This window comes from Klebsiella sp. 18074, assembly GCF_902705905.1.
GTDB classification, from domain to species: Bacteria; Pseudomonadota; Gammaproteobacteria; order Enterobacterales; family Enterobacteriaceae; genus Klebsiella; species Klebsiella terrigena.
The window spans coordinates 1-226334 of sequence record NZ_CACSIS010000005.1 but is presented as its reverse complement, the minus strand read 5'-3'; the positions used below and the strand labels follow the sequence as shown (position 1 = coordinate 226334).

The 226334-nt window shown below is 57.2% G+C and carries 214 protein-coding genes, 1 tRNA gene, 1 other RNA gene, 5 pseudogenes and 1 other annotated feature (1 of these 222 running past the window's edge); of the genes and pseudogenes, 116 read left to right on the top strand and 105 right to left on the bottom strand.

Translation table 11 applies throughout. The features are described 5' to 3' along the window. The 5 genes from trbL to GVK32_RS07550 all read right to left on the bottom strand — a co-directional run. A protein-coding gene (gene trbL, locus GVK32_RS07565; protein WP_159866774.1) for a P-type conjugative transfer protein TrbL crosses the window boundary here: on the bottom strand, positions 1-131 show its beginning. The gene continues 1261 nt to the left of window position 1, outside the view; 131 of the gene's 1392 nt are visible here — the first part of the coding sequence; it begins with the start codon at positions 129-131; its stop codon lies beyond the left edge, outside the window. A gap of 2 nt (positions 132-133) precedes the next feature. Continuing rightward, entirely contained in the window at positions 134-307 is a 174-nt protein-coding gene (locus GVK32_RS28855) for a hypothetical protein (RefSeq protein ID WP_001575473.1), read from the bottom strand. 11 nt (positions 308-318) lie between these two features. Then, positions 319-1113 (bottom strand): P-type conjugative transfer protein TrbJ, encoded by a 795-nt coding sequence (trbJ, locus tag GVK32_RS07560; protein WP_065897099.1) that lies wholly within the window; start codon positions 1111-1113, stop codon positions 319-321. 81 nt (positions 1114-1194) lie between these two features. Further along, the gene (traJ, locus tag GVK32_RS07555; RefSeq protein ID WP_000218774.1) at positions 1195-1548 is read right to left on the bottom strand and encodes a conjugal transfer transcriptional regulator TraJ; all 354 of its coding nucleotides are present in this window, start codon (positions 1546-1548) and stop codon (positions 1195-1197) included. A gap of 281 nt (positions 1549-1829) precedes the next feature. After that, the gene (locus GVK32_RS07550) at positions 1830-2111 is read right to left on the bottom strand and encodes a hypothetical protein (protein WP_077258730.1); all 282 of its coding nucleotides are present in this window, start codon (positions 2109-2111) and stop codon (positions 1830-1832) included. A gap of 706 nt (positions 2112-2817) precedes the next feature. On the opposite strand from GVK32_RS07550, the gene GVK32_RS07545 reads away from it, so the two are divergent. Next, on the top strand, positions 2818-3075 hold the full coding sequence (locus GVK32_RS07545) for a HigA family addiction module antitoxin (RefSeq protein WP_001575470.1): 258 nt from the start codon (positions 2818-2820) through the stop codon (positions 3073-3075). Between the two features lie 457 nt (positions 3076-3532). Here the strand turns inward: GVK32_RS07545 and arsH are convergent, their stop codons facing one another. Then, positions 3533-4231, bottom strand: a complete 699-nt coding sequence (gene arsH / locus GVK32_RS07540) for an arsenical resistance protein ArsH (RefSeq protein WP_123552177.1) — start codon at positions 4229-4231, stop codon at positions 3533-3535. An 86-nt stretch (positions 4232-4317) separates the two neighbouring features. On the opposite strand from arsH, the gene GVK32_RS07535 reads away from it, so the two are divergent. The 3 genes from GVK32_RS07535 to arsC are packed head-to-tail and all read left to right on the top strand — an operon-like array spanning position 4318 to position 6411. Next, positions 4318-4638 (top strand): transcriptional regulator, encoded by a 321-nt coding sequence (locus GVK32_RS07535; RefSeq protein WP_064407404.1) that lies wholly within the window; start codon positions 4318-4320, stop codon positions 4636-4638. A 45-nt stretch (positions 4639-4683) separates the two neighbouring features. After that, positions 4684-5973 (top strand): arsenic transporter, encoded by a 1290-nt coding sequence (locus GVK32_RS07530; protein WP_115192521.1) that lies wholly within the window; start codon positions 4684-4686, stop codon positions 5971-5973. Positions 5974-5985: 12 nt separating this feature from the next. Further along, positions 5986-6411 (top strand): glutaredoxin-dependent arsenate reductase, encoded by a 426-nt coding sequence (gene arsC / locus GVK32_RS07525; RefSeq protein ID WP_076946774.1) that lies wholly within the window; start codon positions 5986-5988, stop codon positions 6409-6411. Between the two features lie 469 nt (positions 6412-6880). Here arsC and GVK32_RS07520 read toward each other — a convergent pair. From GVK32_RS07520 to proB, 3 genes are all read right to left on the bottom strand, one after another. Continuing rightward, positions 6881-6956 (bottom strand) — tRNA-Thr (locus GVK32_RS07520). A 115-nt stretch (positions 6957-7071) separates the two neighbouring features. Continuing rightward, on the bottom strand, positions 7072-8325 hold the full coding sequence (gene proA, locus GVK32_RS07515) for a glutamate-5-semialdehyde dehydrogenase (protein ID WP_159866771.1): 1254 nt from the start codon (positions 8323-8325) through the stop codon (positions 7072-7074). A 10-nt stretch (positions 8326-8335) separates the two neighbouring features. Further along, the gene (gene proB / locus GVK32_RS07510) at positions 8336-9439 is read right to left on the bottom strand and encodes a glutamate 5-kinase (RefSeq protein ID WP_041144214.1); all 1104 of its coding nucleotides are present in this window, start codon (positions 9437-9439) and stop codon (positions 8336-8338) included. A gap of 288 nt (positions 9440-9727) precedes the next feature. Between proB and phoE the strand changes: the two genes are divergently transcribed. Further along, positions 9728-10780 carry a phosphoporin PhoE gene (gene phoE, locus GVK32_RS07505; protein WP_159866768.1) on the top strand — a complete coding sequence of 351 codons (1053 nt, stop codon included), beginning with the start codon at positions 9728-9730 and terminating at the stop codon, positions 10778-10780. Positions 10781-10867: 87 nt separating this feature from the next. Here the strand turns inward: phoE and GVK32_RS07500 are convergent, their stop codons facing one another. After that, positions 10868-11431, bottom strand: a complete 564-nt coding sequence (locus tag GVK32_RS07500; RefSeq protein ID WP_159866765.1) for a C40 family peptidase — start codon at positions 11429-11431, stop codon at positions 10868-10870. 328 nt (positions 11432-11759) lie between these two features. Between GVK32_RS07500 and GVK32_RS07495 the strand changes: the two genes are divergently transcribed. Beyond that, complete coding sequence (locus tag GVK32_RS07495; RefSeq protein WP_159866762.1) at positions 11760-12704, top strand: LysR family transcriptional regulator; 945 nt, start codon at positions 11760-11762, stop codon at positions 12702-12704. Here the strand turns inward: GVK32_RS07495 and GVK32_RS07490 are convergent. Continuing rightward, complete coding sequence (locus tag GVK32_RS07490; protein ID WP_159866759.1) at positions 12701-13768, bottom strand: ABC transporter substrate-binding protein; 1068 nt, start codon at positions 13766-13768, stop codon at positions 12701-12703. The two genes, GVK32_RS07495 and GVK32_RS07490, sit on opposite strands and share 4 nt — an antisense overlap. 223 nt (positions 13769-13991) lie before the next feature. Between GVK32_RS07490 and GVK32_RS07485 the strand changes: the two genes are divergently transcribed. The 4 genes from GVK32_RS07485 (at position 13992) to GVK32_RS07470 (ending at position 18947) form a co-directional block, all read left to right on the top strand. Beyond that, entirely contained in the window at positions 13992-15560 is a 1569-nt protein-coding gene (locus GVK32_RS07485; protein WP_159866756.1) for an ABC transporter permease, read from the top strand. Further along, positions 15557-16315 (top strand): ABC transporter ATP-binding protein, encoded by a 759-nt coding sequence (locus tag GVK32_RS07480; protein ID WP_159866753.1) that lies wholly within the window; start codon positions 15557-15559, stop codon positions 16313-16315. Before GVK32_RS07485 ends, GVK32_RS07480 begins: the two co-directional genes overlap by 4 nt. An 11-nt stretch (positions 16316-16326) precedes the next feature. Beyond that, positions 16327-18117: an aryl-sulfate sulfotransferase gene (locus GVK32_RS07475; RefSeq protein WP_159866750.1), complete on the top strand. Its 1791-nt coding sequence runs from the start codon at positions 16327-16329 to the stop codon at positions 18115-18117. A gap of 167 nt (positions 18118-18284) precedes the next feature. Then, positions 18285-18947 carry an HAD family phosphatase gene (locus GVK32_RS07470; protein WP_159866747.1) on the top strand — a complete coding sequence of 221 codons (663 nt, stop codon included), beginning with the start codon at positions 18285-18287 and terminating at the stop codon, positions 18945-18947. Positions 18948-18993: 46 nt separating this feature from the next. On the opposite strand, the gene phnE (GVK32_RS07465) is transcribed toward GVK32_RS07470, so the two are convergent. From phnE (GVK32_RS07465) to GVK32_RS07430, 8 genes are all read right to left on the bottom strand, one after another. Then, entirely contained in the window at positions 18994-19872 is an 879-nt protein-coding gene (gene phnE / locus GVK32_RS07465) for a phosphonate ABC transporter, permease protein PhnE (protein WP_159866744.1), read from the bottom strand. Further along, a complete protein-coding gene (gene phnE, locus GVK32_RS07460) occupies positions 19869-20741 on the bottom strand; it encodes a phosphonate ABC transporter, permease protein PhnE (RefSeq protein WP_159866742.1) in 873 nt (290 codons plus the stop codon). Before phnE (GVK32_RS07460) ends, phnE (GVK32_RS07465) begins: the two co-directional genes overlap by 4 nt. Positions 20742-20809: 68 nt before the next feature. Continuing rightward, entirely contained in the window at positions 20810-21751 is a 942-nt protein-coding gene (gene phnD / locus GVK32_RS07455) for a phosphonate ABC transporter substrate-binding protein (RefSeq protein WP_159866740.1), read from the bottom strand. A gap of 23 nt (positions 21752-21774) precedes the next feature. Next, positions 21775-22617: a phosphonate ABC transporter ATP-binding protein gene (gene phnC / locus GVK32_RS07450; RefSeq protein ID WP_159866738.1), complete on the bottom strand. Its 843-nt coding sequence runs from the start codon at positions 22615-22617 to the stop codon at positions 21775-21777. Between the two features lie 179 nt (positions 22618-22796). Next, entirely contained in the window at positions 22797-23492 is a 696-nt protein-coding gene (locus GVK32_RS07445) for an amino acid ABC transporter permease (RefSeq protein ID WP_159866736.1), read from the bottom strand. Continuing rightward, on the bottom strand, positions 23482-24234 hold the full coding sequence (locus tag GVK32_RS07440; protein ID WP_159866734.1) for an amino acid ABC transporter permease: 753 nt from the start codon (positions 24232-24234) through the stop codon (positions 23482-23484). The genes GVK32_RS07445 and GVK32_RS07440 overlap by 11 nt, the downstream gene beginning before the upstream one ends. After that, positions 24231-25049 carry an amino acid ABC transporter ATP-binding protein gene (locus tag GVK32_RS07435; RefSeq protein WP_159866732.1) on the bottom strand — a complete coding sequence of 273 codons (819 nt, stop codon included), beginning with the start codon at positions 25047-25049 and terminating at the stop codon, positions 24231-24233. Before GVK32_RS07435 ends, GVK32_RS07440 begins: the two co-directional genes overlap by 4 nt. Before the next feature lies 1 nt (position 25050). Further along, positions 25051-25860, bottom strand: a complete 810-nt coding sequence (locus GVK32_RS07430) for an ABC transporter substrate-binding protein (protein ID WP_200842846.1) — start codon at positions 25858-25860, stop codon at positions 25051-25053. Between the two features lie 273 nt (positions 25861-26133). Between GVK32_RS07430 and GVK32_RS07425 the strand changes: the two genes are divergently transcribed. Continuing rightward, positions 26134-26310 carry a hypothetical protein gene (locus GVK32_RS07425; protein WP_045854146.1) on the top strand — a complete coding sequence of 59 codons (177 nt, stop codon included), beginning with the start codon at positions 26134-26136 and terminating at the stop codon, positions 26308-26310. Positions 26311-26416: 106 nt separating this feature from the next. On the opposite strand, the gene eutC is transcribed toward GVK32_RS07425, so the two are convergent. The 4 genes from eutC to GVK32_RS07405 form a co-directional block, all read right to left on the bottom strand. After that, entirely contained in the window at positions 26417-27196 is a 780-nt protein-coding gene (eutC, locus tag GVK32_RS07420) for an ethanolamine ammonia-lyase subunit EutC (protein ID WP_159866730.1), read from the bottom strand. A gap of 11 nt (positions 27197-27207) precedes the next feature. Further along, positions 27208-28581 carry an ethanolamine ammonia-lyase subunit EutB gene (locus GVK32_RS07415; RefSeq protein ID WP_159866728.1) on the bottom strand — a complete coding sequence of 458 codons (1374 nt, stop codon included), beginning with the start codon at positions 28579-28581 and terminating at the stop codon, positions 27208-27210. A 9-nt stretch (positions 28582-28590) separates the two neighbouring features. Beyond that, positions 28591-29970: an ethanolamine permease gene (gene eat, locus GVK32_RS07410; protein WP_159866726.1), complete on the bottom strand. Its 1380-nt coding sequence runs from the start codon at positions 29968-29970 to the stop codon at positions 28591-28593. A gap of 370 nt (positions 29971-30340) precedes the next feature. Beyond that, on the bottom strand, positions 30341-31723 hold the full coding sequence (locus GVK32_RS07405; protein ID WP_159866724.1) for a glycoside hydrolase family 28 protein: 1383 nt from the start codon (positions 31721-31723) through the stop codon (positions 30341-30343). A 236-nt stretch (positions 31724-31959) separates the two neighbouring features. Between GVK32_RS07405 and mmuP the strand changes: the two genes are divergently transcribed. From mmuP to tauD, 6 genes are all read left to right on the top strand, one after another. Then, positions 31960-33366 (top strand): S-methylmethionine permease, encoded by a 1407-nt coding sequence (gene mmuP / locus GVK32_RS07400; protein WP_076944621.1) that lies wholly within the window; start codon positions 31960-31962, stop codon positions 33364-33366. Continuing rightward, positions 33353-34285 carry a homocysteine S-methyltransferase gene (gene mmuM, locus GVK32_RS07395; RefSeq protein WP_159866722.1) on the top strand — a complete coding sequence of 311 codons (933 nt, stop codon included), beginning with the start codon at positions 33353-33355 and terminating at the stop codon, positions 34283-34285. The genes mmuP and mmuM overlap by 14 nt, the downstream gene beginning before the upstream one ends. Before the next feature lie 222 nt (positions 34286-34507). Further along, positions 34508-35470, top strand: a complete 963-nt coding sequence (gene tauA, locus GVK32_RS07390; protein ID WP_041144238.1) for a taurine ABC transporter substrate-binding protein — start codon at positions 34508-34510, stop codon at positions 35468-35470. An 11-nt stretch (positions 35471-35481) separates the two neighbouring features. Next, complete coding sequence (gene tauB / locus GVK32_RS07385; RefSeq protein WP_041144239.1) at positions 35482-36249, top strand: taurine ABC transporter ATP-binding subunit; 768 nt, start codon at positions 35482-35484, stop codon at positions 36247-36249. Further along, positions 36246-37073: a taurine ABC transporter permease TauC gene (tauC, locus tag GVK32_RS07380; protein ID WP_159866720.1), complete on the top strand. Its 828-nt coding sequence runs from the start codon at positions 36246-36248 to the stop codon at positions 37071-37073. Before tauB ends, tauC begins: the two co-directional genes overlap by 4 nt. Next, complete coding sequence (gene tauD / locus GVK32_RS07375) at positions 37070-37921, top strand: taurine dioxygenase (RefSeq protein WP_159866718.1); 852 nt, start codon at positions 37070-37072, stop codon at positions 37919-37921. The genes tauC and tauD overlap by 4 nt, the downstream gene beginning before the upstream one ends. Positions 37922-37975: 54 nt before the next feature. Here tauD and GVK32_RS07370 read toward each other — a convergent pair whose 3' ends face one another. Both GVK32_RS07370 and hemB read right to left on the bottom strand, forming a co-directional pair. After that, on the bottom strand, positions 37976-39676 hold the full coding sequence (locus GVK32_RS07370; protein WP_159866716.1) for a lysophospholipid acyltransferase family protein: 1701 nt from the start codon (positions 39674-39676) through the stop codon (positions 37976-37978). Positions 39677-39831: 155 nt separating this feature from the next. After that, a complete protein-coding gene (gene hemB, locus GVK32_RS07365; RefSeq protein WP_159866714.1) occupies positions 39832-40806 on the bottom strand; it encodes a porphobilinogen synthase in 975 nt (324 codons plus the stop codon). A 246-nt stretch (positions 40807-41052) separates the two neighbouring features. Between hemB and GVK32_RS07360 the strand changes: the two are divergent. Beyond that, positions 41053-41456, top strand: a pseudogene (locus GVK32_RS07360) (helix-turn-helix domain-containing protein); the annotation flags it as partial. Here the strand turns inward: GVK32_RS07360 and ampH are convergent. Further along, positions 41457-42614, bottom strand: a complete 1158-nt coding sequence (gene ampH / locus GVK32_RS07355) for a D-alanyl-D-alanine-carboxypeptidase/endopeptidase AmpH (protein WP_128878965.1) — start codon at positions 42612-42614, stop codon at positions 41457-41459. 221 nt (positions 42615-42835) lie between these two features. Between ampH and GVK32_RS07350 the strand changes: the two genes are divergently transcribed. The 3 genes from GVK32_RS07350 to GVK32_RS07340 all read left to right on the top strand — a co-directional run bounded on the left by GVK32_RS07350 (position 42836) and on the right by GVK32_RS07340 (position 45813). Continuing rightward, positions 42836-43348, top strand: a complete 513-nt coding sequence (locus GVK32_RS07350; protein ID WP_200842847.1) for an isochorismatase family protein — start codon at positions 42836-42838, stop codon at positions 43346-43348. A gap of 116 nt (positions 43349-43464) precedes the next feature. Continuing rightward, complete coding sequence (gene sbmA, locus GVK32_RS07345) at positions 43465-44685, top strand: peptide antibiotic transporter SbmA (protein ID WP_159866710.1); 1221 nt, start codon at positions 43465-43467, stop codon at positions 44683-44685. 18 nt (positions 44686-44703) lie between these two features. Continuing rightward, the gene (locus GVK32_RS07340) at positions 44704-45813 is read left to right on the top strand and encodes a DUF1615 domain-containing protein (protein ID WP_159866708.1); all 1110 of its coding nucleotides are present in this window, start codon (positions 44704-44706) and stop codon (positions 45811-45813) included. On the opposite strand, the gene GVK32_RS07335 is transcribed toward GVK32_RS07340, so the two are convergent. Then, on the bottom strand, positions 45810-46112 hold the full coding sequence (locus GVK32_RS07335) for a DUF2755 family protein (protein WP_159866705.1): 303 nt from the start codon (positions 46110-46112) through the stop codon (positions 45810-45812). The genes GVK32_RS07340 and GVK32_RS07335 overlap by 4 nt on opposite strands. A gap of 253 nt (positions 46113-46365) precedes the next feature. Between GVK32_RS07335 and GVK32_RS07330 the strand changes: the two genes are divergently transcribed. Next, entirely contained in the window at positions 46366-46569 is a 204-nt protein-coding gene (locus GVK32_RS07330) for a DUF2754 family protein (protein WP_159866702.1), read from the top strand. A 76-nt stretch (positions 46570-46645) separates the two neighbouring features. On the opposite strand, the gene ddlA is transcribed toward GVK32_RS07330, so the two are convergent. Continuing rightward, entirely contained in the window at positions 46646-47743 is a 1098-nt protein-coding gene (gene ddlA, locus GVK32_RS07325) for a D-alanine--D-alanine ligase (RefSeq protein WP_159866699.1), read from the bottom strand. 336 nt (positions 47744-48079) lie between these two features. Here ddlA and GVK32_RS07320 point away from each other — a divergent pair, with 336 nt between their 5' ends. The 7 genes from GVK32_RS07320 (at position 48080) to psiF (ending at position 55235) form a co-directional block, all read left to right on the top strand. After that, positions 48080-49279 carry a multidrug efflux MFS transporter gene (locus tag GVK32_RS07320; RefSeq protein ID WP_159866696.1) on the top strand — a complete coding sequence of 400 codons (1200 nt, stop codon included), beginning with the start codon at positions 48080-48082 and terminating at the stop codon, positions 49277-49279. A gap of 176 nt (positions 49280-49455) precedes the next feature. Continuing rightward, a complete protein-coding gene (idnO, locus tag GVK32_RS07315) occupies positions 49456-50220 on the top strand; it encodes a gluconate 5-dehydrogenase (RefSeq protein WP_159866804.1) in 765 nt (254 codons plus the stop codon). 111 nt (positions 50221-50331) lie between these two features. After that, positions 50332-51621 (top strand): MFS transporter, encoded by a 1290-nt coding sequence (locus GVK32_RS07310; protein WP_159866693.1) that lies wholly within the window; start codon positions 50332-50334, stop codon positions 51619-51621. Positions 51622-51687: 66 nt separating this feature from the next. After that, positions 51688-52680, top strand: coding sequence for a substrate-binding domain-containing protein (locus tag GVK32_RS07305; RefSeq protein WP_159866690.1), 993 nt, complete (start codon positions 51688-51690; stop codon positions 52678-52680). A gap of 365 nt (positions 52681-53045) precedes the next feature. Next, positions 53046-53306, top strand: a complete 261-nt coding sequence (gene iraP / locus GVK32_RS07300) for an anti-adapter protein IraP (protein ID WP_159866687.1) — start codon at positions 53046-53048, stop codon at positions 53304-53306. 86 nt (positions 53307-53392) lie between these two features. Next, positions 53393-54823 carry an alkaline phosphatase gene (gene phoA / locus GVK32_RS07295; protein ID WP_200842845.1) on the top strand — a complete coding sequence of 477 codons (1431 nt, stop codon included), beginning with the start codon at positions 53393-53395 and terminating at the stop codon, positions 54821-54823. A gap of 91 nt (positions 54824-54914) precedes the next feature. Then, entirely contained in the window at positions 54915-55235 is a 321-nt protein-coding gene (psiF, locus tag GVK32_RS07290; RefSeq protein WP_041144255.1) for a phosphate starvation-inducible protein PsiF, read from the top strand. 42 nt (positions 55236-55277) lie between these two features. Here psiF and proC read toward each other — a convergent pair whose 3' ends face one another. Beyond that, positions 55278-56087 carry a pyrroline-5-carboxylate reductase gene (gene proC, locus GVK32_RS07285; protein ID WP_159866681.1) on the bottom strand — a complete coding sequence of 270 codons (810 nt, stop codon included), beginning with the start codon at positions 56085-56087 and terminating at the stop codon, positions 55278-55280. A gap of 116 nt (positions 56088-56203) precedes the next feature. Between proC and GVK32_RS07280 the strand changes: the two genes are divergently transcribed. After that, positions 56204-56656, top strand: coding sequence for a YaiI/YqxD family protein (locus tag GVK32_RS07280; RefSeq protein ID WP_041144257.1), 453 nt, complete (start codon positions 56204-56206; stop codon positions 56654-56656). 1 nt (position 56657) lies between these two features. Here the strand turns inward: GVK32_RS07280 and GVK32_RS07275 are convergent, their stop codons facing one another. Continuing rightward, the gene (locus GVK32_RS07275; protein ID WP_159866678.1) at positions 56658-57359 is read right to left on the bottom strand and encodes a DUF2076 domain-containing protein; all 702 of its coding nucleotides are present in this window, start codon (positions 57357-57359) and stop codon (positions 56658-56660) included. A gap of 335 nt (positions 57360-57694) precedes the next feature. Between GVK32_RS07275 and aroL the strand changes: the two genes are divergently transcribed. From aroL to ppnP, 4 genes are all read left to right on the top strand, one after another. Next, the gene (gene aroL / locus GVK32_RS07270; protein WP_159866675.1) at positions 57695-58225 is read left to right on the top strand and encodes a shikimate kinase AroL; all 531 of its coding nucleotides are present in this window, start codon (positions 57695-57697) and stop codon (positions 58223-58225) included. A 123-nt stretch (positions 58226-58348) separates the two neighbouring features. After that, positions 58349-58540 carry a YaiA family protein gene (locus GVK32_RS07265; RefSeq protein ID WP_159866672.1) on the top strand — a complete coding sequence of 64 codons (192 nt, stop codon included), beginning with the start codon at positions 58349-58351 and terminating at the stop codon, positions 58538-58540. 340 nt (positions 58541-58880) lie between these two features. Further along, positions 58881-59558: an AroM family protein gene (locus tag GVK32_RS07260; protein WP_159866669.1), complete on the top strand. Its 678-nt coding sequence runs from the start codon at positions 58881-58883 to the stop codon at positions 59556-59558. A 166-nt stretch (positions 59559-59724) separates the two neighbouring features. Further along, the gene (ppnP, locus tag GVK32_RS07255) at positions 59725-60009 is read left to right on the top strand and encodes a pyrimidine/purine nucleoside phosphorylase (RefSeq protein WP_041144262.1); all 285 of its coding nucleotides are present in this window, start codon (positions 59725-59727) and stop codon (positions 60007-60009) included. 81 nt (positions 60010-60090) lie between these two features. Here the strand turns inward: ppnP and rdgC are convergent, their stop codons facing one another. Continuing rightward, positions 60091-61002, bottom strand: coding sequence for a recombination-associated protein RdgC (gene rdgC / locus GVK32_RS07250; RefSeq protein ID WP_123708346.1), 912 nt, complete (start codon positions 61000-61002; stop codon positions 60091-60093). A 91-nt stretch (positions 61003-61093) separates the two neighbouring features. Here rdgC and mak point away from each other — a divergent pair, with 91 nt between their 5' ends. Next, the gene (mak, locus tag GVK32_RS07245; protein ID WP_200842844.1) at positions 61094-61999 is read left to right on the top strand and encodes a fructokinase; all 906 of its coding nucleotides are present in this window, start codon (positions 61094-61096) and stop codon (positions 61997-61999) included. Between the two features lie 69 nt (positions 62000-62068). Here the strand turns inward: mak and sbcC are convergent, their stop codons facing one another. Both sbcC and sbcD read right to left on the bottom strand, forming a co-directional pair. Further along, positions 62069-65203: an exonuclease subunit SbcC gene (gene sbcC / locus GVK32_RS07240; RefSeq protein ID WP_159866664.1), complete on the bottom strand. Its 3135-nt coding sequence runs from the start codon at positions 65201-65203 to the stop codon at positions 62069-62071. Beyond that, complete coding sequence (gene sbcD, locus GVK32_RS07235; protein ID WP_132511281.1) at positions 65200-66402, bottom strand: exonuclease subunit SbcD; 1203 nt, start codon at positions 66400-66402, stop codon at positions 65200-65202. The genes sbcC and sbcD overlap by 4 nt, the downstream gene beginning before the upstream one ends. Before the next feature lie 180 nt (positions 66403-66582). On the opposite strand from sbcD, the gene phoB reads away from it, so the two are divergent. From phoB to malZ, 5 genes are all read left to right on the top strand, one after another. Further along, positions 66583-67272, top strand: a complete 690-nt coding sequence (gene phoB, locus GVK32_RS07230; protein WP_004099401.1) for a phosphate response regulator transcription factor PhoB — start codon at positions 66583-66585, stop codon at positions 67270-67272. Between the two features lie 21 nt (positions 67273-67293). Beyond that, entirely contained in the window at positions 67294-68589 is a 1296-nt protein-coding gene (gene phoR / locus GVK32_RS07225) for a phosphate regulon sensor histidine kinase PhoR (RefSeq protein WP_159866661.1), read from the top strand. A gap of 409 nt (positions 68590-68998) precedes the next feature. Beyond that, positions 68999-70318, top strand: a complete 1320-nt coding sequence (gene brnQ / locus GVK32_RS07220; RefSeq protein WP_159866658.1) for a branched-chain amino acid transporter carrier protein BrnQ — start codon at positions 68999-69001, stop codon at positions 70316-70318. A gap of 123 nt (positions 70319-70441) precedes the next feature. Next, positions 70442-71815, top strand: a complete 1374-nt coding sequence (gene proY / locus GVK32_RS07215) for a proline-specific permease ProY (RefSeq protein WP_159866655.1) — start codon at positions 70442-70444, stop codon at positions 71813-71815. 162 nt (positions 71816-71977) lie between these two features. After that, a complete protein-coding gene (gene malZ, locus GVK32_RS07210; RefSeq protein WP_159866652.1) occupies positions 71978-73801 on the top strand; it encodes a maltodextrin glucosidase in 1824 nt (607 codons plus the stop codon). Here malZ and GVK32_RS07205 read toward each other — a convergent pair. Continuing rightward, positions 73792-74693, bottom strand: a pseudogene (locus GVK32_RS07205) (LysR substrate-binding domain-containing protein). The gene malZ and the pseudogene GVK32_RS07205 overlap by 10 nt on opposite strands. 292 nt (positions 74694-74985) lie before the next feature. On the opposite strand from GVK32_RS07205, the pseudogene GVK32_RS07200 reads away from it, so the two are divergent. Both GVK32_RS07200 and GVK32_RS07195 read left to right on the top strand, forming a co-directional pair. Further along, positions 74986-75228 (top strand): annotated as a pseudogene (locus GVK32_RS07200) (hydrolase); the annotation flags it as partial. A gap of 127 nt (positions 75229-75355) precedes the next feature. Then, positions 75356-77224 (top strand): annotated as a pseudogene (locus GVK32_RS07195) (amidohydrolase). 75 nt (positions 77225-77299) lie between these two features. Here the strand turns inward: GVK32_RS07195 and fba are convergent. The 7 genes from fba to acpH form a co-directional block, all read right to left on the bottom strand. Next, a complete protein-coding gene (gene fba, locus GVK32_RS07190; RefSeq protein ID WP_159866649.1) occupies positions 77300-78160 on the bottom strand; it encodes a class II fructose-1,6-bisphosphate aldolase in 861 nt (286 codons plus the stop codon). Positions 78161-78189: 29 nt separating this feature from the next. Beyond that, positions 78190-79152, bottom strand: coding sequence for a carbohydrate kinase family protein (locus tag GVK32_RS07185; RefSeq protein ID WP_159866646.1), 963 nt, complete (start codon positions 79150-79152; stop codon positions 78190-78192). Positions 79153-79218: 66 nt separating this feature from the next. Continuing rightward, on the bottom strand, positions 79219-80610 hold the full coding sequence (locus GVK32_RS07180) for a PTS ascorbate transporter subunit IIC (protein ID WP_159866643.1): 1392 nt from the start codon (positions 80608-80610) through the stop codon (positions 79219-79221). 20 nt (positions 80611-80630) lie between these two features. Further along, positions 80631-80918 carry a PTS sugar transporter subunit IIB gene (locus tag GVK32_RS07175; RefSeq protein ID WP_041144277.1) on the bottom strand — a complete coding sequence of 96 codons (288 nt, stop codon included), beginning with the start codon at positions 80916-80918 and terminating at the stop codon, positions 80631-80633. A gap of 5 nt (positions 80919-80923) precedes the next feature. Next, positions 80924-81367: a PTS sugar transporter subunit IIA gene (locus GVK32_RS07170; protein ID WP_159866801.1), complete on the bottom strand. Its 444-nt coding sequence runs from the start codon at positions 81365-81367 to the stop codon at positions 80924-80926. A 440-nt stretch (positions 81368-81807) separates the two neighbouring features. Further along, positions 81808-82410 (bottom strand): peroxiredoxin, encoded by a 603-nt coding sequence (locus GVK32_RS07165; protein ID WP_004858569.1) that lies wholly within the window; start codon positions 82408-82410, stop codon positions 81808-81810. Between the two features lie 169 nt (positions 82411-82579). Next, positions 82580-83161, bottom strand: a complete 582-nt coding sequence (acpH, locus tag GVK32_RS07160) for an ACP phosphodiesterase (protein ID WP_041144279.1) — start codon at positions 83159-83161, stop codon at positions 82580-82582. A 370-nt stretch (positions 83162-83531) separates the two neighbouring features. On the opposite strand from acpH, the gene queA reads away from it, so the two are divergent. The 8 genes from queA (at position 83532) to GVK32_RS07120 (ending at position 90587) form a co-directional block, all read left to right on the top strand. Continuing rightward, entirely contained in the window at positions 83532-84596 is a 1065-nt protein-coding gene (gene queA / locus GVK32_RS07155) for a tRNA preQ1(34) S-adenosylmethionine ribosyltransferase-isomerase QueA (RefSeq protein WP_159866640.1), read from the top strand. A gap of 199 nt (positions 84597-84795) precedes the next feature. Next, positions 84796-85923 carry a tRNA guanosine(34) transglycosylase Tgt gene (gene tgt, locus GVK32_RS07150; RefSeq protein WP_159866637.1) on the top strand — a complete coding sequence of 376 codons (1128 nt, stop codon included), beginning with the start codon at positions 84796-84798 and terminating at the stop codon, positions 85921-85923. Positions 85924-85945: 22 nt separating this feature from the next. After that, positions 85946-86278, top strand: a complete 333-nt coding sequence (yajC, locus tag GVK32_RS07145; protein ID WP_159866634.1) for a preprotein translocase subunit YajC — start codon at positions 85946-85948, stop codon at positions 86276-86278. Positions 86279-86303: 25 nt separating this feature from the next. Next, positions 86304-88151, top strand: a complete 1848-nt coding sequence (secD, locus tag GVK32_RS07140) for a protein translocase subunit SecD (protein ID WP_159866631.1) — start codon at positions 86304-86306, stop codon at positions 88149-88151. A gap of 10 nt (positions 88152-88161) precedes the next feature. Continuing rightward, a complete protein-coding gene (secF, locus tag GVK32_RS07135) occupies positions 88162-89133 on the top strand; it encodes a protein translocase subunit SecF (RefSeq protein WP_159866628.1) in 972 nt (323 codons plus the stop codon). Positions 89134-89229: 96 nt separating this feature from the next. Continuing rightward, positions 89230-89400 (top strand): hypothetical protein, encoded by a 171-nt coding sequence (locus GVK32_RS07130; RefSeq protein WP_159866625.1) that lies wholly within the window; start codon positions 89230-89232, stop codon positions 89398-89400. 64 nt (positions 89401-89464) lie between these two features. After that, positions 89465-89842 (top strand): VOC family protein, encoded by a 378-nt coding sequence (locus GVK32_RS07125; RefSeq protein ID WP_159866622.1) that lies wholly within the window; start codon positions 89465-89467, stop codon positions 89840-89842. A gap of 49 nt (positions 89843-89891) precedes the next feature. Then, positions 89892-90587 (top strand): YafY family protein, encoded by a 696-nt coding sequence (locus GVK32_RS07120; RefSeq protein WP_159866619.1) that lies wholly within the window; start codon positions 89892-89894, stop codon positions 90585-90587. Positions 90588-90638: 51 nt separating this feature from the next. Here GVK32_RS07120 and GVK32_RS07115 read toward each other — a convergent pair whose 3' ends face one another. Both GVK32_RS07115 and GVK32_RS07110 read right to left on the bottom strand, forming a co-directional pair. Further along, on the bottom strand, positions 90639-91523 hold the full coding sequence (locus GVK32_RS07115) for a nucleoside-specific channel-forming protein Tsx (protein WP_123706759.1): 885 nt from the start codon (positions 91521-91523) through the stop codon (positions 90639-90641). Positions 91524-91816: 293 nt separating this feature from the next. Further along, positions 91817-92359, bottom strand: coding sequence for a DUF3251 domain-containing protein (locus tag GVK32_RS07110; protein WP_159866616.1), 543 nt, complete (start codon positions 92357-92359; stop codon positions 91817-91819). Positions 92360-92507: 148 nt separating this feature from the next. On the opposite strand from GVK32_RS07110, the gene nrdR reads away from it, so the two are divergent. The 6 genes from nrdR (at position 92508) to pgpA (ending at position 96742) form a co-directional block, all read left to right on the top strand. Beyond that, positions 92508-92957: a transcriptional regulator NrdR gene (gene nrdR / locus GVK32_RS07105; RefSeq protein WP_004858609.1), complete on the top strand. Its 450-nt coding sequence runs from the start codon at positions 92508-92510 to the stop codon at positions 92955-92957. A 3-nt stretch (positions 92958-92960) separates the two neighbouring features. After that, a complete protein-coding gene (gene ribD / locus GVK32_RS07100; RefSeq protein WP_159866613.1) occupies positions 92961-94064 on the top strand; it encodes a bifunctional diaminohydroxyphosphoribosylaminopyrimidine deaminase/5-amino-6-(5-phosphoribosylamino)uracil reductase RibD in 1104 nt (367 codons plus the stop codon). Positions 94065-94261: 197 nt separating this feature from the next. Further along, positions 94262-94732 (top strand): 6,7-dimethyl-8-ribityllumazine synthase, encoded by a 471-nt coding sequence (gene ribE / locus GVK32_RS07095; protein WP_041144290.1) that lies wholly within the window; start codon positions 94262-94264, stop codon positions 94730-94732. Between the two features lie 22 nt (positions 94733-94754). Continuing rightward, positions 94755-95174, top strand: a complete 420-nt coding sequence (gene nusB / locus GVK32_RS07090; RefSeq protein ID WP_041144291.1) for a transcription antitermination factor NusB — start codon at positions 94755-94757, stop codon at positions 95172-95174. 97 nt (positions 95175-95271) lie between these two features. Then, positions 95272-96249 carry a thiamine-phosphate kinase gene (thiL, locus tag GVK32_RS07085; RefSeq protein ID WP_159866610.1) on the top strand — a complete coding sequence of 326 codons (978 nt, stop codon included), beginning with the start codon at positions 95272-95274 and terminating at the stop codon, positions 96247-96249. Continuing rightward, complete coding sequence (pgpA, locus tag GVK32_RS07080) at positions 96230-96742, top strand: phosphatidylglycerophosphatase A (RefSeq protein WP_164846784.1); 513 nt, start codon at positions 96230-96232, stop codon at positions 96740-96742. The genes thiL and pgpA overlap by 20 nt, the downstream gene beginning before the upstream one ends. A 58-nt stretch (positions 96743-96800) precedes the next feature. Here the strand turns inward: pgpA and GVK32_RS07075 are convergent, their stop codons facing one another. From GVK32_RS07075 to xseB, 4 genes are all read right to left on the bottom strand, one after another. After that, positions 96801-97775 carry an aldo/keto reductase gene (locus tag GVK32_RS07075; protein ID WP_159866607.1) on the bottom strand — a complete coding sequence of 325 codons (975 nt, stop codon included), beginning with the start codon at positions 97773-97775 and terminating at the stop codon, positions 96801-96803. Positions 97776-97842: 67 nt separating this feature from the next. After that, on the bottom strand, positions 97843-99705 hold the full coding sequence (gene dxs / locus GVK32_RS07070; protein ID WP_132511303.1) for a 1-deoxy-D-xylulose-5-phosphate synthase: 1863 nt from the start codon (positions 99703-99705) through the stop codon (positions 97843-97845). Between the two features lie 18 nt (positions 99706-99723). Further along, entirely contained in the window at positions 99724-100623 is a 900-nt protein-coding gene (ispA, locus tag GVK32_RS07065) for a (2E,6E)-farnesyl diphosphate synthase (protein WP_159866604.1), read from the bottom strand. After that, entirely contained in the window at positions 100624-100866 is a 243-nt protein-coding gene (gene xseB / locus GVK32_RS07060; RefSeq protein WP_041144297.1) for an exodeoxyribonuclease VII small subunit, read from the bottom strand. A gap of 285 nt (positions 100867-101151) precedes the next feature. On the opposite strand from xseB, the gene thiI reads away from it, so the two are divergent. Then, the gene (gene thiI / locus GVK32_RS07055; protein WP_159866601.1) at positions 101152-102600 is read left to right on the top strand and encodes a tRNA uracil 4-sulfurtransferase ThiI; all 1449 of its coding nucleotides are present in this window, start codon (positions 101152-101154) and stop codon (positions 102598-102600) included. A 111-nt stretch (positions 102601-102711) separates the two neighbouring features. On the opposite strand, the gene yajL is transcribed toward thiI, so the two are convergent. Both yajL and panE read right to left on the bottom strand, forming a co-directional pair. Beyond that, on the bottom strand, positions 102712-103305 hold the full coding sequence (gene yajL / locus GVK32_RS07050; RefSeq protein WP_076944662.1) for a protein deglycase YajL: 594 nt from the start codon (positions 103303-103305) through the stop codon (positions 102712-102714). Continuing rightward, positions 103268-104179: a 2-dehydropantoate 2-reductase gene (panE, locus tag GVK32_RS07045; protein WP_159866598.1), complete on the bottom strand. Its 912-nt coding sequence runs from the start codon at positions 104177-104179 to the stop codon at positions 103268-103270. The genes yajL and panE overlap by 38 nt, the downstream gene beginning before the upstream one ends. Before the next feature lie 198 nt (positions 104180-104377). Between panE and GVK32_RS07040 the strand changes: the two genes are divergently transcribed. Beyond that, positions 104378-104869 (top strand): YajQ family cyclic di-GMP-binding protein, encoded by a 492-nt coding sequence (locus tag GVK32_RS07040; protein WP_041144301.1) that lies wholly within the window; start codon positions 104378-104380, stop codon positions 104867-104869. Between the two features lie 27 nt (positions 104870-104896). Here GVK32_RS07040 and GVK32_RS07035 read toward each other — a convergent pair whose 3' ends face one another. Together GVK32_RS07035 and GVK32_RS07030 are read right to left on the bottom strand one after the other, a co-directional pair. Continuing rightward, complete coding sequence (locus GVK32_RS07035; protein ID WP_159866595.1) at positions 104897-106261, bottom strand: MFS transporter; 1365 nt, start codon at positions 106259-106261, stop codon at positions 104897-104899. Positions 106262-106417: 156 nt separating this feature from the next. Continuing rightward, positions 106418-107596 (bottom strand): Gfo/Idh/MocA family protein, encoded by a 1179-nt coding sequence (locus GVK32_RS07030; RefSeq protein WP_159866592.1) that lies wholly within the window; start codon positions 107594-107596, stop codon positions 106418-106420. Between the two features lie 43 nt (positions 107597-107639). Between GVK32_RS07030 and GVK32_RS07025 the strand changes: the two genes are divergently transcribed. Then, a complete protein-coding gene (locus GVK32_RS07025) occupies positions 107640-107882 on the top strand; it encodes a hypothetical protein (RefSeq protein ID WP_159866589.1) in 243 nt (80 codons plus the stop codon). A gap of 38 nt (positions 107883-107920) precedes the next feature. Here the strand turns inward: GVK32_RS07025 and cyoE are convergent, their stop codons facing one another. The 7 genes from cyoE to GVK32_RS06990 all read right to left on the bottom strand — a co-directional run bounded on the left by cyoE (position 107921) and on the right by GVK32_RS06990 (position 115328). Further along, positions 107921-108808, bottom strand: coding sequence for a heme o synthase (gene cyoE / locus GVK32_RS07020; RefSeq protein ID WP_045854212.1), 888 nt, complete (start codon positions 108806-108808; stop codon positions 107921-107923). A gap of 11 nt (positions 108809-108819) precedes the next feature. Continuing rightward, entirely contained in the window at positions 108820-109149 is a 330-nt protein-coding gene (locus GVK32_RS07015; RefSeq protein ID WP_045854213.1) for a cytochrome o ubiquinol oxidase subunit IV, read from the bottom strand. Continuing rightward, entirely contained in the window at positions 109149-109760 is a 612-nt protein-coding gene (locus tag GVK32_RS07010; RefSeq protein WP_041144312.1) for a cytochrome o ubiquinol oxidase subunit III, read from the bottom strand. The genes GVK32_RS07015 and GVK32_RS07010 overlap by 1 nt, the downstream gene beginning before the upstream one ends. Further along, positions 109750-111741, bottom strand: coding sequence for a cytochrome o ubiquinol oxidase subunit I (gene cyoB, locus GVK32_RS07005; RefSeq protein WP_123550997.1), 1992 nt, complete (start codon positions 111739-111741; stop codon positions 109750-109752). Before cyoB ends, GVK32_RS07010 begins: the two co-directional genes overlap by 11 nt. A gap of 19 nt (positions 111742-111760) precedes the next feature. Next, positions 111761-112708 (bottom strand): cytochrome o ubiquinol oxidase subunit II, encoded by a 948-nt coding sequence (cyoA, locus tag GVK32_RS07000; protein ID WP_041144314.1) that lies wholly within the window; start codon positions 112706-112708, stop codon positions 111761-111763. Between the two features lie 520 nt (positions 112709-113228). Continuing rightward, the gene (ampG, locus tag GVK32_RS06995) at positions 113229-114704 is read right to left on the bottom strand and encodes a muropeptide MFS transporter AmpG (RefSeq protein WP_159866586.1); all 1476 of its coding nucleotides are present in this window, start codon (positions 114702-114704) and stop codon (positions 113229-113231) included. A 45-nt stretch (positions 114705-114749) separates the two neighbouring features. Next, complete coding sequence (locus GVK32_RS06990; RefSeq protein ID WP_123706769.1) at positions 114750-115328, bottom strand: lipoprotein; 579 nt, start codon at positions 115326-115328, stop codon at positions 114750-114752. 303 nt (positions 115329-115631) lie between these two features. On the opposite strand from GVK32_RS06990, the gene bolA reads away from it, so the two are divergent. The 9 genes from bolA (at position 115632) to GVK32_RS06945 (ending at position 126130) form a co-directional block, all read left to right on the top strand. Then, positions 115632-115949, top strand: a complete 318-nt coding sequence (bolA, locus tag GVK32_RS06985; RefSeq protein WP_041144317.1) for a transcriptional regulator BolA — start codon at positions 115632-115634, stop codon at positions 115947-115949. A 344-nt stretch (positions 115950-116293) separates the two neighbouring features. After that, positions 116294-117592, top strand: coding sequence for a trigger factor (gene tig / locus GVK32_RS06980; RefSeq protein WP_041144318.1), 1299 nt, complete (start codon positions 116294-116296; stop codon positions 117590-117592). A gap of 359 nt (positions 117593-117951) precedes the next feature. Next, on the top strand, positions 117952-118575 hold the full coding sequence (gene clpP / locus GVK32_RS06975; protein ID WP_003021624.1) for an ATP-dependent Clp endopeptidase proteolytic subunit ClpP: 624 nt from the start codon (positions 117952-117954) through the stop codon (positions 118573-118575). A 132-nt stretch (positions 118576-118707) separates the two neighbouring features. Further along, complete coding sequence (gene clpX, locus GVK32_RS06970) at positions 118708-119982, top strand: ATP-dependent protease ATP-binding subunit ClpX (protein ID WP_041144319.1); 1275 nt, start codon at positions 118708-118710, stop codon at positions 119980-119982. A 184-nt stretch (positions 119983-120166) separates the two neighbouring features. Further along, complete coding sequence (gene lon, locus GVK32_RS06965; RefSeq protein ID WP_123706770.1) at positions 120167-122521, top strand: endopeptidase La; 2355 nt, start codon at positions 120167-120169, stop codon at positions 122519-122521. Positions 122522-122728: 207 nt separating this feature from the next. Then, positions 122729-123001, top strand: a complete 273-nt coding sequence (gene hupB / locus GVK32_RS06960; RefSeq protein ID WP_002444653.1) for a nucleoid-associated protein HU-beta — start codon at positions 122729-122731, stop codon at positions 122999-123001. A gap of 213 nt (positions 123002-123214) precedes the next feature. Then, positions 123215-125089, top strand: a complete 1875-nt coding sequence (gene ppiD / locus GVK32_RS06955; RefSeq protein ID WP_159866583.1) for a peptidylprolyl isomerase — start codon at positions 123215-123217, stop codon at positions 125087-125089. A 148-nt stretch (positions 125090-125237) separates the two neighbouring features. Beyond that, positions 125238-125621, top strand: coding sequence for a helix-hairpin-helix domain-containing protein (locus GVK32_RS06950; protein WP_159866580.1), 384 nt, complete (start codon positions 125238-125240; stop codon positions 125619-125621). Positions 125622-125731: 110 nt separating this feature from the next. Then, positions 125732-126130 carry a YbgC/FadM family acyl-CoA thioesterase gene (locus tag GVK32_RS06945; RefSeq protein ID WP_095094412.1) on the top strand — a complete coding sequence of 133 codons (399 nt, stop codon included), beginning with the start codon at positions 125732-125734 and terminating at the stop codon, positions 126128-126130. 99 nt (positions 126131-126229) lie between these two features. Here the strand turns inward: GVK32_RS06945 and queC are convergent, their stop codons facing one another. After that, positions 126230-126925 carry a 7-cyano-7-deazaguanine synthase QueC gene (gene queC, locus GVK32_RS06940; protein ID WP_132511312.1) on the bottom strand — a complete coding sequence of 232 codons (696 nt, stop codon included), beginning with the start codon at positions 126923-126925 and terminating at the stop codon, positions 126230-126232. A 66-nt stretch (positions 126926-126991) separates the two neighbouring features. Continuing rightward, a complete protein-coding gene (locus tag GVK32_RS06935) occupies positions 126992-128692 on the bottom strand; it encodes an SgrR family transcriptional regulator (protein ID WP_159866577.1) in 1701 nt (566 codons plus the stop codon). Positions 128693-129678: 986 nt separating this feature from the next. Here GVK32_RS06935 and cof point away from each other — a divergent pair. After that, complete coding sequence (cof, locus tag GVK32_RS06930) at positions 129679-130497, top strand: HMP-PP phosphatase (protein WP_159866574.1); 819 nt, start codon at positions 129679-129681, stop codon at positions 130495-130497. Positions 130498-130557: 60 nt separating this feature from the next. On the opposite strand, the gene GVK32_RS06925 is transcribed toward cof, so the two are convergent. After that, positions 130558-131610 (bottom strand): PLP-dependent cysteine synthase family protein, encoded by a 1053-nt coding sequence (locus tag GVK32_RS06925; protein ID WP_159866571.1) that lies wholly within the window; start codon positions 131608-131610, stop codon positions 130558-130560. Positions 131611-131725: 115 nt separating this feature from the next. On the opposite strand from GVK32_RS06925, the gene GVK32_RS06920 reads away from it, so the two are divergent. The 5 genes from GVK32_RS06920 to amtB all read left to right on the top strand — a co-directional run bounded on the left by GVK32_RS06920 (position 131726) and on the right by amtB (position 137674). Next, complete coding sequence (locus tag GVK32_RS06920; protein ID WP_041144328.1) at positions 131726-132184, top strand: Lrp/AsnC family transcriptional regulator; 459 nt, start codon at positions 131726-131728, stop codon at positions 132182-132184. 42 nt (positions 132185-132226) lie between these two features. Then, complete coding sequence (locus GVK32_RS06915) at positions 132227-133999, top strand: SmdA family multidrug ABC transporter permease/ATP-binding protein (RefSeq protein WP_159866568.1); 1773 nt, start codon at positions 132227-132229, stop codon at positions 133997-133999. After that, entirely contained in the window at positions 133992-135770 is a 1779-nt protein-coding gene (locus tag GVK32_RS06910) for a SmdB family multidrug efflux ABC transporter permease/ATP-binding protein (RefSeq protein WP_159866565.1), read from the top strand. The genes GVK32_RS06915 and GVK32_RS06910 overlap by 8 nt, the downstream gene beginning before the upstream one ends. Positions 135771-136012: 242 nt before the next feature. Then, on the top strand, positions 136013-136351 hold the full coding sequence (gene glnK / locus GVK32_RS06905; RefSeq protein ID WP_004858743.1) for a P-II family nitrogen regulator: 339 nt from the start codon (positions 136013-136015) through the stop codon (positions 136349-136351). A 33-nt stretch (positions 136352-136384) separates the two neighbouring features. Next, positions 136385-137674, top strand: coding sequence for an ammonium transporter AmtB (gene amtB / locus GVK32_RS06900; RefSeq protein ID WP_165972989.1), 1290 nt, complete (start codon positions 136385-136387; stop codon positions 137672-137674). 65 nt (positions 137675-137739) lie between these two features. Here amtB and tesB read toward each other — a convergent pair whose 3' ends face one another. After that, the gene (gene tesB / locus GVK32_RS06895) at positions 137740-138603 is read right to left on the bottom strand and encodes an acyl-CoA thioesterase II (protein ID WP_159866562.1); all 864 of its coding nucleotides are present in this window, start codon (positions 138601-138603) and stop codon (positions 137740-137742) included. Between the two features lie 219 nt (positions 138604-138822). Between tesB and GVK32_RS06890 the strand changes: the two genes are divergently transcribed. After that, complete coding sequence (locus tag GVK32_RS06890; RefSeq protein ID WP_123706780.1) at positions 138823-139350, top strand: YbaY family lipoprotein; 528 nt, start codon at positions 138823-138825, stop codon at positions 139348-139350. 33 nt (positions 139351-139383) lie between these two features. Here GVK32_RS06890 and GVK32_RS06885 read toward each other — a convergent pair whose 3' ends face one another. Both GVK32_RS06885 and GVK32_RS06880 read right to left on the bottom strand, forming a co-directional pair. Then, a complete protein-coding gene (locus GVK32_RS06885) occupies positions 139384-139695 on the bottom strand; it encodes an MGMT family protein (RefSeq protein WP_041144334.1) in 312 nt (103 codons plus the stop codon). 65 nt (positions 139696-139760) lie between these two features. Further along, positions 139761-140168: a dTDP-glucose pyrophosphorylase gene (locus GVK32_RS06880; protein WP_123706781.1), complete on the bottom strand. Its 408-nt coding sequence runs from the start codon at positions 140166-140168 to the stop codon at positions 139761-139763. Between the two features lie 284 nt (positions 140169-140452). On the opposite strand from GVK32_RS06880, the gene ffs reads away from it, so the two are divergent. Beyond that, an RNA gene (ffs, locus tag GVK32_RS06875) (signal recognition particle sRNA small type) lies at positions 140453-140549 on the top strand. Between the two features lie 143 nt (positions 140550-140692). Here ffs and GVK32_RS06870 read toward each other — a convergent pair. From GVK32_RS06870 to rihB, 3 genes are all read right to left on the bottom strand, one after another. Then, positions 140693-141259 carry an HD family hydrolase gene (locus tag GVK32_RS06870; RefSeq protein WP_159866559.1) on the bottom strand — a complete coding sequence of 189 codons (567 nt, stop codon included), beginning with the start codon at positions 141257-141259 and terminating at the stop codon, positions 140693-140695. Positions 141260-141453: 194 nt separating this feature from the next. Continuing rightward, positions 141454-142704 carry a NupC/NupG family nucleoside CNT transporter gene (locus GVK32_RS06865; protein ID WP_123706783.1) on the bottom strand — a complete coding sequence of 417 codons (1251 nt, stop codon included), beginning with the start codon at positions 142702-142704 and terminating at the stop codon, positions 141454-141456. A gap of 76 nt (positions 142705-142780) precedes the next feature. Further along, complete coding sequence (gene rihB, locus GVK32_RS06860; protein ID WP_159866556.1) at positions 142781-143713, bottom strand: ribosylpyrimidine nucleosidase; 933 nt, start codon at positions 143711-143713, stop codon at positions 142781-142783. A gap of 139 nt (positions 143714-143852) precedes the next feature. Between rihB and yeiL the strand changes: the two genes are divergently transcribed. From yeiL to GVK32_RS06845, 3 genes are all read left to right on the top strand, one after another. Then, a complete protein-coding gene (yeiL, locus tag GVK32_RS06855) occupies positions 143853-144548 on the top strand; it encodes a transcriptional regulator YeiL (protein ID WP_076944683.1) in 696 nt (231 codons plus the stop codon). Positions 144549-145023: 475 nt separating this feature from the next. Continuing rightward, positions 145024-145281 carry a hypothetical protein gene (locus GVK32_RS06850; protein ID WP_159866553.1) on the top strand — a complete coding sequence of 86 codons (258 nt, stop codon included), beginning with the start codon at positions 145024-145026 and terminating at the stop codon, positions 145279-145281. Beyond that, complete coding sequence (locus GVK32_RS06845; protein WP_045854236.1) at positions 145278-145493, top strand: hypothetical protein; 216 nt, start codon at positions 145278-145280, stop codon at positions 145491-145493. The genes GVK32_RS06850 and GVK32_RS06845 overlap by 4 nt, the downstream gene beginning before the upstream one ends. 132 nt (positions 145494-145625) lie before the next feature. On the opposite strand, the gene GVK32_RS06840 is transcribed toward GVK32_RS06845, so the two are convergent. After that, positions 145626-147053 carry a PLP-dependent aminotransferase family protein gene (locus tag GVK32_RS06840; RefSeq protein ID WP_159866550.1) on the bottom strand — a complete coding sequence of 476 codons (1428 nt, stop codon included), beginning with the start codon at positions 147051-147053 and terminating at the stop codon, positions 145626-145628. Positions 147054-147140: 87 nt separating this feature from the next. Here GVK32_RS06840 and GVK32_RS06835 point away from each other — a divergent pair, with 87 nt between their 5' ends. Further along, positions 147141-147755: a YitT family protein gene (locus GVK32_RS06835; RefSeq protein WP_132511323.1), complete on the top strand. Its 615-nt coding sequence runs from the start codon at positions 147141-147143 to the stop codon at positions 147753-147755. A gap of 92 nt (positions 147756-147847) precedes the next feature. Next, a complete protein-coding gene (locus GVK32_RS06830) occupies positions 147848-148201 on the top strand; it encodes a DUF1428 domain-containing protein (RefSeq protein ID WP_041147535.1) in 354 nt (117 codons plus the stop codon). 71 nt (positions 148202-148272) lie between these two features. Here the strand turns inward: GVK32_RS06830 and GVK32_RS06825 are convergent, their stop codons facing one another. Both GVK32_RS06825 and GVK32_RS06820 read right to left on the bottom strand, forming a co-directional pair. Then, a complete protein-coding gene (locus GVK32_RS06825; RefSeq protein WP_159866547.1) occupies positions 148273-149832 on the bottom strand; it encodes an EAL domain-containing protein in 1560 nt (519 codons plus the stop codon). 263 nt (positions 149833-150095) lie between these two features. Beyond that, positions 150096-151205 (bottom strand): ABC transporter ATP-binding protein, encoded by a 1110-nt coding sequence (locus tag GVK32_RS06820; protein WP_159866544.1) that lies wholly within the window; start codon positions 151203-151205, stop codon positions 150096-150098. A gap of 354 nt (positions 151206-151559) precedes the next feature. Between GVK32_RS06820 and GVK32_RS06815 the strand changes: the two genes are divergently transcribed. From GVK32_RS06815 to GVK32_RS06790, 6 genes are all read left to right on the top strand, one after another. Next, positions 151560-152792 (top strand): extracellular solute-binding protein, encoded by a 1233-nt coding sequence (locus GVK32_RS06815; RefSeq protein ID WP_041144343.1) that lies wholly within the window; start codon positions 151560-151562, stop codon positions 152790-152792. A gap of 137 nt (positions 152793-152929) precedes the next feature. After that, complete coding sequence (locus tag GVK32_RS06810; RefSeq protein WP_159866541.1) at positions 152930-154237, top strand: carbohydrate ABC transporter permease; 1308 nt, start codon at positions 152930-152932, stop codon at positions 154235-154237. Between the two features lie 10 nt (positions 154238-154247). Then, complete coding sequence (locus GVK32_RS06805; RefSeq protein ID WP_041144345.1) at positions 154248-155099, top strand: sugar ABC transporter permease; 852 nt, start codon at positions 154248-154250, stop codon at positions 155097-155099. A gap of 4 nt (positions 155100-155103) precedes the next feature. Continuing rightward, positions 155104-156306: an arabinogalactan endo-beta-1,4-galactanase gene (locus tag GVK32_RS06800; RefSeq protein WP_159866538.1), complete on the top strand. Its 1203-nt coding sequence runs from the start codon at positions 155104-155106 to the stop codon at positions 156304-156306. 131 nt (positions 156307-156437) lie between these two features. Continuing rightward, a complete protein-coding gene (locus tag GVK32_RS06795) occupies positions 156438-158495 on the top strand; it encodes a beta-galactosidase (protein WP_159866534.1) in 2058 nt (685 codons plus the stop codon). A 67-nt stretch (positions 158496-158562) separates the two neighbouring features. Beyond that, a complete protein-coding gene (locus GVK32_RS06790) occupies positions 158563-158877 on the top strand; it encodes a glucose PTS transporter subunit EIIB (RefSeq protein WP_159866531.1) in 315 nt (104 codons plus the stop codon). Between the two features lie 218 nt (positions 158878-159095). On the opposite strand, the gene GVK32_RS06785 is transcribed toward GVK32_RS06790, so the two are convergent. Beyond that, entirely contained in the window at positions 159096-160367 is a 1272-nt protein-coding gene (locus tag GVK32_RS06785; RefSeq protein WP_159866528.1) for a maltoporin, read from the bottom strand. Between the two features lie 269 nt (positions 160368-160636). Here GVK32_RS06785 and GVK32_RS06780 point away from each other — a divergent pair, with 269 nt between their 5' ends. The 3 genes from GVK32_RS06780 to ykgO all read left to right on the top strand — a co-directional run bounded on the left by GVK32_RS06780 (position 160637) and on the right by ykgO (position 162232). After that, complete coding sequence (locus GVK32_RS06780; protein ID WP_076944692.1) at positions 160637-161710, top strand: LacI family DNA-binding transcriptional regulator; 1074 nt, start codon at positions 160637-160639, stop codon at positions 161708-161710. A 118-nt stretch (positions 161711-161828) separates the two neighbouring features. Further along, entirely contained in the window at positions 161829-162089 is a 261-nt protein-coding gene (locus GVK32_RS06775) for a type B 50S ribosomal protein L31 (RefSeq protein WP_159866525.1), read from the top strand. Positions 162090-162091: 2 nt separating this feature from the next. Beyond that, a complete protein-coding gene (ykgO, locus tag GVK32_RS06770) occupies positions 162092-162232 on the top strand; it encodes a type B 50S ribosomal protein L36 (RefSeq protein WP_003859006.1) in 141 nt (46 codons plus the stop codon). On the opposite strand, the gene GVK32_RS06765 is transcribed toward ykgO, so the two are convergent. Further along, positions 162229-162939: a GNAT family N-acetyltransferase gene (locus GVK32_RS06765; RefSeq protein ID WP_159866522.1), complete on the bottom strand. Its 711-nt coding sequence runs from the start codon at positions 162937-162939 to the stop codon at positions 162229-162231. The genes ykgO and GVK32_RS06765 overlap by 4 nt on opposite strands. Before the next feature lie 101 nt (positions 162940-163040). Here GVK32_RS06765 and GVK32_RS06760 point away from each other — a divergent pair, with 101 nt between their 5' ends. Next, positions 163041-164498, top strand: a complete 1458-nt coding sequence (locus GVK32_RS06760; RefSeq protein WP_159866519.1) for a PLP-dependent aminotransferase family protein — start codon at positions 163041-163043, stop codon at positions 164496-164498. On the opposite strand, the gene GVK32_RS06755 is transcribed toward GVK32_RS06760, so the two are convergent. Further along, positions 164470-164937, bottom strand: a complete 468-nt coding sequence (locus tag GVK32_RS06755; RefSeq protein ID WP_159866516.1) for a YlaC family protein — start codon at positions 164935-164937, stop codon at positions 164470-164472. The two genes, GVK32_RS06760 and GVK32_RS06755, sit on opposite strands and share 29 nt — an antisense overlap. Here GVK32_RS06755 and GVK32_RS29495 point away from each other — a divergent pair. Further along, entirely contained in the window at positions 164927-165064 is a 138-nt protein-coding gene (locus GVK32_RS29495) for a hypothetical protein (protein ID WP_370461147.1), read from the top strand. The two genes, GVK32_RS06755 and GVK32_RS29495, sit on opposite strands and share 11 nt — an antisense overlap. On the opposite strand, the gene maa is transcribed toward GVK32_RS29495, so the two are convergent. From maa to acrA, 5 genes are all read right to left on the bottom strand, one after another. Continuing rightward, the gene (gene maa, locus GVK32_RS06750) at positions 165036-165602 is read right to left on the bottom strand and encodes a maltose O-acetyltransferase (RefSeq protein ID WP_159866513.1); all 567 of its coding nucleotides are present in this window, start codon (positions 165600-165602) and stop codon (positions 165036-165038) included. The genes GVK32_RS29495 and maa overlap by 29 nt on opposite strands. A gap of 147 nt (positions 165603-165749) precedes the next feature. After that, positions 165750-165968, bottom strand: a complete 219-nt coding sequence (locus GVK32_RS06745; RefSeq protein ID WP_041144355.1) for an HHA domain-containing protein — start codon at positions 165966-165968, stop codon at positions 165750-165752. 26 nt (positions 165969-165994) lie between these two features. Next, a complete protein-coding gene (tomB, locus tag GVK32_RS06740) occupies positions 165995-166369 on the bottom strand; it encodes an Hha toxicity modulator TomB (protein WP_041144356.1) in 375 nt (124 codons plus the stop codon). Positions 166370-166844: 475 nt separating this feature from the next. After that, a complete protein-coding gene (gene acrB, locus GVK32_RS06735; protein WP_159866510.1) occupies positions 166845-169991 on the bottom strand; it encodes a multidrug efflux RND transporter permease subunit AcrB in 3147 nt (1048 codons plus the stop codon). Between the two features lie 34 nt (positions 169992-170025). Beyond that, positions 170026-171207: a multidrug efflux RND transporter periplasmic adaptor subunit AcrA gene (gene acrA / locus GVK32_RS06730; protein ID WP_123706798.1), complete on the bottom strand. Its 1182-nt coding sequence runs from the start codon at positions 171205-171207 to the stop codon at positions 170026-170028. Positions 171208-171349: 142 nt separating this feature from the next. On the opposite strand from acrA, the gene acrR reads away from it, so the two are divergent. Both acrR and mscK read left to right on the top strand, forming a co-directional pair. Continuing rightward, a complete protein-coding gene (gene acrR / locus GVK32_RS06725; RefSeq protein WP_159866507.1) occupies positions 171350-172000 on the top strand; it encodes a multidrug efflux transporter transcriptional repressor AcrR in 651 nt (216 codons plus the stop codon). 142 nt (positions 172001-172142) lie between these two features. Next, positions 172143-175487, top strand: coding sequence for a mechanosensitive channel MscK (mscK, locus tag GVK32_RS06720; protein WP_159866504.1), 3345 nt, complete (start codon positions 172143-172145; stop codon positions 175485-175487). 39 nt (positions 175488-175526) lie between these two features. Here mscK and rsmS read toward each other — a convergent pair whose 3' ends face one another. Together rsmS and priC are read right to left on the bottom strand one after the other, a co-directional pair. Continuing rightward, positions 175527-175703 (bottom strand): pleiotropic regulatory protein RsmS, encoded by a 177-nt coding sequence (gene rsmS, locus GVK32_RS06715; RefSeq protein ID WP_159866501.1) that lies wholly within the window; start codon positions 175701-175703, stop codon positions 175527-175529. Between the two features lie 14 nt (positions 175704-175717). Continuing rightward, the gene (priC, locus tag GVK32_RS06710) at positions 175718-176245 is read right to left on the bottom strand and encodes a primosomal replication protein N'' (RefSeq protein WP_159866498.1); all 528 of its coding nucleotides are present in this window, start codon (positions 176243-176245) and stop codon (positions 175718-175720) included. Positions 176246-176314: 69 nt separating this feature from the next. Between priC and GVK32_RS06705 the strand changes: the two genes are divergently transcribed. From GVK32_RS06705 to GVK32_RS06665, 9 genes are all read left to right on the top strand, one after another. Next, positions 176315-176692, top strand: coding sequence for a DUF454 family protein (locus tag GVK32_RS06705; RefSeq protein ID WP_041147537.1), 378 nt, complete (start codon positions 176315-176317; stop codon positions 176690-176692). 150 nt (positions 176693-176842) lie between these two features. Further along, the gene (gene apt, locus GVK32_RS06700) at positions 176843-177394 is read left to right on the top strand and encodes an adenine phosphoribosyltransferase (protein ID WP_159866495.1); all 552 of its coding nucleotides are present in this window, start codon (positions 176843-176845) and stop codon (positions 177392-177394) included. Positions 177395-177486: 92 nt separating this feature from the next. After that, the gene (dnaX, locus tag GVK32_RS06695) at positions 177487-179391 is read left to right on the top strand and encodes a DNA polymerase III subunit gamma/tau (RefSeq protein WP_159866492.1); all 1905 of its coding nucleotides are present in this window, start codon (positions 177487-177489) and stop codon (positions 179389-179391) included. Next, positions 178724-178788, top strand: a sequence feature (DnaX frameshifting element). It overlaps the preceding gene by 65 nt. Positions 179392-179448: 57 nt before the next feature. Continuing rightward, entirely contained in the window at positions 179449-179781 is a 333-nt protein-coding gene (locus GVK32_RS06690; RefSeq protein WP_041144364.1) for a YbaB/EbfC family nucleoid-associated protein, read from the top strand. Then, positions 179781-180386, top strand: a complete 606-nt coding sequence (gene recR, locus GVK32_RS06685) for a recombination mediator RecR (RefSeq protein WP_041144365.1) — start codon at positions 179781-179783, stop codon at positions 180384-180386. The genes GVK32_RS06690 and recR overlap by 1 nt, the downstream gene beginning before the upstream one ends. Before the next feature lie 160 nt (positions 180387-180546). Continuing rightward, complete coding sequence (gene htpG, locus GVK32_RS06680; RefSeq protein WP_159866489.1) at positions 180547-182421, top strand: molecular chaperone HtpG; 1875 nt, start codon at positions 180547-180549, stop codon at positions 182419-182421. A gap of 192 nt (positions 182422-182613) precedes the next feature. Then, positions 182614-183258 (top strand): adenylate kinase, encoded by a 645-nt coding sequence (gene adk, locus GVK32_RS06675; protein WP_128878903.1) that lies wholly within the window; start codon positions 182614-182616, stop codon positions 183256-183258. 127 nt (positions 183259-183385) lie between these two features. Then, a complete protein-coding gene (gene hemH, locus GVK32_RS06670) occupies positions 183386-184348 on the top strand; it encodes a ferrochelatase (RefSeq protein WP_159866486.1) in 963 nt (320 codons plus the stop codon). Between the two features lie 63 nt (positions 184349-184411). Beyond that, the gene (locus GVK32_RS06665) at positions 184412-185716 is read left to right on the top strand and encodes an inosine/guanosine kinase (protein ID WP_159866483.1); all 1305 of its coding nucleotides are present in this window, start codon (positions 184412-184414) and stop codon (positions 185714-185716) included. A gap of 84 nt (positions 185717-185800) precedes the next feature. Here GVK32_RS06665 and ybaL read toward each other — a convergent pair whose 3' ends face one another. Both ybaL and GVK32_RS06655 read right to left on the bottom strand, forming a co-directional pair. Next, a complete protein-coding gene (gene ybaL / locus GVK32_RS06660) occupies positions 185801-187477 on the bottom strand; it encodes a YbaL family putative K(+) efflux transporter (protein ID WP_159866480.1) in 1677 nt (558 codons plus the stop codon). Between the two features lie 324 nt (positions 187478-187801). Further along, a complete protein-coding gene (locus GVK32_RS06655; protein WP_159866477.1) occupies positions 187802-189022 on the bottom strand; it encodes an MFS transporter in 1221 nt (406 codons plus the stop codon). Between the two features lie 163 nt (positions 189023-189185). Between GVK32_RS06655 and ushA the strand changes: the two genes are divergently transcribed. Then, complete coding sequence (gene ushA, locus GVK32_RS06650) at positions 189186-190838, top strand: bifunctional UDP-sugar hydrolase/5'-nucleotidase UshA (protein WP_159866474.1); 1653 nt, start codon at positions 189186-189188, stop codon at positions 190836-190838. A gap of 378 nt (positions 190839-191216) precedes the next feature. Here ushA and ybaK read toward each other — a convergent pair whose 3' ends face one another. Together ybaK and GVK32_RS06640 are read right to left on the bottom strand one after the other, a co-directional pair. Then, a complete protein-coding gene (gene ybaK, locus GVK32_RS06645; RefSeq protein WP_123706810.1) occupies positions 191217-191696 on the bottom strand; it encodes a Cys-tRNA(Pro)/Cys-tRNA(Cys) deacylase YbaK in 480 nt (159 codons plus the stop codon). A 201-nt stretch (positions 191697-191897) separates the two neighbouring features. After that, positions 191898-192692 (bottom strand): TraB/GumN family protein, encoded by a 795-nt coding sequence (locus GVK32_RS06640; RefSeq protein ID WP_159866471.1) that lies wholly within the window; start codon positions 192690-192692, stop codon positions 191898-191900. Between the two features lie 321 nt (positions 192693-193013). Between GVK32_RS06640 and GVK32_RS06635 the strand changes: the two genes are divergently transcribed. The 5 genes from GVK32_RS06635 to GVK32_RS06615 are packed head-to-tail and all read left to right on the top strand — an operon-like array spanning position 193014 to position 198353. Continuing rightward, complete coding sequence (locus GVK32_RS06635; RefSeq protein ID WP_159866468.1) at positions 193014-193421, top strand: biopolymer transporter ExbD; 408 nt, start codon at positions 193014-193016, stop codon at positions 193419-193421. Position 193422: 1 nt separating this feature from the next. Further along, positions 193423-194166: an energy transducer TonB gene (locus GVK32_RS06630; RefSeq protein WP_159866465.1), complete on the top strand. Its 744-nt coding sequence runs from the start codon at positions 193423-193425 to the stop codon at positions 194164-194166. Between the two features lie 36 nt (positions 194167-194202). Then, complete coding sequence (locus GVK32_RS06625; protein WP_159866462.1) at positions 194203-196443, top strand: TonB-dependent receptor; 2241 nt, start codon at positions 194203-194205, stop codon at positions 196441-196443. Positions 196444-196462: 19 nt separating this feature from the next. Next, positions 196463-197110 (top strand): MotA/TolQ/ExbB proton channel family protein, encoded by a 648-nt coding sequence (locus tag GVK32_RS06620; protein ID WP_159866459.1) that lies wholly within the window; start codon positions 196463-196465, stop codon positions 197108-197110. After that, the gene (locus tag GVK32_RS06615; protein WP_159866456.1) at positions 197103-198353 is read left to right on the top strand and encodes a phospholipase D-like domain-containing protein; all 1251 of its coding nucleotides are present in this window, start codon (positions 197103-197105) and stop codon (positions 198351-198353) included. The genes GVK32_RS06620 and GVK32_RS06615 overlap by 8 nt, the downstream gene beginning before the upstream one ends. A 144-nt stretch (positions 198354-198497) precedes the next feature. On the opposite strand, the gene copA is transcribed toward GVK32_RS06615, so the two are convergent. From copA to GVK32_RS06565, 10 genes and pseudogenes are all read right to left on the bottom strand, one after another. After that, positions 198498-200999, bottom strand: a complete 2502-nt coding sequence (copA, locus tag GVK32_RS06610; protein WP_159866453.1) for a copper-exporting P-type ATPase CopA — start codon at positions 200997-200999, stop codon at positions 198498-198500. A gap of 222 nt (positions 201000-201221) precedes the next feature. Next, positions 201222-201569, bottom strand: a complete 348-nt coding sequence (locus tag GVK32_RS06605; RefSeq protein WP_159866450.1) for a DUF1493 family protein — start codon at positions 201567-201569, stop codon at positions 201222-201224. Beyond that, positions 201554-201955: pseudogene (locus GVK32_RS06600) on the bottom strand (STM2901 family protein). Before GVK32_RS06600 ends, GVK32_RS06605 begins: the two are co-directional and overlap by 16 nt. 197 nt (positions 201956-202152) lie before the next feature. Then, the gene (locus tag GVK32_RS06595) at positions 202153-202923 is read right to left on the bottom strand and encodes a heme ABC transporter ATP-binding protein (RefSeq protein ID WP_159866447.1); all 771 of its coding nucleotides are present in this window, start codon (positions 202921-202923) and stop codon (positions 202153-202155) included. Then, positions 202920-203912 (bottom strand): iron ABC transporter permease, encoded by a 993-nt coding sequence (locus GVK32_RS06590; protein WP_227697820.1) that lies wholly within the window; start codon positions 203910-203912, stop codon positions 202920-202922. Before GVK32_RS06590 ends, GVK32_RS06595 begins: the two co-directional genes overlap by 4 nt. A 51-nt stretch (positions 203913-203963) precedes the next feature. Then, positions 203964-204587 carry an SDR family oxidoreductase gene (locus GVK32_RS06585; RefSeq protein WP_159866441.1) on the bottom strand — a complete coding sequence of 208 codons (624 nt, stop codon included), beginning with the start codon at positions 204585-204587 and terminating at the stop codon, positions 203964-203966. Beyond that, entirely contained in the window at positions 204587-205081 is a 495-nt protein-coding gene (hutX, locus tag GVK32_RS06580; RefSeq protein WP_159866438.1) for a heme utilization cystosolic carrier protein HutX, read from the bottom strand. The genes GVK32_RS06585 and hutX overlap by 1 nt, the downstream gene beginning before the upstream one ends. Continuing rightward, on the bottom strand, positions 205078-206430 hold the full coding sequence (gene hutW, locus GVK32_RS06575) for a heme anaerobic degradation radical SAM methyltransferase ChuW/HutW (protein WP_159866435.1): 1353 nt from the start codon (positions 206428-206430) through the stop codon (positions 205078-205080). Before hutW ends, hutX begins: the two co-directional genes overlap by 4 nt. 20 nt (positions 206431-206450) lie before the next feature. Beyond that, a complete protein-coding gene (locus tag GVK32_RS06570) occupies positions 206451-207278 on the bottom strand; it encodes a hemin ABC transporter substrate-binding protein (RefSeq protein ID WP_200842843.1) in 828 nt (275 codons plus the stop codon). After that, complete coding sequence (locus tag GVK32_RS06565) at positions 207278-209410, bottom strand: TonB-dependent siderophore receptor (protein WP_159866432.1); 2133 nt, start codon at positions 209408-209410, stop codon at positions 207278-207280. Before GVK32_RS06565 ends, GVK32_RS06570 begins: the two co-directional genes overlap by 1 nt. Before the next feature lie 287 nt (positions 209411-209697). On the opposite strand from GVK32_RS06565, the gene cueR reads away from it, so the two are divergent. Beyond that, positions 209698-210108 carry a Cu(I)-responsive transcriptional regulator gene (gene cueR, locus GVK32_RS06560; protein WP_159866430.1) on the top strand — a complete coding sequence of 137 codons (411 nt, stop codon included), beginning with the start codon at positions 209698-209700 and terminating at the stop codon, positions 210106-210108. Here the strand turns inward: cueR and GVK32_RS06555 are convergent. Then, positions 210105-210569, bottom strand: a complete 465-nt coding sequence (locus GVK32_RS06555; protein ID WP_159866427.1) for an NfeD family protein — start codon at positions 210567-210569, stop codon at positions 210105-210107. The genes cueR and GVK32_RS06555 overlap by 4 nt on opposite strands. Then, a complete protein-coding gene (locus GVK32_RS06550; protein ID WP_041144381.1) occupies positions 210566-211483 on the bottom strand; it encodes an SPFH domain-containing protein in 918 nt (305 codons plus the stop codon). The genes GVK32_RS06555 and GVK32_RS06550 overlap by 4 nt, the downstream gene beginning before the upstream one ends. Before the next feature lie 137 nt (positions 211484-211620). On the opposite strand from GVK32_RS06550, the gene fetA reads away from it, so the two are divergent. After that, positions 211621-212298 carry an iron ABC transporter ATP-binding protein FetA gene (fetA, locus tag GVK32_RS06545; RefSeq protein ID WP_159866424.1) on the top strand — a complete coding sequence of 226 codons (678 nt, stop codon included), beginning with the start codon at positions 211621-211623 and terminating at the stop codon, positions 212296-212298. Continuing rightward, positions 212285-213067: an iron export ABC transporter permease subunit FetB gene (gene fetB / locus GVK32_RS06540; RefSeq protein WP_159866421.1), complete on the top strand. Its 783-nt coding sequence runs from the start codon at positions 212285-212287 to the stop codon at positions 213065-213067. Before fetA ends, fetB begins: the two co-directional genes overlap by 14 nt. A gap of 52 nt (positions 213068-213119) precedes the next feature. Here fetB and GVK32_RS06535 read toward each other — a convergent pair whose 3' ends face one another. The 3 genes from GVK32_RS06535 to tesA are packed head-to-tail and all read right to left on the bottom strand — an operon-like array spanning position 213120 to position 215458. Continuing rightward, positions 213120-213974 (bottom strand): co-chaperone YbbN, encoded by an 855-nt coding sequence (locus GVK32_RS06535; protein ID WP_159866418.1) that lies wholly within the window; start codon positions 213972-213974, stop codon positions 213120-213122. Between the two features lie 58 nt (positions 213975-214032). After that, on the bottom strand, positions 214033-214842 hold the full coding sequence (locus GVK32_RS06530) for an SDR family oxidoreductase (RefSeq protein WP_200842842.1): 810 nt from the start codon (positions 214840-214842) through the stop codon (positions 214033-214035). Continuing rightward, complete coding sequence (gene tesA, locus GVK32_RS06525) at positions 214832-215458, bottom strand: multifunctional acyl-CoA thioesterase I/protease I/lysophospholipase L1 (RefSeq protein WP_095094542.1); 627 nt, start codon at positions 215456-215458, stop codon at positions 214832-214834. Before tesA ends, GVK32_RS06530 begins: the two co-directional genes overlap by 11 nt. On the opposite strand from tesA, the gene ybbA reads away from it, so the two are divergent. Together ybbA and ybbP are read left to right on the top strand one after the other, a co-directional pair. After that, positions 215426-216112 (top strand): putative ABC transporter ATP-binding protein YbbA, encoded by a 687-nt coding sequence (gene ybbA / locus GVK32_RS06520; protein WP_159866412.1) that lies wholly within the window; start codon positions 215426-215428, stop codon positions 216110-216112. The two genes, tesA and ybbA, sit on opposite strands and share 33 nt — an antisense overlap. Then, on the top strand, positions 216109-218523 hold the full coding sequence (gene ybbP / locus GVK32_RS06515) for a putative ABC transporter permease subunit YbbP (RefSeq protein ID WP_159866409.1): 2415 nt from the start codon (positions 216109-216111) through the stop codon (positions 218521-218523). Before ybbA ends, ybbP begins: the two co-directional genes overlap by 4 nt. Positions 218524-218609: 86 nt before the next feature. Here ybbP and GVK32_RS06510 read toward each other — a convergent pair whose 3' ends face one another. Then, complete coding sequence (locus GVK32_RS06510; RefSeq protein WP_159866406.1) at positions 218610-218918, bottom strand: monooxygenase; 309 nt, start codon at positions 218916-218918, stop codon at positions 218610-218612. Between the two features lie 316 nt (positions 218919-219234). On the opposite strand from GVK32_RS06510, the gene GVK32_RS06505 reads away from it, so the two are divergent. Beyond that, positions 219235-220380: a porin gene (locus GVK32_RS06505; protein ID WP_159866403.1), complete on the top strand. Its 1146-nt coding sequence runs from the start codon at positions 219235-219237 to the stop codon at positions 220378-220380. Between the two features lie 81 nt (positions 220381-220461). Here the strand turns inward: GVK32_RS06505 and mnmH are convergent, their stop codons facing one another. From mnmH to ppiB, 5 genes are all read right to left on the bottom strand, one after another. Then, positions 220462-221538 (bottom strand): tRNA 2-selenouridine(34) synthase MnmH, encoded by a 1077-nt coding sequence (mnmH, locus tag GVK32_RS06500; RefSeq protein ID WP_159866400.1) that lies wholly within the window; start codon positions 221536-221538, stop codon positions 220462-220464. Between the two features lie 111 nt (positions 221539-221649). After that, entirely contained in the window at positions 221650-222717 is a 1068-nt protein-coding gene (gene purK, locus GVK32_RS06495) for a 5-(carboxyamino)imidazole ribonucleotide synthase (RefSeq protein ID WP_159866397.1), read from the bottom strand. Further along, positions 222714-223223, bottom strand: coding sequence for a 5-(carboxyamino)imidazole ribonucleotide mutase (purE, locus tag GVK32_RS06490; protein WP_045854285.1), 510 nt, complete (start codon positions 223221-223223; stop codon positions 222714-222716). Before purE ends, purK begins: the two co-directional genes overlap by 4 nt. A 119-nt stretch (positions 223224-223342) precedes the next feature. After that, positions 223343-224065 (bottom strand): UDP-2,3-diacylglucosamine diphosphatase, encoded by a 723-nt coding sequence (gene lpxH, locus GVK32_RS06485; protein WP_159866394.1) that lies wholly within the window; start codon positions 224063-224065, stop codon positions 223343-223345. A gap of 3 nt (positions 224066-224068) precedes the next feature. Continuing rightward, positions 224069-224563 carry a peptidylprolyl isomerase B gene (gene ppiB / locus GVK32_RS06480; RefSeq protein ID WP_041144395.1) on the bottom strand — a complete coding sequence of 165 codons (495 nt, stop codon included), beginning with the start codon at positions 224561-224563 and terminating at the stop codon, positions 224069-224071. Between the two features lie 173 nt (positions 224564-224736). Here ppiB and cysS point away from each other — a divergent pair, with 173 nt between their 5' ends. Beyond that, positions 224737-226122: a cysteine--tRNA ligase gene (gene cysS, locus GVK32_RS06475; protein ID WP_159866391.1), complete on the top strand. Its 1386-nt coding sequence runs from the start codon at positions 224737-224739 to the stop codon at positions 226120-226122. The last annotated feature ends 212 nt before the right edge of the window (positions 226123-226334 follow it).

The following is a 226334-nucleotide window of genomic DNA, read 5'->3' as shown; positions in this document are numbered from 1 at the left end:
GTGCTGGCTACTTGCTGAAACTTATCTAATAACGTATCAAGTAATCCGCTACTATCTAATTGACCAGCATAAGCATTTACAGAAAACAAAAAAACCACTCCTAAAAAAGTGAGCTTGCTTACTATTCTCATAATTACCATTCTCGCTTAGGGCTAGGATTGTTATTGCCACGCAGGGCACATTTATCGTAGTTATGTTCGTTCAATTTATTCTCTGGCGTCGATAAACAATCTTCATCTTTTTTATCGCAAGAGCATAGAATTAATGAAATTATTAGAATGAAAATGACCAAAAGTTTATCTTTCATTCAGCTCTCCCTCACCAAATTCGCTTCGGGCTTGGTGTGTTCTCGCCAGCTAACGCTTTTTCATCAGCGACTATTTGTTGGGCTTCTTTATCAGCCTCAGCCTGTGCCAGTGTTGCTGCAGCGTTTTGCTGGGCAACCAGAAGCGAGCGGATTTGCAGCAACTGGTTCGTTTGAGCACTGGCAAGCTGGTTAGCGGCCTGAATAGCTTCCATTTGCCCTTGTGCGCCGGTTGCCTGCGTTTGCAAATCTGCAAGGTTGTCAGCATCGCTTTGCAGTGTTTCCTGCTGTTCGTCAAGAGCCTTAAATACAGCGTCATTGGCCTTTTTACGTGCCTCAGAGCTGTTCTGTTCAGCTTTGCGCAGTGCGCTAATTTCATCCGCAGTACATTCAACATTACTGTTAAAGCACGGTGATGAGCGGTAGTAATTCACGTCCTGATAACGTTTCAGATATGAATCAAGACTCCCGGCCTGGTTTTTGTAGTAATTAAGGGTGTCCTGCGCCTGCAACAATTTGTTGATGGTCGAATTGGCCTGATCCCAGATATAGGCTGCAGGTGCGACTGTATTTTTGAGCATGTTTTCATACTGCTGCAGCTGCGTCTGGTACTGCTGGATCTGTTTTGCCACAGCCTGAACGTTGTTGACTGCGCTGATTGTGGTCTGCACCACATTAGTACCATCGATTACAGGGATACCGGCTGTCGCCGGTAATGCCATGATGGACGCCAGCAAGGAAGCTGCTAATGATTTTTTAGCTGCTAAAATCCCTCTCAGTGATGAAAATACTCGGAGCATTAACTTCATTTGCCCACCTCAAATTTAACTGATTATTAATATTGAAAACTCGTACTTTTAACAAATACAGATATTTAGGAAACCATAAATTTATTTATCCAAGATTCTATCCATAATATTTCTTAGTTCTTGTCTGGTTGATTCTATTTTAGCAAGCAACGTTTTTATCAATGAGGGTGAAAAATCAACTGTGCGTGGATCGTTAGCTAACCACAGTTTAAGTAACCCACCAAGTCGACCAAGATCAGCATTTACTCGGCTAAGCTCTACAACCTGTTCAATATCTACCATAGACTCAACCTGATAACCCATTGCTACTTTACGAATGAAACTCGCCACACTTAAGCCAGATGCTTCTGCATTTTCCTGGATTTGCGCTTTTTCATCTGGCAAACAATAAACTTTAATTGGTGTACTATTTTTTCTAGTCTGAGAAACGGTCATATCATTCTCCATACAGGCGGTAGCCGATCAGCCTCGCAGAGCAGGACTCCGTTGAGCAGCTCAGCTGCGAATAAGGGAAGGTAAAGTTGGGCCACCGTTTACGGTGGGCCTACTTTACATATCCTGCCCTACATTTGCCGTTGTGAATCTGTGTACGTATTGTGTATTCCTGTGTACTCAGTGTGTTTTCCTAAAGCATTTGTGCAGGATTAGTCGTGTAAAAGTGTGCAGCATATGTGTTTATTGAAAGGAAACTTATTTGAATACCCCAAGGAATATTTTTATTCTTGCGGCTTGAGCTTTGGTGGTCTGCCACGTTTCCTTTGAGACTTATTTATCTCTTTCGATATATCATCATTCTCTTTCTTTGACTCAACAGATTTATCTATCCAGTCCTTAACATCCTCTCTACGCCAGAGAAGACGTTTATTACCGGGAAGACGGCATCTTGGTGGAAGACATTTTGGATTTCGCGTTGCATCACTGCGGATACTTTTTACAGTTTTCTTTAATGCAAAAGCCAACTCTTCAACGGTTATAAGTTCTGGCATAACTGATTTCATCGAAGAACCCATCTCTCAGTAGAAATTTGAGGATTTTAGCGGCTAAAATTTTAGGCGCTAAAGTTTGCTAACCAACGTTATGAATTGAGAATAATTAAAACTTACTGCCAAAAAGAATAATGTCAACAGGGTTTTTATTCATCGGGTTCTTACTTCATATGAAATTGGTTTTATTGACCAATTTCTGAATCACACTAAGGTTTTAATAATTCCTTTAATCTTTTTGGTTATATATAAGGTTAAAGATCAGGTTAGAGGGGGGTGGAAAAGCGATATATTTATTTGTTTATTATGACAATTTTAAATTATACCCGTACCTCAAATGTCATGAAAGCGTACCTCATATGTCATAAAAGCGTACCTCATATGTCATATAATAAAAAATTAACAAACAAGTTATGCACAATATTATCAACAGAATCTGTGGGTAAATACACAGATTATACATGATGAAATAGATTGTTTAGCTAAACTAAATAGCAATAAATAAAATGAAACAAAATGTAAATAACAGAGGATTGTAGATGACTTATAAATTTGGTTAGCTAACCTTTATAAGAACTACTGTTTGCAAATGATTCATTCCTGACAGCGGATATATCGAATTTGAGTAAGAAAAACACTTAAACCAACCTTACTCTATGATTTGTTTAGCTAAACAAATTACTATAATGAATCCGATGACGTTTAAAAAAAAGGAGGGGGGATGAGGACGATAAATGCTGCACCTTCAACTGTCGGAGAGATTTTATACGAAGAATTCTTGAAACCATTGGATATGCCTCCCGCAAGACTTGCTGAACTGATGGATACATCATATGAAAAAATTTTGGAAATAATAAAAAATGAGCGAAATATAACTCTTGAGGAAGCTTTTCAACTCGCGATAATTTTCAATACAGATGCATATTTTTGGGTGAAACTGCAAGAGCTACATGAGGCATGGTTTAATAAAAAAAAGTAATGGTATTCAATTAGATTGCTTAGTCCTAATACATAATATGCTTTGAATAATACTCATGTATTACTAGTGACTCATTAAAACATGATAACACCAGGAGGACTGAGGATTGAGAAATTTGATCCTGGATGATGTGACCCAGTCCTGACCGGACAAATCATTTTAGCAGTGGTATATGCGACACTGAAAGCGGATATAAAGAAGCCCGACTGGTAAAATCGGGCTTTTTTTTGGCACTCTGGCCTGAATGGAACATCCTACATTAGACGTTAAGATCTTACATCTAATTAGCCGAAAATACTAATGGATACATAGTTGTATTTGACTTGACTACCCATTTGCAGATTACTCCACCATCACCAATAAAATTCGACCACTCAGATTCGGAAGTGTTCGGCTGTAGGTCTTAAACCCGAAAGACTGCTATGTGCCATAAGCGGACATTTTGAACTACCTAACGTTATATTTTCTCCTGATTGACGCGTGACGAAAGTTCCTGATGGCTCTCTTTTCGTTCGCTGTAGCGATCGGCAAGGTAACTGCTTTGCCCCTTGAACAGGAGAGTGATTTTAAATAACTCCTCGGCGACATCGACAATGCGGTCATACCAGGACGAAGGTTTCATTCGCCCGTTTTCATCGAATTCCTGCCAGGCTTTAGCGACTGAAGACTGGTTAGGAATAGTGAACATCCTCATCCAGCGGCCAAGAATTCGCATCTGGTTCACCGCATTAAAAGACTGCGAGCCGCCACATACCTGCATTACAGCGAGAGTTTTGCCTTGAGAAGGGCGGACCGCGCCTTCGCTTAACGGGATCCAGTCGATCTGGGCCTTCATCACCGCACTCATTGCCCCATGCCGCTCAGGAGAGCTCCACACCATTCCATCACACCATCTGACCAGTCCGCGCAGCTCTATGACTTTTGGGTGTGTATCCGGAGCATCATCCGGCAGGGGTAAACCTGAAGGATTAAACAGCCTGACTTCCGCCCCCATCGCCGTCAGCAGGCGACCCGCCTCTTCTGCTGCAAAACGACTGTACGAACGCTCTCTTACCGAGCCATACAGAATCAGAATGCGTGGAGATTCATTGAGCTGTAGGTGCTCAGCAATCTTTTTATCGAAACAATCAGCGTTCAGTGCAGGAAAGTGTTCCATTATTTCTCCTCCGGGATATTACGGTGATTTCAAAGCTAATGCATATGGTTTACCATATGTATATTCTGAAGGGAACGGAGTAATCAATGCTACAGCCTGTTCAGCTTTTTAAAATCCTGTCGGATGAAACACGTCTCGCCATTGTCATGCTTCTCCGGGAGTCCGGCGAACTATGCGTATGCGATATATGTGCGGTCACTACTGAGTCACAGCCCAAAATATCTCGCCATATGGCTATTCTGCGTGAAGCAGAGTTAGTGCTTGACCGCCGGGAAGGCAAATGGATTCACTACCGTCTGTCTCCCCACATGCCAGCGTGGGCGGCTGAGACGATCACGACGACCTGGCAATGTATGAGAGAAGATGTGGGTGAATGGCTGTCAAAATCAGCCTGTACATCATGCTGAGAATTTTTCATCACATATACATAACCATATGCAAAGGAACCTGAAATGATTTTGGCAGGGAGTATATTTATACTGACGCTGGTCCTGGTCATCTGGCAGCCCAGAGGTCTAAGCATCGGTTGGAGTGCAAGTATCGGAGCAGTGTTGGCGCTGGGAACGGGAGTTATCCACATTCATGATATCCCTGTAGTCTGGAACATCGTCTGGAACGCAACAGCGGCATTCATTGCGGTGATCATCATCAGCCTGCTGCTCGATGAGTCCGGTTTCTTTGAATGGGCCGCGCTGCATGTTTCCAGATGGGGTAACGGGCACGGCCGCCTGCTGTTTACCTGGATAGTACTGCTTGGCGCAGCTGTTGCTGCTCTGTTTGCTAACGACGGTGCCGCGCTGATACTGACGCCAATTGTGATTGCAATGCTGCTCGCACTGGGGTTCAGCCAGGCGACGACGCTGGCCTTTGTTATGGCTGCGGGATTTATTGCCGATACCGCCAGCCTGCCGCTGATAGTTTCCAACCTGGTGAATATTGTCTCGGCGGATTTCTTCGATCTGGGCTTTACGCAGTACGCCTCCGTGATGGTCCCTGTGAACCTTGCGGCCATCGCTGCAACGCTGGCCATGCTCCATCTCTTCTTCCGCCGCGATATTCCGGCCAGATATGACGTTTCACTGCTCAAAACGCCTGCCAGCGCGATTAAAGATCCAGCGACGTTCAGGGCGGGCTGGGTTGTTTTACTGTTCTTGCTGACCGGTTTCTTTGTTCTGGAGCCGCTGGGGATCCCTGTAAGTGCGATAGCAGCAGTTGGGGCTGCGGTGCTTTTCGTGGTAGCAAAGCGTGGTCATGCCATAAATACCGGGAAAGTGCTGCGCGGTGCGCCCTGGCAGATAGTGATTTTCTCGCTGGGTATGTATCTGGTCGTCTACGGCCTGCGTAACGCTGGACTGACTGAGTCTCTTTCAGCCGTACTCAATATGCTGGCAGACAAAGGTTTATGGGCTGCTACGTTCGGTACCGGCTTCCTGACTGCGTTCCTGGCGTCTGTGATGAACAATATGCCGACGGTACTCATTGGCGCATTGTCTATAGACGGGAGCACTGCGTCCGGCATAGCCAGAGAGGCGATGATTTATGCCAATGTGATTGGCTGCGATTTAGGTCCTAAAATCACCCCGATAGGCAGTCTGGCAACCCTGTTATGGCTTCATGTGTTGGCACAGAAAAACATGACCATCACCTGGGGGTATTACTTCCGCACGGGCATAATCATGACTCTGCCCGTGCTGTTTGTCACTCTGGCCGCGCTGGCGTTACGGCTCTCCGTCACTTTGTAATGAGATACAGATATGAGCAACATTACCATCTATCACAATCCGGCCTGTGGGACCTCACGTAACACGCTGGAGATGATCCGTAACAGCGGTAACGAACCAACCATTATTTATTATCTCGATACTCCCCCGACTCGTGATGAACTTATCAAACTGATTTCAGATATGGGTATTGGAGTACGTGCATTGCTGCGTAAGAACGTCGAACCCTATGAGCAGTTGGGTCTTGATGAAGAGAAATTTAGTGATGAGCAGTTGATTGATTTCATGCTTCAACACCCGATCCTGATTAATCGGCCGGTAGTCGTTACGCCGCTTGGCACTCGTCTTTGCCGCCCTTCAGAAATAGTGTTGGATATTCTACCGGAAGGTCAGAAAGGAGTGTTTACCAAAGAGGATGGCGAGAAAGTCATTGACGAAATGGGGAAACGGGTTAAGTAATCTGCCCACTTCAAAATATCGGACGCCTGTTAATGCTTTGCGGGCGTCCGCTTTTCGCTCAAAGCTGCCTGTCAATAGTAGGGTATCGGATGCATTTTTTGTTAGAGATGACTAAATGAAATGCAAATGGGTCGTCAAGTGAATGCAAATACACAAATGGAAGATTAAACGTGTTTGAATGCCTGTGTAGGTTGTTGTAATAACATCCTTTAGACCAAACTGTGCTGGCAGTGAACTGGACTGACAGCATCCGTAACCAGAAGCTATCAAAGTAGTAATATTGCTCAAAAGACAAGATAGGCGGGAGCTACAAGGTAACACATGCTGTTAGCATCCCCTTGCATTGAGCCACACACAATCTCACTGTACCTGCCACAATTTTGCCACACTCACAACGCGCAAAAATGCACATTCGTGTTAAGAAAAGCAAAACAACGCAACAGTAACTAGATGATTTTATTAGAAAAGATGGTGCCGATAATAGGAGTCGAACCTACGACCTTCGCATTACGAATGCGCTGCTCTACCAACTGAGCTATATCGGCCCTGAAGAGGACGCGTTCACCGGGGTGAACCACGGGATAAAAGGTTAAAACTAAGTGGGTGATGCGTCAATGGCCTTATGAATCAACCGGCTACTTTTGCATCACCCGTCTGGCTTTAAGCACGAATGGTATCGTCGCCGAAACCAATCCATTTATAGGTCGTCAACGCTTCAAGGCCCATCGGGCCACGCGCGTGCAGCTTCTGGGTGCTGACCGCCACCTCCGCGCCGAGACCAAACTGGCCGCCGTCGGTGAAGCGGGTGGAGGCATTCACGTACACCGCAGAAGAGTCTACCTCGTTGATAAAACGATTCGCGTGGCTCAGGGTGCGGGTGAGGATGGCATCCGAGTGCTGGGTTCCGTGCTGGCGGATATGCGCGATGGCGTCGTCGAGGTCGGCAACAACTTTGACGTTCAGATCCAGCGACAGAAACTCGTCGTCGTACTGCTCGGCCTTCACCGGCTCAACGCTCGCCGGGCCGTCCTGCAGTACCGGCAGAGACCGCGCGTCAGCGTGCAGCGTCACGCCGCTTTCCGCCATCTGCTTGCTCAGCGCAGGCAGGAAACGCCCGGCGATGTTCTCATGCACCAGCAGAGTCTCGACGGTATTACAGGTGCTCGGACGCTGGGTTTTAGCGTTGACGAGGATCTTCAGCGCCGGCTCAATCTCGGCGGACTCATCAACAAAGATATGGCACACGCCAATACCGCCGGTGATGACCGGGATCGTTGACTGCTCGCGGCACAGCTTGTGCAGGCCCGCGCCGCCGCGAGGGATCAGCATATCGATATACTTATCCATCTTCAGCAGCTCGCCGACCAGCGCCCGGTCGGGGCTCTCAATCGCCTGGACCGCAGCGGCCGGCAGGCCACACTCTTCCAGCGCCTGCTGGATGACCTTCACCGTCGCGGCGTTGGTGCGCCAGGTTTCTTTCCCGCCGCGCAGAATCGCCGCGTTGCCGGTTTTCAGGCACAGGGAGGCGACGTCGACGGTGACGTTTGGGCGCGCTTCGTAGATAACGCCGATAACGCCCAGCGGAACGCGACGGCGTTCAATACGCAGGCCGCTGTCGAGCAGCCCGCCGTCGATAACCTGGCCCACCGGATCGGCCAGGCTGCAGACTTGGCGAACGTCGTTGGCTATCCCGTCGAGGCGCGCCGGAGTGAGCGCCAGGCGATCGAGCATGGCTTCGCTCAGGCCGTTGGCGCGAGCTTCCGCCAGATCCTCGGCGTTAGCCCGCAGAATTGTCTCGGTCTCGGCCTGCAGATAGTCGGCAATCTTCTCCAGCACCCGGTTCTTTTCGCGGCTGGAAAGCAGCGCGAGTTTGTAAGAGGCCGCCTTGGCAGCTATGCCCATTTGTTCCAGCATTTTCAGCTCCTTAACGGATTATCATATCGTCACGATGGACGGCGACCGGGCCATATTCATAGCCGAGGATCGCATCAATCTGCTGCGAGTGCTGGCCGGCAATCAGGCGCAGCGCATCGCTGTTGTAGCGGCTGACGCCGTGAGCAATATCGCGGCCGTCGCTATTGCGGATGCGGATAACTTCGCCGCGCGAGAAGTTGCCGGTCACGACTTTGATACCTTTCGGCAGCAGCGAGCTGCCTCGCTCCAGAATCGCCTGCACCGCACCGGCATCGACGGTGAGTTCTCCCGCCGGCGGGGCGCCGAAAATCCAGCGCTTGCGGTTCTCCAGCGGGGATTCCTGCGCGTGGAAACGCGTACCGACCGATACGCCCTGCATCACGTCGCCAATCACCCCAGGCCGGCTGCCTGCGGCAATGATGGTATCAATGCCCGCCCGGCAGGCGACGTCGGCGGCCTGCAGCTTGGTGCCCATCCCGCCGGTGCCGAGTCCGGAAACGCTGTCGCCGGCAATTGCGCGCAGGGCGTCGTCAATACCGTGCACGTCCGTAATGAGTTCGGCCTGCGGATTATTGCGCGGGTCGGCGGTGAACAGGCCCTGCTGATCGGTCAGCAGCAGCAGCTTATCTGCGCCGGCAAGAATAGCGGCCAGCGCCGAAAGATTATCGTTATCGCCGACTTTAATCTCGGCGGTGGCCACGGCGTCATTTTCATTAATGACCGGCACGATGTTGTTATCCAGCAGGGCGCGCAGGGTATCGCGAGCGTTAAGGAAACGCTCGCGGTCTTCCATATCCGCGCGGGTCAGCAGCATCTGGCCGACGTGGATACCATAAATGGAAAACAGCTGTTCCCACAGCTGGATCAGACGGCTCTGTCCTACCGCCGCCAGCAGCTGTTTCGACGCAATAGTCGCGGGAAGTTCCGGGTAGCCGAGGTGCTCACGACCGGCGGCGATGGCCCCGGAGGTCACGATAACAATGCGGTGGCCCATGGCGTGCAGTTGCGCGCACTGGCGCACTAATTCGACGATATGGGCGCGGTTCAGGCGGCGGGATCCGCCCGTTAAAACACTGGTGCCCAGTTTTACCACCAGCGTCTGGCTATCACTCATGATTCTCTGCCGTTCAAAAGGAATATCGATATCGAGGTGATGTTGTAACAGGACTCAGGCCGCTTGCCAACCGCGGCGTTTTTAGCGCGCCGTTTTATTGCGCGGGATCGGGCATTCTGGAGAGGGATGATGACAATTTTATGATGGAAACATTTAAATACCCTTTTTTATAAAAAGTTCCACATTGTCATAAATTTTTAATACTGGAGCGTTAAAAAACCTCCTGTTTTCACGGGGCCTTCGCCCGGAATTGATTAGCGCGTATAAATAAATCACCAGGACTGAATAATGAAAAAGAGCTCACTGGCATTAATGATGATGGGTCTTATTGCTTCTTCGGCTACCCAGGCAGCCGAAGTTTTCAACAAAAACGGCAATAAGCTGGACGTGTACGGCAAAGTCAAAGCGATGCACTATTTAAGCGACTATGACAGCAAGGACGGCGACCAGACCTACGTTCGTTTCGGCATTAAAGGCGAAACCCAGATTAACGACCAGCTGACCGGCTACGGTCGCTGGGAATCTGAATTCTCCGGCAACAAAACCGAAAGCGACTCTTCCCAGAAAACTCGTCTGGCGTTCGCTGGCGTAAAACTGAAGGACTTCGGCTCCTTCGACTACGGTCGTAACCTCGGTGCGCTGTACGACGTTGAAGCCTGGACCGATATGTTCCCGGAGTTTGGCGGCGACTCTTCAGCACAGACCGACAACTTCATGACCAAGCGCTCCAGCGGCCTGGCAACCTACCGCAATACCGACTTCTTCGGCGTGGTTGATGGTCTGGATCTGACCCTCCAGTATCAGGGTAAAAACGAAGATCGCGATGCCAAAAAACAGAACGGCGACGGCTTCGGCACATCTTTAAGCTATGACTTTGGCGGCAGCGATTTCGCCATCAGCGCAGCCTACACCAGCTCTGACCGTACTGACGACCAGAACCTGCTGGCGCGCGGCGTGGGTAAAAAAGCGGAAGCCTGGGCTACCGGCCTGAAATATGACGCCAACAATATCTACCTGGCGACCATGTATTCTGAAACCCGCAAAATGACCCCGATCAGCGGCGGTTTTGCGACGAAAGCGCAGAACTTTGAAGCGGTGGCACAGTACCAGTTCGACTTCGGCCTGCGTCCGTCCCTGGGCTACGTGCTGTCCAAAGGTAAGGATATCGAAGGCGTGGGTAGCGAAGACCTGGTCAACTATATCGACGCCGGCCTGACCTACTACTTCAACAAAAACATGAGCGCCTTCGTTGATTATAAAATCAACCAGCTGAAGAGCGATAACAAGCTGGCGATCAACGATGACGACATCGTTGCCCTGGGCATGACCTACCAGTTCTGATTATCCAGACGCCCGGCCAGCGAGCGCTGCCGGGTAGAGGGTAAAAAAGCCGCTGTGCAAAACGCAGCGGCTTTTTCTTATTCGGCATTAGCGGTTTTTAGCCAGGTGCCGGCGATCGTCGTTCATCGTTATCTGGGCGTTATACTCTTTCGGCAGGCGGCGCGCCTGATAGAAAGCCGACTTCCAGTACGGATTGTCCAGCGAGGAGCGCATTACGCCCTGGCTGGCCGAGGCGTGGAGAAAATCGTGGTTGGTGTCGTAGAAGCCGACGTGCATGCCGCCGTTAATGCGGAAGAACACGAGATCGCCAGGGCGCAGCTGCTGTGGCCTGACCCGCTCGCCCATCTGCAGCAGCTCTTTGGTTGTGACCCTGTCCATCGGCAGGTTGAAGCGATCCTTCAGCGTGCGCCAGACGAAGCCGGAGCAGTCGACTCCGCTTTGATCGGTGCCGCCCCATTCATAGGGCGTTCCGTGCCAGGTATGCATCTGATCGTGCAGCGCGGCGAGGACCGGGATCAGGTCATCTGAACCGCCGTCGATGGGGGCATATTCATGGTGGGCCGCGGTTTTCGGGTGCTTAGCCGGGGATGAGCATCCTGCCAAAATCAAAAAAGGAACAAATAATAAGGCGTGCACAAGCTTTGGCGTCATATCATTATTTTCATAGTGAGCTATAGAACGGAATTATTTATAGCGTATTCACCATATTGCCAGAATGGGATAGGGTGATATTTACGAAACCTTACGTTAGCTGCGCGCATAACTGGTCGCGCCGGCGACGCAGAGAATATTGGTGTTAACATTTTTAATCTAATTTATTAATAAATAATTTCACTATTAAACAATATTTCACGGAAAACTATGCGGGCGCGCCTATTCCGGCTGATGGCAAGGTGAAAGATCCTCATCATTTCGGCATTGCGCCGCCGGGCCGCCCTCCAGTACTTTTATGGCATAAAAGAGAGAACAGGGCGGGTCTATGCATCTGGATTTTCGCCAACTGCGCAACTTTGTGGCGTTGGTTGAGTACGGTACCTTTAATCGTGCGGCGGAGGCGGTATGCCTGTCGCAATCGGCCTTCAGCCGCAGCATCCAGGCGCTCGAACAGAGCGTCGGCCATCCTTTATTTGACCGTCAGAGCAGGCTACCGACGCTCACGCTGCACGGGCAAAAGCTGCTGCCGTACGCCCGGCGGTTTCAGGAACTGAACGTTGAGCTCAGCAGCCAGCTGCGGGAGGCGGATGATGCGCAAAACGGCGAGGTCGCGTTTGGCTGTGGCCCGGCGCCCTCCGCGCGCCTGATCCCGGCAGCCGTGGGCGAGTTTCACCGTCTGCTGCCGCAGGCGCGGGTGCGCTTTCAGATCGATAACTGGTTTGCCCTGCATCATGCGCTCACCACTCAGCAGTATCCTTTTGTGGTGGCCGACAGCTGGCAGGCCGAACTGGACCCGCAGCTGCGGGTCCAGCCGCTCAGCCCGCAGCGCTGCTTCTTCGTCTGCCACGCCGACCATCCGCTGGCAAAGCGAGGGCCGGTCTCTATCCAGGAGATGCTGCGCTATCCTTTTGCCGCGCCGTATTTGCCGCCCGGAGTGCGCAAAGTGCTGGCGACCCTCAGCCAGCAGCAGGACTTTACCCCGGCGATTCAGTGCGACCATATCTACGCGCTGCTCTCCACCCTGGCGCATACCGATGCGATAAGCTTCGCCAGCGAAGACGGCTTTGCGCTTTGCCAGCACAGCCACCGGCTGGTCAAGCTGGAGCTAAGCGACCTGCCGGACGAGTGGCGGCTGATGCAGACCCGGTTTGCGATTATCTCCCCGGTTCACGCCGCGCAGCCGCCGCTGGTGGCAAAGCTGATAGAGGTTATCCTGCTCGCCGACCGCCAGCATCAGCTGCAGCTCCTGGCCCGGCAGGAGAGAGGCTAACCGCCGTTTGCCGGCTGGCCTTTGCCATCGTACTGCGGCCAGCGCTTTTCCAGGCCCTGCGTTTTTAGCGCCTGTTCGACAAACCGACCGTCCACCCACTGACCGACGTCAAAAGCGCTGCGGATCAGGCGGCCGGATTGCGCCTGCCCGACGCTGCTGCTGAAGCTGTCGGTGAGGAACGGGTCGATGCGCGGCGAGGTGGTGAAGTTAAGATCCTGCGGCTGCAGCTCCTCCAGGAACAGCGCCTGCGGGATCTGGCTCTGCTGCGCCATCTCTGCCGCCCAGGCGTCCCGGTTGGCCGGGTCGCTGATTTCAGCGGCGTTCTTCACCAGCACGTCGATAATCTGCTGGGTGGCCTGCGGCCAGGCCGCAATAAAGGCCTGGGTCCCGAGGAAGCCCGCCTGGGTGGTGTTCTGGCGGCCGGAATCGCCGCTTTTCGCCACCACGTCTATCTTATCTCCGCGCAGCGCCAGCAGCGAGACGCCGCCCCAGACCGCATCGACGCGACCGGCTGCCAGCGCGGCTTTGCCGGCGTTCCAGTCGAGATTAATCACCTGCATGCTGCGTTCGTTAAGACCGACGGTTTGTAAGGCGCGATCGAAGGCCAACTGATCCGCCGTACCGCGATAGACGGCCACCCGTTTCCCCTTCAGGTCCGCGAGCTTTTTAATTCCCGAGGCGGTGGTTGCCGCGAGGTAAGATTCGGAGCCGCGGCTGCCCAGCAGCAGGCGCGTCGGGAGCCCGTTGGCTTTGCCGATAATCGCCGCCAGGTCGCCGAGGTAGACAAAATCAAGCTGCCGGTTGGCCAGCGCCTCATTCACCGCCGGGCCCGCGCCTTTGAAAAACTGCCACTGCACCTCCACGCCCTGCGGCTTAAACACCTCTTCCAGCTGATGGCGGATAAACGCCATGCCAACGGGCCCTTCGATAAACGGCTTACTGCCCGCGCTTTGATCCGGCACGCCGATGCGGATCGTGCGCAGCTCCTCGCCCTGGGCGCCGGCCAGCAGGCCAGCGGCGGCGACCAGCGCCAGCAGGGTGCGGCTAAAAAATGCTTTCATCATAAGTTATTGCTCCTCTGAGTTTTTTTCTCACCCTAAAGAGCCGAAGGGCCAGGTGTTAAATGCTTTTATGCGCAGAGCAAAGCTGAAAAAAAGCTAAGCCAGGGGCCGCGTGCCCGGCAGGCTGAAATGCATTCGCTGCATCGGGATTATTCGTCTAACGCAATGGCGGCAGGGCGCAAGGAACGTTTTTATAGCGCTATAACTTCAGCAAAAGTGGAGCGATATGTCGCAGATGATCTTAAAAACAGGCGCACCGGGCAGGCCGCAGTTCAGGCTAAACGGTTGGCCGTGGCTGCTGCCCGCGCTGCTGCTTCTGCTGTGGTACGTCGCCGCCCGCGAACGCTGGATGGCGGAGCAAATCCTGCCCGCGCCGTCGGTCGTTGCCGATACCGCGCTGTCGCTGCTGAGCGGCGATCTGCTGGCGCAGTGGGGATTCAGCCTCCAGCATCTGGCGCTGGGCCTGCTGCTGGGAGCCGTGGCCGGAACGCTGCTCGGGGCGCTGTTCGGCCTGGTTCCGTCTGCCGCCCAGCGGATCGAGCCGTTGTTTTACGCCCTGGCGCAAATTCCGACGCTGGGCTGGATCCCGCTGTTTATGGTGATATTTGGCATTGATAACGGCCTCAAGCTGGCGGTTATCGTCAAAACCACCGTGGTGCCGATGACCATCAATACCCAGCAGGCGGTCAGCGGCGTACCGCTGACGCTGAGCGAAGCGGCAAGGGTCATGAACTTCTCCCGCTGGCAGCGGCTGCGCTGGCTGGTGATCCCGGCGAGCCTGCCGGGCTGGTTTACCGGTCTGCGGCTGGCCCTTTCGCAGGCCTGGGTATCGCTGATCGTCGTTGAGCTGCTGGCCTCTTCCGAAGGGATTGGTTACCTGATGGTCTGGGGGCGCCAGCTGTTTCAGCTGGATATCGTCTTCGTCACCATCGCGGCGGTGGGCCTCAGCGGCATGGCGATGGAGTGGGCGGCCAACCGGGCCTGCTCCCGGCTGGTGTTCTGGCCGCAGCCGGCCACCGGGCGCCTGGCCTGGAAACCGCAGGCCAGCTGGTGGGCATTACAGCTGCCGCTGGTGCTGCTGGCAATGTGGCAGTTGGCCAGCAGCTGGGGCTGGATCGATAGCGTACTTTTCTCGTCGCCGCTGGCGGTGGCCGAGCGCTTTATTCAGGGAGCGGCAAGCGGCGAGCTGGCTGCGGCGATGCTCACAAGCCTGGGACGGGCGTTTGCCGGCGGCGCGCTGGGTATCGCCGGCGGGCTGCTCTGCGGACTGCTGCTGGCGCTGCGCCCGCGCGCCGGAGAGATCTTTACCCCGACGCTTAACGTCCTGCGCCATATCGCTCTGTTTGCCTGGCTACCGCTGCTGACCGCATGGGTCGGCAACGATAACGGCGGCAAGATCGTGTTCATCGCCCTGGCCTCCTTTTTCCCGATGTTCTTCAGCACCCTGCAGGCCGTTCTTCAGCGCAGCCCGCAGCTGGATGAGGTTGCCAGGGTGCTGCGCCTAAGCGGCCTGACGCGCTTGCGCAGGCTGATCCTCCCCGGCGCCGCCGCGGGTATTTTTGCCGGCCTACGCCTGGCGCTGATTTACGCCTGGCTTGGCAATATCGGCGCGGAGTATTTCATGTCCTCCGGCGTGGGTATCGGCAGCCTGATGATCAATGCCCAGCAGCTGCTGGATATGCCGACCATTCTCTGCGGCATGGTGCTGATCGGCGTCACCGGCGCTGCGCTGGATAAAGCCGGACGTTTACTGGAAATTCGCGCCACCCGCTGGCGTCAACAGGAGTCGCTATGACCACTTCACCCCTGGTCTCTTTTGACCGCGTCCGTAAATCCTGGCAGCAGGTGACGGCGCTACAGAACTTCAGCCTGGATATCGCCGCCGGCGAGCTGGTGGCGCTGGTTGGCAGCAGCGGCTGCGGTAAATCAACGCTGCTGCGGATGCTGGTCGGCCTCGAATCCGCGACCCAGGGCGAGATTCGCATCCACGGCGAGCCGGTGACCGGCGTCGGCAAAGAGCGCGGCATCGTGTTTCAGGAGCCGCGCCTGTTTCCGTGGCTTAACGTTATCGACAACGTGATGCTCGGCCTGGCGGATGAGCCGCTGAGCCGGACGGCGAAACGCCAGCGGGCGCTGGAAATGCTGGAGCGCGTCCAGCTCACCGAGTTTGCCAGCGCGCTGCCCGCCCAGCTCTCCGGCGGTATGGCGCAGCGGGTGGCGATCGCCCGCGGCCTCGTCGGCCGCCCGCAAATTCTGATGCTGGATGAACCTTTCGGCGCGCTGGATGCCCTGACGCGCCATACCCTGCAGCAGGAGCTGCTGCAGATCCACCAAAGCGCGGGAACCACCACGCTGCTGGTGACGCACGATGTGGAAGAGGCGGTCGCGCTGGCCGACCGGGTGGTGGTGCTGTCGCCGCGCCCGGGACGGATACGCGAAGTGGTGAGCCTTGAGCTCTCCCATCCGCGCCGGCGCGAAGAGGCCTCTTTTACCGCCGCCTGCCGCCAGATCCGCAATCTGATTACTTCTCTGCCTGATACCGTTATTTAAGGAGCAACACCATGGGACATCCTTCCATTTACCCGACCGGCGCCACCGTTTACGATCCCACACGTGCCTGGAGCGGCTACACCCTTTTCCAGGCTACCGAGCGCGGCGCGGTGCTGGTGGATATGAACGGCCAGGTGGTACGCGAATGGCCTGAACTGCACGGATTTCCCAATAAAATCCTGCCCGGCGGCGCGATACTCGGCCACAGCGGCGAGCGCGATCCGCGCTACGGCATGCAGGATATGCTCGACCTGATCCAGGTGGACTGGGAGGGTAACGTGACCTGGAAGTTCGATCGCTACGAGCGGGTCAGCGATCCCGGCAATGAAACGCGCTGGATGGCGCGCGCGCATCACGATTACCAGCGCGCCGGCAACCCGGTAGGCTACTACGCGCCGGGGCTGGAGCCGCAGGTGGAGGGGGGAAATACGCTGATCCTCGCTCACACCAATCTGGTTAATGCCGACATCTCCGACAAGCTGCTGCTGGATGACACGATTATTGAAGTCGACTGGCAGGGCAACGTGGTCTGGGAGTGGCGCTGCAGCGACCATTTCCACGAGCTTGGCTTCGACGATGCGGCGCGCACCGCGCTGTACAACAACCCCAATATGCGCGCCAGCGGCGGCGGAATGGGCGACTGGATGCATATCAACTCGATGTCGGCGCTGGGGCCGAATAAATGGTATGACGCCGGGGATCGGCGTTTCCATCCCGACAATATTATCTGGGACGCTCGCGAATCCAACATTATCGCCATCATTGATAAGCAGAGCGGTCGCATCGTCTGGCAGCTTGGCCCGGATTACAGTAAGCCGGAGCTCAAGCACATCGGCTGGATTATCGGCCAGCATCATGCGCATATGATCCCCCACGGGCTGCCGGGCGCGGGCAATATCCTCATCTTCGATAACGGCGGCTGGGCCGGATACGGCGCGCCAAACCCGGCGTCGGCGGATGGGGTGAAAAACGCCTGGCGCGATTACTCGCGGATCCTCGAGATCAATCCGCTGACCCTTGATATCGAGTGGCGCTACTCGCCTTATGAAGCGGATCTTCCGCAGCCAACCGACTCGTACCGCTTCTACAGCCCGTATATCAGCAATATGCAGCGTCTGGAAAACGGCAATACCTTGATTAACGAAGGCTCGAACGGGCGCGTTTTTGAAGTGACCCGCGACCATGAGATCGTCTGGGAATATATTTCGCCGTTCTGGGGCAGGACGTTGAATAACAATATGGTCTATCGCGCCTACCGCATCCCCTACGCCTGGATCCCGCAGCTGGCGCAGCCGCAGGAGACGCCGATCGCGGCGGTGGACGTGCGGACGTTACGCCAGCCCGGCGCGGCGGCCGCGGGCCCGGCGCAGAGCGTGGTGCGGGTAGCGGGGGTGCAGCCGTACAGCAAAAGCGCCGATGCGCTGTGCGTGGCGACCGACAACGATACCCTGCGCCGCAGTCCGAAGCTGTTCCGGGTGGCGGAAAGCGCCTTCACTCCGCTGACCGCGGCGGAGGAGCTGGAAAGCGAGCGGCCGGTGCTGCTGTTTGTCGGCGCTGAGCGCTGCGTGCACTGCCGTAAGCTCTGGCAGCTGCTGGCGCAGGAAAAGGTTGCGGCGCGGATCGCGGCGCTGGATACGCGCTATCTCGATGCCGATCGGCACCAGGATCTGGCGACGACTCTCGGGGTTCGCGGCCTGCCGACGCTGCTGCTGATCGAGCGGGGGCAGCCGACGGCGCGGGCGCCTGCGCAACTGTCGGTTGAAAATCTGCTGGCCTGGCTGAGCAGCGCGCCGGAGTCGTGATCCGTCGTTGAGGGCTGGCTTTATGCCGGCCCGGGTTGATGGGCGGATATTTCGTTTGCTACCTTGAGGCGGTGGCGTGACGGCGGACAGGCTGGGTGGATCATTCTGCTGTCATCTTTCTTAAGCATGCTTTGGCGGGCCTGTTTACTGATTAGGGAAAATTAACGATGTCCAACGCTCTCACGATTTTCGATCTGGATAACACCTTGATTAAAGGTGACAGCAGTACGGTATGGAGCCGTTTTCTGGTGAGGGAAGGATGGATTAGCGATCCGGACTATCTGGTGCGAGAAGCGATGCTGATGGCGGATTACGATCGCGGCGAGATGAATATCGCCGATTACGTGGCGCTAATCCAGGCGCCGCTGATTGGCGTCCCGCAGGCGGAAGTCGACGGCCTGGTCGCCCGCTGCGTGCGCGAGGAGATCCTGCCCCGCGTCTACCCGCAGGCGTGGGAAGTTATTCGCACGCTGCGGGCGCGCGGTGAACAGATGCTGGTGATCTCGGCCTCGGTCAGCCTGCTGGTACAGGCGGTATCCGATGAGCTGGGCATCGACCAGGCGTTAGGCATTGACGTAGAGATGGCTGATGGCGGCTACAGCGGCGTGATTGCCGGGACGCCGAGCTATCAGCACGGGAAGGTGGTTCGGCTGGCGCAGTGGCGGCAGGCCTATCCGCAATTCGGCGGAGAGATGACGTTTTATACCGATTCAATTAACGACCTACCGCTGTGCCTGCACGCCGACCGCGTGCGGCTGGTCAACCCTTGCCCGCAGCTGACGGCGGCGAATGAGGAGCACCGGTGGCCGGTGCTTCACTGGCAGCTTTGATCTCCCCGGGTAGGCGCACCGCGCCGCCTCGGGGACGTTCGCGATATCAGGATTTAAACAGCGGCACTACGCTGCCGCCGATATAGCGCCGACGGAGCCAGGCGGAGAGCATATCCATCGCCATCACCACCACCACCAGCAGGAGGGTGATAAACATCACCACGTCCCAGTTCCACAGGCGCATATTTTCCGCGTAAATCAGGCCGATCCCGCCGGCGCCGACGAAGCCCAGCACCGCTGCGGAGCGGGTGTTGGACTCGATTTGATACAGGCTCAGGGCCAGAAACGTCGGGAAGGATTGGGTGAAAATGCCGAAGCGGTGTTTCTGCAGGCCGTTGGCGCCGACGGCGGTCAGCCCGCGCCCCGGTGAGCGGTCAACCGCCTCGTGGCCTTCGGCATACAGGCGGCCGAGCAGGCCGGTATCCTGCATAATAATCGCCAGCACCCCGGCCAGCGGCCCGAGGCCGACGGCGCGCACAAAAATCAGCCCCCAGATAGCCATATCAATCCCGCGCAGGACGTCAAACAGCCGACGCATCAGCAGGGCGATAATCCCCGGAATAAAGCCGCGCATAATATTGCGCGCCGCGAGGAAAGAGAGCAGCAGGGCGATGACCGTGGCGGTGATCGTCCCGACGAAGACGATCGCCAGGGTAATCCCGATCTGTGTGAAATAGTAGCGGAACGGCCAGTTAAAAAAGTCGTGCCACACGAACATGCGTAGCAGATAGCGGCTGATTTGCTGCAGCCCGGTGGTGAGCTGCTCTCCGCTGATGCCAAACTGCATAAAGAACCAGACGTAATAGAGTACGCTCAGCAGCGCCAGCAGGCCGACGTAGCGTAAATAGCGTCCCTGGGCCTGATACAGCGCCTTATGCTGACGGCGGCTGGCGGCGATATCCGGTTGGTTTTGCCACTGACTCATTTTTTACCCTCGAGAACCCACTGTCGCAGGCGGCCGGACAGCATATCCAGCAGCGAGACCACGATGATGATCAGCAGCAGCGTGATGCTGACCTGATCGTAACGATCGAGCTTAATATTGGTCATCAGCTCCTGGCCGATCCCGCCTGCGCCCACCAGTCCAAGAATGGTTGAGGAGCGGAAGTTGATCTCCAGGCGCATAAAGCCGTAGGAGAGAAAAATCGGTTTGACCTGCGGCCACAGGGCGAAGCGGATCCGCTGCAGCGGCGAGGCGCCGCAGGCCATCAGCCCGCGAATCGGCTTGTCCTGGGCGCTTTCCACCGCTTCATAAAACAGCTTGGTCAGGCTGCCGATGGTATGCAGCATCAGCGCCAGGAAGCCGGGGATTGCGCCAATGCCGAAGGCCATCACGAAAATGACCGCCCACGCCAGCTCCGGCATGGTGCGTAAAAAGGCGACCAAAACGCGGATGGCGAAGCGCAGCGGCGGCGGCGACCAGGCGTTATTGGCGGCGAGAAAGCCCAGCAGGGTGGCGATGACCACGGCGACCAGGGTGGAAGCCAGCGCCAGCTGCAGGGTTTCCCAAATCAGCGGCAGCTGGATCGGCAGGCGATAGCCCCAGTAGGCGAACGACCCTTTGGTATGCGAATCGGCGAACAGATCGCTGACGTGAAGCGTCGGCAGCGTCTCAAACATGTAATCGAGAAAGTTTGGCAGGGAGTGCCAGATGGTGAAGAGATTAAATTCAGCCGCGCTGCCCGCGGCGAAGTAAAGCACCAGTAAGAGCAGCGACCAGCTAAAGGTGTCGCGCTTCTGCCGCGCGCGCACCTGCTGGTAATAGCGTTCAAATTCGGTATTCGAAATATTCATACGTCAAGAGGTCTTCAGCATACCGCCGCCTCACGCCTGCTAAGGCGGGAGACGGCGTGGAGGCGGGATTAACGGGCGCTAACCAGCTCGCGCTTCATATCGATGATCTGCTGGAAATCGGCAACGCTGCCCGGGCCGATATGCTGGGTGCCGCCCATCGCCTTGATAAAGCAGGCGTGGTTATCGGTATCCAGCTTCTTGATCGCGGTGATGACTTTGGCTTTAAAATCAGCCGGCAGCGCGTTGCTCACCAGGATCGGACCGTTGGGGATCAGCGGCGATTGCCAGATGATGCGGATCTGCTTCATAAGATCCGGATGATCCATCCGAATCAGTCGGTTGAACGCACCAACGCTGTAGCCGCTGTTGTAGTCACCCACCATAGAGGTCCAGGTTACCGCGCCGGCAAACTGGCCGTTCAGCACGCCGAGAATGTCCTGCTCGTGGCCGCCGGAGAAGGTGACGCTGGAGAAGAAGTTTTTGTATTTGTCATCCGCGCTGCCGCCAAATTTCTGCTTAAAGGCGTGGTTTGGGATCAGGAAGCCGGAGGTTGAATCCGGGTCGGCGAAGCCAAAGGCTTTGCCTTTCAGATCGTCTAACGATTTATACGGGCTGTCGGCTTTAACGATAACCACCGAGTGGTAGCCGCGAGACTTGTCTTTATCATCCACGGCGAGGCCGACAATATCGACCGCTTTCGGGTTATTAATATAAACCGAGGCGTACGAGGAGGGCGACATGCTTAATACCACGTCAACCTTGCCGCCCAGCAGGCCCTGAATAACGCCGGAGTAGTCGGAAGAGTTGCGTAATTTGGTATCGACGTTCAGCTCTTTATCGAGGAAGTCTTTCACACACTGGTTATCACCAATTTGCTGGGTGGCGTTCTGGCCGCCGAGGATCCCCAGGTTTAACTCTTTTGGCTGCGCGGCGGCGCTCGCCTGCCATGCCATCATAATGCCCGCTACCGCTGCGGATAAACGAACTGCGCCAGTGATATATTGTTTCATTATTTTGCCCGTGTGAGTGGAAATTAATGCAATTGGCTAATTTCATCACCGTACAGCCGATGCAGAATATCCTGATTCAGCTGAGAGGGATGGTTGTCAAAAATAATGTTGCCCCGCGCCACGCCGATAACCCGCGTGCAGTACTCTTTCACCAGCTCGACCGAGTGCAGGTTGACCATCACGCTGATGCCCTGTGCGCTAATTTCGCGCAGCACGTTCATGATGCGCTGGGTATTTTTCGGATCGAGAGAGGCGACCGGCTCATCGGCCAGCAAAATACCGGGGTTCTGCATCAGCGCCCGGCAGATAGCCACACGCTGCATCTGCCCGCCGGAGAGGTTTTCCGCCCGCTGCAGCGCATGCGGCAGCATGTTCATCCATTCGAGCAGGGAGATCGCGCGCGCGCGGTCGACATCGGGGAAGACTTTGAACAGCGACTTCAGCGTCGAGGTTTGGCTCAGGCGCCCGAGCAGGACGTTTGTCAGCACATCAAGGCGCGGCACCAGGCAGAAGTCCTGGAAAATCATCCCGCATTCGCTACGCCAGGCGTTCAGCGCCCGGCCCTTGAGTTTGGCGACATCGCGCGGCGTGCCGACTTCCGGATAGCTGAGGATCTCGCCGCTGGTGGCGCTGTGGGTGCCGTTAAGCACGTGCAGCAGGGTTGATTTGCCCGCGCCGGAGCGGCCGATAACGCCTACCAGTTCGCCGGCGTGGAGATCGAAACTGATGCCGTCCAGCACGGTTTGCTGCGCGCTGTAGGACTTGCTCAGGCCGCGCACGCTTAAGACTTTCCGCTGCCGATCGGTATCTGGCTGACTAAATTGTGGGTAATCGGTATCGGTTACCGCCGCGAGAGAACTATTCATAACAGCGTCCAGGTTCGTCGTTAAACTGGGCACTATTAATAGCGTTTTATATGATCGTTATATGACGCTAAGGCGAACAAATAGTGAACGGTAGCGATTTGTCGCCGAGGAAAGGGTGAAAATAGTGCCCTCCGATGACGAAGGGCAGGGAGGCAGCGCGCCGGGCGCGGCGGCGATTTTTATGCCGGCTTCAGCCGCTTGCGCCAGCGAAAACGGCGGCTTGCCAGCAGGCTCAGGCCGCAGCACAGCAGATAGTAGACCGCGCCGATAAAGACAAAAATGGCCAGAGGATAGATCTGGACGCGGTTGTTCACCTGGCCGGCGACGGTGGTGAGCTCCGGGACGTTGACGATAAACGCCAGCGACGTATCCTTCAGCAGGCCGATAAAAATCCCCACCAGCGAAGGCTGCACGTTGCGCAGCGCCTGCGGCAGCAGGATCAGGCGCAGCGCCTGTCCGGCGGAAAAGCCCTGCGTCCGCGCCGCCTCATACTGGCCGGCAGGAAGCGACTGTAGGCCGGCCAGCACCGAGTGCATTACCGAGGCGGCGGTAAACCACGCCAGCGCCAGGGTCACCGTCACGGCGCCGGGAAGATCGCTGCCGGTGAGCATCGGCAGCAGATACCAGAGCCAAAAAATGACGAAAATCAGCGGAATGCCGCGAATGATTTCGGCCCACAAAAACAGCAGCCGACGGACGGCTCCGCCATAGCGCCAGGCGGCTCCAGCCAGTAAAACCCCGCCGGGCAGCGCCAGCGCCGCTGCGCCAACCGCCATCATCAGCGTCAGGGCCACGCCGCCGGGAATGCCTTCAGCCAGGCGTCCCCACAGCAGGTAATCGAGATTGTCGGCGATAACCGCCAGATTAGCGTTCATGCTGGGCTCTCCTGTGCGGACTATTACCCGGGCCGAGGCGCGTTAGCAGCAGCCCCATCGCCACGCCGAGCGCCAGATACAGCGCGGTACCGACGGCAAAGGCTTCCAGCGCGTGGGCGTTATAGCTTTCAATTTGCCGCACCTGATAGGTCAGTTCGGCAAAGCCAATGCCGCTTGCCAGCGACGAGAGCTTCATCAGGTTCAGATACTGGCCGACAATCGGCTGCCAGGCGTTAGCCAGCCCCTGCGGCAGCAGAATATGGCGCAGCTCGCCCCACGGGGTAAATCCCTGCGAGACCGCCGCCTCCCGCTGGCCGCTGCCGACGGCGCGCAGCCCGGAGGCGATCTCTTCGATCAGGAACGCCGAGGTAAAGACCCCGAGTCCCCACATCGAGCAGATAAACTCCGGCGTCAGCCACCAGACGTTACCCGGCAGAATCGACCAGGCGTGGTCGGCGTTGATAAAATCGCGGGCGCCGAGGGGCAGCAGGTTCCAGGCGGCAAAGTACCAGAACAGCAGTTGCACCAGCAGCGGGGTGTTGCGGAACAGCGAAACCCAGCAGGCCACCAGCCAGCACCCGGGCCTGCCGCCGCCGAGGCGCAGCGCCAGCAGCAGGATAGCCAGCACGGTCGCCAGCGCCATCCCGGCAACGCTGACCCATACGGTGGTGAGAAACCCGGAGACGATCCACTGCAGCGGCTGCCCGCTGAGTACGCCGTGCCAGTCGAGAATCGGCGTCACTCGAGGCCCTCCTGGTGCAGCGGATTAAGCACCTTTTGCAGAAAGCGGCGGCTGCGGGCGTGCTGCGGGCGGGCGAAAAACTCCGCCGGTGGCGCCACTTCGAGGATATCGCCGCCGTCGATAAACACCACCCGGTCGGCAATCTCGCGGGCAAACTGCATCTCGTGGGTGACCACCACCATGGTGATACCGCTGTGGGCCAGGTTTTTCATCACCTGCAGCACCTCGCCGATCATCTCCGGGTCGAGCGCCGAGGTTGGCTCGTCGAACAGAATAATTTGCGGCGAAGAGGCGAGGGCGCGGGCGATGGCCACGCGCTGCTGCTGGCCGCCGGAGAGCTGGGCCGGCATCTGGCTGGCCTTATCCTCCAGCCCCACCTGCTGCAGCAGCTCCAGCGCCCGCTGGCGGGCGGCATTTTTTGCCCAGCCGTGCACGCGCTCCAGCGCCAGGGTGATGTTTTCCTGCGCCGTCAGGTGGGCGTAGAGATTAAACTGCTGAAACACGAATCCGACGCGGCTGCGCAGCTGGCGTAACGCGGCGGCGGTGAGCTGACGCGTGGGCCTGCCGTCGATCAGGATCTCGCCGTCGCTCAGGGTTTCGAGCTGGTTGATCAGGCGGATTAGCGTTGATTTCCCCGATCCGGAAGGGCCGAGGATCGCCACAACTTCCCCTGGATTTATCTGCAGATCGACGCCGTTAAGCACCCGATGATCGCCGTAGCTTTTTGCCGCTTTACGCAGTTCGATGCTGGCATTCTGCAGATGTGAAAAATCCGCGGCCGAGGCCGCGGAGCGTGAAAATAAACCCGATAACATATTATTTAGCTTCTATGGTAAACGCGCGCGGCTGTGGGGTTTTGGTCGCCGGGCCGAACCAGACGTCGTAAATTTTTGCCGCCTGGCCGGATTTCTCGAGGTTCACCAGCTCGTCGTTCACCGCCTTCAGCAGCGCCGGCTCGCCTTTCTTCACGCCGACGCCGATCTCCTCTTTGCTCAGCAGGTCGGGGATGATTTTAAAGTTGGTCTTATCCGGCGCTTCCGCCAGCAGGCCGGCGAGAATGGTGCTGTCCTGGGTAATCGCCTGCACGTTGCCGTTACGCAGCGCGGTCAGCGCCAGCGGAATATCGTCATAAGAGAGCACGCGCGACCGCGGGAAGCGCTGGTGTAGCGCCTGCTCGCCGGTGGTGCCTTTTACCGCCCCGATGCGCGCTTTGCTGTAGTCGTCGAGCTTATCCGCCGATTTAGCCGGCACGAGGAACTGCTGGCCGGTGACAAAGTACGGCGTTGAGAAATCAATCACCTGCGCGCGTTCCGGGGTGATGGTGATATCGGCGACGATCAGATCGGCCTTACCGGACTGCAGCAGCGGAATGCGGTTGGCCGGGTTGGTGGCGACCAGCTCCAGCTTCACGCCGAGAGATTTAGCCAGCGCCTGGGCGAAATCAACGTCATAGCCGACGATCTGGTGCGTTTTCGGGTCAACCGAGCCAAACGGCGGGTTGGCGTCGAAGGTGGCGACTTTTACTACCCCTGCGGCTTTGATATCCGCCAGCTGGTCGGCCTGAGCCTGCGCGGCAAGCACCAGAATGCCCAGCGCCAGTGCAATTTTTGTTTTTGTCTTGCGCATTATTATATCCCCTAAGTCCCTGTATATGTTTTGTGGTTATTACGCTCCCATAGATTGGCCGCTGACGGCAAAGAAGAAAAAGTTCTTATCTATAGCAAAAAAGAACTTAGCAAGTTCATGGGTATTGGCGCAGGGCGGCGCCCGCCCGGCGGCTCTGGAGAAGACGCGTAATATGCATCTTCCGGGATTGAAAAGACGGAATTGATATTTCCCGAGCGGCGCAGGCTGTGGTTGAAATAGACCCAGGCAAAACGCTTCCCGACGGAGGAAAAAATGAAACTCGCACTATGGCAACGAATGACGCGCTGGCTGGCTTCGCTATCTCACGCTGAAGCCGGACAGCAGGATACCCAGCGAATGATGGAGGCCATATTACCGGTCGCCAGCCTGTACGGCATTGATATGGGGAATGTTGAAACGCGGTGGTTTCGCCATGATAAAACATACTGAGCGGCGCAGGACGCGTGAAGCCTACTGGAACGAGGTGTGCTTTGTGTAGCACAAGGCTGCTTGCGGTTGCGGCGACCGAACTCATCTGCCGCAGCCCCGAGCAGCTTTAATCTTCCCCGATGACCAGGGGTTTCACCCTGCCATGCAGTGCCGGATTATCGCTTTCATCCTTCAGACGCACGCCGGTCAGCCGGCGCAGAAAAGCCTGCTCCAGCAGCCACGCCAGCTTAAAGGCGGCGGCATCATAGCCCAGTCCTTCCGGGCGAATATTCGAAATACAGTTGCGCTCCGACTCCAGCCGCTGACGATGCGGTTGCCAGGTCAGGTAAACCCCGAGGCTGTCCGGTGACGAAAGCCCCGGCCGTTCGCCAATCAGTATCGCCACCGCGCGGGCCCGCAGCGTTTCGCCAATATCATCCCCCAGCGCGACCCGAGACTGATGGGCCAGCACCACCGGTGCGAGGCTCAGCCCCAGCGTCTGCAGATAGGGCTGCAGGGCGCGGATCAGCGGCAGGGCCTGGCGCTGCACCGCGTAAGAGGAGAGCCCGTCGCCGATGACCAGCAGCAGGTCGGCGGGACGCGCGCCGCTGGCGGCGAGGTCCGCGCGGCTCTCATCGTTCAGTCGTCGCCCCAGATCGGGGCGGTTAAGATAGATATGCCTATCGGCGGCGGCGCTGTGCACCGTCAGCGACGAGAGGCCCAGCTCCGTCAGCGGGGATATCAACCCTTCGCTGTCAAACGGCTGGTGGATGGCGTCGCGCGCCCGGGCGTGCGCGAGGCCAAAATTCAGCACCTCGCGGGTTGGCAGGCTGGCACCGCTGCGGCCCAGCGCGATGCGCGCATCGGTGAATTCACGTAGCGGGTTCCAGGCGTCGGGGCGATTCATACCGGTTCTCCTTACGCCATCACGGAAAGCAGAGGATGGCGGGCGTCGGTCAGGCGCAGCGCGCCGTCCGGGTGGGTTATCTGCATTTTCGTCAGCCAGGCGGCGAACTCCGGCGCGTGCTTGAGGCCCAGCAGGCGGCGGGCGTACAGGGCATCGTGGAACGAAGTGCTTTGGTAGTTGAGCATGATATCGTCCGCGCCGGGAACGCCGATTAAAAAGGTCAGCCCGGCGGTGCACAGCAGGGTCAGCAGGGTGTCCATGTCATCCTGATCCGCCTCGGCGTGGTTGGTATAGCAAACGTCGCAGCCGATCGGCAGGCCCATGATCTTGCCGCAGAAATGATCCTCGAGACCGGCGCGAATAATCTGCTTCCCGTCATAGAGATATTCCGGGCCGATGAATCCCACCACGGTATTAACCAGCAGCGGATCGAAATGGCGGGCGACGGCGTAGGCGCGGGCTTCGCAGGTTTGCTGAGCGACGCCGTGGTGGGCGTTAGCCGAAAGACAGCTCCCCTGGCCGGTTTCAAAATACATCACGTTGTTGCCGAGGGTGCCGCGGTTGAGGCTCAGCGCGGCCTCCCTGGCCTCCTGCAGCAGCGCCAGATTAATACCGAAGCCGCCGTTGGCCGCCTCGGTGCCCGCCACCGACTGAAAGACCAGGTCCACCGGCGCGCCGCGCTCAATCAGCTGCAGGGTGTTGGTGACGTGGGTCAGAATGCAGGACTGGGTGGGGATCGCAAAGCGCTGAATGATATCGTCGAGCATATGGTTGAGCTGCGCCAGCACCGGCAGGCTGTCGCTGGCCGGGTTGATGCCGATAACCGCGTCGCCCGCGCCGTACAGCAGGCCGTCGAGCATGCTGGCGGCGATGCCCTTCAGATCGTCGGTCGGGTGGTTGGGCTGCAGACGCACGCTAAGATGCCCCGGCAGGCCTATCGTATTGCGAAAGCGGGTGGTTACCCGGCATTTGCTGGCGGCGAGGATCAGGTCCTGGTTACGCATCAGCTTGCTGACCGCGGCCGCCATCTCCGGGGTTATCGCCCGCGCCACCTGCTGTAGGGTGGCGGTATCGGTGGCGTCGTCAAGCAGCCAGTCGCGAAAGTCGCCCACCGTCAGGTGGCTAATCGCCGCGAAGCCACGGCTATCGTGAGTGTCGATAATCAGCCGGGTGACTTCGTCCTGCTCGTAGGGGATGAGCGGGCTGTCGAGGATCGCCTTTAGCGGCACCTCCGCCAGCGCCATTTTCGCCGCCATCCGCTCTTCGGCGCTCTCGGCGATAATGCCGGCGAGGGCATCCCCGGAACGTGCCGGAGAGGCCTTCGCCAGTAGCGTCTTCAGACTATCAAAGCGCCAGACCTGGCCTGATAGCGTTGTTTTATACATGCCGCCTCCTCAGGAGACTATACGCAGCTGCGGATCCACCGGCGCGCGCTCGCGGGCCGCCGCGGTTTTACGAAACCACAGGTAGCCGCCGAGCATCATGGCCGCAAAAATCAGCGCCAGCAGCGTGTTATACCAGACCATCGCCACCAGGCAGAGCGCCGCCATCGCCAGGGCGAAGGCCGGCGCCCACGGATAGAGCGGCGCGCGGAACGGGCGAATCAGTTTCGGCTCGCTGCGGCGCAGCTTGAACAGCGCCGCCATCGAGGTGATATACATAACAATAGCGCCAAATACCGACATCGTGACGATGCAGGCGGTGAGCGGCATCCCGCTGATGGTGATCAGCGAGTCGGAGAAAATAGCGGCAATGCCCACCACGCCCCCGGCGAGGATCGCCAGATGCGGCGTGCGGGTGCGGCGGTTGAGCGTTGCCAGGCCGGCGGGCAGATAGCCGGCCCGCGCCAGGGAGTAGATCTGCCGGGAGTAGCCCATGATGATGCCGTGGAACGACGCCACCAGGCCGAACAGCCCCAGCCATACCAGCATATGCAGCCAGCCGCTGCTGCTGCCGACCACCATTTTCATCGCCTGCGGCAGCGGATCGTTGATGTTAGCGAGCGCCCGCCAGTCGCCGACGCCGCCGGCAAACACCATGACGCCGATCGCCAATACGGTAAGGGTCAGGATCCCGCCGCCCAGCGCGCGGGGGATGGTACGCTGCGGATCTTTAGCCTCTTCGGCGGCCATCGATGCGCCTTCAATAGCCAGAAAGAACCAGATGGCAAAAGGAATGGCCGCGAACATTCCCGGCAGCGCCAGCCCGCTGAAGCTCTCCGCCCCGGCCCAGCCGTTGGCGGTGAAGTGGCTCCACGAGAAGCCCGGAGCGACTACGCCCATAAACACCAGCAGTTCGAAAATCGCCAGCAGGGTGACAATCAGCTCAAAGGTAGCGGCAATGCCGACGCCGAGAATGTTCAGCGTCATAAAGATGACGTAGGCGCCGCAGGCCACCCATTTTGGGTCCAGCGCCGGAAACTGGACGTTGAGGTAGGCGCCAATCGCCATGGCAATCGCCGGCGGGGCGAAGACGAACTCAATCAGCGTCGCGAAGCCGGCAATAAAGCCGCCGGTCGGGCCAAAAGCACGGTAGGCGTAGGCGAACGGGCCGCCGGCGTGGGGGATCGCGGTCGTCAGCTCGGTGAAACTAAAAATAAAGGCGCAGTACATGGCGGCAACCGCCAGCGCCACGATGAGAAATCCCAGCGTCCCGGCCTGGGACCAGCCGTAGCTCCAGCCAAAATACTCCCCGGAAATAACCAGCCCAACGGCAATCCCCCACAGGCGGAAACTGCCGAGCGTTCTTTTTAGCGTTGTGGTGTGCTCTGTCATTTTTGCGACCTCGCCAGATAAAGTTACCCGGCTCACCACGCTATTTTATTTGCCAGTTGAGGCCTGGGCAGTGCTCAACAAAATACGCGAGTATTTTGAACGCCCTTTAGGGCGGCCCGCAGGGTGAGCGCAGCGAATAAATCCTCACGTACTACGTGTACGCTCCGGTTTTTGCGCGCTGTCCATGCCCAAACTGCCTGCAACAATGACGCCTGGTGAACCTGGTATTTCAGATATGTGGAGGGTTGCAAAGAGAGTGCCAGGTCAGAGCCCTGATAAACGCGGGGGGTTAGCCGTGGGACGATCCAAAAAAGGGCAGCCTGCGCGCGCAAAGATATGCGCTCTGGTGCAGCTGCCCACAAATGTAGCGCTAGTCGCGAACGATGGCGCCGGCGTCCTGTTGAATCACCGGGCCCTCTTTTACCTTCAGGTTGAGGCCGCGGGTCTCCAGCTCGGCGTGGCGAATGCGCAGACCGCGGGTCGCCTCGATGTTGACGTTGCTAAAGTGGAACCCGCTCAGCGGCGCCTCCGGGGTGCCGATAATATAGGCCGCCGCTTTGCTATCGCCGGTGGAGGTTAAATTTTCCACGGTGATATGGCTGAAGTGCGGGGTTTTATATTTGTCGAACGGCTGTTTCGGGTCGCTGTCCGGCGGATAGATCTGCTCGCCGAGGGTAAATCCTCCGGCCTGCAGCTGTTTGTCGACCTCGGCCTGCACGATAGGCGCGGCTTTGTAGTAGGCGGAGAAGACCAGCGGCACCTCGACGTTATGCATGGTGGTGTTGCGGTAAACGATATTTTTCACCTCGCCGCCTTTGCCGCGCGGGCTCTTAATGCGAATGCCGTACATTGAGCCTTCAAAGGTGTTGTTTTCCACCAGCACGTTGTTGACGCCGCCGGCGCTTTCGCTGCCAATAGAGATACCGCGCCCCTGCCTGAGCGTATTGTTGGCGATATAAATATTATCGACCACCCCGTCAGGGAAGCGCGGATCGGCTTTCTCCGCTTTGATGGCGATATGGTCGTCATTGCAGTCGATATAGTTGTTGGTGATGCGGATGTTCTGGCTGTCGATAGGATCGATAGCGTCGGTATTCGGCGCATGCCACGGGGATAAAATTCGCGTACCGTTAATGTCGATATCGTGCGCGTAGCGGGTAACGATGTGGAAGCTGGGAGAGTGGGTGAGGGTGACGCCGTCGATCAGCACGTTGCTTGAGCGGGTGATGTAGATCAGCCGCGGCCGGTCGGTGCCGCCTTTCTTGCCGCTGGCGCGAATATTTTCTCGCCAGCGCTCCCACCATACCGCTCCCTGGCCGTCGATGGTCCCTTCACCCACGATAGCGACGTTTTGCGCATCGGCGATGCTGATAAACGGCAGCCAGCCGTTTTCCGCTGCGGCATATTGCGTTTTTTCATCTCCGCGCCAGGCTGCGACTTCGCTTGAGGCGACGAGAGTCGCGTCTTTCTCCAGCCTGAGCCGAATATTACTTTTCAAAAACAGCGGATTGGTCAGATAGTTTCCCTTCGGGACCCGCACCGTGCCGCCCCCTGCGGCGGCGCAGTCATCGATCGCTTTTTGAATGGCGTCGGTATTCAGGGCAATCTGCAGGCGGTGGCCTTCTGCGCCGTATTGAGTGATGTCGCAGACTCTATCCGCGAACGTCACCGCGCTGGCGGCGAGAGCCGCGTGAAAGGGGATAGCGCCGACGATAGCGGCGGCAGCCAACAGAGGAAAGGGGCGGGTTGTCATCTGATTATCCTTTTTAGGTGTTGTGTTTTGTAAAAATAGCAACATTGTTTTATTTTTGTATTTATAGCGATCACGTTTTGCTTTTTGTCATTTAAATGCCCAGAACACGCGCTTATTTTTCGTGCAAACGCCCGAAAAACGGCGTGGAAAGCGGCGCTTGTTTTGCAATTTCAGCTACGGCGCGGTATAACTGCACCTCTTTGGATGTTTAGATGTCCATACGTTTAGAAGGTAATATGCAAAGTACACCACAGCAGGGTGAGCCGCTGAAGCGCACCATGAAAACCCGCCACCTGATCATGCTCTCGCTGGGCGGCGTGATTGGCACCGGCCTGTTTTTTAATACCGGCTATATCATCTCAACCACCGGGGCGGCGGGAACGCTGCTGGCCTATCTGATTGGCGCGCTGGTGGTCTGGCTGGTGATGCAGTGCCTCGGCGAGCTGTCGGTGGCGATGCCGGAGACCGGCGCGTTTCACGTCTACGCCGCCCGCTATCTCGGCCCGGCAACGGGATACACGGTAGCCTGGCTCTACTGGCTGACGTGGACGGTGGCGCTCGGCTCGAGCTTTACCGCCGCCGGTTTCTGTATGCAGTACTGGTTTCCGCAGGTGCCGGTGTGGGTATGGTGCGTGGTGTTCTGCGCGGTGATTTTCTTCCTCAACGTCATCTCTACCCGCTTCTTTGCCGAAGGTGAGTTCTGGTTTTCGCTGGTCAAAGTCATCACCATCATCGCCTTTATTATTCTCGGCGGGGCGGCGATATTCGGCATTATCCCGATGCAGGACGGCTCGCCGGCGCCGGGGCTGCGTAACCTGACCTCTGAAGGCTGGTTCCCGCACGGCGGCCTGCCGATCCTGATGACCATGGTAGCGGTGAACTTCGCCTTCTCCGGGACCGAACTTATCGGCATCGCGGCGGGTGAAACGCAAAACCCGCATAAGGTCATCCCGATCGCCATTCGTACCACCATCGCCCGGCTGATTATCTTTTTTATCGGCACCGTGTTTGTGCTGGCGGCGCTGATCCCGATGCAGCAGGCGGGAGTGGAGAAAAGCCCGTTTGTGCTGGTCTTTGAAAAGGTGGGCATCCCCTACGCGGCGGATATCTTTAACTTCGTGATCCTGACGGCGATCCTGTCGGCGGCCAACTCCGGCCTCTACGCCTCCGGGCGGATGCTGTGGTCGTTGGCGAACGAGCGGACCCTGCCGGCGTGCTTTGCCAAAGTGAACAAAAACGGCGTGCCGCTGACCGCGCTGTCGGTGAGCATGCTTGGCGGCGTGCTGGCGCTGTTTTCCAGCGTAATTGCGCCAGATACGGTGTTTGTCGCGCTGTCGGCGATTTCCGGCTTTGCGGTGGTGGCGGTGTGGCTCAGCATCTGCGCCTCGCACTTTATGTTCCGCCGTCGCCATCTCCAGCAGGGTAAAGCCCTGAGCGAGCTGCACTATCGCGCGCCCTGGTATCCGCTGGTGCCGGTGCTGGGATTCATTTTATGCCTGGTGGCCTGCGTGGGCCTGGCGTTTGACCCCAGCCAGCGAATTGCGCTGTGGTGCGGGATCCCCTTCGTGGCGCTGTGCTATGGTGCCTGGTATCTGACCCACTCACGACAACTCAACAGGGAGCAACAGCATGTCGCAGAATAACCCGTTAACCTCTATCCTCGCCCGCGAGCCCTTTGTGCTGCTCGACGGCGCGATGGCGACGGAGCTGGAAGCGCGCGGCTGTAATCTGGCCGATAGCCTGTGGTCAGCGCGGATGCTGCTGGAAAATCCGCAGCTGATTCGCGACGTGCACCTGGACTATTTCCGCGCCGGCGCGCAGGTCGCGATCACCGCCAGCTATCAGGCCACCCCGGCGGGCTTCGCCGCCTGCGGGCTGGATGAGGCGCAGTCGAAAGCGCTGATCGGAAAAAGCGTTGAGCTGGCGCGCAAGGCGCGGGAAGCCTGTCTCGCGGAAAACCCGCAGGCCGGCACGCTGCTGGTCGCCGGTTCGGTGGGGCCGTACGGCGCCTATCTCGCCGATGGTTCGGAATATCGCGGTGATTACCAGCGCAGCACGGAAGCGTTTCAGGCCTTCCATCGCCCGCGCGTGGAAGCGCTCCTCGATGCCGGAGCCGATCTGCTGGCCTGCGAAACCCTGCCGTCATTTGCCGAAATTAAGGCGCTGGCGGCGCTGCTGACGGCGTACCCGCGCGCTCGCGCCTGGTTCTCGTTTACCCTGCGCGACGCCGGGCATCTCAGCGACGGCACGCCGCTGAGCGAAGTGGTGGCGGCGCTTGCGGACTCTCCGCAGGTGGTGGCGCTGGGCATTAACTGTATTGCCCTGGAGAACACTACCGCCGCGTTACAGCATCTGCACGGTTTGACCGCGCTGCCGCTGGTGGTCTATCCCAACTCCGGGGAACACTACGACGCGGTGAGCAAAACCTGGCACCATCACGGCGAGTCCTGCGTTGCTCTCAGCGAGTATCTGCCGCAGTGGCTGGCGGCGGGGGCAAAACTGATTGGCGGCTGCTGTCGCACCACGCCGAAAGATATTGCCGCCCTGGCGGCTAAACGTTGACCGATAGCTCGGCTACGGCGCAGCGCGCCGCCGGCCGGGCGCCTCCTCGCCCCCGCAATGCTTGCCGGGGCCAGCGCTCCCGCTTCTCAATCCCCGTTTTTAACTATCTTTTGCCGCTTTTTTTCTAATGACGATTGGCTATTAGCCAGAATTTTTAATTACTTCATCAAACGCATCAGGCCGGAAATACTGCACCCATAACAACGAAGGGGAGCAGACACTATGGCACACGCATCGCGCATTACACTTTTCGCCGCCCTGGCATTCGCCGCTTTTCAGGCCCAGGCGGTCAACGTCACCGTGGCGTATCAAACGTCCGCCGAGCCGGCGAAAGTCGCCCAGGCGGACAATACCTTTGCCAAAGAGAGCGGGGCGACCGTTGACTGGCGCAAGTTCGACAGCGGGGCGAGCATCGTGCGTGCGCTGGCCTCCGGCGATGTCCAGATTGGCAACCTCGGCTCCAGCCCGCTGGCGGTAGCCGCCAGCCAGCAGGTGCCGATTGAAGTCTTCCTCCTCGCCTCAAAGCTCGGTAACTCCGAAGCGCTGGTGGTGAAAAAGAGCATTACCAAACCCGAAGATTTGATCGGCAAGCGTATCGCGGTGCCGTTTATCTCCACCACCCACTACAGCCTGCTGTCGGCGCTGAAGCACTGGGGCATCAAGCCGGGCCAGGTACAGATTATCAACCTGCAGCCGCCGGCGATTATTGCCGCCTGGCAGCGCGGGGATATCGACGGCGCCTACGTCTGGGCTCCTGCGGTCAATGCCCTGGAAAAAGAGGGCAAGGTGCTGACCGATTCGTCGCAGGTCGGCGAGTGGGGCGCGCCAACCCTGGACGTGTGGGTGGTGCGTAAAGACTTTGCCGAGAAGCACCCTGAGATTGTGAAAGCCTTTGCGAAGAGCGCAATCGACGCCCAGCAGCCCTACATCGCTAACCCGGATGCGTGGCTGAAGCAGCCGGAAAATATCAGCAAACTGTCGCGCCTGAGCGGCGTGCCGGATGCGGACGTCCCCGGGCTGGTGAAGGGCAATACCTACCTGACCGCGGCGCAGCAGGCGCAGGAGCTGAACGGGCCGGTGAACAAAGCGATTATCGATACGGCTAAGTTCCTCAAAGAGCAGGGCAAAGTACCCGATGCCGGCGCCGATTACAGCCAGTACGTCACCGACCGTTTTGTGAAATAAAGGAGGTCACGATGCTGCAAATCTCGCATCTCTTTGCCGACTACGGCGGCAAACCGGCGCTGGCGGATATCAACCTGACGCTGGACAGCGGCGAACTGCTGGTGGTCCTTGGGCCGTCGGGCTGCGGTAAAACCACGCTGCTGAACCTGATTGCCGGATTCGTGCCTTATCAGCACGGCAGCATCGTCCTTGAAGGGCAGCGCGTAACGGGGCCGGGCGCCGAACGCGGGGTGGTCTTTCAGCATGAAGGCCTGCTGCCGTGGCGTAACGTGCAGGATAACGTGGCGCTGGGGCTGCAGCTGGCGGGCGTGGACAAAGCGCTCCGTCGGGAAACCGCGGCGCAGATGCTGAAGAAGGTGGGCCTCGAAGGGGCTGAAAAACGCTTTATCTGGCAGCTTTCCGGTGGCCAGCGTCAGCGGGTGGGGATCGCCAGAGCGCTGGCGGCGAACCCGCAGCTGCTGCTCCTTGATGAGCCGTTCGGCGCGCTGGACGCCTTTACCCGTGAACAGATGCAAACCCTGCTGCTCGGCCTGTGGCACGAGACCGGCAAGCAGGTCCTGCTTATCACCCATGATATTGAAGAGGCGGTGTTTATGGCCACCGAGCTGGTGCTGCTGTCGCCGGGCCCTGGGCGGGTGCTGGAGCGGCTGCCGCTCGACTTTGGCCGCCGCTTCGTCGCCGGCGAGTCCTGCCGCAGCATTAAATCCGATCCGCGCTTTATCGAGCAGCGTGAATACGTGCTGAGTCGGGTATTTGAACAACGGGAGGCCTTCTCATGAGCGTGGTCATCAACGATAAACCGCGTCGGCGGCCGCTGAAGTGGCGCTGGCCGGTTTCCCGCCAGCTGACGCTGAGCGCGGCGACGCTGGCGGTGCTGCTGGCTATCTGGTGGGTCGTCGCGGCGCTCCAGCTGGTTAGCCCGCTGTTTCTGCCGCCGCCGGGCCAGGTGCTGCACAAGCTGATAACCATTGCCGGCCCGCAGGGCTTTATGGATGCCACCCTCTGGCAGCATCTGGCAGCGAGCCTGACGCGGATCGTCATCGCGCTGCTGGCGGCGGTGCTGCTCGGCGTACCGGTGGGGATCGCCATGGGGCTCAGCCCGACGGTGCGCGGCATTCTCGATCCTTTAATTGAGCTCTACCGCCCGGTGCCGCCGCTGGCCTATCTCCCGCTAATGGTTATCTGGTTCGGCATCGGCGAAACGTCGAAGATCTTATTGATCTATCTGGCGATCTTCGCCCCGGTGGCGATGTCGGCGCTGGCGGGGGTGAAAAGCGCCCAGCAGGTGCGCATCCGCGCCGCCCAGTCGCTAGGCGCCAGCCGTGCGCAGGTGTTGTGGCTGGTTATTTTACCCGGCGCGCTGCCGGAGATCCTCACCGGGCTGCGCATTGGTCTTGGGGTGGGCTGGTCGACGCTGGTGGCTGCGGAGCTGATTGCCGCCACCCGCGGATTAGGTTTTATGGTGCAATCCGCCGGCGAATTCCTGGCAACCGACGTGGTGCTGGCCGGGATTGCGGTGATTGCGATAATTGCGTTTCTGTTGGAACTGGGGCTGCGTGCGCTGCAGCGCCGCCTGACGCCCTGGCATGGAGAAGTACAATGAGTGAACGTCTGAGCATTACCCCGCTGGGGCCCTATATTGGCGCGCAGGTAGCCGGCGTGGATCTCGCGCGTCCGCTGAGCGATAACCAGTTTGAGCAGCTGTATCACGCGGTGCTGCGCCATCAGGTGGTGTTCCTGCGCGAGCAGAATATTACCCCGCAGCAGCAGCGTGACTTTGCGCTACGCTTTGGCGACCTGCATATTCATCCGGTCTATCCCCACGCGCCGGGCGTCGATGAAATTATCGTGCTCGACACCCATGACGATAATCCGCCGGATAACGACAACTGGCATACCGACGTCACGTTCATCGAGACGCCGCCCGCCGGCGCGATTCTGGCGGCGAAAGAGCTGCCGTCCACCGGCGGTGACACCCTGTGGACCAGCGGCGTGGCGGCGTACGAAGCGCTTTCCGGGCCTTTTCGCCAGCTGTTGAGCGGCCTGCGGGCGGAGCATGATTTCCGTAAATCGTTCCAGGAGTATAAATACCGCAACAGCGAAGAGGAGCACCGGCGCTGGCTGGAGGCGGTGGAGAAGAACCCGCCGCTGCTGCATCCGGTGGTGCGCACGCATCCGCTGACCGGCAGGCAGGCGCTGTTCGTTAACGAAGGCTTTACCACGCGCATTGTTGACGTCGCCGAGAAAGAGAGCGAGGCGCTGCTGAGCTTCCTGTTTAGCCATATAACGAAACCGGAGTTTCAGGTGCGCTGGCGCTGGCAGCCGAACGATGTGGCGATTTGGGATAACCGCGTGACCCAGCATTACGCCAACGCCGATTATCTGCCGCAGCGGCGCATTATGCACCGGGCGACGATCCTCGGCGATAAGCCGTATTACCGGGCGGGATAGCGCCCCGGGACGCCCGGCTATGGCGCTGCGCGCCGCTGGCCGGGGGATGACGCTTTATAGATGCGTGCCGATATAGCGCTGATAGCGGTTGGCTTTTAAATACGTCAAATCCACCAGCACCAGCCCGTCTACGCAGTTGTTGAAATCAGGGTCGCTGCCAAAATCGATAAACTGCACGCCGCCCGGCTCGCATACCTCGGAGTATTGCTTATACAGCGGAGGAATGGCGCAGCCAAGATTGCCGAGCAGCGACTTCAGCCGGGTGAGATCCTCGGCATAATCCTCGCCGCTAAACTGCGCCAGCACGTCCGGTAGCGAAGCGGGATAAGGACGACGCGATTCCGCCAGCGGGTGGGTCGCCGGGAACCACAGACGATAGAAGGCCACCAGCAGATCGCGGGCCGCCGGCGGCAGGCCGCCGGAAATCGACACCGGGCCGAACAGATAGCGATAGTGCGGGTAGCGTGCGAGGTAGGCGCCGATGCCCGACCACAGATAATCCAGCCCGCGCCGTCCCCAGTAGCGCGGCTGAATAAAGCTGCGCCCCAGCTCAATACCGTACTGGAGAATATCGTCCATCCGCTGGTCGTAATGGAACAGGCTATAGCTGTAAATCCCCGCCATCCCGCGCTTTTCCAGCTGCATTGCGGTGGGCATAAAGCGATAGGCGCCAACGATCTCCAGATCTTCCTCATCCCACAGAATCAGATGCAGATAATCGTCGTCATAGCCGTCGACGTCGCGACGCTTGCCGCTACCTTCGCCCACCGCGCGGAAAGCGATCTCCCGCAGGCGGCCGAGCTCGCGCAGCAGCGGGGCGTCGTCCTGACCGTTGCGCTGCCACAGGTAGATGGCTTTGCCATCGGCGGTGTGCCCCAGGCACTCCGCGCGGTGCAGCTCGCGTTTTATCAGCGCGCGGTCTTCGGGGCGGGCGATGGCGCTTTCCGTTTTGAAGAGGCCCGCCAGACCTTTGCCCATCAGCTCGACGTGGCGATAGCAGCGGTCCGCCAGCTCGCGAGGAGACATCTGCGGGCTATACCAGCTGGACCAGGCAATCTGCTGGCCAATGCCGATCGGCAGGCTGCTGTTGCGGCGACGGAACATTTGCTGCATGAGCAGCAGCAGCGGCAGGTTTTCTGAAAGCAGGGTGCTGGCGTAAAACAGGGCGCTGTTGTGCGCGCGGATCCACACCGGCAGCAGCGGGGCGCGATATTTGGTCGCCAGCTTGATAAAGCCGGGGTGCCATTTCTTATCGCGGATCCCCCGGCGCGTCGGGCGCGAGACTTCACCTGCCGGGAAAAAGATCAGCACGCCGCCGTTTTGCAGCTGGCGATCCATTTGCTGCAGCGCGGCTTTAGCGGTACGGCCGTTGATGTTATCGACCGGAATGAACAACGAGCTGAGCGGCTCAAGGTGGGTCAATAGGCGGTTGGTCACGACTTTCACATCGCGGCGAACGCGGGAGACGGCATAGAGTAGCGCAAGGCCGTCGAGGGTACCGGTAGGATGATTGGCAACGATCACCAGCGGGCCGTGTTCAGGTATTTGTTCCAGATCGTGCGCCGGGATTGCGCAGCGAATATTCAGGTGTTCCAGCACCTGTTCGACCGTGTCGAGCCCCTTCAGGTGACGATGGCGGGCGGCAAATTGTTGAAACTCTTCTTCATGGAGCAGTTTTTTTAGCAGCTTCTTTTGCCAGGCGGCGGGCCTGGCCTGAGGCCACAGGTCGTCGAGTACATGGTCGAGACTAAACATAGCGCTTCCTCCTCGGTCCTGCCCAGACAGTAGAAGGCGGAAGTGTCGCTTATATTGCAGTTGGGTGAAGATTCGGCATTGTCAGGCCCGAAAGCGCGACGCAGGTCAGGGGAGTTCCCGGCCTGCGCGCGGAGCCTCTCGCCCGGAAGGCGGGTTTAGCGCAGGATTTTCTTCTCGGCGAGATCAAGGGCGAAGTAGCTGAAGATCAGATCCGCGCCGGCGCGCTTAATGGAGCCAAGACTTTCCAGAACCACTTTTTCTTCATCGATGGCGCCCGCCTGAGCGGCAAATTTGATCATCGCGTACTCGCCGCTGACCTGGTAAGCGCCGATCGGCAGATCGCTGCGCTCGCGGATATCGCGCAGGATATCAAGATAGGCGCCGGCCGGTTTAACCATCAGGCAATCCGCGCCCTGGGCTTCATCGAGCAGAGACTCGCGAATTGCTTCCCGGCGGTTCATCGGGCTCATCTGATAGGTTTTACGATCTCCCTTCAGCGCGGTGCCCGCCGCTTCGCGGAACGGGCCGTAGAACGAAGAGGCAAACTTGGTGGAGTAAGACATGATGGCCGTGCGGGTAAACCCGGCGGCATCCAGCGCCTGGCGAATAGCCTGCACCTGACCGTCCATCGCGGCGGATGGCGCAATAAAATCAGCGCCAGCCGCTGCCGCAACAACCGCCTGCTTGCCGAGATTCACCAGGGTGGCATCGTTGTCTACGCCGTGCTCGCAGAGTACGCCGCAGTGGCCGTGGGAGGTGTATTCGCAGAAGCAGGTATCGGACATCACGATCATCTCCGGCACCGCATCCTTACAGATACGCGACATCCGAGCGACCAGGCCGTTTTCGTTCCAGGCATCGCTGCCGTTGGCATCGGTGTGATGGGAAATACCGAAGGTCATCACCGACCGGATTCCGGCGTTAGCGATACGCTCGATTTCACGCGCCAGGTGTTTCTCCGGGATGCGCATCACGCCGGGCATGGCCTCGATGGCTTTGTAATCGTCGATTTCTTCTTCAACAAAGATCGGCAACACCAGGTCATTCAAACTCAGTGTTGTCTCTTCAAACATGGCTCGTAGCGAAGCGGACTGACGCAAGCGGCGCGGGCGAGTGATTAAATCTGTCATGGTTTGCCTGATTTTGTGAAATGAAAGACCGCAGTATACCTGAACCTGAGGGCGGGCGTTTTACGAAAGTGGCTTAAAATCTCCCCGCGCCGAACGGCTCTGGCAATAATAATGGGATCCTGAATGGAGTGCGCATGGTGAATATTTATATTTTCAGAGGATGTTTGTTTTTTCTATTGGATGCTTTTGGAGTTAATGAGATTTATATATTTAATGTGGGTGAAGGTTTTTAGCTGTTTATTCATTCTGGCTGATGGGGTAATGAAAAATGAGGTGAAATATAAATTAATGACCGAGAGTGCAGCGGTTACCACCTGCCTTCCTCCCAGGCGATTAAAATAATCGACCAGAATAATTTGTGGCGCGACGCATTCTACTGGCTGGTATGGCATAACCGCATTATGGAGCTACGCGACCTGCAGCTAATCGGTAATAACTCCTATGAGCAAATTCGCGCAATGCTGCTGTCTATGATTGACTGGGACGAACAATTACGTTTCCGTATTGGCGTTATGAATTATATTCATCAAAAAACGCGTATTTCGCGCTCCGTTGTTGCTGAAGCGCTTGCTGCTCTGCGTAAGGGCGGCTATATCGAGATGGATAAAGGCAAACTGGTCAGCATCAACCATTTGCCTTCAGAATATTAATCAGGATTCGGGAACCGCCAGCGGTTTTTCGCCGCTGAGTTCGCTGACCAGGTCATTGATGCCGTTACTCATATTGCTAAAGCGCGTCAGCGAGGAACGGGTGACCACCACGAAGGCGCCCACGTTAGCCTGCGGGTTCATCGCCATGTAGGTAATAAATCCGCCGCCGCCGCCGGTCTTCTGAATAATGCCCGGATGCCCGTTCTTCGGCTTCATATAAACCCAGCCAAGGCCCAGCGCATCGGCTTTCCCCGGCACGTCCATACCGATAACGCGGGTCAGCTGGCTGCGCTGATAGATCAGCGTCTGCATGCGGTCAGCCTGCTGGCCGCGGGTGTAAAAATCAGAGGAGAGGAACTGCTGCATCCAGCGCATCATATCGCCCGGCGTGGAGTAAACGCCGCCGCTGCCGATCGCCGCCAGGGTGTTGTTGCACGGGCTGGCGCCCTTCTCGGCGACCATCAGGCGGCCACACTGATCCGGCGATGGCGTAAAGGTGGTGTCCTTCATGCCCAGCGGGCGGGTGATTTGCTCTTCAAACAGCTGCGGATAAGGCTTGCCCGCGGCGTTCGAGAGGGCGTCCGCCAGCAGATCAAACGCGAGGTTGGAGTAGGCGGCCTGCGAGCCGGGCGCGGCTTTCAACGACGTCGTCGACAGCCATTCCCAGCGCTGCTGGCGAGTTGGCCAGACGAAGACCGCGCGGTGCGCCGCGCCGCCGGGCTGTTCACGCGGCAGGGCGCTGGTATGCGTCGCCAGGTTAACCAGCGTAATCGGCGTGCCCTGATAGCTCGGTACCCGAGCGCCCGGCGGAGCGTATTTGCTCAGCGGATCGTTAAGCTTCACCACCCCCTGATCGAGCATTTTCACCAGCATTTCGCTGGTCATCAGCTTGCTCAGTGAGGCGATGCGGATAACGGAATCCAGCTGAGGATGTTCATTATTGCCCGGACGCGTCTCGCCAAAGCTGCGAAAAACGCGCTGGTTACCGTCGATGACGACCAGCGCCATGCCGGTGGCACCGCTACCGTAGTAGATATGGTTGGCATAACGGTCGACAACATCGGAGGCAAATTCCGGATCGACGCTCGGTTGAGCAGCCTGGACCGATGTCCACGACGCCGCGCACAGCGCAGCAAAAATGAGCAGACTACGTTTCAACGGGGGTATCCATATTATGAAAAGAGATATAGAGCGTATTTATACTACGAAGCGGCGTACAGCGAAGCGCAATGACGACAATATTTCACGGAAAAACGTAACGGTGCGTAAAAAACGATTTTTTACGCTTTCGATACCCGCTTTACCCGGCGGACGCGTATGATTATTGTTTGGTTAATCAGGTTGTAAGAGAGAGAGACATGGCTGCTCAACGGGTAGTAATGGTAGTGGATATGCAAAATGGCGTTTTTGCGACCCCGCGTATTGAGCGTGAGCGCTGCGTCGCACAAATTAACCGCCTGACCCGCGCGGCGGACCGCGTGATTTTTATTCAGCATGCTGAGGATGGCGGGCTGGAAGAGGGAAGCGAAGGTTTTGCGCTGCTGCCTGAGCTGGAGCAGCCGGAAAACGCAATTTTTGTCACCAAAACAGCCTGCGATGCGTTTTACCAGACCCGCCTGGCGCAGGTGCTGAGCGAGCAGGACATTACGCAGTTTGTGATTTGCGGCTGCGCAACGGACTATTGTGTTGATACCACCATCAAGAACGGCGCCAGCCGCGGCTATGCCCTAACCGTCGCCGAAGATGCGCATACTACCGCCAACCGCCCGGCGGCGCAGGCGCAAACGCTGATTGCCCACTATAACGAGGTCTGGCGTACGCTGACCGTCCCCGGCAATCCCGTACGCGTGAAATCCACAGAAACAATTCTTAGCGCCTGGCACACGAACTAAGCTGCTGATATCCGGTCTCATAATTCGGTCGCCTTTCCTTGCCGCACTTCTCTGCGGCGGGCATTGTCGTGGTACACAGCATAATCAGAATGATAAGAAGTTAGCAGGAGAGCATGATGTTTAAATCTTTTTTCCCCAAACCGGGGCCGTTTTTTATCTCTGCCTTTATCTGGTCGCTGCTGGCGGTGATCTTTTGGCAGGCGGGCGGCGGCGACTGGCTGCTGCGAATAGCCGGCGCATCGCAAAACGTGGCCATCAGCGCCGCGCGCTTCTGGTCGCTGAACTATTTGATTTTTTACGCCTACTACCTGTTTTGCGTCGGCGTTTTCGCCCTGTTTTGGTTTACCTGGTGCCCGCACCGCTGGCAGTACTGGTCGATCCTCGGCACGTCGCTGATTATCTTCGTCACCTGGTTCCTGGTGGAAGTCGGGGTGGCGATCAACGCCTGGTACGCGCCGTTCTACGATCTGATACAGGCCGCGCTGGCCACGCCGCATAAGGTCAGCATTAACCAGTTTTATCAAGAAATTGGCGTATTCCTCGGGATTGCGGTTATTGCGGTGATTATCGGCGTGATGAACAACTTTTTCGTCAGCCACTACGTCTTCCGCTGGCGTACCGCGATGAACGAACACTACATGGCGCACTGGCACCATTTACGCCATATCGAAGGCGCGGCCCAGCGTGTGCAGGAAGATACCATGCGCTTTGCCTCTACCCTTGAAGATATGGGCGTCAGTTTTATCAACGCGGTGATGACCCTGATTGCCTTCCTGCCGGTGCTGGTCACCCTGTCCGAGCACGTGCCGGACCTGCCGATTGTTGGCCACCTGCCGTATGGCCTGGTGATTGCGGCGATCGTCTGGTCGCTGATGGGAACCGGTATGCTGGCGGTGGTGGGGATCAAGCTGCCAGGGCTGGAGTTTAAAAACCAGCGCGTTGAGGCGGCCTATCGTAAAGAGCTGGTATACGGTGAAGACGATGCCGCTCGCGCGACGCCGCCGACCGTACGCGAGCTGTTCGGCGCCGTACGCCGCAACTATTTCCGCCTCTATTTCCACTACATGTACTTCAACATCGCGCGCATTCTCTATCTGCAGGTCGATAACGTTTTCGGTTTGTTCCTGCTGTTTCCGTCGATCGTTGCCGGTACGATTACGCTGGGCCTGATGACGCAGATAACCAACGTATTTGGCCAGGTTCGCGGTTCGTTCCAGTACCTGATCAGCTCCTGGACGACGCTGGTGGAGCTGATGTCCATCTACAAACGTCTGCGCAGCTTTGAGCGTGAGCTCGATGGTAAAGAGCTGAATGAAGTCACGCAAACGCTCGGTTAATTATCTCAAGGAAGGATTATGGCGGCAGCAGCCTCTACTCGTATCGTTTCGCTCTCCCTGACGCTTCTGGCGGGGATGGTTCTCAGCGCCTGTACCAGTAATCAGGGGCCGGCGCTAAAAAAAGGCGAAAAGCCCGTGGACGTTGCCGCCGTAGTCCGGCAAAAAATGCCGGCCAGCGTGAAGGACCGTGACGAATGGGCGCAGGCGATAGCTAAAGCCTTCGAAAGCCAGAAGCTGGCGCCGACGGAAGAAAACGTCTGTTCGGTGCTCGCGGTGGCCCAGCAGGAGTCCAACTATCAGTCTGACCCGGTGGTGCCGGGGCTGAATAAAATCGCCTGGCAGGAGATAGACCGCCGGGCGGAGAAAATGCACATTCCGCTATTCGTCGTGCATACCGCGCTAAAAATTCCTTCGCCGAACGGCAAAAGCTACAGCGAGCGCCTGGATAGCGTGAAAACGGAGAAGCAGCTGAGCGCCGTTTTTGACGATTTTATCGACATGGTACCGATGGGCCAGACTCTGTTTGGCTCCCTCAACCCGGTGCATACCGGCGGCCCGATGCAGGTCAGCATCGCCTTTGCCCAGCAGCACACCGACGGCTATCCGTGGAAAATGGAGGGCACCGTGCGCAAGGAGGTCTTTAGCCTGCGCGGCGGCCTGTGGTTTGGCACCCGGCATTTGCTGAACTATCCGGCGAACTATAGCGCGCCGCTGTATCGTTTTGCTGATTTCAACGCCGGCTGGTACGCCAGCCGCAATGCCGCATTTCAGCATGCGGTCAGCAAAGTTAGCGGCGTGAAGCTGGCGCTGGACGGGGATTTGATTCGCTACGACAGCGACGAGCCGGGGACCACCGAGCTGGCGGTGCGGCGCGTAGCCGGACAGCTGGCGATAAGCGATGACGATATTCACCGTCAGCTGAAGAAAGGCGACAGCCTGGCATTTGAGAAAACCGACCTCTATCAGCAGGTTTTCCGCCTTGCGGATAAGAAAGCAGGCAAGGCCGTGCCGCGGGAAATACTCCCCGGGATCCAGCTCGAAAGCCCTAAAATTACGCGAAATCTGACGACCGCCTGGTTCGCGAAGCGGGTTGATGAGCGGCGCGCCAGCTGCATGGCGCGTCGTTAGCGATTAGTGCGCCAGCGCAGGAACAGCCCGATAAGAGCGACCAGCAGGCAGCTAATCAGAAAGGGGACCAGGCCAAATATTGTCCCCACCGCCAGACCTATTTCTATGCGCGGGTGGTGGGTGTTCTGGACCTGTATTAAGTGTTCAAAAACGCCGGGTGCGTGCACCAGCATGCTCAGCATTTGCGCCCCGGCCCAGAAGCAGAACAGCACAAACAGTCCGTAGGCGATATTGCTGCTGGTCAGCGGGCTCCTTCTTTTTTTGCCAAAGAGCGTTTTTGAAAAGGTAAACTCTGCCATACAACCTCCGTACTCCACTTCTCAGCCGTTTTTACACCGGCTACACGGCGATTATTTTGGCAGCGGGGGGCGCTATCCAGTATCAGATTGCTGGTAATTTTCGGCCAGGAATATTCCTGAACTTGCCGCTTTGCGAGCGTGCTAAAAGTTTGGCAAAGGGAGAGCTATCTCCCACTGTTATATAATTCTCAACGTCGCTACAGACCGCGGATTGCACCTGTGCGAAGATGTTTTTTTTGTCGTTGGAGTTGTCATGAAGCTCACTGAGAAAATTCGCCGTGACTGGCACTATTACGCTATTGCGCTGGGGTTAATTTTTATTCTGAACGGCGTGGTGGGGCTGCTGGGGTTTGAAACTCAGGGCTGGCAATCCTATGCCGTGGGGCTGGTGACCTGGGTCATTAGCTTCTGGCTGGCGGGGTTTATTATTCGCCGTCGTCCGGCGGAGCAAGTCTAGGGCGCTGACAGTTTCGCGGCCACCCGGGCCGTAAAGCTGTCGCCCCGGCAAGCGCTGCGTCGCCGGGGCAATTCGATCAGTTCATCGAGGTTTTCAGCGCGCGATCGGCGGCGTGACGCTCCAGCGCCAGCTCAATCAGGCGAGTGATCAGGCTGGTATAATCCAGTCCGCTGGCTTGCCACAGCTTAGGATACATGCTGATATTGGTAAACCCTGGCAGCGTGTTGATTTCATTGATAACAACTTCATTATCTGCCGTCAGGAAAACGTCGACGCGCGCCATGCCGCTGCAGCCGAGCGTCTGATAGGCACGAACGGCGATATCGCGAATTTTATCGTTAACTTCACCGTCAATGGCGGCCGGAACGACGACTTTCGCTCCCTGGTCGTCAATGTACTTGGTGTCGTAGGCGTAGAATTCGCTGTTGAGGACGATTTCGCCGCAGGTGCTGGCCTGAGGTTCATCGTTACCCAGTACCGCGCACTCGATCTCCCGGCCCTTAATTCCTTGTTCAACCACCACTTTATGGTCAAACTCAAAGGCCAGGGCGACCGCCTGCTGATACTGCCCCTCGCTATTCACCTTGCTCACGCCCACCGAAGAGCCCTGGTTGGCCGGTTTGACAAACAGCGGCAGGCCGAGGGTGTTTTGCACGTCAGCGAAGCTAAAGCGCTGGCGGTTAGCGCGGGTCAGGGTAATAAACGGTGCGATAGACAGGCCGGCGTCACGCAGCAGGCGCTTGGTGACGTCCTTATCCATGCAGGCGGCGGAGCCGAGCACGTCAGAGCCGACGAAGGGCAGGTTAGCCATCCGCAGCATGCCCTGCAGTGAGCCGTCTTCTCCCAGGGTGCCGTGGACAATCGGGAAAATAACGTCGATGGCGGCCAGCGGTTGGCCGCTGTCGGCATTAATCAGCTGCCGGGATTGGCGACCGGGAATTTGCGCCAGCGTGACATCGGAGGGACGCAGCGCAATATGGGCAGGATCTTGCGGGTTCAGCAGATAGTTACCGGCATCGTTAATGTGCCAGAGACCCTGTTTATCAATCCCCAGCAGAACGACGTCGAAGCGCGATTTATCAATTGCTTCCACGATGTTCTTCGCCGACTGCAGCGACACTTCATGTTCTGCCGACTTGCCGCCAAAAACGATCCCAACCCTCATCTTAGCCATTTCAACTTCCATCCTGATTACATCAAAGCACATAACATAGCATGTGCGATGACGGCATGGCTGCCAGAATCTCTGCGGCAGATCGCAGGGGGTTAAAAGCTGTGCAACCGCCGCTGCGGATAAGCAGGCGAGGGCGGGAGCCGATGCGCGCCGGCGCCGCGACGTCAGCACAACGCCCTGAGGCTTAGGCGATTAGCTCCGATAATATTTTATAAATCGGGATATGGAATGATAAAACACTAAACTCATCGCGAGCGCATCTCTGGTAATACGCCGGCGGAGGGAACTTGCTAAGCTAGATAATAATTCACAAAAAATTAATGAATACGCGTAGTTATGGAATCCTGGAAGGTTAATCTCATCTCTGTCTGGTTCGGCTGCTTTTTTACCGGCCTGGCAATCAGCCAAATTCTGCCGTTTTTGCCGCTCTATGTTTCTCAGCTGGGCGTCACCTCTCACGAGGCGCTGTCTATGTGGTCGGGCCTGACGTTTAGCGTCACCTTCCTGGTATCGGCCATCGTTTCGCCGATGTGGGGCAGCCTCGCGGATCGCAAAGGGCGCAAGCTGATGCTGCTGCGCGCCTCCCTGGGAATGGCGATTGCCATCCTGCTTCAGGCCTTTGCGACCAACGTCTGGCAGCTGTTTATCCTGCGCGCGGTGATGGGGCTGACTTCCGGCTATATTCCTAATGCGATGGCGCTGGTGGCCTCTCAGGTACCGCGAGAACGCAGCGGCTGGGCGCTCAGTACGCTATCGACGGCGCAGATTAGCGGCGTCATCGGCGGGCCGTTGCTGGGAGGCTTCCTCGCTGACCACGTTGGCCTGCGAATGGTGTTTATCATCACCGCCATTTTGCTGACGGTGAGCTTCCTGGTGACGCTGTTCTTGATTAAAGAGGGCGTGCGCCCGCAGGTCAATAAGGCGGATCGCCTAAGCGGCAGGGAGGTATTTGCTTCGCTGCCCTATCCTGGTCTGGTTATTAGTCTGTTCTTCACCACCCTGGTGATTCAGCTGTGCAACGGTTCAATCGGGCCGATTCTGGCGCTGTTTATCAAATCGATGGCCCCGGAGAGTAACAATATTGCCTTCCTCGCCGGCATGATTGCCGCCGTGCCGGGCGTTTCGGCGCTGATCTCGGCCCCGCGTTTAGGCAAGCTTGGCGATCGGATTGGCACCTCGCGGATCCTGCTGGCGACGCTGTGCTGCGCGGTGGTGATGTTCTTTGCGATGTCGTTCGTGAACACGCCGCTGCAGCTGGGCGTGCTGCGCTTCATGCTGGGCTTTGCCGACGGCGCGATGCTGCCGGCGGTGCAAACGTTGCTGCTCAAATACTGCAGCGATAGCGTGACCGGACGCATCTTCGGCTACAACCAGTCGTTTATGTATCTGGGGAACGTCGTCGGGCCGCTGATTGGCGCCTCGGTATCGGCAATGGCCGGCTTCCGCTGGGTGTTTATCGCCACGGCGATTATCGTGCTGATTAACCTTTGGCAGCTGGCCGTCATGCTGCGACGCAGCCGCCAAACGACGGCGTAATCACACTCCTCCCTTCTGCCGGTATTTACGTCACAGCGTAAATGCCGGTTACCGATCCCTCCCGGTTATAAATGTATCTCCGATCACAAAATGATCATTTTCACCTCTTTGCCCCTTCTATTTGTAGCTGTTACGCGTATACAGTTACGCGTAACAGCTATATTAAAAGAGGTTTTATGAGAAATTTATTCGATTTATCGGGGAAACGAGCACTCATCACCGGTTCTGCCCAGGGGATTGGTAATCTGCTGGCCGGCGGCCTTGCAGAGTACGGCGCGGAGATCATTATCAACGATCGGACCCAGCGACGTGCGGACCAGGCCGCGCAGGCGCTGGTTGATCGGGGCTATCGCGCAGTGGGATGCGCATTTGATGTGACCAGGGCGGAGGAGGTCGAGCGCGGGATTACCCGTATTGAGCAGGAAATTGGGGCGATTGATATTTTAATTAATAACGCCGGGATCCAGCGCCGATATCCTTTTACTGAATTCCCCGAAGAGGAGTGGGATCGGGTTATTGAAGTTAACCAGAAAGGGGTGTTCCTCGTCTCGCAGCAGGTTGCTAAATATATGATGACGCGCCGCGCGGGAAAAATAATAAATATTTGCTCGATGCAAAGCGAATTAGGTCGAAAAACCATTACCCCGTATGCCGCATCGAAAGGAGCGGTCAAAATGCTTACTCGTGGAATGTGCGTGGAGCTGGCGGAATATAATATTCAGGTTAATGGCATAGCTCCCGGCTATTTTGCTACTGAGATGACGGCTGCGCTGGTGAATGACGAGGCGTTTTCCGCGTGGCTGTATCAGCGTACTCCGGCAGCCCGCTGGGGAAAACCGGAGGAGTTGATTGGCGCTGCGGTGTATCTAGCCTCTGCGGCGGCAAACTTCGTCAACGGTCATGTGTTGTTTGTCGATGGAGGGATGCTTGCCGCCGTCTAATTTCTACCCTAATCCAGATTGTATCGCTGCTGCTTTAGGCGCTGTTAATAAAATTAAGCTGAAGTCATAATTAAACCCGTTTGCCTACGAACATAATCTGAGGATTGCATTATGCAAATGCTCGCGAAGTTACCAGCGCGTCGCTGGTGGTATTTAATGCCCATTATTTTCATTACCTATAGTCTGGCATATCTTGACCGCGCGAATTACGGATTTGCCGCCGCAGCAGGAATCGAAAATGATTTAGGCATCACCAAAGGGACTGCGTCGCTGATTGGCGCGCTCTTTTTTCTCGGCTATTTCTTTTTCCAGGTTCCCGGTGCGATATATGCCGTAAAACGCAGCGTGCGCAAAATGATTTTTTGCAGCCTTATATTATGGGGCATCTGCGCAGCGGCGACCGGATTTGTCAGTAATATTCCGATGTTGATGGCTATTCGCTTTACCCTCGGCGTGGTCGAGGCGGCGGTGATGCCAGCGATGCTGATTTATATCAGCAACTGGTTTACCAAAACCGAGCGTTCGCGTGCCAATACCTTCCTGATCCTCGGTAATCCGGTCACCGTGCTGTGGATGTCTATCGTTTCCGGCTACCTGATTCAGTCCTGGGGCTGGCGGGAAATGTTTATTATCGAAGGCATTCCGGCCGTTCTGTGGGCGGTATGCTGGTGGATACTGGTTCGCGATAAACCCTCAGAGGTCTCCTGGCTAAACGAGCAGGAAAAACAGGCTCTACAGCAGGCGATGGATAGCGAACAGAGTCATATCAAGCCGGTACGTAACTATGGCGAGGCGCTGCGGTCGCGCAACGTTATTATGCTGTGCGCCGTGCATGCGATGTGGAGCATCGGCGTGTACGGTTTTATGATGTGGATGCCGTCGATTCTGAAAAATGCCGCGCAGATGGATATTGTGGCGGTAGGCTGGCTGGCGGCCGTGCCGTATCTGGCTGCCATTATATTAATGCTGACGGTCTCCTGGCTGTCGGACAAGTTCCAGAATCGTAAGCTGTTCATTTGGCCATTGCTGCTGATCGCCGCTATTGCCTTCTTCGGTTCATGGATGGTGGGCGACCAGGCATTCTGGTTCTCTTATGCTCTGCTGGTGATTGCTGCAGCCTGCATGTACGCACCGTACGGTCCCTTCTTTGCGCTGATTCCTGAGCTGCTGCCGCGTAACGTCTCCGGCGTTTCTATGGGGCTGATTAACAGCTTCGGGGCGCTTGGTGCTTTCCTCGGCGCGTGGCTGGTTGGCTATTTGAATGGCGTTACGGGCGGTCCCGGCGTTTCTTACACCTTTATGGCTATCGCGCTGCTGGCCTCGGTGGTACTGATGTATAACGTGCGGGCCAATAATGAACCCTCTTCATCGCTGCTGACGGCAAAAAAGGTTACGGGTTAACATAAAACGTAGCTGCTGTGGTAAGGTTCTCTGCGAGCATATAAGTCGTTTGTCGTAGAGAACCTGATGAAAAACAGCCGGATGACATTACAGGATATCGCCAACCTGGCGGGGCTTAATAAAATGACGGTGAGCCGCTATTTGCGCGACCCTGGCCAGGTGTCGCAGCGCAGCCGCGAACTGATTTCTAAAGTCATGGAAGAGAATAACTATATCCCCAACCGGGCACCGGAAATCCTGCTCAACGCGCGCAGTAAAACAATCGGCGTGCTTATCCCCTCCTTTCGCAATCAGATTTTCGCCGACGTGCTGGCCGGTATTGAGTCGGTGACTTCCGCGCATCAGTACCAGACCCTGATCGCTAACTACGAATATGACCCGCAGCGCGAAGAGCGCGAAGTGCTCAACCTGCTTTCATATAATATCGATGGCCTGATCCTGACCGGCAAGCAGCATAGCGATCGCATGATCCAATACGTACGTGCGAGCGGTATTCCGGTTGCGGAACTGATGGACTTCGGTGGCCCGCAGCTTGATATTCAGGTGGGCTTCGATAACGAAAAGGCCGCATGGGATATGACCAACGCTTTTCTCGAAAGCGGCAAACGGTCAATTGCCTTTTTTGGCTCAATGGACGATCCCCGCGATCTGAGCCGTTTTCGCGGTACCGAACTGGCGCTGCAGGCTCATGGCCTGAAGGCGTATCACATGGCTCCGCGTACTATTTCTTCGGTCGCCCTTGGGCGGCAGATGTTCCTGAAAATGCAGCAGTCGTGCCCAGGTATCGACGCGATTTTTTGTACCAATGACGATCTGGCGGTTGGCGTATTGCTTGAATGTCAGTCTCAGGGTAAAGCGGTGCCGCAGGATATGGCTATTGCTGGTTTTCACGGGTTGGAAATTGGCCGCGCAAGTTTGCAGAAAATAGCCAGCGTCATTACTCCACGTTATGACATCGGTAAAACGGCCAGCGAAATACTGCTTGCCAGACTTGCCGGTAAAGATGCACCGGACAGCGTGAATTTGGGCTACCAGATATATTATGGCGATACGTTATAGTTATATATGCGCTATCCCTAAAATTGCTGATGCCTTGACCCTGTGGCTCCCGATACATCCACCGGCCTCGCATCATCAGATAGCTGGCTATGCTCCTGCCAGGTTTGCCGCCTGTCTGCAACCTAATTTATTTTCGGGGGCGCTGGAATAGCAATATTCCTTTTAACTCTTATCTATTAAATTTAGTTATGAAGATTATTACGCCGGTATTCAGAGGAACCCTCGCGCCAAATAAGTAATGAGCAAAACGTTTCGCTTAATATTGATTGCGGAGAGTAATCATTTTAGAAAAATAATTCTGGTATCCGACGGCTAATGTATGACATAAATAGCAAATCACTGACCTCGCCTAAGGATAAAGCGTTGTGAAGAATCTCATTGCCGAGCTACTGGTAAATCTGGCACAAAAGGAAGAGAAAACAAAGGAGCTGACGGTGCAGGTTGAAGCGCTGGAAGTGGTCGTCACGGCGCTGCTGAGGCATATGGAGCAGGATGCTCAGCAGGCGTTAATTAACGATATTGAACAGGCTATCGAGCAGGCCAGCCCCGGTCCGCTGGTTGATGATCGCGATGCCCAACGGTTACAGCAATATATAAAAAAGCTGTTGCGGCATCCTCGTAGCTAGCGCCTGTGACAAGGCATGGATGCTGTCATTTTACTGTCACATCACTTTTATAAAGTCTCCCTCGTTTTGTTTTTAAGTATTTTTACATGGAGACGACAAAAGTGAAATTAAGCGCCCTCTTTATTGCCCTGCTGCCTCTGCTGGCTTCCCCGGTTATTCATGCTGATACCCCGTCCGCCCCGGCGCTCGATAATCGTGCCGCCCAGGGAGATATCACCGTTCCCGGCGGCGCTCGTCGTTTAAGCGGCGACCAAACTGCCGCGTTACAGGCCTCATTAATCAACAAACCAGCGAAAAATATTATTTTGCTGATTGGTGACGGAATGGGGGATTCAGAAATTACTGCCGCGCGCAATTATGCCGAAGGCGCGGGCGGTTTCTTCAAAGGTATTGATGCGCTGCCGCTGACCGGTCAGTACACCCATTATTCTCTGGATAAGAAAACCGGCAAGCCGGATTATGTGACTGATTCCGCCGCGTCCGCGACGGCGTGGACCACCGGCGTCAAAAGCTATAACGGCGCGCTGGGCGTCGATATCCACGAGAAAGATCACCAGACCATCCTTGAGCTGGCGAAAGCCGCCGGCTTTGCTACCGGCAATGTCTCTACCGCCGAACTGCAGGACGCCACGCCGGCCGCTCTGGTGGCGCACGTGACCTCACGTAAATGCTATGGCCCCAGCGTTACCAGCGAAAAGTGTCCGGGCAACGCGCTGGAAAAAGGCGGCAAGGGATCGATTACCGAGCAGCTGCTGAACGCCCGTGCCGACGTGACGCTTGGCGGCGGGGCTAAAACCTTCGCCGAAACCGCCACCGCCGGTGAATGGCAGGGCAAAACGCTGCATGACCAGGCGATCGCCCGCGGCTACCAGATTGTCACCGACGCCGCTTCGCTGTCCGCAGTCGGTGAAGCCAACCAGGGCAAGCCGCTGCTGGGGCTGTTTTCTGACGGTAATATGCCGGTTCGCTGGGAAGGGCCTAAAGCCTCCCTGCACGGCAATATCGACAAGCCGGCGGTAACCTGTACGCCGAACGCGAAGCGCGACGCCTCGGTGCCAACGCTGGCGCAGATGACGGATAAAGCCATCAGCCTGCTGAGCAGCAACGAGAAGGGCTTCTTCCTGCAGGTTGAAGGTGCCTCCATCGACAAACAGGATCACGCGGCGAACCCGTGTGGGCAGATTGGCGAGACCGTCGATCTTGACGAAGCGGTGCAGAAAGCGCTGGAGTTCGCCAAAAAAGATGGCAATACCCTGGTAGTGGTGACCGCCGACCACGCGCACTCCAGCCAGATCATCCCCGCTGATTCTAAAGCGCCAGGCCTGACGCAGGCGTTGACCACCAAAGACGGTTCGGTGATGGTGATGAGCTACGGTAACTCCGAGGGCGAGTCGATGGAGCATACCGGGACGCAGCTGCGCATCGCCGCCTACGGCCCGCATGCCGGAAACGTCGTCGGCCTAACCGATCAGACCGACCTGTTCTACACCATGAAAGATGCTCTGGGCCTGAAATAAGCCCGTGCCGGCGGCGAATTTCTGCCGCCGGCTGGTTTTTTTCCCGTCAGCGACCAGACTTACAGGGATTGACTCACAGAAGGATGGTGCGATGAAAATAACATTACTGGTTGCCCTGTTGTTTGGCCTGGTCTTTGCCACTGCGGTCAGTGCCGCGGAAAAAACGCCGACTCCCCAGCAGCAAAAAATGACGGTCTGTAACAAAGACGCGTCGGCGAAAGCGCTAAAAGGGGATGAGCGTAAAGCGTTCATGAGCAGCTGTCTGAAGAAAGATGCGCCGGCTCCGGAGAACAAAGGGTTAACGCCTCAGCAGCAAAAAATGGGCGAGTGTAACGGTCAGGCGACCCAGCAGTCGCTGAAAGGGGACGATCGTAAGAAATTTATGAGCGCCTGCCTGAAAAAACAGGGGTAGTGGAAACGGGTGAGGCCGGGCCTCACCCGATTATGCCCGGCTTCAGGAGCGGCTAAGCTTCTCTGATTTTTCCATGCATTTCGCCATTGCTTCGATCACCGCTGAACGGAAACCTTTCTCTTCCAGCACCCGAACCGCCTCGATCGTGGTTCCACCCGGCGAGCACACCATATCCTTCAGCGCGCCCGGATGCTCTCCGCTTTCCAGCACCATTTTCGCCGAACCCATCACCGCCTGCGCGGCAAACTTATAGGCCTGAGCCCGCGGCATGCCGCCGAGCACCGCGGCGTCAGCCATCGCTTCGATAAACATAAACACGTAGGCCGGCGCCGAGCCGCTGACGCCGACCACCGGATGGATCATCGCCTCAGAGATAATCTCGGCCTGACCAAAGCAGCGGAAAATAGTCAGAATTTCAGCGGTTTCTTCGCTGGTGACCAGCGCGTTCGGCGTGACGGAGGTCATGCCCGCGTTGACCAGAGAGGGCGTGTTAGGCATGGCGCGGACGATCTTGCGATCGTGTCCCAGCGCGCGTGCGAGCTGATCGAGGGTGACGCCCGCCGCGATGGAGACCACCAGAGAATCTTTATTCAGGCTGGAGGCCACGTCGCTCAGTATTTTAACCATGATCCCTGGCTTCACCGCGCCGAATACAATATCCGCAACCTGAGCAACGTCCTGAGCGCTCTGTGCCGCATTAATACCGTACTGGTCGCTTAGGGCCGCCACTTTATCCGGCGACGGGGTGTAGACCCAAATTTGCCCCGGCTGTACCTGCCCGCTGGCGATAAGGCCGCCGAGAATGGCCTTACCCATATTGCCGCAGCCGATAAAGCCAATTTTCTTCTCCATCACCCTTCTCCTGTGCTTATTTTGTCGTGAGTTATCTAGCTTATCACTCCGGAGCTTTCCCGGGGGACAAAAGCAGGTGACAATAATAGCCCCCTTTTTCGTCCACAGGAGCTGGAATGGCTATTTGGGTTGATGCGGACGCCTGTCCAAACGTGATTAAAGAGATTTTGTTTCGTGCCGCCGAGCGCACGCAAACGCCGATGACGCTGGTGGCAAACCAGGCGCTGCGGGTGCCGCCGTCGCGCGTTATTCGTACCCTGCGCGTACCGCAGGGCTTTGATGTTGCCGATAACGAAATCGTTCGCCTGTGCGAGCCGGGCGATCTGGTGATTACCGCCGATATTCCTCTGGCCGCCGAAGTGCTGGCCAAAGGCGGCGCGGCGCTCAATCCGCGCGGGGAGCGCTACAGCGAGGCCACCATTCGCGAGCGCCTGACGATGCGTGATTTTATGGAAACGATGCGGGCCAGCGGCGTGCAAACCGGCGGCCCGGATACCCTATCGCAGCGCGACCGTCAGCAATTTGCCGCCGCGCTGGAGAAGTGGCTTACAGAAACGAAAGGTCGGTAGCCTAAACCCAGCTATCGTCGTCGCTGCCGATGTTGTCATTGCCAAAACCGGCGTCAAAGTCGGAGCTGTAGGTGCTGTTATCCGCAAGGAACTGACTGTCATCCTGACGGAAGGGATCGTCCGACACGCTGCTGTCCGCCGTCTGCGCGAGGTCAGCCTGAGGCTTCTCTTCGATGATATTGACGATCTCCTGCGGATGCGAACCGCTGAACATATTGGTCAGCATATTGCCGAGCACCACCCCGCCCGCCACGCCTGCCGCGGTCTGGAGCGCACCGGCCATAAAGCCGCCGCCGCGAGTCGCCTGAGGAGCGTAGCTCTGCTGCTGCATTTGCGGGGCATACTGCGGCTGCGCGCCGGCCTGCGGCCGACCGTACTGCTCGGCGCCAGGAATAGGGTCAGAACCGCGTGACTGCGACTGGCCGCCGCCAAACAGGCCGGAGAGAAACCCGCCGCTGCTCGGTTTTGCCGCCTGCAGCTGCGTCACCTGGCCTTCCAGCGCCTGGATACGATCGTTGAGCTGCTTAATCGCCGCTTCCTGAATCAGGATCGTTTGCGCCATGTAGTAGGGGGCGGCCGGCTGCTCTTTGATGTGCTGCGCAATCCGCTCCTCGGCGTCGGCATCGCGCGATGCGCTCTGCGTTCCTGCCTCTTTTAGTCGGGAAAACAGCCCGTCGATAAGGCGTTGTTCTTCAGATTGCATGATACATTCCTCTGTCACACTGATAAATTACGGTCAGAGTGCGTCTGGACCACCCATGTTGTAAATATGTTGCAGCGTAAAGCTTTGCATAAATGTGTTACCGTTTACGCCAGCCAGCGGCTAAAAAATAATCCCTGAGTCGAGGTAAATCTGGCGAAACATTTAATGCAATGATAAGTTTACATGCAAAATCCCTTTGCTCTCTATGATGAAAGGGATCGCCTGATAATTTGTAACGTTTATTTTACGGTTATTGTGACGGCGCTTTGCAGGTATCATTGCGCACTTTTCGTATTCATTTTCCCGCAAAATGCGGAACCAGAGGGTCTTCGGTAATGACACAGCCAATCTATCTCATCGGTCCACGCGGCTGCGGTAAAACGACGATCGGCCACGCGCTGGCGCGGGCGCGTAATTACCAGTTTACCGATACCGATCATGCCCTGCAGGCGCTTGAGCAGCGTACGGTCGCGACGATCGTCGAGCAGGAGGGCTGGGATCGCTTTCGTGAGCTGGAATCGCAGGTGCTAAAAGCGGTCACCCGCCCGGAAACGGTTATTGCGACCGGCGGCGGCATTGTGCTGAACGAAGAGAACCGTCAGTTTATGCGTGAGAACGGCGTGGTTTTCTATCTCCAGGCCTCGGTATCTGCGCTGATTGACCGCCTTGAAGCCTATCCGAAAACCGAACAGCGCCCGACGCTGACCGGCAAACCGATCCGCGATGAGGTTGGCGAAGTGCTGGCTCAAAGAGAGGTGCTGTACCGGGCGACCGCGCACCATATTATCGATGCGACCGCCGAGCCGGATGAGGTGGTCGGGCAGATCATGGCGACGCTGCAGAGCGCCTGTACGGTTGATAATTAACCCTTCAGGGGGGCGAAAGAGCCGCCTGCTGGCGGGTAACGGAGCGAGTTCGGACTTTACCTGGGGCAAACGGAGCGCGGCTATCTATACTTTATGGCTCGTACGGTAAAAGAGGGAAGAGCCATGCCAGACCGACCGCCATATCCGCGCGAAGCGCGCGTCGTCGCCGTTGAGAAAGGTCAGAAGGGCCAGACTGAAATCTGGTATCAACTCCGCGCCGATTATCCCACCCCCGATTCACTGATTAGCGAACATCCTGTCGAGGGCGAAGCGCTGGATGCCAAACGGCGCTATGAGGATCCTGAGAAATCGTAGCCCGCCTTCTGAGCCGCAGCCTGTCAGCGCCATCGCTGGCAGGTATTTTTGCCCCCGCTGAACATGTCGCTCGCCGCTGATTTACGCGCCTGCGCGGCGCGCTGTTTTTCCCAGCCAAAGGGTAAAACAGGACACCTGTCACATTTTTAATTCATTACGCGTACTAATGAATACCTAAGGTGCTGATTTTTCAGGAGTGTTCCTGAATCATCTGGAATCTTTACACTCTACTGGAGCGCTAAGCTGCTACGCTTCTGGACGGTTGATTTTTAGCCACCAGGGGGGCGGATATTATGCGGTAAGCCTGTGCTGAAGGCGTGGAAGTGAAAAGGTAGATGATATGAGTACAACAATGGCCATTTTAACCGTTGGCGTGGTGCCGGTAGCGGAGGTTCTGCCGCTGTTAACCGAACATATCAGGGAAGAGCGGATCACGCATATTAGCCTGCTAGGTAAAATGACGCGCGAAGAGGTGTTGGAAGATTATGCCGTTGACCCCGACGACGAGCGCCTGCATACCTTGCTCAATGACAACCGGATGGCCGAGGTCTCGCGGTGGAAGATTGAACGTGATTTAAAGCATCTTATCGCGGTGCTCGACCGGCAGGAGTATGACGTCATTTTGCTGTTGAGCTCCGACATGCTGAGCGGTTTTACGGCGCGTAACGCTATATTACTGGAGCCGCAGCGTATTATCCCGCCGCTGGTGGCGTCGATCGTCGACGGTCATCAGGTGGGGGTGATCGTTCCCGTTGAGGGCGTTCTGCCGCTGCAGCAGCAAAAATGGCTCTCGCTCAACAGCGCGCCGTACTACGCGCTGGCGGACCCGGTTAGCGGCAGCGACAGCGATTTGCTGGAGGCCGGAAGGACGCTGCTGGAGCAGGGCGCCGACGTGCTGGTGCTGGACTGTCTCGGCTACCATCAGCATCACCGGGACGTGCTGCAAAAAGCGCTGGACGTGCCGGTTCTGCTCTCCAATGTGCTGGTTTCGCGACTGGCGGCAGAGCTTTTAGTTTAAGCCGAGCGGCGCCGGCGCGTATTGCGAGGCGCCTGGCCTACGAGCAAACGCGGGCGCTGCGGCTATCCTGCGTCACAGGACAGGCATCAGGCGTTAATTTTACGTGACAGAAACGAGGAGCGCCCCCTATATTGAGGTTTCAACAAAAGATCATAAGGGCTTGTTTATGCTTCAAAGTAATGAATACTTCGATGGAAAAGTGAAATCGATTGGTTTCACCAGCAGCAGTACGGGCCGCGCGAGCGTGGGCGTGATGGCGGAAGGGGAATATACCTTTGGCACCGCACAGCCGGAAGAGATGACCGTGGTCAGCGGCGCGCTGAACGTTCTGCTGCCTGGGGAAACCGAGTGGAAAGTTTATACCGCCGGTGAAGTATTCAACGTTCCTGGCAGCAGCGAGTTCCACCTGCAGGTTGCTGAGCCAACGTCCTATCTGTGCCGCTATCTGTAATGCAGATTTTGTCATCCTGCCGCGGTGCGGCAGGATGACAATCCGCGTAATCGAGTGATTCTGCGGATGTCATTCAGCTGATTAGCGCTGGGCTTCTCCGCCCAGGGCTTCCACCAGATTCTGAATCAGCGCGGCCAGTTCGCCGGTCATCAGAATAAAGTCGGCGTCAAAGCGCAGGGCAAAATCTTCCCGATCAATATCTTCATTCTGATCGCGCAGCTCGTCACAGAACTTCAGGCGCTTGATAGAGCCATCGTCACACATCAGGAACTGAATACGCTGCTGCCAGTCGAGAGCCAGCTTGGTGACAACCTTCCCGGCCTCAATGTGCACGGCGATTTCGTCGCTGACCAGATCCTGCTTCTTCGCGCGGATCACGCCGCCGTCTTCCAGCATCGCCTTCAGCTCGGCTTCATCCAGCAGCTGGAAGCCTTGCGCCACGGTGCCTGAGCGCACCCACTCGGTGAGCGTCAGCTCGATCGGGTTTTCCAGCGCCAGCGGGACAACCGGCAGCGAGCCTAAGGTTTTGCGCAGCAGAGCCAGCGTATCTTCCGCTTTTTTGGCGCTGGCGCAGTCCACCATGATCAGACCGTTGACGGTATCGATCCACATCATGGTCTGGCTAAAGCGGCTGAAAGCGCGTGGCAGCAGAGAGTGCAGCACTTCGTCTTTCAGCGAATCTTTTTCGGTTTTTTTCAGCTTGCGGCCCTGCTCGGATTCCAGCTTGAAGATCTTTGCTTCCAGTGCCTGTTTGATCACCGGAGACGGCAGGATCTTCTCTTCTTTGCGCGCGCAGATAACGATCTGGCCGTTTGTCGTGTGCGTCAGCGCATCGCTGTGCGATCCCATCGGCGATACCCAACCGGTTTTCGCCATATCCTGGCTACCACAAGGCGTAAACGTCAGCTCGGCCAGCTGTTTTTCCATCTCCTCGGCGCGCAGTGAAATGTCGCGGCTGAGACGGTAAACCATTAAATTTTTGAACCACAGCATGATAATTTCCACGGCTTTGTCGTTAAATCCAGCGGGCATGATAGCGAATTGTCGCTATGCTTGCATTGTTAATCGGGGAGAGGAGCATACAGTGCGTATTGGTATTGATTTAGGCGGCACGAAAACGGAAGTCATTGCCCTGAGTGATAAGGGAGAGCAGCTGTTTCGCCACCGTTTGCCGACTCCGCGGGACGATTATCGGCAAACGATAGAGAATATTGCCGCCCTGGTCGATATGGCAGAGCAGGCGACCGGCGAGCGCGGCAGCGTTGGGATGGGGATCCCCGGCTCGATTTCGCCTTATACCGGCGTAGTGAAAAATGCCAACTCCACCTGGCTCAACGGCCAGCCGTTTGATAAAGACCTGAGCCAGAGGCTGAATCGCGAAGTTCGGCTGGCGAATGATGCCAACTGCCTGGCGGTATCGGAAGCGGTGGATGGCGCCGCGGCGGGCGCTCAGACCGTGTTTGCGGTCATTATCGGCACCGGCTGCGGCGCCGGCGTGGCGTTTAACGGTCGCTCGCATATTGGCGGCAACGGCGCCGCCGGCGAGTGGGGGCACAATCCGCTGCCGTGGATGGATGAGGACGAGCTGCGCTATCGCGCGGAGGTCCCGTGCTACTGCGCAAAACAGGGTTGTATTGAAACCTTTATCTCCGGCACCGGCTTTGCCACCGACTATCGGCGGCTGGGCGGTCAGCCGTTAAAGGGCAGCGAGATCGTGCAGCGGGTCGGCGAGCAGGACCCGCTGGCGGAACTGGCGCTGAGCCGCTACGAGATACGGCTGGCAAAGTCGCTGGCCCACGTGGTGAATATCCTCGACCCGGACGTTATCGTGCTCGGCGGCGGAATGAGCAACGTCGAGCGCCTGTACCAGACGGTGCCCGGGCTGGTGAAAGGGTGGGTGTTTGGCGGCGAGTGCGAAACGCCGATCCGTAAAGCGCTGCACGGTGACTCCAGCGGCGTGCGCGGCGCGGCCTGGCTGTGGCCGCTGTAGGCGGCTGAGGAGAGGCTCTCTACTCCGACTTCCCGACGGCACCACGCCGCCGGGGAACCGGGCGGAGGTTTACTCCACCGCGTAGGCCTTATCGAGACGGCTGTATCCCAGCCCGTTGATTTTTTTCACCTTGATCTGCACGGGGATACGCTCCTTCATCGCTTCAACGTGGCTAATCACGCCGATCGCTTTCCCGCTGGCATTGAGGGCATCCAGCGCGTCCAGCGCGGTATCCAGCGTTTCGCTATCGAGCGTACCGAACCCCTCGTCAAGGAACAGCGAATCAATGCGCGTTTTATGACTCACCAGATCGGATAGCGCCAGCGCCAGCGCAAGGCTGACGAGGAAGCTTTCGCCGCCGGAGAGGGTGCGGGTATCGCGCACCGCGTCCGCCTGCCAGGTATCGACTACCTCCAGCTCCAGCGCTTCACTGGCCTTGCGCTGCAGCTGATAGCGGCCGTGCAGGCGGTTGAGCTGATGGTTAGCCAGCCAGACAAGATTATCCAGCGTCAGCCCCTGGGCAAATTTACGGAATTTATCGCCTTCTTTCGAGCCAATCAGCGAATTGAGCCACGCCCAGTCCTCCATCTGCCGCGCGGCGAGCGCGATCTCCTGCTGCAGCGCCTGCTGGCGCTGCTGGTTCTCGGCATTCTGCTTCAGCTGCTGGCGGATCTCCCCCTGACGGGCGCTGTTTTCCCGCAGCAGGGGTGCCAGCTGCCGTAAGTGGGCCTCGACCTCTTCCATCGGCTGGGTGATGTCGGCCTCCGCCGGCGGCTGCTGCCGATGCTGCGCCAGCGCTTCGCGGGCCCGCAGGGCGAGAGCGCCGTTTTGCTGGAGCGTATTTTCCAGAGTCTGCCTGAGCTTCTCCAGGCGCTGGCGGGTCTCTTCGTCGAGCAGGGCGTCGAGAAACGCCTGCTGGTCGGCAAAGGGGCTGGCGGCGAGGGCGGCGGCGAACTGGCCCTCGGTTTCTGCCAGCAGCCGCTGCTGCTGACTCTCCTGCTGGCCAAGGGTGCGCCACTGGCTCTGCAGCGCCAGGCAGTCGTCGTGCACCTGGCGCCAGCCCTCAAGCGGCGCGGGCGGGACCACCTCTTCCGTCTCCGGCAGCGTCTCCAGTAGGGGGATCAGCTGCTGCAGGCGCTCCTGCAGGGCGGCAGATTCGTCGTGCCTGGTCTGCCAGCCGCGGGTTTCCTCTTCGCGCTCGGTCAGCCAGGCCGCCGCTGCTTCCGCCTCAGGCGCGCTGAGGGCAAAGGCCGCGAGCTCGGCGTTGAGGGCGCTGTGACGCTGGGCCAGATCCTGCTGCAGCTGCCGGAGCTGCAGCTCGCACTCCTGCTGCTGGACCTGCCAGGCCAGCCGCTGCTGATGCTGATATAGCTGCTGCTCCCGCTCCTGCTGAGCGTCGAGCCAGCCGGGAATATCATCCTCCGGCCGCAGGTCAATCTGCAGTTCGCCGCTAACGCTCTGCCACTGAGAGGTAAGCGCTTGCTCCTGCTGGAGCAGCGAGTCTTGCTCCTCTTTTTGTTTAAGCTGTTGTTTCAACAGCGCATCCAGCTCGCCGCGCAGCTGAGCGCCTTCTTCCGCCAGCTGTTTAACCTCGCGCTCGAGGGACTCGCGGCGGGCCTGATTCACGCCGGGCGTCAGCGCCCGATATTCGGCGATGGCCGGGTGTTCGCAGGAGCCGCAGAGCGGGCAAGGCGCGCCGGGCTGCAGGCGCGCGCGCTCCTCTTCCAGTCCGGCAATCCGTGCTTCCAGCTCGCAAATGGCTTTCACATCGCTGAACTGCTGATTTTTCTCTTTGTAGGCCTGGCGCCGCTGGGTCAGCGTCGTTTCCAGCTTATCCTGCTCCTCGCGGCCGGCCTGCTCCGTCGCCTGCAGCTGGCTGAGGCGTTGGCGCAGGGGCAGCAGACGGCTGTGCAGGGTTGCCAGCTGCTGACGCTGCGGGCGGGCGGCGGCGTGGCGGGCAAGGTCGTCGCGCACCCGGTCGGCATCCAGCGCCAGCGTTGCCGGCGGCAGTTCGCCGAGCCGACGGCGAGTTTCCGCCAGCCGCTGCTCCAGCCCGGCCTGCTGCTGCGCGTCGCGCGCCTGCTGCTGGAACGCCGCCCGCCAGCCTGCCAGGGCATTGCCCCACTGACGATAGCGGTCGTTGGCCTTCAGCCATTCGGCGAGCGATTGCTGGGTCTGCTGCAGCTGGCTCGTTTGCTGCTGCGCCGCGAGACGAATGCCCGCCCGCAGCCGCAGCCGATCGTGTAAGCGAGTATTTACTTCTTCCACCTGACGGCGGGTCTGCGCCAGCGCCTCGGCCTGCTCCTGCTGTCGGGTCCACAGCGGACGCAGCTGGTCGGCAGGCTGCGCCTGCTGCAGCGCCGCCAGCTGCGGCTGGGCCTGCTCCAGCGCCTGCTGCGCCTCGCGCAGTCGCGTCTGGGTCTGGTTCTCGTCGCGGATGAGCTCCTGCTGGCGCAGCAGCCATTGCAGTGTATTTTGCTCACGCGCCTGCTCGGCGAGGCGCTGCTGTTCTTCAGCAGTAAGTACTTGCAAACTTTTCTGCAGCGCCTGCTGCTGCTCGTCGCTTAACAGCAGAACGCCGGAGGCCTGGGCCTGTAGCTTTTCCAGCTCGCTGCGGGCGAGCTTGTGCTTTTCAAACACCTGGGCGGAGATCTGACCGTAAATTTCGGTGCCGGTGAGCTCCTCCAGCAGCTCCGCGCGCTCTTTGGGTTTGGCGTTAAGAAAGGCGGCGAACTGGCCTTGGGAGAGGAGCATCGAGCGGGTAAAGCGGCCGTAATCGAGGCCGGTGAGCGAGGCGGTCATCTCCAGCTTGTCTTTGACTTTGTCGGCAAGAATTTGCCCATCGTCGCAGCGGGCCAGCTCGACGCGGGGCGCCTGCAGGTTGCCGTCAGGCTGGTTGCGCGCGCGGTTCTGGCTCCAGAAGGCGCGGTAGGCGGTGCCTTTGACCTCAAACTCAACTTCAGCCAGGCATTCGGCGGTATTGCGGGTCATCAGATCGTTTTGCGATTGCGACACGCTGCTCAGGCGCGGCGTTTCGTGGTACAGCGCGAGGCAGATAGCGTCCAGCAGGGTCGTTTTCCCGGCCCCCGTCGGCCCGACGATCGCGAACAGCCCGTTGCTGGCGAAGGGTTCGGCGGTGAAATCAATTTTCCACTCGCCTTTCAGCGAGTTAAGGTTTTTCAGGCGCAGGCTCAGAATTTTCACAGGTGCTCCTCACCGTTCAGGCTGTGCAGCGTTTCGTTAAACAGCTGCTCGAGGCGCTGCTGCTGAGGCTCTTCGAGATTCTCCAGCGCCAGGCGACGGGCAAAAACCTCCTCAACCCGCAGTTCACTGAGGGTTTCCCGCCGCTCGCCGGCCAGAATGCGCTCGCGCTGGGCGCGGCTGCGGCGCACCAGCAGCACTTCCACCGGCAGCGCTTCGCAGCGGGCCTGGATCTGGCGCTGAATATCGTGCAGATATTCATCGCTGGTGATTTCAATATCCAGCCACGCGGCGGGCAGCTCCGCGTCGTCCTGCCACCGGTCAAGCTGCTCGCTGATGCTGGCGAAGTCGCCCTTTAGCACCGCCAGCGGCTGGACTATCGGCACCGTCAGCGGGCTAACGTCCGCCAGTCGGCCGTCGGTAAAGGTCACCAGATTGACGCTTTTACTTTTCCCGGTCTCATCAAAGCTCAGGGAGATTGGCGAGCCGCTGTAGCGTATATGCTCGCAGCCGCCGACGATCTGCGCCCGGTGGATATGGCCCAGCGCGATATAGTCGACGGGAGGAAAACGGCTGGCCGGGAAGGCATCGAGGGTGCCGATGTAGATCTCGCGCACCGCGTCGCTTTTGCTGGCGCCGACGGTGGTCAGGTGGCCGCTGGCGATAATCGGCAGCGGCCGGTCGCCGCGCAGGTCGCAGGCCTGCTGGTACTGCTGCTGATAGTAGTCGCTGATGGCGGTGAGCAGCAGCTGCTGCTTTTCACCGCTGGAGTGTCCGGCTTGGCTGGTGACCAGCTCGCGCGGGCGCAGGAAGGGGACCGGGCAGAATATCGCCCCCGGCGAGCCGTCGCGCAGCGGCAGAACGAAGGGGGCATGGCCAGCGTTCGCCACGACCGTGGTTTTTAAAAAGGCCAGGATGTCGCGTGATTCATTCAGCGTGGCGACCGAATCATGGTTACCCGCCAGCACCACCAGCCGACAGCCGGTTTGCTGGAGCTGAACCACGAAGTGGTTATACAGCTCGCGGGCGTAGCTCGGCGGCGAGCCGGTATCAAAGATATCGCCGGCGACAATAATGGCATCGACCTCGTGCTCCTGCGCGCTGGCCAGCAGCCAGTCGAGAAAGGCCGCATGCTCAGCGGCACGGCTTTTACTGTAAAAATTTTGCCCGAGATGCCAGTCAGAGGTGTGAATGATGCGCATAAATATTCCGTTGCCTAAGAGCGTTGCCGCCATTATACCATCGACGCAGGGGAGTTAAGTGCGTGTCATAATTCAAAATCCTCGATCGTCAGACGACCATTTTTTTCATAAATCTGTCACAAAACTGACGCATAATGGCGCCGCACTCTATACTGATGGCTAAAAAATACAGGGTAAATAATGGCGAGAAGAATTCTGGTCGTTGAAGATGAAGCTCCAATCCGCGAAATGGTCTGCTTTGTTCTGGAACAAAACGGCTTTCAGCCCGTCGAGGCGGAAGATTTTGACAGCGCGGTGAACCAGCTCAATGAACCCTGGCCCGATCTGATTCTCCTTGACTGGATGCTGCCGGGCGGATCGGGTCTGCAGTTTATTAAGCAGCTTAAGCGTGAGGCGATGACCCGCGATATTCCGGTCGTGATGCTGACCGCTCGCGGTGAAGAGGAAGATCGCGTTCGCGGCCTCGAGACCGGCGCCGACGATTACATCACCAAGCCTTTCTCGCCGAAAGAGCTGGTGGCGCGAATCAAAGCCGTGATGCGGCGCATTTCCCCGATGGCGGTGGAAGAGGTGATTGAAATGCAGGGGCTAAGCCTCGATCCCTCCTCCCATCGCGTGATGACCGGAGAAAACCCGCTGGACATGGGACCGACCGAGTTTAAGTTATTACACTTCTTTATGACCCATCCGGAACGCGTATACAGCCGCGAGCAGCTGCTGAATCACGTCTGGGGGACCAACGTGTATGTAGAAGACCGAACGGTAGACGTGCATATTCGCCGTCTGCGTAAAGCGCTGGAACACAGTGGCCATGACCGGATGGTACAAACGGTTCGCGGCACGGGATATCGTTTCTCCGCCCGTTTCTGAATGTCGACAGGAGTGTGAACCGTGCTGGAACGGCTGTCATGGAAAAGGCTGGCGCTTGAGCTTTTCTTATCTTGTATCCCGGCCCTGATTCTCGGGGCGATATTTGGTCATTTGCCGTGGTTTTTACTGGCGGCGGTGACCGGACTTCTTATCTGGCATTTCTGGAATTTACTCCGCCTTTCGTGGTGGCTGTGGGTGGACCGCAGCATGACGCCACCGCCGGGGAGCGGCAGCTGGGAACCGCTGCTGTACGGCCTTCACCAGATGCAGATGCGTAATAAAAAACGCCGACGCGAGCTGGGCAGCCTGATCAAACGCTTTCGCAGCGGGGCGGAATCGCTGCCCGACGCGGTGGTGCTGACCACCGAGGAGGGGGCGATCTTCTGGTGTAACGGCCTGGCACAGCAGATCCTCAATCTGCGCTGGCCAGACGACAGCGGACAAAACATCCTTAACCTCCTGCGCTATCCTGAATTTGCCAACTACCTTAAAAGCAAAGATTTCAGCAAACCGCTTAATCTGATCCTTAATAACGCCCGTCATCTGGAAATCCGCGTAATGCCCTACAGCGACAAGCAGATGCTGATGGTGGCGCGCGACGTGACGCAGATGCATCAGCTTGAAGGCGCCCGGCGCAACTTTTTCGCCAACGTCAGCCACGAGCTGCGCACGCCGCTAACGGTGCTGCAGGGATATCTGGAGATGATGCAGGAGCAGGTGCTGGAAGGGGTGACGCGGGAAAAGGCCCTGCATACCATGCGCGAACAAACTCAGCGTATGGAGGGGTTGGTTAAACAGCTGCTCACCCTGTCGCGTATTGAAGCGGCCCCGGTTCTGGCGATGAACGACAAAATCGACGTGCCGATGATGCTGCGGGTTGTCGAGCGCGAGGCGCAAACGCTCAGCCAGAAAAAGCATACCCTGCACTTTGTGGTCGATGAGTCGCTGAAGGTGCTCGGTAACGATGAGCAACTGCGCAGCGCGATCTCGAATCTGGTGTATAACGCGATCAACCATACGCCGGAGGGAACAGAGATTACCGTCAGCTGGCAGAAAGCGCCGCACGGCGCGCTGTTTAGCGTTGAGGATAACGGCCCGGGGATCGCCCCCGAGCATATTCCGCGCCTGACCGAGCGCTTCTATCGCGTGGATAAAGCGCGCTCGCGGCAAACCGGGGGCAGCGGGCTGGGGCTGGCTATCGTTAAGCATGCGGTCAATCATCACGACAGCCGGCTGGATATTGAGAGCACGCCCGGTAAAGGAACGCGGTTTAGCTTCCTGCTGCCGGAACGTTTAATTGCCAAAAAAAGCGACTAAGCGCCGCGCTGTCAACATAACTTGTCAATGACCAGCTCCGGCTGGTCATTTTCGTTTGCAGTCAATTTTCAGCTACGTAATTAACGAACGTCTGCTGCTTTTTTGTTCGCATGATTAGCCACATGTTTTCCTTCGTTATGGTTAATAACGCTGGTTGAAACTGTAGACTTAGCATAATCATCTGCTTTTACGATCCCGCCTTGCTTTAAAACGTTATAAGCGTTTAAATTGCGCCCCATGCAGTCGTAGACAGACTGCTTTTGCGTGGTATTTCAAAAAACAATTCTTTCCCACGCCGCTTCGGGAGCATATCTCGCTGAATTTCCGGCAATAGCCGCTGTATCATCCCTAAGGGAAGGCACGGTATTTTTCCGTTTAACACCACCACATCCACAGGCAGTATGAATTTATGACCCATCAGTTAAAATCTCGCGACATCATAGCGTTGGGCTTTATGACCTTCGCGCTGTTCGTCGGTGCAGGCAACATCATCTTCCCCCCAATGGTTGGTTTACAGGCTGGTGAACACGTCTGGACCGCCGCTATCGGCTTTCTGATCACCGCCGTGGGTTTACCGGTGCTGACGGTCGTGGCGCTGGCGAAAGTCGGCGGCGGCGTTGAAAGCCTGAGCACCCCGATTGGCAAAGTGGCGGGGATTCTGCTGGCCGTCGTCTGCTACCTGGCGGTAGGACCGCTGTTTGCGACTCCGCGTACCGCGACGGTCTCCTTTGAAGTGGGGATTGCCCCGCTGACCGGCGACGGCGCGATGCCGCTGCTGATTTATAGCGTCATCTATTTCGCCCTGGTGATCCTGGTTTCGTTATATCCCGGCAAGCTGCTGGATACCGTCGGCAATTTCCTCGCTCCGCTGAAAATCATTGCCCTGATTATTCTCTCCGTCGCGGCGATTATTTGGCCGGCAGGCCCGATCAGCAATGCGCTGGAGGCCTACCGCACCGCGCCGTTCTCAAACGGCTTCGTCAACGGCTATCTGACGATGGACACCCTCGGCGCGATGGTCTTCGGGATCGTCATTGTTAACGCCGCCCGCTCTCGTGGCGTCAGCGAAGCGCGCCTGCTGACCCGCTATACCGTGTGGGCCGGCCTGATGGCGGGCGTTGGCCTGACGTTGCTGTACCTGGCCCTGTTCCGCCTCGGCTCCGACAGCGCGACCCTGGTCGATCAGTCGGCTAATGGCGCAGCCATTCTGCACTCGTACGTCCAGCACACCTTCGGTGGCGCGGGAAGCTTTATGCTGGCGGCGCTGATTTTCATTGCCTGCCTGGTGACCGCGGTTGGCCTGACCTGCGCCTGTGCGGAATTTTTCGCCCAATATCTGCCGTTCTCCTACCGCTCGCTGGTGTTTATTCTCGGCATTTTCTCGATGGCGGTCTCCAACCTCGGTCTGAGCCACCTGATTCAGATTTCGATCCCGGTGCTGACGGCTATCTATCCGCCGTGTATCGCACTGGTGGTATTAAGCTTTACCCGCAACTGGTGGCATAATTCGTCCCGCGTTATTGCGCCGGCCATGTTTATCAGCCTGATGTTTGGTATCATTGACGGCATTAAAACGTCGGCCTTTGCCGATATGCTGCCGGCGTGGACCGCGCGCCTGCCTTTGGCAGAGCAGGGTCTGGCCTGGCTCATGCCGACCGCCGTGATGGCGGTTCTGGCGGTGGTCTGGGATCGCGCAGCAGGGCGTCAGGTGACATCCAGCGCGCACTAGCCGACGTTTAAAAATCAGTGTTAAACCACGGGACTTCAGGTCCCGTGGTTTTTTGTTTTTCAGGTAATCCTCTTTTGATCTTCGCTCGGCGAAGGCTAAAGGAGAAAAACGGCATGGAATACGATGGAAAGTAGTAACAAACTTAAGCGCGGGCTAAGTACCCGGCATATCCGCTTTATGGCGCTGGGTTCGGCAATTGGTACCGGCCTGTTCTATGGCTCGGCCGATGCGATTAAAATGGCCGGCCCGAGCGTGCTGCTGGCCTATATTATCGGCGGCGTGGCGGCGTACATTATTATGCGCGCGCTGGGCGAGATGTCGGTGCATAACCCCGCCGCCAGCTCATTTTCACGCTACGCGCAGGACTATCTCGGCCCGCTGGCGGGCTATATCACCGGCTGGACCTACTGCTTTGAAATTTTGATTGTCGCCATCGCCGACGTGACGGCCTTCGGCATCTATATGGGCGTCTGGTTCCCGACGGTCCCGCACTGGATCTGGGTGCTCAGCGTGGTGCTGATTATCTGTGCCGTCAATCTGATGAGCGTGAAGGTGTTTGGCGAGCTGGAGTTCTGGTTCTCCTTCTTTAAAGTTGCCACCATTATTATCATGATCCTCGCCGGTTTCGGCATCATTATCTGGGGCATCGGCAACGGCGGCCAGCCGACCGGCATCCATAATCTGTGGAGCAACGGCGGCTTCTTCAGCAACGGCTGGCTGGGAATGGTGATGTCGCTGCAGATGGTGATGTTCGCCTACGGCGGGATTGAAATCATCGGTATTACCGCCGGGGAAGCGCAGGACCCGGAGAAATCCATTCCGCGCGCCATCAACTCGGTCCCGATGCGTATTCTGGTGTTCTACGTCGGCACGCTGTTCGTGATTATGTCTATTTATCCGTGGAACCAGGTCGGGACTAACGGCAGCCCGTTCGTCTTAACCTTCCAGCATATGGGCATCGCTTTCGCCGCCAGCATCCTCAACTTTGTGGTGCTGACCGCCTCGCTTTCGGCGATTAACAGCGACGTGTTCGGCGTCGGGCGCATGCTGCACGGCATGGCCGAGCAGGGCAGCGCGCCGAAAATGTTCGCCAAAACATCGCGCCGCGGCGTGCCGTGGGTGACGGTGATGGTGATGACCATCGCGCTGCTGTTTGCGGTCTACCTGAACTACATCATGCCGGAAAACGTCTTCCTGGTGATCGCCTCCCTGGCAACCTTTGCGACGGTGTGGGTGTGGATTATGATCCTGCTGTCGCAGATTGCCTTCCGCCGCCGTCTGCCGCCGGAAGAGGCCAGGGCGCTGAAGTTTAAAGTACCGGGCGGCGTGGCGACCACGGCGGTAGGCCTGGCGTTTCTCGTCTTTATCATTGCGCTGATTGGCTACCATCCGGATACGCGTATTTCCCTGTACGTCGGCTTCGGCTGGATAGCGCTGCTGCTGGTCGGCTGGAAGCTGAAAACCCGCCGCGACCGTCAGCTGGCGCAGGCCCGCTAGGCGGGCCGCTCGCCTGCCGGATATGCGCGCGCTATCCGGCAGGATATTTGCGCTTTTCCGATATCCTCCTCCGCTCTCCTCCCCCAATAATTGTGCCGATGATGAGTTATACCCCTGGGCGCTGTGGCAAGGTGTGCCCATTCTGTACAGAGAGGAATAACGATGTTGAAGGCATGGCACCTGCCTGTTGCCCCGTTTATCAAGGAGCAGCAGGGACGACTCTTTATCACCCTATGGGTCAGCGGCGATGAGCTGCCGCAGCGCGTTACGCTGCGTGCGGAAGAAGACAACGAAGAGCTTTCGCTACCGATGCACCGCCTGCGCCAGGAGCCGCGGCCGGGCGTCGTCGCGTGGCGCGGCGAGATTAATCTGGCCAGCGGCCAGCCGCGTCGGCGCTATAGCTTTAAGCTGCTGTGGGCCGACCGGCAGCGCTGGTTTACCCCGCAGGGCTTTAACCGCTTCCCGCCGGCGCGGCTGGAGCAGTTTGCGGTCGATCTGCCGGACAGCGGCCCGCAGTGGGTTGCCGATCAGGTCTTTTATCAAATCTTTCCTGACCGCTTTGCGCGCAGCGAACCGCGCCAGGCCGAGCAGGATCGGCCCTACCATCACCACGCTGCGGGACAGGATATCGTTCAGAAGCAGTGGGATGAACCGTTAACCGGTGAGGCGGGCGGCTCAACCTTCTACGGCGGCGATCTGGACGGTATCAGCGAGAAGCTGCCGTATCTCAAGCAGCTGGGCGTCACGGCGCTGTACCTGAATCCGGTGTTTGTCGCGCCGAGCGTGCATAAATACGATACCGAAGATTATCGTCGCGTCGATCCGCAGTTTGGCGGGGACGCCGCGCTGCTGCGCCTGCGGCACAATACGCAGCGGGAGGGGATGCGCCTGATCCTCGACGGCGTGTTCAACCATACCGGAGATTCACACGTCTGGTTTGATCGCCACCAGCGCGGCACCGGCGGAGCCTGCCACAGCGCGGATTCACCGTGGCGCGACTGGTTCACCTTCTCCCCCGAGGGGGAAGCGCACAGCTGGCTGGGCTACGCCAGCCTGCCGAAGCTGGATTATCGATCGACCAGCCTGATCAACGAAATCTACGCCGGGGAAGACAGCATCGTGCGCCACTGGCTGAAGGCGCCGTGGAGCATGGACGGCTGGCGCCTCGACGTGGTGCATATGCTGGGGGAAGGCGGCGGGGCGCGTAATAACCTGCGCCATATCGCCGGTATAACCCAGGCGGCAAAGGAGACGCAGCCGGAATCTTTTGTTTTTGGCGAACATTTCGGCGATGCGCGCCAGTGGCTGCAGGCCGATGCCGAAGATTCGGCGATGAACTACCGCGGGTTTACCTTCCCGCTGTGGGGCTTCCTGGCGAATACCGATATCTCTTACGATCCGCAGAAGATAGATGCGCAAACCTGCGTGGCGTGGATGGATAACTACCGCGCCGGGCTGTCGCACCAGCAGCAGCTGCGGATGTTTAACCAGCTTGATAGCCACGATACGGCGCGCTTTAAGTCGCTGCTGGGTAAGGACGTTGCGCGTCTGCCGCTGGCGGTGGTCTGGCTGTTCTGCTGGCCGGGCGTGCCGTGCATCTACTACGGCGACGAAGTGGGCGTTGATGGCAATAACGATCCGTTCTGCCGCAAACCTTTCCCGTGGGACCCGGCTTTGCAGGACGCTACGTTACTGGGCCTGTATAAACGCCTGGCGAAGCTGCGCAAGGCGAACCAGGCGCTGCGCTACGGCGGGTGTCAGGTAATTTATGCCGAAGAAAACGTGGTGGTATTTGCTCGGGTGTATAAAAATCAGCGCGTGCTGGTGGCTATCAACCGCGGCGAAGCCTGTGAGGTGGTGGTGGAGGATTCACCGCTGCTGGACGTGGGTGAGTGGCAGCTCAAAGAGGGCAGCGGAGCGCTGCACGACGGCGTGCTGACGCTTCCTGCCATCTCGGCCTGCGTTTGGTTTAGCCGTCAGGGATAAAGCTGGTGTAGAAACGGCTCTTCGAGAATGGCTTCCCGCCACCAGCGCTGGGCCAGGCCGTCGTTATCCGTACGCCAGGCCATGTAGGCAATATCCTTTTCGCAAAAAGAGATGACGGTTTTCTCCACCAGCTCGCCGCTCGCCAGCCACGGCCGGGCGACGTGGCGGGGGAGAAAACCGCAGCCGATCCCGGCCCGCAGCAGCGCGACCTTGCTGGTAAAGTCATCGACGCGAATTTGCGACTGCTCGGTGAGAAGGTTGCTGTTGAGCGGGTGGCAGTGGCGGGCACTATCGCTGATCACCACCGCGCGATGCAGGCTGAGCTGCTTGTTGGCCAGCGGTTGTACCGTTTCTGCCAGCAGGTGGCCGGGCGCGACCATAAATACGTTATCCAGCGTGCCGAGCATTTTCCACGACCATTCGGCGGAGGTCGGCGGTTCGTTGATCGCGCCAGGAATGATATCCGCCCCGTTACGGGTCAGCTCTTCCCAGGCGCCCGCCAGCGTATGGTGGGTAAAATTGAGGCGGGTTTGCGGATTTTGCGCGTAAACGCGTCGATAAGTGGGAGTAGGCGATCGAAAGGGAAGGAGGCGTCCAGCGCGATGGCCAGATCCCGCTCCCAACCGGCATTCAGCTGCAGCGCCTGCTTTTCCAAATCCTTTGCCGCATTGAGCAGCAGCCGACCCTTTTCCAGCACCATTGTGCCGGTATCGGTAAACTTCGCCCGGTGTCCGCTGCGATCCAGCAGGGTGATACTGAGATCGCTTTCCAGCTTTTGGATCATGTAGCTCAGGGCGGCGGGCGTTTTATAGAGCGATTCCGCGGCGGTGGCGAAGGAGCCATGGATCTCCAGGGCATCGAGGATCTGCAGGACATCAAGATTCAGGCGCATCGGCGGCTTACCGGTAATAAATAATCCCTCTGTTTTACCGAAGCCAGTTGCTCAATATCAGTGAATAATTTAGAACCGTTACCCGCAATTTTTTGATAAACATCATTATCACCCTATTTACCAATAGCGGATTTTTTATTTCTTGCCTTTTATTTTTGAAATAAATCAGAAAAATTTCTTTAATAACTCGTTAGAAATTACTGACTATACTCACCATGCTTTATCCGTCAGGATCCAGACCCACAACAGCACTGATTGTATCTTTTTAACTTATTGATTAAAAAGGTATGTTATGTCTATCCGGGAACTGGTTGATCCAACCAACTCAACGCTTATCTTTATTAACCACCAGCCGCAGATGTCGTTTGGTGTCGCCAATATCGATCGCCATACGCTTAAAAATAATACCGTTGCGCTAGCCAAAGCGGGCAAGATTTTTAATGTTCCGGTGATTTACACCTCCGTGGAAACAAAGAGCTTTAGCGGCTATATCTGGCCGGAATTGCTGGCGGTGCACCCGCAGGTTAAACCGATATAACGTACCTCAATGAACTCCTGGGAAGATGCGGGTTTTGTTAAGGCGGTTCTGGATGCCCATCGTGACCCGCCTGTTTGCTGGCTGGTTAAAGAAAAACTGAGTCAGCCTCCTCAAGGAGAGCGTTATGTCACGAACTGCCACACTGATCCTGACCGATGGTCGGATCCACACCCTCGATCGCCAAAACCCGCTGGCCGACGCGGTAGCGATCGCCGACGGTAAGATCCTTGCGGCCGGGAGCCACGATCGGATCATGAGCTTTGCCGGCGAAGGCACGCAGATCGTCGATCTGCAGGGCCATACGGCGATCCCCGGGCTGAATGATTCCCACCTGCACCTGATCCGCGGGGGACTGAACTACAACCTTGAGCTGCGCTGGGAAGGCGTTCCGTCGCTGGCGGACGCGCTGTGGATGCTCAAAGAGCAGGCCGATCGCACGCCTTCGCCGCAGTGGGTGCGGGTGGTCGGCGGCTGGAGCGAATTCCAGTTTGCCGAGCGGCGCATGCCGACGCTGGAAGAGCTCAACCAGGCGGCGCCGGATACGCCGGTATTCGTGCTGCATCTCTACGATCGCGCGCTGCTTAACCGCGCGGCGCTGAAGGCGGTAGGCTATACCAAAGAGACGCCGGATCCGGCGGGCGGCGAAATTGTGCGGGATAGCAACGGCAACCCAACCGGGATGCTGATCGCCAGGCCCAATGCCATGATCCTCTACGCGACGCTGGTGAAAGGGCCGAAGCTGCCGCTGGAGCTGCAGGTGAACTCGACGCGCCAGTTTATGCGCGAGCTGAACCGTCTCGGGCTGACCCGCGCGATTGACGCCGGCGGCGGCTTCCAGAACTAGCCGGATGATTATGAAATTATTGAGCAGCTGCATGCTACCCAGCAGATGACCGTGCGCATTGCCTATAACCTGTTTACCCAGCGTCCGAAGCAGGAGCTGGATGATTTCGAACGCTGGACCGATATGCTGAAGCCGGGGCAGGGGACCGACTTTTTCCGCGCCAACGGCGCCGGCGAGATGCTGGTTTTTTCGGCGGCGGATTTTGAAGATTTACTGCAGCCGCGTCCGGATCTGCCGGCGGGAATGGAAGACGAACTGGAGCGGGTGGTGCACCACCTGGTTGAACACCGCTGGCCGTTCCGCCTGCATGCCACCTATGACGAATCCATCAGCCGGATGCTGGACGTCTTTGAGAAGGTGAACCGCGAGATTCCGTTTAACGGCCTGCACTGGTTCTTTGACCATGCGGAAACCATCACCGAGCGCAATATTGAGCGCGTGAAGGCGCTGGGCGGCGGGATTGCGGTACAGCACCGGATGGCCTTCCAGGGAGAATATTTTGTCGACCGCTACGGCATCGATGCGGTGAAGCACACCCCGCCGGTTGCGAAAATGCTGGAAATGGAGGTGCCGGTGGGGCTCGGCACCGACGCCACCCGCATGGCGAGCTACAACCCGTGGACCGCGCTCTACTGGCTGGTTTCCGGGCGCACCGTCGGCGGCATGACAATGTACGACGAGAGCAACCGCCTGCCGCGCGACGTGGCGCTGGAGCTGTGGACGGCGGGCAGCGCCTGGTTCTCCAGCGAGCAGGGCAAAAAAGGGCGTATTGAGCAGGATCAGCTCGCCGATCTGGTGGTGCTGTCGAAGGACTATTTCAGCGTGCCGGAAGAGGAGATAAAAGGCATCGAATCGGTGCTGACGGTGGTTGATGGCAAAGTGGTTTATGCCGCCGGACACTTCTCGCCGCTGGCGCCGCCGCCCATCCCGGTGCTGCCGGAGTGGTCTCCGGTGGTCAAGGTTCCGGGCCACTACCGCTCGGCGCCGCCCGCGGCGGCAAAAATCGGCGCCATCGTGCAGATGCACCAGTGCTGCGGCAGCTGCGGCGTCCACGGCCACCAGCACGATATTGCGCGCCGGTCGTCGATCCCGGTTGCCGATGAGCAGGCGTTCTGGGGCGTGCTGGGCTGCTCCTGCTTCGCGTTTTAGCCCCTGATTAACCAGCCTCCGGATCTGTCCGGGGCTGGGTTCTCCCTGAAGTGGCGTCGATAAATTGAAAATTGGCTAATAGCGGTTTTGTGAGCCAAACAGCTCAATGCGCCGCGCAATCATTTCGCGCACCGGTTTCAGCCCCTGGTTGATCACTTTACGCGGGTCGTTCACATCATGACCGGTATCGGCAGATAATATGGCCTGCACCTCCTGGCACCAGGCGTACATATTTTCGGTATTGACGTTAATTTTGGCCGTACCGCAGGCAATGGCCTTACGCATATCCTCGTCGGCAATGCCGGTGCCGCCGTGCAGCACCAGCGGAACCTTAACCCGCTCCGCAATCGCCTTCATCTCCGTAAACCCGAGCTTTGCTTTGCCTTTGTACAGCCCGTGGGTCGAACCTAACGCCGCTGCCAGACAATCGACCTGAGTTTCGCTAACCAGGGTGTAGCACTCCTGCGGGTCGGCATAAATTACCGTCGAGTTGACGATACCGTCTTCGCTTCCGGCGATGGTGCCCAGCTCGGCCTCAACCGAGATGCCCCTGCTGTGCGCCAGCTCGACCAGATGGCGGGTGATGGCCAGGTTTTCGCTGAACGGCAGGTGCGAACCATCAAACATGATGGAGCTAAATCCGGCCTCAATAGCCGCTTCGCAGGCTTCCCGGGTGGTCCCGTGATCGAGATGCAGGGCGACCGGAATATCAATGTGTAAATAATCAATCGCGTTAACCACGATGTCATGAATACATTTTAATCCCAGCATATGCTTAACGGTACCGCCGGAGACGCCTAAAATAACCGGAGAGCGCAGCTGTTGTGCGGTGCTTAATACAGCGCCGACCCATTCCAGATTATTAACATTGAACTGCCCTACGGCATAACCGTCCCGCAGGGCATGCTGAAGCATGTCCTTCATAGAAACTAACATGATCACCTCTCGATATTGATTAACGAAAATTATTCACCAAAATATTGCGTTAAGTTTCTTTCGTAGTTATTTAGCGAGTTATGGACGATGGCAAGGTCGGGCATTGATTCACGCACGCCCTTTTTCTCAATAGAGATTGCCGCGGTCAGGCTGGCAAACAAAATAATATTGTCGATATGCCACGAGTAGTGCACGCCATAGGTAAAGGCTCCGTGGAATACGTCCCCGGCGCCGGTAGTATCGACCACATTGCACAGCCAGGCCGGAACAATTTGCAGCATGCCACTTTTTAAGAACGCACAGCCTTTTTCCCCCAGCGTAATAAAGGCGTCACCGCGGCAAATTTTATTTAGCTCGATAAGCGCCGCTTTAATTCCTGCTTCGGTCTCGAGGGCGCGATAGCCCATATAGTCTCTGGCGAAATGCTCGCTAACAACGAAGTAATCGGTCCAGGCTGCCAGCTTAATATTGCTGGCGCGCAGCGAACCACCATCCATAACTACCTTTGCGGCCGGCAGTTTCTTGATGATATATTCGCTGAGTTCTGCTTCATGCCCATCAACTAATAGCGTTACTGGTTCCTCTGATTCAATGAGCCGCGCCGCTAAATCATCAATTTTCAGCTTCTGGTCGTAGGTCAACGAAGGCGGTGTTTGCATTTTACGGGTAATAATCGTCCTTGAGCCCGACAGGCGATTCACCAGCACCGACGCCAGCGGGGTGATCATTTCATCGGAGAAGACCACCTGGCTGGTATCAACCCCGGCCTCGGCAAACTCATCTATAATACGCTGGCCGTAAAGGTCCTTATTCAAATGGCCAATGTAGTAAACATCTTCCCCCCACAGGCCCAGCAGCCACGCTGCATTTGCTGCCGGGCCGCCGCCGCTCTCGATAAAGTCGTGGCAGAAATTTTTGGTATTCTCCTGCGGCCATTCGTTAAGAAAAAAGAACTGATCGAAACATGAAAACCCAATGGACAAGATAGCCATAACAACTCCTGATTATTTTGTCAGCTGCGGGAGGAAGTCCCTTCCCGCAGGGAAAAATGAAACCGCTTATTCATTTTTCTTATCCGCAGTGAGCTCCTCATAGCTGAGGGTGTCACCGACCACACGCACTGAACGCAAGCAGAATGGCACCAGCAGCGCGACCAGAAGCGCCAGGCAGATGAGATAAATCGTTATCTGACCAAACTGGGTGAAGGCATTACCGATGATGATGCCCCAGACCGCAAAGTCGAAGTCGGCGAAGGTGCTGTTCTCAAAGCCGAGGCTACCCAAAGCCGGAAGCAGCATCGCCGGAAGGAACGCAAGGAATATGCCGCCGATAAATGAGGCGATGACGCAGCCGCGTTTGCCGCCCAGCTTATCGGCAAAGACTCCGGAGGTTCCGCCGCAGAAGAAGTGCGGCACCATGCCGGGGATAATCAGCGCCATGCCAAATGCGCCGAGGAAAAGCATGCCCACCAGGCCGCCAACGAACGAGCTGATGAACCCCACGACAACGGCGGTTGGGCTAAAGGTAAAAAATACGGCACAGTCGACGGCGGGGATGGAGTTCGGTATCAGCTTCTGGCTGATCCCCTGGAACGCCGGGACGAGATCGCCGAGGATCAGCCGTACGCCGTTGTAGACGATGGCGACGCCGACCGCGAACTGCAGGCCGGTAAGGATAGAGAAGATCAGCATATTCTGGTCGGTTATCGTGCGCAGGTACTCCGTGCCCGCGACGGCGCTGCAGACGAAGTAGATAACAAACATCACGATCCCGGTTGTGACCGTGGTGTCGCGCAGAAAGCCCCATTTCTCTGAGATTTCGGTATCGGCAAATGAATTTGCCGGATTACCGGTTTTCGTGGCGATCCAGGCCGAGATGTAATAGCCCAGCGAGCCGAAGTGCCCCATCGCAATGCCGCCATCTTCGGTAACCTGTTTGGTGTAGCGTTGACCGATTGCCGGAGAAATGGCCGACCATGAGCCCAGCAGGAATCCGCCGATTAATACCAGCATCCAGCCGTGGAACTCTACCGCCTGCAGCACCGCGGAGAACAGGCAGGCCAGGAAGAAAGAGTGGTGCCCGGTGAGAAAGATATATTTGTACTTGGTGCAGCGGGCAATGAGCAGATTGAAAATAAAGCCTAAGAGCAAAATGCTCATGGTTTCCACGCCCAGCATTTTTTGCGCGACGGAAACAATGGCCTCATTATTAGGAATCACGCCGCGAATATTAAACCCGGCTTCAATAATGCCACCGAGAGGGTTGAGGTTTGCAACAATAACCCCGGCGCCGGCGCTTAACATCAAATAGCCTAATATTGGCTTTAAGGTGCCGGTCAGTAATTTATTACCTGGGGAGCGCAGTGCCACTAAACCGACAAATGCGATAATCCCCATCAGAAATGCGGGTTGACTAAATATTTCCGCTAAGAAGCTAAGAATAGCCTGCATGGTCGTTCCCTCAATAATGATTAAGAGTGAGTTGCAGCAATTTTGGTGAGTGCTTCAGTAATATCCTCGGCGATTTTTGCCTTGTGCACGTAGCTGCGAATAATTGCGACGTTACAGCGCGCAGGAAACTGGTTTGCCAGCTCTTTAATTGTGACGTAAAGGTCGGCTTTTTCTCCTACCGCGTTGGCAAAATCAACGGAGGCCACGTCGGCTTTAATACCTAATTCATCACATATTTTTTTGACATTATTCGCAGCCATTAATGAACTGCCAATACCGTTACCACAAACCGTTCTGATAACTAACATAATGACTACTCCATTTGCTTTTGGATGAAATGTAATACTGAATTGACGTCATGCTCCTGTTGAAGAAACGCGACAATATCTGACTCAATCAGCGAGGCTATCAGCTGGATCATTTTTATATGGCTATTAGCATCCGCCCCGGCGATGGCGATAATGACGTTCACCGGATCAAACTCCTCGTGGCCAAATGCGATCGGCTGTTGGGTGGTGACTAAGGAAAAACCCGTTTGCGATGCGCCCTTTTCCGGTCGGGCATGGGGCATCGCCAGGCCGTAGTCGATAACAATGGCCGGACCGAAATCCCGATACACCTCGACCATCGCATTAATATATTCCAGGCGACAAATATGTTGCCGGACAAGCAGCGTACCGGCGAATTCGATCGCCTGCTCGGCGGTGGAAATATTTTGCTTAAGCGCAATTAATGTAGGGTTAAAAATAATGTCCATCATCCGATCCTTAATGCGTTCGTATTCCTGAACTAGATCATGAACAAAGATATCAACAAAAATTAGGGCTCAGATCACATATGGATTTTTAAATATTGAACTCGATCACATCGAAGGGACTGGGGGAATATTTTCCCCGAAAAAATAAAATTTATTATATCGTTATATATCAGCCGGTTATGATTTATTACTTTTGCGGGAGAGGAGAAGGAAGGGGGAGGGAATGGGCCTGCGTCTTAATTTAAAATGAAAAAATGCAGCGCTTATCACAAATATCAGGGGGCTTTTTGAGCAAAGTTTGAACGGGATTACAAAAAAGGCGCGCCGGAGTGTTTTTAGCCCTTTGCGGTATCCGCTGCCTGTTTCCAGCAGTAAAAAAGGGAGGCCTAAAGCAACAAAAAAGGCTCGCCGCGGCGAGCCTTTTTAAGAACGGCGGCCGATTACAGGCTGGAAACGTTCTCGGTCAGGTATTTAGCGACGCCTTCCGGAGAAGCGGCCATCCCTTCTTTACCTTTTTCCCACTGTGCCGGGCACACTTCGCCGTGCTCTTCGTGGAACTGCAGCGCGTCAACCATGCGCAGCATTTCGTCGATGTTACGTCCCAGCGGCAGGTCGTTAACCACCTGGTGGCGAACAACGCCGTTAGCGTCGATCAGGAAAGAGCCGCGCAGCGCAACGCCTTCGTCCGGATGTTCGATACCGTAGGCCTTCTGGATTTCACGCTTGATGTCAGCAACCATCGCGTATTTAACCGGACCAATACCGCCCTGGTCTACCGGGGTGTTACGCCATGCGTTGTGAACGAATTCGGAGTCGAAGGAAACGCCAACAACTTCTACGCCGCGCTTCTGGAATTCTTCATAACGTTTGTCAAAGGCGATCAGTTCAGACGGGCAAACGAAGGTGAAGTCCATCGGCCAGAAGAACAGTACGGTGGCTTTACCGTTGGTGTGCTGTTTGAAGTTGAATTTCTCAACGATTTCGCCGTTACCTAAAACTGCTGCTGCGGTAAAATCCGGAGCCTGACGAGTTACCAGAACCATATGATTCTCCTGTTAATACTAAGGTTAATTGAAACGCAACGCGGGCAAGTATAGGGGCAGGAGCGAGCGAACTCAACGTGAGGCTGACAATCGATGAGATAGGTTTTATCTATCAATCGATATTGAAGTGTGACCTTCAGAATAGTCTTTTTGTCAGCAAACGCAACCGTTAGAGTTCGCGATTTTTCGCCTGCGCCATCATACGCGGATAAAAAAGCCAGAACTGCTGCTCCAGCTTGTCGTAGTGGGTATCGAGGTCCTGCCAGGAGTCGCGCAGGGCGTCGAGGCGCGGGCGACGGCTGGCCATTCCGTTAAGAACGCGCTGGATAAAGGCCATATCCTCATAGCGCTCGAGCCAGCGCTCGGACCACATGTACTCATTGAGATTGACGAAGCGCGGCGGCGAATCCGGCAAAATGGTTGCCACCTGGGCATGAGCATAGCGGACGAACTCGCTGAGCGGCATATCGGGCGAGATGCGGTCCCAGTGGTGCGAGAGAAAATGATCCCACATGACGTCGAGCGTAATCGGCGCCACGCGCCGGGTCTGCGGGCGAAACCACTCCCGAGCGGCCTTAACTTCCGCCAGATTGTCGGTCATGACGTCGATTCGCCGATGCATAAAGATGCCGTCAACGATCTCCAGGGGATAGTCCGACTGCGGATTACCGCGGACGAAATCGGCCAGCAGGTTGCCTGGCAGCGAGCTGTCGGCAAGGTGGGCTAAGTGCAGGTGTGCGAGAAAATTCATAATACGCGTTGTACTTCCGGTTGCATATGCGTTGGCTTCCTTACTCGGTCCATTCGTGGGCCTTGTTCTTCCCGGCCACTGAGTTAACTAAGCGCTCGGGATTGATTAATGAAGGATATCCATGCCCCTCACCGGAGGCCAGGCCTCGGCAGATTAAATTCGTTGCTGACGAATTTGCCTCCCGGTTGCCGCATGACTCGCCGACGGCCCCGCCCTTATGGGACCAGCGCAGGCGCTGTTCAAGGCACAGGCGCCTTGTCCTGCAGCGCGAATTATTTAGAGTATTATAACCGTGCTGCGGGGTAAAGGTTGCAGGGAGAACGCCCCGGCACTAGACTACCCGCCTCTTTATTTAGTCTGAGCCACCGTCATGCGCGTTACCGATTTTTCCTTTGAACTACCCGAATCCCTGATTGCCCACTACCCGCAGCCTGAGCGCAGTAGCTGCCGCTTGCTGTCGTTAGACGGGCCGACGGGCGCGCTGACGCACGGTACCTTCACCGATCTGCTCGATAAGCTTAATCCCGGCGATCTGCTGGTCTTTAACAATACCCGGGTGATCCCGGCGCGCCTGTTCGGGCGTAAGGCCAGCGGCGGCAAGATTGAAGTGCTGGTCGAGCGCATGCTGGATGACAAACGCATCCTGGCGCACATCCGCGCCTCGAAGGCGCCGAAGCCGGGCGCCGAGCTGCTGCTGGGCGATGATGAAAGCATCCAGGCGACGATGGTGGCACGCCACGACGCGCTGTTTGAAGTCGAGTTTAACGACGAGCGTCCGGTGCTGGATATCCTTAACAGCATCGGCCATATGCCGCTGCCGCCCTATATCGACCGCCCGGATGAAGAAGCCGACCGCGAGCTGTATCAGACCGTTTATAGCGTCAGGCCGGGCGCGGTAGCCGCGCCGACCGCGGGCCTGCACTTTGACGAGCCGCTGCTGGAAAAGCTACGCGAGAAAGGCATTGAGATGGCGTTCGTGACGCTGCACGTCGGCGCAGGGACGTTCCAGCCGGTGCGCGTGGACAGCATCGAAGAGCACATCATGCACTCCGAATATGCCGAAGTCCCGCAGGACGTGGTTGACGCAGTGCTGGCCGCCAAAGCGCGCGGCAGCCGCGTTATCGCCGTGGGAACGACCTCGGTACGCTCGCTGGAGAGCGCGGCCCAGGCGGCAAAAAACGATCTGATCGAACCCTTCTTCGGCGACACCAAGATTTTTATCTATCCGGGATATCAGTACAAAGCGGTGGATGCGCTGGTCACCAATTTCCATCTGCCTGAATCTACGTTGATTATGCTGGTTTCGGCGTTTGCCGGCTATCAGCACACCATGAACGCCTATAAGGCTGCGGTAGAACAAAAATATCGCTTTTTTAGCTACGGGGACGCGATGTTTATCACGTACAATCCGCGGGCTATTTTTGAGCGTCCGTAAGAAGGCTATCTCACTTGCCATTTTGACGCCAGGCAGTGCTCGCCCGCCATCCTCACGTACTGCATGTACGCTCCGGTGGCTGCGCGCGGGTTAACCCCAAACTGGCTGCGCCGATAGCGCCTCCAGGTATTTTTAGCTATGGAACCATTCCGTAGCGAGTTGTTTAACGTCAGACTGTTTTTCTGACGCAGGAGTGATAATGAAATTTGAACTGGATACCACCGACGGTCGCGCCCGCCGCGGTCGCCTGGTGTTTGAGCGCGGCGTGGTTGAAACGCCTGCATTTATGCCCGTCGGGACCTACGGTACCGTTAAAGGGATGACGCCGGAAGAAGTTGAAGCCACCGGTGCGCAGATCATTCTGGGCAACACGTTCCACCTGTGGCTGCGTCCTGGCCAGGAGATCATGAAGCTGCACGGCGACCTGCACGACTTCATGCAGTGGAAAGGGCCAATCCTGACCGATTCCGGCGGTTTCCAGGTCTTCAGCCTCGGCGATATCCGCAAGATAACCGAGCAGGGCGTCCACTTCCGTAACCCGATTAACGGCGATCCGATTTTCCTCGACCCGGAAAAATCGATGGAGATTCAATACGATCTCGGCTCCGATATCGTGATGATCTTCGACGAATGTACGCCGTATCCGGCGGACTGGGATTACGCCAAGCGCTCGATGGAGATGTCTCTGCGCTGGGCGCAGCGCAGCCGCGACCGCTTTGATGGCCTGGGCAACAAAAACGCGCTCTTCGGCATTATTCAGGGCAGCGTTTACGAAGATTTACGTGATATCTCCGTTAAAGGTCTGGTAGATATCGGCTTTGATGGCTACGCTGTCGGCGGTTTGGCTGTCGGCGAGCCGAAAGAGGACATGCACCGTATTCTCGAGCACGTCTGCCCGCAGATCCCGGCTGACAAGCCGCGATATCTGATGGGCGTCGGCAAGCCGGAAGATCTGGTTGAAGGGGTACGTCGCGGTATCGATATGTTCGACTGCGTTATGCCTACGCGTAACGCGCGTAACGGTCACCTGTTCGTCACCGATGGCGTCGTAAAAATCCGTAATGCGAAGCATAAAAGCGATACGGCGACGCTGGATGCCGAGTGTGATTGCTATACATGTCGCAATTATTCACGCGCTTACTTGCATCATCTCGATCGTTGCAACGAAATATTGGGCGCGCGCCTCAACACCATTCATAACCTGCGTTATTATCAGCGCTTAATGGCTGGTTTACGCAAGGCTATTGAAGAGGGTAAATTAGAGAGCTTCGTGGCCGATTTTTACCAACGTCAGGGACGAACCGTTCCTCCTTTGAACGTTGATTAATTTTAATAATGAGGGAATTTCAATGAGCTTTTTCATTTCTGATGCGGCAGCAGCAACCGGTGGCGCAGCGCAGAGCAGCCCGATATCTCTGATCCTGATGCTGGTGGTGTTTGGTCTGATTTTTTACTTCATGATCCTGCGCCCACAGCAGAAACGCAGCAAAGAACATAAAAATCTGATGAGCTCCATCGCCAAAGGTGATGAAGTGCTGACGAATGGTGGCCTGGTTGGTCGCGTCACTAAAGTTGCCGAAAGCGGATACATCGCTATCGCACTGAACGACACCACTGAAGTGGTTATCAAACGTGACTTCGTAGCTGCCGTTCTGCCGAAAGGCACCATGAAGGCGCTGTAATCCACTTTTCCCTAAGGGAACTGCCGTGTTAAACCGTTATCCTTTGTGGAAGTACGTCATGCTGGTCGTCGTCATTGTCGTCGGCCTGCTGTATGCGCTCCCCAACCTGTATGGTGAGGATCCGGCCGTTCAAATCACTGGCGCGCGCGGCGTCGCCGCCAGTGAGCAAACGCTGATCCAGGTCCAGAAAACGTTACAAGAAGAAAAAATTACCGCTAAGTCTGTGGCACTGGAAGAGGGCGCAATTCTTGCGCGCTTCGACACCACCGATGTCCAGCTCCGCGCACGCGAAGTGCTGGTGGATGTGTTGGGTGATAAATACGTCGTGGCGCTGAACCTTGCTCCGGCAACCCCGCGCTGGTTAGCGGCTATCCATGCCGAGCCGATGAAGCTGGGTCTTGACCTTCGCGGCGGCGTACACTTCCTGATGGAAGTCGATATGGACACCGCGCTGGGCAAATTGCAGGAACAAAATATCGACAGCCTGCGCAGCGAGCTGCGTGATAAAGGCATTCCTTACTCCACCGTGCGTAAAGAAGACAATTTTGGTCTGAGCATCGCTTTCCGTGACGCTACCGCGCGCGATCAGGCAATCTCTTATCTTAGCCCGCGTCACCGCGACCTGGTTATCTCCACTCAGGGCAGCACCGGCCTGAAAGCGGTGATGACCGACGAGCGCCTGAAAGAAGCCCGCGAATACGCCGTGCAGCAGAACATCAACATTCTGCGTAACCGTGTAAACCAGCTGGGCGTTGCCGAGCCGCTGGTTCAGCGTCAGGGTGCCGACCGCATCGTGGTTGAGCTGCCGGGTATTCAGGACACCGCGCGCGCGAAAGAGATTCTTGGCGCCACCGCGACCCTGGAATTCCGTCTGGTTAACAGCAACGTTGACAGCTCCGCAGCCGCTTCCGGCCGCGTCCCTGGCGACTCTGAAGTGAAAAGTACGCGTGAAGGTCAGCCGGTTGTGCTGTACAAGCGCGTGATTCTGACCGGTGACCATATCACCGACTCCACTTCCAGCATGGATGAGTTCAACCAGCCGCAGGTTAACATCTCGCTCGACAGCGCCGGTGGTAACATCATGTCTAACTTTACCAAGGACAACATCGGTAAGCCGATGGCGACCCTGTTTGTGGAGTACAAAGACAGCGGTAAGAAAGATGCCAACGGTCGTTCAATTCTGGCGAAAGAGGAAGAGGTGATTAACATCGCCAATATCCAGTCTCGCCTGGGTAACAGCTTCCGTATTACCGGTATCAGCAACCCGAACGAAGCGCGTCAGCTCTCTCTGCTGCTGCGTGCCGGTGCGCTGATCGCGCCGATTCAGATCGTTGAAGAACGGACTATCGGCCCGACCCTGGGTATGCAGAACATCAAGCAGGGCCTGGAAGCGTGTCTGGCCGGTCTGGTGGTGTCTATCCTGTTCATGATCTTCTTCTATAAGAAATTCGGCCTGATCGCGACCTCTGCGCTGGTGGCTAACCTGGTGATGATCGTCGGTATCATGTCCCTGCTGCCTGGGGCGACGCTGAGTATGCCGGGGATTGCGGGTATCGTCTTAACCCTTGCGGTGGCGGTCGATGCGAACGTTCTGATCAACGAGCGTATTAAAGAAGAGTTGAGCAACGGGCGTTCCGTTCAGCAGGCAATTGATGAAGGTTACAGGGGCGCATTCAGCTCGATCTTCGATGCGAACATTACGACGTTGATCAAAGTTATCATCCTGTACGCGGTCGGTACCGGTGCAATTAAAGGGTTTGCTATTACCACCGGTATCGGTGTGGCAACCTCGATGTTTACCGCTATCGTCGGCACCCGTGCCATCGTGAACCTGCTGTACGGCGGCAAGCGCGTTAAAAAGCTGTCTATCTGAGGAGTGCGTTGTGGCACAGGAATATACTGTTGAACAATTGAACCACGGCCGTAAAGTCTATGACTTTATGCGCTGGGACTACTGGGCTTTCGGCATTTCCGGTTTTCTGCTGATTGCCGCCATTGTCGTGATGGGTGTGCGTGGGTTTAACTGGGGTCTCGATTTCACCGGCGGTACGGTGATTGAAATTACCCTCGAAAAACCCGCCGATCTGGATCAGATGCGCGAAGCGCTGCAGAAGGCGGGCTTTGAAGAGCCGCAGCTGCAGAACTTCGGCAGCAGCCGCGACATCATGGTACGTATGCCGCCGGTACATGATACCAACGTCAGCCAGGAGCTGGGCAGCAAGGTCGTGAGCGTGATTAACCAATCGACCAGCCAGGAAGCGACGGTTAAACGAATCGAGTTCGTGGGGCCGAGCGTTGGGGCTGACCTTGCGCAAAGCGGTGCGATGGCGCTGCTGGCGGCGCTGATCTGTATCCTGGTATACGTCGGCTTCCGTTTCGAATGGCGTCTTGCCGCCGGGGTAGTCATCGCCCTGGCGCACGATGTGGTCATTACGATGGGTATCCTCTCGCTATTCCATATCGAGATTGACCTGACCATCGTTGCCTCGCTGATGTCGGTTATCGGCTACTCGCTGAACGACAGCATCGTAGTATCTGACCGTATTCGTGAAAACTTCCGTAAGATCCGCCGCGGTACGCCGTACGAGATCTTCAACGTGTCGTTGACCCAGACGCTGCATCGTACCTTGATCACCTCAGGGACCACCTTGATGGTTATCCTGATGCTGTTTCTCTTTGGCGGCCCGGTGCTGGAAGGCTTCTCGCTGACCATGCTGATCGGTGTCTCCATCGGTACGGCCTCTTCTATCTACGTAGCGTCCGCGCTGGCGCTGAAGCTGGGCATGAGGCGCGAGCATATGCTGCAGCAGAAAGTTGAGAAAGAAGGGGCGGATCAGCCGTCAATTCTGCCGTAAGGCAGTCCCGTTCTGATAACGCAATCCCGGTCGCAAGGCCGGGATTTTTTTATTACAGCGTCGCCAGTTTTGGCTACTCTCCATTATCTGCATGTTATGACGTGGGGTAATGCCAGTGGCCGTCGTAATCCTCTTCGCACTCCCCAACCGACCCTCCGGCACGGCCTGCCCGGCGTGACCCTGCGCCTGCGCAAAGCCGTACAGGCTCCGGGTAGCGAAGAGGCGCTGCACGGCGGGCTAACCGTCGTGGAAGCCAATCGCTACTGACACTACGCTGTCAGTAGCCCTGTCGTAGACTTCTCCTGAACCCAAACAATGGACAGGAGGATGTATGAACAACGTAATTAACTGGTTTGAAATTCCGGTCGCCGATATGGATCGCGCGGTGGCGTTTTACGAGCCGGTGCTGCAGGTGACGCTGCGTCGGGAAAATATGGATTGTGCTGAAATGGCCGTTTTTCCGTATCAGGATCCGGCTCCCGGCGGCGCGCTGGCAAAGTTTGACGGGGTTAAACCTGCCGATCAGGGATCTATTATCTATCTGCATACTGATAATCTGGCCGCGACGCTCGACCGCGTAAATTCCGCCGGCGGCAGCTGCGTCTTTGGCCCGCTTGCGCTGTCGAAGGATATTGGCACCATCGCGCTGTTTATTGACAGCGAAGGTAACCGGATTGGCCTGCATCAGCCGAAGAACCTGTCCCATTGATACTCAGTGACGCCCGTGGGACAGGCCCTAAACAATAAGGGAAAAGAGAATGAGCCGACGCGCCGACCGCCTTTTTCAAATCGTGCAGATCCTGCGAGGGAGAAGGCTGACCACCGCCGGACTGCTGGCGGAGCGGCTTGGCGTATCGGAGCGCACCATCTACCGGGATATCCGCGACCTGTCGCTCTCCGGCGTGCCGGTGGAGGGCGAGGCCGGCAGCGGATATCGTCTGCTGGCCGGCTACAGCTTGCCGCCGCTAATGCTGACGACCCAGGAGTCGGAAGCGCTGGTGGCCGCGATTCGGCTGCTGCAAACCTGGGGAGGCGAATCGCTGTCCCAGGCGCTGGAGTCGGCTCAGGAAAAGGTGCTGGCGATTTTACCGGAGGAGAGCCGGCGCAAGGCCGAGCAGTCGCGGCTGTTTGCGCCGGACTTTGGCGTTCAGGGCTACAGCAAGACGCAGTTCGATCTGGTGCATCGGGCGGTTTCCGGTCAGCGGGTGCTGGCGCTGCACTATCGCGACGAAGCAGGAAAGATGTCGCAGCGTGAAGTGCTGCCGCTGGGGCTCTTTTTCTGGGGCGAGCGCTGGCTGCTGGTGTGCTGGTGCGAGCTGCGCGATGATTACCGCTGCTTTCGTCTCGACCGCTGCCTGGAAGTGGTGGCTACCGGGCGCCTTTTCAGCGAGCGGGCCGACCGTTCATTGAGTGATTTTCTGCGTAAGGTGAGGTGCGAAGATCGTGAATCATAATGCGGGTCAATCGATATCCCCGGCACAGAGGCCGGGGACCATCAGGCAGGATTAGAAGTTGTAACCCACCACGAAGTAACCACCCCAGCCGGTAGAGCGAACGTTGAAGTCGCCGTCACCGAAGTTCAGCTTCGCGTCGTTAGCCCACTGACCGCCGTTATGGAAGTAACGAGCCACTACCGAGTAGTGCCAGTGTGCGTAGTTCAGCGCCAGGATGTGGCTGGAAGCGATGGAGTTGCTGGTGCGCGCGTGTTTGCCGTTCTGGTCGTAGAAGTTGTCATCGCCCAGATCGGAGCCCCAGTCAAAGTTGGTGAAGCCAATGTAGCTCAGCGAGCCGCCCCACAGGTCGGTCAGCGGAACAAAGTATTTAACCTTGAAGCGGTAGCCATCCCACTCGTTTTCGTTGGATGCGCCGTAGTTCTGCCACTGGTATTTGGCGTAGACGTTCAGGGAGAGGCTCATCGGCAGGCCGGTATCGATGTCGGTACCGAGACCCATATACCAGGTGCTCTGACGACCGGAGGCGTTGCGGCCCATGTCGTAGATGTAGTTGTTAGCGAAATACCACTCTTTGAACGGACCGAAGCTCAGGTCGGTATTGGTCAGCTTATCGATAGAGAAACGCGGCTCAATTTCCATAAACAGCGGGGAACCGTGGTTCCAGATACCCTTGGCCGTGGTGTTACCGCCGAAGAATACCGGTGCATCCATGTAACCATAGAAATCAAACCAGTCTTTCTTGGCAAACGCTTCGTATTCCAGGTAGGTATCGTTACGGATTTGTGGCCCAAAACGGGTGTGGTAGCTACCCACCACGTTTACACTCTGGTGCCACCAATCAGACAGGTACTGCGGTTTGTCGTTTTCTGCCGCGCCGGCAGTGAAAGATGCGGAGAGCGCCACAACGGCGCTTGCTGCCAGTAATGTTTTTTTCATAATGATGCCACTGTTTAAATTGAGCCAAAAGGCGTGAAGAAAGTTGCCGAAGCGTTTCTAAATATTTCGTATTTCTGTGGCGTCTATTATAGAAATCATTGCTCACAAAAATACGTGTTGTTTCACAGATCGAAAACATACGTAATCGATTGCGTTCACGATTCTATGCATTTCTTGACAGAATGCCACTTAAATTCATCACGGAGGTCAATTTTTACTGAACTGTTGTGAAAAGTTGTAAATGGATTTTAGGCAGGGGAAACCGGGCGTCGGAAACGCCCGGTGGAGGCTGTTTATTGCGCGTCTGCGGGCTGAATATCGTGGATGCGTACGAAGCCTAACTGTTCCGGCGTGACGCCGCTGAGGCGTAGCGGAATATCGACGTCGCTCGGTGCCAGAATGCTGGCGGGAGCGCTAATCAGCTGGTCGCGGACGTTGACCTCCCGGTAGCTCTCGGTGGTGCCGCTGATCTGCCCGGAGGCCACGGTTGCGCTAAACGCCGGCAGAGGATCGTTTGATTCGCCCTGAATACGCAGCGTCAGGCGGGTGCCGTCGCCGTCGGGGGCGATATCGCGCAGCGACATCCGCAGGGTGCCTATCTGGCTGTTCAGCCGCGCCGGGGTTTTTGCGCCGGGCAGCAGGTAGACGCCGCTGCTGGACTTCGCGTTAAGGGCGTTTTGCTGGGTAATTTTCACCGTTTGCTGATTGAGCTGAGTCATCTCCTTGCTCAACGTGCTCACGCTCTGATTCATCTGGCGAACTTCGCTTTGCTGAGCGCAGGCGCTGAGCGTAAAAAGGCTACCCGCAATCGCCAGCTTCAAATAACGTCTTGTCATGGTCGGGATTCCGTTAACAGAGGGATGCTTAATGGTAGATCGTTTGCATAAGCGCACTATAGATCCTTTGTCTCAAAAGCTCTTTCTTTGTAGTCGGGTCACTTCGCGGTAAACTACCTGCCAGTTTAACTTGATGCCAGGACGCGCTATGCACTGCCCTTTCTGTTTCGCCGTAGATACTAAAGTGATCGACTCTCGCCTGGTGGGGGAGGGCTCTTCTGTGCGTCGTCGTCGGCAGTGCCTGGTCTGCAATGAACGCTTTACCACCTTCGAAGTGGCTGAGCTGGTGATGCCGCGAGTGGTGAAAAGCAACGACGTTCGCGAACCCTTCAACGAAGATAAGCTGCGCAGCGGGATGCTCAAAGCGTTAGAAAAGCGTCCGGTCAGCGCCGACGATGTAGAAATGGCGCTCAACCACATCAAAACGCATCTGCGCGGCACCGGTGAACGCGAAGTTCCCAGCAAAATGATTGGTAACCTGGTGATGGAGCAGCTGAAGAAGCTCGATAAAGTTGCCTACATCCGCTTCGCTTCCGTCTATCGCAGTTTTGAAGACATCAAAGAATTCGGCGAAGAGATCGCCCGCCTACAGGATTAAGCCATGCATGACGAAATATACATGGCACGCGCGCTCAGGCTCGCCGCGCGCGGTCGCTTTACCACCCATCCAAACCCGAACGTCGGCTGCGTCATTGTTAAAGACGGCGAAATTGTTGGCGAAGGTTTCCACTACCGCGCCGGCGAGCCGCATGCCGAAGTGCACGCGCTGCGCATGGCCGGTGAAAGGGCCAAAGGCGCTACTGCCTACGTCACCCTGGAGCCCTGCAGCCATCACGGACGCACGCCGCCGTGCTGCGATGCGCTGGTTGCCGCAGGCGTTGTGCGGGTGGTGGCCGCGATGCAGGATCCCAACCCGCAGGTCGCCGGGCGCGGTCTGTATCGCCTGCAGCAGGAGGGTATCGACATCAGTCACGGCCTGATGATGGGCGAGGCCGAAGCGCTGAATAAGGGCTTCCTGAAGCGGATGCGCACCGGCTTTCCCTATATTCAGCTAAAAATGGGCGCCTCGCTTGACGGCCGCACGGCAATGGCCAGCGGCGAAAGCCAGTGGATCACCTCCCCGCAGGCGCGACGCGACGTACAGCGCCTGCGCGCGCAAAGCCACGCGATCCTCACCAGCAGCGCCACTGTCCTTGCGGACGATCCGGCGCTGACCGTGCGCTGGGACGAGCTCAGCCCTGATATTCAGGCGCGCTATCCGCAGGAGAATCTGCGCCAGCCGCTGCGTATTGTCATCGACAGCCAAAACCGCGTGACGCCTCAGCACCGCATCGTGCAGCAGGCGGGAGAAACGCTGTTTGCCCGCACCCGTCAGGACTCCCGCGAGTGGCCTGAGAACGTGCGCACTCTGCAGATCCCGGAGCATAAAGGCCATCTCGATCTGGTGGTGCTGATGATGCAGCTGGGCAAGCAGCAGGTTAACAGCATCTGGGTGGAGGCCGGTCCTGCTCTGGCCGGCGCGCTGCTGCAGGCGGGGCTGGTGGACGAGCTTATCGTCTACATTGCGCCTAAACTGTTAGGAAGCGACGCGCGCGGACTCTGCGTGCTGCCGGGGCTTGAGAGGCTGGCCGATGCTCCCCATTTCAAATTCAACGAGATACGTCATGTAGGCCCGGACGTTTGCCTGCATTTAGTCAGCGCATGATCGCCCTGCCAGACGGGGAAACCGTGCCGGTACGCCTGATTATTCAGAATGCGACGAGACGGTCAGCGAGGGACGCAGCCTGAAGAGAGGCCGGGTCAGCCGCAGCTCACGTCAGAGCAGTTTGCAGGATGAAGTGTATAAAATATTATGGTAGAATCCGCCCCCCTTGCGGGGCCAAATGAACCCGAAGGAAGAGTATGAACATTATTGAAGCTAACGTTGCTACCCCGGACGCTCGCGTCGCCATCACCATTGCGCGTTTCAACAACTTTATCAATGACAGCCTGCTGGAAGGTGCTATCGACGCCCTGAAGCGCATCGGTCAGGTAAAAGATGACAATATTACCGTTGTTTGGGTTCCAGGCGCGTATGAGCTGCCGCTGGCGGCTGGCGCACTGGCAAAAACCGGTAAATATGACGCGATAATTGCGCTGGGTACGGTGATCCGTGGCGGTACCGCGCACTTTGAATATGTGGCTGGCGGAGCAAGCAATGGCCTGGCGCACGTCGCCCAGGAAAGCGAGGTTCCGGTAGCCTTTGGTGTTCTGACCACCGAAAGCATTGAGCAAGCCATCGAACGCGCTGGCACCAAAGCCGGTAACAAGGGCGCAGAAGCTGCGCTGACCGCGCTGGAAATGATTAACGTATTGAAAGCCATCAAGGCCTGAATTTTTTTGTAAGGGGAATTCCGTGAAACCTGCTGCTCGTCGCCGCGCCCGTGAGTGTGCTGTCCAGGCGCTTTACTCCTGGCAGTTGTCGAAAAACGACATCTCTGATGTTGAATACCAGTTCCTGGCGGAACAGGACGTTAAAGATGTCGATGTTCCGTATTTTCGCGAACTGCTGTCCGGAGTGGCGACTAACAGCGCATACCTCGACGGCCTGATGAAGCCGTACCTGTCCCGCCTGCTTGAAGAGCTGGGCCAGGTTGAGAAGGCGGTACTGCGTATCGCGCTGTTCGAACTGTCAAAACGTGACGATGTGCCGTACAAAGTCGCCATCAATGAAGCCATTGAGCTGGCGAAAACCTTCGGCGCTGAGGATAGTCACAAGTTTGTCAACGGCGTGCTGGATAAAGCAGCTCCGGCAATTCGTCCCAACAAAAAGTAAACTCCAGGTCGGGCGTTGCAGGACTCATCCTCGTGAACCCGGCCTTAGAGCCTATTTCGGTAGGCTCTCATTTTTTTCTTTTGCTGAGGCATAACGTATGGCATGCGGCGAATTCTCCCTGATTGCCCGTTATTTTGATCGCGTAAAAAGCATGCGTCTCGATGTGGAAACCGGCATTGGCGACGACTGCGCACTCCTGAATATTCCCGAGAAAAAAACGCTGGCAATCAGCACCGACACCCTGGTGGCGGGCAACCATTTCTTACCTGATATCGATCCTGCCGATCTGGCCTATAAAGCGCTGGCCGTTAATCTGAGCGACCTCGCGGCGATGGGCGCGGAGCCGGCGTGGCTAACGCTGGCGCTGACGCTGCCGGAGGTGGACGAGGCGTGGCTGGAGTCCTTCAGCGATAGCCTGTTTATGCTGCTCAACTATTACGACATGCAGCTGATCGGCGGGGATACCACCCGCGGTCCGCTGTCGATGACGCTGGGTATCCACGGCTTTGTGCCGCCGGGACGCGCCCTGAAGCGCTCCGGGGCGAAGCCCGGCGACTGGATTTACGTGACCGGTACGCCCGGCGACAGCGCCGCAGGGCTGGCAATACTGCAGGAGCGGCTGGCGGTGGGTGACGCCGCTGACGCCGACTATCTGCTGGCGCGCCATCTGCGCCCGATGCCGCGCGTGCTGCAGGGCCAGGCGCTGCGCGATCTGGCGAGCTCGGCTATCGACCTTTCCGACGGCCTGGTCTCCGATCTGGGCCATATCCTCAAAGCCAGTCGCTGCGGGGCGCGCATCGACCTTGACGCGATGCCGCTATCCGAGGCGATGCAGCGTCAGGTTGCGCCGGAGACGGCCCTGCGCTGGGCGCTTTCCGGCGGCGAAGATTATGAGCTGTGCTTTACCGTACCGGAGCTCAATCGCGGTGCGCTCGATGTGGCTATCGGCCAGCTCGGGGCGCGTTTTACCTGCATCGGGCAGGTTTGCGCCGAAGCCGACGGCCTGCAGTTTTTGCAGGAGGGTAAGCCGGTGAAGCTTGATTTAAAGGGGTACGATCATTTTGGTGCGCAGTAAAGATAGTGCAAAAAGTCGGCTGAACCTGCTTAACCCCTGGCATCTGCTGGCGACCGGCTTTGGTAGCGGGCTCAGCCCCATCGTCCCCGGGACTATGGGGTCGCTGGCGTCGATTCCGTTTTGGTACCTGATGACGTTTCTGCCCTGGCAGCTCTATTCGCTGGTGGTGATGATGAGCATCTGTATCGGGGTCTATATTTGCCACCGCACGGCGAAAGATATGGGCACTCACGATCACGGCAGCATCGTCTGGGATGAGTTTGTCGGGATGTGGATAACCCTGATGGCGCTGCCGACTCTCGACTGGCAGTGGGTGGCCGCCGGATTCGTCATTTTCCGCATTTTCGATATGTGGAAGCCGTGGCCGATTCGCTGGTTCGACCGTAATATTCACGGCGGAATGGGGATCATGGTCGATGATATCGTCGCCGGCGTCATTTCGGCGGGCGTGCTCTACGCCATAGGCCATCACTGGCCGATCGGCCTTATCTGACGGCAGAACCCCGGTAGCGCTTTGCTTGCCGGGGCTCTGGCTTAACGCAGCCGGCGGGCTATTTGAATCCGACCACCGGATGCGGTTTGTACGGCGCTTCCAGCTTTTCCACCTGCTCCGGCGTCAGGGTTAAATCAACCGCATTCAGCAGCTCATCCAGCTGGTCCTGACGCGAGGCGCCGATAATCGGCGCGGCGACGCCGGGTTTGCTCAGCAGCCACGCCAGCGCCACCTGCGCCCGTCCGACGCCCAGCTCCTCTGCAACTTCGGCGAGATTCGCCGCGATCAGCTCATCGTTGCTATCGGTGGCGCTGTACAGCGACTGGCCAAACTCGTCGGAAACCAGCCGCGCGGTGGTTTCCCCCCACGGGCGGGTCAGCCGGCCGCGCGCCAGCGGGCTCCAGGGGATGACCGAGACCCCTGCGCGGTTGCACAGCGGCAGCATCTCGTTCTCTTCTTCGCGGTATATCAGGTTGTAATGATCCTGCATGGTGACGAAGCGTGCCCAGCCGTGACGCTCCTGCAGCTCCAGGGCCTGGGCAAACTGGCGGGCATGCATCGACGAGGCGCCGATATAGCGCGCTTTACCCGCCTTTACTACCTCGTTCAACGCTTCGAGGGTTTCTTCAATCGGCGTGGTGTAATCCCAGCGGTGGATTTGCAGCAGATCAACATACTCCATTCCCAGGCGCCGCAGGCTGTCGTCGATAGAGCGCAGGATTTGCGCGCGGGAGAGGCCTTCCGGCAGATCGCCCACCTGGTGGTAAACCTTGGTGGCGACCACCACTTCATCGCGGCGGGCAAAGTCGCGCAGGGCGCGGCCAACGATCTCTTCGCTGCTGCCTTCGGAGTAGCTGTTGGCGGTATCAAAAAAGTTGATGCCGCCTTCCAGAGCGCGCTGAATCAGCGGGCGGCTGCTCTCTTCCGGTAGCGTCCAGGCGTGTTTGCCCCGATCCGGCTCGCCGAAGGTCATGCAGCCGAGGCAAAGTCGGGAAACCCGGAGGTCGGTCGCTTCTGGGGTGATATATTGCATAGCTGCGCTCCTGCTCTTTGCTTAATGGAATTCCTTTAAGCATAGCAGGAGCGCTATCGGGGAGGGATCAGGCCAGCCAGGCGTTGATTTTGGCTTCGATACCGGCGGCATCGAGGCCGAGGTCAACGTGAACTTCTTCCTGAGTTCCCTGGGGAATAAAGAAGTCCGGCAGACCGATATTCAGCACCGGCACCGCGCGGCGATGCGCCATCAGCAGTTCATTAACGCCGCTGCCCGCGCCGCCCATGATCGCGTTCTCTTCCAGCGTTACCAGCGCCTCGTGCCCGGCGGCTAGCTGCAAAATCAGTGCGTTATCAAGCGGTTTCACAAAGCGCATATCCACCAGCGTGGCGTTGAGCTTGTCCGCCACCTGAGCGGCTTCCTTCAGCATGGTACCGAAGTTAAGGATCGCAATTTTCTCGCCTTCGCGCTTCACCACGCCCTTGCCGATCGGCAGCGAGGCCAGCGGCTCCAGCGTCGCACCGGTACCCGTTCCGCGCGGATAGCGCACCGCGCTTGGGCCCTCGCCGTAGTGATAGCCGGTATACAGCATCTGGCGACATTCGTTCTCGTCGCTCGGGGTCATGATGACCATCTCCGGAATACAGCGCAAGAAGGAGAGATCGAAGGCACCCTGGTGCGTCTGCCCGTCGGCGCCAACGATGCCGGCCCGGTCGATGGCAAACAGCACCGGCAGCTTCTGGATAGCGACGTCGTGAATCACCTGATCGTAGGCGCGCTGCAGGAAGGTGGAGTAAATGGCCACCACCGGCTTATAGTCGCCGATTGCCAGCCCGGCGGCAAAGGTCACCGCGTGCTGCTCGGCGATAGCCACATCGAAATACTGGTCCGGGAATTTTTTCGAGAACTCGACCATCCCCGAGCCTTCGCGCATGGCCGGCGTCACGGCCATCAGCTTGCTATCTTTCGCCGCGGTTTCGCACAGCCAGTCGCCGAAAATTTTCGAATAAGAGGGCAGGCCGCCGCTGCTTTTTGGCAGCACCCCGCTGGTATGGTCAAACTTCGGCACCGCGTGGAAGGTGATCGGGTCTTTTTCCGCTGGCTCATAGCCGCGGCCTTTTTTGGTCATAATGTGCAGGAACTGCGGCCCTTTCAGATCGCGCATGTTCTTCAGCGTATTGACCAGCCCGAGTACGTCGTGACCGTCCACCGGCCCGATGTAGTTAAAGCCCAGCTCTTCAAACAGAGTCCCGGGAACCACCATGCCTTTGATATGTTCTTCGGTACGTTTGAGCAGCTCTTTAATCGGCGGAACGCCTGAGAAGACCTTCTTGCCGCCTTCGCGCAGGGTCGAGTACAGCTTTCCGGAAAGCAGCTGCGCGAGATGATTATTCAGCGCGCCGACGTTCTCAGAAATCGACATTTCATTGTCGTTCAGCACCACCAGCAGGTCGGGTTTGATATCGCCCGCGTGGTTCATGGCCTCAAACGCCATCCCGGCGGTGATCGCCCCGTCGCCAATGACGCAGACCGCACGCCGCTGCTTGTCTTCCTTCGCGGCGGCAATGGCGACGCCAATGCCCGCAGAAATGGAGGTCGATGAGTGTCCGACGCTCAGCACGTCATATTCGCTTTCGCCGCGCCAGGGGAACGGATGCAGCCCGCCTTTCTGCCGAATAGTGCCGATTTTGTCACGGCGGCCGGTCAGAATTTTATGCGGGTAGGCCTGGTGGCCGACGTCCCAAATCAGGCGGTCGAAAGGGGTGTTATAGACATAGTGAAGCGCCACGGTCAGTTCGACCGTGCCGAGGCCGGAGGCGAAATGCCCGCTGGAACGGCTGACGCTGTCCAGCAGGTAGCGCCGAAGTTCGTCGCACAGCTTCGGCAGGCTATCTTTCGGCAACAAACGCAGCTCCTGGGTGGAATCTACCAGCGCCAGGGTCGGGTATTTGGCAATATCAAAACTCATCAGAGACTCATTTATTGTTTATTTATCACGCTGAATTATGTAATTCGCGAGCGCTTCCAGTGCCGTTGTATCCAGAGATTGCGCGGCCAGCTCATTTAGAGACTGGCGGGCGTCTTCAATCAGGCCATGCGCTTTGTTCCGGGCTTGCTCAAGACCCAGAAGCGCGGGGTAGGTACTTTTGCCCAACTGCTGATCGGCTCCCTGACGTTTGCCAAGGGTCGCAGTATCCCCTACCACGTCAAGAATGTCATCCTGGACCTGGAAGGCGAGGCCGATATTTTCCGCATAGCGATCGAGCGCCGGCAGCGCCGCACGGCCGCGTTCGCCGGCGCTCAGGGCGCCCATGCGTACCGCCGCGCGAATCAGCGCCCCGGTTTTATGGCGATGAATGCGCTTGAGCGCCTCAAGGTCAACCTGCTGGCCTTCGGCTTCGAGATCCAGCGCCTGACCACCGCACATCCCGGCAACGCCGCTGGCCTGCGCCAGCTCGGAAACCATAGCCAGCCGGTCCCGATCCGGTACTTCCGGCATCGCCGCATCACTTAGTATAGAAAATGCCAGCGTTTGTAGGGCATCTCCGGCAAGAATTGCGTTGGCTTCGCCAAATTTAATATGGCAGGTAGGCAGGCCGCGACGCAGATCGTCGTTGTCCATGGCCGGCAGATCGTCATGCATCAGCGAATAGGCGTGGATGCATTCAACGGCCGCGGCCGGCGCGTCCAGGGTTGCACGACTGACGCCAAACATGTCGCCGGTGGCGTACACCAGGAAGGGGCGCAGGCGCTTGCCACCTAATAATGCGCCGTACTGCATGGCTTCAACCAGCGGAGTGTTCTGAAACGGCAGCGGCGCAAGAAAACGGCGCAGCGCGTCGTTGGCCTGCTCAACGCAGGCCTGAAGCTGTTGCGGGAAATCCATCTATTCAGCGTCCGGTGTAAAAGGCGTCAGCGGCGTATCTTCGCTCTCTGCCAGCAGAATTTGTACGCGCTGCTCGGCCTGCTGCAGCTTTGCCTGTCCCTGACGCGCCAGCTGCACGCCGCGCTCAAACTCACCGAGCGCTTCTTCTAACGGCAGAGCGCCGCTTTCCAGACGATTGACGATCTGCTCCAGCTCGCTCAGGGCGGTTTCAAAGCTGGCCGGGGCCTCATTTTTCTTTGGCATAGTGAATATAGACTCTTGTTATGTCGCGACAGCAGTATGGTAACGAAGTCACGTGGTTAAGCAAATATGCGCCTTATCCGGCAAGCGGCGCTGGCCTGGGCCTGATGCGCTCCCGGCGAACGTGTCGTCCCGACTGCGGCAGATGATTTAGCGTAAAACACGCAATGCCAGGTGAAAAGCTTCCATTAGTGGTATACTTCGCGCCCTGGATGCAGGCACCGCGGTGCACTGCAGTACATCTTTTGCTTAAAGCCCTGTCGGGCTTGCCAACGAACTATTGTCGCCATGAAGTTTATCATTAAATTGTTCCCGGAAATCACCATCAAAAGCCAATCTGTGCGATTGCGCTTCATTAAAATCTTAACCGGGAACATTCGTAACGTTCTCAAAAACTATGATGAGACGCTCGCCGTCGTTCGTCATTGGGATCATATCGAAGTTCGCGCGAAAGACGAAAATCAGCGTCCGGCTATTCGCGATGCGCTGACCCGAATTCCCGGTATTCACCATATTCTCGAGGTCGAAGACGTCCCCTTCACTTCGCTGCACGATATTTTCGAGAAAACGCTGCCGCTGTGGCGTGAGACGCTGGAAGGTAAAACCTTCTGCGTGCGCGTGAAGCGTCGTGGTAAGCATGAGTTTACCTCTATCGAAGTGGAACGCTACGTCGGCGGTGGCCTCAACCAGCATATCGAGACCGCCCGCGTTAAGCTGACCAACCCGGATATCACCGTCAATCTGGAGATCGAAAACGATCGTCTGCTGCTGGTGAAAGGGCGCTATGAAGGCATCGGCGGTTTCCCTATCGGCACCCAGGAAGACGTGCTGTCGCTGATTTCCGGCGGCTTCGACTCCGGCGTTTCCAGCTACATGCTGATGCGTCGCGGCTGTCGCGTGCACTACTGCTTCTTTAACCTCGGCGGCGCGGCGCACGAAATCGGCGTTCGTCAGGTTGCGCACTACCTGTGGAACCGCTTTGGCAGCTCCCACCGCGTGCGTTTTGTGGCGATTAACTTCGAGCCGGTAGTCGGTGAAATCCTCGAAAAAGTTGACGATGGCCAGATGGGCGTCGTGCTCAAGCGCATGATGGTTCGCGCGGCTTCGCAGGTAGCCGAGCGCTACGGTGTGCAGGCGCTGGTGACCGGCGAAGCGCTGGGCCAGGTATCCAGCCAGACGCTGACCAACCTGCGGCTGATCGATAACGTCTCCGATACGCTGATTCTGCGTCCGCTGATCTCTCACGATAAAGAGCACATCATCAACCTGGCGCGCGAAATCGGTACCGAAGATTTTGCCCGCACCATGCCGGAATACTGCGGCGTGATCTCGAAGAGCCCGACCGTGAAGGCGGTGAAGGCGAAGATCGAAGCGGAAGAGCAGAACTTCGATTTCAGCATCCTTGAGAAGGTGGTGGCGGAAGCCAACAACGTCGATATTCGCGATATCGCCCAGCAGACTCAGCAGGACGTGGTTGAGGTTGAAACCGTTAGCGGTTTTGGCCTCAACGACGTGATTCTGGATATTCGCTCGGTTGACGAGCAGGATGAGAAACCGCTGAAGGTAGAAGGCGTCGAGGTGGTTTCGCTGCCGTTCTACAAGCTGAGCACCCAGTTTGGCGACCTCGACCAGAGCAAAACCTGGCTGCTGTGGTGCGAACGTGGCGTAATGAGCCGCCTGCAGGCGCTCTATCTGCGCGAGCAGGGCTTTGAGAACGTCAAGGTCTATCGCCCGTAGCCCGCGAAGCGTGACGGTCACCCCGTCAAGCGCCGCCCGGCGCGAGCGGGGGAAGTCCCGGATAGCGGCAGCGATGCCTTATCCGGGCGACCGAGCCTGACCCGTCGCGGATCAGGCTTCGTAGAAGTTATATATTCCCGCCGGTATTATCAGCTGTGAAGCGACCTCGTGCGCCTTTTCACGACTGACCAGCAGATCGATCATCTTAAGCGCAAAATCAATCGCCGTTCCCGGTCCCTGGCTGGTGAGCAGGTTAACCCGTGGATCCCAGACGACGCGCTTATCCTGCCACTGTCCGACGGGAATTTGCTCCTTCAGCGCCGGAAAGCCGGTCATGTTGCCGATGGGGAAAAGGTTGTGCGGAACCAGCACCGTGGCGGCAGCGGCGCAGATGGCGGCGACGATCCGCCCGGAGAGATGAAACTGCCGGACCGTTTCGACCAGCAGCGGGCTGTCGCGGAAGTATTCCGCGCCCTTGATGCCGCCGGGCAGAACGATAATGTCATAGTCGCCGTCGGCAACTTCGACCAGCGGCGCATCGGCCAGTAGCTTAACGCCGCGCGAGCAGACAACGGTCAGGCTGCCGTCGCCGGCGACGCTGGCGGTGGTGACCTGCACGCCGCCGCGTACTAATAAATCGATAGCGGTGACCGCTTCCGTCTCTTCGCTACCAGGGGCGAGGCAAATCAGTGCCGACGCGCTCATATTCATTCTCCTTACGCTTGACCAGTTCAAACATGCGGGCGTTTTCCGGTACGGCAAGGCCGTGGGTGCGGGCGCGCTTGAGCAGAAATCCGGTGATATAGTCGATTTCCGTATGACGCTGAGCGCGGATATCCTGCAACATCGAAGAGATATTTTCTGCCGTACTTTCAATTACCTGATGCACATAAAATAGCAGGTTTTCCGGCGATGTATGTATGCCTTCGCGCTCCATCACCGCGGCAACTTCCCGGCAGATAGTCTCTACTTCCTCCGCCGCATCGCGCAGATCGCCATTTTTACAGTTTCGTAGCGCCGTCAGCGGATTAATCACGCAGTTGACCGCCAGCTTGCTCCAGAGCGCCGGCTGGATATTATTGTGCCAGGCCACGTCGGGCAGGACGTTTTGCAGCGTATCGGCAAGCGCGCTGTAGTCCTGCGGATAGCCCTTCGCCGGGCCAATATGGGTGGTCCCGTTAGCGACGTGAACGATAACGTTGCCGTCGCGCCGTGCGGCCTGGGTGGTTGACGCCAGCAGCAGGGGCTGGGTGACGCCTTTGAGCTCGTCGACGGTGCCCATGCCGTTATGGATAAGCAGTATCGGGGAGGAGGCGGGCAGGCGCTCGGCGAGGTTCTTTACCGCCGTAGAGACCTGCCAGGCCTTCAGGGTAACCAGCAGCAGGTCGCTGCTGGCGAGAAAATCGGGGTCGTTAGCGGTTAACGATTCGTTGAAAATGCTGCCGTCACTCTCGACCAGATTGACGCTGCAGAAAGGCTGTGGGACGCGCAACCACCCCTGGACTTCGTGTCCATGTTTACACAGCGCGGTCAGCCATAGCTGTCCAAGCGCACCGCATCCGAGTACGGTTACCTTCATTAATCCTCCTCACCTGCGACAATCCCAGGCACTCATAGCTAAAGTATATACTCGTTGTCCTTCCTGCTGCAGCCGATGCCGCCGCGGCTGGAAAAACCTGGAGCATAGCGCCGTCAGCTATGCTTGCGGGATAACCAGTTGAGTTATGCCGTGTTGCAGGTATTATGCAACGCAAAAGAAACGAATGGAGAGGAAAAGATGCCATCTTTCGATATTGTCTCTGAAGTCGATCTTCAGGAAGTTCGAAACGCCGTAGAGAATGCGACCCGTGAAGTTGAATCGCGTTTTGATTTTCGTAACGTGGAAGCCAGTTTTGAGCTGAACGAAAAAAATGAGACCATCAAGGTTCTCAGCGAGTCTGATTTCCAGATTAACCAGCTGCTGGATATTCTGCGCGCTAAGCTGCTGAAGCGCGGCATTGAGGGCAGCTCTCTCGAGGTGCCGGAAGAGTTCGTACACAGCGGTAAAACCTGGTTTGTGGATGCCAAACTGAAGCAGGGTATTGAGAGCACGATGCAGAAAAAAATCGTTAAGCTCATCAAAGACAGCAAGCTGAAGGTGCAGGCGCAGATTCAGGGCGAAGAGATCCGCGTGACCGGCAAGGCGCGTGACGATCTGCAGGCGGTAATGGCGCTGGTGCGCGGCGGCGATTTAGGCCAGCCGTTCCAGTTCAAGAACTTCCGCGACTAATAAAAAAGCGGGTTATCCCCGCTTTTTTTAACTTCCTTTTATCGCCTGCTCAACCTCGAAGCGATTGGTCAGCTTGCTGTCGATTTTGACGTAGACCGAACGCTCTTCGGCAACCACCAGCGCCTGTTTCACCCCGTCGAGGGCCAGCAGACGCGTCTGCAGCGAATCATCTACGGCCACCTCACCCGGGATTTCAATTCTCAGGCTGCTGACGTACGGCGGCTCGCTCATCGTTCCGGCAACCAGCAGCCACAGCATCGCCAGCAGCGCGCCGAGCAGGAATACGGTCTGCGAATCGAAGAAGCCGTCAACCCAGCCGCCGAGCGCGCCGCCAATCGCCACGCCGAGAAACTGGCTGGTGGAGTAGATGCCCATCGCGGTGCCTTTGTACCCGGCCGGCGACTCTTTGCTAATCAACGACGGCAGCAGCGCTTCCAGCAGGTTAAAGGCGAGGAAGAACAGCTGAACCCCCGCTACCAGCTCCCAGAAGTATCCGCCCGCGCCCCACAGGACGATTTCAGCGACCAGCAGCAGCGCAACGCAGAACACGAAGACCTGCTTCATCTTGCGCTTCACTTCGGCATAGATGATAAACGGCACGACCGAGACAAAAGAGATAAGCATGGTCACCAGATAAATCTTCCAGTGCTCAGCGGCGGGGAAGCCTGCGGCCTCCAACTGGCCGGGAAGGGCGACGAATGTCGACATCAGCATGATGTGCAGGCACATAATGCCGAAATTGAGCTTCAGCAGCTTTGGCTCGGCGAGCACTTTGCTAAAGCAGCCTTTTACCATGCCTGATTCGCGGTTCAGGACGTGATTATGGCTGTTGGGCACCACCCACAGGGTGAGCAGTATGCCAATAGACGCCAGTCCGGCGATCATCCAGAACAGGGCGTGCAGGCCCAACTGGTGGGTGACTATCGGCCCCAGCACCATGGCGATAGCAAAGGTTACGCCGAAGCTGACGCCAATAAAGGCCATCGCTTTGGTGCGGTTCTGCTCGCGGGTTAAATCGGAAAGGAGCGCCATGACCGCGGCGGCAATCGCCCCGGAGCCCTGCAGCGCCCGGCCGAGGATAATGCCCCAGATGGAGTCGCTGAGCGCGGCGATAACGCTGCCAATAACGAAGATCAGCAGGCCGCCTACGATCAGCGGCTTGCGGCCGATACGGTCGGAAAGCAGACCGAACGGGATCTGAAACAGGGCCTGGGCCAGCCCATAAATACCAATCGCCAGACCGATAAGAGCCTCGCTGGCACCCTGTAATGCCATACCGTAGGTGGTTAGAACCGGCAGAACCATAAACATGCCGAGCATACGCAGCGAGAATACGGTTCCCAAACCCCAGGTCGCGCGCAGTTCGCCTGGCGTCATTTTGTTATCGTTCATTACCACCTCAATCTAAAAACTGCGCCTAGTGTAGTGGGGGGAGCCGGAAGCGTAAATAAATGTTTGTTTAACAGATATTACCGGTCTGTTGCGCGGCGAGGTAAGTGCGGTAGAAATAAAGAAACCGGTGGAGGAAGCCCCACCGGGATGCAGCATTTATTGTAAATTAAAGTCAACCCACTGGGCGCCGGCGTCGGCGGATTTCACGCATTGCTCAACCCAGTAGACGCCGTGCAGGCCGGCCTCGACGTTCGGGTACCAGAAGTCTGCCAGCAGCTCAGCGTCACCGCGATCTGTCGCATCCATGGCAATAGCGAAGCGGCGGTAGAGGTTTGCCCAGGCTTCGAACAGACCCTCAGGATGGCCGCCGCCGATGCGATCGTCCGCCAGCGCCTCGCGGCTGAGGTAGGGCATTCCGCGCTCAAGGATCCGTGCCGGTTCGCCCTGCACCTCGTAGCTGAGCTGGTTGGGGCGCTCATCCCACCATTCGATACTGGCCTTTTCACCGACCACGCGCACCTTTTGTGAATGCATGGCGCCGCTGTTGACCGCGCTGGTCCACATCGAACCGACCGCACCGTTGTCGTACTCCATCAGCACGAAGGCGTTATCTTCCAGCGGCGCCCGGGACTTAACGAAGCTCTGGCGGGTGCACATCAGGCGCTTAATGTTGATCTGCGGCACCATGGTTTCGGCGATAAACAGCGGGTGCGTTGCGAGATCGCCCAGTACGTAGCTCGGGCCCGCGTACTCCGGCGTCACCCGCCAGCGGGTTGATTCCGCCTGCAGCTCGACCGCCTCGTTATGAAAGCCGTGGGCGAACTGCATGGTGATCACCCGAATCTGGCCGAGCAGACCTTCGGCGATCATTTGCCGCGCCTGCTGGACCATCTGATATCCGGCATAGCCGTAGGTGACGCCGACGATTTTGTTCTGCCGGCGGCTCAGCGCCAGCAGCTCGTTGGCTTCGGCGGCGGTGAAGCACAGCGGCTTTTCGCAGATAACGTGCAGCCCGGCCTCCAGCGCGGCTTTGGCGATCGCAAAGTGGGTATTGTTAGGCGTGGTGACCGACACCGCCTCGACGCCGTCGGGACGCAGCGCCTCCTCGCGGAACAGGGTTTGATAATCGGCGTAGCAGCGCTCTGGCGCGATGCCGAGCTGCTGGCCAAACCGGCGTCCGCGTTCGGCATCGATATCGAGCGCGCCTGCCAGCAGGGTAAAGACGTCGTCGCGCAGCGCCGCAGAGCGGTGGCTGTAGCCAATCTGGCTGGTGCCGCCGCCGCCGACCATACCCCAGCGCAGGGAACGGGGCAGGGGTTTCATGCCGTTTAACATGGAGCTCTCCTTTCAAAAACACGGGTGTCAGAGGGGACGCTGAGTGATTCCTGCCGCTTGCGCCATCGATGGGCATATTTCGGCATCCACATTATGGAATTGTTTATTTCATTTTATTATTAATTTGAAATTTATTTTTCGTTTGTGCGAGGGCGATCGAAAAATGGCGATATCTGTGGAGGAAATGAAGACGCGGGGGAGGGAAGGCAATTTGCCGGGCGACATCGCCGACTGGCATGGGATGTATAGCGCGCAGGCGATGCTGATTAGCAAGCGGTACAAATAAAAAACCCCGCCGAAGCGGGGTTTGTCACAGAGCCAATCTTATCCGACGTAGGCCAGCAGATTGTGCGAGTTCGGCACCATAAAGTCGACGGACATCATCACCGACAGCGCGGTAATAGCGACGATGGAAAAGACGAACAGCTTGCGCGCCCAGACTTTATCATCGGCCACTTTGTAACCGCGCAGCGCCATACCCAGCCACCAGACGCTCACCGCGGCCGCCACGACCAGGTATTTATACCCGGCGTAGCCACCCAGAGAGAGCATCAGCGTCGCGACGGCGAAAGCAATGATGTAGACGGTGATATGGTTCTTGGCAACCGAGATACCTTTCACTACCGGCAGAACCGGAATATTTGCCGCCTGATAATCCTTGAAGCGGAAAATCGCGATGGCATAGGAGTGAGGCATCTGCCACAGGCTAAAGATAGCCAGCAGAATGGCGGCACCGCTATCGAAATTACCGGTAACCGCACAGTAGCCAATCACCGGCGGCGCAGCGCCGGAGAGAGAACCAATCAGCGTGCCGTAAACGGAGTGGCGCTTCATGTACAGGCTGTAGACGCCGACATAAACCACGAACCCCATCACCCCCAGCCAGCAGGCCAGGGGATTAGCGCCAAACCACAGGAGCATGAAGCCAGCAATACCCAGCAAGGTGGCGTATACCAGCGAAGCTCCTGGCGAGATCAGCCCTTTGACCAGCACCCGGTTTTTCGTCCGTTCCATCTTGCGATCGATATCACGGTCGATGTAGTTGTTGAATACACAACCCGAGGCGACCACCAGGGACACGCCAAGGAGCGTCCAGGCGAACAGCGGATAGTCGATGTGGCCCTTAGAGGCCAGCAGGAAACCGCCGATCACCGAGATCAGGTTGCCGAAAATGATGCCAGGTTTCGTTACTTGCAGGTATTGCTTAAACATACTCGCCGCTCTTAGTGCATCATCATGTTGTAGTTCAGGTTCCACATAATCCAGATGGAGCCGATAACAACGATAGCAATGATGATTACGGTGAAGATAAACGCGGTCAGGTTCCAACCTTCGTCAGATTTGCTGTTCATGTGCAGGAAGTACACCAGGTGTACCACGATCTGCACAACAGCAGTGACCAGGATAGTTCCCAGAATAGCCGCATGCGATGCGGAGCCACTCATAACCATAGCAAACGGAATGGCCGTCAGAATGATCGACAGGATAAACCCTGTCATGTAGCTCTTAACGCTGCCGTGAGAAGCGCCGTTATGATCGGTAGAATGACTCATTACATTGCCCCCATCAGATAAACAACAGAGAACACGCAGATCCACACCACGTCCAGGAAGTGCCAGAACAGGCTCAGGCACATGATACGGGTACGGTTAGTTGGTGTCAGGCCGCGACGCGAAACCTGGAACATCAGCACCGCCATCCAGATCAGACCGGAGGTGACGTGCAGACCGTGCGTACCTACCAGCGCGAAGAACGCTGACAGGAAGCCGCTGCGATCCGGACCCATACCTTCAACAATCAGGTGATGGAATTCATAGAGTTCCATCGCGATGAACCCTGCCCCGAAGAGGAAGGTCAGCGCCAGCCAGGAAACGACCTGGCTCTTGTTGTTTTTGTACATGGCGATAGCCGCCATGCCGTAGGTGATGGAGCTGAACAGCAGCAGAGCAGTTTCAACCAGAACGAACGGCAGTTCGAAAATATCTTTACCGGTCGGGCCGCCCGCCGTGCCGTTCACCAGAACGGCATAGGTAGCGAACAGGGTGGCGAAGATAATGCAGTCGCTCATCAGGTAGATCCAGAAGCCGAATACCTTCATCGGCCCTGTATCGTGATGCCCGTGGTCGTGTCCGTGGGCGTTATGCGCAAGAGTATCAGTTGCCATTTTTCAGCCCCGCTTTGTTAATTTCATCGAAATGCTGACCTTCCAGTTTTTCGACTTCTGCAACAGGCACGTAGTAATCCACGTCTTCGTCAAAGCTCTTAATAATCCAGGTTACAACGATGCCGACAAAGCCAACAATCGCCATCCACCAGATATGCCAGATCATCGCGAAACCAAACACCGTCGCGAAGGCAGCAATAACGATGCCGGCGCCGCTGTTTTTCGGCATATGAATCTCTTCATAGCCTGCAGGTTTCTTGTACGCTTCGCCTTTTTCTTTCATTTCCCAGAACGCATCGCGCTCGTGGACGTTCGGAACGATAGCAAAATTATAGAACGGCGGAGGTGAAGAGGTTGCCCACTCCAGAGTACGGCCGCCCCACGGGTCACCGGTCAGGTCGCGGTTTTGATCGCGATCGCGGATGGAGACGTAGAACTGAATCAGCTGGCAGAGGATACCGCAAGCGATCAGCGCCGCGCCGCATGCTGCAACAACCAGCATCGGGTGGAACTGCGGATCGATTTGCTGGCTCAGACGACGGGTCATCCCCATGAAGCCCAGCACGTACAGCGGCATAAACGCCACGAAGAAGCCGATGATCCAGAACCAGAACGCGCGTACGCCCCAGGTTTCGTTCAGCGTGAAGCCGAAGGCTTTTGGCCACCAGTAGGTCAGACCTGCGAAGCAGCCGAAGACCACACCACCGATAATAACGTTATGGAAGTGGGCAATCAGGAACAGGCTGTTGTGCAGAACGAAGTCCGCGCCCGGAACCGCCAGCAGTACACCGGTCATGCCGCCTACGGAGAAGGTGACGATGAAGCCGATAGTCCACAGCATGGCAGAGTTCAGGACGATACGTCCCTGGTACATAGTGAACAGCCAGTTGAAGATCTTCACCCCGGTCGGGATGGCGATAATCATGGTTGTAATACCGAAGAAGGCGTTGACGTTCGCGCCGGCACCCATGGTGAAGAAGTGGTGCAGCCAAACGATGAACGACAGAACGGTAATACAAATGGTTGCCCATACCAGCGAGGTATAGCCGAACAGACGCTTACGCGAGAAGGTTGCCGCGATTTCGGAGAACACGCCGAATACCGGCAGAACCAGAATGTACACTTCCGGGTGACCCCAGGCCCAAATCAGGTTGATGTACATCATCATGTTGCCACCCATATCGTTGGTAAAGAAATGGGTGCCCAGGTAGCGGTCCAGGGTCAGCAGCGCGACGGTGACGGTCAGAATTGGGAAGGAAGCAATAATCAGGATGTTGGCGCACAGAGAAGCCCAGGCAAACACGGGCATCTTGAACATCGTCATGCCAGGGGCACGCATCTTGATAATGGTCACAAAGAAGTTAATACCGGTTAAGGTTGTCCCGATACCGGACAGCTGGAGAGCCCAGATCCAGTAATCGACCCCAACGCCCGGGCTGTACTCGATTCCCGATAGCGGCGGGTAGGCCAGCCAACCGGTCTGCGCGAACTCACCGACGCCCAGAGAGAGGTTAACCAGAATGACGCCAACAACGGTGAACCAGAAGCTCAGGTTGTTAAGGAACGGGAACGCCACGTCGCGCGCGCCGAGCTGCAGCGGAACAACGAGGTTCATCAGACCGATAACAAACGGCATCGCTACGAAGAAGATCATGATAACGCCGTGGGCGGTAAAGATCTGATCGTAGTGGTGAGGAGGCAGGAAGCCCGCATCCCCGGCCGAGGCCAGCACCTGCTGGCTACGCATCATAACGGCGTCAGCAAAGCCACGCAGCAGCATAACAATTGCTACGATGACGTACATGATACCGAGTCGTTTGTGGTCAACCGAAGTCAGCCACTCTTTCCACAGGTAGGACCACTTACCGAAGTAAGTGATTGCCGCCAGAAGCGCCAGTCCCCCGATGATGATTGCAGCTACCGTAATCACGATAATAGGTTCGTGATAGGGCACTGCATCCAGTGTTAGTTTTCCGAACATCGTTTTCTTCCTCGGTCCCTTAGTGAGCGGTTTCCGCGTGGCTCATGTCCATGCCTTCCATTCCTTCGTGCGCTGCGTGCTCGCCTTCAGGTTGGGACATGTCCATGCTCTTGCCGTGAGACATGAATTTGCCAATAACGTCTTTAAACAAATCAGGCTTCACGTTAGAGAAGTATTCCACTTTGTTGTATTCGCTAGGCGCAGCCACTTTTTCGAAGGCAGCCATGGAGTCCATGGTGTTCGAAGACTGTTTGACTTTCGCTACCCACTGATCGAAGGATGCACGATCCGGCGTGGCGAGAGCTTTGAACTTCATTCCTGAGAAGCCCGGGCCGCTATAGCTTGCGGAGATACCGTCATAAGTACCAGTTTCGTTCGCGATGAGGTGCAGCTGAGTCTGCATCCCGGCCATTGCGTAAATCTGGCTGCCTAAACGTGGGATAAAGAACGAGTTCATCACGGAGTTAGAGGTCACTTTGAAGTGTACCGGTACGTTCGCCGGGAAGGCGATTTCGTTGACGGTAGCAATACCCTGTTCCGGATAAATAAAGAACCATTTCCAGTCCATCGAAACAACTTCGATGACGATCGGATTCTCTTCGTGAGCTAGCGGTTTGCTTGGCTCTAATGCGTGAGTGGTTTTCCAGGTCAGAACGGCCAGGAACAGGATGATCAGGATAGGAACCGTCCAGACCACAGCTTCAACTTTGTTGGAGTGTGACCAGTTCGGGCTATACTTCGCATCTTTATTGCTCGCGCGATACTTCCAGGCAAATCCTACTGCCATTAAGACGGCGGGAATAACGACAATCATCATCAGGCCAAAGGCCGTCAGTATCAAAGAACGTTGCTCCAATCCAATCTGTCCTTTTGGGTCAAGGAGCGCAGAATCACAACCACTGAGTAATACAGTACCTGCGATTAATGACATCCATCCCAAACTTTTATTGTATTTCCTAAGTCTCATTGAACGACCTCAATTCCACGGAATCTGGTGGCGCTTAAAGTGTGCGGGCATTTTACGGGAAGGTTGCATTACTGTAAACATGATTGGAGCTGTGTCAGTTCCGTGTTAGTGGGTTCTGCTTGCTTTGTCACATATGTAACCGAGTGTGACGCTGTCGCTTGCAAAGCCTGATTTGCGCTGGATCTATAACGAAAGGGATAAGAATGAAGTTGCTTATAGGATAATGAGTATAACTATCGAGAAAGCAGTACAACTAATTAACATTTAATTATCAAATAAAAGACATCGACGGCGAGAGGAAATAAATGGCCTTTGCTGAATCGTTTAAATTATTTAATGAATTGAATAAAAATTGTCAATAATTTCCCAAAATGTAAAACGCACAAAACAACAAATGAAAAAATGAAAATATAAAATCGTTAATAAGCCGTTATAATTACGTTTAGTGATTAAAACGGCTTATTCCCGCCGCCGACAGACGCAGGCCCAGGCGCGCTGGGCCCCGCAGAACGCGGCAACCCTAAGCCAGCTCCGTTTTGCGCAGCGCCAGATAGTCCAGCAGGCTGCCGAGCAAAATGCCGCCAACGGCGGTTAGCGCCGCAATCTCCAGCAGCCCGGATAAGAAGGAGAACGAGGTGTAATCGAGGGCATTCAGCACCAGCAGCAGCAGCCATACCGCGAGCATGACGCAGCCGATAGCCAGCACGATCATGGCCAGGGAATAGGCCTGCCGATAATGCGTTCGCGGCATAAACCTCTCCGTACGCTGGGTATGTTCCAGCGTGCGCCGGCAGATAAGCAGCAGCACGATGCCGGGAACAGCCGCCACGACCGAGAAGAGATAAAACGTTGGCCAGCCGTGGGCTTCAACAAACCAGCCGGCAATTGGCCCGACGTACACGCGCCCGACGGCAGAGAGCGCCGACAGCAGCGCAAACTGGGTGGCGGAGAACGATTTATTGCACAGCGTCATTAATAGCGCGACAAACGCCGCGGTCCCCATTCCGCCGCACAGGTTTTCAAAAAACACCGCCGTGGCCATCGAGTAGATATGCTTATCAGTAATCGACAGCAGCCAGTAGCCGGCGTTGGAGACCCCCTGCAGCAGGCCGAAAATCAGCAGGGCGCGAAACAGGGTCAGGCGCTGCATCAATACGCCGCCGTACAGGGCGCCGACGATTGTGGCAAACAATCCCAGCGTTTTATTCACCATCCCCACCTCACCGGCGTCAAAACCGACGCCACGGATCAGAAAAGTGGTCGTCAGGCTCATCGCAAAAGCGTCGCCGAGCTTATAAAGGACGATTAACAGCAGGATCAGCCAGGCGTTGTTGCGGCCGAAGAAATCGCGAAGCGGTTCCGCGACGGCCTGCTCAAGGCTTTTCGGTACCGGGATCGCGTCGCTGGGCTCCGGCGCCAGCAGGGTGGCGATGATGCACGGAACCAGCAGCGCGGCCATCAGCCAGTACATGCCCTGCCAGCCCAGCCAGCGGTCGGCCAGCCATAGCGCCAGGCCGCCGGAAACCAGCATCCCCAGGCGGTAGCCCAGCACGCTAACCGCGGCGCCGGCTCCGCGCTCCTCGGCGGCCAGAATGTCGGTTTTCCACGCGTCGAAAACGATATCCTGCGATGCGGAACAGAAGGCAATAACCACCGCCAGCGCCGCCATCCAGCGCAGCTGCGTCGAGGGTTCAAGGAAGCCCATGGCCGCGATGGCGATAAGCAGCAGAAACTGCGTCAGCAGCAGCCAGCCGCGGCGCCTGCCGAGAAACGGCGGCGTGTAGCGGTCCATGACCGGTGACCACAGGAACTTGAAGACGTAGGCCTGGCCGACAAGCGAAAAGAAACCAATGGTTTTCAGATCGATATTCTCGACGGTCATCCACGCCTGCAGCGTGCCGGAGGTGAGGGCGAGAGGCAAACCGGAAGCAAAGCCAAGGATCAGCAAAATAGCTGATTTAGGCTGCTGAAAAATACGTAAGTAGTGACTGGACATGGGCCTGTAGCACGAACCCGACCGCTGGCCGGGTTCGTGATTTTATTAACGCGCGTTTTGCTTGATGAAGTCGTGGATGCTGGTGTCCTGCGCCATGTCGGCGATAGTGTCGGTCAGAACGCTGTTCACCGCATTAGCGATATTCTTATTGGTAGCCTGGAATGCGCCTTCCACGGAATAGCTGGCGCGGTAGTTTTTGGTCATCTTCGTGCCGTTCGCCGCGGTGGCGATGATGGCGATATCGGCCTTGGTGGCGATATTGTAACGCACGTTGCCCTGGGAAACGTCGGCGTACAGTTTATTCACGATGATTTGCAGATCGACGGCACCGTTCGGCCCAATCATATAGCCGCGGGCGGTCATCTGTTTCTCCAGCACTTCCTGCAGCAGGAAGCGGAGATCGCGGGAGGCGGTCAGGGTGACCTGCTGATTATCGCGGGTCACTTTGGCCAGGGCCTGGTCCGGACGCTGATCGGCGCCGTTAATGCTGACGGTCACGCCCATCAGGCTCGGATCCTGCTGAGGCAGGGACATTTTCGGCGAGACATCAATAGTGGTCGGCGGTGTGGCGCATCCTGCCAGCATAAACATTGCGACCAGCGGGAAAAGAATTTTCTTAAACATGTTCAGGGGTCTCAAGGCATAGTGTTGTTATGAGGAAAATTGTCGTCATCATAACATCGCCAACGGCGAGGGGAAGTGACAACGTATGTAAATTCATCGCGCTGTGCGTTTTCTGGCCGTCTTCCCATTTTCATGGCGATCCGCACGGACATTACGCCACGCAGAGCCAGTAAACTTGATACTTTTGAATGAAAATATCAGAGAAATGCTAATTTTTTGTTGTTTTCCCGTAATGGAAACGGTAAAAGCGGCTAACATTTAAAAGGAATGGCGGCATCTCAGCGTTGTCGGAGGAGAAAATTCATGATGATACGTGAACAGATCGAAGCAAAACTTAGGGCAGCGTTCGACCCCGTGTATCTCGAAGTCGTGGATGAGAGTTATCGCCACAATGTTCCCGCGGGCTCCGAAAGTCATTTTAAAGTGGTGTTGGTGAGCGATCGTTTCACCGGCGAGCGTTTTCTCAGCCGTCACCGTATGATTTACGGTACGTTGACCGAGGAGCTGTCTGGCCCCGTGCACGCGCTAGCGCTGCATACCTATACGATTAAAGAGTGGGAAGGACTCCAGGACACCGTGTTTGCCTCCCCTGCCTGTCGCGGGGCTGGAAGCATCGCGTAGAAATCCTATTTGCAACCGCCGGAGCTTTTCCAGTATGTTGCGTGAAGATTTATCAGAAAACGGCCTACGGGCCGTTTTATTTTGCCTGGAAAATGTGCGCTATGGACACTTTTACAGGTAAATTTGCACGAGAAATGTGAAAAATGCCGCAGCAGTGGGCGACAACCGTTCTCGACTCACAAAAGTGATGCCGCTATAATGCCGCGTCTTATATGAATGTCTTCGGGATGATTCTGACGACAGGGAATGTGTTTCTGAAGTGAAGAGGGCATCCCGGTTCTGCGAAGCAACCTACACGCGCTTCCAGAGTTGACCGAGCACTGTGATTTTTTTGAGGTAACAAGATGCAAGTTTCAGTTGAAACCACTCAGGGCCTTGGGCGCCGTGTAACGATTACTATCGCTGCTGACAGCATCGAGAATGCTGTCAAAAGCGAGCTGGTCAACGTAGCGAAAAAAGTTCGCATTGACGGCTTCCGCAAGGGTAAAGTGCCGATGAATGTTGTCGCTCAGCGTTATGGCGCATCCGTTCGCCAGGACGTGCTGGGTGACCTGATGAGCCGTCACTTCGTTGACGCGATCATCAAAGAGAAAATCAATCCGGCTGGCGCACCGAACTATGTTCCGGGCGAATACAAGCTGGGTGAAGACTTCACCTACGCGGTAGAATTCGAAGTTTATCCGGAAGTTGAGCTGCAGGGTCTGGACGCGATCGAAGTTGAAAAACCGGTTGTTGAAGTGACCGAAGCTGACGTCGACACCATGCTGGACACCCTGCGTAAGCAGCAGGCGAACTGGAAAGACAAAGACGGCGCTGTTGATGCAGAAGACCGCGTAACCATCGACTTCAGCGGTTCTGTTGACGGCGAAGAGTTCGAAGGCGGCAAAGCGTCTGACTTCGTACTGGCGATGGGCCAGGGTCGTATGATCCCGGGCTTTGAAGACGGTATCAAAGGCCACAAAGCTGGCGAAGAGTTCACTATCGAAGTGACCTTCCCGGAAGAGTACCACGCAGAAACTCTGAAAGGTAAAGCGGCTAAGTTCGTTATTAACCTGAAGAAAGTTGAAGAGCGTGAGCTGCCGGAACTGACTGCAGAATTCATCAAACGTTTCGGCGTTGAAGATGGTTCCGTAGAAGGTCTGCGCGCTGAAGTGCGTAAAAACATGGATCGCGAGCTGAAAGGCGCCGTGCGTAACCGCGTGAAAACTCAGGCTATTGAAGGTCTGGTGAAGGCTAACGAAATCGACGTTCCTGCGGCACTGATCGACAGCGAAATCGACGTTCTGCGTCGTCAGGCTGCTCAGCGCTTTGGTGGTAACGAAAACCAGGCTCTGGAACTGCCGCGTGAGCTGTTCGAAGAGCAGGCTAAACGCCGCGTTGTTGTTGGCCTGCTGCTGGGCGAAGTGATTCGTACCAACGAGCTGAAAGCTGACGAAGACCGCGTGAAAGGCCTGATCGAAGAGATGGCTTCTGCTTACGAAGATCCGACTGAAGTTGTTGAGTTCTACAGCAAAAACAACGAACTCATGGACAACATGCGTAACGTAGCTCTGGAAGAGCAGGCTGTTGAAGCGGTACTGGCGAAAGCTAAAGTTTCCGAAAAAGCGACCTCCTTCAGCGAACTGATGAACCAGCAGGCGTAATTTCGCCCGGCGGTTTAAGGTTCGAGCAAAACCCGTTGCCGAGAGGCTGCGGGTTTTTTTTTAGAACAATGATGGCGTTAGGACGAGTGCGAAAAGCCGATTTCAGTGATAGCGTTACGACAAAAGATTGTTATGCTTGAATTATGGCGACAACGCCCCCATTACCGGGGAACGTAACTGCACGCGTGAAATCATACATAATGACGAAGCGTGTCTTGCCGCCATCATTGAGGACGCAGGAATTCAGCTTAAGCAGCGGTAATTCGAATGATGACGGGCAGAAGACTCTGGCTGATAATCCGTCCGTAAGGTTACAATCAGTGCAGCAGGTTTATTCAAAATTAATCCAGGAGACGGAAATGTCATACAGTGGCGAACGAGATAACTTTGCACCCCATATGGCCCTGGTGCCGATGGTCATTGAACAGACCTCGCGCGGTGAACGTTCTTTTGATATCTATTCCCGTCTGCTCAAGGAGCGCGTCATTTTTCTGACCGGCCAGGTGGAAGACCACATGGCGAACCTGATCGTGGCGCAGATGCTTTTTCTGGAAGCAGAAAACCCGGAAAAAGACATTTACCTGTACATTAACTCTCCGGGCGGGGTGATTACCGCCGGGATGTCGATTTATGACACCATGCAGTTCATCAAGCCTGACGTGAGCACCATTTGTATGGGCCAGGCGGCGTCCATGGGCGCGTTCCTGCTGACCGCAGGGGCGAAAGGCAAGCGTTTCTGCCTGCCGAATTCCCGCGTGATGATCCACCAGCCGCTGGGCGGCTATCAGGGTCAGGCAACGGATATCGAAATTCACGCCCGTGAAATCCTGAAAGTGAAGGGGCGCATGAATGAACTGATGGCACACCATACGGGTCAATCCCTTGAGCAGATTGAGCGCGACACCGAGCGTGACCGCTTCCTGTCTGCATCAGAAGCGGTGGAATACGGCCTTGTCGATTCCATTTTGACCCATCGTAATTGATGCCCCTGGCGCAAGGGTGCCGCTATACTTGTCTGAAGTAGGGCGGCACAACGCTTACCAGCGGCTTGCGCCTGAGAATGGCATTTGCGTCGTCGTGTGCGGCACAAAGAACTTAATAAGAGGTTTGGACTCATGACAGATAAACGCAAAGATGGATCGGGCAAATTGTTGTATTGCTCTTTTTGCGGCAAAAGCCAGCATGAAGTGCGTAAGCTGATCGCCGGGCCATCCGTGTATATCTGCGACGAATGCGTTGATTTATGTAACGACATCATTCGCGAAGAGATTAAAGAAGTGGCGCCGCATCGCGAGCGCAGTGCACTGCCGACTCCGCACGAGATTCGCCACCATCTTGACGATTACGTTATCGGCCAGGAACCGGCGAAAAAAGTGCTGGCAGTTGCGGTATACAACCACTACAAGCGCCTGCGCAATGGCGATACCAGCAACGGCGTAGAGCTGGGTAAAAGCAACATTCTGCTGATTGGGCCGACGGGCTCCGGTAAGACTCTGCTGGCGGAAACGCTGGCTCGCCTGCTGGATGTACCGTTCACCATGGCTGACGCTACCACCCTGACCGAAGCCGGTTATGTGGGTGAGGACGTCGAAAACATCATTCAGAAACTGCTGCAGAAATGCGACTACGACGTGCAGAAAGCGCAGCGCGGCATCGTTTATATCGATGAAATCGACAAAATTTCCCGTAAGTCGGATAACCCGTCGATTACCCGCGATGTTTCTGGTGAAGGCGTGCAGCAGGCGCTGCTGAAGCTTATCGAAGGCACCATTGCCGCCGTTCCGCCTCAGGGCGGGCGCAAGCATCCGCAGCAGGAGTTCTTGCAGGTTGATACCTCCAAGATTCTGTTTATCTGCGGCGGTGCGTTTGCCGGCCTGGATAAAGTGATTTCTCATCGCGTAGAGACCGGTTCCGGAATTGGTTTCGGCGCGACGGTAAAAGCGAAATCCGACAAGGCCAGCGAAGGCGAGCTGCTCTCTCAGGTTGAGCCGGAAGATCTGATCAAGTTTGGTCTGATCCCCGAGTTTATCGGCCGTCTGCCGGTGGTGGCGACCCTCAACGAGCTGAGCGAAGACGCGCTGATTCAAATCCTGAAAGAGCCGAAAAACGCCCTGACCAAGCAGTATCAGGCGCTGTTCAATCTGGAAGGTGCTGAGCTGGAGTTCCGTGATGAAGCGCTGGACGCTATCGCCAAAAAAGCGATGGCGCGTAAAACCGGCGCCCGCGGTCTGCGTTCTATCGTAGAAGCGGCGCTGCTCGATACCATGTACGATCTTCCTTCGATGGAAGACGTCGAAAAAGTGGTCATCGACGCCTCGGTTATCGACGGACAAAGCAAGCCGCTGCTGATTTACGGGAAACCGGAAGCGCAGCAGGCGTCTGGTGAATAATTAGCCAACTCGCTCAAGCAGTTAACCAAAAAGGGGGGATTTTATCTCCCCTTTTATTTTTCCTGCATTCCTGCCGTTGAATGTGTGGATTACATCCCCATATACTGGATTACATATTAACGGCGACGCGATCAAGAGTCGTGCCGCTGGCTACCTGGCGGACTTTAAACTAAGAGAGAGCTCTATGAATCCTGAGCGTTCTGAACGCATTGAAATCCCCGTATTGCCATTGCGCGATGTGGTGGTTTATCCGCACATGGTCATACCCCTGTTTGTAGGGCGGGAAAAATCTATCCGTTGTCTTGAAGCGGCTATGGACCATGATAAAAAAATCATGCTGGTTGCGCAGAAAGAAGCTTCAACGGATGAGCCGGGTGTAAATGATCTTTTCACCGTCGGGACCGTGGCGTCAATTTTACAGATGCTGAAGCTGCCTGATGGCACGGTAAAAGTGCTGGTTGAAGGCCTGCAGCGGGCGCGTATTTCCGCGTTATCCGACGACGGCGAGCATTTTTCAGCGAAAGCGGAGTACCTCGAATCGCCTGCTATTGAAGAGCGCGAGCAGGAAGTACTGGTTCGCACGGCTATCGGTCAGTTTGAAGGCTACATCAAGCTGAACAAAAAAATCCCACCAGAAGTGCTGACGTCGCTGAATAGCATCGACGATCCCGCACGTCTGGCGGACACCATCGCGGCGCACATGCCGCTGAAGCTGGCGGACAAACAGTCCGTGCTGGAGATGTCAGACGTTAACGAACGTCTGGAGTATCTGATGGCGATGATGGAGTCAGAAATCGATCTGCTGCAGGTTGAGAAGCGCATTCGCAACCGCGTTAAAAAGCAGATGGAAAAGTCCCAGCGTGAGTACTATTTGAATGAGCAGATGAAGGCCATCCAGAAAGAGCTCGGCGAGATGGACGACGCCCCGGACGAAAACGAAGCGTTGAAGCGTAAAATCGACGCGGCGAAAATGCCGAAAGAGGCGAAAGAAAAAACCGAAGCGGAACTGCAAAAGCTGAAGATGATGTCGCCGATGTCGGCGGAAGCCACCGTCGTGCGCGGCTACATCGACTGGATGGTGCAGGTGCCGTGGAGCGCCCGCAGCAAGGTCAAAAAAGATCTGCGCCAGGCTCAGGAGATCCTCGATACCGACCACTACGGTCTGGAACGCGTGAAGGATCGCATCCTTGAGTACCTCGCAGTGCAGAGCCGCGTGAACAAGCTCAAAGGGCCGATCCTGTGCCTGGTTGGGCCGCCGGGGGTGGGTAAAACCTCTCTGGGTCAATCCATCGCCAAAGCCACCGGACGTAAATACGTGCGTATGGCGCTGGGCGGCGTGCGTGATGAAGCGGAAATCCGCGGTCACCGCCGGACCTACATCGGCTCAATGCCGGGTAAACTGATCCAGAAAATGGCGAAAGTGGGGGTTAAAAACCCGCTGTTCCTGCTCGATGAGATCGACAAAATGTCCTCCGACATGCGCGGCGATCCGGCGTCAGCTCTGCTGGAAGTGCTGGATCCTGAACAGAACGTGGCCTTTAACGACCACTATCTGGAAGTGGACTACGATCTGAGCGACGTGATGTTCGTGGCGACCTCTAACTCCATGAATATCCCGGCGCCGCTGCTGGACCGTATGGAAGTGATTCGTCTCTCCGGCTATACCGAAGATGAAAAACTGAACATCGCTAAACAGCATCTGCTGTCGAAGCAAATCGAGCGTAACGCGCTGAAAAAAAACGAGTTGACCGTTGAAGACAGCGCGATCGTCGGCATCATTCGCTATTACACCCGTGAAGCGGGCGTGCGTGGTCTGGAGCGTGAAATCTCCAAACTGTGCCGTAAGGCGGTTAAACAGCTGCTGTTGGATAAATCGCTCAAGCACATCACCATCAACGGCGATAACCTGCACGACTTCCTCGGCGTTCAGCGCTTTGACTACGGTCGTGCGGATAGCGAAAACCGCGTAGGTCAGGTGACCGGCCTGGCGTGGACGGAAGTGGGCGGCGATCTGCTGACCATCGAAACCGCCTGCGTTCCGGGTAAAGGCAAGCTTACCTACACCGGTTCGCTCGGTGAGGTGATGCAGGAGTCCATTCAGGCTGCGCTGACCGTGGTGCGTTCTCGTGCGGATAAGCTGGGTATTAACTCAGATTTCTACGAAAAACGTGATATCCACGTCCATGTACCGGAAGGGGCAACGCCAAAAGATGGCCCAAGCGCCGGTATTGCGATGTGTACCGCGCTGGTATCCTGTCTGACGGGCAATCCGGTACGCGCCGATGTCGCCATGACCGGGGAAATTACCCTGCGCGGCCAGGTGCTGCCAATCGGTGGTCTGAAGGAAAAACTGCTGGCGGCGCACCGCGGCGGCATTAAGACTGTTCTGATTCCTGACGAAAACAAACGTGACCTTGAAGAAATTCCAGATAACGTTATCGCCGATTTGGATATCCATCCGGTGAAACGAATCGAAGAAGTTCTGGCACTTGCGCTGCAGAATGAACCGTTCGGCATGCAGGTCGTCACGGCGAAATAGTGATTTCGCGCAAATTGCGCTAAGAAAAGTAGGGCTGGTAAGTAAATTCGTGCTTGCCAGCCTTTTTTTGTGTAGCTAACTTAGATCGCTGGCAGGGGGTCATCTACAACTCTGTTGTAAGGGCATGACAGTCCTGATATAACTGCTGCGCGGTCGCACCACGAAGGATTCTGGTGCGATATAAATTATAAAGAGAGGAAGAGAACAGTGAATAAATCTCAACTGATTGACAAAATTGCTGCGGGTGCGGACATTTCTAAAGCTGCAGCCGGACGTGCGTTAGATGCTTTAATTGCTTCTGTTACTGAATCTCTGCAGGCTGGGGATGACGTTGCGCTGGTAGGTTTTGGTACTTTTGCTGTTAAAGAGCGTGCTGCCCGTACCGGTCGCAACCCGCAAACAGGTAAAGAAATTACTATTGCCGCTGCTAAAGTTCCGGGTTTCCGTGCTGGTAAAGCGCTGAAAGACGCGGTCAACTGATCGGCTTCCCGTCAGGGAATTTGACGAAGTACAAGGGCGCATCGAGAGATGTGCCTTTTTTATTTGTCCAGAAAGCGACTTTATGTGTGTTTGCGGACACTTGTGGGCTGACAATCACCCCATTTTGTTGTCAAAATAGGTCCTCACGCGCGGCGGCCATCACGTGCTATGCTGCGCGAGCTAAAGTCATCTACAGCGGAGCGTTGTTACACCATGATGGACAACCTACGCACGGCCGCCAACAGCGTCGTGCTCAAGATTATTTTCGGTATCATCATTGTCTCGTTCATTTTGACCGGGGTGAGTGGTTACCTGATTGGCGGCAGCAGCAATTATGCCGCGAAAGTTAATGACCAGGAAATTGGTCGCTCACAGTTTGAAAATGCCGTTGCCAGCGAACGTAATCGCATGCAGCAGCAGCTCGGCGACCAGTTCTCTGAACTGGCAGCCAACGAAAACTACATGAAAACCATGCGCCAGCAGGTGCTGAACCGCCTGATCGACGAATCGCTGCTTGACCAGTACGCGCGTGAACTCGGCCTCAGCGTCAGCGATGCTCAGGTGAAGCAGGCCATCTTCCAGACCCAGGCCTTCCAGTCTAACGGTAAATTTGATAACGAACGTTTTGGCGGCATCGTTAATCAGATGGGCATGACCACCGACCAGTACGCCCAGGCGTTGCGCAACCAGCTGACGACTCAGCAGCTGATTAACGCCGTTGCCGGCACCGACTTCATGCTGCCGGGCGAATCCGACCAACTGGCGGCGCTGGTTTCTCAGCAGCGCGTGGTGCGTGAAGCAACGATTGACGTCAACGCGCTGGCGGCGAAGCAGACGGTGACCGACGCGGAAGTTGAGGCCTACTATCAGCAGAACCAGGCGCGCTTCATGGCGCCGGAGCAGTTCCGAGTGAGCTACATCAAAATGGATGCAGCGAGCATGCAGGAGAACGCTTCTGACGCGGAAATTCAGTCCTGGTATGACCAGCACCAGGACCAGTTCACTCAGCCGCAGCGTAACCGCTACAGCGTGATTCAGACCAAGACCGAAGCTGACGCGCAGGCCGTGCTGGACGAACTGAAAAAAGGCGCCGATTTCGCGACGCTGGCGAAAGAAAAATCTACCGACATTATCTCTGCCCGCAACGGCGGCGACATGGGCTGGCTGGAAGATGCGGCAACGGTTCCCGAGCTGAAAGAGGCCGGGCTGAAAGAAAAAGGTCAGCTCTCCGGCGTGATCAAATCTTCCGTCGGTTTCCTGGTCGTACGCCTGGTTGACGTTCAGCCTGCGCAGGTGAAACCGCTGGCCGACGTTCGCGCGGATATCGCAGCGAAGGTGAAGCAGGAAAAAGCCCTCGATGCGTACTATGCGCTGCAGCAGAAGGTGAGCGATGCCGCCAGCAACGATAACGAATCTCTGGCCGGTGCAGCACAGGTCGCAGACGTTAAGGTTGTTGAAACCGGCTGGTTCGGACACGACAACCTGCCGGAGGAGCTGAACTTTAAGCCGGTCTCCGACGCTATCTTTAACGGTGGTCTGGTGGGTGAAAACGGCGCACCGGGCAGCAACTCCGATATCATCACCGTTGATGGCGATCGCGCCTTTGTTGTGCGCATTAGCGAGCATAAAGCACAGGCCGTTAAACCGCTGGCGGAAGTCAAAGCGCAGGTAACGGATATCGTTAAGCACACCAAGGCCGAGCAGCAGGCTAAGCTTGACGCGGACAAACTGCTGGCTGCCCTGAAAGACGGCAAAGGCGATGACGCGATGAAGGCCGCAGGCTTAAGCTTCGGCGCGGCGCAGACGCTCGCGCGTACCGGGCAGGATCCGCTGAGCCAGGCCGCGTTTGCTCTGCCGCTGCCACAGCAGGGTAAAGCAAGCTACGGCGTGGGCAGTGATGCGAACGGTAACGTGGTCCTGCTGGCTCTGGATGCCGTTAAAGCAGGCGACATGCCGGCTGAGCAGAAACAGGCCATGGTGCAGGGTATTACGCAAAACAATGCTCAGATTGCTTTCGAAGCGCTGATGAGCAGTCTGCGTAAATCAGCGAAAATTAAGCTCGGCGATATCATCGACCAGCAGCAGTAATTTCGCGCATACTCGCAAAAGCAAGTAACGTAATGTAATCCCCAAAGGCCGCTTTCGCGGCCTTTTCCATTTCTGGCATTCGCCTTTTGTCCTCCTTTTCTCCGCTCGCTATCGTGGTTCTGCTGTCTACAAAAAAGGAGAACACAGCATGAAACCAAGAGTGAAAGCGATCGTTGTTGCCGCCGCATTACTTTGCGCTGCGGGAAGCCCGATGGCGCAGGGGGCGCCTGCCGAGGGCAAGGCGCAGGTGGTGACAGGCAAGTCGTCGGCGTCGACAGGTAGGGAGAGCGTGCGGGCTAAAGCGCCCGACTCAGCCAAAGTGGGGGAGTCGGGGGCGACGAAAGTCAGCATCAATAGCGGCAGCGCGCAGGACCTGATGGAGGCGCTGAATGGCGTAGGCCTGAAGAAAGCGCAGGGGATTGTGAGCTATCGCGAAGAGTTTGGGCCGTTTAAGACCATCGACGATCTCAAGCAGGTTCCCGGAATGGGTCATGCGCTGGTAGAGCGAAACCTGGCGCACCTCACCCTGTAATTTTGCGCCGGGGGGTTGCAGCAGCGTAAATCTTTGCCAGACTAAAGAGGTTACACGAGTGGTGTGACCTCTTACCTCATTAACGATAATAAGACAAAGGCATTTGCGCTATGCAGACACAAATTAAAGTTCGCGGCTATCACCTGGATGTTTATCAGCACGTTAATAATGCCCGCTATCTCGAGTTCCTCGAGGAGGCGCGCTGGGATGGCCTGGAAAACAGCGCGGCGTTCCACTGGCTTACTGCCCGCAATATCGCGTTCGTGGTGGTGAACATCAATATTAACTATCGCCGTCCGGCGGTCCTTGGAGACGTGTTAACCGTCACCAGCCACCTGCAGCAGCTGAACGGCAAAAGCGGCACCTTAAGCCAGACGGTAACCCTGAATCCCGAAGGGGAAGTGGTCGCCGATGCGATGATTACCTTTGTCTGTATCGATTTGAAAACGCAGAAGGCGCTGCCGCTGGACGGTGAGCTGCGCGAGAAGCTCGAGCAGATGGAGCTGTAGCGGAAAGGGCCGGCGGGCATATTTTCTGCCACGCCCCTCCCATACCAGGGCACTTTCCCCGCTACGCGAAGCGCGGGCGGGGCAAGCGCCCGGCGATACTTAGCGTAAGCCCGTTTTTTGCTTCATCAGGGCCATGACGCCGACCTTATCGGCCTGGTACTGATTCAGGCCGTTGGCGCGCAGGTTACAGGAGGCGCACTGCCCGCAGCCGTCACCCTTAATGCCGTTATAGCAGGTCAGGGTTTCGCTACGAATCAGCTCCAGCTGGCCCCAGTAGTCGGCCAGCGCCCAGGTCTCAGCCTTGTTGAGCCACATCAGCGGCGTTTCAAAGCGGATATCTTTTGCCATGCCCAGATTAACGGCATGGTTAAGGGCCTTCACGAACTCGTCCCGGCAGTCGGGATAGCCGGAGAAGTCGGTTTCGCAAACGCCGGTGATGATCGCCTCTGCTTTAACCTGCCAGGCGTAGATCGCCGTCAGGGTTAAAAAGAGGATATTACGCCCGGGAACGAAGGTATTCGGAATACCGCTGGCGTCCGGTTCGTAGTCCGGAACCGGAATGCTATCGCGGGTCAGGCTGCTCACCGCAAGTTCGTTAAGCAGGGTGACGTCGAGCACCTTATGGGCCACGGCGCCCAGCTTTAGCGCCAGCTCGCGAGCGACGTCGATCTCTGCGCGGTGGCGCTGTCCATAGTCAAAAGTGACGCAGTGCACTTCATCATACTGTTTCAGAGCCTGCACCAGACAGGTCGTTGAATCTTGTCCTCCGCTGAAGACAACTACGGCGCGTTTCATGGTCATTCCTGGCTATTAAAATGAAAGCAGTATGGTAGCGCTTGATGGACGCGGCGACCAGCTTCATCATGGCGATGAGGCCGGTAGCCAGGCGCTGGCGAAATCAAACCAGCCGCGAGCGTTAAGACGCAGGCCGTTAACTCCCGGCGGGGCGCTAATGCGATAATTATAATTGAACAGCGGCGTCATGATGGCGTCGTCCATCAACCTGTTGAATACGTTACGCAAAGCATCGTTGCGGCTGCGCTCATCCGGCTGCATTTGGACCGCATCAAGCGTGGCCTGCAGATGAGCATACTGCGCTCCGGTTAGCAAATTTGGCCACATGGCGTCGCAGCGTAGCCACTGCTCAAGAGTATATTCCGGCGCCTCGCCGATCAGGCGATCGCCCATAATCAAATCCGCCTGCGCCAGTGCCTGGCAGCCATCCCAGTTTTTGGCATCGTGAAAAATAAGCGTCAGGCGACAGCCGAGCTCGCTTAGCCGCTGCCGTAGCTGTTCGGCCATCGTATGCAGCTCAATCGGCAGATGGTAGAGCAGGGTAAGCCGCTCGGGCAGTGCCACCTGCCGATCTTCAGGCTCCTGCGGAATTGACCATCCAGGAAGCACTTCGTTGCTGGGAGTAATCAGATCTTCGTCGAGTGGCAGCGTTTCCAGCAGCGAAGAGCGGTGAATAAGCGCGACCAGTCGCTGGGCCTGAGCTTTGCTTAGACGAGGGCTTTGGCGCAGCGTCAGGTAGCAAAAACCCAGGCTAATGCTATTGCTGACCTGACGAAGATGGGCCAGCTCGTCGGCATCGCCAATCGTTATCTGCACCGGATGACGGCAGCTGGTGCCTAAATCTTGCTCGAAAAGCTGCGGGGTTATCCAATATTCAACGGCCTGGATGAGCGGATGATTCAGATGATAGCGGGGATGATTCTCCAGCCGTACCAGCTCGGGGCTCAACAGCTTGAGGCGAAACGGACCGCTGCCGATCGTCGGATTGTCCGGATGCGCGAGGACGCTGCAATAGCTGGCAAGGCGAAACGGCAGCCAGTAGTCCGGACGATGCAGCGTAATGGTCAGACGCTGGGCGTGGGTAACATCAATCCGGCTGATGCTGGCGAAGAGCGTACGCAGTGCCGGTATAGTGAGCAGCATCAGCAGACGCTGGCGTAGCTGAGGCGTCTCTATCGGGTCGCCGTTGTGCCAGAACAGCGTCGAGCGGATGTAAAAATGCCAGTGTAATCCGTCCGCCGAGACCTGCCAGTGGTGGGCCAGATCCCCCATCGGACAGGTGCTTTGCGCATCAAAACGCAGCAAACCGGAAAATATCTGCCCGGCGAGGTGCTGCTCCGCCCGGCCGGGTAAAAAACCGGGCCGCAGCGGTTCGAGCGGGCGATAGTAGGGGATCCGCAGGGTCGGCGTATTGTTCTGCCACTGACCGCCGAGGAACGGCGACAGCAGCGCTTTAAGATCGACCGGCGCCAGCTGGGCCAGCTCGAGCGCGTTTTTCTGCTGCCCGCTATTGAGCGCCAGCTCCATCATCTCATTACGCAGCATCTCAGGCGAAGTGTGAAAAAGAAGAGTGCCGCGCTTGCCGCGACCGGAACTGGCCTGCCAGCTCAACCAGCCGGCCTCCTGCGCCTGGCGTAACAGCGTGCGGATATGACGTTCGCTGCAAAAACAGCGCTCAGCCAGCTCGCCCACGGTAACCTGCTGCGGAGCGCCGGAAGAAGGCAGCCAGAGGCGCTGGTACTGGTTCAGCCTGTTCAGTAATCTCATATACACTTCATCCTTCAACCTGCCTCTGCGTTGGCTGCGCTTGCTCACCCCGGTCACTTACTGGCGTAAGCTCCCGAGGATTCGCGCACTTGCCGCCTTGATGCAGGTCGAATGATTTTGTGTATATTCACCCCACCGACAAGGCTGTCTCTGTGCTGCTGGTGCTGCTAGTGTTTCTTGCGTTGGCTGCGCTTGCTCACCCCGGTCACTTACTGGCGTAAGCTCCCGGGGATTCGCGCACTTGCCGCCTTGATGCAGGTCGAATGATTTTGTGTATATTCACCCCACCGACAAGGCTGTCTCTGTGCTGCTGGTGTTGCTGGTGTTGCTGGTGTTGCTGGTGCTGCTGGTGTTGCTGGTGTTGCTGGTGTTGGCTGCGCTTGCTCACCCCGGTCACTTACTGGCGTAAGCTCCCGGGGATTCGCGCACTTGCCGCCTTGATGCAGGTCGAATGATTTTGTGTATATTCACCCCACCGACAAGGCTGTCTCTGTGCTGCTGGTGCTGCTTGAGTTTCTTGCGTTGGCTGCGCTTGCTCACCCCGGTCACTTACTGGCGTAAGCTCCCGGGGATTCGCGCACTTGCCGCCTTGATGCAGGTCGAATGATTTTGTGCATATTCACCCCACCGACAAGGCTGTCTCTGTGCTGCTGGTGCTGCTGGCGTTGCTTGTGTTGCTGGTGTTGGCCGCGCTTGCTCGCCCCGGTCACTTACTGGCGTAAGCTCCCGGGGATTCGCGCACTTGCCGCCTTGATGCAGGTCGAATGATTTTGTGTATATCCACCTCACCTGACAAGGCAATCTTTACGTTGGTTGTGTTGCCTGCGGCGATTATCTTGCCTGTCCTTCGGCCTCGCCCCTTCGGGGTCGCACTAGCGCGGTTTATAAACCCGGAACAATAAAAAATATCTATTCACTATTACTTCCGTATATCTCAGGCAATACTGGAACACAAGCAAAACCCACCTCACCTCCGGGAGCAAAGCATGGCCAAACTCGCTGCATTTGATATGGACGGTACGCTGTTAATGCCGGACCATCGTCTGGGAGAACGCACGCTTTCGACCCTGAAACGCCTGCGTGAGCGCGATATTACCCTGACCTTTGCCACCGGGCGCCACGCCCTGGAAATGCGCCACGTGATCGGCGAGTTTGCGCTCGATGCGTTCCTGATTACCGGCAACGGCACGCGCATTCACTCCCTGGAGGGGGAGGTGCTGCATCAATGCGATCTTGATCCGGGCGTCGCTGAACTCGTACTGCACGGCGCCTGGGATACCGCGGCCAGCATGCACGTATTCAACGACGGCGGTTGGTTTACCGGGCAAGCGATCCCCGAGCTGCTGCAGGCGCACGTCTTTAGCGGCTTCCACTACCATATCTGTGATTTAAAACGCATGCCGGCGCACGAGGTCACCAAAGTGTGCTTCTGCGGCGATCATCAGGATCTCCAGCGGCTGAAAGTTCAGCTTACTGAAGCTCTGGGCGAGCGCGCGCATATGTGCTTCTCGGCCGTTGATTGTCTGGAAGTGCTGCCGAATGGCTGTAATAAAGGCGCGGCGCTGGCGGTACTTAGCCGGCATCTTGGCCTGACGCTGCAGGATTGTATGGCGTTTGGTGACGCGATGAACGACCGCGAGATGCTGGGCAGCGTCGGGCGCGGGGTGATTATGGGCAACGCCATGGCGCAGCTCAAGGCAGAGCTGCCGCATTTACCGGTTATCGGAGACTGCCGCCATCAGGCCGTCTCCCACTTTTTAACGCATTGGCTGGATACACCCGATCTTCCTTATTCCCCCGAATAATTAGACTATTCCAGCAAGCCAGGCCTGGGCATCGTGATGATGCATTAAGCCTGGTTTTTTTTATTGTGCCGCCGTCTTTGCTGCAATTTGCGCCTGCCACGGCGCGATGTCGCCGATATTGGCCGCCACCCACTGGGGATTGTAATAGCTTTCGAGGTAGCGCTCGCCGCTGTCGCAGAGCAGGGTCACAATCGAGCCGGTCCGCCCTTCGACACGCATGCGTACGGCAAGCGCCAGTACGCCCCACATATTGGTACCGGTCGAGGCGCCGACCTTACGGCCCAGCAGCGTCTCCAGCCACAGGGCGGTTGCGACGCTGGCGGCATCGGGCACGCGCAGCATTTCATCAACCACATCCGGAATAAATGACGGCTCGACGCGCGGGCGGCCGATACCTTCTATTTTGCTGCCGACCGGACTGCGCAGGCTGGCGTCGCGGCTCTGCCAGTAGTCGAGAAACACCGAGTTTTGTGGGTCAACCACCATCAGCTGAGTATCGTAGCCCTGGCTGCGGATATAGCGGCCGATGGTTGCTGAGGTCCCGCCGGTTCCCGCGCTCATCACGATATACGACGGCTGCGGATGCGGCTCATGGGTCATCTGACGGAAGATGCTGTCGGCAATATTATTGTTTCCTCGCCAGTCGGTCGCCCGCTCGGCAAAGGTAAACTGGTCCATATAGTGGCCGTTCAGTTCGCGAGCCAGGGTTTCGGAGGCGGCGTAGATTTCGCAGGCGCTGGCCACGAAATGGCAGCGGCCGCCGTAAAACTCGATCTGTTCGATTTTGCGCTTCGCCGTGCAGGAAGGCATCACGGCAATAAACGGCAGGCCCAGCAGGCGCGCGAAGTAGGCCTCAGAAACCGCGGTGGAGCCGGAAGACGACTCGATAATCGTCGTCCCTTCTTTAATCCAGCCGTTGCACAGACCATAAAGGAAGAGCGAGCGCGCCAGGCGATGCTTCAGGCTGCCGGTGGGATGGGTACTTTCATCCTTCAGGTAGATCTGGATCCCCGGGAAACCGGGCAGCGCAAGGCGAATAAGGTGCGTGTCGGCGGAGCGCTGATAGTCGGCGTTGATTTCGCTAATGGCGTGTTTTACCCAGGCGCTGTTCATCTTCATTTCCTGTTTGTCATTTTGTGCCCAGCTTAAAGGAAGTTGAAGGAAAAATTGTTGCTATTTAGCCTTTGAATTACAATAAAAGGAGTAAAATTTTCTCTATTGGTGGGCTATGTTAGATAAAATTGACCGCAAGCTGCTTTCTTTACTGCAGACGGACTGCACCCTCTCTTTGCAGGCGTTGGCTGATGCCGTTAATCTGACCACCACGCCCTGCTGGAAACGGCTGAAGCGGCTGGAAGATGAGGGTATCCTGCGCGAGCGGGTCGCGCTGCTTGATGCCGAAAAGCTCGGTCTTAGCCTGACGGCCTTCGTGCTGATCAAGACCCAGCATCACAGCAGCGACTGGTACTGCCGCTTCGTGAGCGAGGTGACGCAAATGGCGGAAGTTCTCGGCTTCTGGCGCATGGCGGGGGAGTATGATTACCTGCTGCGGGTCCAGGTCGCGGATATGAAGCGTTACGACGATTTTTATAAACGGCTGGTGAACAGCGTTCCGGGACTCTCCGATGTGACTTCGAGCTTTGCCATGGAACAGATAAAATACACCACGGCCTTACCGATTGATTAACGGCGTTTGCCGCGACGATTTATACACTCAGGATTTAACTGCTTGCGATTATTTGCTCAACTTAGCTGGTACTTCCGCCGGGAGTGGCGCCGTTATCTTGGCGCTATTGCTCTGCTGGCCATTATCGCCGTCCTACAGCTGATCCCGCCTAAGGTGGTGGGAATTGTGGTTGATGGCGTCACCAAAGAACATTACACCGCAGAAAAGGTGTGGATGTGGATTGGCGTGCTGGTACTTATCGCGATAATGGTTTACCTGCTGCGCTACGTCTGGCGCGTGCTGCTGTTTGGCGCCTCCTATCAGCTGGCCGTCGAGCTGCGGGAAGATTTCTATCGCCAGCTGAGCCGCCAGCATCCGGCCTTCTACCTGCGCCATCGCACCGGCGACCTGATCGCCCGCGCCACCAACGACGTTGACCGGGTGGTCTTCGCGGCGGGTGAGGGCGTGCTGACGCTGGTGGATTCGCTGGTGATGGGCTGCGCGGTGCTGATCGTTATGTCGACGCAAATCAGCTGGCAGCTGACGCTGCTGGCGCTGCTGCCGATGCCGGTGATGGCGCTGGTGATTAAGCGCAACGGCGATGCCCTGCACGAGCGTTTCCGCGTGGCGCAGGCGGCGTTCTCAAGCCTCAACGATCGAACTCAGGAAAGCCTGACCAGCATCCGCATGATTAAAGCCTTTGGCCTGGAAGACCGGCAGTCGGCGCAGTTCGCGGCCGATGCGCAGGATACCGGTAAGAAAAATATGCGCGTGGCGCGTATCGATGCGCGCTTTGACCCGACGATTTACATCGCTATCGGCACCGCCAACCTGCTGGCGATCGGCGGCGGAAGCTGGATGGTGCTGCAGGGCAGCATGACCCTGGGCCAGCTCACCAGCTTTGTGATGTATCTGGGGCTGATGATTTGGCCGATGCTGGCGCTGGCGTGGATGTTTAATATCGTCGAGCGCGGCAGCGCGGCCTACAGCCGAATTCGCACGATGCTGGAAGAGGCGCCGGCGGTCAAAGACGGTAGTGAATCGGCGCCGGAAGGGCGCGGAACGCTTAGCGTCGCCGTGCGCGAGTTTATCTATCCTCAGGCCAACAAACCCTCGCTGGAAAAGGTCAATTTTGTGCTGCAGCCGGGGCAAATGCTCGGCATCTGCGGGCCAACCGGCTCGGGGAAAAGCACGATTCTGGCGCTGATACAGCGCCACTTCGACGTCACCCAGGGAGATATTCGTTTTCACGATATTCCCTTGACCCGGCTACAGCTCGACAGCTGGCGCGGCCGGCTGGCGGTGGTCAATCAGACCCCGTTCCTGTTTTCCGATACCGTGGCAAATAACATCGCACTCGGCAGGCCCGACGCGACGGCCGAGCAAATTGAGCGGGTGGCGCGCCTTGCCAGCGTTCACGAGGATATCCTGCGCCTGCCTCAGGGCTACGAGACCGAGGTGGGAGAACGCGGCGTGATGCTGTCCGGTGGTCAGAAACAGCGCATCTCGATTGCCCGCGCGCTGCTGTTGGAGGCGGAGATCCTGATTCTTGACGATGCTCTGTCGGCGGTAGATGGCCGCACTGAGCACCAGATACTCTATAACCTGCGGCAGTGGGGAGAGGGGCGGACGGTGATTATCAGCGCCCATCGGCTATCGGCGTTGACGGAAGCCAGCGAAATTCTGGTGATGCAGCATGGCCATATTGCCCAGCGCGGCCGCCATGACGTGCTGGCAGTGCAGCCGGGCTGGTATCGCGATATGTACCGCTATCAGCAGCTGGAGGCGGCGCTGGATGATGCCCCTCATGACCTTGAGGAGGCTGCCGATGCGTAGTTTTACCGAACTCTGGCCGACCTTAAAACGCCTGTTGGCCTACGGCTCGCCGTGGCGCAGGCCACTGCTGATTGCGGTCGGAATGATGTGGGTTGCGGCCGCCGCCGAAGTCAGCGGCCCGCTGCTGATCAGCTACTTCATCGACAATATGGTGGCGAAGAATTCGCTGCCGCTGAAGCTGGTTAGCGGGCTCGCGGTGGCCTATCTTAGCCTGCAGATCCTCGCGGCTACGCTGCACTACAACCAGTCGCTGCTGTTTAACCGCGCCGCCGTCGGCGTCGTTCAGCAGCTGCGTAGCGACGTGATGGATGCCGCGCTGCGCCAGCCGCTGAGTGAATTCGATACGCAGCCGGTCGGGCAGCTTATCTCCCGCGTCACTAACGACACCGAGGTGATCCGCGATCTCTACGTCACCGTGGTGGCGACAGTGCTACGCAGTGCGGCGCTGATTGGCGCCATGCTGGTGGCGATGTTCAGCCTTGACTGGCGCATGGCGCTGGTGGCGCTGGCGATTTTCCCGGCGGTGCTGATCGTCATGATGATCTATCAGCGCTACAGTACGCCTATTGTCCGGCGGGTGCGCGCCTGGCTGGCGGATATCAACGACGGTTTTAATGAAGTGATTAACGGTATGGGCGTCATCCAGCAGTTCCGCCAGCAGGCGCGGTTCGGCGAGCGGATGCGCGAGGCCAGCTACGCCCACTATCTGGCGCGCATGCAAACGCTGCGTCTCGACGGCTTCCTGCTGCGTCCGCTGCTCAGCCTCTTCTCGACGCTGGTGCTGTGCGGGCTGCTGATGCTCTTTGGCTTCAGCGCCACGGGAACCATTGAGGTTGGGGTACTGTACGCCTTTATCAGCTATCTCGGTCGGCTGAACGAGCCGCTGATTGAGCTGACTACGCAGCAGTCGATGCTGCAGCAGGCGGTGGTAGCCGGCGAGCGGGTCTTCGAGCTGATGGATCGACCGCGTCAGGCGTGGGGGCAGGACGATGCCCCGCTGCGCAGCGGGGCGGTATCGATCGAGGATCTCTCGTTTGCCTATCGTGGCGATCGGCTGGTGCTGCAGGATATCAATCTGGAGATTCCGTCCCGCAGCTTTGTGGCGCTGGTGGGCCACACCGGCAGCGGTAAAAGTACGCTTGCCAGCCTGATGATGGGCTACTACCCGCTGAGCAAGGGTGAGATCCGTATTGACGGCCGTCCGCTCTCTTCTTTAAGCCACAGCGCATTACGTCAGGGCGTCGCAATGGTGCAGCAGGATCCGGTCGTGCTGGCCGATACCTTCTACGCCAACGTCACTCTCGGCCGCGACATTAGCGAGGCGCAGGTCTGGGACGCGCTGGAAGCCGTTCAGCTGGCCGAGCTGGCGCGCGGCATGGAGGGAGGGCTTTATACCCAGTTGGGCGAGCAGGGCAATAATCTCTCGGTGGGCCAGAAGCAGCTGCTGGCGCTGGCCAGGGTGCTGGTCGATACGCCGCAGATACTGATCCTCGACGAGGCGACGGCCAATATCGACTCCGGCACCGAGCAGGCGATCCAGCAGGCGCTGGCAAAGGTTCGTCAGAACACGACGCTGATTGTGATTGCCCACCGCCTGTCGACGATAGTCGAAGCGGATACGATTCTGGTGCTCCATCGCGGCCAGGCGGTTGAGCGCGGCAACCATCAGCAACTGCTGGCGGAAAAAGGGCGCTACTGGCAGATGTACCAGCTGCAGCTGGCCGGCGAGGAGCTGGCGGCCAGCTCGCAGGAAGAGTCCCTGATTGCCTGATGCACTATAAGCAGGCAGTGATTTTGCGGCGATATAGCGTGGTGCAAAAATGCAACCTCTTACGCACTGAAATGGTGCGTTTTTAGCCGCTCCCGGGCGCTTTCCCCCGCGTTCCCGGGGCGTTTCTCGCTTTTCTCCATCAAAAGGGCCGCTTAGCGGTCCTTTTTCATTTCTGGCATAGCCTTTGCTTTATTCCCTGTGTGTTAGCTGCTGCCATTACGAATTCTGATCGGAGGGGACTTATGAAGCTGGTTACCGTGGTAATCAAACCGTTTAAACTGGAAGACGTTCGCGAAGCGTTATCTTCCATCGGCATTCAGGGCCTGACGGTCACTGAAGTGAAAGGGTTTGGCCGCCAGAAAGGCCATGCTGAGCTGTACCGTGGCGCCGAATACAGCGTTAACTTTTTGCCGAAGGTAAAAATTGACGTGGCGATTGCCGACGATCAGCTGGATGAGGTCGTCGACGTCATCAGTAAAGCGGCATACACCGGGAAAATTGGCGATGGCAAAATTTTTGTCGCCGAGCTGCAGCGCGTTATTCGCATCCGCACCGGCGAAGCCGACGAAGCGGCACTGTAACGTCCAGACCACACAGTGATGGGGATTGAGAAGATGAAAATAGCAACAACAATGAAAACAGGTCTGGGTGCGCTGGCGCTTCTCCCGGGATTGGCCATGGCCGCACCGGCGGTGGCGGATAAAGCCGACAACGCCTTTATGATGATCTGCACCGCGCTGGTGCTGTTTATGACTATTCCGGGCATCGCGCTGTTTTACGGCGGCCTGATTCGCGGCAAAAACGTGCTTTCGATGCTGACTCAGGTGATCGTCACCTTTGCTCTGGTGTGCGTTCTGTGGGTGGTCTACGGCTACACGCTGGCGTTCGGCACCGGCGGCAGCTTCTTCGGCAACTTTGACTGGGTATTATTGAAGAATATTGAGCTGAAAGCGCTGATGGGCTCCTTCTATCAGTACATTCACGTCGCTTTCCAGGGCTCCTTCGCCTGTATCACCGTCGGCCTCATCGTCGGCGCGCTGGCGGAGCGTATTCGCTTCTCCGCGGTGCTGATCTTCGTGGTGGTGTGGATGACGCTCTCCTATGTCCCGATTGCCCATATGGTATGGGGCGGCGGTCTGCTGGCGACGCACGGCGCGCTGGATTTTGCCGGCGGTACCGTCGTGCATATCAACGCCGCGGTTGCCGGGCTGGTGGGTGCCTATATGATGGGCAAACGCGTGGGCTTTGGCAAAGAGGCGTTCAAACCGCATAACCTGCCGATGGTCTTCACCGGCACCGCGATCCTGTACGTTGGCTGGTTTGGCTTCAACGCCGGTTCTGCGAGCGCGGCGAACGAAATAGCGGCCCTGGCATTTGTGAATACCGTCGTGGCGACTGCCGCTGCGATTCTGGCCTGGACCTTCGGCGAATGGGTGACCCGCGGTAAGCCGTCCCTGCTGGGCGCCTGCTCCGGGGCGATTGCCGGTCTGGTCGGCATTACGCCAGCCTGTGGTTACATCGGCGTGGGTGGTTCACTGATTGTCGGTCTTGCTGCCGGTCTGGCGGGTCTGTGGGGCGTGACTGTCCTGAAGCGCTGGCTGCGCGTTGACGACCCGTGCGATGTGTTCGGCGTGCACGGTGTCTGTGGGATTGTCGGCTGTATCCTGACCGGTATCTTTGCCGCGACTTCTCTGGGCGGTGTGGGTTACGCAGAAGGCGTCACCATGGGGCATCAGCTGCTGGTGCAGCTGGAAAGTATCGGCATCACCATCGTCTGGTCCGGCATCGTCGCCTGGATCGGCTATAAAGTTGCTGATATGACCGTCGGTCTGCGCGTACCGGAAGAGCAGGAGCGCGAAGGTCTGGACGTCAACAGCCACGGCGAAAACGCCTACAACGCCTGAATCCTTGTGTTATCTCCAGTAGTAGCAAAGCCTCCCTCGGGAGGCTTTTTTTATGCCGTTACGCCCTATGCATTGCGGTTGCGCATCACGCCTTCCTGCACCGTTGAGGCCACCAGGATGCCGTCCTGGGTATAGAACTCGCCGCGCACGAATCCTCTGGCGCTGGAGGCTGAGGTGCTCTCAACGCTGTACAGCAGCCACTCATTAATATTGAACGGGCGATGGAACCACATCGAGTGATCGATCGTGGCTACCTGCATTCCGGGCTCAAGGAAGCCCACGCCGTGCGGCTGCAGCGCGACCGGCAGGAAGTTAAAGTCCGAGGCGTAGCCCAGCAGGTATTGATGGATGCGGATGTCCTGCGGGACAGCGCCGTTGGCGCGCATCCATACCTGGCGGGTCGGCTCCGCGGCGTGGCCTTTTAGCGGGTTATGGAACTCAACCGGGCGGATCTCCAGCGGCTTATCGCAGAGGAACTTATCTTTGACCTGCGGCGGCAGCAGGTGCGCCAGCTTACGGGCAATATCGGTCTCTGAAGGCAGAGAGTCCGGCGCCGGGGCCACTGGCATCGTTTTTTGATGCTCATAGCCCGGCTCCGGGGCCTGGAAAGAGGCGGTCATATAGAAAATCGGCTTGCCGTTTTGAATCGCGGCCACCCGGCGCGCGCTGAAGCTGTTGCCATCGCGCAGGACTTCGACATCATAAATAATCGGCTTCTGGCTGTCGCCGGGGCGCAGGAAGTAGCTGTGGAACGAGTGGATCAGACGCTCGGCAGGCACGGTCTCTTTCGCCGCGTACAGCGCCTGGCCGACGACCTGGCCGCCAAAAACCTGACGCAGCCCCAGATCTTCGCTCTGCCCGCGGAACAGCCCCTCTTCAATTTTTTCCAGATTTAACAATGCCAGCAGATTGGTTAGTGCCTGACTCATATTTACCCTCAATCGGTGATAACCGCTTCTCGCGGCGCGTATTGAGGCAAAGTATAACCTGGAATTGCAAGTGGTCCGATGGGTGTAATAATCTGAATAAGGGGTCGTTTGCAGGAAGAGATCTGAGATCTGTGCCACACTTATGCACGATACAAATGTTCATGCCACTCAGTCGGTAGGACATGCTCCTGTGTATATAGGGATGAAAAGGAGAACAACATGAAATTTGCCTATATGTTAAGTGCTTTAGCCGTTGCTACCGCATTGACTGCCTGTGCCAATAATCACAGCGACAGTGCGAAAAATAACGCGGCTGCCGCCGATCCTTACGGCATCGCGTCACTGACGTCCTCGCAGCAACAGCCTAACGTTTCCGGGACTATCTCTATTCGGCAGAAAGTTGCCCTGCCGCCGGATGCGGTACTGACCGTGACCTTGTCTGATGCTTCACTGGCCGACGCGCCGTCGCGCGTGCTGGCGCAGAAAGCCGTACGTACCGAAGGCCAGCAGCCGCCGTATAACTTTGTTCTGCCGTACAACCAGGCGGATATAAAGCCTAACGCGCGTATCCTGCTGAGCTCGGCCATTACGGTCAATGGTCAGCTGATGTTTATCACCGATACGGTCCAGACGGTGGTCAACGGTGGCAGCAGTCGTGCCGATCTGCTGCTGGTACCGGTACAGCAAACCGCGGTACCTGTCGCCGGCGATGGCGCAGCGGCGAACACGCCGGCCGTCGCGCAATAAGACCTCACATGCCCCTGTTCAGGGGCATTTTTTTTAATAAATCCATCGATAGTGCTGCAGGTCGATATGCCCGCTGCCGGAGACCTGTACCCCCTCGGCCAGCAGCGCCTGGCGCTGACGCTGCAGGTCCGGGCCCGTCAGTGAAATATCGCCGTGCCGATTGACCACCCGATGCCACGGCAGAGCGGAGCCTTCCGGCAGACGCTTGAGCACGCCGCCCACCTGGCGGGCCGCGCGCGGCGAGCCTGCCAGCAGTGCGACGTCGCCGTAGGTGGCGACATAGCCTTCCGGTATAGAGGCGATAATCTGCCATACCCGCTGAGGAAATGTGTCTTGAGGATCCATGAGGCGCCCTGTTGCCGGGAAAGGTTCAGGATAAGCGCTGGATAACGGGCTGTACAGCCCGCGGCTTAAGCGGAATGCGCGAGGGTAAATTCCAGCGCCAGGCCGAGAGTCTGCATCCCGTGTATGTTGTCATGCGCAGTCAAAGCCATCAGGCTTTCGAGAAACTTAAGCCGCCGCGACTGAGCGTTAATAATCAGCTTTGCGCGCAGGGCAGGGAGCTTCTGCGAGGTGATGGGGTAAACCACGCGCCCGCAGACCGCGATAGGCAGCCTGCGTAACTCGACGCTCTGCAGCACGCCGACGGTGGAGTAGAGCAGTGCAACCGGCGTCACTGCCAGCATCGTGCCGCTGCTGATGGTGATAAAATCCAGCACCAGCTCCGGGCGCAGGTAGTGCAAGCCCTTGAAGGATACGGTCACGCCGTCTATCGCCGGCATCGCCAGAGTTGACGTCAAACGCGGTGATTCGCTCATTGATTCCCCATAACGATAAGGTGTTGATTTAAAAAGAGGGCCTCGATATGCGATGAAGTATGGATGAGCATGAAGCATCCTGCCGCGACGGCGCTCGCAATCCCTTGTATTGCCCGGTAAGGATTGTCGCGAAATTTAACAGCCCGGCCGACGGCGGGTTTTCGCCAGCCCGTTGGCGGCTTTGCGCAATAAACCAGCATCCGATCGACGCCAGCTTGCAATTCAGCGCCGCAGTAGGGATAATGCGCCGGCGCGTTGGTTAACAACGCTCTCAATGGGGGCTCTGTTGGTTCTCCCGCAACGCTACTCTGTTTACCAGGTCAGATCCGGAAGGAAGCAGCCAGAGCAGACGACGTGTGTGCCGGGATGTAGCTGGCAGGGCCCCCACCCAATTCTGCGCCAGACTGCTGAAAACCCATCTTCTCCGTACAAAAACCTCCGCCTGAGCTCGGGCATGCCGGCAGCCACGTATTCCGTTGAGCCACGACTTGTCTACGCGCTGACCGTGTAACGCCAGCTAAATACTAGCAAAAATGCTTCATTATCAAACCCTCGCACGTTTCCCATAGCGCAGGTGAGCCTCTTTTTATCGTCGGCCCATAACGGGTTAATACCTGTTCAAGCGATACGCCGTTTTCTTGCCAGGTTCCTCCATCGGTAAAGATATTCACCAGCAGGGGCTGAAAGCGATCGAGGGCTTTAGCAAACCGCGCATCTGCGGTTTCTGCCTGCTCAAACTCCTGCCACAAATTATTGAGCTCATGGCATTGTGGCTGCGGCAGCAAACCAAACAGCCGCGTTGCGGCCGCTGACTCCTCCTGATAGAGCTCGCCTGAATAAGCGCGATGAATGGGATGATCGCCAACGTCTATTTCGACAACGTCATGCAGCAGGAGCATTTTTATCACCCGAGAGGGATTAACCGTACCGCTGGCGTATTCGCTCAGGATTAAGGCGAACATCGCCAGATGCCAGGAGTGCTCGGCGGAGTTTTCCCTGCGGCTTTTATCAAGCAACGGTGATTGGCGTATCACCGTTTTAAGTTTGTCGATTTCTCGCAGAAACGTTAACTGTGGTTCCAGGGCCGTCATGGCATTTTCCTTCATTCAGAGAATGTATTGTGAGTATGGGCGCTATTTCTACTGCCTGGCCCATAAGCATGGCTCACGGCGAGCGCGTATGTTAAGGGCTCCCGCCCTGGTTCAGGAAGCGGGCGGGTAACAGAGGGGAGCTGCCCGCTGGCCGATGGCAGCCCGGAGCGGCCGCCATCGCAGAGGCCTAACGCTTAGCCAATACCGATAAAGAAACCGGCGATAGTGGCGCTCATCAGATTCGACAGGGTTGCTGCGAGCAGGGCCCGCATGCCCAGGCGGGCGATTTCCGAGGTGCGCTCCGGCGCCACGGCGGAGAATGCGCCCACCACCACGCCGATGGAGCCAAAATTGGCGAATCCACACAGGGCGAACGACACAATGGCGATAGTTTTACTATCCAACAGACCGGGAGCGTGTAGGTAGGGTGAGAAGCTCAGATAGGCAACAAACTCATTCACCACCAGCTTCTGGCCGATCAGGCTGCCTGCCAGCGCAGCGTCGCTCCAGTCAACGCCCATCAGCCACGCCAGCGGCGCCAGCACCACGCCCAGAATAGCCTGCAGGCTTGCATGACCATAGCCAAACCAGCCGCCGACGCCGGCCAGAATCCCATTGATCAGCGCGATGATGCCAACGAACGCCATCACCACCGTTGCCAGCCCGGCGGCGATTTTCAGGCCAATGATGGCGCCGGATGCCGCAGCTTCTATAAAGCTGCGCGCGGGGGTCTCATTGAAAGAGAGATTATCAAAATCGACCTTCGACTCTTCCGTGGCGGGGCTGAGTAAACGAGCAAACAGAATTCCGCCGGGAATAGCCATCAGCGAGGCGGCCAGCAGGAACTCGATCGGCACGCCGAGCCCCGCGTATCCCACCATCGTTGAGCCGGCAATCGACGCCATGCCGCTGCAGATTGCGGTAAAGAGCTCATTGCGGTTGAGACGATGAATAAACGGTTTGACGATCGCCGGAATTTCATTCTGCCCAAGGAATATCGTCGTCACCGCGACAAAAGATTCGATCTTACTAATCTTTAGGGCTTTCTGAAATAATCCGCCTAATATACGAATTAAAAACCCCATGACGCCGATGTAATACAGGATACTCACCAGCGCGGTAATGAATATAATGGCTGGCAAGACGCGAAAGGCAAAAACAAATCCCGCGCCGTCAAACACCTTATCCATTTGCGGTCCGGCGAGGGCGCCAAAGATAAAGGCGCTGCCGGCGTCGCTATAGGATAATACGTGATGAATTCCGTTTGCCGCTTTCTCTGCCAGCCATTTTCCCGGCGGAAGATATAGCATGGCGCCGCCAATAATAATTTGTATTAACAGTGCAGCTCCGGTGGTGCGTAGGCTAATGCTTTTTTTATTGACTGATAGCAGAAATGCAATCGCCAGCAGTACCACCATACCAAGAACGCTTCTCAGTATATCCATAATGATCTCTCTTCATGTCATCTTTGGGATGTTTCATAGCGGTATGGGCGACTGCATTCTGCCCATGGTGGTTTTATTAATGATATTTACGCACGCACTCTTCGACCAGGTCCCAGAACCAGGCGGTATCCAGGGTCATGCCAACTTTGGTATTCGGCACCTGGCCAAGCACTCCCAGCTCGTCGCAGACCGTGCGGCCATAGCATGGCCCGCTGTTGACGTCGATCTCGACGTACATCTCCTGCACCTTGAAGGCGTCGGGGTTGATGAGGTAGGCAACGCAGGTGGCATCGTGCACCGGGCCGCCCAGCAGCCCATAGTTATCGTACTGCGTCTTCAGCGTGAAGTTCATCATGTCGCTGAAGAGCTTACCGGCCGGGCCGCCTGCGTCTTCCATGCGCGCGATAATATCTGGGGTACAAATCGTTTGGTGGGTCAAATCGAGCCCCATCATCACCAGCGGAACGCCAGAGGTAAAGACCACGCGAGCGGCCTCGGGGTCGGCGAAAATATTAAATTCGGCAGAAGGGGTGAAGTTCCCGGTACCATAGGCACCGCCCATCAGCACGATTTCACGTATTTTTGGAATAATCGCCGGCTGCATCCGCATCGCGACCGCGATATTAGTTAACGGCCCCACCGGGACCAGCGTAATATCTCCTGCGCTATCCATTAACGTATCAATAATAAAGTTAACCGCGTGTTTTTTTTCGGCCTCGCGAGTGAGTGGGCCGAATACGGGGCCGTCCAGTCCGGTTTCTCCATGAATGTTATCGGCGACAATCTGCTTACGCATAATCGGCTGCGGCATCCCGGCATGTACCGGAGCGTTAATATCCAGGGTTTGACAAACGTTCAGGCCGTTAATCAAGGTTTTATCGAGAGTTTGATTTCCCGCAACGATGCTGATGCCCAGTAATTCAATTGCCGGATGTTTTGCAGCGAGCATGATCGCTATTGCGTCATCGTGACCCGGGTCGCAGTCCAGAATTATTTTACGCGCTGTCATTTTTATTCCTCATCTTTTATTTTTGGCTCACCTGAATATTATTTATGAAGAAATAAGCAGGTGAAGTAGGGTTGACGTTTTCACCTTATCAGCGGCAAAATATTGCAGGCATGAGAAATCTCATATAGGCAGGCGACAGATGAAAGAAGTGCAGAATGAATCCTTTAAAAATCAATTGATAAAGGAGTCTGGCTATGCCGATAAATTTTCAATGGATGTGATCCGCAACACACATTTACTCCATGCCCAGGCCGGAGACTACATTGTGCGGGAGGGGACTTTACCGACCTTTCTTTTTTATTTGGTGCGCGGACGGACCAAACTTTACGTCACGTTAGCCAATGGCCGAATATCCTTGGTCGATTTCTTTAGCGCCCCCTGTTTTATAGGGGAAATAGAAGTGTTAGATGAGCAGCATCCCTCTCGCGCGGTACAGGCCATTGAAGAGTGCTGGTGTCTGGCATTGCCGGTAAAAACCTTACGCAGCGCGCTGCTCAACGATACGTTGTTTCTGCGCAATGTCTGCCTCGGGCTGGTTGGCAAGAATCACCGCAATATTGTTACGTCGACGCGTAACCAGGCCTACCCGCTGCTCAATCGCCTGGCGGCTTTTATTTTGCTGACCGAGCACGATGCGCACTACAAAGAAAAGCATACTCAGGTCGCGGAGTATCTTGGCGTAACCTATCGCCACCTGCTGTACGTGATTGCGCAGCTGTGCGCTCAGGGAATATTGCTCAAACTCAATACCGGCTATGCGATTAGTAATAAAAAAGCGCTAACGGCACTGGCGCGCGAGATGGACCCCAATACGACAATTGCCGGTAGTGAGTGAGGTTCGCGCCGCGCTTGCCGCCCGAAGGCGGAGCAGCAAAAGGTGCCAGTCCGCGGGACGGGAAGCAGGCCGCCCGCGATAGGCGTGAAACCAAACTGGATAGCCTGACGGGTGGACCTCGCAGGGGGCGGCAGTCGCCTTCCATCAAGTGAAGCCGTTCCACGCAACGCGGCGGCTGATTGTCGGTCAGGATCCGTTCTTCATCTGCTTCTACGCGACCCGAAGAGGCTCGCCGCCCGGCAGCGGTAGAGAATTTATTTTTTTGCACAAAGTCGGCTCTTCTGCTACCCATAAAATGAGGCTGTCATAATTTTGAAATAATAATGAAATATATCCGTCATGCGTTCGTCATAAATAACTGGCAGATTAGCAGTGGGAATTTGTTGCCAGATTACAAGCCGTAAATATATGTCTGGATCAACATGTTAACTTCGTGTATTAATTATGATGAATTTATTGCACGGGAAGCGTGACTATGACCACTGTGGTTTTGAACGTAAAAATTGATGCAGAATTAAAAGATAAGCTGCGTCACTATGCGGAAGTAAATAACGAAAATCTGGGTACTGCGACGGAGAAACTGCTGCTACTCGCTTTTCAAATTGCGGATTCAGCGGACGAGGCGGGGGTTTCGGAAGAGGATATTGACAGCCAGCATACCGAAGAGGAAGCGACCCCATTAACCCCTAAAGAAATCAAAGCATTAAGAAAGATTCTGAAGAAGAGAAAATGAAACAACAACTCTCTACAGCCAGCAGCTACAGCGAAGCCTGCGACATGTTACGTTCAGGGTATGTGAAGCACGTTCGCCTGAACTGGAATATCGGCAGCGATGAGTTCTTTCGCATTGCTTCCGACTGGTGCGAAACCGGGGCAAAAATAAAAAAAGATGACGATGGTTTTATTATCTCGTTAAAAAGTTTTCCCATTCCGCGCCAGCATTAATGAAATGCGGTTGATTTTGTCATTCCGCTGACATATTGCGATGACAAGATGAACTGCAATTTTATAAAAACATCTCATATCCGTCATGGACGATGATTTTTGACGGGCTGAACCCAGCCCGTCGATATTTTATTATATTATTTTCCGCACCCGCGTATTTTCACTCTGCTGTGCAAGACTATGCCACAGCGGCTGTAGCGTGGTGAAGGCGCTGCGTAGCGCCTCATCCTCCAGCGTAAACGGCAGCCGCAGATAGCGATCGAAAGCCCCTGCGAGGCCGAAGCGCGTCCCGGTCCCGATATGAATACCGTGGCTTTCTGCCCGCGCGGAAAGTATCGTCGCCAGCATCCCCGGTAGTTCAACCCAAAAAGAGAGCCCGCCCTCCGGCGGCGTAAAGTGCCAGTGGGGAAAATATTCAGCCATTAATTTACCGCACATATCCCGGCGGGCGGCCAGCATTGCCCGACGCGGCGGCAGCAGCTGTTTTTCATTTTCCAGCAGCCAGCAGCAGGCCAGCTGTTCGAGCAGAGGCGATCCGAGGTCAAGGGAGTCGCGGGCCTGGACGAGCGAGGCGATGGTTCGGGACGACGCGCGGATCCAGCCAATGCGCAGCCCGCCCCAGAAGCTTTTGCCGGCGGAGCCGATGGTGATAACCGGCGCCTCTGGATTGAAGGCCGCCAGCGGCGGAGGCGGCGGGGCGTTGTACCATAAATCAACCATTGTCTCATCGACCACCAGCGTGGTGCGCGTATGGGCCGCAATATCAGCCACCCGCTGGCGGGTGGCGCTATCCATGCAGCGGCCGGTGGGATTGTGAAAGTCCGGCATCAGCCAGGCCAGGCGCGGGGCGGTTTGCGCAATGGTCGCCGCCAGGCCGTCGCAGTCCCAGCCCTGGGGGGGCAGCGCCACGCCAACCGGCCGGCAGGAGGCTCCCTGAATCGCGCTGATCGCCATGGGATAGGTTGGGGCATCGACCACCACGCGATCGCCGGGTCCGGTCATTAAGCGCAGCACCAGCGCCAGGCCGCTAAGCGCGCCGTTAACAATCATCACTTCATCAGCCTGGGTCGCTAAACCGCGCTCGCAGTAGCGGCGGGCTATCGCCTCGCGCAGCGTTGACAGCCCCTGCTGATCGTAGCCGGTGCTGGTCAGATGCTGGGGCATCACGCCCAGCGCATGATGGTAGGCCTGATGGATTTCCGGCCCGGCGCTGAGGGCGGCGGTGGCCAGGTTCACCGACGTGGCGCTGGCGGTCTGTTCCACCGTTCCAGCCTGGCGCAGGGGCAGGGCAATGCGCGAGCCGCTGCCCTGGCGGCTGTAAAGATACCCCTCTTCCCGCAGCTGGCCGAGCGCGCTGGCGATGGTCGTGCGGCTAACGCTCAGCGCCGTCGCCAGCTCGCGTTCGCCGGGCAGACGCGTTTCCAGCGTCAGGCGGCCGTCAAGGATCAGTAGCCTCAGGGCTTCTGCCAGCTGGCGCCAGAGCGGGGTGCGGGAGGCGGACTCCTGCCAGTTTCCCAGCAGGCGCACCAAAGATTGCGTACCAAATCGACGAGCAGCCATAGCGATCCACTTTTGTAAAACTGGCCATTAATTATCAATCCATTTTTGCCGATGATGGAGAGGTCCGCAATCGTCCAGAGGTAAAAAATGTTACGTCGTCTACTGCAGCTCTATATCGGCCTTGTTCTGTACGGCGTGTCGACCGCGCTCTTTGTGCACGCCAATCTCGGAGCCGACCCGTGGGATGTTTTTCATCTCGGTATGGGTAAACAGTTTGGTCTGGATTTTGGCACGGTCATGATCCTGACCGGCGCGGCGGTCCTGCTGCTGTGGATCCCCCTGCGCCAGATGCCCGGGCTGGGCACCATCAGCAATGTGATCGTGCTGGGCCTGGCGGCAAATGCGACCCTGGCCGTTTTGCCACCGCTTGAATCGGTGGTGGCGCGCAGCCTGCTGCTGGTCGGCGCGGTGGTCCTCAACGCCCTGGCAACCGGTATGTACATTGGCGCCGGATTTGGCCCCGGGCCGCGCGACGGTCTGATGACCGGACTCCATGCCCGTACCGGCTGGTCGCTGCGCGGGATCCGCACCGCCATCGAGGTATCGGTACTGCTGATTGGCTGGATGGCCGGCGGCACCTTTGGCGTCGGCACCGTGCTGTATGCGCTGACCATCGGGCCGCTTATTCAGCTCTGTTTGCCCTGGTTCCGCCAGCCCGTCGCTGCGCAGCCCGTTGCCGCCGGCCGCGAAGCCGCATCCTGATTTTATGCTGTCTTCGGCGATGACAACTAAACTTAACGCTGCAGATGCCGCCGGGTTCGCCGGCTGCGCTGTTCACTTCGGAGATAATGCTCATGAAGTACGTTGATGGTTTTGTCGTTGCCGTGCCCGCGGAAAATAAGGAGGCATACCGCGAGATGGCAGCGAAGGCCGCGTCACTGTTCAGAGAGTTTGGCGCGCTGCGCGTTGTGGAGTGCTGGGCGGACGACGTGCCGCAAGGCAAGTACACCGACTTTCGGATGGCGGTAAAAGCCGAGGACGATGAAGAGGTGGTATTCAGCTGGATCGAATACCCGTCGAAAGAGGCGAGGGATAACGCCAACGCAAAACTGATGACGGACCCGCGGATGAAGGCGCTGGGAGAGGGGATGCCCTTTGATGGCCAGCGTATGATCTTTGGCGGCTTTGCGCCGCTTCTCGATGAATAATCTGCCGCAGCGCCATCCCCGCCGGCCCGCCGGTTCCGGGGATGGTGATAGCCATCGACAGCCGGCGGCGTTCACGACCCCTTAAGATTATTTTCCGCCCACAGGATAAATTGCTCTTTTGGCAGCGCTTTGCTGTACAGCCAGCCCTGGGCGTAGATGACGCCGTGATCGCGCAGCCAGTCGCGCTGGCGTTCGGTTTCCACGCCTTCCGCAACCGTCGCCAGGTCGAGCGCTTTTGCCATCTCGATGATGTGCGGCGTCAGCGGCTTATACTCCAGCGTATCAACAAACGATTTATCGATTTTCAGGGTATCGACATCCAGCCGCTGCAGGTAGCTCAGGCTGGAGTAGCCGGTGCCGAAATCATCGATGGAGATGCGGTGCCCCGCCTGACGGTAGCTGGCGATCACCGGCAGCGTGGTTTGCGGGTCAACGAAGCCGCGCTCGGTAATCTCCAGAATGATCTGCTGCGCGGCGATATTCCAGTGCTGAAGCTGTTCCCGCAGAAGCATCGGCAGCTTTGGCGAGCGCAAATCATCTACTGACAGATTAATGGAAATATGGACCTCCGGCCGCCGCTGTAGCCAGGGGCCGAGGTCGGCAAAAATGGTTCGGACGATATCTTCGGTCAAGCGAGTAATCAGCCCGGTTTGCTCGGCGAGCGGGATAAAAATATCCGGCGACAGAAAGCTGCCGTCGGGCTGCTTCCAGCGCGCCAGCGCTTCCGCCCCCGCGATTTTGCCACTCTGCAGCGAAACAATCGGCTGATAGTAAACCTCGATGGCGTTGGAGTTCAGGGCATCCAGCATCCCATAGCGCGGCGAGCGCAGCCGACGCAGCAGCCGCAGAATTAAAAATGAGGCCAGCAGGCTGGTAAACAGGCCGATGGGCACCCACAGCAGCAGCTGATGCCGCCATCGCTCCTGCAGCGGCAGGGTCGAAGACCAGGTCGCAATCCCGAGGCCCAGCTCCGGGATGCGGTGAATGCGGAAAATGGTATTGTCGAGGGTCAGCGTTTTGGCACTTTGATTTTTTATTTTCTCCCAGATAAGCGGATCGATCTTTTCGCTACTGACGATCGCCCGTTCGCGTTTGGTACCAAACAGAACGGTGTGGATCTCATCCGGGCTCAGCTGGACGACGTCGATAAACGATGCGGGATCTATCATCACCATATGGTTATCGCTACCCAGGGCCGTCATCCGGCGCTGCATGCCGAGATCGTTGAGGGTTGTCAGCCAGGCGCGGTAGCCGTCGGAGGTGATGCTATCGGGCTCGGGAAATTTGACGGGCGCGCTGCGGTCTTCAAGCGAAGAGCACTGCGGGACTGAATCATGCAGCCACAGCACTTCCTGCACGTAGCGATGGGTATAGGCAATGCGCCGCATCGCCTGTAAATGCTGCGGGCTACACGAGGCGTAGGGAATAGCCTCCGCTTCCTGCAGCGCCTCTTTCGCCTGATCGGCAACCTGCTGCACCCGCCTTAAAACGCGTTCGGAGTAGTTATCCAGTTCGCTATAAAACTGCGTTTTTGCCTGACTCGTCGCCAGCCAGATACTCAGCCCGGTGGGCAAAATAATGGCGAGAATCAGCACCCCCGTAACCAGACTCACCAGGTGTCGGGTTGTCATGAGAATATCCTTATGTCAGAGGGGGTTCGCTGAGTATACCCGATAGCGTAAAAAGGTTGCGGCGCAGGCGAATTATTATTGGATGTAAAAAATGCCCGAACCGGCAGTACCGCCGGTTCGGGCTAAGATGGACGATCCGCCGCGTTCAAGGCGTTGAGCGCGCGGAGAAAACGAGGGCTGGAATGCCTTTCGCGCTAGCGTTCGGCATCCGGTAACAGCTTAATCGCCGAACGTGACAGCGAGATGTTGCGCATCATGAAGGACTAGTGGGCGTCCGGAGCGGCAATATCGGCGCTGATGCGCAGGTTATTTTCATCAAAGACCATGCAGAAGCTATCGTCGAAGGCGACATCGATTTTCTGCCACGGCCGGAAGTGCACGTCGCCGGGGAGCAGGATTTTGACATTATCGTGACCGTAGCACTGGCCGAACAGATAGGTGTTGTTCCCCAGCCGTTCAACGACTTCGCACTGGAAGCCGACGACCGTCCCGCTGCGCACGTCGGTCGACAGATGCTCAGGGCGGATCCCAAGCGTGACGCTATCGCCAGGCCGTACCGGGGCGGTGGTGACATTCAGCGTCAGGTGATGATCCTGCGCCATCTTCACGCTGAGCTGGCCTGGCTGCCATGCGGTGACCGTTGCGGGCAGGAAGTTCATCTTCGGCGAGCCGATAAACCCGGCAACGAATTTATTGATCGGGTTGTAGTACAGCGACATCGGCGAGCCCATCTGCTCAACCTTGCCGTAGTTCATCACCACGATCTTATCGGCAAGGGTCATGGCCTCAACCTGATCGTGGGTGACATACACCATGGTGGTTTTGAGCTCATGGTGCAGTTTGGCGATATGCAGACGCATCTCGACGCGCAGCTCGGCGTCGAGGTTAGAGAGCGGCTCGTCGAACATGAACACCCGCGGGTTGCGCACGATGGCGCGGCCGATCGCCACGCGCTGGCGCTGGCCGCCGGAGAGCTGTTTGGGCTTGCGGTCCAGCAGATGCGAGAGCTGTAGGGTTTTCGCCACCATTTCAACCTGGCGCCGGATCTCGTCCTTCGGCACTTTATTGACCTTCAGGCCGTAGCCCATGTTTTCTGCGACTGTCATATGCGGATAGAGCGCATAGGACTGGAATACCATCGCCACGCCGCGGTGGGCGGGAACAACGTCATTCATCACCTCATCGCCAATCAGCACCTCACCATCGCTGACCTCTTCAAGACCGGCAATCATCCGCAGCAGGGTTGATTTTCCGCAGCCGGAAGGCCCAACGAAAACCGCAAATTCACCATCTTCGATATCAAGATTAACCTGATGCAGCGTCACGGTACTGCCAAACCGTTTGGTGACATTCCTCAGTCGTATATTGGACATCAACGTTCCCCGGGGTTAGTAGTCGTTATTTGCCGTTGGGACTAGGGTTGCAGCGGGTTTTTGTATTACGTGTAACAACTCGTCTGACCGATGATCAACAGCACTGAAATCATGCTATGACTATAACTTCCAGTATTTTTGCGCCCTACACCGATGTTTCATTTCTGCAATCACGATCACACAACTGGTAGCTTCATATGGTTTTATTCGCCTTCAAAGCGTAGCGTATAACAAATAACGGAAATCGGATTTTAGCGTTATAAATCACCGTAAAGTGCCTGATGTAAACATCGACAAACGTCGAATGGCTTAATAAAAACCAATAAATTGTTATACCTTCACATGAGGTTGATAATGAAAAAGAACACTCTTGCCGCACTTATCCTCACGACGCTGGCTGCCGGACAGCTGGTTAGCCTGCAGGCGCAGGCCGCCGGCCAGCTTAACGTCTGGGAAGACATCAAAAAATCCGACGGCATTAAAGCCGCGGTGAGCGATTTTGAAAAACAGTACGACGTGAAGGTCAGCGTGCAGGAAATGCCCTACGCGCAGCAGCTGGAAAAGCTGCGTCTCGATGGCCCGGCGGGTATTGGCCCTGACGTACTGGTTATCCCCAACGACCAGCTGGGCGGAGCGGTGGTTCAGGGGCTGCTGTCGCCGCTGAAGCTAGAGCAGGCGAAACAAGAGGCGTTTACGCCGGCATCGATCGGCGCTTTCCGCCTCGATAATGTGCTCTACGGCGTGCCGAAAGCCGTAGAAACCCTGGTGCTGATCTATAACAAAGACCTGATCGACAAGCCGCTGGATAGCCTGCAGGCGTGGTATGACTTCTCGAAGGCGCAGCGCGCGCAGAACAAATACGGTCTGCTGGCGAAGTTTGACCAGATTTATTACAGCTGGGGGGCGATTGGCCCGATGGGCGGCTATATCTTTGGCAAAAACGCCAACGGCGGCTTTAACCCGCAGGACGTCGGTTTGAATAAACCGGGCGCCGTCGAGGCGGTAACCTTCCTGAAAAAATTCTACAGCGATAACGTCTTCCCGGCGGGGATCCTCGGCGATAACGGCCTGAACGCGATCGACTCGCTGTTTACCGAGAAAAAAGCGGCGGCAGTGATCAACGGCCCGTGGGCCTTCCAGCCGTACGAAGCGGCGGGGATCAACTACGGTGTCGTACCGCTGCCGACGCTGCCGGACGGTAAGCCGATGAGCTCTTTCCTCGGCGTGAAAGGTTACGTGGTGTCGACCTGGAGCAAAGACAAAGCGCTGGCGCAGCAGTTTATTGAGTTTATCAATCAGCCGCAGTACGCGAAGGCCCGCTACGTCGCCACCGGTGAAATCCCGGCACTGAAGGCGATGATTGACGACCCGTTAATCAAAAATGATGAGAAGGCCAGCGCGGTGGCGGTGCAGTCGGCACGCGCGACGGCGATGCCGGGGATCCCGGAGATGGGCGAGGTTTGGGGGCCGGCTAACGCCGCGCTGGAGCTGAGTCTGACCGGCAAGCAGGCGCCGCAGGCGGCGCTCGATAACGCAGAAAAACAGATCAAAATGCAAATTGAAGCGATGCAGGCCAGCAACCAGTAGTAGTTGCAATGTTCGCCACTCTGCAGGCGACGCGTAGGTTGGCGACGTTGATTCGCGCTGTAACGCAGCGCGAACGATCCAGGGTATCGCTGTAACAGAACGGGCGGGGAACCTCCCGTTTTCAGAAGGAGTCGTGTGTGATTATCAATCCCAGCGAAAATATTGCCGCAGCGCGCGGCGCGGGACGCCATGCGTGGTGCGGCCTGCTGCTGGCTGTGGTGCCGGGTTTTGGCCAGTTTTATCATCGTCAGTGGCTGAAGGGGCTGGTTTTCCTCGTGCTGCTGAGCAGTTTTATGAGCGTTTTTTACGACTTCCTGCATCAGGGGCTGTGGGGACTGTACACCCTCGGTGAAGAGGTGCCGCGAGACAACTCTATTTTCCTGCTGGCGGAGGGGATAATCAGCGTGCTGATCGTCGCTTTCGGCGTGCTGGTTTACTCTCTCTCGCTGCGCGACGCTTGGGTCAACGGCAAAAAGCGCGATGAGGGCGTGGCGCTCAACAGCGTTCGCAAACAGTACCAGATGCTGCTCAAAGACGGCTTCCCGTATCTGATGATTTCCCCCGGCTTTATTCTGCTGGTGTTTGTCGTGATCTTCCCGATTTTGTTCGGTTTCGCGATTGCGTTTACCAACTACAACCTCTACCACACGCCGCCGGCGAAGCTGGTGGACTGGGTGGGATTAAAGAACTTTATTAATATCTTTACCCTCTCTATCTGGCGCTCGACGTTCTTTGACGTTCTGCAGTGGACGGTGGTCTGGACCCTGCTGGCGACCACCCTGCAGTGTACCGTTGGCGTACTGCTGGCGATCCTCGTCAACCAGAAAGATCTGCGCTTCAAGCCGATGATCCGCACCATTTTCATCCTGCCGTGGGCGGTACCGGGTTTCGTCACCATTCTGGTGTTTGCGGGAATGTTTAACGACTCGTTCGGGGTGATTAACAACGCGATCCTCTCCTTCTTTGGCATCAGCCCGAAGGCGTGGCTGACCGACCCGTTCTGGACGAAAACCGCGCTGATTATGATGCAGACCTGGCTGGGCTTCCCGTTCGTATTCGCCATGACCACCGGCGTGCTGCAGGCGATCCCCGACGATCTGTATGAGGCGGCAACGATGGATGGCGCCAGCGCCTGGACCCGTCTGCGGACGATTACGCTGCCGCTGGTGCTGTACTCGATTGCGCCGATCATCATCACCCAGTACACCTTCAATTTTAACAACTTCAACATCATTTACCTGTTCAACAACGGCGGGCCTGCGGTGGCAGGGTCGAACGCTGGCGGGACGGATATTCTGGTGTCGTGGATCTACAAGCTGACGATGTCGTCTTCGCAATATGCCATTGCGGCGACCATTACCATCCTGCTGTCGATTTTTGTCGTCGGCCTGGCGCTGTGGCAGTTCCGCGCCACTAAATCCTTTAAAAATGACGAGATGGCGTAAGGGAAGCAACATGGCTAAATCACCCAGTATTAAACGCGAAAAGTGGATTCGCCTGTCGCTCACCTGGCTGGTTATCGCCGCGGTGTCGGCGATCATCATCTATCCGCTGGTCTGGACGGTTGGGGCGTCGCTGAACGCCGGCAACAGCCTGCTCAGCACCTCGATTATTCCGGAGAATCTCTCCTTCCAGCACTACGCCGATCTGTTCAACGGTAACGTGAACTATCTGACCTGGTACTGGAACTCGATGAAGATCAGCTTCATGACCATGGCGCTGACCCTCATCAGCGTCAGCTTCACCGCCTACGCCTTCTCCCGCTTTCGGTTTAAAGGGCGGCAGAACGGGCTGATGCTGTTTCTGCTGCTGCAGATGATCCCCCAGTTTTCGGCGCTGATTGCTATCTTTGTCCTCTCGCAGCTGCTGGGCCTGATCAACAGCCATCTGGCGCTGGTGCTGATCTACGTTGGCGGCATGATCCCGATGAACACCTGGCTGATGAAGGGCTACCTCGACGCGATCCCCAAAGATCTGGACGAGTCGGCGCGCATGGACGGCGCCAGCAGCCTGCGGATCTTTTTCGAAATTATCATGCCGTTGTCGAAGCCGATTCTGGCGGTGGTCGCGCTGTTTTCGTTCACCGGTCCGCTGGGGGACTTCATTTTATCGAGCACTATCCTGCGCACGCCGGACAAATACACGCTGCCGATCGGCCTGTATAACCTGGTGGCGCAGAAAATGGGCGCCAGCTACACCACCTATGCGGCGGGTGCGGTGCTGATTGCGGTACCGGTAGCGATTCTCTATCTGGCATTACAAAAATACTTTGTTTCCGGCCTGACCTCTGGCAGTACAAAAGGATAACCCCATGAAAAGATTAACGCCCGCGCTGCTTGCTGTTTGTCTGGCATGCAGTTTTTCCGCCAGTTTGCATGCTGCCGATACGCTGCAAACGCGCGCTTTTAACAATATGCCCGCCGACTTTATCAAAGGCGCGGATATTTCCACTCTGCTGGATGCCGAAAAGCACGGGGCAAAGTTTTATAATCACAGCAACCAGCTGCAGGACCCCATCGCGATCCTCAAGGCCGACGGTGTTAACTACGTGCGCCTGCGCCTGTGGGTTGACCCGAAAGATGCGCAGGGCCAGGCCTACGGCGGCGGCGATAACGATCTGGCGGCCACGCTGGCGCTGGCAAAGCGGGCAAAAGCGCAGGGCATGAAGCTGCTGCTCGACTTCCACTACAGCGATTTCTGGACCGACCCGGGCAAGCAGTTCAAGCCGAAAGCCTGGGAAAAGATGGATTATCCGCAGCTGAAAACCGCTATCCACGACTATACCCGCGATACCATCGCCCGCTTTAAGCAGGAGGGCGTGCTGCCGGATATGGTGCAGATTGGCAATGAAATTAACGGCGGTATGCTGTGGCCGGAAGGCAAAAGCTGGGGGCAGGGCGGCGGCGAGTTTGACCGACTGGCTGGCCTGCTGAACGCCGCCATCGATGGTCTGAAGGAGAATCTGAAGGGCGGCGAGCAGGTCAAAATCATGCTCCATCTGGCTGAAGGCACCAAAAACGATACCTTCCGCTGGTGGTTTGACGAAATCAGCAAGCGCAACGTGCCGTACGACATTATTGGCCTGTCGATGTACACCTACTGGAATGGCCCGATTAGCGCGCTGAAGGCCAATATGGACGATATCAGCAGGCGCTATAACAAAGACGTTATCGTGGTGGAGGCCGCTTACGCCTATACCCTGGAGAATTGCGACAATGCCGAAAATAGTTTCCAGGCCAAAGAGGAAAAAGATGGCGGCTATCCGGCAACGGTGCAGGGACAATATAATTACGTTCACGATTTAATGCAGGCTGTTGCCGATGTTCCCGACCATCGCGGAAAGGGCATATTTTATTGGGAGCCCACGTGGATTGCCGTACCGGGAAATACCTGGGCCACGCCGGCGGGAATGAAATATATCCATGATGAGTGGAAGCAGGGAAATGCCCGCGAAAACCAGGCGCTGTTTGATTGCCAGGGAAAAGCATTACCGTCGATGAAAGTCTTTAATTAATATCCCCGAGACGTATTGAGCTTCGCAGGCGCCGGCGGCATTTGGCTACCCCAATATGGGCTTAATTGCCCGTCGGCCGATGCTCAAATTATTCAGGGAATATATGAATGTTAAACTTCAGGATGTTTATTATGAAAAAATTTGCGCCTTTGAGTCCGAAGGTTAATGCGCTATTGCATGGTGCGGACTACAACCCGGAGCAGTGGGAAAACTATCCCGATATTATCGACCAGGATATTGCCATGATGCAGCAGGCAAACTGCAACGTGATGTCGGTGGGTATTTTCAGCTGGGCCAAACTTGAACCTCGGGAAGGCGTATTTGAGTTTGGCTGGCTGGATAGCATTCTGGATAAACTCTATGCCGCCGGCATTCACGTATTTCTTGCCACCCCGAGCGGGGCGCGGCCGGCCTGGATGTCGCAGGCCTATCCGCAGGTGCTGCGCGTGGGGCGCGACCGCGTGCCGGCGCTGCACGGCGGGCGGCACAACCACTGCATGAGCTCGCCGGTATACCGGGAAAAGATCTTCAAAATAAACAGCCTGCTGGCGGAGCGCTATTCACGGCATCCGGCGGTGCTGGGCTGGCATATCTCCAACGAATACGGCGGCGAGTGCCACTGCAATATCTGCCAGGAGCGCTTCCGCGACTGGCTGAAGGCGCGCTATGAGACGCTGGATAATCTCAACCACGCCTGGTGGAGCACATTCTGGAGCCACACCTATAGCGACTGGTCGCAGATTGAATCTCCGTCCCCGCAGGGGGAGGTCTCCATCCACGGCCTCAACCTCGACTGGCATCGCTTTAACACCGCGCAGGTTAGCGATTTTTGTCGCCATGAAGTTGCCCCGCTGAAAGCGGCAAATGCCGACCTGCCGGTGACCACAAACTTTATGGAATATTTCTACGATTACGACTACTGGCAGCTGGCAAAAAACCTCGATTTCATCTCCTGGGATAGCTACCCGATGTGGCATCGCGACAAGGATGAGACGACGCTGGCCTGCTACACCGCGATGTATCACGACATGATGCGTAGCCTGAAGGGCGGTAAGCCGTTTGTGCTGATGGAGTCGACGCCGAGCGCAACCAACTGGCAGCCGACCAGCAAGCTGAAAAAGCCGGGCATGCACATTCTCTCCTCCATGCAGGCGGTGGCCCACGGCGCGGATTCGGTGCAGTACTTCCAGTGGCGCAAGAGTCGGGGTTCGGTGGAGAAATTCCACGGCGCCATTATCGATCACGTCGGGCACCTTGATACCCGCGTCGGCCGGGAAGTGACCCGGCTGGGTGAGATGCTGAGTCAGTTGCCGGAGGTGGTGGGCTGTAGCACCGATGCCAAAGTGGCGATCGTTTTCGATCAGCAAAACCGCTGGGCGTTGGACGATGCCCAGGGGCCGCGCAATATGGGTATGGAGTATGAAAATACCGTTAACGAGCACTACCGCCCGTTCTGGGAGCAGGGCATTGCGGTGGATATCATCGATGCTGATGTCGATTTAAGCCCCTATCGGCTGGTGATTGCGCCGATGCTCTATATGGTTCGCGACGGCTTTGCCGAGCGCGGTGAAGCGTTCGTTGCCGGCGGCGGTCATCTGGTGACCACCTACTGGACCGGGATTGTAAACGAGAGCGATCTTTGCCACCTCGGCGGCTTCCCGGGCCCGCTGCGCAACCTGCTGGGTATTTGGGCGGAGGAGATTGACTGCCTGAATGACGGCGAACGTAATCTGGTTCAGGGGCTGGCGGGCAATGAGAGCGGCCTGCAGGGCCCTTATCAGGTGCGCCACCTCTGTGAGCTGATCCATGCTGAGGGCGCGCAGCCGCTGGCGACCTATCAGGATGATTTCTACGCCGGGCGGCCGGCGGTGACCGTTAACCGCTTTGGCAAAGGCAAGGCCTGGCACGTGGCGTCGCGCAACGATCTGGCCTTCCAGCGCGATTTCTTCTCCTCGATAAGCAAAGAGCTGGCGCTGCCGCGGGCCGTCGATGCTGATTTCCCGCCGGGCGTCGTGGCAACGGCGCGTACCGACGGCGAAACGACCTTTGTGTTCCTGCAAAACTACAGCGCCCAGCAGCATAGCGTGACGCTCCCGCAGGGCTATCGCGACTGCCTCTCCGGCGCCGCAGTTGATGCGCCTCTGAGCCTGAGCGCCTGGGATTGCCGCATCCTCAGTCGCAAAGCGTAATTCCTCTCTGTCCATGCCTGCTCTCGCGAGCAGGCTTTTTTTTATCTGTTATCATCTGGAGCGTATTATGGTGAGTTTAAAATCCTTCCTGCACTATTTCTCCCAGCCCCGCCCGACGGTTCCGCTAAGCGATGTGGAAAAGCAGCAGGTTCAGTCCCTCATTTCCGCCTTTGGCGGTGAGGAGAATATTGTTAACGTTGACGCCTGTATTACCCGCCTGCGGGTCACGGTAAATAATCTGGCGGTCGTTGACTCTCAGGCTTTACAGCAGCAGGGGGCGTTGGGTGTTATTATTCTTGGGCAGCAGGTGCATGCTATTTTTGGTAAGCAGTCGGATGCCCTGCGTCAATTATTAGACGGCCACTTTACCGCCCGTTGTTAAATAAAAAAGGGATAACTCAACGGTGAGTTATCCCTGATATACGCCGCATATTTCACGCCGTAGGTGGGCAGCTGCTGTTGTTAAAAAACGCTTTCATGCCTGCCGCCGTCCCGCGACCCGAATTATTCAGGATATTAAAATAGCAATGGCAATACTCATTACCGGAGGGTAATTAACAACCTTACTGCTGGAGATAAAACGATATTACGCGATATTTATTACCACCAGGCTTCGACCTGGACACCAAAGTTCCACGTGTTGCTGGCAGTCTGATCTTCAAACGGCTTGCCGTGTTCTGAATCATTCAGATAGGAGGCAAAAATACGCAGCTCCGGGCGCGACATAAAGTCAGGACCGTCGGCGAGGCCTAGCGCAATGGTGTACTTCTCACCCGCCTGCTTGTAGTCGGTATTGTTCTTGTAGCTATCTTTCTGGTAGAACCCGCCCACCTCGCCGATCAGTCGTACGTACTCAGTAAACTGATACTGTCCGCGGGCGACGAGAGAAAGCATCCGCGTTTTATTGGTGTAGTCGGTGATGTCGTCGGCGGAACCCCAGGTCAGTACGTGGTTAATGGAGAACTTCTCGGTAATCGGGATCAGGCCGGTATTGATGACACGATAGCCGCTGGCGTCGTTGACGTAGTTCCACATGTCGTACCAGCCGCCGCCCTGGGAGACCATGTTTTGCGCCAGCCCTTTATTGGCGTACTGCAGCACCAGCTTGTTATAACCGCCCAGCATATCCTGGCTTATTTCACCGGTCAGCATGACGCCGTTTTCAGCATCGTAGAGTCCGCCGTAGCTGTCCTGCTTTTTGGTGGTGTTCGGCATGGCATAGTCGATACCGAATTCGGTCCACGAGCCGGACCACGGCTTCCAGCCGGCGTAGCGCAGATCGAGGTAGTTAATATTGACGTTGCTGTCGCCATCGACGCGGTAGTCGACGTCGTTAGCGTCGCCGCGGATCCAGGCGAATGAAATCGCGCCCGGGCCCAGGGTGTAGTTTTCGAGCCCGGCACCGGAGCCGGAAATGTTCCAGTATTTGGTATCAATGATGTGCAGGTCGTGGCGCTGGTAATAGCGTTTACCACCCCATATCACCGCGTTCGGGTCGCCCGGGACCAGGCCTTTAATCTGCAGGTTGAGCTGGCGCAGGCCAAACTGCGCATCGTCGTTAAGCGTGGTTTCGTTATCGTTGGAACCGTCTGACACCATGCTGACCATGCTATCAAGGTAGAAGCTGACGTCGTCCTTTTTATAGACTTCCGAGCCGAGCTCCAGCTCGCCGTAGGTATCGGATTCGTTGCCCAGGCGGCCAATCTTATTCTTTTGCCATTCGGCGAGACTTCCATCACCGGAGACCCCAACCCCGGCGCGCATATAACCATGAAAATCGATACCCGGAACCGTAGCGGTGGCCGCGATTACGGAGGGTGAAATCAGCGCGGCGGTTAACGCAGCAGAAAGAGTGCGCAGCGTAGTGTTCATGTCTATCCTCTTATTGTTTTGTATTACGTTCACATTAACGGTGTCATAAAATGCCTAAACGTAAATTCAGGCAAATGAACGATCGCGATAGTGTGACTAACTGCAAATAAAACCGCGTATTTTGTTACGGTCAGTGAGTCTATTCACAGTTTGATGTATTGTGAGCGTAATACTTTTATTGACAGTTTTTCGCCGGGGAACGTCGCGGGGAGCGTTTTTTCAAATAGCCCCTGTTACAATCCAGGGATAACAACATAAGGAACCGGACCATGAAGTCTAAAAGTGCAACCTTAGAAGATGTCGCTCGCCATGCGGGGGTCTCTTATCAGACGGTGTCCAGGGTACTGAATAAATCTGCCAATGTATCCGAAGCCACGCGTCACAAGGTGGAGAAATCTATTGAGCTGCTGCGTTACGTGCCAAATCGCCTGGCTCAGCAGCTGGTGGGTAAGCAAAGCCGGACCGTGGGTCTGGTGACCATTTCGCTCGCGCTGCACGCGCCTTCGCAGGTGGCGGCGGCGGTGAAACGCTACGCTAACGTTGAAGGGTATCAGGTGCTGATCTCAATGATTGATGAGAGCGTCAACCAAAGCATTCAGGATTCGATCAATGAGCTGAAGTCTCAGCTGGTAGACAAGGTGATTATTAACGTCCCTCTGGATACCGAACAAGCGCAGAAAATCGCCGCTGACAATGACGACATCGTATGTTTGTTTTTAGACGTTGATCCCTACAGCTCAGTGTTTAACGTTTCGTTTAACCCGGCCGATGGTACCCGTGCGAGCGTGAAATATCTCTATGAGATGGGCCACCGCGAAATTGCGCTGCTGGCCGGCCCGGAAAGCTCCGTATCGGCCAGGCTGAGGCTAAAAAGCTGGCTTGAAACGCTGGAGGGCTATGGCCTGCAGCCGGTAACGGTGATCCGCGGCAACTGGGATGCGCAAAGCGGCTACGCCGGAGCTTTACAGATGCTGCGCGAGACGCCGAAATTTAGCGCGGTGCTGGTCGGCAATGACCAGATGGCGCTGGGGGTATTGAGCGCTTTCCATCAGCATCAGGTGCCGATCCCCGGTGAGAAGTCGGTCATTGGCTATGACGATACCTATGAAAGCTCCTTCTTCTATCCGGCGCTAACCACCGTTTCACTGGATCTCGATTTACAGGGGAAAGAGGCCGTGCGCCGCATTCTGGACAGCGGCGATAGCGAAAAGCTGAACACCTCCTCCATCCTTCCGGCGCGGCTGGTGGTACGTCACTCCACTGGGCCCAAAATGGAGCAGGGGAAGAACCTGCAGGCCATTGCCGAGCAGCTGCGCGCGCTTGCCCATCAGTTGAATCCCTGATAGCCAGCGGACGGGCGTCTCAGCCCGCCGCCTAAATCCCTTTGCTGTTCATGGTTGATCTTTGTTGTTTACCGGCGTAACCTTATTGTTATGTTATAACGTATCGAATGAGGTCATCATGAAAGCGAATATTCATCCGCATTACCGCACCGTTGTGTTTCACGACACCAGCGCTAATGAATATTTTAAAGTGGGTTCGACGATAAAAACCGAGCGTGAGATCGATCTGGAAGGGGTGACCTATCCGTACGTGCCGATTGACGTCTCCTCCAAATCGCACCCGTACTATACCGGTAAGCAGAAAACCTTCTCCAGTGAAGGGAGCACCGCCCGTTTCCGTCAGCGTTTCGGCGGCTTTATTGACGCGAAAAGGAGCTAACCATGCAGGTGCTTAATTCGTTACGCAGCGCCAAACAGCGCCATCCGGACTGCCAGATAGTCAAACGCAAAGGGCGTCTGTACGTCATCTGCAAAAGTAACCCCCGCTTTAAGGCCGTGCAGGGGCGGAAAAAAAGGCGCTAGCCTGCCTGAGGGCGAAGGCTCTCCAGGGTACGGATCTGCTGGCCATCGGCGCTGAAATTGTCGCTGGCCAGCCATCTCTGCATAGCGCTATCAATCTGCGGCCACTCGGCATCGATTATCGAAAACCAGTCGGTATCCCGGTTGTGGCCCTTTATCACCAGCGCCTGACGAAAGCGCCCCTCATAGTGAAAACCTAGCCGCAGCGCCGCCCGGCGCGAAGGCTCGTTCAGACTGTTGCATTTCCATTCGTAGCGGCGATAGCCGAGGGTATCAAACGCGTAGCGCATCAGCAGCCAGTGCGCTTCGGTAGCCATTGCCGTTCGGCTAAGCAGCGGCGAAAAATGCACGTTCCCCACCTCGACAACGCCATTATTTGCATCAATTCTCATCAGTGCCAGTGAGCCGACGGGCAGCCGGGTCTGGCGATCGATCACCGCAAAATGAAGCGGGTCTCTAAGTTCGGCTACGCCGGCTACCCATGCGCTAAACTCTTCGACGCTGCTATCGGGCTCACGCAGCAGCCAGGTCCAGCTGCGCGTATCCGGGGCCAGCTGATGGGCGGCGAAGAGCGCCTCAGCGTGCTTCCCGGCCAGCGGCTCCAGATAACAGAGGCGTCCTTGCAGGGTTTGTCGCTGCGGAGCGGGACGCGGCTGCCAGTCGGGCAGGGCATCGCCAACGGGTTGGCCGAAGTGGTTATGCTGACTCATTTTGCTTTCCTTATATGGATGTATGCGCTGAGACTAAGGCCTTACTGGTTCCATAAAAAGTGCCACTGAATTATATTTTGATGGTGCCACGAGGAGCCGGAATGAATATCCCTGACGATGCCTTTTTCACTTTACTGGAACATGCCCTGCGCGACAGGGGCGATGAGACGCTGCAGCGGACGCTGTACCACGCGCTGCGTGGCGCTATTTTGCAGGGGACTCTGGCAGGAGGCAGCCGTCTGCCGGGCTCACGCGCCATCGCCACGCGGCTCAATCTGTCGCGTAATACGGTTAATGCGGCGCTGGAGCAGCTGGCGATGGAAGGGTATTTACTGCGCAGCCGGCAGGGGACGCACGTAGCGGCGCTGAGCTCTGCGCAGGAGAGCAAGGTTACGCTACCGGCGATTGCGCTGCCGGAGCGGCTGCTGGCGCTCCCGGCGGGGGCCCGGCGCGATTCTCCTGCGCTGGCCTTTACTCCCGGTACGCCGGCGATTAACTACTTTCCTCTCTCCATCTGGCGACGTCTGCTCGATCGCGTCCTGCGCGAAGAGGGCAGCACGCTGCTGGGCTACGGCGATGCGGCGGGGGAGCTGGCGCTGCGGGAGGCTATCGTGCGCCACCTGGCGCTGTCGCGCGGTATTCGCTGCGATGCCCGGCAGATTGTTATTACCGAAGGCGCGCTTGAGGGGGTCAATCTGTGTACCCACCTGCTGAGCGTCGCCGGCGATACCGCCTGGGTAGAGGAGCCGGGCTATTTAGGCGCCAAAAGCGTATTTCTGAAGGCCGGACTGCGGGTGAAGGGGCTGGCGGTCGACAGCGAAGGCATGCGTCCGGAGGTGGACGAGGGCGAAACGCCGAGGCTCATTTTCACTTCTCCTTCGCACCAGTATCCATGCGGAGCGGTGATGAGCGCCGGGCGACGTCTGGCGCTGCTGGAGTATGCGCGCCAGCATAATGCCTGGATCGTGGAAGATGACTACGATAGCGAGTTTCGCTACAGCGGTGAGCCGATCCCGGCGATGCTGGGAATGGTAAAAGACGCGCCGGTGGTCTATCTCGGTACGTTCAGCAAAACGCTGTTCCCGGCGCTGCGGATTGGTTTTGTGGTCATGCCACCGGCGCTGGCCGCCGCGGCTCAGGGGGCGGTTAGCGCGCTGCTGCGGGGCGGCCATCGGGCTGAACAGCGGGCGCTGGCGCTCTTCATCGAAGAGGGGCACTATGCCCGTCATCTGGCCGCCATGCGCCGTTTGTACCGTAAGCGTCAGCTACAGCTACGCGACGCCCTGGCCCGCGAGCTGACCCAGCCTTGTGACATTCTCGGCGGTGAGGGCGGGCTGCACCTGACGGTCGCCGTTGAGGGGATTGATGATGTGGCGGTGGTTGAGCAGGCCCGCCAGTTTCAGCAGGCCCCTGCGGCATTAAGCCGCTTCTATCTGGACGCACGGCGCGCGCGAAGCGGGCTGGTGCTGGGATATGGCAATACGTCCGCTTCGCATTTTTCTCCGGCGCTGCGGACGTTAAATCGTCTTATCAGGCAGTACCGACGCGGGTCAGGCTGAAGACATCGTAGAACGACAGCTCGCCTTTGGTATCAATCATTTTTTGCAGCTGCGTTTTCTGTTCGCCCGCTACGCGCGGCGATTGCAGGATCCGCTCGATCAGCTGAGGCGGGACGAAGCGGGTGTTGTACCATTCGCCGTTGTAGCAGACGCGAAAGTCCAGGACGTCGATATCTTCATAGCGATAGCGCGGATAGACGTCAAAGAAAAAGAAGCCGTTCAGCAGGACAAACAGCACCACCAGCAGCCACACGGAATCCACCAGCGTCTCTGAGGTGAACATGACGACGAAGGTCGCAGTAAAGGCGGCGTACATCGCGACGAACAGCCACGGATGATTGCGAATAAAACTGATGCTGAAGCGCGGACGGTTGTCGCGCTTCTCTTTCACATTGAGCTCATCAATGGTATTGGTCAGCAGTTGCTGTATTTCTGTCATTTTGTCCCCGAATTCTACTAAGGCCCAGCCTGAAGGCTATTTTATGTTGCGGGAATCAGATGGAAAAGTAACAGATCAGTTGCGGAAAAGCATAACAGTTACTCTTTTTCAGCTTCCAGCATCCTGATGATTTGCGCGGGATTGCCGCCAACGACCGCATTCGGCGGAACGTCTTTGACGACCACGGCCCCGGAGGCGATGACGGCGTTATCGCCAATCGTCACGCCAGGGTTAATCACGGCGCGGCCGCCAATCCAGACGTTATTCCCGATGATGACCGGTTTGCCGTACTCTCTGCCGCCGTTGCGCTCGACCGCATCAAGAGGATGGGTGGCGGTATAGATATGTACGCCGGGTGCCAACATGCAGTTATCGCCGATCCGTATCGGGCAGACGTCGAGCATGACGCAGTCGAAATTAGCGTAGAAATTACTGCCGAGATAAATATTGTAACCATAGTCACAGCGGAAGGTGGGCTCAATATAGGCATCGCCCGCCTGACCAAATAACGCTGTCAGACAGTTTTTGCGTAGTTCACGTTCTTCCGGTGCCGAATGGTTGTAGCGATGCAGCTCCTGCCTGGCATGCAGGCGATCCGCGCGTAGCGCCGCGTCTCCGGGTTGATACAGCTCTCCGGCGATCATCTTAAGCTTCTCTTCACTCATGGGCTTTCCTCAAATAGCGGGTGAGCCACAGTATAAAAAGAAACCGGTTTCAGATACGCCGTTTGGCTATTTATGCGAATAATATCACAAATATACCCGAAGTGAGGGGAGGGGGCTGATTACCGCCTGGTCGTTACCTGAAATGAATTAGCGAATGAATTTCCACACCGACGTCGGGATTTTGTCGTACAGCTTATTCATGGTCAATTCGGCAAGACGGTGATCCGCCGCTGAGTAAAATACAGCCAGTTCGTTGTCCGGAAGTTCATATTTATTTTTTTCAATTACGCGTTCCAGCGTATCAATTGTCTGACAACGGCGTAAGCGCATCAAATAGTCTGTTTTGGTTAATGGTTCACCAGACATAAATTCACCTTTAGATTGTAATAATACTAACAAGAAAGACTTGCCGGATTTTCCCGGCTGGCGTTAACAAAACAACGGAATAGCCGATTTCCCGATTTACGCCATTTCTGCAGGTCTACGCTGTTAATGCCGTAGCTGCTAAACAACATGAAAGTGTCATCAAGGTATTCATCGAGCTGAGCAATCAGTTTATTATCCTCAGCGTACTTAATTTTATAATTAAGCGCGAAGGTAGCAATGTGATCGATCAATTCATTAAGCTGAAGATTCACTGCCGACGTCGGGTCATTAACCCACCCGTGGTTGCTCTCTTCCAGGTTTGCAAGGCAATCATGATACAGGGTTTCGCAGAGAAATCGAAGCTGTGCGATATCATGTCTTTTTGGCGAGTATTCGTCCATAACACATCCCCTTTTGAGTGGTTTTAAACGACGACTAACAAGCACCGTTGTGGGATGAACACGACTAACAGACCTGGCACATACATTGTAATCCTGTTGATTTAACTATAATCCACTCTTAAACAGATTTCACCGTGCTATTACGAAAAATTACAATTATTACCCTTAATTTATCTTAAAGCATCGGGCTCTATTATACCGCAGCATATCAAGGTGATGGCTATCGCAAAGCACACCTTATGGATCATTGGTTTAGCAGGTTATTTTGTCATGCGCCCGTCGGCAGCCACGGATAACGTTGGTATTAAGAATATTCTGAGTGAGGCCGAAGGGTAAAACCGTGAAGAATAATCCGGTAAAAATAGGTTACGTCATATCTTTGCTGATTATATAGCAGAACATCCGCTAAACAATCACATTGTGTGCGCTTTCATCGATAAAAAAAGGGCCGCAAATGCGGCCCTGAGTTCAGAGATTAATGATGCCCGGTCGGATGACTGTGCTCAATATCTTCCGTTTTCTTGCTGAAGCGGCGACGAACGACCACGAAGAATACCGGCACGAAGAAGATTGCCAGAACCGTCGCGGTGACCATCCCGCCCATTACGCCGGTACCTACGGCGTTCTGCGCGCCGGAGCCTGCGCCGGAGCTGATAACCAGCGGCATAACCCCGAGGATAAAGGCCAGCGAGGTCATCAGGATTGGACGCAGACGCATACGTACCGCCTCCAGCGTCGCCTCAATCAGGCCCTTGCCTTCTTTATCCATCAGGTCTTTGGCGAACTCTACAATAAGTATCGCGTTCTTCGCCGACAGGCCGATGGTGGTCAGCAGACCCACCTGGAAGTAGACGTCGTTAGTCAGGCCGCGGAAGGTTGCGGCCAGCAGCGCGCCGATAACCCCGAGCGGTACAACCAGCATAACCGAGAACGGAATCGACCAGCTTTCATACAGCGCTGCCAGACACAGGAATACCACAATCAGCGAGATGGCATACAGTGCCGGAGCCTGGTTACCGGACAAACGTTCCTGATAGGACATACCGGTCCAGTCGTAGCCAACGCCAGCCGGCAGCTTGCCCGCCAGTTCTTCCATCAGGTTCATGGCTTCACCGGTACTTCTACCTGGAGCCGCCTGACCGAGGATTTCCATCGACGGCAGACCGTTATAGCGTTCCAGACGCGGTGAACCGTACTCCCAGTGCGACGTTGAGAAGGCCGAGAACGGCACCATCTGCCCGTCGCTACCGCGAACGTACCAGTTGCCAATATCTTCTGGCAGCATGCGGTATTTCGCTTCGGACATCACGTACACCTTCTTCACGCGACCGCGGTCGATAAAGTCGTTGACGTAGCTACCGCCCCAGGCTGCGCCCAGCGTGGTATTGATGTCGCTGATGGATACGCCCAGCGCCTGTGCTTTCTCCTGATCGATATCCAGCTTGAACTGCGGAGTATCTTCCAGGCCGTTCGGACGCACGCCGACCAGCAGGTCAGGGTGCTTCGCCACTTCACCAAACAGCTGGTTACGCGCCTGGGTCAGTTTTTCGTGGCCTAAGCCACCCTGGTCGATCAGCTGGAAGTCAAAGCCGGTTGCGGTACCCAGCTCGACGATAGCCGGCAGGTTAAAGGCGAAGACCATCGCATCTTTAATCTGCGAGAAGCGCGCCATCGCACGACCGGTAATCGCTTCAACCTTGTTCTCGCTGCCCGGACGTTCGCTCCAGTCTTTCAGAGAAACGAACGCAATACCGGTGTTCTGACCACGACCCGCGAAGCCAAAGCCGTTAACCGCGAACACGGATTCAACGTTGGCTTTCTCTTTCGTGAGGTAGTAGTCCGTCATCTCATCCAGCACTTTCTGCGTACGCTCCTGGGTGGCACCAGCAGGCAGCTGCGCCATGCTCAGGAATACACCCTGGTCTTCATCCGGCAGGAACGAGCTCGGCAGACGAACGAACAGGAATGCCATTCCGACAACGATGATCAGATACAGCACCAGATAACGACCGGTACTGCGCAGGATGTTGCCTACGCTATCGGTGTAGTGGTGGGTGCTCTTATCGAACATGCGGTTAAACCAGCCAAAGAAGCCTTTGTGCTCGCCGTGACCGCCTTTAGCGATAGGTTTCAGCATCGTGGCGCACAGCGCCGGAGTCAGAATCAATGCCACCAGTACCGACAGCGCCATCGCCGAAACGATAGTGATGGAGAACTGACGATAAATCGCGCCGGTTGAGCCGCCGAAGAAGGCCATCGGGATGAATACCGCCGACAGTACCATCGCGATACCGACCAGCGCGCCCTGGATCTGGCCCATGGATTTACGGGTTGCTTCCTTCGGCGGGAGCCCCTCCTCGGCCATAACGCGCTCGACGTTTTCTACCACCACGATGGCGTCATCCACCAGCAGGCCTATCGCCAGCACCATACCAAACATGGTTAAGGTGTTTATCGAGAAGCCAAAGAGGGCGAGGATGGCGAATGTCCCTAACAGGACCACCGGAACCGCGATGGTTGGAATCAGCGTGGCGCGGAAGTTCTGCAGGAACAGGTACATAACCAGGAAGACCAGGATAATTGCTTCAACCAGCGTTTTAACCACTTCATGAATAGAGATTTTCACGAACGGCGTGGTGTCATACGGGTAAACAATCTTCAGGCCTGACGGGAAGTACGGCTCCATTTTCGCCAGTTCAGCGCGAATGGCGTTTGCGGTATCCAGCGCGTTAGCGCCGGTCGCCAGTTTGATACCCAGACCGGAAGCCGGCTGGTTGTTAAACTTAGCGATGATGTCGTAGTTTTCGCCACCGAGCTCGACCTTCGCCACATCGCGCAGGCGAACCTGCGAACCGTCCTGGTTCACTTTCAGCAGGATGTTGCTAAATTCGTCCGCAGATTTCAGACGCGTTTGCGCAATGATTGAAGCGTTCAACTGCTGGCCTTTCACCGGCGGCGTACCGCCTAACTGACCGGCTGCAACCTGGGCGTTCTGCGCTGTAATGGCGCTAATGACATCGACCGGCGTCAGCTGGAAGTTGTTCAGCTTGTTCGGATCCATCCAGATACGCATCGCGTACTGGGAACCAAACAGCTGAACGTCGCCCACGCCTGACGTACGGCTGATCGCATCCTTCATGTTAGCGCCAACGTAGTCGGAAATATCCTCCTGCGTCATGGTGCCGTTGGTGTTGATAACGCCGACAACCATCAGGAAGCTGCTGGAGGATTTCTCCACGCTCACGCCCTGTTGCTGTACTTCCTGCGGCAGCAGCGGCATAGCGAGCTGCAGTTTGTTCTGCACCTGCACCTGCGCGATATCCGCGTCGGTACCGGACTGGAAGGTCAGCGTGATCTGAACCGTACCGGTTGAGTCACTGTTGGAGGACATGTACATCAGGTTATCGATACCGTTCATGTTCTGTTCGATAACCTGCGTGACGGTATCCTGCACCGTTTTCGCATCAGCACCAGGGTAGGTTGCGGAAATTGTCACCGCCGGCGGCGCAATCGTTGGATATTGCGCGACAGGCAGCTTCAGGATCGCAAGTCCCCCAGCTAGCATGATTATTATGGCGATCACCCATGCGAATATGGGGCGATCGATAAAGAAATTAGGCATGTCTTAACGGCTCCTGTTTAAGTTAAGACCTGGTTTACTCTGACTGAGCGTTGCTTGCAGCTTGCTGCTTATCGTCAGAGGCTACTTCCTGCGCTTTCACCTGCACGCCTGGTTTTACTTTTTGCAGCCCGGTAACGATGACGCGATCGCCCGATTTCACCCCGGTAGTGACCAGCCATTTATCGCCAATCGCCTGCGTTGCCGTGATCTGACGAACCTCGACTTTATCGCCTTCGCCCACCACCATTACGCTGGCATCACCGCGCGGAGTGCGGGTTACACCCTGCTGTGGTACCAGCAGTGCGTCAGGGTTGGTGCCTTCTTCCAGACGCGCGCGGACGAACATACCTGGCAGCAGGGAGTTATCCGGGTTCGGGAAGATAGCGCGCAGAGTGATAGAACCGGTGGTCTGATCAACGGTCACGTCAGAAAACTCCAGCGTGCCGCCTTGCGGATACTTCAGACCATCGCTGGTGACCAGCTCGACCTTAGCTTTACCGTTTTCCTGTTTCAGCTTACCGTTTGCCAGCTCCTGTTTCAGGCGCAGGAAATCGTTGCTCGACTGGGTAACGTCAACGTAGATCGGGTCCAGCTGCTGAACGGTAGCCAGCGCGGTGGTCTGGCCGTTCTGCACCAGCGCACCTTCCGTCACTGCCGATTTACCAATACGACCGCTGATAGGCGAAGTCACTTTGGTGTACGCCAGGTTAATACGCGCGGTTTCCACGGCAGCTTTTGCCGCCACGACGGCCGCATTGTTCTGCTGAGCGTCAGCAACTGCGGTGTCGTAGTCTTGTTGACTGATGTATTTGGTGCCTAACAGTTTCTGGTAGCGCTTAACCGTCAGCTGGGTGATATTTGCCGCCGCCTGTGCTTTGGCTAAGTCGCCTTTCGCGCTTTCGTAGCTGGCCTGATAGGTTGCCGGATCGATCTGATAAAGGGACACGCCTGCCTGGATATCGCTGCCTTCAGTGAAGTTACGTTTCAGAATAATGCCACTCACCTGAGGGCGAACTTCAGCAACGCGGTATGCACTGGTGCGGCCAGGCAGCTCGGTGGTGATTTGTAGAGGTGCGGATTTGAGCGTCACAACTCCGACTTCCGGCATTTGCTGGGCTCCTTGTTGAGCCGGTTTGTCGTCACATCCTGTTAGCGCTAAGCTGCCTGAGAGCATCAGAACGACCGCCAGAGGCGTTAACCCTCTGTTTTTGTTCATATGTAAACCTCGAGTGTCCAATTTCAAATTGTTCAGTGGCTCAAACGACCACAAACCCACTGCTGTGTTTCTATTATGGTCATGCTATGGTACATACATTCATAAATGTATGTAAACGTAACCTCTGTAAACTCATCGACCTATGGCACGAAAAACCAAACAACAGGCACTTGAAACCCGGCAACACATTCTGGACGTTGCTCTGCGTTTGTTTTCGCAGCAAGGCGTATCATCTACCTCGTTGGCAGCAATTGCAAAAGCTGCAGGGGTGACGAGGGGGGCTATCTACTGGCATTTCAAGAATAAATCAGATTTATTTAGTGAAATATGGGTGCTTTCGGAGGCCAGCATTAGTGACCTCGAAGTTGAGTATCGGGCAAAATTCCCCAACGATCCACTGTCAGTTGTTCGTGAGATCTTAGTCTATGTTCTTGAAGCCACGGTGACAGAAGAGCGTCGGCGGCTGATGATGGAAATCATCTTTCATAAATGCGAGTTTGTGGGCGAGATGACGGTGGCTCAGGAGGCGCAGCGCAGCCTCTGTCTCGAGAGCTACGATCGCATCGAGCACACCCTTAACGAATGTATTGCGGCGAAGATGCTGCCGGCCAATTTATTAACCCGGCGGGCGGCGATTTTAATGCGCAGCTACCTTTCTGGCCTGATGGAAAACTGGTTATTTGCGCCTGACTCTTTCGATCTGCAAAAAGACGCGCGCGAATTTGTCGAGACGCTTCTCGAGATGTATCAGTTTTGCCCTTCACTGCGGGCTCCAGCCGAAGCCGCGCTCTAGCGCTTCGCTTAAATTCGCGGCCTTAAGCAGCGCGAAAAAATGCCGCTATCCGCCGCTATTCGCGCGCAGGTAGAAGTGCTATTCTGCGCGCTGCGACGACCCCCGGTATTCCCCGGCTTCTGCAATCATTCATGTTAACACTATGCTGCATACTATTCGTTGGCAAAACGCCATTTCCGCTTTTGTAATTGTACTGATGTTTTTCGTTGGCAGCCTTGGCGCAACGCGGGCCTTTGCGGCCGATTTACCCGATCGCTCCGAAGTGCAGAGTCAGCTCAATACGCTGAATAAGCAGAAAGAGCTCACTCCCCAGGACAAGCTGGTTCAGCAGGACCTGACGCAAACCCTCGAAACGCTCGATAAAATTGAGCGCATCAAGTCGGAGTCGGCCCAGCTGCGCCAGCAGGTCGATCAGGCCCCGGCGAAAATGCGCCAGGCGGTCGATGGCCTGAACGCGCTCGGCGATGTGCCTGACGATGAGGCCACGCGCAAGACGCTGGCATCGCTGTCGCTCCGTCAACTGGAAGCCCGCGTCACCCAGACTCTCGACGAACTGCAAAATGCTCAGAACGATCTGGCGACGTACAACAGCCAGCTGGTTGCTTTACAAACCCAGCCGGAGCGCGTGCAGAACGCGATGTACTCGGCGTCCCAGCAATTGCAGCAGATCCGTAACCGGCTGAACGGCACCTCGGTGGGGGAAGAGGCCCTGCGTCCAACCCAGCAGGGGCTTCTGCTGACGCAGCAGGCGCTGCTGAACGCGCAGATCGACCAGCAGCGTAAAAGCCTGGAAGGGAATACCGTCCTGCAGGACACGCTGCAGAAGCAGCGGGACTACGTCAGCGCCAACAGCAACCGTCTGGAGCATCAGCTGCAGCTGCTGCAGGAAGCCGTTAACAGCAAGCGGTTGACGCTGACGGAAAAAACCGCGCAGGAAGCGGTGACGCCTGATGAAACCGCACGCATTCAGGCCAATCCGCTGGTGAAGCAGGAGCTGGAGATTAACCACCAGCTTAGCCAGAGGCTGATTTCGGCGACTGAAAACGGCAACCAGCTGGTGCAGCGCAATATTAAGGTCAAAAACTGGCTCGATCGCGCGCTGCAGTCGGAACGCGATATTAAAGAACAGATTTCGGTCCTCAAAGGCAGCCTGCTGCTGTCGCGTATCCTTTACCAGCAGCAGCAGACCCTGCCGTCTGCCGACGAGCTGGAGGATATGACCAACCGCATCGCCGACCTGCGCCTCGAACAATTTGAGGTTAACCAGCAGCGCGACGCCCTGTTCCAGAGCGACGCTTACGTCGCAAAACTGGAAGAAGGGCACAGCAGCGACGTGAATCAGGAAGTCCACGACGCCCTGCTGGACGTGGTGGATATGCGCCGTGAGCTGCTCGATCAGTTCAACAAGCAGCTGGGTAATCAGCTGATGATGGCGATCAACCTGCAGATTAACCAGCAGCAGCTGATGAGCGTCTCCAGCACCCTGAAAGCCATCCTGACCCAGCAAATTTTCTGGGTTAACAGCAACAAGCCCATGGACTGGGAGTGGATCAAATCCTTCCCTGAAGCGCTGAAAGGACAGTTTAAGGCGATGAAAATCACTGTAAACTGGGAAAAAGCCTGGCCCGCCGTCTTTGTGGCCTTCCTTGCCGGGCTGCCGCTGCTGCTGATTGCCGGCCTTATCCGCTGGCGCCTGCAGTGGCTGCGCAGCTACCAGGTAAAGCTGGCATCGCAGGTCGGGCAGCTGCGTAACGATACCCAGCTGCATACGCCAAAAGCGATTTTGATCGATCTGATAAGGGCTCTGCCGGTGGTGCTGCTGATCCTCGCCGCGGGCCTGATTCTGCTGACGATGCAGCTCAATATCAGCGATCTGCTGTGGGCCTACAGCAAGAAGCTGGCGCTGTTCTGGCTGGTGTTTGGCCTGTGCTGGAAGGTTCTGGAAAAAGACGGCGTGGCGGTAAGCCACTTCAATATGCCGCCGCAGCTCACCAGCCACTGGCGTCGGCAGATTGTCCGCGTCAGCCTGGCGCTGCTGCCGCTGAACCTGTGGTCGGTCATCTCCGAACTCTCTCCGCTGCATCTGATGGACGACGTGCTGGGGCAGTTCGCTATCTTTATGAACCTGCTGCTTATCGCCGTGCTGGTGTGGCCGATGTGCCGCGAAAGCTGGCGCGACAAGGAGTCGCACAGCCTGCGCCTGGCGACCGTCACCGTGCTGTCGATTGTCCCCATTGCGCTGATGGCGCTTACCGCGACCGGCTACTTCTATACCACGCTGCGCCTTGCCGGCCGCTGGATTGAAACCGTCTATCTGGTGATGTTGTGGAATCTGCTGTATCAGACCGTGCTGCGCGGCCTGAGCGTGGCGGCCCGTCGTATCGCCTGGCGTCGCGCGCTGGCTCGCCGTCAGCACCAGGTCAAAGAGGGCGCCGAAGGCGCCGAGCCGCAGGAGGAGCCGACGATTGCGCTGGAGCAGGTCAACCAGCAAACGCTGCGTATCACCATGCTGGTGATGATCGCCCTGTTCGGCATCCTGTTCTGGGCAATTTGGTCGGATCTGATCACCGTATTTGCCTATCTCGACAGCATCACCCTGTGGCACTACAACGGCACCGAAGCCGGCGTCAACGTGGTAAAAAGCGTCACCATGGGCAGCCTGCTGTTTGCGATAGTGGCCTCGATGGTGGCCTGGGCGCTCATCCGCAACCTGCCGGGCCTGCTGGAAGTGCTGATCCTGTCGCGGCTCAATATGCGCCAGGGGACGTCGTATGCGATAACCTCGATTCTGAACTACGCCATTATCGCCATTGGCGCGATGACGGTGTTTGGCTCGCTGGGGGTATCGTGGGACAAACTGCAGTGGCTGGCGGCCGCGCTGTCGGTAGGTTTGGGCTTTGGCCTGCAGGAGATTTTCGGTAACTTCGTTTCCGGCCTGATTATCCTCTTTGAACGCCCGGTACGCATCGGTGATACGGTTACCATCGGGACCTTCTCCGGCACCGTCAGCAAGATCCGCATCCGCGCGACCACCATTACCGACTTTGACCGTAAAGAGGTGATCATTCCGAATAAAGCGTTCGTGACGGAGCGTCTGATCAACTGGTCGCTGTCTGACACCGTTACCCGCGTCGTCATCCGCCTCGGCGTGGCGTACGGCTCGGATCTGGATAAGGTGAAGGAGATCCTACTGCAGGCTGCGCACGAGCATCCGAAGGTGATGCCTGAACCTGCGCCGGCGGTCTTCTTCACGACCTTTGGCGCCAGCACGCTGGATCACGAACTGCGTCTCTACGTTCGCGAACTGCGCGATCGCAGCTACACCGTGGACGAGCTGAACCGCACCATCGATCGCCTGTGCCGTGAAAACAACATCAACATCGCCTTCAACCAGCTGGAAGTTCATCTGCGTAATGAAAAGGGTGATGAGGTGACGGAGCTGAAGCGTGAAGTTAAAGGGGACGATCCTTCCCCGGCGCTCGGCTAATTGACTCTCGGGGCGGCCGATGCGCCGCCCCGCAGCCCGCTACTGTTCCTTGTTGCTCTGCGCCGATCCCGGCGCGTTTTTTAGCTTGGTTTCATAATCACGGCGAATGATTTCCAGCGCGCCGAGCACCGTGCGCGGGCTGACCTGGTTCTCTTCGAGCAGCATGATTAAATCGACGGCCAGTTTGACTTCATCCGGGGCGTTTTCTAGCGACATTCTCACTCCTTCCGTTAGCGCGTCATGCGTGCCAGCACGCTCTCTATTTTTTCCAGCGCATCGCGGCAGCGGGCCAGGCGTCCGGCATAGGCCTCCACCTCTTTCGCCAGGCGCTGCTGCTCATCGAGCGTCGTCGCCTGCAGCCACTGCCGCTGGCGATCGTTGCGCATGGCCAGCAGGCGGCGCTCATACTCCTGGTGCTTCAGCCGACGCCGCTGCCAGCGGCCCAGCCCCGATGCCGCGCTGTCCCAGCTGCGCAGTGACCAGGTTGCCGTCTCGCGGCTGATGGCGACAATTTGCGCGCTCAGGCGTTCTGCCAGCCAGGCAACCTGCGGCAGCTGCTGGTGGGCGACGGCCTGCTGTAATTTGGCAAAATTATCCTGGGCTTCATCCAGATAGGCCTGCATCAGCGTGCTGCGAGTTCGGAACAGCTGGCGATCGAAGCGGGCGCTCAGCGTTGCATGGTTCGCCAGCGGCGCGACCTCTGCGGCCAGCCGGGCAAGCTGCTCTTCCAGCGAGTGTAAAAGCCGGGTTGTTTTCAAATAACTCCTCCCTGGTTTGATAAGCAACTATGCTACAGTAGCCACATCTGCTTGATAACGATTCGCATTATGCCACGTATTATTTTAATCATCATTGGCTGGCTGGCGGTAGTTCTGGGAACGCTGGGCGTCTTCCTGCCTTTACTGCCGACGACGCCGTTTATTCTGCTGGCGGCCTGGTGCTTTGCCCGCTCATCGCCGCGTTTTCATCACTGGCTGCTGTATCGCTCGTGGTTTGGCGGCTACCTGCGCCACTGGCAGCAGCACCGCGCCATGCCGCCCGGCGCCAAGCCGCGGGCGATAGCGATGATTATACTGACCTTTGCCATTTCCCTGTGGCTGGTTAAGCTTACGTGGGTACGCATCATGCTGCTGGTGATTTTGGCCTGCCTGCTGATATTTATGTGGCGTATTCCGGTGGTTGATGCAAAGCAACAAAAGCACTGATGCGCCATAATGCCTGTTGCAATTGTCGCTGACAGTCAGTAAATTCGAGCGTTTTCGAGCGCGGGTACGCCTGGTCAAAGGTTAATCAAATGTTTCCCTGGCCCGTTTGGCGCGTCCGTGAGTAACACCGTTTTTATCAGGCATAAACTTATGACCGCAACTGCACAGCAGCTTGAATATCTGAAGAACAGCATCCAAAGCATTCAGGACTATCCGAAACCGGGTATTCTTTTCCGTGATGTCACCAGCTTGCTGGAGGACCCGCAGGCCTATGTCCTGAGCATCGAGCTGCTGACCGAGCGTTACAGAAATGCCGGCATCACCAAGGTGGTGGGTACCGAAGCGCGCGGTTTCCTGTTTGGCGCACCGGTTGCGCTGGCGCTGGGTGTTGGCTTCGTTCCGGTACGTAAACCGGGTAAGCTGCCGCGGGAAACTATCTCCGAGAGCTATGAGCTCGAGTACGGCACCGACAGCCTGGAAATCCACGTTGACGCCATCAAAGAAGGCGACAAGGTGCTGGTGGTTGACGATCTGCTGGCGACCGGCGGCACCATCGATGCGACCGTGAAGCTGATCCGCCGTCTGGGCGGTGAAGTGCAGGATGCTGCTTTCGTCATCAACCTGTTCGATCTGGGCGGCGAGCAGCGTCTGGATAAGCTGGGCATCAACAGCTACAGCCTGGTTCCGTTCCCGGGTCACTAAGCATTTCCCGATACATAGCCTCGCCGATCCGGCGGGGCTGTGATAGCATGGCCCCTTCGTGATTTCACCTTCCAGCGTTTCAGAGCCAGCCCATGAGTTATCAGGTCTTAGCCCGTAAATGGCGCCCACAAACCTTTGCTGACGTCGTCGGCCAGGAACATGTGCTGACCGCACTGGCGAACGGCTTGTCGTTAGGGCGCATCCATCACGCTTATCTCTTTTCCGGCACCCGCGGGGTGGGTAAAACCTCCATTGCGCGCCTGCTGGCAAAAGGGTTGAACTGTGAAACCGGCATCACCGCCACGCCGTGCGGCGTGTGCGACAACTGCCGTGAAATAGAGCAGGGGCGCTTCGTCGATTTGATAGAGATCGATGCCGCCTCGCGGACGAAAGTCGAAGATACCCGCGATCTGCTGGATAACGTTCAGTACGCGCCAGCCCGTGGCCGCTTCAAAGTCTACCTGATTGATGAAGTCCACATGCTGTCGCGCCACAGCTTCAACGCGTTGTTAAAGACGCTGGAGGAGCCGCCCGCACACGTCAAATTCCTGCTGGCCACCACCGATCCGCAAAAGCTGCCGGTGACGATCCTGTCGCGCTGCCTTCAGTTCCATCTGAAGGCGCTGGACGTCGAGCAGATCCGCCATCAGCTTGAGCATATCCTCGGCGAAGAGCAGATTACCTTTGAATCCCGCGCGCTGCAGCTGCTGTCGCGTGCGGCGGACGGCAGCCTGCGTGACGCCCTGAGCCTCACCGATCAGGCCATTGCCAGCGGTGATGGTCGCCTGACGACGGAGTCGGTCAGCGCGATGCTTGGCACCCTGGACGACGACCAGGCGCTCTCATTAATTGAGGCGCTGGTAGCCGCCGACGGCGAGCGGGTGATGGCCGGCGTTAACGAGGCTGCGTCGCGCGGCGTTGAGTGGGAGGCGCTGCTGGTCGAGATGCAGAGCCTGCTGCACCGCATCGCGATGGTACAGCTGTCGCCCTCGGCGCTGGGCGCCGATATGGCCGCGATAGAGCAGCGCATGCGCGAGCTTGCGCGCACCGTCCCGCCTGCCGATGTACAGCTATACTATCAGACGCTGCTGATTGGCCGTAAAGAGCTGCCTTATGCCCCTGACCGGCGCATGGGCGTTGAGATGACCCTGCTGCGCGCGCTGGCTTTCCATCCGCATAAGCCGCTGCCCGAGCCGGAGGTCCGGCCGGTGCAGACCATCGCCGCCGCACCTCCGCAGCCCGCAGCGGCGCCGCCGGTTCAGGCGCCGCCGCAGAATTTGCCGCAGAACACCAGCCAGGTACTGGCGGCGCGGAGCCATCTGCAGCGTAATCAGGGAGCACCCAGCCCAAAAAAGAGTGAACCGGCAGCCGCATCCCGCGCGCGGCCGGTGAATAACGCTGCGCTGGAGCGTCTGAGTTCGATTACCGAGCGCGTGCAGGCCCGACCTGCTGCAGCGGCGCTGGAGCAGGCCCCGACGAAGAAAGAAGCCTATCGCTGGAAATCGACGACCGTCGTCGAAACGGTGAAGGAAGAAGTCGCCACGCCGAAGGCGCTGAAGAAAGCGCTGGAGCATGAGAAAACCCCGGAGCTGGCGGTAAAGCTTGCCGCTGAAGCGGTCGAACGCGATAGCTGGGCGGCGGAAGTTAACCAGCTTGCGGTGCCGAAGCTGGTCGAGCAGGTGGCGCTCAACGCGTGGAAAGAGCAGGACGGTAACCGTATCTGCCTGCATCTGCGTCCGAGCCAGCGGCATCTCAACTCCGCTGGCGCGCAGCAAAAGCTGGCGGAAGCGCTCGGCGTTTTATACGGCGCAGCGGTTGAACTGACCATCGTGGAAGACGATAATCCTGCGATGCGCACGCCGCTGGAGTGGCGGCAGGCAATTTATGAAGAGAAGCTCACGCAGGCGCGTGAAGCGATTATTGCGGATAACAACATCCAGACGCTGCGTCGATTCTTCGATGCAGACCTGGATGAAGAGAGTATTCGCCCCATTTGATGACAAGTTCGACTTGCCATCATCATCCTTAACGATGACCTACTGAGAGAGAAGCCTATGTTTGGTGGAAAAGGCGGCCTGGGTAACCTGATGAAGCAGGCCCAGCAGATGCAGGACAAAATGCAGCAGATGCAGGAAGAGATTGCCAGGCTGGAAGTGACCGGTGAATCCGGCGCAGGGCTGGTAAAAGTCACCATCAACGGCGCGCACAACTGCCGTCGCGTGGAGATCGACCCAAGCCTGCTGGAAGATGACAAAGATATGCTCGAAGACCTCGTGGCTGCGGCCTTCAACGATGCGGCTCGCCGCATTGAAGAGACCCAGAAAGAGAAAATGGCCTCCGTCTCTTCCGGTATGCAGCTGCCGCCTGGCTTTAAGATGCCGTTCTGATGCAAACCAGCCCGCTGTTAACTCAGCTTATGGAAGCACTGCGCTGTCTGCCGGGCGTTGGCCCAAAGTCGGCGCAGCGCATGGCGTTTACGCTACTTCAGCGCGATCGCAGCGGCGGGATGCGTCTGGCGCAGTCATTGACGCGCGCCATGTCGGAAATCGGCCACTGTGCCGATTGCCGCACCTTCACCGAGCAGGAGGTGTGCAATATTTGCAGCAATCCGCGCCGCCGGGAGAACGGGCAGATCTGCGTGGTGGAGAGTCCAGCGGACATCTATGCCATCGAGCAGACCGGGCAGTTTTCCGGCCGCTACTTCGTCCTGATGGGCCACCTGTCGCCGCTTGACGGGATTGGACCGGATGACATCGGGCTTGACCGCCTGGAGCAGCGGCTGCGTGACGAATCGATGCAGGAAGTGATCCTCGCCACCAACCCAACGGTGGAAGGCGAAGCGACCGCGAACTACATTGCCGAACTCTGCGCGCAGTACGGCGTCGAGGCCAGTCGAATCGCCCACGGCGTGCCGGTTGGCGGCGAGCTGGAGATGGTTGACGGCACCACGCTGTCGCACTCCCTCGCCGGACGGCATAAGATCCGGCTTTAGTCCGACATTCAGGCTGTTGGCGTGCGTCGCCCGCAGCCTGAATTATTTCGCGCATTCGGGCATTTTTCGCGGCCGTTGCTTGAAAACTTTTCCTCCCGTCCCCATCTCACACTCAACGGTTTTTTTACCATTAAACATGGCATTGTTGAGGTTAAGCTAGATGAAAGGACAAGAAACTCGCGGTTTTCAGTCAGAAGTAAAACAGCTTCTGCACCTGATGATCCACTCTCTCTATTCCAATAAAGAAATCTTCCTGCGCGAGCTTATTTCCAACGCCTCCGATGCGGCCGACAAGCTGCGCTTTCGTGCGCTGTCGCAGCCGGATCTCTACGAGGGCGACGGTGAGCTGCGCGTACGGGTCTCTTTTAACAAAGACGACCGCACCCTGACCATCGCCGACAACGGCATCGGGATGAATCGCGACGAGGTTATCGATCATCTCGGGACGATTGCCAAATCCGGCACCAAATCGTTCCTCGAATCGATGGGCTCCGATCAGGCAAAAGACAGCCAGCTGATCGGTCAATTTGGCGTCGGCTTCTACTCCGCGTTTATCGTTGCCGATAAGGTCACCGTACGCACGCGTGCCGCGGGCGACAGCGCTGAAAACGGCGTATTCTGGGAGTCCGCCGGCGAAGGCGACTACACCGTTGCCGATATCACCAAGGCCGATCGCGGAACTGAGATAACGCTGCATCTGCGCGAAGGCGAGGATGATTTCCTCAACGACTGGCGCGTGCGCTCGATCATCAGCAAATACTCCGACCATATCGCGCTGCCGGTAGAGATTGAAAAACGGGAAGAAGTTGACGGTGAAACCGTTATCTCCTGGGAGAAAATCAACAAGGCGCAGGCGCTGTGGACCCGCAATAAGTCGGAAATTAAAGACGACGAATACCACGAATTCTATAAGCACATTGCCCACGACTATAGCGACCCGCTGACCTGGAGCCACAACCGCGTTGAAGGGAAGCAGGAGTACACCAGCCTGCTGTATATCCCGTCCCAGGCGCCGTGGGATATGTGGAACCGCGATCATAAACATGGCCTGAAGCTGTACGTTCAGCGCGTCTTCATCATGGACGACGCCGAGCAGTTCATGCCTAACTACCTGCGCTTCGTCCGCGGCCTCGTTGATTCCAACGACCTGCCGCTGAACGTATCGCGCGAAATCCTGCAGGATAGTAGCGTCACCCGCAACCTGCGCAGCGCGCTGAGCAAGCGCGTGCTGCAGATGCTGGAAAAGCTGGCGAAAGACGATGCCGAAAAATATCAGACCTTCTGGCAGCAGTTCGGCCTGGCGCTGAAAGAGGGCCCGGCGGAAGACGCTGCGAACCAGCAGACCATCGCTAAGCTGCTGCGCTTCGCCAGCACGCATACCGACTCCGCCGCGCAGACCGTGTCGCTGGAAGAGTACGTCTCCCGCATGAAAGAAGGGCAGGAGAAGATTTACTACATCACCGCCGACAGCTACGCCGCCGCGAAGAGCAGCCCGCACCTTGAGCTGCTGCGTAAGAAAGGCATCGAAGTGCTGCTGCTCTCTGACCGCATTGACGAGTGGATGATGAGCTATCTGACCGAGTCCGACGGCAAGGCGTTCCAGTCGGTAGCCAAGACCGACGAGTCGCTGGATAAGCTGGCGGATGAAGTCGATGAAAGCACCAAAGAGGCCGAAAAGGCGCTGGAGCCGTTCGTTGATCGCGTGAAAACGCTGCTGGGCGAGCGGGTGAAAGAGGTCCGCCTGACCCACCGTCTGACCGATACGCCGGCCATCGTCACCACCGATGCGGATGAGATGAGCACCCAGATGGCGAAGCTGTTCGCCGCTGCGGGCCAGGCGGCGCCGGAAGTGAAGTACATCTTTGAACTAAACCCGGCTCATCAGCTGGTTAAACGCGCCGCGGATACCCAGGATGACGCTCAGTTTGGCGAATGGGTTGAGCTGCTGCTCGATCAGGCGTTGCTGGCCGAGCGCGGTACGCTGGAAGATCCTAACCAGTTTATCCGCCGCATGAACCAGCTGCTGGCATCCTAACTTCTGCCCTCAATACCCTCTCCCAAAACGGGGGAGGGTATCTGCCTCAAACCTTCTGAAATACCCTCTTCAGCCAAAATAAACTGACCATTAACCGTTTCAGCCGTTCTGCCTTCCTTGAGCCATCTGCGTTCTGGTGGTATGGTTTAGCGTTTTTGAAAAATAGAATCGACTTTTGAGGGGATTTTCGTAATGCGTATTATTCTGCTTGGCGCTCCGGGCGCGGGTAAAGGAACTCAGGCTCAGTTCATCATGGAGAAATACGGTATTCCGCAAATCTCTACCGGTGATATGCTGCGCGCGGCTGTGAAATCTGGCTCTGAGCTGGGTAAGCAAGCCAAAGACATTATGGACGCCGGCAAGCTGGTGACCGATGAGCTGGTGATTGCGCTGGTGAAAGAGCGTATTACCCAGGAAGATTGCCGCAACGGTTTCCTGCTCGACGGTTTCCCGCGCACCATTCCTCAGGCTGACGCCATGAAAGAAGCGGGCATCGCCGTCGATTACGTCCTTGAGTTTGACGTGCCGGACGAGCTGATCGTCGATCGCATCATCGGTCGCCGCGTCCACGCCGCTTCCGGCCGTGTTTACCACATCAAATTCAACCCGCCGAAAGTTGAAGGCAAAGACGACGTGACCGGCGAAGAGCTGAGCACCCGTAAAGACGATCAGGAAGAGACCGTGCGTAAGCGCCTGGTGGAATACCATCAGATGACCGCGCCGCTGATCGGCTACTACCAGAAAGAAGCGCAGGCGGGCAACACCCAATACGCCAAAGTTGACGGCACCAAAGCCGTGGCTGAAGTTCGCGTTGAGCTGGAAAAAATCCTCGGCTAATCCCGTGCATTCTCATCCCGTCATTACGGGGTGAGAACACCTCTCATTCTACCTTTTTCTATGATTGGTTCCGTTTAGCGCCATTTCAGCTACAATTGGCTGCGATTCAAATGGTTAAGAGGCGGTAATGCATCAGACGAAAACAGGTATCTTGCTGGCCAATTTAGGCACTCCCGATGCGCCCACGCCCGACGCGGTGAAGCGCTATCTGCGACAATTTTTGAGCGACAAACGGGTCGTTGATACGCCTCGTCTGCTGTGGTGGCCGCTGCTGCGCGGTGCGATCCTCCCCCTGCGCTCCCCGAGGGTGGCGAAGCTTTACCAGTCGGTCTGGATGGAAGAGGGCTCGCCGCTGATGGTCTACAGCCGTCAGCAGCAGCAGGCGCTGGCCGCCCGACTGGTGGAAACGCCGGTGGCGCTGGGGATGAGCTACGGTTCACCCTCGCTGGAAAGCGCGGTGGATGAGCTGCTGGCCCAGGGCGTTGACCATATCGTGGTGCTGCCGCTCTATCCCCAGTACTCCTGTTCCACCGTGGCGGCGGTATGGGATGAGCTGGCGCGGATCCTCGGCAAAAAGCGGGCGATCCCGGGAGTCTCCTTTATCCGTGATTACGCCGACGACGTGGACTATATTACGGCGCTGGCCGCCAGCGTTCGCGCTTCGTTTGCCGAACACGGCGAGCCGGACGTGCTGCTGCTCTCTTATCACGGTATTCCGCAACGCTACGCCCGCGAAGGGGATGTCTACCCGCAGCGCTGCCGCGATACCACCCGTGAGCTGGTCTCCGCGCTGGATCTCTCTCCCGACCGGGTGATGATGACCTACCAGTCGCGCTTTGGCCGCGAGCCGTGGCTGACTCCGTATACCGACGAGACGCTGAAAATGCTGGGCGAGCAGGGCGTGAAGCACGTCCAGGTTATCTGTCCCGGCTTTTCCGCCGACTGCCTGGAGACGCTGGAAGAGATTGCCGTGCAGAACCGTGAGTTCTTCCTCGAGGCCGGCGGGCAGAAATATGAATATATTCCCGCTCTCAACGCCGACGCAGCGCATATTGAAATGATGGTTAACCTGACGGCAGCGTATCGCTAATCGCTTGCGGCACGGGGAATATGCTACTATTCCCCGCCTGTCCACTGCCACTAAACCACCACTATGAAATTTCCCGGTAAACGCAAATCTAAACACTACTTTCCCGTCAACGCCCGCGATCCGCTGCTGCAGCAAATTCAGCCGGAAAATGAATCCGCTATTTCCTGGGTGGTCGGCATCGATCAGACGCTGGTAGATATCGAAGCGAAAGTGGATGAGGCGTTTATCGAGCGCTACGGCCTGAGCGCCGGACATTCGCTGGTGATTGAAGATGATATCGCCGAGGCGCTTTATCAGGATCTGCTGCATAACGATCTGATCACCCATCAGTTTGCCGGTGGCACTATCGGCAATACCATGCACAACTATTCGGTGCTGGCGGACGATCGCTCGGTTCTGCTTGGCGTGATGTGCAGCAATATCGACATCGGCGGCTACGCCTATCGCTATCTTTGTAATACCTCCAGCCGTACCGATCTTAACTATCTTCAGGGCGTGGACGGGGCGATCGGCCGCTGCTTTACCCTGATCGGCGACTCCGGCGAACGCACCTTCGCCATCAGCCCCGGGCATATGAATAAGCTGCGCCCGGAAAGTATCCCGGAAGAGGTGATTGCCGGCGCTTCAGCGCTGGTCCTGACCTCTTATCTGGTGCGCTGCAAGCCCGGTGAACCGATGCCGGACGCCACGATGAAAGCGATTGAGTATGCGAAAAAACACGACGTGCCGGTGGTGCTGACGCTGGGCACCAAATACGTCATTGCCGACAACCCGCAGTGGTGGCAAACCTTCCTGAAGGAAAATGTCTCGATTCTGGCGATGAACGAAGAAGAGGCCGAGGCGCTGACCGGGCTTGCCGATCCGCTGCTGGCCTCAGATAAGGCGCTGGAGTGGGTTGATCTGGTGCTATGCACCGCCGGGCCTTCGGGCCTGTATATGGCCAGCTTCACCGAAGACGAGGCGAAACGTAAAACCCAGCACCCGCTGCTGCCGGGAGCCATTGCCGAGTTTAATCAGTATGAGTTCAGCCGCGCGATGCGCCATCAGGATTGTCAAAACCCGCTGCGTATCTACTCCCACATCGCCCCGTACATGGGCGGGCCTGAGAAAATCATGAATACCAACGGTGCCGGCGACGGCGCGCTGGCGGCGCTGCTGCACGATATCACGGCCAACAACTACCACCGCAATAACGTCCCCAACTCCAGCAAGCACAAGTGCAAGTGGCTGACCTACTCATCCCTGGCGCAGGTGTGCAAATACGCGAACCGCGTGAGCTATCAGGTACTGAATCAGCACTCGCCGCGTTTAACCCGCGGGCTGCCGGAGCGGGAAGACAGCCTCGAAGAGGCGTACTGGGAGCGCTAGGCGCGTTTCCCTCGCCGCAGGGGGAGGGAAACCGTTAGACAGGACAGGAGCGCGCCCTCAGCCGAGGCGAGAGGGCGTCAGAGCTTAGCCGGTGACCACTTCACCCGCCGGCGGCGTTTCCAGCAGCAGCAGCATGGCGCGGGCGATTTCGCGCTCGCCCATGACCACCTGGTTCGCGCCGTGTTCGACAATATAGTCCACTTCGTCATCATAGTGCGCGCGGGCGATAATCTCGATGTTCGGGCACTTCTCGCGCGCAGAGGCAACGATTTCTCCCGCCTCGTAGCCGTTAGGGATGGTCAGCAACAGCCAGCGGGCGCAGTCCAGATGCGCCAGATTCATAATCTCTTCGTTTGCCGCATTGCCCAGCACCGCGCGGATGCCGCGTTCGCGCAGCTCGTCCACGCGGGTGCGCGACGTTTCGATAACCACCAGCGGAATACCCTGCGCCATCAGCTTCTCGCCGAGCAGGCTGCCGACGCGGCCAAAGCCGACCAGCAGCGCGTGATTGCAGATATCGACCGGAATTTGTTTCTCTTCTTCCAGCACCTCTTCGAAGGTTTGCTCGTCGAGGGTTTCGGTTTTATCGAGGTATTTTTCCAGCAGCGCGAACAGCACCGGGTTGAGCATAATGGAGATAATCGCCCCGGCAAGCACCAGGTTCTGCCCGGCCTGCGGCAGCAGATCCAGCGCCATGCCGAGCCCGGCGAGGATAAAGGCGAACTCGCCGATTTGCGCCAGGCTGGCGGCGATAGTCAGCGCGGTGCGCGGGGAGTGGCCGAACATCCGCACGAGGAAGAAAGCCACCACCGACTTCCCGAAGATGATAATGGCCAGCGTTGCCAGCACTGCCAGCGGCTGTTCCAGCAGGATCATCGGGTCAAACAGCATGCCAACGGAAACAAAGAACAGCACCGCGAACGCATCGCGCAGCGGCAGCGTATCGTGGGCAGCGCGGTGGCTGAGCTCGGATTCGTTCAGCACCATGCCGGCGAAAAAGGCGCCGAGGGCAAAGGAGACGTCAAACAGCTCAACCGCGCCGAAGGCAATCCCGAGCGCCAGCGCCAGCACCGAAAGCGTAAACAGTTCGCGCGAGCCGGTCGCGGCGCTGCGCGACAAAATCCACGGCACCAGGCGGCGGCCAACCAGCATCATAATAGCGATAAAGGCGACGACTTTACCGATAGTGATGCCCATATCCACGGCCAGCGACGCCAGGCCGACGTCGCCTTTTTCCGTCATTCCGGCGACGGCGGGCAGCAGGACCAGCGTCAGCACCATCACTAAATCTTCGACGATCAGCCAGCCGATGGCGATTTGCCCTCGCTGGCTATCAATAAGCTGGCGTTCTTCCAACGCGCGCAGCAGCACCACGGTACTGGCGGTAGAAAGACACAGACCAAAAACGATACCGGTCATCAGCGACCAGCCCAGTATCGCTGAAAGCGCCATACCTAGCAGCGTTGCCACGCCTATCTGGGCAATCGCGCCGGGGATGGCTATCGACTTTACCGCCATTAAATCTTTTAAAGAGAAATGCAGACCGACGCCGAACATCAGCAAAATGACCCCAAGCTCGGCCAACTCTGGCGCCAGCTTAGTATCAGCAACAAAACCCGGGGTAAAGGGGCCGGAGAGTACGCCCGCTAACAGGTAGCCCACCAGTGGAGAAATACGTAGCTTATTGGCGATCATGCCAAAAATAAAAGCGAGGACCAGCCCGCCGACAATGGTGGTGATAAGCGGTGTTGCGTGGTGCATTCCGTCTCCTTGCATGTGGTGAGCCAATCCATTTTCGGTATTAAGCACCTCATCCTTCAGGCTGCCTCGGCGTTAGCTTCGAGGATTCATCCTGCTCACGGCCCTGATGCAACTCGAATGATAGGGTGCATAAACCTAAAAAACTGAGTAATAGTTTATGACACTTTTAGCCGTTTTGTTTATGAATAATTATTGAATTCTGCTGAAAACTGGAATTAGCCCGCAAAAAAGCACAGATCGGAAAACAGGGGTAGGTAATGCTGGGGCGAGCCTGATGGGGTAAGGGATGACGGCAGACAAAGTTTCACTTTGGCTGCCGTATAATCACGCTTTTTGATGATTGTTAGGGAGGAATATCGTCAATATGCCGAGCAGAGGCAGGAAAGCACAGATTTTATAGACCAGCTCGATACTGGTGTGATCGGCTAACAGCCCCAGCACCGCGGCTCCCAGGCCGCCCATTCCGAATGCAAAGCCGAAGAACAGGCCGGAAACCATACCAATTCGGCCTGGTAATAGCTCCTGGGCGTAAACCAGAATGGCAGAAAACGCCGATGCGAGGATAAAACCAATTATCATGGTCAAAATCCCCGTCCACTCGAGGGTGGCGTAGGGTAAAATAAGGGTAAACGGCGCTACGCCAAGGATAGAGCCCCAAATCACGTATTTCCGCCCGATTTTATCGCCAACAGGCCCGCCAATCACCGTTCCTGCGGCAACCGAGAACAGGAAAATAAACAGGTGAATCTGCGCGTTTTGGATCGACAAGCCAAACTTATCCATCAGATAAAAGGTGTAATAGCTGCTAATGCTCGCCATATAGAAGTATTTCGAGAAAATAAGCATCAGCAGGATGCTTACCGCCAGAATAACTTTATTTTTGGGCAGCGGATTGGCGATAACGGTCTTAGGTTTACCTTTGTTCATCCGATGCTGCGCGGCGTACCAGCGGCTGATTTGCGACAGCACAACGATAGCCAGCAGCGCGGCCAGCACGAACCAGGCAACGTTGCCTTTGCCGTAAGGGGCAATGATGACCGCCGCCAGCAGCGGGCCCAGCGAGCTGCCAAAGTTTCCGCCAACCTGGAACAGCGACTGCGCCAGGCCGTGGCGTCCGCCGGAGGCCATGCGCGCTACGCGAGAAGATTCCGGATGGAAGACCGAGGAGCCGGTACCGACCAGCGCGGCGGCCAGCAGCACCGTGCCAAAGCTTCCCGCCAGCGCCAGCAGCACCAGCCCGCAGAGGGTAAAGCACATGCCAACGGGCAGCGACCACGGCATCGGGTGCTTATCGGTTATATAGCCCACCACCGGCTGCAGGAGCGAAGATGCGAGCTGGAAGGTGAGGGTGATCATGCCGATCTGCACAAAGGAGAGGGAAAACTCCGACTGTAGCAGCGGGTAGATCGCGAGGATCAGCGACTGGATCATATCGTTCAGCAGGTGGGAAAGGCTGATAGCCCCCAGAATGCGAAACGAGGTGCGTGCTTTTTGCGGCGGCGCAGCGGAGCCGGATAAGGGTTGAGCGGTTTGATTCATTGCCATAGATTCGCTTAAAGGTTCTTATTAGAGGATGCAGGTGGAATTATTATCTGACTAACATACCTGCGCCTAAGGTTTGAAGGAAGCCGCAATTCTGAAAACATATTTGTCTAATGGCTTAACTCGCTATACTTTCGGCACTTGTTATTAAATCAGGGAGTGAAAGATGCAATTTGTGAAACAGGGCGTGGCGCTGGCGTTATTGGCGGCGCTATCGCTGGGAAGCCTGTCAGCGCAGGCCTATGAGCAGGATAAAACCTATAAAATCACCATCCTGCATACCAACGATCATCACGGACATTTCTGGCGTAGCGATTACGGTGAATACGGTCTGTCGGCGCAAAAAACGCTGGTGGACGGTATTCGTAAAGAGGTGGCCAGCGAGGGCGGCAGCGTGCTGCTGCTATCCGGCGGCGATATTAATACCGGGGTTCCGGAGTCTGATTTACAGGATGCGGAACCTGATTTTCGCGGCATGAACCTGGTGGGCTACGACGCCATGGCGGTAGGTAACCATGAGTTCGATAATCCGCTCAGCGTGCTGCGCCAGCAGGAGAAGTGGGCTAAATTCCCGTTCCTGTCGGCCAATATTTACCAGAAAAGCACCGGTGAGCGCCTGTTTAAGCCCTGGGCCCTGTTTAAGCGCGGCGGGCTGAATATCGCGGTGATTGGCCTGACGACGGACGATACGGCGAAAATTGGCAACCCGGAGTACTTCACCGATATTGAATTCCGCAACCCGGCGGAAGAAGCGAAGCTGGTGATTCAGGAGCTGCAGCAGAATGAAAAGCCGGACGTCATTCTGGCTACGACCCATATGGGCCATTATGACAACGGCGCTCACGGTTCGAATGCCCCGGGCGATGTGGCGATGGCGCGCAGCCTCCCTGCCGGAGCGCTGGCGATGATCGTCGGCGGCCATTCGCAGGATCCGGTATGCATGGCGGCGGAGAATAAAAAGCAGGTGGATTATGTTCCCGGTACGCCGTGCGCGCCGGACAGGCAAAACGGTATCTGGATAGTCCAGGCGCACGAATGGGGTAAATACGTGGGCCGCGCGGATTTTGAATTCCGCAACGGCGAAATGAAGCTGGTGCACTATCAGCTGATCCCGGTCAACCTGAAGAAAAAGGTGACCTACGACAATGGCCAGAGCGAACGCGTGCTCTATACGCCGCAGATCCCGGAAAACGCGCAGATGCTGTCGCTGCTGACGCCGTTCCAGAATAAGGGGAAAGCGCAGCTGCAGGTGAAAATCGGCAGCGTCAACGGCCATCTTGAGGGCGATCGTAGCAAGGTGCGCTTCGTGCAGACCAATATGGGACAGCTTCTGCTGGCGGCGCAGATGGCGCGCAGCGGCGCCGATTTTGCGGTGATGAGCGGCGGCGGTATTCGCGACTCCATCGAAGCCGGGGATATTACCTATAAAGACGTGATGAAGGTGCAGCCGTTCGGCAACGTGCTGGTGTATGTCGATATGAACGGCCAGGAGGTGACGGAGTATCTCACCGCCGTGGCGCAGATGAAGCCTGATTCCGGGGCCTATCCGCAGTTCGCCAACGTCAGCTTTGTGGCGAAAGACGGCAAGCTGAATGATTTGAAAATCAAAGGCCAGCCGGTCGATCCGACGAAAACCTACCGCATGGCGACCCTGAGTTTTAACGGCACCGGCGGCGACGGCTATCCGCACATCGACGCTAAGCCGGGCTACGTCAACACCGGGTTCATCGATGCTGAGGTGCTGAAGGAGTATCTCCAGAAGAACTCCCCGCTCGACGCGGCGGCGTTTGAGCCGAAAGGCGAGGTGAGCTGGCAGTAACGTCTGAAACTCCCCGGTGGCGCTTACGCTTACCGGGGCTACGTGGCCGTGCGGTTTGGGTTTTGTAGCCCGGACAAGGCGCGCCAAGCGCCGCCTCCGGGAAATGTGCCGTACCAGATAGCCTGGCGTTGCTTCTTCCCGGTGGCGCTTACGCTGACCGGGCTACGGGTTTGCAGCCGTCTGTGGATTGGTAGCCCGGACAAGGCGCGTCAAGCGCCGCCTCCGGGAAATGTGCCGTACCAGATAGCCTGGCGTTGCTTCTTCCCGGTGGCGCTTACGCTGACCGGGCTACGGGTTTGCAGCCGTCTGTGGATTGGTAGCCCGGACAAGGCGCGCCAAGCGCCGCCTCCGGGATTGTCCTCTGAGATAAAGCCGGGGTTAATCGCGCCGCGCGATATCGGCGAACTTAGCATCCAGGATTTTCGCCAGGTCGCTGGCCGCCAGCTCGATATCCAGCCCGCGTCTGCCGCCTGAGATATAAATGGTGGCAAACTCCTGCGCCGGGGCGTCAATCACCGTCGGCAGGCGTTTTTTCTGCCCAAGCGGGCTGATGCCGCCGACCAGATAGCCGGTTACCCGCTGCGCCACCATCGGGTCGGCCATATCCACTTTCTTCGCGCCCAGGGCTTTGGCCACTTTTTTCAAATCCAGCTGACCGGCAACCGGAGTGACTGCGACGGCCAGATGCTTCATATCCCCGTTGAGCGCCACCAGCAGCGTTTTATAAACCCGATCGGCGTTCAGGCCGAGCTTGCGCACCACTTCGTCGCCGAAATTGGTTTCGCCGGGATCGTGATCGTAGCTGTGGATCGTAAAAGCAATTTTGTTTTTTTCGAGTAACTTAACGGCGGGAGTCATCGCTATCCTTCTTACCAACCGGTCTAATGTACGTTAAGCATACGCCTGATGATTGTGTAAAAAATAGTATCATCTTGCGCAATAGTATTGGCAGTGATGGTCACTTTGAGCGACAATCGAACGATCCGAGGTGCGAATCTCGGGATAATAATAATGATGAAATTCCTCTTTGACGGGCCAATAGAAATATTGGCCATTTTTTTACGTCAGCATATCAGGCAGGTTCCCTTCACCGTATAAATGCAGTGCGCCGACGGCGACAACGTAGCGCCCCGGAGGCAGAGCCAGCAGCGTCTCGCGCCAGGCGAGGTTGCGCTGATGCATCAGAACATCGTACAGCGACTGACTAAAGGTTGTGGGTAGCGAGGTCGCCCCTGTTGCCGGCGGCTGCTCCAGCCACCAGCCGATCATCACCTGTAGAAGACGCGCGTTGGTCCGCCAGTGGGTCAGCGTGTCTTCCAGCAGCGCCAGCCCGCCGTCGGGCAAATCGCGCAGCAGCGCAATCTGGCTATCGGTCCCCTCCAGCTCCATCACCCGCACGCGGCTTTCGCGCGCCGTCATCAGCAGCTGATAATCAATCCCGTAATCCGGACGAAGTCCCAGCTTTTGCGCCTGGGTCGCCTGCAGCACCATGGCAACCTGCCACAGCGGCTGGCTGTCGAAGAGGGCGGTTGCCAACCCCAGCTCCGCGGCGCGGGCTTCCAGCTCAACGAGCTGTTCGGGACTCAGGCGCTCGGCCAGCGGCGGATAAGAGGGGAGGTTGCTGAAGGGCATTTCGTTCCCGGTAATATCGGCTTCCACAATCAGCGCATCGGCCTGGCGAATTTTTTTCAGCAGCCTGGCCGGGGGGGGCGCCATATCGCGGGTGCCCATATGAATGCTGCCGACGAGATGCAGATAGCGTCCGCCGGGGAGGGTAACATCCAGTGCTGGCCAGGAATAAGACGGGCCAACGGTGGCTCGCCACAGCATTTTTATTCGGTTTAACAGGCCCATACGCGCTCCGCAAAGTGAAGAACTCATGCTAGCGCGTGGGGGGCAGAGGCGCAATAGGGCTAAGGGAACGCGACGGAAGATGCATTTTCAATGTCATAAAAATAACAAAAAAAATTGATGCTATGGTTTTTTACAATTCTTGCACTGACGTTTTGATAGTAATTATTCACTAAAATCAAATATATATTTTTAGTTGCGCAAGTCGTGAATGGTGCTTTTTTCTCAAAAAAGGCTCAATTGTGATAATAAAATAAAAAATCTGTAACGAAAGATAAACAAAGCGCTTCTATATTGGCCCCTTCAATTTTGGGGGGGAGTGTCATGCGTAACTGGAGTGAGCCTAAAAAGAATAAAGCCCATATCGAGCTGATCCCGATGATCGATGTGATGATGTTTTTACTGGTCTTCTTTGTCCTGATTAGCCTGAATGTGATCCCGGCTCTGGGCTTGAAAACTCAACTGCCGTCAGCCAGCAGCGCCCAACAGCTTAAGCCGCAGAAAAAAGCCATTATCACCCTCGGCGTCGGTGATCAGCTGCAGCTGGATGGCCAGCCGCTGGTTCTTGATGCGCTGGTCAATACCCTGAAGCAACAGCAGCAGGAAAACCAAACCACCACCATTATCGTCAACAGCGATAAAGAGGTTGCGGTGGAACGCCTGGTCGCAGTGATGGATACCTTGCGTCAGGGCGGTTTCTTCTCCATTTCCATCGCCACACGGAAGCAGTGATATGTATCTGCTTTATCGCTCACGTCACGTTGTTAGCTGGTTACCCGCGATAGTCATCGCAGGATGTTTACTGTTCGTCAGCCAGCAGGCAGTCCTGCAGGTGAAGCCGCATTATGACGATACGGTGATGGAACTGTCGCTGACCGAACCCGAGCCACCGCAGCCAGAACCTGTCCCGGAACCGCAGCCCGAGCCGCCGCCGGAACCCCAACCTGAGCCAGAACCTGAGCCGATTGCTGAGCCCGTCGTTCCTGCCCCGGAACCGATTATCCAGGCAAAGCCGGTTGTTAAGCCGAAACCTAAGCCGAAGCCAAAACCGGTTCAGGAGAAAGCAGCGAAGCCGCAGGAGCGCGTGGCTCCGCAGCCCGCCGTCGTGCGCAGCCCGGTGGTGAGTAAACCAGCCGCGCCGCCTTCTCCTCCGGTGCCGAAAGTGAACGCTCAGGCGGTGGAAAATGGCTATCTGCAGATGCTGCGCCGCGAGCTGGAGCAGCGCAAACGCTACCCGAGCGGCCGCCAGGCTTCGCTGGAACGTCCGCAGGGCAACGTTGAGGTGTGGCTGGAGGTCGACCGCAGCGGCAGAGTGCTGGCTTCCGGTATTGCCAACAAAGCGCCGAGCATGCTGCTCAATCGCGCCGCGCTGAGCTCTTTACAAAGTATTAGCCAGCTGAAGCCCTTCCCTGAAGAGGCTTTTGCTGGCCAAAGAAGCAAAAGATTTACCGCGACGTTTAATTATCAGGCGCCATAAAGCCTAATTAATCATTTGTTTTTTATAGGAAAAGAAATGAAGAACTTTCGTTATTCTGGGATTGCATTAGCTGTGGTGTCGGCATTGTTATCGGGTTCCTCGCTGGCGGCGGAAAGTAGCGATGTGGGGGAGATTAACGTCAAAGGGCAGTCGCTCGGCGGCGGTCTGATGGTGCAGGAGGACAGCAGCAAAGCGCGCTCCACTTTGACCAAAGAAGCGATGGATAAAGCGCAGGGTGCCAGCAATGCCATCGACATGCTGAAATATACGCCAGGTATGAACGTCAACAGTAATGACGCCAGCGGCCTGAGCGGCATCGACTACACCATGCGTGGGATGAACTCGGATCAAATCGGTCTGTCGATGGACGGCATCCCGATTAACGACTCGGGTAACTACGCGGTCTATCCGAACCTGTTGGGCGATGCGGAAAACCTTGAGCAGATCTTTGTTACTCAAGGGTCTTCTGAAGCTGACGGCCCGCATATCGGATCCAGCGGCGGTAACATTGGTCTCGTCACAAAGCGCCCGTCCAAAGAGTTCGGCGGCTTCGTCAAGCAAACGCTGGGCAGCAATAATCTCAGCAAAACTTTCGCCCGCCTGGAGACCGGCGAATACAACGGTTTCAGCAACTGGCTCTCTTACTCGCACACTGAAGCCAAAAAATGGCGCGGAGAAGGGCGTAACTATTCCGATAAGTTCGAGATGAACTCGCTTTATGAGGACGGGAACGGCAACAGCAGTAACCTGATCATGAAGTACAACCGTCAGGATAACAGCAACTACAACACTCTAAGCAAAGCGCAGTTTGACGAAGACCCGCGTCAGGACTACTCGACCTCGCCGGTCTATAACAACAAAGGTCAGCTGAGCAAATATTACAAGCTCAACCGTAACCCGTTTGAAACCTTCACTCTCTCTTTCTCACAAAGATTGCAGTTGCGCGACAACCTTGCGTTGACCGTTCAGCCCTATTACTACTGGGGTAACGGCGGCAGCTTTACCGGGCAAACGGCCTCGGTACTGTCGAATACTTCTGATAAAGCCGGGCAGTACGACCTGAGCAATTTAAGTTCCAATACTTACTACCGACCTTCGTGGACCCAGACCTGGCGACCGGGCGTCACCACCAAGCTTAAGTGGGACATTAACGACGAGCACAGCCTGGATATCGGCTACTGGTATGAGCGAGCGCGCCAGTCGCAGACCCAGCCGTTTATCAGCATTCAGGATGACGGCAACCTGGCGAACGTCTCCGGTAAACCGGGCGGTTCCGATCAGGTGAAGGACGCCAACGGCAACACGGTGCAAGGCCGTAACCAGTACACCGTCACTCCGGCGCAAAAGGTTTGGATTCAGGATACCTGGTTTGTGACGCCGGACTGGACGCTGGTGGGCGGGCTGGCGTATCAGTACGTCGAACGTAAAGGCGATAACAAAGGCAGTCTGTATAACGCCCCGGAAAAACGTAATGCGACCTACCATGAATTCCTGCCGAACTTTAGCATCAGCTATAAGCCGGATATGGAAAACCAACTGTTCTATAACCTGACTCGCAACATGCGTACGCCGCCAAACTACGTGCTCTACAACGTCGGCGATTCAATCAACACCAAGCCGGAGCTGAGCTGGAACCACGAGCTGGGCTGGCGTTTCCAGCGTGAAGATATGCTGCTGAGCGCGACACTTTTCTACATGCGCTATACCGACCGTCAGATTTCGACCACCAATGCGGACGGCGACTACGAAATGATGAATATCGGCAGCGTCGAAAGCAAAGGCGTAGAGCTGGAGTGGAGCGGTAAGCTACCGTACAACTTCAACTACTACACCTCTTACACCTACACCCATTCCGAACAAAAGGATGACATTGTCAGCAACGGCGGTCATCCGCTGCCAACGGCGGGCAAAACGGTGCCGAACGTACCGAAAAACATGCTCAACGCGTCGCTGGGTTATGACGATGGCCTCTATTACGGCAGCTTTGGCGGCAAATACGTTAGCTCGTTCTATGGCGATTTGACCAACGATGAAAAAATCGCCGGGCGCACGGTGTTTGATATCTCCGCAGGCGTTCATCTGCCGGTGGATAAAAAGATTGTCAAAAATGCCACCCTGCGTTTTGGCATCGATAACCTGTTCGATAAACAGTACCTGACCTCCGTACGCTCGACGACCTTTAACGCGGCACCTTACGACGGCGTGAGGGCCAGCACCCCGTATTACAACGTCGGCGAAGAGCGCACCTTTAGCGTTTCGCTGGAAGCTACCTTTTAATTAACCGGAGGGCACTTTGATGGATGCCAACCTGATTCACGACATTATTTTCTACGTTATGTATGCCGCGCTGGCGATCGCCGTGGTGATTCTGGTGGAACGCGGACTCTATTTTTCGTGGGCCCAGCGTCAGGCGCAGCGCTTTGAGAAGGCGCTGACGCCGGAGGTCCGCCGCGTGGCTGACCTGCCGGAAGCGCTGACCAGTCGTAGCAGTCTTCCCCTGACCCTTATTCTGCCGGTGCTGGAGAAAAAGCAGATGGCGGAAGACCGGGAAGCGATGAGCGATCTGATTGATGCTCAGTACTTGCTGAGTAAACCGCAGATGTCGCGCGGGCTATGGATGCTCGAAACCGTCGTCACCGCCGCGCCGCTGCTTGGCCTGCTGGGTACGATTCTGGGGATTATGGATACCTTTAAGGCGCTCTCCGCCTCGGGCGTCTCTGATGCCAGCATGGTTTCAGCTGGGATGGGCACTGCGCTGTACGCCACCGGCCTGGGGATTGCGATAGCGCTGCTGTGCCTGGTGGGTAATAATTACCTGCAAAGCCGCATGGAACGCATTAACGAACTGCTGAAGGTGCTGCTGATCCGCGCCGGAAGTCCGGCTAGTCGTCCGGAGCAGGGCAGCAATCGCTGGGAAGGTCGTGAGGCGCAGCGCTATGCCTGATTATCGTCGATGCGGGTGGCCGGGAGGCCGCCTGATGAGCCTGGTCGCGGGTGCCTGGATACTGCTAAGTCTGCCCGCACAGGCGGCGTTTTCGATACTGGGTTATGAGTTGGTGTATAACGCACCGCAGGAAACCACGCTACAGGATAGTGATTTGCGCAATGCTGCCGAAGTCTGGCAGCAGATGTTTGATGCGGCGCACAGCCATATCGATGTGGCGCAGTTTTACGTGGCAAATGAAAAAGGCTCTCTGCTGGACGGCGTGCTGAATCATCTGCGGGCAGCCGGTGAACGCGGGGTGAAAATTCGTTTTCTGATGGAGGAGAAGGGCGTTGGCCTGTCGACGCCGGAAACGCTGGCGGCGCTGAAAACGATCCCGAATCTGGAGCTGCGAATTATTCCGTTCCATCGGCTGACCGGCGGGATTGTCCACGCCAAGTATCTGTTGGTGGATGGTAAAGAAGCCTTTGTCGGCAGTCAGAATTTTGACTGGCGCGCGCTGGAGCAGATTCAGGAAACCGGTTTACGCATCAGCGATGCGCAAGCGGTACGGCAGATTCAGGCTATTTTCGATCAGGACTGGCAGGCGCAGGCCCTGCTTGCAGAAAATAAACCGGTGCCGAAGCTAGCGTGGCATGCGCTGGAGTCGGCTCCGCAGGGCAATTATCTGGTTGCCAGCCCGCGCGATTACAACCCGAGCGGGGTGATCGATTCGCAGGTTGAACTGCCGCGTCTGCTGGCCAATGCGAAGTCGCGGATCCGAGTGCAGGTGATGGACTACGCGCCGCTCTCATGGGGTGAGAAGGGAAACAGACCTTTCTATGCCCCCATTGATAACGCCCTGCGCAGCGCGGCGGCTCGCGGCGTGCAGGTTGAACTGATGGTTGCCAGCTGGAATCTGAAAAAGCCGGATGTGTTCTGGTTAAAGAGCCTGTCGCTGGTGCCTAACGTTCAGCTAAAGGTAGTGACTATTCCTCCCGCCAGTCGGGGATTTATCCCGTTTGCGAGGGTGGTGCACAGTAAGCTGATGACTATCGACGGTTCGACGGCGTGGGTGGGAACCAGCAACTGGAGCGGGGGCTATTTTGATAACTCACGCAACCTTGAGCTGGTGTTGAATAGCGTGCCGATGACAGAGCGCGTGGACGCGCTTTACAGTCAGCTATGGAACAGCCGCTACGCGGAATCGATCAAAGTTGACTTTGATTATCCGGCCCCGCATCCAGGTCGCGAGCACGAATAGAAAATCGGGGCGGTTTTCGCCCTCTCCCGGTGGGAGAGGGCCGGGGTGAGGGCATCAGCGTGCACTTTTTCCCCTCACCCTAACCCTCGCCCCAAAGGGGCGAGGGGATCATCCTCTGCGGGATAATGGTGAACGGAATCTGCCTTATGATTTCGGCTTAAAACGCAGCAACCGGTTAGCATTACTCACGACCGTAATTGAGGAAAGCGCCATTGCCGCTCCGGCGACTACCGGGTTAAGCAGGGTTCCGGTCAGCGGCCAGAGGATCCCGGCGGCAATCGGAATGCCCAGCGAGTTATAAACAAACGCTCCCAGCAGGTTCTGCTTCATATTACGCAGCGTCGCTTTTGAAATTTCCAGCGCATCGGCGACGCCGTTCAGGCTATGGCGCATCAGAGCGATCGCCGCCGTTTCAATGGCCACATCGCTGCCGCCGCCCATGGCGATACCGACATCGGCCTGCGCCAACGCAGGTGCATCGTTGATACCGTCGCCAACCATCGCCACCTGATGCCCCTGGCTTTGCAGACGCTTAATGGCATCGGCTTTACCGTCCGGTAGTACTCCGGCAATCACCTCGTCAATGCCCGCTTCTTTGGCAATGGCGTTGGCGGTGGTCGGGTTATCCCCGGTGAGCATCACCAGACGGTAGCCCTGGCGATGCAGGCGGGCCAGCGCCGCCACGCTGTCGCTGCGCAGCGGATCGCGAATGGCGAACAGCGCCGCGGCCTGACCATCGACTGCCAGCAGCACCGGCGTTGCCCCTTGCGAAGCCTGGGCGGTCATTTCGCTTTCTATTTCGGCGGTCAGCACATTGTTCTCATTGAGTAACGCCTGATTGCCGAGCAGCAGGCTATAACCTTCGGCTTCACCGCTGACGCCCAGACCGCGCAGGGTACGGAAATTATTAACCACCGGCAGCGAGTTGCTAGCGGCTTTATCGAGAATCGCCCGTGCCAGCGGATGGCTGGAACCTTGCTCCAGCGCGGCGGCCAGGCGCAGAGCGGTTGTTTCATCAATCGCGGCAAAGGTTTTTATCGCCACCACCTGCGGCTTACCTTCGGTCAAGGTGCCGGTTTTATCAAAGACCAGCGTATCCAGGGTGCTGGCTCGCTGTAGGGCATCGGCATCACGAACCAGCACGCCGTATTCCGCTGCGCGACCTACGCCGGAGATAATCGACATCGGCGTCGCCAGCCCCAGCGCACACGGACAGGCGATAATCAGTACCGTAGTGGCGATCACCAGGGTATAAACGATTTGCGGCGCCGGGCCGAAAAAGTACCAGATCGCCGCGCTGAACAGCGCAATCGCTACCACCGCCGGGACGAACACGGCGGAGATTTTATCTGCCAGTTGGCCAATTTCCGGTTTACTGCTTTGTGCCTGGCGCACCATACGGATGATTCGCGCCAGAGTGGTCTGACTGCCGACGGCGCTGGCGGTAAACAGCACGCTGCCGTCCTGCACCACGGTCCCGGCGTGAACGGCGTCGCCGTTGCCTTTTTGCTGCGGTATTGGTTCACCGGTCAACATAGCTTCATCAAACCACGCTTCGCCCTGGCTAATCACGCCGTCGACCGGGACGCGATCGCCGGTGGCCAGGCGCAGGGTCATTCCTGCCTGAACCTCCGCCAGCGGCAGATCTTTTTCGCCTTCGTCGGTGACGACCCGCGCTGACGGCGGGGTTAAATCGAGCAATTTTTCCAGCGCTTTAGAAGAACGCTGACGTGCACGCGCTTCCAGCATATGGCCGAGGTTAATCAGGCCGATAATCATGGCGCTGGCTTCATAATAGAGGTGGCGGGCTTCCATCGGGAACCACTGTGGCCACAGGTTGACGCTCATCGAGTAGAGCCAGGCGACCCCGGTACCCAGCGCCACCAGCGTATCCATGGTGGCAGTACCGTTCTTCAGGCTTTTCCAGGCGCTGCGGTAGAAATGGCCACCGGCAAAGACCATCACCGCCAGGGTGACAAGCCCGATAGCCAGCCACAGCGAGCGGTTGTCGTCGGTGACCATCATATTGTCACCGAACATTCCCCATACCATAACCGGAACGCCCACCAGCAGGGCGACGATCGCCTGCCAGCGGAAGCGTTTCATGGTGGCGATGGCGGTTTCCTGCTGGCGCTCGCGGCGCTCCAGATCGTCTTCGATAGCCTCGGCGCCGTAGCCTGCCTTCTCCACCGCCTGCACTAATTCTGCGGCGGACGCGCTGCCCATGACCAGCGCAGTGCGTTCCGCCAGGTTTACCCGCGCCTGCGCGACGCCCGGTACCGCGGCAAGCGCCTTCTGTACGCGGGAAACGCAGCTGGCGCAGCTCATGCCGTTGATCAGCAGCTGTTGACTGTCGTCGGTATCATGGGCTGCCGGAAGCGCAGGAGAGGCCGCTGTCAGTGCTTCCGACGGGAGTGTTGATTCCGCCAGCGGTTTAGCCTTTGGGTGGCTGAGCTCCGCACCGTATCCGGCTTTCTGAATCGTGTCGATGAGCGCTTCAGCGCTGGCGCTACCGGTGACGTGGGCTTCGGTCGTGGTGACCTCCGCCAGCTCAACGTCAGGACGCTGCTCCAGGCTCTCTTTTACGCGTTTGACGCAGTGGCCGCAGGTGAGGCCATCGAGCGTCAGGTCGATGGTTTGTGACATAACAAACTCCTTTATTACGTGGATGAGCTGACTGTGATAAAGGTTAAACCTTCCAGCAAGGGGAAGGTCAAGGCGTTTTATCGTTTAGGTTGATGCCAGTGTTCCGGTGCGACAGCGCGGGTACGTAAGGACATCTAAAGAAGTGGAATTCCAGATATTCTGAGTCGGCTGGCGTGATTGACTCTCCTCGAATGGGGGAGTTATTTGCAGTAAATAACTTATTCAGTCGAACAGCCATTTACCCGCTTTGGCTGATTCGGCAAACATTCTTATGGTTAAAGGCTTGCGGGTTCTCTCCACGTCCTCGCGCTTAGCCTTAAACCACCGCGTTAGTCGCGGCGCGTTTTCCCATGCAAAATAAGATGACCATTTGACAGCAGATAGATCGACATTAAACCGATCCTCAAATTTATCCAAAGCGTCGTGGAGGTCGTCGCCGGGAGCATCAAACAAATCATCGTCGAGCTCCAAAGGAATCTCGTTCCAGCCGCCGTCTAAATATCCTGAGATCTCTTTCCTGAAAAGCGTCAGCACCTCTTCCGATATGGGATCCATCAAAAGGATGTCCACCGTATACGATGCTTCGGGCGGGCTATGAGGTTGTATTTTTCCTGAGTTTTTCTTGCTGTCTGGTAAATTGAATTTACAAGACCTATCCAACCTAACCAGGGAATATAGCGAGCGATAGCCACAGCAAGGTTATTCGTTTTACGCATTCTCACGCCGACGGGCCCAGGAACTCTGATGCCAAATGGCGTTCGGGCATTTCTCAAAATTATTCTCCCGTATCTGGAAACAACACTCGTGCCTTTTATCGCTTCTCCGGGTTTAGCTCTTGTTTTTAACCACGGTTGACCAGCAAGAATAGCGGCACCTGACTCAATGGCGATCCCCAGTTCATCACAAAATTGTCCGTGTTAGAAGTGGGTTCCGTTCAGTTCTTCTGTCGTATCCATTCGAACACCTATTATTCCGTCTGCCGTTCGTTCCAGGCATCAGTGAATATTATATTTTTCCGAGGTGTTGCTAGTTAATAAGTCAGGGTTATATAAAAACTTGCTTTATATTTTATGTCGATAAATTTCTTGCTGTAATGAAATACTGAATCATCATGGCAATGAAGGGGAGCTCCGAAGCCGGAATCCCCCTGCGCTTAATGGTCAAGAATGATAAGCGGCGTTTGATTTTCAGACTCTTTAATTACCGTGATATCCGCCCCGTAGAGGTCTTTCAGCGCCCGCTGCTGCATAACCGCCTGCGGACTGCCGCTATCGACGACGCGCCCCTTATCCATCAGCACCACGCGGTCGGCATAGCGGGCGGCGAGATTAAGATCGTGCAGGACGCAGCAGACGTTGAACTGCCGTTCGCGCACCAGCCTGCGCAGCAGGCGGAAAAGATGCTGCTGGTGGTGAATATCGAGGGCGGAAGTGGGCTCATCCAGAAACAGCCATTTCGGCGACGGGATCGGCTCCCAGAGCTGTATCAGCAGGCGCGCCAGCTGTACCCGCTGCTGCTCGCCGCCGGAGAGCTGTCGATAGTCGCGGGCGGCCAGCTCGCGGCAGTCGCACAGCGCCATAATGCGATCCGTTTCATCATGGGAGCTGCGCGTCCGCCAGGGGTGCCTTCCCATGCGGATCACCTCCTGCACGCTGAACGGAAACGCCATATACCCGTTCTGCCGCATCACGGCGCGGGTCTTCGCCAGCGCGGTTATCGACCACGCCTCCAGCGGCGTACCCAGCAGGGAGCATCGTCCGCCGTGCGGCCGCAGATAGCCCGTGAGCTGGCGCAGCAGCGTCGATTTTCCGGCGCCGTTTGGGCCGAGAATGGCGACGATCTCCCCGCCGGGTAGCGTCAGGGAGACGTTATCGGTCAGACGCCGTCCCTGCAGGGTATAAACCAGATTTTCGGCCTGAATCATGACGCCCTCCGGCCGCGCAGTATCAGCCACAGAAAATAGGGGCCGCCGATCAGGCTGGTCAGCAGGCCGACGGGCATCTCCGCCGGCTGCACCAGCGTGCGGGCGAGGGTATCGGCCACCAGCAGCAGGCAGGCGCCGGCCAGGGTCGAGCAGGGGATAAGCCAGCGATGGTCGGCCCCGGTGGTCATGCGGATCAGGTGCGGGACAACCAGACCAATAAAGCCGATAACGCCGCTCACCGACACGGCCGCGCCCACCAGCAGCGAGCTGAGTAGCAGCAACTGCTGACGCTTACGGCTAACGTTAACGCCGAGATAGTGCGCCTCTTCGTCACCCAACTGCAGCAGGTTGAGCGTCCCGGCAAGAAACAGCGTGGCGACAATGGCCGGCAGAATAAACGAGCCGGCGACCAGCAGCGTAGGCCACTGCGCCTGGCCAAGATTGCCCATCATCCATAGCGTGAGCTGGCGCAGCTGCTGCTCGTCGCCGATGTAGCTCAGCACGCCGATCGCCGCGCCGCACAGCGCGTTGATGGCGATCCCGGCGAGCAGGAGCTGCATCATGCCGCCGTGAGCGTGGCGTCGGCTGATGAGAAAAATCACCACGCAGACCGCCATACTGCCGGCGACGGCGAAAATCATCTGCTCGTACAGCGCCAGAACCACCGGAAATGAGAAGGGCAGAACGATCGCCACCCCCACCATCAGCGCGGAGCCGCTGCTGACGCCGAGCAGGCCGGGGTCGGCCATTGGGTTACGAAACAGGCCCTGCATAATGACGCCAGCCGTCGCCAGCGCGCTGCCCACCAGGACCGCCAGCAGAACGCGGGGCAGGCGAATGTTCAGCCAGATATCGCGGTATTCTTCGTCAAACAGCGCACTGAAGCTGATGTTCAGCGCGCCCTGGCTGGCGCCAACCAGCACCAGCGCGGCCAGCAGCAGCGAAAGGCCCGTCAGAACGCCGACGGAAGAGAGTGAATCCTTGAGCACGCAAAACTCCATTACGTCTTTGCGGCGCGGGCGAGCCGCGCCGCGAGGGGATTACGCCGGCTTCAGGTCCGGCTCAATCAGGCTGTAGATCTGATTGTTGAGCGCCGGCGCGGCGGCCAGCTCGCGAATATGCGCGGCAACGTCCGCGCGTCTCACGAAACCGTGGCATTCCTGATTCTGCAAGCGCTGCGCTTTACCGCTCGCCTCGCCGTTGAGCAGGCCGCCGGGACGCAGGATGGCATAATCCAGGCCGCTGGTTTGCAGCCAGCTTTCCGCCAGCGTCTTTTCGCGCACCGCCTGACCGAACGCGGCTTTGGCGCGCGGGGATAAAAAGAGCCAGCTATCGCCGCAGCCCAGCGACGTCACCAGAATCATCCGCCCGATACCCGTCGCTTCTGCCGCATCAATAACGGTCCTGTGCGCCAGGTAGTCCTCGGCGCCGCCCATGGAGGAGACGATCAGCGCATCCGCACCGGCGGCATGGCAGGCGTCAGCCACTACGTCAGCATCGCAGGCGTCGCCGGCGAAAACCCGCACGCCTTTCGCTTCCAGCTCGGCAGCAGATTGCGGATTGCGCACCACCGCCAGCAGCGGACGCCGCTCCGCCAGCGCCAGCTCAAGCACCTTTGCCCCCGTGCCGCTGCCGCCGGCGCCAAAGATTAACCACGGCCTCATCAGACGATTTCCTTGAGGGAAACGGCGAGGGCCCGGAAGGCGCTAACCTGATCGGCGAGCAGTTGGCGATGCTCATCGCGGCCGAGGAAAATCTTAAACATCGCGCTACCTGCCTGGTTAAAGAAGAGAATTGACGCGGTATCCATGCCCATAAATTTACGTTCAATCAGCGCGATATGGCGGCAGTTTTCCGCTTTGATATGGCCCGTCATGCCTTTTTTACCGCGCAGATTAAAATAGCCGTGGCGGTGGAATCCGGAAGGCAGTTCGCCGGTAAACTCGAGGATGACGTCGGCGGTATGGACCAGCGTGGTGACCTTGCCCCATTCGCTGACGGTTTCCCAGATGGCGTCAAAGTTCTCACCCGACACGAGGGTCGGAGAGGGGAGGTTTTGCACCACCTCCAGAAGAGAGGTTTGGTAGCGATCGGCGATCGCTTCCAGGGTGCCGTCCGGCTCGGTTAGCAAAAATTCCGCTAAAGAAACATGGCTCATAAATCACTCCTTTCAGGTTGCTCTACCGCAATGCGCGGCGCGTTAAGGTGTTGAATCAGCTCATCAAGGGACTGCAAAATATTGCTGGCCCAGAAGCGGCCTTCATTGGTCAGGCGCAGGCAGGTTGAGGCGTCGCGGGTGAGCCCCGCCTGATGCCACTGGGCCAGCAGCGGGGCCAGCTCCCCGGCGCGCGGCGTCAGCTCATCCAGCGGCACGCGGGCGGTTTCCACCCCCGCCTGGAGCGTATGCCGCCACTGAAAACCGCGCTCGGCGGCGCGCATCATCATCATCAGCGGCTTTTTCCCGGCGGCGATCGCTTCGTGCCAGGCCGTCAGGTTACGCTCCACCATCCACGAATAGCCGTTGACCGATCCGCCCGCGCCGGAACCCAGCGCCAGACAGTCGGCTCCTTGTTTAATCAACAGGTTATAGAGATTGCGTTCGCGGGTTGTGCGGGCCCAGTGGCTGTTGCTGATGCAGCGCCAGCCCGCATCCTCCATAAAGTCGCAGCCCTGAAGATAGAGATCGCGCCGCTCTGCCGGCGTGGGAACGGCGGTGCGTCCGTTTTCCACGGCTTTACCCAGCGGCGTGTTGGGTAGCAGATTAAGGGCGTAGAGATCGACACCGTCGAGCCCGATATCGCGGGCGATGTTGAGATCTTCTCCCCACAGCTTTGCGTCCTGACCGGGGAGGCCGAACAGCAGATCGCACACCACGGCCGCGCGATCCCGCCGCACCAGCCTCTGCATAAAGGCCGCGGCGGTGGGGCCGTCGGAGGTGCGGGCCATTTTCTTGCGCACCCTGCTGTTGAACGACTGAATGCCGATGGAGAAGCGATTGGCGCCGGCGTCAAGGCAGGCGTCGATGCGGTTGTCATCGAAGTTAAGCACCCGTCCTTCGATGGTGATTTCGCAGTCCGGCGCGAGGGGCAGCTTTTCCCGCAGAGCGGTGATTATTCTCGCCAGGTCCTGCGCCGCCAGCGCGGAGGGCGTGCCGCCGCCGAAGTAAACCGCGTGGATCGGCGCCGACTGGTGCAGGACGCTATCGGCTTCCATTTCTATTTCGCGCAGCAGGGCGGCGGTATAGCGGGCGCAGTGGTCATCCTCATAGCGGTTCTGATAAAAGCCGCAAAAAGTGCAGTGAGTGGCGCAAAAGGGAATGTGCAGGTACAGCAGCCTTTTACGCGGCGGCGCGCGGCGGCTGATGACCTCCTGCCAGGTTTGTGCCAGCTGCTCTTTTGCCACCGGGATCGCGCCGCGCCACGGCATGGTGGCCCGACGATCTTTAAAGGGCTGGCTTCCCTCCAGCGCGAAGTGCGCGGAGAGATCGAGGGCGTTGTTAGTCTTCATAGCGTCAACATCACATCCGGTTATTGGGGCCAAAACTGCTGGTGCAGGGACTCAACCGCGTCGGCCACCCGCGGGCCCATTCCGAGGATCAGCGCCTGATCGATGGTGACAATGCGCTGATTTTTCCATGCGGCGGTGTGGGTTATCCCGGCGACGGCGCGCAGTCGGTTAATATCGCCGTCGACCATTTGCGAGGTCACGACAATGCCCTCCGGGTTTACCGCAATCAGCGATTCCGCGCTGTAGCTTTTATACTGCTCGTGCGAAGCCACATTCCGCGCGCCCGCGAGGGTCAGAATGGCGTCGGCAACGCTGCCCTTACCGGCTACCTGTGGCGCGCTGCCGCCCGCGGAGAGAATAAACATCACCCTGAGTGGCGCCTTTTGCGCCGCCGTGCTGCGCTGAACGCGCTCCAGACGCTGCTCAATCTGGCCTACCAGCGCATCTCCTCGCTCGGGAACCTGCAGCGTCTTCGCCAGCTGGCGAACGTTGGCGTACATCTGTTCAACCGTGGCCGGCACGCGCGGCAGGGTGACAACGTTAACTTTTTGCGTCCGCAGCTGGTCCAGAACGATCTGCGGCCCGGCATCCCGCCAGGTGATAAAAACGTCCGGCCTGAGGGATAAAATGCCTTCGCTGCTGAGCTGCTTCCAGTAGCCGATATGCGGCAGCCTGGCCGTTTCCGGCGGCCAGGAGGTGGTTTCGTCGACGCCGACAACCTGATTTCCGGCGCCAAGCGCGTAGACCAGCTCGCTCAGCGAGCCGCCAGCTACGACGATACGTTCGCTGGCGCAGGCTGCGCCGGCGGCACAAAGCGCCAGCAGGGCGAACAACAGTTTTTTCATCATCAGAAGTTCCACGCAAAACCGACCGCCGCGTTAAATCCGGCCGCCGGAATGGTTTCATGGGCGGTTTGATAGCGCTTGTTGGTCAGGTTGTTGAGCGCCAGGTTGACCTGATACTGCTCCTGCGGGCCAAACTCGGTATTGAACGCGAGGTTAAGCGTTGCCCAGCCCGGATAGCGAATCTCCTTGCTGCCGGTTTTATCGTCGGCGCTGGAGGCGGCGCGCACGAAGAGATCGGCGGTGACGTTGGCGCTGTTCAGCAGCAGAGTATGCTTCAGGCCCCCCCTTCCCGTCAGGGCGGGTTCGCCGGTATCCCAGGTTTTAACGGTCTCGCCTTCATACTGCCGGCGGATAAGGTTGCCGCTCAGATAGGGCGAAACGGCCCAGCCGTTGTACTCCGCCGTTAGCTCCATCCCCCAGGTTTTGGCGCGATCGATATTGTCGTAATAGAAATATTCGCCGCGGGAAGAGGTGCTGTTGCCGCTGCATATCGCCTGACCCGAGCAGGGGAGGCTGGCGATATAGTCTTTGGCTTCGGAGTAGTAAATCGCCCCGTCAACCAGCCACATATTGCCTTTGTAACGGGCGCCCAGCTCGTAGTTGTTGGAGTGTTCCGCCTTCAGGCCGGTATTGCCGTAGGTGACGCCGCCGCCGGCCGAGGTCTGCATAAACAGCTGGGTCAGCGTTGGGAAGACGTAGCCCTGGGCGTACGCCGCGCGCAGCTCAATATCTTTAAAGCCGGAATAGCGCAGGCTGGTTGAGGTCACCAGCTTATCGTCATGGGCCGACTTCCCGCCCGTCGACTGGCTGACCGCGGCGCTCTGGCTGTCGCTGCGGTTAAGTTCGGAGGAGAGCCAGTACTGGCGCGCGCCAAGGGTCCAGGTCCAGTCATCGGCGAAGCGCCAGTCGTTTTGGGCAAACACCGAGGCGTTGTTTTGCTCCGCCTCAATATGCGACAGCGTGAGGGTCTGGATATCGAAGGCGCCGGTGGCCGCCGTCTGGCGCGTGCTGCTGCGGGTGTCCTGCTTCACCTTGTCATGCTGATACTGGGTGCCGATAACCAGCTCATTATTCGCCGGCAGGGAGAAGTTGCCCTGCAGCGTTACGCCCTGGGTATATTGCTTATCGTTGGTGTTGGTCTGGTTGCTGACCGTCAGCGCCTGGATAATCGGGCTGGGGATCGGCTGGGTGGTCTTAATCCGATTTTCAAATTCACGCTCGATGGTCTGGCTGTAGGCGTCGAAGTGAATTTTTTTCAGGTAATCGCCGCCGGCGTCGAAGTCATAGAACGCGCCGATTTTTTCGCGCTCCAGCTTGGGGATACGAACGCTGAAGTCTTCGTATTGACCGTCGGGATCGTCAAACCAGGTTTGCGTGGAGGTTTTGTAGCGGTCAAGCGACAGGCCGAATTTATGCCGGTCGAGATTGTAGCCAAGCCAGACGCCCTGGCTGTTGTTGCGGAAGTTGGTGTTCTGCAATCTGCCGTCCGGCGTATCGCGGTTACCCTGGTCGGAGTAGCTGCCGTTGATGCGATAGTCGAACTGGCCGATGCTGCCCCAGGCCGCAGCGGACTCTTCCCAGCCCGCGGTCGCCGAGTTATACACCGCCTTCACCGTCCCGGCGACGGGCTTATCCCCGCCTTTTTTGGTGATAAAGTTGACCACGCCCCCGATGGCCTGCGAGCCGTAAAGCACCGAGTAGGGGCCTTTTACCACCTCTATTCGTTCCAGCGCGGATTCATCAATCAGCAGCCCGACGCCGTAGTTCTGCCCGGCGCGCTGATAGCTGACCACCTGGCCGTCAATCAAGATCAGCACCCGCGAAGAGGCCTCGCCGCGGATGCGGATTTGCTTACGTCCGGCCAATGAGTTGTCGGTCACCTCAACGCCGGGAATATCCTGCAGATCGTCGGCGATAGAGACGCTGGTTGAGTTGTTTAGCGTTTCCCGGTCGATGACCTGAACGGTCGCCGGGCTGTCCCAGAGGCTTGATTCTGTACGATTGGCGGTGACGATCAGCGTCTCGTCGCCGGCCGTTTTGGCTGTGCTGGTCGGGGTTGCCGCAGAAACGTTGGCGGCAACAAACAGCGACAGGCTGGAGAGTAACATGCTCCCCCGGATTGTCCTTTTCACCATTAGAGTAACCTTTATTATAATGATAACTACTATCATTCGCATTTATATTGGTTTCTAAAGTGAACGTCCAGACGCTAAGGGGTAAATGGAATGCACCTTTGATGTGGGTCAATTTCTTACGGTGCGTAAAGACTTTTTTGCGAGACTCATCACGTTATGAAAAACCGCAGGCGCGATTAACCTGATAAAAAGTATGGCTTATATTTTTTTCCCCGCGCACAGGGTTGGTTATTGTGCGAATGGTCCTACAATAGGGGCTGTGCGAGAAGCAACGAGGTGCAGAGGCGATGAATATCAGCGATGTGGCAAAAAGGACCGGCTTAACCAGTAAAGCGATCCGCTTCTACGAAGAGAAGGGGCTGGTGACGCCGCCGCTGCGCAGTGAAAATGGCTACCGCAGCTACAGCCAGCGGCATCTGGACGAGCTGACCCTGCTGCGCCAGGCGCGGCAGGTTGGCTTTAATCTTGAGGAGTGCCGCGAATTGGTCGGCCTGTTTAACGATCCGTCGCGGCATAGCGCCGACGTCAAGCGCAGAACGCTGGATAAAGTCGCTGATATTGAGCGCCATATTAGCGAGCTGCAGAGCATGCGTAGCCACCTGCTGGCGCTGGCGGAGTCCTGTCCCGGCGATGACGGCGCGGACTGCCCGATTATCGACAATCTCTCCGGCTGCTGCCATCGCAAGGCGCAGAGTTAGCGGTGGGGAGGGGCTAGCCTGATCCGCAGCGTGATGCCCTCAACGGCCAGCACCTCTACCTTACTGCCCACCGGGAGGTCCTCGTCGGCGATCACCGGCCATGAGCTATCGCCAACGCGCACGTGGCCGCGGCCGTTAACCAGCGCCGTCTCCAGGGAGAAGATGCGGCCGATCAGCTGATTCCCGCGCTGGTTAAGCCGGGCGTCGGCCGGCTTCTGTCGCTTCACCTGGCCGCGCAGCCAGCGCGACCAGAGCCAGGCCGCCAGCAGGGTCAGCGCGGCAAACAGCGTGCCCTGCCACTCCCAGCCCAGCGGCAGCAGCCAGGTCAGGGCGCCGGTGATAACGCCGGCAACCCCGCTCCACAGCAGATAGCCATTCCCGCCGAGCATCTCCGCCGCCAGCAGCAGCCCGCCGAGGCTCAGCCAGAAGAGATGCGGATGGACCAGTATCATCGCAATCATAATTTTTTCCGTTCGCCGGCGCCTTCTTTAAGCAGTTCGCTAATCCCGGCGATAGAGCCCATCAGGCTGGTTGCGTCGAGCGGCATCAGCACAACTTTACTGTTATTTGCTGCACCAATCTGCTGCAGAGCGTCGGTATATTTCTGCGCAACGAAGTAGTTAATCGCCTGAATATCCCCGGAGGCAATAGCGGAAGAGACCATCTGGGTGGCCCGAGCCTCCGCTTCCGCCGAACGTTCACGCGCCTCTGCCTGCAGGAACGCCGACTGGCGCTCGCCTTCGGCTTTCAGGATTTGCGACTGCTTTTCGCCTTCGGCTTTGAGGATTTCCGCCTGACGTATCCCTTCGGCCTCCAGAATATAGGCGCGCTTGGTACGCTCGGCCTTCATCTGGGCGTTCATCGAGGAGATAAGCTCCGCCGGCGGGCGCACGTCGCGAATTTCCACGCGGGTGATTTTGATCCCCCACGGGTTGGTGGCCTCATCGACGATATGCAGCAGGCGGGTGTTGATGCTGTCGCGCTGGGAGAGCATTTCGTCGAGCTCCATTGAGCCGAGCACGGTACGGATGTTGGTCATCGTCAGGTTGATGATCGCCAGCTCGAGGTTACTGACCTCATAGGCCGCTTTCGGCGCGTCAATAACCTGAATAAAGCACACCGCATCGATGGTGACGTTGGCGTTATCGCGTGAAATAACCTCCTGCGAGGGGATGTCCAGCACCTGCTCCATCATATTAATTTTCCGCCCGATGCGGTCCATAAACGGCACCACCAGGCTCAGGCCCGGCTGGAGAGTCATGGTATAGCGGCCAAAGCGCTCGACGGTCCACTGGTAACCCTGCGGGACAATTTTCACTCCGGCAATCACGATAACCAGGGCGACGAAAATGAGAACGGGGATAAAAATTAGCATCAAAAAACCTCCTGTTTAATTGCCTGCCAGGCGTCAGCAAAATGACGCATGTTTAAATCGAGTATATCTTTCTCCTCATCCTGGCGAAAGAAAAGTGGAGTAAACTAGTCGGGTTTTGGGAAATATATGGAACGATAATGAAGGGAAATAACGCTATCTTGCGCCTTGACGGCGTTGGCTTTCAGATCGATAAATCGGTCATTTTGCATAATATTAATCTCGGGCTGGGTGCCGGGGAATTTAAGCTAATTACCGGGCCCTCCGGCTGCGGTAAAAGTACGCTGCTAAAAATTATCGCCTCGCTGCTCAGCCCGACCAGCGGGCAGATTTTTTATTCCGGTAAGGATATCAATACGCTGTCGCCGGAAACCTACCGCCAGCAGGTCTCATACTGCGCGCAAACCCCGGCGCTGTTCGGCGATTCGGTTTATGACAACCTCATCTTCCCGTGGCAAATTCGCAACCAGCAGCCGGACCCGCAGGCGCTGATTGCCGATTTACGCCGCTTCGGACTGGCGGAAAATACGCTGGGCAAATCGATCAACGAACTCTCCGGCGGAGAAAAGCAGCGCGTTTCGCTGATCCGCAATTTGCAGTTTCTGCCGCAGGTGCTGCTGCTCGATGAAATTACCAGCGCCCTGGATGAGAGCAATAAGCGCAACGTCAACGATATTATTCATCGCTATACGACGGAAAAGAATATTGCGGTGCTGTGGGTGACGCATGACCGGAATGAAATTGACCACGCTGATGAAGTGATTACGCTGCAGCCGGCGAGCGCAGAAGGACAGGAGGTAATCAATGCACGGGCATAATATCACTAACGAATCGCTGGCCCTGTCGATGGTGCTGGTGCTGGTGGCCATCGTGGTGAGCTATCGCGAAAAGCTGGCGCTGGAGAAAGATATCGTCTGGAGCATTTGTCGGGCGGTGGTGCAGCTGGTTATCGTCGGCTACGTGCTGAAATATATCTTCAACGTCAATCACGCCCTGCTGACGCTGCTTATGGTGCTGTTTATCTGTTTTAACGCCGCGTGGAATGCGCAAAAGCGCAGCAAATATATCGATAAGGCTTTCATCTCATCGTTTATCGCCATTACCACCGGCGCGGGGCTTACCCTGGCGGTGCTGGTCTTCTCCGGCTCGATCTCTTTCGTGCCGATGCAGGTGATCCCGATCGCCGGCATGATCGCCGGCAACGCGATGGTGGCGGTGGGGCTGTGCTACAACAATATGGGTCAGCGCTTCAGCAGCGAACAGCAGCAGATTCAGGAGAAGCTGAGCCTCGGCGCGACGCCGAAAATGGCCTCTGCCGGATTGATTCGCGAGAGCATTCGCGCCGCGCTTATTCCGACCATTGATTCGGCGAAAACGGTGGGGCTGGTGAGCCTGCCGGGGATGATGTCGGGGCTGATTTTCGCCGGGATAGATCCGGTGAAAGCGATTAAATATCAGATAATGGTCACATTTATGCTGCTATCGACCGCCAGCTTATCAACCATCATCGCCGGCTATCTGACCTACCGGAAATTCTTTAACCCGCGCCACCAGCTGGTGGTGACGCAGCTGAAAAAGAGCGCCTGACCGCGTTCCCCGGTCGGCGCAGCGCCGCCGGGGAGGTTTTGCGGCGTAACGATCAGTACAGCAGGGAGTAGAGCTGACGGCGATATTTCGCGGCCAGCGCATCGCCGGTGCCGAGGGCGGCCAGAATTTCCTGCAGCATCTTGCGCACCTGACCGTCGCCGGCGTCTAAATCTTTCTGCAGGTGGCTGAACAGCAGCGCCAGCGCCTCTTCGTTGCGGCCAACCTGATGCAGCTGCAGGGCCAGCTGGGCCGCCAGCGCCGCGTCCTGCGGGTTTTGCTCAACCTGCTGCTGGAGCAGCTGGATTTCCGGGGTATCGGCCGCCTGCTTGAGCAGCTCTATCTGCGCCACCAGCCCCTGGAAACGGGTATCCTGATCCTGCAGCGGAACGGTTTTCAGCACCGCTTCGGCCTCGTCGGAGCGCTGCAGGGCGATCAGGGTTTCCGCCAGCAGCAGGCCAATCTGGCTATCCTGAGCGGAGAGCTGCCACGCTTCTTTCAGCAGCGGCAGGGCTTCGGCGTACTTCTCTTCCTGCATCAGCGCCAGCGCCTGCTGGGCCTTTAGCTCTTCTTCGCGCGGCAGCACCTTATCAAGCAGCGCGCGCACGGCGGACTCAGGCTGCGGGCCTTCAAAGCCGTCCACCGGCTGACCGTTCTGGAACAGGTAAACCGTTGGGATCGAGCGCAGGCCGAACTGAGAAGCCAGCATCTGCTCGGCATCGCAGTCCACCTTCGCCAGGATAAACTGACCGTTGTACTGCGCCGCCAGGCTTTCCAGAACCGGCGTCAGCTGCTCGCAGGGCTGGCTGCGCGCGGACCAGAAATAAAACAGCACCGGCGCGGTAACGGATTGTTCCAGCGTCTGGTGCAGGTTAGCTTCGGTAATGTTGATAATATTCTGTACTGACATAAGCGCATCTCTTTAATCAATTTTTTGTATACATGGGGGCGACGGCCGGAGCTTCAACTCAGCCCTGGATAATTTTGTCCATCATCCGCGTGGGCAACAGGCGTTTGAGCAGGGCCACCGCGTGCGTGACCAGGGTCACCGGATAGCGCAGCTTCGGTTTCTCGCTAACGAAAGCATGGCGCACTTTTTCCACCACCGCCTCCGGCCCGAGGGTAAAGCGCGCGGCGATACCGGGGTTTTCCACCGGCTTATCGCTCTGGGTTTGGTTGACGTTGGTCGTAAAGCGGGTGCGAATCGGCCCCGGCTCAATCAGGCTGACCTTAATACCGCTATAGCGCAGCTCCATGCGCAGGGCGTCGGACCAGGCCTCCAGCGCGTATTTGCTGGCGGCATAGGCGCCGCGGCCGGGGCTGGAGATGATCCCCATCACCGAGGAGGTCATCACGATGCGGCCCTCGCCGTGCGGCTCCATCGCCGGAAGCAGCAGCATGGTGAGCTGATGGGCGCCAAAAAAGTTGGCGCCAAACTGCTGCTCCATCTGCCGGCGGCTGATGGTGATAAGCGGGCCATACACGCCGTAGCCGGCGTTATTAAACAGGCCGTACAGGCGGTTATCGGTCAGGGCGATAACCTCTTCCGCCGCGCGCTCCACGCTCAGCGGATCGTCGAGATCCAGCAAAATACCGGTCAGTCCGAGTTCCTGCATCCGCGCCACGTCCTCGGCCTTGCGGCAGGCCGCCAGAACGTTAAAGCCCTGACGTTGCAGATCGAGCGCGCTTTCAAGGCCAATACCGCTGGAACATCCTGTAACTAAAACCGTTTTTTGCATAACTTTACCTGCAAACAACCCCTGCGGATCAGGAGTCATGATTAACTAAGGGAGCCAGCCGCGTCGCCATCCAGTCGGCAATAAACGGCTGGGCGTCGCGGTTGGGGTGGATTCCATCATCCTGCATCCACTGCGGCTTCAGGTAGACCTCTTCCATAAAAAAGGGTAACAGAGGAATATCAAACTCTTTGGCCAGTGCGGGATACATTGCGCTAAAGGCTTCATTATAACGACGCCCGTAGTTGGCGGGCAGGCGAATTTGCATCAGCAGCGGCTGGGCGTTCGCCGCTTTGATATCCTGCAAAACGGTGCGCAGCGTCTGCTCCGTTTGCTGCGGCGGGAAGCCGCGCAGCCCGTCGTTGCCGCCGAGCTCGACCAGCACCCAGCGCGGCTGATGCTGCTTAAGCAGCGCCGGCAGACGCGCCAGCCCCTGCTGCGACGTGTCGCCGCTGATGCTGGCGTTGACCACCGGCGTTTTTGCCTGCCACTTATCGTTAAGTAGCGCAGGCCACGCGGCGTTGGCCGCCATGCGATAGCCGGCGCTCAGGCTATCGCCGAGAACTAACAGCGTGTCCGCCGCCATCGCGCGGCAGGTAAACAGGACCAGAAACAGGAAAGGCAAATGCCAGCGGAAAACATACTTGAAGTTCATCATCTTAAGAAGTCCGTCGGTCAGGGAGAGCATCAGCTTTCCATCCTCACCGGAGTTGAGCTGGTTGTCAAACCGGCGCAGACCATCGCCCTGATCGGCGAGTCGGGCTCCGGTAAATCCACGCTGCTGGCGATCCTTGCCGGGCTGGACGACGGCAGCGGCGGGGAGGTCTCTCTGCTCGGGCAACCGCTGCACAGCATGGACGAAGAGGCGAGGGCGCAGCTGCGCGCGAAGCACATCGGCTTTGTCTTTCAGTCCTTTATGCTGATCCCGACCCTGAACGCGCTGGAGAACGTCGAGCTTCCGGCGCTGCTGCGCGGCGAGAGCGACAGCCAAAGCCGGGGCAGCGCCAGGGCGCTGCTGGAGCAACTGGGGCTGGGTAAGCGCCTGAACCATCTGCCGGCGCAGCTTTCCGGCGGCGAGCAGCAGCGGGTGGCGCTGGCCCGCGCCTTCAACGGGCGCCCGGAGCTGCTGTTTGCCGACGAGCCAACCGGCAACCTCGACCGGCAAACCGGGGATAAAATTGCCGACCTGCTGTTTTCGCTCAATCGCGAACACGGGACGACGCTTATCCTGGTGACGCACGATCCGCTGCTGGCGGCGCGCTGCGACCGGCGGCTGCGGCTGGTTGATGGTCAGCTGCGGGAGGATGCATGATTGCCCGCTGGTTCTGGCGCGAATGGCGATCGCCGTCGCTGCTGATCGTCTGGCTGGCGCTGAGCCTGGCGGTGGCCTGCGTGCTGGCGCTGGGGTCGATAAGCGATCGCATGGAAAAGGGGCTCAGCCAGCAGAGCCGTGAGTTTATGGCCGGAGACCGGACGCTGCGCAGCTCGCGCGAGGTGCCCGCCGACTGGCTCGCGCAGGCGCGTCGGCTGGGGTTAACGGTTGGCGAACAGCTCAGCTTCGCCACTATGACCTTCGCCGGCGATACGCCGCAGCTGGCCGACGTCAAGGCAGTTGACGACACCTATCCCCTTTACGGTCAGCTGGAAACCCTGCCGCCGGGATTAAAGCCGCAGGCGGGCAGCGTGCTGCTGGCTCCGCGGCTGATGGCGCTGCTGAATTTAAAAACCGGCGATACCATCGACGTCGGTGACGCCACGCTGCGCATTGCCGGGGAGGTGATTCAGGAGCCGGACGCCGGGTTCAATCCTTTCCAGATGGCGCCGCGGCTGATGATGAACGCTGCCGATGTGGCAAAGACCGGGGCGGTGCAGCCCGGCAGCCGCGTCTCCTGGCGCTATAAGTTTGCCGGAACCGCGCCGCAGCTGGCGGAGTATGAGCAGTGGCTGCTGCCAAAGCTGGGGACGGAACACCGCTGGATTGGCCTGGAGCAGGATGACAGCGCGCTGGGTAAATCGCTCGAACGCTCGCAGCAGTTCTTACTGCTCTCGGCGCTGCTCACCCTCCTGCTGGCGGTGGCGGCGGTAGCGGTGGCCATGAGCCACTACTGCCGCAGCCGTTACGATCTGGTGGCGATCCTTAAAACCCTCGGCGCCGGGCGGGCGCAGCTGCGCAAGCTGATCGTCGGGCAGTGGCTGCTGCTGCTGGCGCTGGCGGTCATTGCCGGCGGCGCGATGGGGATGGGGCTGGAGAAAGTCCTGCTGGTGATGCTGAAACCGGTTCTCCCGGGCGCGCTGCCGGCCGCCAGCCTTTGGCCGTGGTTGTGGGCGATTGGCGCGATGGTGGTGATTTCGCTGCTGGTGGGCCTGCGTCCCTATCGGCTGCTGCTGGCGACGCTGCCGCTGCGGGTGCTGCGTCAGGACGTGGTGGCTAACGTCTGGCCGCTGAAGGTCTATATTCCGCTGGTCTGCGCGGTGGTGGTTATTCTGTTGGCCTGGCTGATGGGCGGTAGCCCGCTGCTGTGGGCGGTTCTCGCCGGCGCGGTGGTGCTGGCGCTGCTGTGCGGCCTGCTGGGATGGGGACTTCTGTGGCTGCTGAAGCGCGTGACGCTGAAGGCGCTGCCGCTGCGCCTGGCGGTCAACCGGCTGCTGCGCCAGCCGTGGTCGACGCTCAGCCAGCTGGCGGCGTTCTCGCTGTCGTTTATGCTGCTCGCTCTGCTGCTGGTGCTGCGCGGCGATCTGCTGGATCGCTGGCAGCAGCAGCTGCCGCCGGAAAGCCCCAACTACTTCCTGATTAATATTGCCCCGGATCAGGTCGCGCCGGTCAAAGCTTTTCTTGCCGGGCAGCAGACGGCGGCAACGGAGTTCTACCCCATCGTCCGCGCGCGCCTGACGCAGATTAACGGTCAGGCGACGGAGGGCAACAAGGACGAAGCGCTGAATCGCGAGCTCAACCTGACCTGGAGCAACGACCGGCCGGATCATAATCCGCTGGTGGCTGGCATCTGGCCGCCAAAAGCCGGTGAGGTGTCGATCGAAGAGGGGCTGGCGCAGCGGCTGGGGGTTAAGCTCGGCGATAGCGTGACCTTTACCGGTGATACCCAGGACTTCAGCGCTAAGGTTACCAGCGTGCGTAAAGTTGACTGGGAGAGCCTGCGGCCCAACTTCTTCTTTATCTTCCCGCCGAACGCGCTCGACGGACAGCCGCAGAGCTGGCTGACCAGCTTCCGCTGGGATAACGGCAGCGGTATGTTGACGCAGCTGAACCGCGAATTCCCGACCGTCAGCCTGCTGGATATCGGCGCCATTCTGCGTCAGGTGGGTCAGGTTCTGACGCAGGTCAGCCGCGCGCTGGAAGTGATGGTGGTGCTGGTGACCGCCTGCGGTATTTTACTGCTGCTGGCACAGGTTCAGGTCGGGATGCGTCAGCGCTATCAGGAGCTGGTGGTCTGGCGCACGCTGGGGGCCGGAAAATCGCTGCTGCGCACCACGTTGTGGGCGGAGTTTGCCCTGCTGGGGGTGGTTTCCGGGATTGTGGCGGCGATAGGGGCTGAGGTGGCGCTGGCGATGCTGCAAACCAAAGTCTTTGATTTCCCGTGGTCGCCGGACTGGCGGCTATGGGTAATGCTGCCGCTCTGCGGGGCGCTGCTGCTCTCCCTGTGCGGCGGCTGGCTGGGGCTGCGTTTGTTAAAAGGCAAGGCGCTGTTCCGCCAGTTTAGCCAGTAATTCAGCGGGCGGATCGTCTGCAGGCCCGGGGGGGAGTATCAACACCCCGGGCTTTTTACTGCGTTGCGTTTCAGCCTGATGCCCGGCTACCGCGCGTGGCCGTGATTCAGCGCGGTCAGCGGTTCATTAATATCAAAAAGTTTGTACTCCACGCTTTCGACGCCCAGCGACTTCAGGCGCGCGGTATGCTTCGTGAGATAGGCGAGCGCTGTCTCCTCATCCGCAAAAAGATAGATGCCTCCCGCCTCGTAGTTTTTTTCGCTTTCGGTCCAAATCTTCCAGATAAAACCCGGCTGCTGGTTGATGGACTCGGCAAGCTCCACCAGCTGACGGGACATCTCGCTGCCAAACGGGCCGTTAAAGGCAAAGTGAAGCTGCAGCAGTTTATTCGACATAGCTCCTCCATGGACTCGACGTAGGGTTAGCCAGCGCGCCGTCGGCAGAGCGGTACACCCCGGGAGCGCCGCGCATCGGCAACTATACCCACAATCGCTCGGCGACTGCAAAGCGAGCCCCTGCAGGCGCGACGCAAATAGCGCAGATTAATGACGGTTGGATGAAATCCGCAGCGTCTTTTCGTTAACGGCACAAAATGGTAAGTCACTGATTTTTAAGAGCACAAAAGCGTAAAAAAGCGACAACACGGAATTGGTAATCACGGTTAATATTCACCTTGCAAATATAAGGTTGCTTATTACTCAAGGAAAAAGCATGGCACATAAAATAAAAGCGCTGGCGATAACGATCGGCGCCGCGCTGGCAGTCACTTCTTTTGCTTCCCAGGCCGAGATAACGCTGCTGAAACAAGATCCGCAGGCCGGCGATCCGTTAAGCCGTCTGAACTTCACCGTCGGCGGGAGCATTCGTCCGCAGTTCAACATGATGTCCGGCGATGGCGACAAAGGCTCCTATAAGCGTAACGGCTTCGACGGCGGCACCCGTTTCCGCTTTGCCGCTGATTATTATCTGTTCGACGATATTAGCTGGATCAGTTATTACGAACTGGGGGTCAATATTCCGGCGCTGTTCGACTGGGATAATCACTATGCGGAAGGCGCCAATAACACCTCCCGTCGTATGCTCTATACCGGGCTGAAGAGCGATACCTGGGGGACGTTAACCTACGGTCAGCAAAACAGTATTTATTACGATGTAGTGGGCGCCAAAACCGATATCTGGGATTACGACATGGTTGCCCAGGCGCCGGGTAACGGTATCAACGGCGATTACGACGGTTCTTACCGCTCGCGCAATATGCTCAAGTATAAAAAATCGGCCGGTGACGTCGATCTGTATGCTTCTTATCTGTTTGAAGATAATGAGTATTTGCCGGGGAATGGTCTGCGCTATAAGCGTAAAGGCGGGGGATCCGTTGGCGTGGACTACCACATCATGAAGGACCTGACTTGGGGTACGGCGTGGAACTATACGCGTGCCGAAATGCGCGATCCGTCGAGCGCTGAGAACAAAACCTATAACCAGAATATCCTCGGTACCGCCCTAAGCTGGACGCCGGATAACTGGACCTTCTCCTTCGGCGGCGGCTGGTATCAGAACTTCCTGACCACCAAAAAAGCCGATGTGAATAACTACTTCGCCGGCGATGCCTGGGGTATTGAGTACTTCGCGGGGTATAAAATCCCGGTTGGCCAGTACGCGCTTAAATCCGTTCAGCCGTACTTTATGGGCGACCGCCTGGAATACGTGAACGGACGTAACTACCAGCGCATTGATAACGGCGTCGGCGTGAGCTTCCAGCTGGATTACGGCTTCCGCGTTGATTATGAACACGTCTTTACGTCGAGCACCGACAACCTGGGCGATATGAACCTGGTGCGTCTGCGCTACGACTTCTAAACCGTCTCGCGGTGCGGCAGCGCCCCGACGGCGGAGGGTGAAACCCGTCGGGGATGTTGCCGGGAAAACCAACGGAGACGATTACTTCGTCAGCCAGGAGGCAACGTCCTGCCAGCTTCCGCGAAAAATAATCTTCTCCGCTTTTTTACCCAGTTGATAGCGATACATCGGGTCGTAGTACTCTTTCAATAGCGGAACGAGCCACGCAAAATGCGCCTCGGTGCTCGCCGTACGCAGCTGTTCCGCCAGCGCGTCATCGAGCAGGGCGGTGAGCTGGGCAAAACGCTGGAGCCCCAGGCGACGGCGGATAGCAAACAGGCCGTGGTGCAGATAGGCGCCGTACTCCTGCCAACCCTGCTCTTCACCGTACGCGGCCATAAAGTCGCGGTGCATCCGGTCAAAATACTCCTCCCGCAGCCTCGCCAGGCGGACGTCAAACGGATCCTCCACCACCGCCAGCGGCGACTGCGCCATGCGATCGCGCAGGCATTCTGGCAGATGGTTGGCGCCTATCATATGCCCTTCATCTTCCAGCACCCAGCGGCGCTGGCTGGCTGCCTTTTTCACCATAGCCACCGCGAGGTGGTTTTCAAACGTCGCCTGAGCGTGCTGGTCGCGCAGCGTGCGTCCGAAGGAGGAGCCGCGATGGTGGGCGAGCCCTTCGAGGTCGATTCCGTCAGGCCGCGCGGCAACCAGCTGAGTTTTCCCGTTGCCGGTGCAGCCGCCGATCAGCACTATCGGGCGCTGCACCAGCTCTTCGGTGAGCTGAATAGCCTCCTGGCGCAGCGCCTTATAGCCGCCGACAATCAGCGGGTAATCAACGCCAGCTTCTTTCAGCCACTGCTGCACGATATGCGAACGCTGGCCGCCGCGGGCGCAGCAAAGATAGCCCTGAGGCGCGCGCAGGCAGGCTTCGCGCCACGCCCGCAGGCGCCGGGCGCGAAGATCGCCATTCACCAGACGATGGCCTAGCGCCAGGGCGGCCTCTGCCCCCTGACGTTTGTAACAGGTGCCGACGGCGGCGCGTTGTTCATCGTCCATCAGCGGCAGGTTGACTGCTGCGGGGAGCGCGCTTTGGCTGAACTCAACCGGGGCGCGCACGTCAATGAGTGGGGTATCCGCGGCGAGAATGGCGCGGTAATCCGTCCCATTATTCATGGGTCTTCCTTCTGAAGTGAAACCGAGATTTTCTGTAAAGCGAAGGAGGGATTCTACGCGCCTGAAGGCGTGCCGGGGAAGGGGTAACGCGTTTCCCCCGGCACGAAAGGCTTAGCTGAGCTGCGACTGCGCCCAGAAAATACCGCTGGCGTACTCCGGCGGCAGCAGCGGCTTCAACGCTTCGAGCGTGGCGCTCAGGCGATCGGTATCGCTGTCGGTCAGGTTCAGGTGGCCCACTTTGCGGCCCGGACGAACCTCTTTGTCGTACCAGTGCAGGTGCACCAGCGGCAGCTTCAGCCAGTCGTAGTTAAGATCGGTGCCGATCAGGTTGATCATCACCGACGGGCTGTTGACCACCGGCGGCGGCAGCGGCAGGTCGGTAATGGCCCGCAGATGCAGCTCAAACTGGCTGATAGAGGCGCCGTTCTGCGTCCAGTGGCCGCTGTTGTGCACGCGCGGGGCCAGCTCGTTGATCAGCAGACCGTCGGCGGTGACGAAGCACTCCATCGCCATGACGCCGACGTACTGCAGCTCGTCCATAATGGCGGAGAGCATGCCTTCGGCCTGGTCCTGCTGGCGGGCGTTGGCCTGCGGGAAGGCGACGCTGGTGCGCAGAATTCCGTCCTGATGCAGGTTGCGGGTCAGCGGATAGAACACCGTGCTGCCATCCTGAGCGCGGGCGCCAACCAGCGACACTTCCCCGGAGAAGTTAATTCCCCGTTCGACGATGCATTCGCCGTAGTTATCGTCGGGCAGCTGCGTGCAGTCGTCTTCACGCAGGCGCCACTGGCCGCGCCCGTCGTATCCGCCCACGCGGCGCTTAACGATAGCCAGCTCGCCGAGGGTCGCGAAAATTTCCGGCCACTGGTTTTTATCCGCCAGCAGCTGCCACGGCGCGGTGGCGAGGCCCAGCCTGTCGAACAGCTGCTTTTGCGTCAGGCGATCGGCAATGATGGGAAATACGTCGCGGTTAACGAACGCCGGGTGGCGCGCCAGTTCGCGGGTGAGGGCCGTTTCCGGCCAGCGTTCGATTTCAGCGGTGATGACGCTTTGCTGAAACGGCACCGCTTCAGGGTCGGCCTCAAGGCCAACCGGCCACACCGCGATACCCAGCGGCTCTCCGGCCTGGCGCAGCATGCGGCCAAGCTGGCCGTTGCCGAGGATACAAACCTGCTTCATGCCGCACCCCGTGGGTCCGGATTCTCCAGCACTTCATCGGTTTGCGCCTGGCGCCATGCGCTCAGGCGCTGGTGCAGTTCGGCGTCGTGCACCGCCAGAATCTGCGCCGCCAGCAGGGCGGCGTTGGCCGCACCGGCTTTACCGATGGCCAGCGTGCCGACCGGGATCCCGCGCGGCATCTGGACGATAGAGTAGAGGCTGTCAACGCCGCTCAGCGCCGCGCTCTGCACCGGCACGCCGAGCACCGGGACCAGCGTTTTCGCCGCAATCATGCCCGGCAAATGCGCCGCGCCGCCCGCACCGGCAATAATCACCTGATAGCCGTTGCTTTCTGCGCCTTCGGCGAAGCTGAACAGTTTATCGGGAGTACGGTGCGCGGAGACCACTTCAACATGGTACGGAACGTTCAGGGCATCAAGGATTTCTGCGGTAAACTGCATGGTAGCCCAGTCGCTTTTGGACCCCATCACGATGGCGATACGCGCCGAATTATTGCGGGAAGACATGCGTCTTAAAACTCCTGTGGGTGTGCTTCACACTGCTTTAGAGGCCACAGAGAATAACACGATAAACGGGCGAGGAAAACGGTTGCGTAGGCCGATAGCGGCGGAAAATAGCGCGATAATTAAAACGGGAAAGGGATCAGTTCAACGTCGTCTTTGGTGACCTTCACCATCGAGCCTTCGCTATGCCACGCGCCGAGGACCACGCGAAAGGCCGGCATGCTGTTTGCTTCTATTTGGTGGATGGCCGGGCGATGGGTATGACCGTGGATCAGCCACTGGACACGATGCTTTTCGAGGACTGCCGTGACCGCCTGCGGGTTAACGTCCATGATGTCCATCGACTTGCTGCTGTTGGCCGCGGTGCTGTTGGCGCGCATTTTTGCGGCGATGCGGTGGCGAATAAACAGCGGCAGAGCGAGGAAAAGACGTTGTATCCACGGCGTATGCACCTTGGCGCGAAACGCCAGGTAGCCGGCATCGTCGGTGCAGAGGGTGTCGCCATGCATAATTAAAACGCGGCGGCCGTAGAGATCGAGCACGTTTTCTTCCGTCAGCAGCGTCATGCCGCAGGCGCGGGCAAAGCGCTGGCCGATAAGAAAATCGCGGTTGCCGTGGACGAAAAAGCAGGGGACGCCGGAGCGGGTTAACGCGCTGAGCGCGGCGGCGATTTCCTGATGCAGTGGGTTAGGATCGTCATCGCCGATCCAGGCTTCGAACAGATCGCCGAGGATATAGAGCGCGTCCGCCTCGCGGGCCTGGCCGCGTAAAAAGCGGAGAAAACCGGCGGTAATCGCCGGTTCTTCGGTTTGCAGATGCAGGTCTGCAATAAAAAGCGTCGCCACGAATTATTCGCTGACGGTGACGCTTTTGATCACAACATCTTCTTTCGGCACATCCTGATGCATGCCGCTGCGGCCGGTAGAAACCGCTTTGATTTTGTCGACTACGTCCATGCCTTCAACGACTTCAGCAAATACGCAGTAGCCCCAACCCTGCAGGTTTTCACCAGAGAAGTTCAGGAAGTCGTTATCAGCAACGTTGATGAAGAACTGCGCGGTGGCGGAGTGAGGCGCCTGAGTACGGGCCATCGCCAGCGTACCGCGGGTGTTTTTCAGGCCGTTGTTGGCTTCGTTCTGGATCGGAGACTTGGTTGTTTTCTGCTCCATGCCCGGCTCAAAACCGCCGCCCTGGATCATAAAACCGTTGATAACACGGTGGAAAATGGTGTTGTTGTAGAAACCTTCGCGGCAGTAGTCCAGGAAGTTTTTAACTGTTTCCGGCGCTTTGTCGTCAAAGGTTTTGATTACGATATCGCCATGATTAGTGTGGAAAGTAACCATTTTTGCATCCTGTTCCGATGATTGTGGTGCTTGAACCCAATGTTGGGCGTGACATAGGGGGCTGTTATAGCATAACCGCGGGGTTGGATCACCTTGCATTGTGTGCTGCTTCGGGGTTGAATTCAGGTTAGAATATGCGGCTTATTACTACACACGTTTACACGGAATCTTCGATGTTAAAAATTTTTAATACACTGACGCGCCAAAAAGAAGAGTTTAAACCTATTCATGCCGGGGAAGTTGGCATGTACGTGTGTGGTATCACCGTTTACGATCTCTGTCACATCGGTCACGGCCGTACTTTTGTCTCTTTTGACGTGGTAGCCCGCTACCTGCGCTTTCTCGGCTATAAGCTGAAGTATGTGCGTAACATCACCGATATTGACGACAAAATCATTAAGCGTGCTAATGAGAACGGAGAAAGCTTCGTGGCGCTGGTCGATCGCATGATTGGCGAAATGCACAGCGATTTTGATGCGCTGAATATTCTGCGCCCGGACCTCGAGCCGCGTGCGACGCACCACATTCCGGAAATTATTGAAATCACCGAGCAGCTGATCGCCCGCGAGCACGCCTACGTGGCGGACAACGGCGACGTGATGTTCTCGGTTCCGACCGATCCCAACTACGGTCAGCTGTCGCGTCAGGATCTGGAGCAGCTGCAGGCCGGCGCTCGCGTTGACGTGGTTGACGTCAAGCGCAACCCGATGGACTTCGTGCTGTGGAAGATGTCGAAAGAGGGCGAACCGAGCTGGCCGTCGCCGTGGGGTGCCGGGCGACCGGGCTGGCACATCGAATGTTCGGCGATGAACTGCAAGCAGCTGGGCAACCATTTTGATATTCACGGCGGCGGTTCGGATCTGATGTTCCCGCATCACGAAAACGAAATCGCACAGTCCACCTGCGCGCACGACGGCGAATATGTGAACTACTGGATGCACTCCGGCATGGTGATGATTGACCGCGAAAAGATGTCGAAATCGCTGGGCAATTTCTTTACCGTGCGCGACGTACTGAAGTACTACGATGCCGAAACCATCCGCTACTTCCTGATGTCCGGCCACTATCGTAGCCAGCTGAACTACAGCGAAGAGAACCTGAAGCAGGCGCGTTCCGCGCTGGAACGTCTCTACACCGCGCTGCGCGGTACCGACGGCAGCGTAGCTCCGGCCGGCGGCGAGGCGTTTGAAGCGCGCTTTGTGGAAGCGATGGACGACGATTTCAACACTCCGGAGGCCTATTCGGTGCTCTTCGATATGGCGCGCGAAGTGAACCGTCTGAAAACCGAAGATACGCAGGCGGCAAATGCGCTGGCGGCGCATATGCGCAAGCTCTCCGGCGTGCTGGGCCTGCTGGAGCAGGAGCCGGACGCGTTCCTGCAGAGCGGGGCGCAGGCTGACGGCGGCGAAGTGGCTGAAATTGAATCCCTGATCCAGCAGCGTCTCGACGCGCGTAAAGCTAAGGACTGGGCCGCCGCGGACGCCGCGCGTGACCGTCTCAACGAAATGGGCATCGTGCTGGAAGATGGCGCGCAGGGCACCACCTGGCGTCGCAAGTAGTCCCAAGCCTGAACCCCGACGAGACGCCTGGGGGCATAAGAGCCTTTAGCGAAATAAAAATGCCGGACCTTAAGGGCCCGGCATTTCAGATTGATGACAAAGTCCTGGCCGTGAGGCCAGGACTTTGATCTAATAAGGTCAGTGCAAAAAATGGACTGACTGCCATGCTTAGAGAACCTTCCCCCCATCAATATCAGTTTGAAACCATTACT

Excerpts from the sequence above, each read along its gene's own strand:
- GVK32_RS28855 (WP_001575473.1), bottom strand. The coding sequence starts at position 307 with ATGAAAGATAAACTTTTGGTCATTTTCATTCTAATAATTTCATTAATT.
- trbJ (WP_065897099.1), bottom strand. The coding sequence starts at position 1,113 with ATGAAGTTAATGCTCCGAGTATTTTCATCACTGAGAGGGATTTTAGCA.
- traJ (WP_000218774.1), bottom strand. The coding sequence starts at position 1,548 with ATGACCGTTTCTCAGACTAGAAAAAATAGTACACCAATTAAAGTTTAT.
- GVK32_RS07550 (WP_077258730.1), bottom strand. The coding sequence starts at position 2,111 with ATGAAATCAGTTATGCCAGAACTTATAACCGTTGAAGAGTTGGCTTTT.
- GVK32_RS07545 (WP_001575470.1), top strand. The coding sequence starts at position 2,818 with ATGAGGACGATAAATGCTGCACCTTCAACTGTCGGAGAGATTTTATAC.
- arsH (WP_123552177.1), bottom strand. The coding sequence starts at position 4,231 with ATGGAACACTTTCCTGCACTGAACGCTGATTGTTTCGATAAAAAGATT.
- GVK32_RS07535 (WP_064407404.1), top strand. The coding sequence starts at position 4,318 with ATGCTACAGCCTGTTCAGCTTTTTAAAATCCTGTCGGATGAAACACGT.
- GVK32_RS07530 (WP_115192521.1), top strand. The coding sequence starts at position 4,684 with ATGATTTTGGCAGGGAGTATATTTATACTGACGCTGGTCCTGGTCATC.
- arsC (WP_076946774.1), top strand. The coding sequence starts at position 5,986 with ATGAGCAACATTACCATCTATCACAATCCGGCCTGTGGGACCTCACGT.
- proA (WP_159866771.1), bottom strand. The coding sequence starts at position 8,325 with ATGCTGGAACAAATGGGCATAGCTGCCAAGGCGGCCTCTTACAAACTC.
- proB (WP_041144214.1), bottom strand. The coding sequence starts at position 9,439 with ATGAGTGATAGCCAGACGCTGGTGGTAAAACTGGGCACCAGTGTTTTA.
- phoE (WP_159866768.1), top strand. The coding sequence starts at position 9,728 with ATGAAAAAGAGCTCACTGGCATTAATGATGATGGGTCTTATTGCTTCT.
- GVK32_RS07500 (WP_159866765.1), bottom strand. The coding sequence starts at position 11,431 with ATGACGCCAAAGCTTGTGCACGCCTTATTATTTGTTCCTTTTTTGATT.
- GVK32_RS07495 (WP_159866762.1), top strand. The coding sequence starts at position 11,760 with ATGCATCTGGATTTTCGCCAACTGCGCAACTTTGTGGCGTTGGTTGAG.
- GVK32_RS07490 (WP_159866759.1), bottom strand. The coding sequence starts at position 13,768 with ATGATGAAAGCATTTTTTAGCCGCACCCTGCTGGCGCTGGTCGCCGCC.
- GVK32_RS07485 (WP_159866756.1), top strand. The coding sequence starts at position 13,992 with ATGTCGCAGATGATCTTAAAAACAGGCGCACCGGGCAGGCCGCAGTTC.
- GVK32_RS07480 (WP_159866753.1), top strand. The coding sequence starts at position 15,557 with ATGACCACTTCACCCCTGGTCTCTTTTGACCGCGTCCGTAAATCCTGG.
- GVK32_RS07475 (WP_159866750.1), top strand. The coding sequence starts at position 16,327 with ATGGGACATCCTTCCATTTACCCGACCGGCGCCACCGTTTACGATCCC.
- GVK32_RS07470 (WP_159866747.1), top strand. The coding sequence starts at position 18,285 with ATGTCCAACGCTCTCACGATTTTCGATCTGGATAACACCTTGATTAAA.
- phnE (WP_159866744.1), bottom strand. The coding sequence starts at position 19,872 with ATGAGTCAGTGGCAAAACCAACCGGATATCGCCGCCAGCCGCCGTCAG.
- phnE (WP_159866742.1), bottom strand. The coding sequence starts at position 20,741 with ATGAATATTTCGAATACCGAATTTGAACGCTATTACCAGCAGGTGCGC.
- phnD (WP_159866740.1), bottom strand. The coding sequence starts at position 21,751 with ATGAAACAATATATCACTGGCGCAGTTCGTTTATCCGCAGCGGTAGCG.
- phnC (WP_159866738.1), bottom strand. The coding sequence starts at position 22,617 with ATGAATAGTTCTCTCGCGGCGGTAACCGATACCGATTACCCACAATTT.
- GVK32_RS07445 (WP_159866736.1), bottom strand. The coding sequence starts at position 23,492 with ATGAACGCTAATCTGGCGGTTATCGCCGACAATCTCGATTACCTGCTG.
- GVK32_RS07435 (WP_159866732.1), bottom strand. The coding sequence starts at position 25,049 with ATGTTATCGGGTTTATTTTCACGCTCCGCGGCCTCGGCCGCGGATTTT.
- GVK32_RS07430 (WP_200842846.1), bottom strand. The coding sequence starts at position 25,860 with ATGCGCAAGACAAAAACAAAAATTGCACTGGCGCTGGGCATTCTGGTG.
- GVK32_RS07425 (WP_045854146.1), top strand. The coding sequence starts at position 26,134 with ATGAAACTCGCACTATGGCAACGAATGACGCGCTGGCTGGCTTCGCTA.
- eutC (WP_159866730.1), bottom strand. The coding sequence starts at position 27,196 with ATGAATCGCCCCGACGCCTGGAACCCGCTACGTGAATTCACCGATGCG.
- GVK32_RS07415 (WP_159866728.1), bottom strand. The coding sequence starts at position 28,581 with ATGTATAAAACAACGCTATCAGGCCAGGTCTGGCGCTTTGATAGTCTG.
- eat (WP_159866726.1), bottom strand. The coding sequence starts at position 29,970 with ATGACAGAGCACACCACAACGCTAAAAAGAACGCTCGGCAGTTTCCGC.
- GVK32_RS07405 (WP_159866724.1), bottom strand. The coding sequence starts at position 31,723 with ATGACAACCCGCCCCTTTCCTCTGTTGGCTGCCGCCGCTATCGTCGGC.
- mmuP (WP_076944621.1), top strand. The coding sequence starts at position 31,960 with ATGCAAAGTACACCACAGCAGGGTGAGCCGCTGAAGCGCACCATGAAA.
- mmuM (WP_159866722.1), top strand. The coding sequence starts at position 33,353 with ATGTCGCAGAATAACCCGTTAACCTCTATCCTCGCCCGCGAGCCCTTT.
- tauA (WP_041144238.1), top strand. The coding sequence starts at position 34,508 with ATGGCACACGCATCGCGCATTACACTTTTCGCCGCCCTGGCATTCGCC.
- tauB (WP_041144239.1), top strand. The coding sequence starts at position 35,482 with ATGCTGCAAATCTCGCATCTCTTTGCCGACTACGGCGGCAAACCGGCG.
- tauC (WP_159866720.1), top strand. The coding sequence starts at position 36,246 with ATGAGCGTGGTCATCAACGATAAACCGCGTCGGCGGCCGCTGAAGTGG.
- tauD (WP_159866718.1), top strand. The coding sequence starts at position 37,070 with ATGAGTGAACGTCTGAGCATTACCCCGCTGGGGCCCTATATTGGCGCG.
- GVK32_RS07370 (WP_159866716.1), bottom strand. The coding sequence starts at position 39,676 with ATGTTTAGTCTCGACCATGTACTCGACGACCTGTGGCCTCAGGCCAGG.
- hemB (WP_159866714.1), bottom strand. The coding sequence starts at position 40,806 with ATGACAGATTTAATCACTCGCCCGCGCCGCTTGCGTCAGTCCGCTTCG.
- GVK32_RS07350 (WP_200842847.1), top strand. The coding sequence starts at position 42,836 with ATGGTAGTGGATATGCAAAATGGCGTTTTTGCGACCCCGCGTATTGAG.
- sbmA (WP_159866710.1), top strand. The coding sequence starts at position 43,465 with ATGTTTAAATCTTTTTTCCCCAAACCGGGGCCGTTTTTTATCTCTGCC.
- GVK32_RS07340 (WP_159866708.1), top strand. The coding sequence starts at position 44,704 with ATGGCGGCAGCAGCCTCTACTCGTATCGTTTCGCTCTCCCTGACGCTT.
- GVK32_RS07335 (WP_159866705.1), bottom strand. The coding sequence starts at position 46,112 with ATGGCAGAGTTTACCTTTTCAAAAACGCTCTTTGGCAAAAAAAGAAGG.
- GVK32_RS07330 (WP_159866702.1), top strand. The coding sequence starts at position 46,366 with ATGAAGCTCACTGAGAAAATTCGCCGTGACTGGCACTATTACGCTATT.
- ddlA (WP_159866699.1), bottom strand. The coding sequence starts at position 47,743 with ATGGCTAAGATGAGGGTTGGGATCGTTTTTGGCGGCAAGTCGGCAGAA.
- GVK32_RS07320 (WP_159866696.1), top strand. The coding sequence starts at position 48,080 with ATGGAATCCTGGAAGGTTAATCTCATCTCTGTCTGGTTCGGCTGCTTT.
- idnO (WP_159866804.1), top strand. The coding sequence starts at position 49,456 with ATGAGAAATTTATTCGATTTATCGGGGAAACGAGCACTCATCACCGGT.
- GVK32_RS07310 (WP_159866693.1), top strand. The coding sequence starts at position 50,332 with ATGCAAATGCTCGCGAAGTTACCAGCGCGTCGCTGGTGGTATTTAATG.
- GVK32_RS07305 (WP_159866690.1), top strand. The coding sequence starts at position 51,688 with ATGAAAAACAGCCGGATGACATTACAGGATATCGCCAACCTGGCGGGG.
- phoA (WP_200842845.1), top strand. The coding sequence starts at position 53,393 with ATGGAGACGACAAAAGTGAAATTAAGCGCCCTCTTTATTGCCCTGCTG.
- psiF (WP_041144255.1), top strand. The coding sequence starts at position 54,915 with ATGAAAATAACATTACTGGTTGCCCTGTTGTTTGGCCTGGTCTTTGCC.
- proC (WP_159866681.1), bottom strand. The coding sequence starts at position 56,087 with ATGGAGAAGAAAATTGGCTTTATCGGCTGCGGCAATATGGGTAAGGCC.
- GVK32_RS07280 (WP_041144257.1), top strand. The coding sequence starts at position 56,204 with ATGGCTATTTGGGTTGATGCGGACGCCTGTCCAAACGTGATTAAAGAG.
- GVK32_RS07275 (WP_159866678.1), bottom strand. The coding sequence starts at position 57,359 with ATGCAATCTGAAGAACAACGCCTTATCGACGGGCTGTTTTCCCGACTA.
- aroL (WP_159866675.1), top strand. The coding sequence starts at position 57,695 with ATGACACAGCCAATCTATCTCATCGGTCCACGCGGCTGCGGTAAAACG.
- GVK32_RS07265 (WP_159866672.1), top strand. The coding sequence starts at position 58,349 with ATGCCAGACCGACCGCCATATCCGCGCGAAGCGCGCGTCGTCGCCGTT.
- GVK32_RS07260 (WP_159866669.1), top strand. The coding sequence starts at position 58,881 with ATGAGTACAACAATGGCCATTTTAACCGTTGGCGTGGTGCCGGTAGCG.
- ppnP (WP_041144262.1), top strand. The coding sequence starts at position 59,725 with ATGCTTCAAAGTAATGAATACTTCGATGGAAAAGTGAAATCGATTGGT.
- rdgC (WP_123708346.1), bottom strand. The coding sequence starts at position 61,002 with ATGCTGTGGTTCAAAAATTTAATGGTTTACCGTCTCAGCCGCGACATT.
- sbcD (WP_132511281.1), bottom strand. The coding sequence starts at position 66,402 with ATGCGCATCATTCACACCTCTGACTGGCATCTCGGGCAAAATTTTTAC.
- phoB (WP_004099401.1), top strand. The coding sequence starts at position 66,583 with ATGGCGAGAAGAATTCTGGTCGTTGAAGATGAAGCTCCAATCCGCGAA.
- brnQ (WP_159866658.1), top strand. The coding sequence starts at position 68,999 with ATGACCCATCAGTTAAAATCTCGCGACATCATAGCGTTGGGCTTTATG.
- proY (WP_159866655.1), top strand. The coding sequence starts at position 70,442 with ATGGAAAGTAGTAACAAACTTAAGCGCGGGCTAAGTACCCGGCATATC.
- malZ (WP_159866652.1), top strand. The coding sequence starts at position 71,978 with ATGTTGAAGGCATGGCACCTGCCTGTTGCCCCGTTTATCAAGGAGCAG.
- fba (WP_159866649.1), bottom strand. The coding sequence starts at position 78,160 with ATGTTAGTTTCTATGAAGGACATGCTTCAGCATGCCCTGCGGGACGGT.
- GVK32_RS07185 (WP_159866646.1), bottom strand. The coding sequence starts at position 79,152 with ATGGCTATCTTGTCCATTGGGTTTTCATGTTTCGATCAGTTCTTTTTT.
- GVK32_RS07180 (WP_159866643.1), bottom strand. The coding sequence starts at position 80,610 with ATGCAGGCTATTCTTAGCTTCTTAGCGGAAATATTTAGTCAACCCGCA.
- GVK32_RS07175 (WP_041144277.1), bottom strand. The coding sequence starts at position 80,918 with ATGTTAGTTATCAGAACGGTTTGTGGTAACGGTATTGGCAGTTCATTA.
- GVK32_RS07170 (WP_159866801.1), bottom strand. The coding sequence starts at position 81,367 with ATGGACATTATTTTTAACCCTACATTAATTGCGCTTAAGCAAAATATT.
- GVK32_RS07165 (WP_004858569.1), bottom strand. The coding sequence starts at position 82,410 with ATGGTTCTGGTAACTCGTCAGGCTCCGGATTTTACCGCAGCAGCAGTT.
- acpH (WP_041144279.1), bottom strand. The coding sequence starts at position 83,161 with ATGAATTTTCTCGCACACCTGCACTTAGCCCACCTTGCCGACAGCTCG.
- queA (WP_159866640.1), top strand. The coding sequence starts at position 83,532 with ATGCGCGTTACCGATTTTTCCTTTGAACTACCCGAATCCCTGATTGCC.
- tgt (WP_159866637.1), top strand. The coding sequence starts at position 84,796 with ATGAAATTTGAACTGGATACCACCGACGGTCGCGCCCGCCGCGGTCGC.
- yajC (WP_159866634.1), top strand. The coding sequence starts at position 85,946 with ATGAGCTTTTTCATTTCTGATGCGGCAGCAGCAACCGGTGGCGCAGCG.
- GVK32_RS07130 (WP_159866625.1), top strand. The coding sequence starts at position 89,230 with ATGACGTGGGGTAATGCCAGTGGCCGTCGTAATCCTCTTCGCACTCCC.
- GVK32_RS07125 (WP_159866622.1), top strand. The coding sequence starts at position 89,465 with ATGAACAACGTAATTAACTGGTTTGAAATTCCGGTCGCCGATATGGAT.
- GVK32_RS07120 (WP_159866619.1), top strand. The coding sequence starts at position 89,892 with ATGAGCCGACGCGCCGACCGCCTTTTTCAAATCGTGCAGATCCTGCGA.
- GVK32_RS07115 (WP_123706759.1), bottom strand. The coding sequence starts at position 91,523 with ATGAAAAAAACATTACTGGCAGCAAGCGCCGTTGTGGCGCTCTCCGCA.
- GVK32_RS07110 (WP_159866616.1), bottom strand. The coding sequence starts at position 92,359 with ATGACAAGACGTTATTTGAAGCTGGCGATTGCGGGTAGCCTTTTTACG.
- nrdR (WP_004858609.1), top strand. The coding sequence starts at position 92,508 with ATGCACTGCCCTTTCTGTTTCGCCGTAGATACTAAAGTGATCGACTCT.
- ribD (WP_159866613.1), top strand. The coding sequence starts at position 92,961 with ATGCATGACGAAATATACATGGCACGCGCGCTCAGGCTCGCCGCGCGC.
- ribE (WP_041144290.1), top strand. The coding sequence starts at position 94,262 with ATGAACATTATTGAAGCTAACGTTGCTACCCCGGACGCTCGCGTCGCC.
- thiL (WP_159866610.1), top strand. The coding sequence starts at position 95,272 with ATGGCATGCGGCGAATTCTCCCTGATTGCCCGTTATTTTGATCGCGTA.
- GVK32_RS07075 (WP_159866607.1), bottom strand. The coding sequence starts at position 97,775 with ATGCAATATATCACCCCAGAAGCGACCGACCTCCGGGTTTCCCGACTT.
- dxs (WP_132511303.1), bottom strand. The coding sequence starts at position 99,705 with ATGAGTTTTGATATTGCCAAATACCCGACCCTGGCGCTGGTAGATTCC.
- ispA (WP_159866604.1), bottom strand. The coding sequence starts at position 100,623 with ATGGATTTCCCGCAACAGCTTCAGGCCTGCGTTGAGCAGGCCAACGAC.
- xseB (WP_041144297.1), bottom strand. The coding sequence starts at position 100,866 with ATGCCAAAGAAAAATGAGGCCCCGGCCAGCTTTGAAACCGCCCTGAGC.
- thiI (WP_159866601.1), top strand. The coding sequence starts at position 101,152 with ATGAAGTTTATCATTAAATTGTTCCCGGAAATCACCATCAAAAGCCAA.
- yajL (WP_076944662.1), bottom strand. The coding sequence starts at position 103,305 with ATGAGCGCGTCGGCACTGATTTGCCTCGCCCCTGGTAGCGAAGAGACG.
- panE (WP_159866598.1), bottom strand. The coding sequence starts at position 104,179 with ATGAAGGTAACCGTACTCGGATGCGGTGCGCTTGGACAGCTATGGCTG.
- GVK32_RS07040 (WP_041144301.1), top strand. The coding sequence starts at position 104,378 with ATGCCATCTTTCGATATTGTCTCTGAAGTCGATCTTCAGGAAGTTCGA.
- GVK32_RS07035 (WP_159866595.1), bottom strand. The coding sequence starts at position 106,261 with ATGAACGATAACAAAATGACGCCAGGCGAACTGCGCGCGACCTGGGGT.
- GVK32_RS07030 (WP_159866592.1), bottom strand. The coding sequence starts at position 107,596 with ATGTTAAACGGCATGAAACCCCTGCCCCGTTCCCTGCGCTGGGGTATG.
- cyoE (WP_045854212.1), bottom strand. The coding sequence starts at position 108,808 with ATGTTTAAGCAATACCTGCAAGTAACGAAACCTGGCATCATTTTCGGC.
- GVK32_RS07015 (WP_045854213.1), bottom strand. The coding sequence starts at position 109,149 with ATGAGTCATTCTACCGATCATAACGGCGCTTCTCACGGCAGCGTTAAG.
- GVK32_RS07010 (WP_041144312.1), bottom strand. The coding sequence starts at position 109,760 with ATGGCAACTGATACTCTTGCGCATAACGCCCACGGACACGACCACGGG.
- cyoB (WP_123550997.1), bottom strand. The coding sequence starts at position 111,741 with ATGTTCGGAAAACTAACACTGGATGCAGTGCCCTATCACGAACCTATT.
- cyoA (WP_041144314.1), bottom strand. The coding sequence starts at position 112,708 with ATGAGACTTAGGAAATACAATAAAAGTTTGGGATGGATGTCATTAATC.
- ampG (WP_159866586.1), bottom strand. The coding sequence starts at position 114,704 with ATGTCCAGTCACTACTTACGTATTTTTCAGCAGCCTAAATCAGCTATT.
- GVK32_RS06990 (WP_123706769.1), bottom strand. The coding sequence starts at position 115,328 with ATGTTTAAGAAAATTCTTTTCCCGCTGGTCGCAATGTTTATGCTGGCA.
- bolA (WP_041144317.1), top strand. The coding sequence starts at position 115,632 with ATGATGATACGTGAACAGATCGAAGCAAAACTTAGGGCAGCGTTCGAC.
- tig (WP_041144318.1), top strand. The coding sequence starts at position 116,294 with ATGCAAGTTTCAGTTGAAACCACTCAGGGCCTTGGGCGCCGTGTAACG.
- clpP (WP_003021624.1), top strand. The coding sequence starts at position 117,952 with ATGTCATACAGTGGCGAACGAGATAACTTTGCACCCCATATGGCCCTG.
- clpX (WP_041144319.1), top strand. The coding sequence starts at position 118,708 with ATGACAGATAAACGCAAAGATGGATCGGGCAAATTGTTGTATTGCTCT.
- lon (WP_123706770.1), top strand. The coding sequence starts at position 120,167 with ATGAATCCTGAGCGTTCTGAACGCATTGAAATCCCCGTATTGCCATTG.
- ppiD (WP_159866583.1), top strand. The coding sequence starts at position 123,215 with ATGATGGACAACCTACGCACGGCCGCCAACAGCGTCGTGCTCAAGATT.
- GVK32_RS06950 (WP_159866580.1), top strand. The coding sequence starts at position 125,238 with ATGAAACCAAGAGTGAAAGCGATCGTTGTTGCCGCCGCATTACTTTGC.
- GVK32_RS06945 (WP_095094412.1), top strand. The coding sequence starts at position 125,732 with ATGCAGACACAAATTAAAGTTCGCGGCTATCACCTGGATGTTTATCAG.
- queC (WP_132511312.1), bottom strand. The coding sequence starts at position 126,925 with ATGAAACGCGCCGTAGTTGTCTTCAGCGGAGGACAAGATTCAACGACC.
- GVK32_RS06935 (WP_159866577.1), bottom strand. The coding sequence starts at position 128,692 with ATGAGATTACTGAACAGGCTGAACCAGTACCAGCGCCTCTGGCTGCCT.
- cof (WP_159866574.1), top strand. The coding sequence starts at position 129,679 with ATGGCCAAACTCGCTGCATTTGATATGGACGGTACGCTGTTAATGCCG.
- GVK32_RS06925 (WP_159866571.1), bottom strand. The coding sequence starts at position 131,610 with ATGAACAGCGCCTGGGTAAAACACGCCATTAGCGAAATCAACGCCGAC.
- GVK32_RS06920 (WP_041144328.1), top strand. The coding sequence starts at position 131,726 with ATGTTAGATAAAATTGACCGCAAGCTGCTTTCTTTACTGCAGACGGAC.
- GVK32_RS06910 (WP_159866565.1), top strand. The coding sequence starts at position 133,992 with ATGCGTAGTTTTACCGAACTCTGGCCGACCTTAAAACGCCTGTTGGCC.
- glnK (WP_004858743.1), top strand. The coding sequence starts at position 136,013 with ATGAAGCTGGTTACCGTGGTAATCAAACCGTTTAAACTGGAAGACGTT.
- amtB (WP_165972989.1), top strand. The coding sequence starts at position 136,385 with ATGAAAATAGCAACAACAATGAAAACAGGTCTGGGTGCGCTGGCGCTT.
- tesB (WP_159866562.1), bottom strand. The coding sequence starts at position 138,603 with ATGAGTCAGGCACTAACCAATCTGCTGGCATTGTTAAATCTGGAAAAA.
- GVK32_RS06890 (WP_123706780.1), top strand. The coding sequence starts at position 138,823 with ATGAAATTTGCCTATATGTTAAGTGCTTTAGCCGTTGCTACCGCATTG.
- GVK32_RS06885 (WP_041144334.1), bottom strand. The coding sequence starts at position 139,695 with ATGGATCCTCAAGACACATTTCCTCAGCGGGTATGGCAGATTATCGCC.
- GVK32_RS06880 (WP_123706781.1), bottom strand. The coding sequence starts at position 140,168 with ATGAGCGAATCACCGCGTTTGACGTCAACTCTGGCGATGCCGGCGATA.
- GVK32_RS06870 (WP_159866559.1), bottom strand. The coding sequence starts at position 141,259 with ATGACGGCCCTGGAACCACAGTTAACGTTTCTGCGAGAAATCGACAAA.
- GVK32_RS06865 (WP_123706783.1), bottom strand. The coding sequence starts at position 142,704 with ATGGATATACTGAGAAGCGTTCTTGGTATGGTGGTACTGCTGGCGATT.
- rihB (WP_159866556.1), bottom strand. The coding sequence starts at position 143,713 with ATGACAGCGCGTAAAATAATTCTGGACTGCGACCCGGGTCACGATGAC.
- yeiL (WP_076944683.1), top strand. The coding sequence starts at position 143,853 with ATGAAAGAAGTGCAGAATGAATCCTTTAAAAATCAATTGATAAAGGAG.
- GVK32_RS06850 (WP_159866553.1), top strand. The coding sequence starts at position 145,024 with ATGACCACTGTGGTTTTGAACGTAAAAATTGATGCAGAATTAAAAGAT.
- GVK32_RS06845 (WP_045854236.1), top strand. The coding sequence starts at position 145,278 with ATGAAACAACAACTCTCTACAGCCAGCAGCTACAGCGAAGCCTGCGAC.
- GVK32_RS06840 (WP_159866550.1), bottom strand. The coding sequence starts at position 147,053 with ATGGCTGCTCGTCGATTTGGTACGCAATCTTTGGTGCGCCTGCTGGGA.
- GVK32_RS06835 (WP_132511323.1), top strand. The coding sequence starts at position 147,141 with ATGTTACGTCGTCTACTGCAGCTCTATATCGGCCTTGTTCTGTACGGC.
- GVK32_RS06830 (WP_041147535.1), top strand. The coding sequence starts at position 147,848 with ATGAAGTACGTTGATGGTTTTGTCGTTGCCGTGCCCGCGGAAAATAAG.
- GVK32_RS06825 (WP_159866547.1), bottom strand. The coding sequence starts at position 149,832 with ATGACAACCCGACACCTGGTGAGTCTGGTTACGGGGGTGCTGATTCTC.
- GVK32_RS06820 (WP_159866544.1), bottom strand. The coding sequence starts at position 151,205 with ATGTCCAATATACGACTGAGGAATGTCACCAAACGGTTTGGCAGTACC.
- GVK32_RS06815 (WP_041144343.1), top strand. The coding sequence starts at position 151,560 with ATGAAAAAGAACACTCTTGCCGCACTTATCCTCACGACGCTGGCTGCC.
- GVK32_RS06805 (WP_041144345.1), top strand. The coding sequence starts at position 154,248 with ATGGCTAAATCACCCAGTATTAAACGCGAAAAGTGGATTCGCCTGTCG.
- GVK32_RS06800 (WP_159866538.1), top strand. The coding sequence starts at position 155,104 with ATGAAAAGATTAACGCCCGCGCTGCTTGCTGTTTGTCTGGCATGCAGT.
- GVK32_RS06795 (WP_159866534.1), top strand. The coding sequence starts at position 156,438 with ATGAAAAAATTTGCGCCTTTGAGTCCGAAGGTTAATGCGCTATTGCAT.
- GVK32_RS06790 (WP_159866531.1), top strand. The coding sequence starts at position 158,563 with ATGGTGAGTTTAAAATCCTTCCTGCACTATTTCTCCCAGCCCCGCCCG.
- GVK32_RS06785 (WP_159866528.1), bottom strand. The coding sequence starts at position 160,367 with ATGAACACTACGCTGCGCACTCTTTCTGCTGCGTTAACCGCCGCGCTG.
- GVK32_RS06780 (WP_076944692.1), top strand. The coding sequence starts at position 160,637 with ATGAAGTCTAAAAGTGCAACCTTAGAAGATGTCGCTCGCCATGCGGGG.
- GVK32_RS06775 (WP_159866525.1), top strand. The coding sequence starts at position 161,829 with ATGAAAGCGAATATTCATCCGCATTACCGCACCGTTGTGTTTCACGAC.
- ykgO (WP_003859006.1), top strand. The coding sequence starts at position 162,092 with ATGCAGGTGCTTAATTCGTTACGCAGCGCCAAACAGCGCCATCCGGAC.
- GVK32_RS06765 (WP_159866522.1), bottom strand. The coding sequence starts at position 162,939 with ATGAGTCAGCATAACCACTTCGGCCAACCCGTTGGCGATGCCCTGCCC.
- GVK32_RS06760 (WP_159866519.1), top strand. The coding sequence starts at position 163,041 with ATGAATATCCCTGACGATGCCTTTTTCACTTTACTGGAACATGCCCTG.
- GVK32_RS06755 (WP_159866516.1), bottom strand. The coding sequence starts at position 164,937 with ATGACAGAAATACAGCAACTGCTGACCAATACCATTGATGAGCTCAAT.
- maa (WP_159866513.1), bottom strand. The coding sequence starts at position 165,602 with ATGAGTGAAGAGAAGCTTAAGATGATCGCCGGAGAGCTGTATCAACCC.
- GVK32_RS06745 (WP_041144355.1), bottom strand. The coding sequence starts at position 165,968 with ATGTCTGGTGAACCATTAACCAAAACAGACTATTTGATGCGCTTACGC.
- tomB (WP_041144356.1), bottom strand. The coding sequence starts at position 166,369 with ATGGACGAATACTCGCCAAAAAGACATGATATCGCACAGCTTCGATTT.
- acrB (WP_159866510.1), bottom strand. The coding sequence starts at position 169,991 with ATGCCTAATTTCTTTATCGATCGCCCCATATTCGCATGGGTGATCGCC.
- acrA (WP_123706798.1), bottom strand. The coding sequence starts at position 171,207 with ATGAACAAAAACAGAGGGTTAACGCCTCTGGCGGTCGTTCTGATGCTC.
- acrR (WP_159866507.1), top strand. The coding sequence starts at position 171,350 with ATGGCACGAAAAACCAAACAACAGGCACTTGAAACCCGGCAACACATT.
- mscK (WP_159866504.1), top strand. The coding sequence starts at position 172,143 with ATGCTGCATACTATTCGTTGGCAAAACGCCATTTCCGCTTTTGTAATT.
- rsmS (WP_159866501.1), bottom strand. The coding sequence starts at position 175,703 with ATGTCGCTAGAAAACGCCCCGGATGAAGTCAAACTGGCCGTCGATTTA.
- GVK32_RS06705 (WP_041147537.1), top strand. The coding sequence starts at position 176,315 with ATGCCACGTATTATTTTAATCATCATTGGCTGGCTGGCGGTAGTTCTG.
- apt (WP_159866495.1), top strand. The coding sequence starts at position 176,843 with ATGACCGCAACTGCACAGCAGCTTGAATATCTGAAGAACAGCATCCAA.
- dnaX (WP_159866492.1), top strand. The coding sequence starts at position 177,487 with ATGAGTTATCAGGTCTTAGCCCGTAAATGGCGCCCACAAACCTTTGCT.
- GVK32_RS06690 (WP_041144364.1), top strand. The coding sequence starts at position 179,449 with ATGTTTGGTGGAAAAGGCGGCCTGGGTAACCTGATGAAGCAGGCCCAG.
- recR (WP_041144365.1), top strand. The coding sequence starts at position 179,781 with ATGCAAACCAGCCCGCTGTTAACTCAGCTTATGGAAGCACTGCGCTGT.
- htpG (WP_159866489.1), top strand. The coding sequence starts at position 180,547 with ATGAAAGGACAAGAAACTCGCGGTTTTCAGTCAGAAGTAAAACAGCTT.
- adk (WP_128878903.1), top strand. The coding sequence starts at position 182,614 with ATGCGTATTATTCTGCTTGGCGCTCCGGGCGCGGGTAAAGGAACTCAG.
- hemH (WP_159866486.1), top strand. The coding sequence starts at position 183,386 with ATGCATCAGACGAAAACAGGTATCTTGCTGGCCAATTTAGGCACTCCC.
- GVK32_RS06665 (WP_159866483.1), top strand. The coding sequence starts at position 184,412 with ATGAAATTTCCCGGTAAACGCAAATCTAAACACTACTTTCCCGTCAAC.
- ybaL (WP_159866480.1), bottom strand. The coding sequence starts at position 187,477 with ATGCACCACGCAACACCGCTTATCACCACCATTGTCGGCGGGCTGGTC.
- GVK32_RS06655 (WP_159866477.1), bottom strand. The coding sequence starts at position 189,022 with ATGGCAATGAATCAAACCGCTCAACCCTTATCCGGCTCCGCTGCGCCG.
- ushA (WP_159866474.1), top strand. The coding sequence starts at position 189,186 with ATGCAATTTGTGAAACAGGGCGTGGCGCTGGCGTTATTGGCGGCGCTA.
- ybaK (WP_123706810.1), bottom strand. The coding sequence starts at position 191,696 with ATGACTCCCGCCGTTAAGTTACTCGAAAAAAACAAAATTGCTTTTACG.
- GVK32_RS06640 (WP_159866471.1), bottom strand. The coding sequence starts at position 192,692 with ATGGGCCTGTTAAACCGAATAAAAATGCTGTGGCGAGCCACCGTTGGC.
- GVK32_RS06635 (WP_159866468.1), top strand. The coding sequence starts at position 193,014 with ATGCGTAACTGGAGTGAGCCTAAAAAGAATAAAGCCCATATCGAGCTG.
- GVK32_RS06630 (WP_159866465.1), top strand. The coding sequence starts at position 193,423 with ATGTATCTGCTTTATCGCTCACGTCACGTTGTTAGCTGGTTACCCGCG.
- GVK32_RS06625 (WP_159866462.1), top strand. The coding sequence starts at position 194,203 with ATGAAGAACTTTCGTTATTCTGGGATTGCATTAGCTGTGGTGTCGGCA.
- GVK32_RS06620 (WP_159866459.1), top strand. The coding sequence starts at position 196,463 with ATGGATGCCAACCTGATTCACGACATTATTTTCTACGTTATGTATGCC.
- GVK32_RS06615 (WP_159866456.1), top strand. The coding sequence starts at position 197,103 with ATGCCTGATTATCGTCGATGCGGGTGGCCGGGAGGCCGCCTGATGAGC.
- copA (WP_159866453.1), bottom strand. The coding sequence starts at position 200,999 with ATGTCACAAACCATCGACCTGACGCTCGATGGCCTCACCTGCGGCCAC.
- GVK32_RS06595 (WP_159866447.1), bottom strand. The coding sequence starts at position 202,923 with ATGATTCAGGCCGAAAATCTGGTTTATACCCTGCAGGGACGGCGTCTG.
- GVK32_RS06585 (WP_159866441.1), bottom strand. The coding sequence starts at position 204,587 with ATGAGGCCGTGGTTAATCTTTGGCGCCGGCGGCAGCGGCACGGGGGCA.
- hutX (WP_159866438.1), bottom strand. The coding sequence starts at position 205,081 with ATGAGCCATGTTTCTTTAGCGGAATTTTTGCTAACCGAGCCGGACGGC.
- hutW (WP_159866435.1), bottom strand. The coding sequence starts at position 206,430 with ATGAAGACTAACAACGCCCTCGATCTCTCCGCGCACTTCGCGCTGGAG.
- GVK32_RS06570 (WP_200842843.1), bottom strand. The coding sequence starts at position 207,278 with ATGATGAAAAAACTGTTGTTCGCCCTGCTGGCGCTTTGTGCCGCCGGC.
- GVK32_RS06565 (WP_159866432.1), bottom strand. The coding sequence starts at position 209,410 with ATGGTGAAAAGGACAATCCGGGGGAGCATGTTACTCTCCAGCCTGTCG.
- cueR (WP_159866430.1), top strand. The coding sequence starts at position 209,698 with ATGAATATCAGCGATGTGGCAAAAAGGACCGGCTTAACCAGTAAAGCG.
- GVK32_RS06555 (WP_159866427.1), bottom strand. The coding sequence starts at position 210,569 with ATGATTGCGATGATACTGGTCCATCCGCATCTCTTCTGGCTGAGCCTC.
- GVK32_RS06550 (WP_041144381.1), bottom strand. The coding sequence starts at position 211,483 with ATGCTAATTTTTATCCCCGTTCTCATTTTCGTCGCCCTGGTTATCGTG.
- fetA (WP_159866424.1), top strand. The coding sequence starts at position 211,621 with ATGAAGGGAAATAACGCTATCTTGCGCCTTGACGGCGTTGGCTTTCAG.
- fetB (WP_159866421.1), top strand. The coding sequence starts at position 212,285 with ATGCACGGGCATAATATCACTAACGAATCGCTGGCCCTGTCGATGGTG.
- GVK32_RS06535 (WP_159866418.1), bottom strand. The coding sequence starts at position 213,974 with ATGTCAGTACAGAATATTATCAACATTACCGAAGCTAACCTGCACCAG.
- GVK32_RS06530 (WP_200842842.1), bottom strand. The coding sequence starts at position 214,842 with ATGACTCCTGATCCGCAGGGGTTGTTTGCAGGTAAAGTTATGCAAAAA.
- ybbA (WP_159866412.1), top strand. The coding sequence starts at position 215,426 with ATGCCAGCGGAAAACATACTTGAAGTTCATCATCTTAAGAAGTCCGTC.
- tesA (WP_095094542.1), bottom strand. The coding sequence starts at position 215,458 with ATGATGAACTTCAAGTATGTTTTCCGCTGGCATTTGCCTTTCCTGTTT.
- ybbP (WP_159866409.1), top strand. The coding sequence starts at position 216,109 with ATGATTGCCCGCTGGTTCTGGCGCGAATGGCGATCGCCGTCGCTGCTG.
- GVK32_RS06510 (WP_159866406.1), bottom strand. The coding sequence starts at position 218,918 with ATGTCGAATAAACTGCTGCAGCTTCACTTTGCCTTTAACGGCCCGTTT.
- GVK32_RS06505 (WP_159866403.1), top strand. The coding sequence starts at position 219,235 with ATGGCACATAAAATAAAAGCGCTGGCGATAACGATCGGCGCCGCGCTG.
- mnmH (WP_159866400.1), bottom strand. The coding sequence starts at position 221,538 with ATGAATAATGGGACGGATTACCGCGCCATTCTCGCCGCGGATACCCCA.
- purK (WP_159866397.1), bottom strand. The coding sequence starts at position 222,717 with ATGAAGCAGGTTTGTATCCTCGGCAACGGCCAGCTTGGCCGCATGCTG.
- purE (WP_045854285.1), bottom strand. The coding sequence starts at position 223,223 with ATGTCTTCCCGCAATAATTCGGCGCGTATCGCCATCGTGATGGGGTCC.
- ppiB (WP_041144395.1), bottom strand. The coding sequence starts at position 224,563 with ATGGTTACTTTCCACACTAATCATGGCGATATCGTAATCAAAACCTTT.
- cysS (WP_159866391.1), top strand. The coding sequence starts at position 224,737 with ATGTTAAAAATTTTTAATACACTGACGCGCCAAAAAGAAGAGTTTAAA.